The following is a 230686-nucleotide window of genomic DNA, read 5'->3' as shown; positions in this document are numbered from 1 at the left end:
GCATGCTCGTGGCTCTCCTCTTTCCCGTTCCCCGTCAGGGAGTCCGTGCCGGGCCGAACCAGCGGTCCAGCGCCGTGGTCAGGTCGTGGTGGCTGCCGGGGGCGGCCCAGGCCACGTGGCCGTCGGGCCGGACGAGGACCGCGGTGGTGTCCCCGGCGGTCTCCCCCGCCGGCGTCCCGGTGACGACGTCGATCCGGTCGGCCCAGGCCGCGGCACGGGCCCGCAGCACCGGGTTGTCCCGCAGGTCCAGCAGCAGGCCGCGGGCCGGGCGCAGCAATGCGGTGGTGGTGACCGGTCCGGCCGCCGTCGCCAGTTCCCAATGCGGCACGCGCAGGCCCAGCAGCGGGTGCGAGCCGGCGCCGACGTCGTAGCGGATGTCCAGGCCGCTGACGAGGCCGGCGAGGTGCCGGGCCGCCTCCGGGACCGCCGTCAGCTCGGCCAGCATCCGGCGCAGCGGCACGATTTCCGGCCCGGACAGGATCAGGTGCCCCTGCGCCCGGGTGCTGACCAGCAGGCGCTCGCCGACCGGGTGGCGCTCGTCGTGGTAGCTGTCGAGCAGCTCGTCCCGCGCGTGCCCCCGCACCCGCGCCGCGAGCTTCCAGCCGAGGTTGACCGAGTCCTGGATGCCGGTGTTCATCCCCTGGCCGCCCGCGGCGAGGTGGACGTGCGCGGCGTCGCCGGCCAGCAGCACCCGCCCGCGCCGGTAGCGGGCGGCCTGACGGGCCGCGTCGCCGAACGCGCTCAGCCACACGCATTCGCCCGCCGAGACGTCGTCGCCGGCGAGCCGCAGCCAGAGGTCGGCCAGTTCGCCGTAGGAGACCGGCTCGTCGCGCGGCCGGGGCGCCTTGCCGTGCTCGCTCGCGATGAGCCGGGTGACCCCGCCCGGCAGCTTCGCCGCCATCACCATCCCGCCGGGCACCTGCTCCCCGATCATCCGTGGCCGCACGTCGATCCCGCGCACGTCGGCGAGCAGCAGCTCCCGGGTGGCCGGCGTGCCGGGGAACTCGAACCCGGCGAGGCGCCGGACCGCGCTGCGGCCGCCGTCGCACCCCACGAGGTACTCGCACGTGAGCTCCTCGGTCCCGCGGGCACCCCGGGCGGTCACCTCGACGTGGCCGTCCTCCTGGCGCAGCCCGACGACCTCGGTCCCGCGCCGCACGTCGGCACCCAGCTCGAAGGCCCACTTCTCGAGCACCGTCTCCGTGTGCGACTGGGGCACGGTCTTCGCGGGCTCGTGCGCGCTGTCCAGCACGCCCAGGTCCAGGAACAAACCGGCGAAGTGACCGAACTTCCCGGTCTCCAGCGGGCCGAACTTCGAGAGGAGGCCGCGCTGGTCGAACACCTCCACCGTGCGGGTGGTGAGCCCGACGCCGCGGGACTCCCCGCTGCGTTCGGCGGTCCGCTCCAGCACGATCACGTCGACGCCCGCCAGCCGCAGCTCGCCCGCGAGCATCAGGCCGGCCGGACCGGCGCCGGCCACGATCACAGCAGCATCCACGGAATCTCCTTGGTCGGCGGCGAGTGCCCGCGAGGAACGGGACGGAAAAGAATGCGAAGACGCCCGGGCCGGGAATCCACCGCGCGCCGGCCCCGCTCGAAACACGCGGGTAACGGGTGCGCCCCAGGCCGATCGATGCGACCATCTGACAATGCGGCCGGGGCCGTGGTCAAGCTCCCGGCCCGTTTACTGTGGAGCAACCACTATGCCGCCGGCACCACCCTGCGGGCCGACCACTACCTCGCGGTGACCCGGCTCACACTGGATTGAGCCGGCGTCGGGCGCCGTGGATAAAGGACTGGTCGAGACCGCCGAAAATGGCGTCCCGCCAAGACATCGCGGACATTCACACCGGGCTGCCGGGGAACGGGAACACGTTCCCCGTGCGCCCGCTGCCGCCACCACGCCGACAGACGGGAAGCGCATCCATGGGCACCCTTTCGAGCAAGAGCGCACTGGTCACCGGGGCGAGCCGGGGGATCGGACGCGCCATCGCCGTCCGCCTCGGCCGGGAGGGCGCGCTGGTCGGCGTCCACTACGGGGAAAACGAGATCGCCGCGAAAGAAACCGTCGCCCGCATCGAATCCGACGGCGGATCCGCCTTCGCCGTCCGCGCCCGCCTGGGCGTTCCCGGTGACGTGCACGAGTTGTTCCGGTCATTCGAAAGCGGACTCAAGGAACGCACCGGGGAAAGCGCCTTCGACATTCTGGTGAACAACGCAGGCGCCACTTCACTGGGCACCTCGCCGGAAGATGTCACACCCGAAGAATTCGACGAGCTTTTCGCGGTGAACGCCAAGGCACCGTTCTTCATCGTGCAGCGCGCGCTAACGACGATCCGCGACGGCGGCCGGATCGTCAACATCTCCTCCGGGCTGACCCGGTTCGCGCAGGCGGACCAGGTCGCCTACGCGATGTCGAAGGGAGCGGTCGAACAGCTTTCCCTGCACTTCGCCCGGCATCTGGCGCCGCGCGGCATCACGGTCAACAGCGTCGCCCCCGGGATCACCAACAACGGCCAGCCGGTCTTCGACATCCCGGAGGCCGTCGCGCAGATGGCCGAGGTGTCGGCCTTCAAGAAGGTCGGGGACGCCGAGGACGTCGCCGCGGTGGTCGCCTTCGCCGCTTCCCCGGACGCCCGCTGGGTCACCGGTGCCTTCCTCGACGCCACCGGCGGGACGCTGCTCGGCTGATGGCGACCCTCTCCCCGCCGACCGGCCACCGGGCCCTCGTCGGCGTCCTGGCCGGCACCATGCTCGTCGACTCGCTCGAAATCGTCCTGATGGGCGTGGCCCTGCCTTCGATCCGCGCGGAGTTCGGCCTCTCGGCGGCGAGCGCGGTGTGGGCACTGGCGGCGTTCCCGCTCGGCTTCGGGCTGGCGCTGGTTCCGGGCCGACGGCTGGGGCACCGCGCGGTCTACCTCACGGCGCTGGCCGTGTTCGGCGCGGCCGCCGTGGTGGCGGGCAGCACGGACGAGCTCGCGGTGCTCGTCGCGGCCGAGTTCGTCAAGGGGTGCTGCGCCGCGTTGACCGCACCCGCCGGGATCGCCGTCATCGCGAGCACGTTCCGCGAAGGCGAAGCTCGGCGGCGCGCGATGCTGGTGTATTCGCTGTGCGGAACCGTGGGGGCCACCGCGGGCATGCTGGTGGCCGGAGTCCTGTGCGGCGGCGACTGGCGGTGGGCCGTGCTGCTGCCGGTGCCCGTGGTCCTCGTGCTGTTCGGGCTCGGGCTGCGGCATCTGCCGAAGGGTGCGCTGGTCAGGTCCGTCCCCCGGCTCCCCCGCACGGCGGCGCTCCTGCGCGCGGCGGTCGGCGCCGCGAGCCTGAACGGCGTGTCGGTCGGGCTGTTCGTGGTCGTGAACCTCCAGCTGCAGAACGACTTGGGCCGCCCGGCCTGGCTGTCCGCCGTCGTCTGCGCACCCGCGTACGCGACACTCGCGCTGTCGGTGCTCCTCGCCGGGCGGTGGGTCGCCCGCCACGGCGCGCCCCGGCTGGTCGCCGCGGGTGCCGTCGCCGCCGCGACGGGGTGCGTCCTGTACCTCGCGCTGCCCGGACCGGGTGACCACGGGCTCGGCGTCCTGGCCGCCACCGTGCCGATCGGGCTCGCCTACCTGTGCTCGTTCGCCGCGCTCAACGCCGGCGCGGCCGCCGGGTTGCCGGAGTCCCGGCGGCCAGGGGCCGGACTGGTCCTGCAGACCGCCGTCCAGTTCGGCGGCGTCCTCACCGTGGTGCCCGCCGGCGCCCTCCTCACCGCGTACGACGACGTCCGCACGGCGCTCCTGCCGATCGCGGCCGCCGCGGTGGCCGGACTGGCCGCCGCACTGGCCGGGCTGCGCGCCCGGCGCCCGACACCGAAGGGAATCGCATGACCGACCGCACCCTGCGCGTCGCGCTGATCATCGGCAGCGCCCGGAAAAGCCGCTTCACCTCGACCGTCGCGGCGTGGTTCCACGACCGGCTCGCCGAACGGCCGGACGTCGAAGCCGACGTCGTCGACCTGGCCGGCGTCGACCTGAGCACCGGTGGCCCGAGCCACGAGCCGGACGCGGCGGACGTCGCCGTCCTCGCCGGGACGGCCCCGCGGCTCGCCGCCGCGGACGCGTTCGTCGTGGTGACCCCCGAGTACAACCACAGCTTTCCCGCCGCGCTGAAGAACTTCGTCGACTGGCACCTCACCGAGTGGAGCGCGAAACCCGTCGGGTTCGTCTCCCACGGGGGCATCTCCGGCGGCCTGCGCGCGGTCGAGCAGCTCCGCCAGGTCTTCGCCGAGCTGCACGCGGTCACGATCCGCGAAACGGTCAGCTTCCACGGCGGCCCGGCCACCTTCGGCGACGACGGGCAGCCGGTCGCGCCCGAGGGGTGCACCGGCGCCGCGAAAGTGCTGCTCGACCAGCTGCAGTGGTGGGCGCTCGCGCTGCGCGAGGCGAAGGCCCGTCGTCCTTACCTGGCGGGATGACCGCCTCCGCCGGTTCCGCCGGACGCAGACAAGGAGTGCCCATGACCGACGCCGTACCGCTGACGCACACCTCCGTCGGGGACCGGGCGGCGGACGCCGTCGCCCTGACCGACGCGATCGTCACCGACCCCGTCACGATGATCAACGCCTTCACCGTCCCCGCCGCGGAACGCGCCCTGTTCCTGGACCGCTGGAAGGACAACGCCGCGGCGATGGCCCGCCAGCCGGGCTTCGTCCAGGCGCGGATGTACGAGGCGCTCGAGGACGAGGCTCAGCTCGGCTTCGTCAACGTCGTCCGCTGGGGCAGCGGCGCGGCGCTCGCCGAGGCCAGGAAGCAGCCCGAATGGCGGGCCGCCGTCCAGCGGATGATGGACGACGAGGGACTGCACATCACCGCCCGGCCGATGGTCTACCGGACCGCGCTGGTCGTCGATCCCGGCGGTGCGCCGTGACCCCGCGCGGCCCGCTGCCGGCCCTGGACCGGCCCGACGCCGAAACGCTGGTGGTCGAGCTCGGCACCCCGCGCGCCGGCGAATCCCCCGACGACCTGGCCGCCCGGATCGTCGGCCGGCACGAGCGGCCGCCCACCGGGCTGCTGTCCCTCAGCTGCTTCGCCGCGCTGGACGGGGCCGTCGTCGCGACCCTCAGCCAGTGGGCCGCCGGCCGTCCGGCCGGAGAACCGCCCGGCGGAACCGCGCCCCCGCCGGGTGAACCGGCGCGGCTGGAGTTCCGGCTCCACCGCAGCGCACCGCCCGACCCCGGCCGCACCCCCGGTTGCTTCAACATCGTCATCCGGCCGAGCACCGGCCACCGGACCGCCCGGGACTTCGTCGACTCCCTGCTGGCCCGGTCGGGGTCCCTGCCGGAGCTGAACCAGCCGATCACCGGCAGCTTCCACATCGGCGTCGACGGCCGGAGCACCCTGCTCTACTCCGAGTGGGAGACCAAGGAAGAGCACGACGAGCACGTGGAAACCATGCGGCACACGATGGCCGACCTGTACGACGGCCTGCCCGCGCCGCTGAGCGTCCACCAGTACCGGCACTGCCGCAGCCTGGAGATCCCATGACGGCCACGCACGACGTCCCGCTCCGCTTCCCCTTCGGCGAAGAGGAAGCCCTCACGCTCAACCCGGCGTACGCGGCGATCCGGGACACCCCCGGTCTCACCCGCGTGCGGATGCCCTACGGCGCCCCGGCGTGGCTCGTCGCCCGCTACGCCGACGCGCGGTTCGTCCTCGGCGACCGGCGGTTCGTGCCGGCCGCCGCCGACAACGCCGACGAGCCGCGCATGGCGGAGTACCACCGCAGCGGCGGGATTCTGATGAGCTCGCCGGAGAACCACGCCCGGCTGCGCGGGCTGGTGGCCAAGGCGTTCACCATGCGCCGGGTCGAGGGGCTCCGGCCGCGGGTGGCCGAGCTCGCCGGCGGCCTGATCGACGGGATGCGGGCCGGCGGCGAGCCTGCCGACCTCGTCGCCGGCTACGCGCTGCCGATCCCGGTGGCCGTGATCTGCGAGTTCCTCGGGGTCCCCGCCGGCGACCGCGAACGCTTCCGCGGTTGGACCGAGGCCGTGACCGCGCTCGGCGGCCTCACCGCGGCGGAGTACGAGCGCAACTTCACCGAACTGCGCGAGTACACGGCCGCGCTGATCGCCGATCACCGTGCCACGCCGCGGGACGACCTGATGACCGCGCTCATCGAAGCCCGCGACGTCGGGGACAAGCTGACCGAGCCGGAGCTGGTGGAGTTGTGCATCAGCATCCTGGTGGCCGGGCACGACACCAGCGTCAGCCAGATCGCGAACTTCGTCTACGCCCTGCTCGACCAGCCCGGTGCGTGGCAGCGGCTGGTCGCCGAGCCCGGGCTGGTGCCGGCGGCGGTCGAGGAGCTGATGCGGTTCATCCCGCTCATCGCCACGGCCAGCTTCCCGCGGTACCCGACCGAAGACGTCACCGTCGGCGACGTGCTGGTGCGGGCGGGCGAACCCGTCCTCGTGGCGGTCGGTGCGGCGAACCGGGACGGGCTGCGGTTCGGTTCGCCGGACGAGCTGGTGTTCGACCGCCCCGCCAACCACCACCTCGGGTTCGGCCACGGCGCCCACCACTGCCTCGGTGCGGCGCTGGCCCGGCTGGAGCTGCAGGAGGCCCTGGCCGCGCTGGTGCGCGAACTACCGGGGCTGCGGCTGGCCGGCGATCCGGCGTGGAAGTCGGAAATGCTCATCCGCGGACCGGGCTCGATGCCGGTCGCCTGGTAGGCCGTCTTTTCTGGAGGAGGAACGAAGAAGTGAGCACACAAAGCGTCGATGCGGCCACCTACCCGTTCAACCGGTCGTGCGGGCTGGAGCTCGACGACAGCTACCGGGAAGCCCAGCGCACCCCCGGTCTCACCCGCATCCGGATGCCCTTCGGCGACGCCGCCTGGCTCGTCACGAGGTTCGACGAAGCACGAGCCGTGCTCGCCGATCCCCGGTTCTCCCGCGCGATGTCCTTGGACCACGACGTGCCGCGGATGGCCGAAGGCCGGAACTTCACCGGCATCCTGACCACCGACCCGCCCGACCACACGCGGCTGCGCACCCTGGTCGCCAAGGCGTTCACCATGCGCCGCGTCGAGGCGCTGCGGACGAAGGTGCGGGCGCTCGCCGAGCGGCTCGTCGACGAGATGGTCGCCGCGGGCGAGAGCGGGGACCTGATGGGCGCGTACGCCCTGGCGATCCCCGAGGAGGTCATCTACGAGCTGCTCGGCGTCCCGCTGGCGGACCGCGACCGGTTCCGGGTCTGGAGCGACAAGGTGCTGGCGGGCAACGAGCTCAGCGTCGAGGAGGCCGCGCGCACGCTCGACGAGCTGCGGGCCTACATGCTGGAGCTGATCGCCGAGCTGCGCGTCGCCCCGCGCGACGACCTGCTCAGCGGCCTGGTCCAGGCCCGGGACGAAGGCGACCGGCTCAACGAGGACGAGCTGGTGGACCTGTGCGTCGCGATCCTCATCGCCGGCCACGAAACCACGGCGAACCAGATCGCCAACTTCTCCTACCTGCTGCTCGACCGGCCGGAGCACTGGGAACAGCTGAAGGCCGACCCGGAGCTGATCCCGAAGGCGGTCGAGGAGCTGGTGCGGTTCGTCCCGCTCGGCCTCACCGCGTTGTTCGCGCACTACGCGAGCGAGGACGTCGAGGTCGGCGGAACGCTGGTCCGCGAGGGCGAGGCGGTGATCGTGTCGCACGGGGCGGCCAACCGCGACCGGACGCAGTTCGCCGACGCGGACGAGCTGCGCCTCGATCGCGACCCGAAGCAGCACCTTGGCTTCGGGCACGGCATCCACCGCTGCCTCGGCGCCCCGCTCGCCCGGCTGCAGCTGCAGGAAGCGTTGCGTGCGCTGGTGACCAAGCTGCCGGACCTGCGGCTGGCGGGGCCGCCGGAGTGGAAGGAACACAGCTTGCTGCGCGCCCCGGAGGTGCTTCCGGTGCGGTGGTGAGCGGGTTCCGGCGGCGGCCCCGGTCCGGGGCCGCCGCCGGGTGCGTCACAGCGCGTCGAGCCGGCCGCCGTCGACCACGAAGACGCCCCCGGTCACCCAACCGGCCCTCTCGGAAGCGAGGAACGCGACCATCTCCGCGACGTCCTCCGGCCGGCCGGGCGCGCCGAGCGGGGTCGGGCCGCCGAGGTTCGCATACGTCGTGTCGAAGTCCGTCCCGGTGTCGCGGGCGACGATGCCCGCCAGCTTCCGCGCCGCCGGGGTGTCGACGAAGCCGGGCAGGACGGTGTTGACCCGCACCCGCGGCCCGACGGCCTGGGCCAGGCCCTTCGCGTAGGCAGACAGCGCGGCCTTGGACGCCGCGAAGTCGAGCATCACCGGCTGCGGGGCTCGCACCGCCAGCGCCGATATTTCGACCACCGCTCCCCCCGATTCCGTCAGCGCGGGCATCAGGGCGCGATCCATCCGGACGGCGGAAAGGAAATTGGCGTCCAGGCACCGGACCCATTCTTCGTCGGGAATGCTCAGCGGCCCTCCGAGATAGATGCTGGATTCGCCGACGTTGTTCACGAGGACGTCGGCACCACCCAGCACGTCGAGCGCCTCGGCGGCCAGCGCGTCGACCCCCTCCCGGGTGGCCACGTCGGCGACGACGAGGTGAACTCCTTGCGGCACTTCGGAATTCTTGGTGCGCGCGGAGGTGACGACCCGCGCGCCCGCCGCGGTCAGCCGGGCGACGATCGCGGCACCGATGCCCCGCGTCCCCCCTGTGACGACCGCGCGTTTACCGGCGAATTCAGCGGACAGGGGAACAGGAATTGTTTCCGACATGCCGACGATGTTCCCGGCCCGTCCGTCACTCTGTCAAGAAACCGTTCCCCGAGAAATCCGGCGCATTTTCCGCCTCCGCCTTCCGCTCACCTCTGGCCTACCCCGCGATCGTCAGGTAATCTGCTCGACAGACAGTCTGCCAGACAGACGAAGCGGCCCGAGCCCGACCAGGAGTCCCGAATGCGAATCGAAGCGTGGTCCGACCTCGGCTGCCCGTGGTGCTACCTCGGCAAGCGCAGGCTGGAGAAGGCGCTGGCGGGGTTCGCGCACGCCGGCGAGGTCGAGGTGGTCTGGCGGAGCTTCCAGCTGGCGCCGTCCTACCCGAAGGGCGCGGCCCGGCCGTTGTACGAGGTGATGATGGAGCAGACCGGCGGCAGCCTGGACCAGGTCCGGCGCACGGTGGGCGCCGTGACCGGCCCGGCCGCCGAAGACGGCCTGGTCTACGACCTCGACCGGGTCCACATGTGCAGCACCTTCGACGCCCACCGCTTGGCCCACCTCGCCGCGGCGAAGGGTCTGGGCGGGCAGGCGCACGAGCGGCTGCTGCGTGCCCTCCTCGTCGAAGGCGAGATTCTGGACGACGACGAGACGCTCGTCCGGCTCGGGGCCGAAATCGGCGTCGCGGACGGGGAAACCCGCGAGCTCCTCGCCGGGGACGCCTACGCGGAGCAGGTGCGGGAGGACTCGCGCGAAGCCCTGGCGCTCGGCGCGACCGGGGCTCCGTTCTTCGTCTTCGACCGCGCGTACGGCGTCGCGGGCGCGCAGTCGGTGTCAGGGTTCGCCGCCGTTCTGGAGCGAGCCCACCAGCGGGCGGCCGCCGCCGGCTGAGCCACGTTCACTTCCGGGGGAGGAAGCGGAGATGTCAGGTGTGAGCAGACGGGCGGTGCTCGGCGGAGCCGGGCTGGCAGTCACGGGACTGGCCGGCTCGGCGGGGTGCACCCCGGCCGCGGCGGCCGACGCGGACCGCGCCCCGCCGCTGGGTCCGGCGGTCGTCACGCCGGACGACGTCCGGTACCAGGACCTCGTCCGGCGCGGCCACAAGAGGTACGTGGCGAGCCCGGACTACGTCGAGGTGGTGGGCTCGACGCGGCAGGTCGAGCAAGCACTGCGGAAGGCCGTCCGGGCGGGGAAGAAGGTCGTCGCGCGCGGCGGCGGGCACTGCCTCTCCGACTTCGTCGACCACCCGGACACCGAGGTGATCATCGACCTGTCCGGCCTCCGGCAGGTGTACTTCGACGAGCGGCGCGGGGCCTTCGCGGTCGAAGGCGGGGCGCTGCTCGGCGAAGACGTCTACCGGCGCCTCTTCCTCGGCTGGGGCCTGACCCTGCCCGCCGGCTGGTGCCCCCGCGTCGGGGTCGGCGGCCACATCTGCGGCGGCGGGTACGGCGTCCTGTCGCGCATCCACGGGCTGACCGTCGACTACGTGGACGCGGTCGAAGTCGTGGTGGTCGACGAGGCCGGCGCGGTCCGGACGGTGGTGGCCAGCCGCGACACCCACCCCGACCTCCACTGGGCGCACACGGGCGGGGGCGGCGGCAACTTCGGCATCGTCACCAAGTACTGGCTGAGGGACCCCACGGCCACGGGCACCGATCCCGCCGGCCTGCTCCCCCGCGCCCCGGCGTCCACTTTGGACTTCAGCTGCGAGTGGCCGTGGGCGGAACTGGACGAACGAAAGTTCGTGCGGCTCGCGGAAAACCACAGCCGGTGGGTCGAGGCCAACAGCGCTCCCGGCGCGCCGGGAGCGAACCTGTACTGCGAGCTGATCCTGCACCGCCGCGCCACCGGGCAGCACCTCACGGTGGGCCAGGCGTTCGGCCCCGGCGCCGAAGCCCTGCTCGACGACTACCTCGCCGCGCTGGGCGCCGGCGTCGGGACGCCGCGGAACCTGACGCGGGCACGCAAGCCGTACCTCGCCACGGCGCTGGCCGGGTCGCCGGACTCGAAGCCGTACCGGTTCCACGTCAAATCCGGCTATCTGCGGGCCGGGTTCACCCGGGAGCAGCTCCACGCGATTCACGAACAGCTCACCGCCGAGCACGACGACAGCCTGCTCAACGGATCGGTCGGGCTGGCCGCCTACGGCGGCGCGATCAACGCCGTGAACCCGGCCGCCACGGCGGTCGCGACGCGGGACGCGGTGCTGAAGCTGACCTACATCGCGGCGTGGGAAGACCCGGCGAAGGACGCCGTCCACGACGCGTGGATCCGCGAGTTCTACCGGAAGGTGTACGCGGCGACGGGCGGCGTCCCCGACCCGGCCGATGGCGCGTACATCAACTACCCGGACAACGACCTGGCCGATCCGGCGATCAACAAGTCGGGCGTACCGTGGTCGACGTTGTACTACAAGGGGAACTACCCGAGGTTGCAGCGAACCAAGGCGCGGTGGGACCCGCTGGACGTGTTCAACCACGCCCTCGCCGTCCGGCCGGCTCCCCGCTGAACCCCGGCGGTCAGGGCCGGTAGGTGCAGATCGCGCCGATGCTGTTGGACTGCTCCACGACGGTTTTGCCGTCGACCGTGATCTTGCACGTGTTGTCCTTGGTGCCCAGCTTGAAGTCGACCGGGGTGGCCGTGACCGAGGTGAACGTCAAGTCGTCCATCGTCAAGGTCTGGCTCCAGGTCTTGCCCTTCTCCAGGACCTCCTGGGAGTTCGCACTGAACCCACTGCTCCACTGCAGGTTCGACTTCGCCGCCGTCGTGACCTCCAGGACGACCGTGTGCTTGGCCGGCGCCGCCGCAGCCGCGGTCGGGGCCGCCGCCGCGAGCTCGGAGCCGGCGTCCGCGACCGCTGCCGGGGCGGCCTCCGTCGGCAGGCCGTCCGCGGCGTCGTTGACGGCCTTGCCGAAGGCCGCCGTCCAGAGCACGCAGATCACCAGCCCGATCGCCGACAGCACGACGGCCGCGATGGCCAGGCCCTTGTTGCTCGCCTGGCCGCGGTTCGCCCGCAGCAGCCCGACGATGCCGAAGACCAGCCCGAGGATCACCAGCGGCCACGCGATGACCCCGATGATCGGGATGAACGCGAAGATCAGGCCGACCAGGCCGAGGACGAACCCGGCCGTGCCGAGGCCGTTCTTCGGCTGGACCGGAGCGGACATGGGCGGCATGGGGGCGTAGGACACGGTTGCCTCTTTCGGTGGCGCGGGTTCGACCGGACGCGGTCGCGTTCTGGGCCATCCGTCGTCCTTCGGGCCACGCGTGTAACAGGGCGTAAAAGCAACTCTCGGTCACAGGACGGACTCAGTGGCGCGCGTTCACGATCATTTACGCAGGTGGCGACGGTGAGCGACTGACTCACCATCGTTACCAAGGGTGAGAAATTGAAACTTCAAGTTCACTCGGACGGGCTAAGCGGGGGTGTTCTCCGCGCTCGGCGGCGCATCATCACGCACCACGCCCGAGACGGCTCGCACACCTCGCGCCGGCGCCTCGAATCGTCCGCTGTGGAGCGCCAGAGTTCGAAAACGTCGTACCTTCTCGGCGCGGTTCCGCACTCGTCGCCGGACCCGCCGCCGAGGCGGTGCCCAACCTGGCAGCCCGGAAGCTGTGGGCAGCGGAGCGCGGCGGCCTACAACGCCGCCTACCGCGCTACCGCGTCACCCTCCTGCGCCGCCTGGCGGTGAACCCTCAGCGTTCCACCTGCACCGCCGGTGTCCCGGCCGGCTCCGCCAAGTCGGTCCGGTTGCTCTCCCGCAGCACCAGCACGCAGCCCACCGTGACCAGGCAGCACGCCGCGATCACCGCCGAGATCACGCCCGTCCCCGAGCCGGCGAGCGCCGCGAACACCACCGGGCCCAACCCCGCGCCGAGGCCGGCGATCTGGTAGCCGAGGGACGCTCCCGTGTAGCGGGTGCGCGTCGAGAACAGCTCCGTGTACAGCGCCGCCAGGGGGCCGTACATCGCCGGGTGCGCCACCGACTGGCCCAGCACCACCGCCAGCGTCAGCAGCGCCGCGTTCCCGGTGTCGATCAGCGGGAACAGCAGGAACCCCACCACGCCGGTGGCCAGCGCACCCGCGATCACGACCGGGCGGCGGCCGATCCGGTCGGACAGCGCCGAGTAGCCGATGATGCCGATCACCGCGCCGACCGAGGACACCGTGATCGCGTTGAGCACGGTCTGGCGCGAAAACCCCTCGCGCACGGCGTACGACAGCACGTACGTCGTGAGCGTGCCCTGCGCGACGAACGCGCCGAACCCGACGCCGATCGCCAGCAGCAGGTTCTTCGGGTGCCGGCGCAGGACCTCAAGCAGCGGCGCGCCGGAGCGCTCGCGGACCGCGGCGAAGACCGGCGTCTCGTCGACCTTCAGCCGGATGAACAGGCCGATGGCGAGCAGCACGACGCTGAGCAGGAACGGCACCCGCCAGCCCCACGAAAGGAACTGCGCGTCCGTCGTCACCGCGCCCATCAGCGTCAGCAGCAGCGTCGAGACCACCATGCCACTGGGCGCCCCGGCGTTGGTGAAGCTCGCCCACAGCCCGCGGCGGCTGGTCGCGTGCTCGGCCGACATCAGCACCGCGCCACCCCACTCGCCGCCGACCGCGACGCCCTGCAGCACCCGCAGCACGATCAGCAGGACCGGCGCCCACACCCCGATCTGCGCGTAGGTGGGCAGGACGCCGATCAGCGTGCTCGCGATGCCCATCATCGTCATCGTGATGACGAGCATCCGCTTGCGGCCCAGCCGGTCGCCGAAGTGTCCGAAGACGATGCCGCCGATCGGACGCGCCAGGTAGCCCGTGGTGAAGGTGCCGAGGCTGGCGACGGTGCCGAGCACCGGGTCGAGGTTCGAGAAGAAGACCTTGTTGAAGACCACCGCCGAAGCCGTGGCGTAGAGCAGGAAGTCGTAGTACTCGATCACGCTGCCGAAGTAGCTGGAGAGCACCGCGCGGCGCAGCTGCGCCCGCGAGCGGAGGTTTTCTGCCATCGCGTCCTGCCTCGTCGCCGACCGCGCGTGACCCGCGTCACGCCGCGACGAACGTTAAGCAGTTCGGTGACCACCGTCAAGACACTGCCCAACATCGGGCGGGGCTTATGCTCGCGCCGTGAGCGATCTGGCCGTCTCCGCCGCCGAGGGCATCGGCGCCGACACCCCGCGTCCGCAGACGCTGCTGCTCACCTTCTTCGGCGGCCACGTCCTCGACCGCCGCATCCACGTCGCCACGGCGAGCGTGCTCGACGTGCTGGAACGCGTCGGCGTCTCCGAACACGCCACCCGCTCCACGCTGAGCCGGATGGCGCGGCGCGGCCTGCTCCACCGGGTCCGCCGCGGGCGGCACGTCTACGTCGGCCTCACCGACCGGTCGCGGGCGATCCTGCACGACGGCGAGCGGCGCATCTGGCGGGCCGGGCCGGTCAACCGGCACTGGGACGGCACGTGGACGCTGCTCGGGTTTTCGATGCCCGAGTCGTGGCAACGCCAGCGGCACGCCCTGCGGTCCCGGCTGCTGTGGGCCGGCTTCGGCAGCCTGCAGGGCGGCCTGTGGATCGCGCCGGGCGAGGTCGACCCGGTCCCGTTGCTCGACGGCCTCGGCGCCGACGGCCACGTCAAGGTCTTCCAGGCCCGCGCGCTGCCACCCACCGAGGTCGCCGGGATCGTGCGGGAGGCGTGGGACATCGACCGGCTGGCCGGGCACTACCGGGCGTTCCTGGACCGCTGGGCGGACCCGGCGGCCCAGGCGCCGGACAGCCTCGCCCGCGACCTGCTGCTGGAGTCCGACTGGCTGCAGACCATCCGGACCGACCCGCGGCTGCCGCGGGAGCACCTGCCGGCGGACTGGCCGGCCGAACCCGCCCAGGAGCTGTTCTACGCCTTGAGCGCCGAGCTGCGGCCCGCCGCCCGCGCCATCGCCGCCGACCTGCTCGACTCGATCACCGACGAGCAGGCCGACGGCTGAGCGCCTCCCCTCAGGAGGAGCTGCAACTGACGCTCGGCCAGTTCCGGTTCCCGTTGTGCTGGATGGTGACGCCCCAGTTGTTGCCGTTGCCGTTGGGTTTCGCCACGAGGACCTGGCTGCTGGGCCACGTCGCGCCGACGTTCCAGGTCGCGATGATCCGCGCGGGGCTCGGCACGGTCATCGTGACGGTCCACGAACTCGACCCGCTCACCGACACGCTGAGGTTGTACCGGTCGCTCCAGGACTGCCCGGCCGACAGCGAAGCGGTGCAGCCGCCCCCACCGGGTGTCGTGGGTGTCGTCGTCGGGTTGGTCGGTGTGGTGGTCGGCGTCGTGGTCGTCCCGCCGCCGCCGTTGAGGGCGTTCAGCACCGAGGTGTACGCGGCTTTCTTGGTGCCGTTGCCGTCGAACAGCAGCGGGCTTTCCCCGGAGCGCCACGAATCGCTGTCCCGCACGCCCCACACGGTGATCCCGACGCAGCGCGCGACGTTCAGGCACGCCTGCGTCAGCGCCGCGTACTGGGAGGTGGCCGCGTTGGTGACGTCGACTTCGGTGAGCGCCACGTCGACGCCGAGCGCGGCGAAGCTGGAGATCGTCGTCTGCAGGCTGCCCGGGACCGAGCTGCCGCCGGTGAAGTGGGCCTGCAGGCCGACGCAGTCGATCGGCACGCCGCGGGACTTGAAGTCCCGCACCATGTTGTAGACGCCCTGGGTCTTGGCGTAGTTCCAGTTGTCGATGTTGTAGTCGTTGTAGCAGAGCTTGGTCGACGAGTCGGCCGCGCGCGCGGTCTTGAAGGCGACCTCGATCCAGTCGTTGCCGGTGCCCTGCAGGTTCGACGACCGGCGGCTGCCGTCCTCGTTGAAGGCTTCGTTGACGACGTCCCAGTAGGCGAGTTTGCCTTGGTAGTGGGCCATCACCTTCTGGATGTGGTTGATCATCGCGTTGCGGAGGGTGCTGCCGCTCATGTTCTGCATCCAGCCCGGCTGCTGGGCGTGCCAGGCCAGGGTGTGGCCGCGGACCTGGGCGCCGTGGCCGACCGCCCAGTTGTAGATCTGGTCGCCGGAGGAGAAGTTGAACTGGTTCTGGCTGGGCTCGGTCGCGTCGGGCTTCATCTCGTTCTCGGGCGTGACCATGGTGAACTCGCGTGCCGCGATGGTGGTGTAAGCCGAGGTCCCGAGCTTGCTCGCCGCGATCGCGGTACCGAAGTACCGCCCGGACTGCGCGGCCGCCGCCCCGAGGGTACCGGCCGCGGCATCGGCGCCCGGCGCGGTCACCAGCACGGCCGCCGCGGCGGCGACGGTGGTCACCCCCGCCATCACCCGGCAGGCCGAGGACCGCCACCAGCGGGTGCCGCGCGGGCCCGAAGAGCTTTTCGCCATCCGTGATCTCCTTCCGGTTCCCCAGGAGCACAACACGGCTCCGCGGGACCGGGCAAAGACTTTCGGCCGACTTTCGAAGGTGTCCACAGTGGACGAAAAGTCGTCAGCCGCGCCAGGTTCCGATGCTGTCGAGGAGGCTGTCCGGGACCGCGTCCCGCCGGATCCTACGATGGGGGTGTGCCGGAACCAGGTCAAGACGCCGTCCTGCCCGACGTGCTCGCCGAGGGGTTGCAGGTCGTGTTCGTCGGCATCAACCCCGGCCTGACGTCGGCGGCGGCCGGACACAGCTTTTCCACGCCCAGCAGCCGGTTCTGGCCCGCGCTGCACCGCTCCGGGTTCACGCCGCGGCGGTTGCGCGCCGAGGAAGAAGGGCTGCTGCCGGGCTGGGGGCTGGGCATCACCAGCATCGTCCGCCGCCCGACGGCCCGCGCCGCGCAGCTGTCGCGCGAGGAGCTCGCCGCCGGCGGCCGGGACCTGGCCGAGCGGGTCCGGACGATCCGGCCGCGGTGGCTGGCGATGCTGGGCGTCACCGGGTACCGGGCGGCGTTCGGGGCTCCTGCCGCCCGGCTCGGCCCGCAGGCCGCGACGATCGGCGGCGCCCAAGTGTGGATCGTGCCCAACCCCAGCGGCCTCAACGCGCACTACCCGCCCGAGGCGCTGGCGCTCGAGTTCGCCCGGATGCGGGCCGCCGCCGGCGTCCCCGACCGCTCCGGCCTCCTCGGCGACGGCCCGTTCCCCGGCCTCGCGAGCGCCCCGTGAGGGAAAACCCCTGACACCCGAAGTGCTGGACCGAGCCGCGGTCACCGTGCTAGAAGTAGAACGTGTTTCACTTCTGACCGCCTGGAGGTGCGCGGATGAGCGTCCCGACCGTGACCGAGCTCCTCCTGGCCCGCGCCGGGGACGAGCGCCCCGGCCTCCGGTTCGAGGACGAGACCCTGTCGTGGGCCGAGCACGTCCGGGCGTCGGCGCGCTGGGCGGGCGGCCTCCGGGAGACGCTGGACCGGCGCCGGCCGCCGCACGTCGGCGTGCTGGCCGACAACGTCCCGGCGTTCTCCGTCCTGCTGGGCGCCTGCGCGTTCGCCGGGGCGGTGCTGGTCGGGCTCAACCCCACCCGGCGCGGTGCGGCGCTCGCCCGGGACGTCCGGCTCGCCGACTGCCAGGTCGTCCTCACCGAGCCGAAGTACCGGCCCCTCCTGGCCGGGCTCGACCTCGGCGGGATCCCCGTGCGGGACCTGGGGTCGTGGCCGCCCGCCGCCGACCCGATCGAGCCCGTCCCGGCGTCGGCCGACGACCTGCTCATGCTGATCTTCACCTCCGGCACCAGCGGCGACCCGAAGGCGGTCCGCTGCACCCACGGCAAGATCGCGTTCCCCGGCGCGATGCTCGCGGAGCGCTTCGGCCTGTCCACATCGGACACCGTGTACGTCGCGATGCCGCTGTTCCACTCCAACGCCGTCATGGCCGGCTGGGCGGTCGGGCTCGCGGCGGGCGCGACCGTCGCCCTGCGCCGCCAGTTCTCCGCGTCCGGCTTCCTGCCCGACGTGCGCAAGTTCGGCGTGACCTACGCCAACTACGTCGGCAAGCCACTGTCCTATGTGGTCGCCACGCCGCCGCGGCCGGACGACGCGGACAACTCGCTGCGCCTCGTCTACGGGAACGAAGGAGCGAGCGCCGACCTGGCCGCGTTCGAGAAGCGCTTCGGCTGCAAGGTGGTCGACGCGTTCGGCTCCACCGAAGGCGGCATCGGGTTCGCGCGCACCGACGACACCCCGCCGGGCTCACTCGGCAGGCCGACCCCCGACGTCGCGATCCTGCACCCGCGCACCGGATCGTCGTGCCCACCGGCCGAGTTCGACGCCGACGGCAGGCTGGTCAACGCCGAGGAGGCCGTCGGCGAGCTGGTCAACACGGCGGGCGCCGGCTGGTTCGCCGGGTACTACCGGGACCCCGCGGCCGACGCGGAACGCCTGCGCGACGGCCGGTTCCACACCGGCGACCTCGCCTACGCCGACGCCGACGGCTTCTGCTACTTCGCCGGCCGGCTCGGCGACTGGCTCCGCGTCGACGGCGAGAACCTCGGCACGGCCCCGATCGAGCGGATCCTGCTGCGCCACCCGGCGATCACGGACGCGGCCGTCTACGCGGTGCCGGACCCGGTGACCGGAGACCAGGTGATGGCCGCCGTCGTCACCGGGACTCCCCTGGACCCCGGCGAGTTCGGCCGTTTCCTCGCCGGCCAGGCGGATCTCGGGCCCAAGCAGGTGCCGCGGTACGTGCGCACGGTCGCGGAGCTGCCGCGGACGTCGACGTTCAAGGTGGTCAAGCGGCAGCTGTCCGCGGAGGGCTTGGACTGCGCGGACGTGATCTGGGAACGCACGGGCGTTTCCTACACGACGAAATCAGGCTGACCGGCCGGCGAAAGCCTGGTCGACGGCGTCCGCGAAGGCACCCATCGACGGGAACTCCAGGTCGTAGGACCAGTCACCGCTCGGCTCGGGGGTGGCGCCCCAGCCCGGGCGGTCGTGGCGGCGGTTGATCCACACCGACGGCAGCCCCTCGCGCTTCGCCGGCACGTGGTCGTGGAACAGGCTTTGCGCCACGTGCAGCAGGCCCTCGCGAGGCATCCCCAGGGACGGCAAGGTCTCGTCCAGCGCGCGGAAGTGGTTCTCGGCGGGCTTGTAGGCGCCGACGTCCTCGGCCGTGATGATCGCCGCGAACCGGCCGTGGAGGCGCTCGTTGCTGCCCGCGAAGCCGTCGCGGTGCACGTTCGACAGGATGATCAGCCGGTAGTGCTCCGCGAGCCGCGCCAGCGCGTCGGCCGAGTCCGGGAACGCGGGCCAGTCCGGCACGGACTCGCCCAGCCGGCGGGCCCAGTCGTCGCTCACCTCGGCGTCGAGGCCGGCACCGGTGCGGCGGAAGGCTTCCGCCAAGACCTCCGGGTACCGGGTTGCCGGCGCTTCCCGCTCGACGGCGGCTTCGTGATCGGCGTAGGCGACCAGCAGCTCCTCGTGGGAGAGACGGAGGTTCCGCTCGGCAGCCCACGGCGACAGGACGGCGGCGATGCCGGCTTCCCAGTCGATCAGCGTGCCGTAGCAGTCGAAGCTCAGCGCCTTGAAGCTCGTCAGGTCCGTCATGTGTATGACAGTATAACAATGGCCGTCAGCCGACCAGCCCGTCCACCGCGTGCTGCAGGTGCTCCCGCATCGCCGTCACCGCGCGCTCCTCGTCCCCCGAGCGCACCGCGTCCAGCAGCGCCCGGTGCTCCGCTGCCAAGTCGCCTGCCCCCGGGTAGGAGTCGCTGAGCTGGGCCAGGCAGAGCTGCATCTCCTCCTGCATCGCCGGGTAGATCCGGTCGAGCCGCGGACTCCCGGCGCAGCCGATCAACGCGACGTGGAACTTCGTGTGCGCGTCGACCCGGTCGCCCCAGCTCGCGGCCGGCGCCAGCGCCTCCATCGCGGCGAGACCGGCTTCGGCGGCCTCGAGCGGACGCCGCTGCGTGACGATCCGCCGGACCGCCTCCAGTTCGAGCGGGGTGCGGACGAAGAACAGGTCCCGCACGTCGTCCGGGGTGAACACCGGGACGCGCAGCGAACGCCCGGCCGACCGTTCGGCGAGGTTGCGGGCCAGGAGCTCCTGCAGGGCCGAGCGCACCGTCGGGCGCGCGACGCCGAACATGCTCGCCAAGCCGACTTCGGTGAGCGGCTCCCCCGGCTTCAGCTCGCCGCCGAGGATGTGGCGCCGGATCTCCTCGACGAGGGCGTCGCGCGTGCTGATGCCGCGCAAGGGCACGGTCACGCGATCCCCTTTCCGGTCACCGGGCCGAACAGGTCCCCAGTCTGGCACGGCCGCGGCACCCGTGAGTGGCGCGGCCGGGCCGCACCACCCACGAGCGGCTCAGCAGCTCAGGTACGGGGACAGCCAGTCGCCCCAGTCGCCGGCGGAGCCGTCGCTCGCGTCGTCCACCGCGAGCGCCAGCACCTGCACGCCCGTCACCGGCACGACGAGGTGCTGCGCGGCGTCGCCGTGCCGCAGGTCGCCGGTGGCCTCCAGTTCGACGCCGTCGCCGATGACGCGGAACCCGAGCGTCCCGTTGGGACCGCGGTCGTCGACGCCGACGGTCGCGGTGAACTGCTTGCACTTGCCGCCGAGGTAGTACCGCACGACCGACGGCGCGTGCGTGCCCAGCCCGCCGTGCGCGTCGGTCTTGCCGTTGACCATGAGCGGGTGGCCGTTGTCGACGCTGTCGCGCTCGACCGGGCCGAGGCCGTTCTCACTGGAGATCCACGGCTGCGTGTTGAGCAACCCGTTGGTGTACGGCGGGTTCGGCGCGAGCATGAGCGGCGCTTCGGCCGACGCGGTCGCGGTCCGCGCGCCCTGCGCGGTCGTGTACGTCACGGTGGCCGGCATCTTGAACGGCTGGGTCGCGGTCGAGACCGGGTGCAGCGTCACGGCGGTTTCCCACGTGGCACCGGGTTCGACGGTCGCGGTGGCCGCCTCGCCGGTGCCGTCCAGCTGCCAGTCCGCGGGCGCGGTGACCCGCAGCTGCGCGCCGGTGATGGGCGTCGAACCGGCGTTGGTGAACTTGACCGTGGCGGTGACCGGCTGGGACGGCGGCACGGAGTCGGGCAGGTCGACGGTCAGCGACGTCCGCGGCGCGGCGGCCGGGGCGGTGGGCCACACGCGCAGCACGGTGGCGGCGTGCCGCCCGACGGTCCCGCCGAGCGCGCCGGTCGTCTCGGTCTCGTCGCCGGTCCACAGGTCGCGCACGCGGTACCCGGCCGCGGCGGGCAGGCCGGCGTCGGCCACGGACGTCGTGATCGGCGCGGCCAGCTCGCCGCGGTTGAACAGCACCAGCACGGCCGAACCGTCGGACATCGGTTTCGTCCACACCTCGGTCCAGCCGGTGTCGCGGACCTTGTGCCCGCCGACGCCCGCCCAGTCCCGGTCGACGGCGATGATGTCGGGGTTGCCCATTTCGGCGGCCGGGAGCGTGACGTCGGCCGCGAGCGCCATGTCGGCCACCAGGGACGCGTTGAGCACGGCCCACAGCCCCAGTTTGGCCTGGCGCTCGGCGGTGTCGAGGTAGCTGAAGGTGAAGGAGCCCGGCATGTTCCAGCCGCCCGGGCCGTTGTAGCCGTCGAGGCCGTACTGCTTGTCGAGGCTGCCGGTCGAGTAGCCGAAGTTGAAGGTCGCGTTCTTGTAGGTGCGCCAGACCTGCGCGCCGGAGGCCCGTGCCCACAGCCACGGGCTCTGGTTGCGGTCGTAGTCGTCGACCTCGAGGGTGATCGGCCGGCCGGTGCGCTTGAGCGCGTCGGCCATCTTCTTCACGCGCGCGGGCGCGTCACCGTTGACGCTGTAACAGGTGTCGTAGCGCAGGTAGTCCGCTCCCCAGGCGGCGAAGGTCCGGGCGTCGAGGTCCTCGTGGTCGAGCGAGCCGGCCGCCGGGTAGGCGCTGCAGGTCTTCGCGCCGGTGCCGCTGTAGAACCCGATCTTGAGCCCGCGCTCGTGGATGTAGGCGACCAGCGCCGGGATGTCGGAGGAGAAGCTCGGGCGGGGCGCGAGCTTGCCGTCGGCGTCGCGCTGGGCCGCCTGCCAGCAGTCGCCGAGCATGACGTACTCGTAGCCGGCGTCCCGCAGCCCGGAGGAGACGAGCTGGTCGGCGGCGGCTTTCACGGCGTTCTCGCCGAGCTGGTAGAGGCAGTAGGGATCCCCGGTCGCCCAAGTGATCCCCAGCGGCGGCCTTTCGCCGGGAACCGGATCGGGTGCCGGATCGGCCCACGCGGGGACGGCGGTGGCGGTCAGGAAAAGAGCGCAGAGAAGTACCAGGAGCCGTCGCATTGTTCCCCCTCCGGGAAAAGCGGACAAGACTCCCAGGATTGCCCTGACCTGCGAGGGAGGTCAAGACGGGCAAAACTACCCTCTCCGGACGCAGGAGCAGGCCGGTGCACCGAGGGGGAGGGGTACACCGGCCTGCACCGGAGACGCTAGCCGCAGCGCGGCGTCTTCGCGCGTTGACGGGCCGGTGTGCTGTCCGCCACCTTGTTGGTTAGGTAAGCCTGACCTTATCGTTCTCGGGTGTCCGATACCGGTGTTCACGCCCGCGAGCTCGACGTCGCCTACGGCAGCGACGTCGTCGTGCGCGGCGCGTCCCTTTCCCTGACCGCCGGGAGCGTGACCGCGCTGATCGGCCCGAACGGCAGCGGGAAGTCGACGCTGCTGCGCGCGCTGGCGCGGCTGCACCCGCCGGTCGCCGGGGCGGTCACCTTCGCCGACGGTGCCGAGCTGCGGGCACTGTCCGGAAAGGACATCGCCAAGCGGATCACCCTGCTGTCGCAGCAGCGGACCGCACCCGGCGGGGTGAGCGTGCGGGAGCTGGTCGAGTTCGGCAGGCACCCGCACCGGTCCCGCTGGGGCGGCCGCGACCCCGAGGGTCCCGCCGCCGTCGAGCGGGCGCTGGCGCTGACCGGGCTGGCCGCCCTCGCCGACCGGCCGGTGCAGGCCCTCTCCGGCGGGCAGGCGCAGCGGGTGTGGCTCGCGAGCTGCCTGGCCCAGGACACCGCGCTGCTGCTGCTCGACGAGCCCACGACCTTCCTCGACCTGCGCTACCAGGTGGAGATCCTCGACGTCGTCCGCGACCTCGCCGACCGGCACGACGTCGGGGTCGGCGTGGTGCTGCACGACCTCGACCAGGCGGCGGCCGTCGCCGACCGGGTGCTGCTGCTGGAGGGCGGCCGGGTCACCGCCGACGGCTCCCCCGCCGACGTGCTGACCTCGGCGAACCTCAGCCGGGCCTACGGCATCCGCGTGGACGTCGCGCTCGACCCGGCCGACGGCCGGATCCACACCCGCGCGGTCGGCCGCTTCAACGACACCGCGGGCCGCCCCAGCGACACCGCTTCGGTCTGACCCATCGAAAACAGGAGAAACATGCGGATCACCCGGATGCTCCTCGGCCTGTCCGCGGCCGCCACGTTCTTCGTGGCCGCCTGCGGCACCACCGAGGAGCCCACCAGCAACGCGGCCGCCACGAGCGGCGCCGCCGGCCCGGTCACGGTCGTCGACTCGCGCGGCAAGGAGGTCAAGCTGCCCCACCCGGCCAAGCGCGTCGCGGCGACCGAGTGGAACGCCGTCGAGCACCTGGTCTCGCTCGGCGTCATGCCGGTCGGCGTGTCCGACATCAAGGGCTACGGCCAGTGGGTCAGCGCCGAGAAGCTCGACGGCACGCCGAAGGACATCGGCACCCGCGGCGAACCCAGCCTCGACACGCTGGGCTCGCTGGGCCTGGACCTCGTGGTCGTCACCGACAGCGTGACCGAAGGGGCGCTCGAGCAGATCGAGGCGAAGGTGCCGGTGATCGTCATCAACGGCGGAAACGCCAAGGACCCGATCGCCGGGATGTACGCCGGGCTGGACGTCATCGCGAAGGCCACCGGTACGGAAACCCAGGCTGCGCAACTGAAATCCGAGTTCGAGCAGAAGCTCGCCGCGGGCAAGTCCGAAGTGGACAAGCTCGGCGGCGCCGGCCAGAAGGTCGCCTTCTCCGACGCCTACGTCACTTCCGGCTCGGTCAGCATCCGGCCCTACACCAAGGGCGCGCTGGTGTCCGCGGTGTTCGCGCGGCTCGGCCTGGAAACCGCGTGGCCGATGGACGGCGACCCCACCTACGGGCTCGGCCAGGCCGATGTCGAGGGCCTGACCCAGCTGCCCGACGTGCGGTTCTGGTACATCGCCAACAACGCCGACGGCGACCCCTACCAGCAGGAGCTGGCCGGCAACGCGATCTGGAAGAACCTCCCGTTCGTCAAGAGCGGCAAGGTGCACCGCTTCCCGGACTCCCTGTGGATGTTCGGCGGGCCGAAGTCCATGGCGCAGTTCGTCGACGCGGCCGTCGCGGCGCTGAAGAACTAGCGGTGGTCACGCTCACCGAGCCGCCCGTGGCCGCCGTCCGGCGACACGGGCGGCTCGCCCTGCTGGGGGCCGGGCTCGCCGCTCTGCTCGTGCTGGGTTCGGCCGTGCACCTCACGCAGGGCACCGCGAACCTGGACGCGCTCGACGTGCTGCGGCTCGTGTTCGGCGGCGCGACCGGCGACACGACCGCCGTGGTCGTCGAGTCGCGGCTGCCACGGCTGCTCGCGGCGCTCGTCGTCGGAGCCGCGCTCGGCGTGGCCGGCGCGGTGCTGCAATCGGTGTCCCGCAACACTTTGGCGTCGCCGGACACCCTCGCGGTCAACGCCGGCGCGCACCTGGCGGTCGTCGCCGTCGCCGCGTTCGGCGTCTCGCTGCCGCTGCTCGGCGCGACCGGGGTCGCGTTCGCGGGCGGGCTCGCCGCGGCCGTGGTCGTGCTCGCGCTGGCCGGCACCGGCGGCACCGGGATCGTGCGGCTGGTGCTGGCGGGCACCGCGATCGCGCTGGCCCTGGTCTCGGTGACGCAGGTGCTGCTTCTGCTGTACGCCCAGGAAACCCGCGGCCTGTTCGCCTGGGGCGAGGGATCGCTGGAGCAGAACGGGCTTGCCGGGGTCCGCACGCTCGGCCCTATCGTCGGCGTCGCGGTGGCCGCGCTGCTCCTCATGGCGCGGCGGCTCGACCTGATCCACGTCGGCGACGACCACGCCAGGACGCTCGGCGTCCACATCGGACGGACGCGTGTCGCCGCGATCGGCTTGGCCGTGCTGCTGGCCGCGGCGGCGGTGACCCTGGCGGGCCCCATCGGGTTCGTCGGCCTCGCCGCGCCGGCGCTGGCCCGGCTGCTCGCGTCCGGCGTGCCGGGCCTGCACCGGCACGCGGCGCTGCTCCCGTTCTCGGCGGCGCTGGGCGCGGCGCTCCTGCTGGGCGCCGACGTCCTGCTCCGCACGATCATCAGCCCGCAACGCGCTCTGGAGGTGCCGACGGGCGTCGTGACGACGATCCTCGGCGCGCTGTTCCTCGTGGTCCTGGCCCGCGGTGCGCGCATCACCGCCGGGACCGCCGAGCCCCCGGCGGCCGGCGCGCGCGGCGGCGTCAGCGCGGTCCGGTACGGCGTCGTGCTGGGCGTGCTGGCGCTCGCGACGATCGGCGTGGCCGTGGGAGCGGTCCTGCTCGGGGACGCGAAACTGCTGCTGGGCGACGTCGTCAACTGGGTCACCGGCCAGGCGGGCCCGATCGTCTCCGGCGTGCTGGACACGCGCGTCCCCCGCGTGGTGGCCGCGCTGCTGGCGGGCGCGGCGCTGGCACTCGGCGGCGCGCTGACCCAGGCGGTCGCCCGCAACCCGCTGGCCGAACCGGGGATGATCGGCGTCGTCGGCGGCGCGGGCCTGGGCGCGGTCGCCGTGATCACGCTCGTGTCCGGCGTCGGGTTCTGGACGCTGACCGGGTCCGCGGGCCTGGGGGCCGCGCTGGCGATGGCGGTGGTCTTCGCCGTGGCCGCCCGCGGCGGGTTCACCAGCGAACGCCTGGTGCTGATCGGGTTCGGCGTGCACGCGGCGTCGCAGGCGCTGGTGACGCTGCTGATCACGCTGTCCGACCCGTGGAACGAGACCAAGGCACTGACCTGGCTGGGCGGTTCGACCTACGGCCGCACGTTCACGCACCTGCTGCCGATGGCGCTGGCGGTGCTGCTGGTGGCGCCGGTGCTGGTCCGCATGCGGCGCGAGCTCGACCTGCTGTCCCTGGACGACGAGACGCCCCGGGTGCTGGGCGTGCCGGTCGCGCGGTCGCGGTTGCTGCTGCTGTCGTGCGCGGTGTTGCTGACGGGCGCGGCGGTGGCGGGGATCGGCGTGCTGGGGTTCGTCGGGCTGGTCGCCCCGCACGCGGCCCGCGCGGTGGTGGGAAGCAGGCATTCCCGGTTGCTGCCGGCGGCGGCGTTGCTGGGCGCGATCCTGGTGTGCACGGCCGACGCGTTGGGCCGCACGGTGATCGCCCCGGGCCAGCTCCCGGCGGGCTTGATGACGGCGATCATCGGGGCGCCGTACTTCGTGTGGCTTCTCTACCGGCACCGCACGCGGGGCCGCTGACGCGGTCAGCGGACGGGGGCGGTCCGGGGCGGACGGCTCCCCCGCCGCCCCGCACGCGGGGACAAGCGTTCAGCCTGCGACCACCTCGTACAGGGTGGCGAGGACTCGCCGGGCATCGACCCCGGTCGGCGTAGCAAAACCCGCTGGCGGTCACCTCCCGCACCGCGCGAGCACGCCGCCGGGGCGGCCAGGCACCACCCCGGCCGGCGCGGCCCCGCCCGCCACCACGACAGCGCACTCAGGCAGCAGCGACCTCCCGCACCGCGCGAGCACGCCGCCGGGGCGGCCAGGCACCACCCCGGCCGGCGCGGCCTCACCCGCCACCACGACAGCGCCCTCAGGCGGCGACTACCTCGCGCACCGTGTCCAGGACTTCGTCCGGGTGATCCAGGTGGACGCTGTGCGTCGCGCCCGGCCAGCTGACCAAACGAGCGTCCAGCGCGGTCGCGAGGCGTTCGTGGGCTCGGCGGACCGCGTGGCCCGGTTTGCGGTCCGCCGTCACCACGACCGACGGGAGCCGGGGCAAGTCCGACTCATGCAAGGATCGCGACACCTCGGTCAGCCCGACCACCGCGCGGGCCAGCGTCGGGATGTCGAGGTTCGCCGTCCGGCGCAGTGCCGCCGCGCAGTCCGGGCGCAGGTCGCGTGCGCCGCGCAACGCTGCCGCGCGGAATCCCTTACCCAGCACGGCACCCAGCCCCGGCACGACCGACAGCCGGCCGAGCACGCGCGTCATGCGTTCGATGCGCGCGCAGAGCCGGGGATCGTTCACCGGGGTCGGGTCGAGCAGGACGAGTCCCGCAACCAGTTCGGGGTGAGCGCGGGCCAGCAGGACGCCGACCGCGCCGCCGAGGCTCTGCCCGACCACCACGACCGGGCCGGCGTCCAGCCGCTCGAGGAACGACCCGAGGTGCGCCGCGGCGCCGGCCAGTGAGCCGTCCTCTGTGGACGTTCCGGTCCCCGGCCGGTCGTACTGGATCACGCGCACGCCGGGTAGGCCCTCGACCAGGCCGGGGAAGAAGCCGGCACAGCTCTCGGCGCCGCCGGGCAGCAGCAACACGGGTGGTGCTCCGTCGATCTCCATGCCACATTGTGACACAATCTGACTCGATCGTGTGTGACAAGAAGGAGGCCACGGTGGCGCCAGCGGCACCCGAGCGGATCGCCGAGGTGGTGCGCGGCGAGCTGCTGGACGGCGTGCACCCGGTCGGCACCCGCTTCCGCGAGGAAGAGCTGGCGGTCCGCTTCGACGTCGGCAGGCACACGGTCCGCTCGGCCCTGCGCCTGCTGACCGACCGCGGCCTGGTGGTCCACGAACGCCACCGCGGCGCGGTCGTCGCGCCGCTGAGCCGGGCGCGCATCGACGAGGTTTTCGACTACCGCAAGGTCCTCGAGCTGGGTGCGCTGCGCATGGCCCTGGCCCGGGACGCGGACCTGACCCCGGTCCTCACCGAAGTGGAGCGTCTCGAGGAAATGGCTGAGCAGAAGCCGTCGTGGCGGCAGCTGACCGAGACCCACGGCGCGATCCACCGGGCGATCGTCGCGGCGGCGGGCAACGAGCATCTCCTGGACAGCTACCGCCGCTGCGAGGACGAGCTCAGGCTGCTGCTGGCGTTCGTCCGCCCGGACTTCGACGCGGTGAGCATGGCGGCGATCCACCGCCGGCTGGTCACCAAGCTGAGCGCCGGCGGCAAAGCGGCGACGGACGCGCTGACCGAGGACATCGACCACACGGGCCGGGCGGCGCTGCTGACGGCGTTGCACCGGGCGGAGGACAGCGCTCACCGCCTGGGCCGCTGACCGTTCCCGGCGAACTTCCGGTGAACAAGCCCGCGCGCCCGTGGATTGCCGGTTTACCCTCCGGCTCCGAGCCTTCAAAAGGGAGGAAGTGGCGCCCATGGCAGAAATCCGGCCGGACCGGCCCCGGGGCATCGGGTTCGCGGTCACCAGCTGGTTTCTCGCGATCGCCGGCGGCGTCGTCGCGTTCGTGTTCGGCTCCGCCGCCGCGCGGAGCACGGATTCGTGCCGTCCGGACGAGACGGTCTTCCCGTGCACCGAAACCGGCCGCGACGTCGTCTTCTGGCTGCCTCCGGTCGGCTGGCTCGCCGCGATCCTGCTCGCCTGCGTGCTCGGGTCGGCGCTCTCCCGCCGCGGCCGCCCCCGGTGGCCGGCCGTCGCTGCCGGGGTAGTGGGCTACGCGGTCGTCATGGCGGCCGGCTGGCTCGTCGCGGTGCGCTGAGCCGGTCACCGGAGCCGGTGGCATCAGGTGTTGCGCTGGATGATCTCCGGGGTGCGCGGGATCTCCTGCCGGCGCAACGAATCCGCCTGACTCGCCGTCAACGCCCCGATGTCCTGGAGGATCGCGATCGAACGCTGCCAGCTGGTCCGGGCCTCGGCGTGGTCCCCGAGTGCGGTGCGCGTCAGGCCGAGCGCCCACAGGAACTCGGCCTGCTGGCGGCGGTGCCCGGTTTCGCCGGCGACGGCGAGGGCCTGCCGCTGGTAGCCGACGGCCGTCTCGTGGCGGCCGCCCCGGTGGTGCGCCCAGCCCAGGTTGCCCAGCGCGCTGGCGATGCCGATGTGGTTCCCGATCTCGCGGTACACGCCGGCCGACTCCTCGTGGTGGACGACGGCCTCGTCGAACCGCCGGAGGCGCTGGAAGACGATGCCGAGCATGTTCAGCGCGCGTGCCTCGCGATCCCGGTCGCCGACCTTCCGGCTGAGGGCCAGGCCTTCCTGGTGGCTCGCGACCGCTTCCTCCAGCCGTCCCTGGTCGAGGTAGGCCTCGCCGAGCCAGATGTGGTACGCGGCCTCGCCCCGCCGGTCGCCCAGCTCGCGGTAGATGCCCAGAGCCTGCTGCGCCGCGGCGATCATGTCGTCGGTGCGGCCGCTCACGAGGTTCACCAGGGCCAGGTCCTCGTAGGCGACCGCCTCGCCGCGGCGGTCGCCGATGCGGTGCGCGACCCGGGCGGCCAGGCCGCGCAGCGCCAGCAGGTCCGGCCAGTAGCCGCGGGCGTTGAAGGGCCGCTGGAGGGCGGCGGTGAGCCGCACGGCCCGCTCGGCGGTTTCGGGTGGCCCGGCGGCGGCTCGGGTGGCGACGGCGACCAGGTTGGCGTGTTCGGCGTCGGTCCACCCCGGGATGTCGGCGGGCCCGGACAGGGTGAAGCCGCCGTGCGGGCCCGGGTCGGAGTCGTCGCCGACGTGCTTGGCCTCCCGGTTGATGAGCAACGTCGCACGCGTCGCGGCGGAGACGTAGCAGTCGAGCGCGCGCCGGAAGGCCGCCTCGCGTTCGGCCGCGGTTTCGTCGAGCCGGGCTTGCTCGCGCGCGTAGAGGTGGAGCAGGTCGTGGGTGTGGTAGCGGCCCGGCTCGGCGCAGTCCAGCAGCCGCGCGTCCAGCAGGTTCTCGAGGGCGAGGACGGCCTCGGTCTGCGGCCGGTCGAGCAGCGCCGCGGCGACCGGCACGCTCATGTCCACCCAGTCCAGCACGCCCAGGAGCCGGAACAGGCGGGCGGCCTGCCGGTCCGCCGGGTCGGCGCCGGTCGTGAGGGCGTGGTAGGTGATCGCGAAGCTGGCTCGCACCGCCCGCTCGCCGACCCGCAGCTCGTCCAGCCGGCGGGTCTCGTCGGCCAGCCACTCGGCCAGCGCGGCGACCGGCCACGCCGGGCGCGCGGCCAGCCGCGCCGCGGCGATCCGCACCGCCAGCGGCAGCCGCGAACACAGCCCGACGAGGGTGCGCGCGGCATCGGGCTCGGCGTCCACCCGGTCCGGGCCGACCAGGCGGCGCAGCAGGTCCAGCGCCTCCGGCTCGGGCATGATGTCGAGCTGCACGTGCGCGGCACTGTCCAAAGTGGCCAGTGTGGTCCGGCTGGTGACCACCACGAGGTTGCGCGGGCCGGCCGGCAGCAACGGGGTCACCTGCTCGGCGCTGCGCGCGTTGTCGAGCATCACGAGCATGCGCTTTCCCGCCATCACCGACCGGTACAGGGCGGCCAGCTCCTGTTCGTCGGCGGGCAGGTGGTCCGGCGGCACGCCCAGGCTGCGCAGCATCCGCCCGAGCGCTTCGACGGCGGTCATCGGCGGAGCGGCCGAGTAGCCGCGCAGGTCGAGGTGGAGCTGCCCGTCCGGGAAACGCGCGGCGACCCGGTGCCCGAAGTGCACGGCGAGCGCGGTCTTCCCGACGCCGGCGGTCCCGGCGACGGCGGTGATCAGCACCGGCCCGGCTCCGTCGAGCTCCCCCAGCGCCGACTCCAGCGCCGCGAGCTCCGCGTTCCGCCCGGTGAACCCGCGCACGTCGGGAGGCAGCTGCGCGGGCATCGGCGTCCCGGACGGCGGTTCGGGCTCCCGAGGGCCGTTCGCGCGAGCGGCCCAGGCCCGCTCCCACAGGGCGGCGATCGCGTGGCCGTCGGCTTCGCACGCGTCGGCGATGGCGAGCACGACGTGCCTCGGGGGGAAGACCTTGCCGTTGAGGTAGCGCTCCAGCGACGACCGGCTGCACCAGGCTTTGGTGGCCAAGCGGGCGAGACTGAGGCCGGCCCGGTCCTTCACCAGTCTCAGTTCGCGGGCCAGGACTTCCGCCGGTGCCCGCTCGACCTCCTCGACGTCCACGACCTGCTCCCCCAGCGTCGCAGTGATAGTCCCTCCACTATCGCAAGCGACCGGGCCCGCCGTCCATCACGCCGAGACCTCCCCGAGACCGAACAGCCATACCGCGGCTCACCAGCCGAAGATGGACAGGCCCGCGTCGATCGACGATTCGACGATGTCGGAGCCGGAGATCTCACCGTCCTCGGCCTTCTCCCTGATGCTGTCGTGGGCGGTGGCCTGGACCCTGATGCCGATGTCGAAAAAGCGGCTGTCCACCAAGTTCCCGGGCTGGAAGCCGTTCTCGACCGTGTTGCCGACGGCGTCGATGACCGGGTCGGCCACCTCGGCGACCCAACCGCCGACGGTGTTCCCGACGTAAGCACCAACGCCCCCGCCGATCGCCATGCCGATGGGCGACCCGAACATGCCGTACGGTGCCCCCAACAGTCCTCCGGCACCGCCGCCGAGGATGGCGCCGCCCCAGGAGAAGACAGTCTCGATGCCGGCCTTGATCCCCGCCGCCACCGGGCGGTCACCCTTGGCGCGGTAGTCCGCGTAGGACAGACCGAATCCCAAGAGCGCGCTCAGCCGCCCCAGGCTTGCCATCCACTTGCTGTCGATGATGTCGAGCAGCTTGCTGTACCACCGGTTGTTCCACTGGAACTCTTGATAGGCGCGGAACAACCCCATGTCGGCAATCTGCTTCTCGAACAAGCGTGGTTTGAGACTCTCCATCACGGCGCCCAGGATGTCGTTGAACTTCTTGGGGACGGCGAACACGGTGTCGGCAGGGAGGATCTTGCCGGTGCCGTTGGGCTTGCCGCGCGGCGTGTACGGTTTCGACTTCGGGTTGTTCTGCTTGTTCATCAACGCTTTGGAATCGACGTAGCCGCAGTTGTCGCACTCCGAGGTGAACAGGCCGGACGCGTCCTGGAACGTGACCGGGCTGTTGTTGCTGTAGGCGTACCCGTTCATCTGTTGCGGGTCTTCCTGGTCCATGACCGGGTCGACCGAGAGGAACCGGCCCAGTTCCGGGTCGTACTCCCGGGCCCCCAGGTGCGTCAACCCGGTCGACGCGTCCGAAGCGCCGCCGACGAAGCCGCGTTCGCCCGGCCAGCTCGACGGTGCGGCACCGCGGGGTGTGCCGAACGGGGTCTGGCGGCGCTGGGTGACCTGCTGGGTGCCCGCGTCGATCGCGATCTGCGCGGTGCCCTGGTGGTCCGACGCGAGCCACGTCAGCTTGGCGCCCTGGCGGATCGCGATCGGCGCTCCCCCGAGCTGGTAGTAACGCGTGCACGTCGCCGTCCCGGCCGCCAGCCGGACCTCCTGGTTGCCCAGGTACAGCGTGATGCCCGACGGGTCGCGCTTGAGCAGCCGGTCGCCGGCCGCGGAGTACACGAACGACGTCTTCTTGCCGTCCTTCGTGACCGACTCGAGCTGCCCCTCCGCGGTCCAGGTCAGGGTTTCCCCGGCGGCCGCGCGGGTGCGCCCGGTGGTGTTGCCGCCGTCGTCGTAGGTGAACTGCCGCGGCTGGCCGTTCGCGGCCGTGGTGGCCACCGACGACACCGCGTGCGGCCGCGCCTGCGTGGGCGCCGGGTAGGTGAACGTGTCGGTCGTGTCACCCGTGGTGGCGTGCTGGGTGGCGGTCCGCCGGTTGCCGGCGGTGTCGTAGGTGAAGCTCTGCCAGTACGGCGCCGGGCCGCCCAACGCGCCGGAGGAAGGCTGGGCGGCGCAGTCGCCGGTCGGCGTCCACGCTTCGGTGAGCCGGCGCAGGTTGTCGTAGCGGAAGCACTGCGTGTCGGCGGTGAACCGGTCGGCGACGGACGTGAGGTTGCCGATCGGGTCGTAGGTGTGGTTCACGTCGGCTTGCATCGGCCGCGGCACCTCGGCGTCCACGACCGTGCGGGACAGCCGGCGCGTGTTTTCCTCGTAGTACTGCGACGACCACGCCCGTTTGGTGCCGGTGCCGAGCTGCAGCCGCTGCACCTCGCCGTAGCGGGTGTACGACACGTCGGTAGCCAGCTCGACCGTGCCGTTGTAGGCGCCCGAACTGGACAACGGCCGCGCCCAGTCGTCGAGCCGGTAGTCGACGGTCTCCGCGGGCAGCCCGCCGGCGGCCGGGTACGACTCGCCGGACAGGCTGCCGTCCCAGCCGTAGCCGAAGTTCGCCGTGTAGGTGCCGGCGATCGGCTCGAGCTCCCGGTCGGCCGCCGGGATGGTCACCGACGTCTCGGTGGGCTGGTACAGCGGCGTGTAGTTGAAAACACTGCTGGTGTAGGCCCGGCCGTCGGCGAACCGGGTCGCCGTCGCCTGCTGCCCCTTCCCGTTGAAGGCCGTGTCGTACGTCCACCCGGCGAGCTGCGTGCCGCCCACCTGGCCGAGGTACGTGCCGGTCTTCCGGTTCAGCGCGTCGTAGGAGTACGCGAGGGTGATCCCGCGGCCGTCCTTCGTCGACGTCGGCCGGTCGGCGTTGTCGTACGTCGTTTCCGAGACGCCGGTGTCCGGGTCCTCGGCCCGGACACCGCGGCCGCGCAGGTCGTACCCGAACCGCCAGCCCGTGCCGGCCGCGTCGGTCACCGCGGCCAGCTGCCCGGCCTTGGTGTAGCCGTAGGTGGTCGCCGTGAACGGCCCCGTCGGCGTGGGGGCCTGGTACTGGCGCTGCTCGACGGTCTGGCCGCGGGCGTCGGTGATGGTCGTGGTGGCGGTGCCGCCCTGCGGCGGAGTGACGTCGACGCGGTCGCCGCCGTAGGCCGTGGTGGTCCGCCACTCGACCGGGCCGCCCCGGAACACCTCGGCCACCGGCCGGCCGGCGCCGTCGTACTCCGTGGTGGTCACGCCGGGGACGTCGACGTCGCTGGGGAGCACCAGCGTCGTGTCGGCCGGGGCGTCGTTGAAGTACGGCTGCGTCTTCTTGTACGCACGGCCGTGCGAGTCGTAGCGGGTGTCGGCCAGCAGCCGGCCGCCCCCGGCCGCGGCGCTCTGGACCTGGCGGGTCCGCAGCTGCCCGTCGTAGAGCTCGGTGCTGCTCGTGTACACCCCGTTGGGGCCGATCCGGGTGGTGGTCACCGCGGGCGCGCGGTCGGTGCGCACGTCGTAGGCGAACTTCAGGTTGCCCTGCGGGTACTTGGCCCGCGGCCGGTTCGGCAGCCACACCTCGGTCTTGCGGCCGAGCGCGTCGTAGGTCGTCTCGGTCGTGCGGTTGTTGGGGTCGACCACCTTCGTGGGCAGGCCGGACGCGGGGTCCAGCGTGCTGGTCGTGACCAGGCCGGCCGGCACCGCGGGCACCGGCGGGGTGGTCGTGGTGGTGCGCGTGACCGGGCCGCCGAGCGCCGGCGTGAACGCCACCTTGGTGACGGCGCCCAGCGGATCGGTCGTCTCGGTCGGCCGGCCGTGCTTGTCGTAGGCGGTCGTGGCGGTGGTGACGTACTCGGGACCGGTGGCCGGGCGCGCGGCGGCGACCTCGGTCCGCGTCGGGTTCCCGGCGACGGGCGCCTCGCCGGGCGCCTTGCCGTCGTAGGAGATCCGGCTGTCGCCGAGTGCGTCCGCCGGGAACACCGGGGTCCGCGTGCAGGCGACCGACACGGTTTCCACGCGGGACGCGAAGTTCAGCAGCCACCTGCCCTCGTCCCGGGCGTAGGTGGTGCGGGTGCAGCGGTCGTCGTCCGGGGTGTCGATGTCGCCGAGGTCGTCGACCTGCGTCGGCAGGCCGCGCCCGTCGTAGGCCGTCTCGGTTTTCGTCGTCCGCCGGCCGCCGGCGCGCAACGCCGTGTACTCGCGCTGGACGCCGGTGCGGACGAGGTAGGCCTTGAACGCCGCGCGCGTCGCGGTCGGGCCCTGCACGGCCGGGTCGACGATCGACTTGGCCACCAGCGGCGGGTCGGGCTCCGACGACGGCTTCTCGCGGTCGAACGTCAAGGTCTCGTAGCCGAATCCGGCGAGCCAGTCGGAGTCGGTCCGGTCGGCGCCTTCGGTGGCCGGCACGGTGACGGCGCGGGTGCCGCCGCCGGGCAGCCGGTCGCCGTCCATGCCGCGGTAGGACCGTTGCTCGGTCATGGTCTTCGGGCCGTCGTCGCCGGTGCCGGTCCGGGTGCGGGTCCGGGCGAAGCCGCGGAACTCGTTCCAGGTCTTCTCGTCGTCGTCCGTGAACTCCGAGGTATCCCAGTGCCACGCGGCGCCGCCAAGGTACTCGTAGCTCGTCACGGCCGGGATCGACCCGGCGACCCCGTCGTGGGTGGTCACCGACGAGACCACGTACTTGTGGAAGTAGTCGGTGCGCTCCGGCGCTCCCTTGGGCCGCCACCGCACCGGGAAGCACCGGAGGGTGTTGGACTCGGCGTTCGCCGGCATGTGCGTCCCGAAGACGCAGTCGGGTTCGGCGTAGCCGACGGACGTGACGCCGCCGGTTTCGGAGACGACCGCGTTCATCCGGAACCGGATCAGCGCGGCGTAGCCGTCCGTGCCGTGCACGCGGTTCGGCTTGCGGGCGCCGTCGAACGTGACCTCGGGGAGCGGGAGCTCGCTCCCGGCGAGGCCGGTGTGCGTGATCCCCTTGAGCCACAACGCCGGTTTCTCGCCGTCACCGGGGTCGGGCAGCTCGTGGCGCAACGTCCACGAGTCGACCGGCGCGTACGTACTCCCGGCCCGCACCTTGGTGGTGATCCGGAACAGCTGCTTGGTGCTCCAGAACGTGGGCGACCACTTGTCCACACAGGACCCGCCGTCGCACTTCAGGTCCAGCGGGACGTCGGGCAGGTTCAGCGGTTTCGCGAGCGTGCAGTCCGACCCCGGCACGCAGCGGTCGGTCACCTCGAAGTCGACCTGCGCGGTCGCCGGGACCGACGCGTCGTCGGCCCGCAGCCCGTACCGCACCTGCTCCAGCCAGCCGCCGCGCACGTAGGACGCGGCACTGCTGTTCTTGTTCTTGCCGTAGAAGTTGGTCTCGGTCTGGTAGGTGAACAGCACCATGTTGCCGTTGCGGTCGACGACCTTGTCGAGGTTCCACCGGTAGCCCTGGACGCACGCCGAGGCGGCGAACGTGGCGCCGTGGCAGGGCTCGTTCGCGTCGTCGCCGAAGACCGGCGCGGTCCACGTCGAACGGGCCGCCGGCACCGAGCCGAAGAAGTACTGCATCCCCTCGACGGTCGTGACCTTCCACGACTCGCCGTCGTCGTCGCCGTTGCCCGGCGTGGTGAGCCGCTCGATCCGCGAGCCGTCGTCCGACTTCGGCCGCCAGACCCCGGTCGCGTCGTCCCGGATGAGCTGGCTTCCGCTGCCGCTGAGCGACATCGTCGCGTTGTCGGTGTGCCAGCACAGGTCGCCTGGCGGTTCCGCGCCACCCACGTCGTCGGCGCAGCTGCGGTAGGTGCGCTCGATGAAGCCCGGCCAGAGGGTCCAGCCGTCGCCGACCCAGGACGCCTGGTTGTTGGTCGAGCTGGTCAGCCCGTCGACGGCGCCGGAGGAGTACGACAGGGCGAGGTTCGGCTGCAGCCCGCCCGGGGCGGGCGGGGTCCGCAGCGGGTACGACCAGCTGAAGTCGCCGGTCTGCCCGGACACCTGCCAGGTGGCCGACGGCGACAGCGACGTCGCCGCGTAGTCTCCGCCGCCCGGCGAGCCGGCCCGGCCCGCGGTCTGGTCGCCGTGCATCCCGCGCGGGGTCGTCTCGTCGGCGGACGGCGGGTTCCCGTGGCCCGCCGGGGTCACCGGCACGGACGGCACGTCCGGCAGCGGCACCGACGGGCCGCCGGCGGCGAGTGCGGCCGCCGGTGCCTGCACGAGCGTCGCGGCGAGGGCGACGGACATCACCAAGGCCTTGGTCCTGGTACGCATGGCTTTCCCCCTACCGGGCGCTCGGGTCGGGCAACGGGCTCTCGGCCAGCGCGTAGCCGAGCCGTGCTTCGACGGTGCGTCCCTCACAAGTTTCGCTGCGGGACAGGAACTTCTGCCCGTTGACCGCGCACCGGTACAACGCGGTCGTGTCCACATCGGACGGTGGCGACGTCCACACGTATCCCAGAGGAGCCAGCACCTGCTTGCCTTCGCAGGCCGGGTCCGCGGAGGTGAACTCGTCGCCGCCGTCCCGGCAGCTCGTCAGCTGCTGGGTCCCCTCCTGCGGCACCTGCGGGAGCCAGCCGAGCGTGCCCTCGTACCGGTAGGACGGTTCGGTCCCGTGCACCGTGGACCAGTGGTCGACGCGGGTCACGCTGTAGTAGCGCGCCAGCGGCGCGTAGGCCACGGTGTACCCCAGGAGGACCGATCCGGCGCAGTCCGCCGTGCTGTCGTAGCGATCGGTGCCCGCCGTGCAGCGGTAGACCGGGGTCCCCGGTGCCGCCGGCGGCGGGTCGGCGTAGACGCGGCCCACCTCGCCGATCGGCGTCGCTCCTTCGCAAGCCGCGTCGACCGACGTGAACTCGTCCGTGCCGGACGTGCAGGCGTACAGCGGACGCGTACCCGGCTCGGCCGGTGCCGGCAGCATGCCCAGCGCCTTCTCGAACCGGTAGCCCGCCGGCGCCGGTGCACTCGTGCTCGCGGTGTAGTGGTCGCCCGAAGCGTTGACGAAGCTGCCGAGCACGCCACGCGGCGGGGCCGGCCACCCCGCCCGGCGCGCGATCTCGTCGGCGGCGACGACGCCCTGGTCCATCCGGACCTCGTCGATCAGACCGGTGAAGAACTCCGCGGGCTGCCCGTCGAGCTTGCCCCGGCCGATCGTCAACCCGCCGGTTGCCGGCCACAGCGCACCGATGTTCTTGGTCGCGGCCAGTTGCCCGTCGACGTACAGCCGCAGCTGCCGCCCGGCGCTGTCGTAGACCCCGGCCAGGTGCACCCACTCCGAAAGCCGGACCGGCTGGGCCGCCTCCGCGGCCACCCGCGCCGAACCGTCGCTGTCGGCGACCCGGGCGCCGAAGCTCCAGCGGTTGGTCTCGGGCCGGTACTGCAGCGTGAACCCGCTCATCCGCGAGCCGTCCTGGCCGGCCACCGTGGCGACGCGCTGGTTGCCGGTCGGCTTCGCCCACGCCGACACCGTGAAGCTGTCCCGCATGGTGACGCCGTTCTTCGTCGTGGTCGCGGCCCCGGAAACGCCGTCGAGCCGGAGGGCGCGGCCGGCGATGCCCGGGGCGAACGAGGTCCCGGTCGCGGTGAGCGTGGCGTGGTTGGCGCGTGCGGAAGTGTCGTCGGCGGTGTCCCTGTCGAAGTGCCACGAGCCGAGTTCGGCGGTCGGGACGTCGTCGTGCACCCGGCGCACCTCCCCGTCGGAGAGGGCCTTGCCGAAGGCCCGGACGTCGTCGATCCCGCGGGCGACGAAGCCCATGTTCGCGCCGTTCCACTTGCCGCGGCCGATGGTGAACGGCCCGTTCGCGGCGAGCAGCGTGACGCCGAGCTTGGTCGCGGACAGCACGCCGTTGACGTACAGCGTCAGCTGGTGGGCCTCGGCGCGGTAGACGACCGCCAGGTGGGTCCAGTCCCCCAGGCCCGCGGTTTCGGTGGACCACAGGACCGCCGGGGCCGCCGGGTCCGTCGTCGGGGTCACCACGGCCCACCGGCTGGTGTCCGGGTTGTACACGACCTGGAAGGAGCTGGCCGCGCCGGCGGTCGCCTCCTGCCCGAACACCGTCCGGTTGCCGCCGCCCGACGTCGTCAGGTAGGTCCACGCGGTCACCGAGAAGTCCCCGGCGGTGTCCACCACCGGCCCGGCGGTCTCGGCGTAGCCGGACGTGCCGTCGAACCAGCCGGCGTACCCCGCGCGGCCGGGGATCCAGCCGCCGCCACCCCGCATCGCGGCGGTCAGCCCGCGGCCGCTGGCGTCCGCGACCGCCGAGCCGGTGTTCTCGTCGAACTTCCAGTGCCCCGCGTCGGCCGGCGGCAACGTCGGCGGCGCGGCCGGCGCCGGGAACGACCGGTACAGCGCCTCGACGCGGTCCTTGGTGAACGGCCCGGTGTAGAGCCGGACCTCGTCGACCCCGCCGGGCCAGTACGCGGTGGCGGTGCCGTTCGCCTTGCCGCGCCCGATCTGCAGGCCGCCCGTTCCCTGCCACGGCGTGCTGAGCGTGCCGTCGTCGATCCGGTTCCCGTTGACGTAGAGCCAGATCTTCCGGGTGGGCGCGTCGTACACGCCGACGAGGTGCACCCAGGCCCCGATTTCGCTGGGCAGCACCGAAACCGCCGCCTCGGTCACCGTGCCGTCCGGCTCGGGCAGCTCGAACACCCAGTGCCCGCGCGGATCCAGGTCGGTGTCGACCTCGTGCCCGAGCCGGAACTTGCTCGCCGCGCCGCCGTCTTCGCTGACGGCGACGTAGCTGCAGGCCGTCGCGCAGTCGCGGCGTTCGAGGTACACCCACGACGCGACCGTGAAGCTGGTGTCCGTGCGCAGGTCCACGCCGGTGGTGCCGACGGCGTCGTCGACCCCGTCCAGCTTGACCGAGTTGCCGACCCGCCCGGCGGCGAACGCGGCGCCCCCGGTGAGGGTGCCGCCGCGGGAGCCGACGGAGTCGGCCGCGCCGGTGCCCGCGGTTTCGTCGAGCTGCCAGTTGTGCACCAGGCTCAGGTCGCGCCCGGCCATCGCCCGGATCTCGTCCACGGCCAGCGGTCTGCTGTGGACGGACACGTCGTCGATCGCGCCGGCGAAGGGCTCGCCCGCCTTCGACCGCCCGATCCGCATCCCGCCGGTGGCGTTGAAGCCGAGCAGGCGCGCCTTGCTCGCGACGAGCACGCCGTTGACGTAGAGCTCGAGCTGCCTGCTGTCGGCGCGGTAGACGCCGACGAGGTGGGTCCACGCCCCGGGCTGGACCGCGGTGCCGACGGCCTCGTCGAGGCCCGCGGTGGCCGTGTCCCGCTGGTGGGCGCCGAACGACCAGAGGTTGCCCGCGGTCGCGCGCAGCACGAACCCGCTGGTGGCGGTGCCGTCTTCCGACACCACGGTGCCCGTCTGGCCGGTCCGGTCCACCCGCGCCCACGCGCTGACCGAGAACCCGCGGTCGGTGTCGACGGCGTGCGGCGCGGACAGGGACGCGCCGTCACCGGTGAGCCGCAGCGCGAGGTCGGCCGGGTCCGGCGCGGACGCCTGGCCGGCGGCCCAGTCCGGGGCACCGGTGAGCTGGCCGTGGTGCCCCGCACCCGAGGAGTCCTGGGCGTTGCCGTCCAGCTTCCAGGTCCCGGCCGTGACGTCGCTGCCGGACACCAGGCCGCCGATCTCCTCGGCGGAGATCGCCCGGTTGTACACCCGGACCTCGTCGATCGTGCCGTCGAGGTGGTGCCCGAGGACGCCGTTCAGCCGCTCCCGGCCGATCTGCAGCGGGCCGGTCGCCTGCCAGGACGTCGCACGGGCCGCTTCGCCGGCCGGCACGCCGTCCACGTACAGGCGGACCTTCCCGGCGGCTGCGTCGTACACGCCCGCGAGGTGCGTCCAGGTGCCCGGCACCGGAGCCGCGGCCGAGACCACGAAGTCGAAGCCGCTAGGTGGCGAGCCGTCGTCGCGGGGCAGCACGAACACCCACCGGTCGGATTCCTTCTGGTACTGCAGGCAGAACCCGCAGATGTGCTGACCGTCCTGGCTGAGCACTGTGTAGGTGGCGCCGGTCTGGTCCAGCTTCACCCACGCGGCGACCGAGAAGCTCTGGTCGGTGCGGACGACCGGCGCGTTGGTCGTCGCGGCGCCGTCGACGCCGTCGAGCTCGACCGCGCCCTTCACCGCGCCGGTGCCGGTGAACTTCGCCCCGCCGGTGAGCACGGCCGCGGCGCCGCCGTCGACCGAGTTGCGCGCGGTGCGGCCCGGGTCGCCCGCGGTGTCGGCGGCTTCGTCGAACCGCCAGTACGCGGCCTGCACGTCGCTGCCGCGCACCATCGCGGCGAGTTCCGCCTCCGGGACCGCGCGGTCGTAGAGCTGCACCTCGTCCACGGCGCCGAGCCAGTGGTTGGCCCACGCCTTGTTCCACAGCCCGTTGCCGACGTGGACGTCGCCGGACGCGCTCCAGGACGACTTGTACGCCTTGGTCGCCGAGAGCGTTCCGTTGACGTAGAGCCGCATCTGGCCGCGTGCCGCGTCGTAGACGCCGGCGAGGTGCGTCCACGTCCCGGTCGGTGCCGCCTGCGCCGAGAACGTGGTCGCCACGGCGGGCAGGGGATCGTCGGTCGTCGGCAGGTAGAAGTACCAATGGCCGCCGTCGTCGGCCCGGTAGCCGAGCTGGAACGCGCTGGTGTTCGTGCCCGCCTCGCTGACCGCGGTGTGGTCGCGCACCACCTGGTCGAGCCGGACCCACGCCGACGCCGTGAAGCTGGTGTCCGTGCGCACCGCGTTCGGCGCGGTCACCGTGCCGCCGTAGTCGAACCGCACCGCGGTGCCCACCGCGCCGGGGACGTAGCTGCCGGGACCGTTCAGCGTGCCGTGCCGGTCACCGAGGAACGCCGTGTCCCGCGCGTTGCCCTCGAACGAGTACTGGGCCAGCGCGCCGTTGCCGGCCCGCACGTAGAACCGGTACTCCCGGGTCGGGCTCTGGTTCCCGGCCCGGTCGGCGGCGCGCACGTACAGCGTGCGCGGGCCGTCGCCGGGCGGGGTCAGGACGGCCGTGGCGCCACCGCCCAGCCCGCCGGCCGCGTCGACCTTGTTCGCCGGTGGGTCCTGCCAGCCCCACAGGTAGTGGTCGACGTCGTTCACCTCGTTGGTCGCGGTGTCCGGGTTCGCGGTGAACATGAACGTGTCCGGGACGTCGACCCCGCCGTGCCACCGGTCGTCCGCGCGGTACAGCGCCGCCGACACCTGCGGTGCCAGCCGGGGTGCCTTCTGGTCGACGACGAACTTCGGCCCGGGCACCACCGGGCTGTTCAGCGCGCCGTCGGCACCCTGCATCTCCCACGTCACCGTGGTGCCGTCGGCGACGGTGCGGGTGTCGAGGGCCGTCGCGAACCGGGTCCCGGCGGCCTGGGTCAGGCTCCGCGACTCGAGCGCCGGCTTGCGGATGCCCCACCAGCCGGTGACCTGCCCGCCGTCCGGGTCGGCCACGGTTCCCTTCAGCGTCAACGTCGTCGGGCCCGCGTAGGGCACGCCGCCGCACCACCGGCACGCGGCGAGCGCGGGCTCGGTCCCGACGTCGGACACCGCCGGCGCCCGGTTGTACGTGATCGCCAGCTTCGGGTAGGTGCCGTTCTGCACGTAGAACCGCTTCCAGCCGCCGTCCCCGCCCTCGTCGTTCGCGCGCAGCCCCAGCGTCACCGTGTTCGCCCCGGCGTTCGCCGAAACCTGCACGCCGGCGCGGGCGTCCATGCCCACCCAGTCCGGCGCGCAGTACCCCGCCTTCGGCACCGAACGAACCGAGGACAGCGCCTCGCGCCACGCCATCGGGTGGTTCCAGGTCGTGCCCGGGCCGATCGGGTCGGTCCGGTACAGCACCATGGGGTCGACCGCGTTCGGGTCGCACGTGTTCGCGTACTTCCACACCTGGTAGATCTGGAACGTCGCGGAGACGATCACCGCGCCGCGGACCGGCGTGGTGTCGAACTGGAACACCGACTGGTCGAGGTAGGCCGCGGGCCAGCCCGGCGCGTGCCCGACGCGGGCCACCCCGGCGTACCGCTCGTCGTCGTCGCGCGGCTGCAGGTTCCAGTGCGACTGGTCGGGGAAGGCCCGCCGCAGCAGCGTCCAGGACGAGCCGGCGTTCGGCGCGTGGTAGCTGTACTGCGGGTCGATCACGACGGGGAACCGCACCGCCGGATCGGCCAGCATCGCCGGGTCGGGCACCAGCGTCACCGAGCCGTCGGCGACCTCGACCTTGACCGGCCGCTCGGTGCGCGGCGCGTCGCCGGCCGGGCTGTCCCACATGGTCGGTGCCTTGGCCGAGAACACCACGGCACCACTCGCGTCGGTCGCCGCCAGGTTGCCCGCGGCGTCCGCGGCGAGGCGCACCCCCTGCGCCTGCAGGCCGAACGTGATCCGGGCGAGCGCCGGGTTGGCCGCGGCCGCCCGGTCGCGCACGACGAGCTCGTGGCCGAACCCCTGATCGGTCGTGCGCACCCGCAGGTCCACGCCCGGCAGCACGTCCCGGTAGGTGGCGGTCTCCCCCGCCACGGACGGGGCAGGCAGGGCCTGGGGCCAGGACAGCCCGAGCCCGGTCTCGCCGGCCCCGATCCGCACGAACGCGCCCGGGCCGCCGTCGGACACCGACAGCCGCGGGGTCGTCGCCCGGGTCTCCCAGGCGCCGCCGGCCCCGCGGGTCAACGTCGGGTCGACCGGCACCCACCCCGCGCCCCGCCGCACCCGGACCGGCCCGGTCGACTGCTCGAGGGTCCACGTCCCGTCGGGGTTGGCAAACGTGCTCGCCGACTCCGCGCGCAGGTCCGCCGCTTCCACCCGCGTCCCCTGGCGCTGCGCGGCGGCCATGGCCGACACCTCGTCCGCCGCCTCGGTCACCGGGCGCCACCCCCGCGCCCCCGGTGACCACGACGACGCCGAAACGACCACGGCCGCCAGGAGCGCGAGCACCACCAGCACCCCGAGGCCCCGCCGGGACCGTCTCGAAGAGCCGAAAGCGTGCCGCCAGCCCATGGATCCCATCGCGAGCCTCCCCAGTGCGTCGGTCACAGGGGCTGGTCACGACGGATCCCCGGGTCCGTCCCCGCGCTGCCCCCATCCCGCCCGGCGACAGCGCCGCCGGTCAGGTACCGCAGGCTCACCGACGCGCGGCCACCGCGTCCAGACCTACGGGATCAACCGGGAGACTCAGGGACGAACCGGGACGATGCGGTCGATGCCCTACGAAGTGACCGACGCCCCGGAGTCCGGCACCTCCGCGTAGTCCGGCAGCTCGACGCCGTTGAGCGCGCGCTCGACCAGGGCGGTCAGCGCCTCCATGTCGGGTTCCGGGGCCGGCTCCGCGTCCGGGTCGGGGAGGCCGCGCATTGCCGCGTGCAGGCGGCCGATCTCCTGGTTCGCCTCGACGAACGACCGCATCCGGCGCTCGTACGCGGCGAACGCCGGCGCCGGGTCCCAGCCGGCGGCGGCCAGCTCGCCGGCCAGCAGGTAGGCGCCGACCAGGGCCAGGCCGGTCCCCTGCCCGGACAGCGGCGACGAGCTGAACGCCGCGTCGCCGAGCAGCGCCACCCGGCCGCTCGACCAGCGGTCCAGCACCACCTGGGCGACCTGGTCGAGGTAGAAGTCCGGCGTGTCGTCCAGGTGCTCGAGCAGCCGCGGCGTCAGCCAGCCGAGGCCCGCCACCCGCTCGCGCAGCAGGCGCTTCTGGGCCTCGACGTCCCGGTAGTCGACGTCGAAGTCCGGCGACACGAAGGAGAACATGGCCATCGCGCGGGTGGCGTCCCCGATGGGCCGCAGCATCGCCGAGCGCCCGGGCTCCTGGTGCTCGAGCACGTGGTCGTCGAGCCCGAACTCGTTGGGCACGCTGTAGAAGGCCAGCACGTGCCCGAGGTGGCGGACGTACTCCTCGTGCGGCCCGAAGACCATCGCCCGCAGCGCCGAGTGCAGCCCGTCCGCGCCGACCACCAGGTCGAACCGGCGGCGGTCGCCACTCGCGAGGATGACGTCGACGCCGTCGGCGTCCTGGGTCAGCTCGGCGATCCGGTCGCCGAAGACGTACTCGACGCCGTCGCGGGTGTCGTCGTAGAGCACCCGGGACAGGTCGCCGCGGAGGATTTCGATCTCCGAGATGTAGCCGTCGCCACCGTCGTCCTGCGCGCTGAAGGTCTCCAGCACGGTGCCGTCCGCGGCCACGGTGTGCGCGCCCGCGGTCTCGGTGCGGGCCGCGCGCACGGCCGCGTCCAGGCCCATCCGCCGGATGACCTCCCTGGTCACCCCGCGCGCGTCCACCGCCTGCCCGCCGGGACGCAGCCCGGGCGCCCGTTCCACGACGGTCACCTCGGCGCCCCGCCGCTTTAGCCAGTGGGCCAGCGCGGGCCCCGCGATGCTCGCCCCGGTCACCAGCACCTTGACACCGCTCACTGCTTCCCCCCTGCTCACCGGTCGTCGTCGACGCCCGGATGGTAGCCGGATCCCGGCTCCGAGCCGCGTACCTCGACCCCGGGCCGCGCCCAGAGGTCTTGAATGAGTCATTCAGGACCTCCGAAGACCTGAATGACTCATTCAAGACGTTTGGCGGGACCGCCGATGCGAGGCCGCGACCCGCGCCCGCCGGAACATCCCCGCCCCCGGGCCCTGGCCGCCCGGGGCCCGGGGGTCGACCAGGGTGTCTCCCTGGGGCCACGGGCGCCGGTGAGGACCACTGTGGGTGCCAGAGCGGCGAACCCCGCCGCACACCCCAAGGAGATCCGATCATGGACATGAAGCTCGAGGTCGTGGTCCTGCCCGTCACCGACGTCGACCGGACCAAGCACTTCTACAAGACCCTCGGCTGGCGCGAAGACGCCGACATCGACTTCGGCGCCTCCCGCGTCGTGCAGCTCACCCCGCCGGGGTCGGCGGCCTCGGTCCACTTCGGGACCGGCCTCACCGACGCCGCCCCCGGGTCGGTGCGCGGCACCTACCTCGTCGTCGACGACGTCGAGGCCGCCCGCAAGGAGCTCGCCGGCCACGGCGTCGACGTCAGCGAGGTGTTCCACCGCGACGCGACCGGCGCGTTCGCCCCGGGTGCGCACCCCGACCGCGGCACCTACTCGTCGTTCGCCTCCTTCCACGACCCCGACGGCAACACCTGGCTGCTGCAGGAGATCACCACCCGCTTCCCCGGCCGGGTCGACGGCGTGGCCTACGGCTCCACCGGAAAGCTCGAGCGGGCGCTGCGCGAAGCCGCGGCCGCGCACGGCGAACACGAGAAGGAGACCGGGAAGTACGACGAGAACTGGCCGGAGTGGTACGCCCGGTACATGACCGAGCACCAAGACGCCTGACCCCCCCCCAGCAACACCACCGAGGAGACCGAACGATGTCCACCATCCACCTGAGCCGGCCGACCACCGCCACCCCGGAGCAGTTCCTGGCCGCGCTGACCGACTTCGGCCCGGAGCGCGCGAAGCTCTTCGGCCGCAGCGCGACCGAGTACCTCCAGGTGCACGGCCAAGGCCCCGGCCACGCCGACGTCACCGAAGGGTCGGGCGGGATCTGGGAGCGGCTCAGCTACGACTGGTCCGATCCGGCCCGGATCGTGATGCGGACCACCGACTCCAACACCTGGGGCGGCGCGTCGGGCCACACCTACACCTTCACGCGGCTGCCGGACGGCACGACCCGGGTGGACGCCGTGGTGGTGCGGGAAGGCAAGAACCTCAAGGGCAAGCTGCTCGGCGGCCTGCTCGGGCTGCTCGGCAAGCGGGTCCTCGGCGGGGAGCTGGCGAAGACGGCCAAGGCGGTCGAAGCGCGGTACGCGGGCGCCCACGACGACGCGTGAGGCGCCGGCCCGCTGCGCTAGTGTTCGGTCAGCCGGCGCGGCCGTCGCCGGCCGGCCGTGGGAGGTTCGGATGCCGGGGCGTGGGCCCGCGCTGATCGGCAGGCACGACGAACGCGCCGCCCTCGACCGCCTCCTCGCCGGGGCCCGGTCGGGGCAGGGCCAGGTGCTGGTCCTGCGTGGCGAGGCCGGGATCGGCAAGACCGCACTGCTGGAGTACGCGCACGCCCAGGCCCCGGGGTTCCGGGTCGCGCGCGCCGCCGGGGTCGAAGCCGAGCAGGTGATGGCCTACGCGGGGCTGCACCAGCTGTGTTCGCCGTTCTTCGACCGGCTCGACCGCCTGCCCGGACCCCAGCGCGACGCGCTCGCCACGGCCTTCGGGCTGAGTGCCGGCCCCCGGCCGACCCGGTTCCTGGTCGGGCTGGCGGTGCTGACGCTGCTCGCCGACGTCGCCGAGGACCAGCCGCTGCTCTGCCTGGTCGACGACGCGCAGTGGCTCGACCGGATGTCCGCGCTGGTCCTCGCCTTCGCCGCCCGCCGGCTCCTCGCCGAGCGGATCGCCGTGGTCTTCGCGGTGCGGGAGCCCGGCCGCGAGCCCGACCTGGCCGGTCTGCCGGAGCTGCCGATCGGCGGCCTGGGCGAGGCCGAGTCGGAAGCGCTGCTGGCCTCGGTGCTCACCGGGCCGGTGGACGGCCGCGTCCGCGCCCGGATCGTCGCCGAGACCCACGGCAACCCGCTGGCGCTGCTGGAGCTGCCGCGCGCGTGGACCGCCGACGGGCCGGCCGACGGGTTCGCCCGGCCCGGGACCGCGCCGCTCGCCGGGCGCATCGAGGAGTGCTTCGTCCAGCAGCTGGCGCCGCTGCCCGCCGACACGCGGCGGCTCCTGCTCATCGCCGCCGCCGAACCCCTCGGCGACGCCGCCTTGCTGTGGGCCGCGGCGGGCCGGCTCGGGCTCGGCGCCGACCCGGCGGCCGCGGCCGAGGCGACCGGGCTGATCGAATTCGGCCGCCGGATCCGGTTCCGCCACCCGCTGGTGCGGTCGGCGGTCTACCGGTCGGCGCCGGCCCCGGACCGCCAAGACGTGCACCGGGCGCTGGCGGACGTGACCGACCCGGAGCGCGACCCCGACCGCCGCGCCTGGCACCGCGGGCAGGCGACCGTCTCCCCCGACGAAGACGTGGCAGCCGCCCTCGAACGCTCGGCGGGCCGCGCCCGGGCACGCGGCGGCCTGGTCGCGGCGGCCGCGTTCCTCGAGCAGGCGGCGCTGCTGACCCCCGAACCCGCCCGGCGCGCGCACCGCGAACTCGCGGCGGCCGCGGCCAAGCGCGACGCCGGCGCGCTCGAAGCGGCGCTCGGCCTCCTGGAATCGGTGGCGGCCGGACCACCCGACGCCGGGCGCGAGGCCGAAGCAGAACACCTGCGCGGGCAGATCGCGTTCGACCGCCGGCGCGGTGGCGACGCGGCCCGGCTGCTGCTGCGCGCGGCCGAGCGGCTCTCCCCGCTCGACGCGAACCGGGCGCGCGAGACGTACCTGGAGGCGCTGGCGGCGGCCCTGTGGGCCGGCTCGGACCACGACGAGCTCGCGGCGACGGCCGAGGCCACCCGGGCCGCGCCCCCGGCGCCGGTGCCGCCGCGCGCGGTCGACCTCGTCCTGGACGCGCTGGCCACCCGGCTCACCGACGGCTACCGGGCCGCCGCGCCGCTGCTGTCCCGGGCGGTGGCGGCGGTCCACGCACTCGACGTCGGCAGCGAGGAGACCGGGCGGGTGCTGTGGCTGCTGGGCAACCGGGCCGGCGGCATGGTCGCCACCGAAGCGGCGGACTTCGCGGCGGCGCGGGCGTTCGCCACCCGCCAGGTCCAGCTCGCCCGGGACGCCGGCGCGCTCGTGCAACTGCAGTTCGCGCTCAACTTCCTCGCCGTCACCGAGCTGCTCGCGGGCGAGCTGACCGCGGCGGCGGCCTCGGCCGAGGAGGACCGCGTGATCGCCGGCGCGACCGGCAACGCGCCGGTCGGCTACGGCGCGATGCTGCTCGACGCGTTCCGCGGCCGGGAGGCTCCGGCGGCGGAGCTGTTCGAGGACACCGCGCGGGAAGCGGCGGCCCGCGGCCAGCTGCGGCTGGTTACCCTCGCCGACTACGGACGTGCGGTGCTCTACAACGGCCTCGGCCGCCACGACGCCGCATTGGCCGCCGCCCGCCGGGTGTTCGACCACGACGTGGTGGGGTTCCAGGGCCTCGTCACCGCCGAACTGGCCGAGGCGGCCTCCCGGACCGGGGACGAGGAGCAGCTCCTGGCCGCGGCCGCCCGGTCGGCGGAGCGCGCCTCGGCGGCCAGGACCGCGGAAGCGCTGGGGCTCGACGCCCGCGTGCGCGCGCTGGGCAGCACCGGTCCGGACGCCGACCGCCTCCACCGCGAGTCGATCGCGTGCCTCGACGGGACGCCGCTGCGCGTGGACCTCGCCCGCGGCCACCTGCTCTACGGCGAATGGCTGCGTCGCGAGGGACGCCGCGTGGACGCCCGCACGCACCTGCACACGGCGCACGAGCAGCTGTCCGCGATGGGGCTGGAAGCGTTCGCCGACCGGGCCCGGCGCGAGCTGCAGGCCACCGGGGAGACCGCGCGCAAGCGCACGGTGGAGACCACCGGCGAGCTCACCGCCCAGGAGTTCCAGATCGCCCGGCTCGCCGGCGAAGGCTATTCGAACCCCGAGATCGGCACCCGGCTGTTCCTCAGCCCCCGCACGGTCGAATGGCACCTGCGCAAGATCTTCGCGAAGCTCGGCATCAGCTCCCGCCGCCAGCTCCGCGACGTCGTCCTGGCCGGTGCCGGCACGTAAGCCGCGGGTTCATCCTGCAAGTTGAGTGCACGCCCGTACACTCAATGGGCATGGTCACCTTCGAAGCCCGTCCGCGGGGTGGTGCGTGATGGCCGAAGTGGGGATGCGTCCCCCGGCGTCGCCGCTGCGGCGCCGGGCACTGCGCGCGCTGCGCTGGCTGTTCACGCCCCTGCGGCCGGACGACTACCTCGAACTGATCAACCCGCTGTGGTCGACCCGCGAGCTGCGCGGGCGCGTCGAGCGGGTCGAGCCCGAACGCGGCGGGGCGGCCACCGTGCTGATCCGGCCGGGCTACGACTGGGTCGGGCACCGGCCCGGGCAGTACGTGCGCCTCGGCGTGGTCATCGACGGCGTCCACCACTGGCGCGCGTACTCGCTGACGTCGAGCCCGGACCGCGCGGACGGGCTCATCTCGGTCACGCCCAAGAAGGTCGACGGCGGGGTCGTCTCGCCGTACCTGGTCGAGCGGGCCCGGCCCGGCGAGCTCGTCCGGCTCGGCGAGGTCGAGGGCTCGTTCACGCTGCCGGAGACCCTCGACCGCGGCCTGCTGTTCATCACGGCCGGCAGCGGCGTCACGCCGGTGATGAGCATGCTGCGGCACCTGGCGCCGGGTCCCGGGCTGCGCGACGTCGTGCACGTCCATTCGGCGCGGGAGACCGGCGGCGTCATCTTCGGTGACGAGCTGGCCGAACTGGAGGCGCGGCACGAGGGGTTCCGGCTGGAACTGCGCATCACCGGCCGGGACGGCCGGTTCACCCCGGCCCAGCTGGACGAGCTGTGCCCGGACTGGCCGGAGCGGGAGACCTACGCCTGCGGTCCGGGGGAACTCCTCGACGCGTTGCAGGCGCACTGGAAGCACCACGGCGACGTCGACCGGCTGCACCACGAACGGTTCCAGCCCATCGTCGGCGGCGAAGGCGCCGACGGGTCCGGCGGGACGGTGCACTTCGCCCACCGCAACCTCGACGCGGAGTGCCCGCCGGGCACGCCGATCCTCGTCGCCGGCGAGGAAGCGGGCGTCGACATGCCCTTCGGCTGCCGGGTCGGGGTGTGCCACACGTGCGTGCTGCCGATCCGGGACGGCCGGATCCGCGACCTGCGCACCAACGTCGTCACCGAAATGCACAACGAGATCGTGCGCACCTGCGTGCACGGCGCCGAAGGCCGGGTCACGGTCGAACTCTGAAGCGCGGAAAGGAAACCATGACACCGACGCACCCGTTCGCCCACCTGAGCGAGGACCGGCTCGCCGAGCTCGCCCGCGAGTTCGACGCCATCCACGACGACGTGCGCGCCGACCTCGGCGAGCGCGACCGCCGGTACATCAAGGGCGTGATCCGGCTGCACCGGCAGATCGCGGTGGCCGGCCGGGCCCTGCTGCTCGGCTCCCGGTCCAAGGCGGCCTGGGCGGCGGGCACCGGCTGCCTGGCGGTCGCGAAGATCCTGGAGAACATGGAGATCGGGCACAACGTCCTGCACGGCCAGTGGGACTGGATGAACGACCCGTACATCCATTCGTCCACATGGGACTGGGACACGGCCTCGACCGCGGCGGCGTGGAAGCACTCGCACAACTACATCCACCACACGTACACGAACATCCGCGGCAAGGACAAGGATCTCGGCTACGAGATCATGCGCATCGACCCGCACCAGAAGTGGCACCCCGCGTACCTGGCGCAGCCGTTGTACAACCTGCTGCTGATGGCCTTCTTCGAGTGGGGGGTCGCGGTCCACGACCTGGACGTCGAGGCGATCCGCGCCGGCGAGAAGCCGCTGAAGGACGTGTGGCACGACATCAAGGGCATCTCGGGCAAGGCCCGCGACCAGGTCCTCAAGGACTACGTCGGCTGGCCGCTGGTGAGCGCCCTCGCCGCGACCGCCGTCGGACGGCTCGTGCGCCCCGAACCCCGGTCACGCCGGCGGGTCCTGGCCGACCGCGTCCGCGGCAAGCGGTTCACGGGCGCGGTCCGGGCCCAGCTCGCGGCCGTCCGCGAGGAGGGCGGCGGCACGTTCGCGGCGACGTTCTGGGCGGACTTCACCGCCAACATCATCCGCAACCTGTGGGCGCACTCGATCATCTTCTGCGGCCACTTCCCGGACCAGACCTACACGTTCAGCCAGGACGAGGTCCGCGACGAGACCCGCGGCGGCTGGTACGTCCGCCAGCTCGTCGGCGCGGCGAACATCACCGGTTCGCCGCTGTTCCACCTCATGAGCGGCAACCTCGGCTACCAGGTGGAGCACCACCTGTTCCCGGACATGCCCAGCAGCCGCTACGCCGAGATCGCCCCGCGGGTCAAGGACATCTGCCGTCGCTACGGCCTGCCGTACAACGCGGGGCCGCTGTCCCGCCAGCTCGGCACGGTGCACCGGACGATCCTGCGGCTGGCGTTCCCGGGCGGGAAGCCACGTCCGAAGCCCGGCCCCTACCGTGGCGAAGAACTGGGCCGCGCGGCCTGAGTTCAGACGGGCAGCGCGATCTCGGCCCAGACGGTCTTGCCGGTGCTGCGCTGCCACTGCCCCCAGGTGACGCTCACGGCGGCGACGGCCCGCAGTCCGCCGCCGCCGGAGCGGCGCACGCAGGCCGTGTCCAGGCAGCCGTCGTCGACTTCGACGCCCAGCCACCCGGGCCGCCGCAGCAACCGGACCTGCCGCGGCGGCTCGCCGTGGCGCAGGGCGTTGGTGGCCAGCTCTTCGACGACCCAGACGGCGACGCGCCGCCGGTCGTCGGGTAGGTCGGCCAGGAGGCGCTCGGCCCAGGCGCGGACGGTCGCCACTTCGCTCAGGTCGTCGGCCAGTTCCAGCGCGACGACCTGGAGCTGCTCGTCCGACCGGGGAAGCTGGTGCGTCGTCATCGGCGGTCGCCTTTCGTCACTGGCCACGGCAGGTGGTCCGTCGCAGGGGTACTACCCAGCCGGCAGCCGTCACGAACATGCGCCGCCACGGGCGCGCCCGGGAGTTCACCCGGTCGGGGCGCCTCGGAGGAAGGTGATGGGCCGACTGGCCTCCGCGCGCTGTTGGGAGTCGACTCGGTTTGGCCGCGCAGCCGGGTCGCGGTGAGCTCAGCCGGCTCGTGCAGGGGCGCCGGCGCGGACCGCCGCCGGGTGGGTGCCGTGCCTGCGGCCTCCGCGGTCAGCGCCGCGCTGCTCGCCGCTTCAAGCCCGGCCGCCCACCCGGCGTCGGTGCTCCCCCTGGCCGAGAACCCGGTCGCCGCGCAACCAGGTCGACCTCGGCGAGCTCAGACGGCTCGGCGGGACCGCCCGGCGTCGTCGTCGCGGACCGCCGCCGGACGAGTGCCGTCCCCCGCGGCCTCCGCGATCAGCGCCGCGCCGATCGAGGCGCGCCTTCTCCCGTTCCGCATGACTTCCCCCTCCGCTCGTCCGCGCCGACCGTAGCCAGCCGCCGGTCGAAGTGGCGAGTCACAGACTGCACAGTGAGCCGCCGCGCCGGTTTCCGGGTGACCAGTCGGTTCAAAGCTCGCCGAGGGCGCTCATGGCCAGCCACAGCTCGTGTTTGGCGCTGGGCGCGTGCAGCAGGGAACGGCCGAGCACCCGTTCGATCCTGGTCAGCCGCTTGCGCGCGGCCGGTGCGGAGATGCCGAGGGCCGACGCGGTGGCGGGCAGCCGGGTGTCGGCGCGCAGCCAGGCCCGGACCGTCTCGACGGCGCCCGGGTCGAGGGAAAGCAGCTGGGACCGGGCCCAGACGACGGCGCCCGGGGTGGCCAGCAGGTCGGGCAGGGTGCCCGCCGGGGCCGTGGTGGCGTGGCCGGCGGTGTGCAGGCGCAGGGCCAGCCACGCGGCCGACTGGTCGGCGACCCGGGTCAGGTCCAGGCCGAGCAGGTCGTCGAGCAGGCGCAGGCGCGCGGACAGCGTGTTGCGGTGGACCTTGAGGTGGTGGCGGGCGCCGCTGTCGAAGGTGAGCCAGGAGTTCAACGTGGCCAGCAGCTCCTCGGCGCCGGGGTCGGCCCGCCGCGCCGGGACGTGGGTCAGGCACGGCGTCAGGAACCCGTCCGCCCAGGCGGCCCCGCGGCCGCCGAGGAACGGGGTGAGGTCGGTGCGTCGGTCGAACCGCGCGTACCGGCCGGGCACGCCGCGGGCCACGGCCAGCGCGTGGAACGCCTGCTCGTACCCGAGCGCGGTCTCGCGCAGCGGCACCTCCTGGCTCGCGCCGACGCGCGCTTCCGGCACGCGTTCGGCGATCAGCACGTCCAGCGGCCGGCCTTGCGCCCGCTCCGGCGGGACCAGGGCGATGAGGTGGTGCGGCCGGACGGGACACGGCACGATCCACGCCCGCCCCCGCGCGAACCGTTCGATCCCGTCGGCGATCTCGAGCCGCCGCCCGGCCGGGCACTCGACGACGAACACGCGGGCCGCGTTCGGCAGCCGGGGCCCCAGGGTCGCGGCGATCCGCCGCGCGGCGGCCAGGCTGCCGACCATGAGCAGGTGGAGGACGGCCTCGCGGCTGCGCGTCAGCGCGTCGGCGACCCGGTGGCGGGTCCGTTCGGCTTCCGCCACCCGCCAGCACAGGCCGAGGATGCGGGCGGCGTCGGCGAGCGGGACGCGGTGCCGGCCCTGCGGCCGGTGCGCGACGACCAGGTACGGCACCCGCGCGGTGTCGTCGCCGGTACCGAGGCGGACGACGTCGATGGTGTCCGGCTCACCGCCGAGCACCGCCGAGGGCGTCCCGCGCCGCTGCATTTCGGCCGCCACGGCCGCGGCGGCGGCGAGGACCGCCGGGTCCGGCGCGGCCCGGTTCGCGGGAACCGCAAGGGTTTTCCCGCCGACGTCGAGCAGCGCGGCCGCGCCGCCGGTGCGCGTCGCGAGCCAGTCGAGCAGCGCGCCGACCGCGCCGGGTCCCGTGGAAAGCCGGCTCAGCGCGACGATGTCGTCGGCCCGGTCAGCGGAACCGGTCACCGCCCCACGTTATCCGGAACACCCCTTCACCGGAAGCAGCTCAGCCCACCGCGGGCGCGATGTCCATGTGCACGCGATAATCGACCACCCGCTCCCCCACCAGCCGGACGACCGTGACGCACGGCAGGGCCAGGGGTTTCCCGCCGACATCGAGCAGCGCGGCCGCACCGCCGGTGCGCGTCGCGAGCCAGTCGAGCAGCGCACCGACCGCGCCGGGTCCCGTGGCAAGCCGGCTCAGCGCGACGATGTCGTCGGCCCGGTCAGCGGAACCGGTCACCCGTCTCACGGTATCCGGAACGTCTCTCCACCGGAAGCCGCTCAGCCCACCGCGGGCGTGATGTCCATGTGCACGCGATAATCGACCACCCGCTCCCCCACCAGCCGGATGACCGTGACGCACGGCAGGGCCAGGGGTTTCCCCGCCGGTGACTCCGTTTCGATCGTGAAGCGGCAGAACAGCTGGTCCTCCCCCACGAGCGCGACCTGGTCGACGACGTGGCGGACCCACGGCAGCGCGCCCGCCGCGCCGGCCGTGGCCGCGGTGATCGCGGCGCGGCCGGTCAGCGGCTCGTTGTTCGCGAACACGTACGTGGCGTCCTCGGCGAACCAGGACGCGAACGCCGGAGCGTCCCCGGCGTCGACAGCCGCGCACATCTCGCGCACCATGCGCTCGTGGTTCACTTCTGCAGCGCCAGGCCGTAGCGGGTCATCACTTCCGCCACCAGCTTCATGTCCCGCCCGGGCGGCAGCTCGGACAGCTCCCGGTAGTAGTTCTCCAGCCCCGGCGGGGAAACCACCGCGATGATGCGCGTCTCCTCGTCGAACGGGTTGCGGAACACGTGCGGCACCCCGCGCGGCATCAGCAGCGAATCCCCTTGGCCGAGAACGTGCCGGACACCGTCCAGCTCCACCTCGACACGGCCCTGGACGCACGTGAACAGCTCGTCTTCGCGGCTGTGGATGTGGGTCGGCGGCCCTCCGAGGCCCGGCGGCACCACGTACTCGAACAGCGAGTACGCGCCGTTCGTGTCGGCGCCGGTGAGCCGGGCGTGGATGCCCAGCCCGATCGCGCCGAGGTTCGTTCCGTCGCCGGGGTGGATCACACCGGTCGTGGTGTCCATTCGGGACTCCTTCCTGCAGCGGGGGTCTTTTCCAAGCGTGCCAGCACCTTCGGCGTCAGCGACCGGTACGCCGACGGCGCGACCGGGTTCAGCCAGTGCGTGAAGCGGGTGAAGCGGCCGAGCTGGACGCCGAGGTCGCCGAGCACCTCGTCGACGTTGTGGATGGAGAACGGGATGATCTTCGTGCCGCGGCAGTGGTGCGCCGCCGTCGCGACGTCCAGGAAGGCGAGCTGCGCGACGACGTCTTCGCGCCGCGCCGCCTCGTCCGGCAGGGTCAGCGCGCCGCCGAGGTCGGCCGCGATCCACAGCGCCGCCATCTCGGCGTTGAGCGGGCTGAAGAACGACGAGTTGTAGCCGTTGAAGTACAGCCCCGGCACGCCGATCGGCTGGATCTGCCGGTACAGCAGGAAGTTCCGGCGTTCGTCGAACAGCCGCTCCTGGACGGCCGCGGGCAGGAACGGCACGCCCTGGGTGAACCCGGTGGCGCAGACGACGAGGTCGGCGGGCAGCTCCGTGCCGTCGGCCAGTTCGGCGTGCGGCCGGCCGTGGAAGGCGAACAGCCGCCTGATCACCTGGTCGCGGTGGACGCGGATCGAGCCGTCGGCGACACCTTCGAAGAAGCCTTCGGTGGCCAGGCCGATCGCGTTCTTGACGATGTCCTCCATCCGCCCGCGCGGCACCAGGTCGTGCCGGGCGAGGCCGAACTGCCGCACCGAAACCGATCCGATGGAGTTCAGCATCGCCCGCCGCAGCCGGTTTCCCGGTCCGTGCAAGAACTTCTCGAAGCCGCGCAGCCACCGGTAGCGGAACAGCGCCTCGCCCATCCGCGTCAGCAGCAGCATCTTGAAGTTGAGGAAACCGGCGATCCTGCGCGGCACCTTCCACAGCAGCTGCCGGGCGATGACGTCGGTGCTCGCCGCGACGCCGCTGATCGCGACGGTCACGTCGCAGGCGGACTTGCCGTAGCCGACGACGAGCACGTGTTCGCCGCGCGCGTCCTCGACGTCGTGGAAGTCCGAGCCGGCCAGCAGGCGCCCGCCGGCCGACTCGAACTCCGCGCGGCCGGGGTAGTCCGGGAGCGCGGGTTCGCAGAAGACCCCGTTCGCCACCACGACCCGGTCGAACCCCGCGGCCCCCTGCGCCGCGGTGGTCACCACCCACCGGCCGCCGTCCGGCACCACCGACGTCACCTCGGTGCCGAGCCGCAGGTGCGGCGTGACGCCGTACTCGTCGGCGTAGGCCTCGAGGTACTCCTGGATCTGCGCGCCCGCCGGCCATTCCGGGAAGTCGCGCGGCATCGGGAAGTCCGAAAAGGAGTACTGCGCCTTCGGGCTCTGCGTCGTCAGCCCGGGGTAGCGCCGGGTCCGGCTCCAGACCCCGCCGACGTCCGGGGCCTTGTCGAACACCTCGACGTCGTGGCCGGCCCGCAGCAGCACCTTGGCCGTCGTCAGCCCGGCGAGCCCGGCCCCGATGATCGCGACGCGCATGCCTGCTCCTCCTCGTCGAGGCCTCCGGGCCGACTGCCCGGCTCGGCGTGCGCCACAGCGTTCACCAGGGGACCACCCCGGGCCAATCCGGAGTCCTGGTCACTGGGACGGCAGCTCGGGCCGCGGGACCGCCCACCGCCGGGCGGAGTAGGCACGGCTCGCCGCGGCGGCCGCCATCCGCACTGCAGGCCCGATCCGGTCGGGCTGCACCGCGGCACTCGGCCCGGTGACGGACAGGGCGGCCGTGACGCCGCCGGTGAAGTCGAAGATCGGCGCGGCGACGCAGCTGATGCCGGGGTTGCCCTCTTCGCGGTCGTAGGCCCAGCCCTGCTCGTGGACGACGGCGAGCTCGCGCTCCAGCGCGTCCGCGGTGGTGATCGTGCGCGGGGTGCGCCGGGCGAGCCCCGCCGCCACCACCGCGGCCACCGTTTCGGCGTCCGACCAGGCGAGGATGGCCCGGCCGATGCCCGAGCAGTGCGCCGGGATGAAGCCGCCGACCTGGTCGAGCATCGGCAGCCGGCGGTGCCCGCTGATCTTCTCGACGACCAGGATCCGCGTGCCTTCGAGCACGCCGAGCTGCACGGTCGTCTTGGCCGCGGCGTAGAGGTCCTGCAGGTAGGGCAGCACGGCCTCGCGCAGTTCGTGGCGCACCGGCACCAGGCCGGACAGCTCGAACAGGCGGGTGCCGATCCGGTACTTCTCCCCCGGCTTGTCCAGCCAGCCGAGCTCGATCATCCGGGCCGCGGTGCGGTGCACGGTCGAGCGCGGCAGGCCCGAGCGCTCGACGAGCCGGGCGAGGGTGAGCTCGCGGTGGGTCGCGTCGAACGCGTCGAGCAGCGCGGCGGCCCGTTCGAGCGCGCCGGAGTCCCGGGCAGTGGGACTCATCGTTGGTCGCCGGAGGTCATGGCCCGAATGTAGGACACATCATGGAGAGCAACCAGTCTCACCCGAACCGGCGCCGCGTGGCCCTCGTCGGCGGCGGCGCCGGCGGCATCGGCTCGGCCTGCGCGGCCGCGCTGCACGCGAGCGGTCACCGCGTGGTCCTCGCCGGCCGCACGGAGAGCACCCTCGCCGAGACGGCGCTCGAACTCGGCCCCGGCGCCGACTACGTCGTGTGCGACCTCGCGGACCCGGCCGCGGCGGCGGCTGCCGTCGACCGCGTGCGCGAGCGGCACGGCTCGCTGGACGTCGTCGTGGCCAACGCGGGCGGGCCGGCGCCGGGCGCGGTGTTCGACGTCCCGGCCGAGCAGTGGCACCACGACCTCGACCTGCTGCTCCTCGGCCCGCTGTCGCTGATGCGGGCCGCACTGCCCGCCATGGCCGAGCGCGGGTTCGGCCGCGTCGTCGTGGTCACCTCGACGGCGGTGCGGCAGCCGCAGCCGGGCCTCGCCGCGTCGACCGTGCTGCGGTCGGCGACGACGTCGGCGGCGAAGCTGGCCGCGCTCGAGCACGCCGACCGGGGTGTCACCGTCAACTGCGTCGCGGCCGGTGCGACGCTCACCGCGCGGCGCCTCGAAGTGGTGCGCAGCCGGGCCGGCGCGGCCGGGGTCGACGTCGCCACGGCGATGGCCGAAGACCTCGCCGCCATCCCCGCCGGCCGGGCGGCGGCACCCCGCGAGGTGGCGGCCGCGGTGGCGTTCCTCGCGTCCCCCGAAGCGGGGTACGTCAACGGGACGGTGCTGACGGTCGACGGCGGCCGCACGGAATGCCCAGCCTGAAAGGTGCGCCATGACCACGTCCGGACCCGGCTTCGCGATGACCGACTTCCTCGCGAGCATCGGCCACACCGTCCGCCCGGGCGGGCAGCGGCCGCTCGTCGTGCACGACGGCGAACTCGAGGAGATCCCGCCCGGCGCCGTCCCGAACCCGACGTCGCTGCGGATCGCCGGGAAGCTCCCGACCACGACGTTCGAGCTGTTCCGCCAGGTCATCCCGGCCGGCGAGAGCTCGGACATGCAACGCCACCACCACGAGACCGTCCACTTCGTCCTGTCCGGTGACGGCCACAGCGAGATCGAAGACGAAACCGTGTCGTGGACGACCGGCTCGTTCGTCTACACCCCGCCGTGGACGTGGCACCGCCACTACAACGACTCGGCCGTGCACGCGGTCGAGTTCCTGACCATCGAAAACTCGCGGCTGCTCGGCCTGTTCGGGCTCGGCCGCCGCCAGAGCGCGGGCCTGGCGACCCTGGCCGAAGCCCGCCACCGGGAGGACCAGTGACGACCACCGACCGCGCCACCCCGCCGATCCCCGGCCACGTCGGGATCTGGGGTGAGCTGGGCGAACTCGAGCACACCCTGCGCTACGTCGACGTGCCGCTGGACGGGCAGCCGGTGCGGACGCGGGTGCTGCAGGCCGGCAGCGGGCCCGACCTGGTGCTGCTGCACGGCACCGGCGGGCACCTCGAAGCGTACGCCCGCGACCTGGCCGGGCTGGCCCGCGACTTCCGCGTCACGGCCTACGACATGGTCGGCCACGGCTGGTCGGACCTGCCGGACCGGCCGTACACGATCGACGTCCTCTCGGCTCACCTCGTGTCCCTTTTGGACGTTCTCGGCATCGGGCGGGCGCACCTGTCCGGCGAGTCGCTCGGCGGCTGGGTGGTCGCCTGGACCGCCGCGCACCACCCGGACCGCGTCGACCGGCTGGTGCTCAACACCCCGGGCAACATCGCGAACAAGCCCGAGGTGATGGCCCGGATGCGCGACAGCACGATGGCGGCGGTGCTCGACCCCAGCGACGAGACCGTCCGGCGCCGTGTCGAATTCCTGTTCCACCACAAGGAGATGGTCACCGACGAGCTGGTGAACCTGCGCCGCCGCGTCTACTCCCGGCCGGGGTTCGTGCAGGCGATCACGAACACGCTGGTGCTGCAGGACCCCTTGGTGCGCAAGGACTTCGCCTGGGACCCGGCCTGGGTGTCGCGCGTGACGGCGTCGACGTTGCTGCTGTGGACCAGCCACGACCCCACCGGCGGGCTCGACGAGGCCGAGCTGCTGCTCGGCTGGCTGCCCGACGCGCGCCTGCACGTCATCGACGACGCCGGCCACTGGCCGCAGTGGGAGAAGGTCGGCGAGTTCCTCGACGTCCACCGCACCTGGCTGCTGACCGGAGAGGACCCGTCCTGATGGCCGAGATCGCCGGGTTCGCCGGGATGTCCCACAGTCCTTTCGCGACACTGCTGCCACCCCCGGCCGAGGGCGGCCCGGGCGCGCGGTTCCTCGCCGACGCCGCCCGGGTTCACCGCGCGGTGGAAGCACTGGCGCCGGACGCGATCGTCGTGATCGGGCCGGACCACTTCCACGGCAATTTCTACGACGTGATGCCGCCGTTCGTGCTCGGGGTCGAGCACGCGGCCGGTTTCGGGGACTTCGGCAGCACCGAGGGTCCGCTGCCGGTGGCGGGCCCACTTGCCTGGTCCGTCCACACCGGACTGACCGACGCGGGTTTCGATGTTTCGCTGTCGTACTCGCTCACCGTCGACCACGGCATCGTGCAGACGTACGAGATGCTGACGGGTGGGACCACGCTGCCGATGGTGCCGCTGGTCGTCAACACCGCGGCGCCGCCGCTGCCGTCGTTGCGGCGATGTGTCGACTTGGGCCGCGCCTTGGGTTCGGCACTGCGCGCGGCCGCCTTCCCCGGCCGTGTGCTGGTGGCGGCGAGCGGCGGGCTGTCGCACTGGCTGCCGTCGAACGACCCGCGCGAGGTGGCGGGCGAGCGCCGCGAGTCCCTGATCCACGGCCGCGCGGACGTCCGCGCCTTCGCCGCGGCCCGCGAACCCCGGGTCCGCGCGATGGGCGGCGACCCGGGCGCCCGGGTGAACGCGGAGTGGGACCGGTGGTTCCTCGACCGCCTGTCGGCCGGCGACGCGGAGGCGGTGGCCGGCCTCGGCCACGAGGCTCTGGAGGAGGCGGCGGGCAGCGGCGGGCACGAGGTGCGCTGCTGGCTGATCGGCCAGGTGGCCGCAGGGAGGCCGTTGGCGTGGACCGGCTACGAACCGGTCCCGGAGTGGATCACCGGCATGGGCATCGGCACCACCTTCCCCGTCGGCTGAGCCGTTACTCCCCCATCATCAGCCGCTCGCGAGAGGCGACCCACGACAGGTCGTAGCGCCCCTCCGCGATCGCCGCCAACGCGGCCGCTTCCTTGGCCGCCTGAGCGCCGGCGACGCCGAGGCGGTGGCCGGCCTCGGCCACGACGCCTTGGAAGAGGCGGCGGGCAGCGGCGGCCACGAGGTGCGCTGCTGGCTGATCGGCCAGGTGGCCGCAGGGAGGCCGTTGGCGTGGACCGGCTACGAACCGGTTCCCGGAGTGGATCACCGGCATGGGCATCGGCACCACCTTCCCCGTCGGCTGAGCACGGTTGAGCCGTTACTCCCCCATCATCAGCCGCTCGCGAGAGGCGACCCACGACAGGTCGTAGCGCCCCTCCGCAATCGCCGCCAACGCGGCCTCCTCCCGAGCCGCCTGGTCGCGGGCCCCCGCGAGCACCGCGGGGGCGTCGGCGACCGGGATCGCCAGCACGCCGTCTTCGTCGCCCACGACCAGGTCGCCCGGGTGGACGACCATTCCCCCGATCGACACCGGCACGTTCACCTCGCCGGGGCCGTTCTTGTGCGGCCCCCGGTGCGTCACGCCGCGGGCGAAGACCGGGAACGGGCGGCGGCGGATGGCCGCGACGTCGCGGATCGCGCCGTCGACCACGACGCCGGCCAGGCCGGCGCGCTCGGCGTAGCTGGTCATGATGTCGCCCATCAGCGCCTGGTCGAGCGCGCCGCCGCCGTCGACGACGAGCACGTTGCCGGGGCGGCAGTGGCCGAACGCGCGGTACACCGCCAGGTTGTCGCCGGCGCGGGTGCGGACCGTGACCGCCGTGCCCGCCATCGGCGTGCCGTCGTGCCGGTGGTGCAGCCCGACCGCGCCCGAAACCCGGGCCATGTTGTCGCTCAGCAGGGACACGGCCAGCCCGGCGGCCGCGGCGACGAGGTCAGCCGGAACGGGTTCGGGGGCAGGGTGGCGACGCCAGCCGATGGTCAACGGTGCTCCTTCGTTCGGACGGGCTGCGGGACTGGGAGCCGCGGGTACACCGAACGCGCGTTGCCCTCGAAGACGCGTTCGAGCTGAGCCGGCGCGAGTGCCGCTTCGACGTACCGGCGGGTGTCGTCGTAGGCGTGGCCGGACTCCGGGTCCGTGCCGTCGACGGCGCCGAAGGTCTCGGAGGCGAACAGGATGTTCCCGGCCGGCAGCACCCGGGTCAGCAGGTCGATCCCGGGCTGGTGGTAGACGCAGGTGTCGAAGAAGACGTTGCCGAGCAGGTGCTCGGCCAGGGGCGGCCGGCCGAGGTTCTGGGCCAGGCCGCGGAAACGGCCCCAGTGGTAGGGCACCGCTCCCCCGCCGTGCGGGATGACGAACCGCAGCGACGGGAAGTCCTCGAACAGGTCCCCCGCGAGCAGCTGCATGAACACGGCGGTGTCGGCGTTGAGGTAGTGCGCGCCGGTCGTGTGGGCGTTCGGGTTGTCCGAAGAGGACACGTGGATCATGGCCGGCACGTCCAGCTCGACCATGGCTTCGTAGAGCGGGTACCACGTGCGGTCGGTCAGCGGCGGGCCGGCCCAGTCGCCGCCGGAGGGGTCCGGGTTCAGGTTGCAGCCGACGAAACCCAGTTCTTCCACGCAGCGCCGCAGTTCCGGGACGCAGTCCGCGGGATCCGCGCCCGGCGCCTGCGGGAGCTGGCAGACCCCGGCGAAGCGCCCGGGGTACAGCCGCGCGACGCGGTGGACGAGGTCGTTGCACAGCCGGGACCACCGCTCGTTTTCCGCGGCGGGCGCGAGGTGGTGGCCCATGCTCGCCGCCCGGGGCGAGAAGATCGTCAGGTCGATGCCGCGTTCGGTCTGCCGGCGCAGCTGGTTCGGCTCGATCGTCTCGCGGAGCACGTCGTCGGAGAACACCGGCGGCGAGGCCGTGCCGCCGTCGATCTGCTGAGCGCGCCAATCGTGCAGCTCCCGCGGCGCGGTCGTGTAGTGGCCGTGGCAGTCGATGATCATGCGCGCAGCTCTCCGCCGGCCGGCGCCGGGACGGTGGTCGTCCCGTCCTTCGGCCGCACGCGCATCACCAGCGCGATGACCGTGGCGACGACGAGGAAAGCGGCGATGGTCAGCAGCGCCAGGCGGAAGCTGCCGGTCGAGCCGCGCACGAGCCCGATGCTCCACGGCCCGACCAGCCCGCCGAACTGCGCGATCGTGTTGATGAGGGCCACCGTCGCCGCCCCGGCGGCACCGGTGCGGAACGAAGACGCCAGGCTCCAGAACAACGGGTTGCCCGCGTAGATGAACAAGCCGGTCACGCACAACAGTCCGTACGCGACAACGGGGTTCGGCACGTAAGCGCTTCCCGCGATGGCGACGGCGCTCGCCCCGTACACGAACGCGAGGTGCTTCTTGCGGTCCCCGGTGCGGTCGGAGCTGCGGCTGACGACGAGCGTCCCCAGGACGCCGAGCAGCGGCGGGACGGCCGAGAGGAAGCCGACCTGCAGGGTGCTCAGGTGGCCGAGGCTCTTGATGATCTGCGGCAGCCACAGCAGCAGGCCGTAGATCCCGACCAGGGCGCAGCCGAACAGGATCGCGAGGCTCCACACGCGGCTGTCGCCGACGACCCGGCGCACCGGGACACGCGCCTCGTCGCCGCGTTCGGCGTCCAGTGTGGACTCCAGCCAGGCGCGCTGCTCCGGCTCGAGCCAGCGGGCGTCGGCGGGCCGGTCGGTCAGCCACTTCCACGCGCACAGCCCCAGCACGACGGCGGCGCCGCCTTCCACGAGGAACATCCACTGCCAGCCGGCCAGCCGGAGCAGGTCGTCGGCGTAGGTCATCAGCGCCGTCGACAGCGGTCCGCCCACCACGGCCGCGACCGCGCTGCCGATGATGTAGCCGCCGACCGCACGGGCCCGGTGCCGGACGGGGAACCACTGCGCCACGTACACCGCGACGCCGGGCAGGAACCCCGCTTCCATCACCCCGAGGAGGAACCGCATCACGTACAGGCTGGTGTCGTTGAAGACGAACGCCGTCAGCGCCGACACGACCCCCCACGTCAGCAGGATCCGCGCGATCCAGCGGCGGGCGCCGACGCGGTGCAGGATCAGGTTGCTGGGCACCTCGAGCAGCATGTAGCCGAGGAAGAAGATGCTGCCGGCGAAACCGAACGCGGCCGGGTCGATCTTCAGCCGCTCGCCCATTTCCAGCTGGGCGAAGCCGATGTTGATGCGGTCCAGGTAGTTCACGAACGTCATCACGAACAGCAGCGGGATCAAGCGCGTGTACAGCTTCTTGATCGTCGTCTTTTCGAGCCGATCAGTCATCGTCGACCTCAGCGATCTGCGGCGGGAAGGTCCTCCGATGCTAGGAAGCCGCCGGAGCCGGGGTCCAAGACCAGGATCGTCTTCTACTATTCGCCCTGGCTTATGGTGGCGCCCGATCCGGGCAAACAGTCCAAAAACTCCCGCAGGTGGGGCGACGGCTCGGCGGACCGGTAGGTCGCGGCCAGCGTGCTGATCCCCTGCTCGCCCGCCAGTCCGCTCACGTGCCGGTAGACGACGTCCGCGCGGCCGTGCGCCGCCACGGACTCACCGACGAACGTCATCCCGAGCCCGGCGGCGACCAGGGCGATCGCGGTCTGGATCTCGAACGTCCGGTGCGCGACGGACGGGACGAACCCGGCGTCGCGGAACAGCGCTTCCACCGACCGGGCGAACCGCGCGGAAGGCTGCTGCGGGAACAGGATCAGCGGGGTGTCGGCCAGGTCGGCGAGCCGCACCTCCGGCGCGGCCGCCGCCGGGTGATCGGGCGCCAGCACGACCGCCAGCGGCTCGCGCAGCAGGATCCGGGTCGTGCACCCGGCGACCGGGGCGGGCTGCCGGCCGATGCCGACGTGGATCCGGCCCTCGCGCAGCGCGTCCGCGTGGTCCTCGGTGACCATTTCGAACAGCTTGAGCTCGACCCGCGGGTGCGCGTGGTGGAACGCCTTCAGCGCGGGCGGGAGGACGCTGTACATCGACGAGCGTGTGAACCCGACGGCGAGCCAGCCCCGTTCCCCGGCCCCGATGTCCCGCGTCCCGACGGCGACCTGCTCGCACGAGGCCAGGATGTGCTGCGCCTCGGTGCAGAGGTAGCTGCCGGCCTCGGTCAGCCGCAGCGGACGGCGGCCCCGGTCGACGAGCTGCGCCCCGAGCTCCTTTTCCAGCCCGCGGATCTGCTGGCTCAGCGCGGGTTGCGCGAGGTGCAGCCGCTCGGCGGCGCGGGTGAAGTTCAGCTCCTCCGCGAGCACCACGAAGTAACGCAGGGTCCGAAGGTTCACAGCGCACCCTAACCGGCGACCGGGTGCGCGGCGACCGGACGGGGTTCAATGCGGCCGGGAGAGGTCGCCGGGCCGGAAGCCTTCGACGGTGTCGGTGACGGGTTCGTCGAGTTCGGCCTTGCGGGCGGCCGGGTAGACCCAGCGCAGCCCGGCCGCCGACCCCGCTCCGCTGGCTTCGTGCTCGTAGAAGATCCGGCCGTCGCCCTGGAAACCGGAGACCGTGTAGCCGTTCCGGTCGGCGGAGCGGAACGTCACCCGGCCGCCGTTGCCCTCCACCGACGCGATCAGCTCGGCCAGCTTGCCCGCCGGCGCGCCCGCCGAGTTGGTTCCCCACACCGTCAGCGTCGCGCCGAGGCCGGCGTCGGTGAACCGCATCCCCTCGCCGTTCTCCGGCACCCACGACGACGCCGTGTAGCCCGGCGGGACCAGCGTGGTGAACCCGAAACGGGCGTTCGTGTACGTGTTCCCGGCGGCAGGGGGCTCGGACGTCGGCGGCGCGGTCTTCTTCGAGGACGCTGTCGTGGCCGGAGCGGCCGTCTTGCCCAGCATCGTCAGAACCTTCGGCTGCAGCAGGTCGCCCAGCTCGGCGTACGGCAGCACGACAGTCTCGGACCCGGCCGCCGTGGCGCAGCCGAGGTCGTACCAAAGGACCTCGAACTCGGCGCCGGCGTCGGTGAAGCCGAACGTCGCGGCCGGCACGTGGTCACCGCCGCCGGTGCTGTCCGCGGCGTCGATGCCGACCCGCCGCTCCGCGTCCCCGGCGACGGTGGGCACGGTGCAGAACCCGTTCTTCGTGTGCGGGGACAGCCGCTCGGTCAGGGTCCGCATGCCCGCCGCCGTCAGGATTTCGGGCCGGAACACGTCCTTCGGACCGAGCACCCGCCCGGTGGCGAGGTCGACGGAAAGCGCTTCGGGGAACCGCCAGGTGGTGTGCGCCAGCACGTCCGAGTCGAGATCGTGGTCGTACCGCACGGAAAGCAGGCCCGGCGCCTGCCGCAGGACACGCGCGGACGAGTGCACCCGGAGCGTCTCGCCCTCCTGCCGGACCCGCTCGAGCGTGCTCGGTTCGGCGACACCGTCGTGAATGGACTCGAGCCGCTTGTCGACCGGTGCCCGCAGCGCGTCGTTGATCCGTTGCCGGAGCGCGGCGTCGGCGCCGCCTGCCACCTGCGGGTACTGGAGCTCGTAGCCGATCGGCAGCGCCGGGTCCTTTCCGGACGTCGTCTGCAGAGCGACCGTCAGCGGCGCGGGCGGGTCGTCCCCGTTCGGGATGAGCAGCACCCCACCGGCGACCAGCCCGCCGGCGATCACGACGGCGGCAGCGACCTTGCCCGCCATCGCCGCGGTCAGCCCCGTTCCGGTGCCCGTGGCCGTCGCCGTGGCACCCGCACCGGCCGCGGCGACCGGGGCGGCGGCCGTGCCCGCGGTGGTCAGCAGCGCCAACGGCGTCAGCGCCGTCAGGGCCGCGGCCGAGGTGGCCAGCCGCTTCCAGCCGCGTTTCTCCCAGTTCTTCCCGTACGCCTTGCGCGCGACGGCTTCCAGCTCGGTGATGAAGGCACCCGCGGTCGCCGGCCGCCACGCCGGGTCCTTCGCCATGCCCCGCGCGATCAGCGGGCGCAGCGGCTCGGGCACCGCGTCCATCGGCACCGGCGCGCCGCCGTGCAGGGCGCGCAGCTGCTCGCGCGTGTCCGCGTCGAACGGCCGGTGCCCGGTGACGCACTGGTAGAACACGCACGTCGCCGCGTAGACGTCGGTGGCGGGCATCCCCGCCTGGCCCGCCCACTGCTCCGGCGCCATGTAGGACGGGGATCCGGCGGTCAGTCCGTTGTGTCCGTCCAAAGTGGCCAGTCCGAAGTCGACCAGCTTCGACTCGCCTTCCCGCGACACCAGGACGTTCCCCGGCTTGTAGTCCCGGTGGACCACGCCGGCCGCGTGCGCGTCGGCGAGGCCGAGCAGCGAGCCCTTCAGGATGGCCAGCGCCGCCTCGGGCGCCAGGACGTTCTCCGCCACGAGCAGGGCGCGCAGCGACACGCCGGGCACCGCCTCCATAACCAGCGCGGCGCCCTGGGGCGTCTCGACGAAGTCGAAGAGGCGGACGACGTGCGGGCTCCGCACGCCGGACAGCAGCCACGCCTCCTGCCGGAAGGAGCCGGCGACCCGCGCGTCGGCGAGGAACTCCGCGCGCAGGTACTTGATCGCCGCGAGCTGCCCGGTGGACTCGTGCTTGGCCAGCACGACCCGCCCGAAGCCGCCGCTGCCGAGCACGTCCACTTCGGCGTACCCGGGCACGCTCCAGGTGTCGTCCATCCCCGCCGCTCCCCCTCGCCGTGTCCCCCTCGCGGAGGCAGACGATAACCCGCCGGCGCGCCCGCCCGTGGCGATTCACGCGAAAGTGTCACTCGCGCCTGGTCGCGGGGGTGGTGGAAGCGCGACTCACCTCGGCCGCCCCGCTGGGAACACCCGCGACGACCCACCCGCCAACGACCGCCCGATCCCCCGCCATCACCAACGGCGCCGACCCACCCACCGACGCGCCCCGATACGCACGACGAGCGACACCGCCGCCGCGAAAGTGTCACTCGCGCCCGGTCGCGGGGGTCGTGGAGGCGCCACTCACCGCGGCCGCCCCGCCGGGAACACCCGCGGCGACCCACCCGCCAACGACCGCCCGATCCCCCGCGCCGCCGCCATCACCAACGGCGCCAACCCACCCGCCGACGCACCACCCGCCCGCACCACCAACGACACCGCCGCCACCACACTCCCGTCCGCGGCGAACACCGGGGCGCCGACGGACAGCGCGTCGACCGTCACCTGCCCGTCGCTCACCGAATACCCGAGCTTGCGGACGTCGGCGAGCATGCGGCGCAGCCGGGCCGGATCCGCGACCGTCTTCGGCGTGAACGTCCGCAGCGTCCCGCCGAGGACCTCCTCCTGCAGGGCCGCGGGCGCGTGGGCCAGCAGGACGAGCCCGACCCCGGTGGCGTGCAGGGCGAACCGGCCGCCGACGCGGGTCCAGACCGGTACCGCGTCGCGGCCGGCGATGCGTTCGACGAACACGACCTCGAGGCCCTCGCGCACGGCCAGCTGGACGTTCTCGTGCGTCACCTCGTACAGGTCTTCGAGGAACGGCATGGCCGCGTCACGCAGGCCGAGCCCGCGCGGCGCGAGCGACGCGACCTCCCACAGCCGCAGCCCGACGCGGTAGCGGCCCGCGGCGTCGCGCTCCAGCGCACCCCACTCCACCAGCTCGGCCGCGCGCCGGTGGGCGGTCGCCAGCGAAACGCCCGAACGGCGGGCCAGTTCGCTCAAGCTGAGCTCGGGGGCGTCCGGCGTGAACGCCTCGAGCAGCGCCAGCACCTTGCTCGTCACCGAGGTGCCGGCGCCGTGCTCGGCTCGCCGGGTCATCGCCTCACGCTACCCGGCGCGTCACAGGTCCAGCACCAGCCGCGAACCGGCGCAGCGCGACACGCAGATCATCATCACGTCGCCGGCGTCCTGCTCGGCCGGGGTGAGCACGGCGTCGCGGTGGTCGGGCACGCCCGCCAGGACCCCCGTCTCGCACGTCCCGCACGTCCCCTCCCGGCACGACGACAGGACCGCCACGCCGGACTCCTCCACGACCTCGAGCACCGACCGGTCCGCCGGCACCGCGAGGGTGCGCCCCGACTGCGCCAGCTCCACCTCGAACGCGGTTTTCGCCTCGGTGTCCGGTTTCGCCGTGAACCGCTCGACGTGCAGCGTGCCGGGCGCGCAGCGCTCCTCCACCGCCGCCAGCAGCGGCTCCGGGCCGCAGCAGTACACGGCCGCCCCCGGCTCGGCGGCCAGTGCCGCGTCGAGGTCGAGCAGGCCGCGTTCGTCCTGCGGGACCAGCTCGACGCGGTCGCCGTAGCGCTCCCGCAGTTCGGCGGCGAACGCCATCGACGCCCGCGTGCGGCCGCCGTACAGCAGCCGCCAGCCGGCGCCCGCCGCCTCGGCCGCGGCGATCATCGGCACGAGCGGCGTGATGCCGATCCCGCCCGCGACGAACAGGTAGCGCGGCGCCGGTTCGAGCGCGAAGTGGTTGCGCGGGCCGCGCACGCGCAGGGTCGCCCCGGCCACCAGCCGCTCGTGGACGTGCGCCGACCCGCCGCGGCCGTCGGGTTCCCGCAGCACCGCCACCCGCAGCACCGACCGGTCGGCCGGGTCGCCGCACAGCGAGTACTGCCGCACGAGATCAGGACCCAGCACCAGGTCCAGGTGCGCGCCCGGCTCCCACGCCGGCAGCGCCGCGCCGTCCGGGTCGCGCAGGGTCAGCCGGACGACGTCGTCGGCGACGCGCTCCTTGTGCGCCAAAACCACTTCCAGCTCGGGACCGCTCATCGTTCCCGCCCGTCGTGGCCGCCGGGGTGGGCCAGCAGCCAGTCCCACAGCTCCACCGGGTCCTCCGACTCGTGCTCGGCGCCGCAGTGGCACACCCCGACGAGCACGTCGGTGCCGAGCTTCCAGTGGATGCGGACCACGGTGTCGCCGGACAGCATCGCCACGCGGGTGCTCACGAGGCCGCCAGCTTCGCGAGGATGCGCCGCGCGGCCAGGCCCCCGGTGTCGATGTTGACCGAAAGCTCCTGGTAGCCCTCGGGTTCCGCGGCGATCACGCGTTCGAGGATGTCGAGCGCGCGCACGTCCTGCAGCACCACCGTGCGGTTGTTCTCGGCCAGGAAGCCGGACACGCCTTCGTCGCCGAGCGCGAAGTCCCGGGCCACGGCCCAGAAGTCGTGCGTGCTGTGCTCGGTCTCCGGGGTGATCGCGTAGACGACCTCGACGTGGAAGCCGCCGGGGTCGGTGCCGTCGTCGTTCGGCAGCACGCCGACCGGCGCGATCCGGCTGTGCAGCAGGTAAAGGCACGGCGGGTGGTACTCGATGTCCTGCCAGCGCGTGATCCGGCCTTCGATGCCGGTCGACTTCGCGTAGAACGGCGGGCATTCGGCGTCGGCCATGTGCCGGCTCACGTAGATGATCCCGCGGTCCTCGTCGACCTCGGTGGTGATGGGCGTTTCCGCCACCTCCGGCGTCCCGATGTAGCCGCCGTGCAGGTAGGTCTCGTGGGAGAGGTCGAGCAGGTTGTCCACGAGCAGCTCGTACCGCGCGGCGAGCGGTTCCCTCCCGCTCACGGTCGTGTAGGCCGGGTCCGCGAGCCACGGCGCACGCGGGATCGCCGCCGGATCGGCGAGGTCGCGCTCGCCGATCCAGACCCAGACGAACGAGTCCTGCTCCACGACGGGGTAGGACGGAACCCGCGCGGTGCGGGGAATCCGCTTCTGGCCGGGGACGGACACGCACGAACCGGCGCGGTCGTAGGTGAAGCCGTGGTAGCCGCAGACGACCTGGTCGCCGTCGAGGCGGCTCTCGGACAACGGGTAGCGGCGGTGCACGCAGCGGTCGGCGAGCGCGACGACCTCACCGGATTCCGTGCGGTAGAAGACGATCGGCTCGCCGAGCACCGTGCGGGCGAACAGCTCGCGCCCGACCTCGCGGCCGTAAGCGGCGACGTACCACTGGTTCCGGGCGAACGCGGCCATGGCGTTTCAGAGCTCCTTCGATCGGGGACGGCTCCCCGAAGCTCTCACCCCCGCCACCGCGACGGCCATCCGGCTTTTCACTGGCTGAAAGGACTGATCGGGCTACGCGGAAATCGCGGCGGGTTCCGTGGCGAGGTGACGCCGGCGCGCCGGCAGCATCGACGTCGGGTGCGAGACACTCCAAGCCGCGGCCCGGCAGATCATCTCCTTGATCCGCGCGGCCGTCCTGCCGGTCACCGCGGACGGCTTGGGCCGGTCGTCGGGCGTCACCCACTGCACGATCGCGTCGCGGCGGCCGAGACTCATGCACTGGGCGGTGTAGCCGATCTTGTTCTCCGGCAGGGCTTTCCCGGTCAGGCGGGCGGCGATGGCGTCGGCCGCCTGGTAGGCCGTTGGCACCCCCGAAGCGCAGGACATCCGCAGCGGCGAGCCGCTCGCGCCCGGGGCGAGCGCGGCGTCTCCGACCGCGTAGACGTCCGCGTGCGACACCGACCGCATCGTTTCGTCGACGACGATCCGGCCCGTCGCGGAGACCTCCAGCGTCGTCGCCGCGGCGATCGGGTGCACGGCGAACCCGGCCGTCCAGACCGTCACGCGCGCCGGGAGCACGCGGCCGTCCGCGGTCACCGCGCCGTCCGGCTCGACGCCCGCGATGTCCGTGTCCTCGTGCACGGTGATGCCGAGCCGGTCGAACGCCTTGCGCAGGTGACGCCGGGCCTTCTCGCTCAGCCAGTCGCCGAGGCCGCCGCGGGCGGCGAGGGCGACGTCGAGATCCGGGCGCGCTTCGGCGATCTCGGTGACGGCTTCGATCCCCGTGAGGCCACCGCCGACGACGAGCACGGCTTCGCCCGCGGCAAGACCGGCCAGCCGCGCACGCAGCCGCAGCGCCTGCTGCTTGCTCGCGAGGAATTGAGCGTGCTCGGCGACGCCGGGGACGCCGCAGTCGGCGGCCGCGCTGCCGAGGGCGTAGACGAGCGTGTCGTAGGCGAGCTCACCGTCGTCGAGGGCGACGGTCTTGCGGTCGACGTCCACCGCGGTGACCCGCGCGGTCCGCACCCGCACGCCCGTGCCGGCGAAGACGTCGGTCAGGGCGCGGTGCCGCAGGTCCTGGCCGGTCGCGAGCTGGTGCATGCGGACGCGTTCGACGAACTCGGGGTCGGCGTTGACGAGCGTGACCTCGGTGCCGGCGGGGTGCAGCCGCTTGGCCAGGCGCCCGGCCGCGTTGGCCCCGGCGTACCCGGCCCCGAGGACGACGATGCGGTGCTTCATGGTTTCCCTCATTCCTGTCCGGCTCGTGTGTCGCTCCCTGAACCGGGCAGCGGCGCGAAACCTGACAGGAGCGCGGTGTGATCCGGGTCACCAGGCGCCGGTGAGCGGCTCCCCGTGCCCGGCGGTGGCCCACTGACGCGTGACGCGGGCGAGCTTGGCCGGGTTGACCTGGGCGTGGACGGCCGCGATGCCGTCGGCGGTCACGTCCAGCGAGACGACGCCGGCGACCCGCTCGCCGACCACCAGCACCAGGGCGGGCACGCCGTTGACGACCTCGGCGAACAGGACGGGCTTGCCGCCGATCAGCTCCCACTTGGCCGCGCTGGGCTCGAAGAGCCCGCGCAGGAACCTCGCCACCCGCACCGCGCCGGTGATCGGCCGCGGCAGCGAGAAGAGCACGCCGCCGCCGTCGCCCACGCTGGTCGCGTCGTCGGTCAGCAGCTTCACCAGCGAGTCGGTCCGCCCGCTGAGCGCCGCGGCGAGGAACTCCTCGACGATCTTGCGGGCCGCGCCCGCGTCGACCGCCACCCGGCGCCGATCGGTCGCCAGGTGCTGCTTCGCGCGCCGGTAGATCTGCTGGCAGTTCGCCTCGGTCAGGTCGAGCACTTCGGCGATCTCGCCGTGCGAATACCCGAACGCCTCCCGCAGCACGTAGACGACGCGTTCCTTGGCCGAGAGCCGTTCCATCAGCGTCAGCAGCGCGATCGAGACCGATTCACGCTGCTCGGCGGTGTCCGACGGGCCGAGCATCCGATCGCCGGCGAAGACGGGCTCGGGCAGCCACTGGCCGACGTAGGTCTCCCGCTTGGCCCGCGCGGAGGTGAGCCGGGTGAGGCAGAGGTTGGTGAGCACCTTGGTCAGCCAGGCTTCGGGTGTCTCGATGAGCGCGCGGTCGGCGGCCTGCCAGCGCAGGAACGTGTCCTGCACTGCGTCCTCGGCATCATTCGCGGAGCCGAGCAGCCGGTAGGCGATCGCCTCCAGCCGCGCCCTGGCCCCCTCGAACACCTCGACCTCGTGCGCGCCCACCAGCATGGTGCCAAGCTAACACCCGATCACGCGCCCGCCTTGTAGTCGGCGTCCATCGCCGCCAGGACCTTGTCCGGGGTGGACTGCTTGCTGAACACCTCCTGGATGCCGGTGAGCATCGTCTGCTGGACCTTCGGGTTCGGCCACAGCTGGTCCATGAACGGGACCGTCTTGTTCTGCCCGAGGTACGCCGACAGCTCGGTGAGCGACGGGTCGAGCTTGAACCCGGTGTCCGGCAGTGCAGGGAGGCCGCCCTGCTTCTCCGCGAACAGGTTCATGCCCTGCGGGGACATCACGAAGCTGATGAACTTCATCGCCAGCTCCGGGTCCTTGGCCTTCGCGTTGACGCCGTAGCCCGCGCCGGCCGCCGCCGGGACGATCGTCCGCGCCGGGTCGTCGCCCGCCGGGACCGGCTTGAGGGTGAACGTGCCGCTCGGGTTCTGCTTCTTCAGCAGCGAGATCACCCAGTTGCCCTGGATGATGCCCAGCGTCTTGCCGGTCGCGGCCAGCTTCTGGCTGGCCTCGTAGCTGGTGCCGAGCGGGTTCTCTTGGAAGCAGCCCGCTTGGTCCATTTCGCCGTACTTGGCGAACGCGGCCGCCCACGGCGAGCTCGCGAAGGAAGTCTGGCCGGCCGCCATCTTCTTCTCGAACTCGCGGTCCGGGCCGTAGACCAGGGTGGCCGCCAGCGGGTACAGGGCGACCTGCGTGACCCAGTTGTCCTGGATGCCGAGCGCGAACGCCGGCGTGCCCTTCTCCTTGGCCGCGCGGCAGAACGCGAGCAGCTCGGTCCACGTCGCCGGTGCCGTGAGGCCCGCCTTGGCCATCGCCTCCTGGTTGTAGACCGCGCCGATGCCGTTGATCCCGTAGATCGCGTTGTACGTCTTGCCCTGGTACTGCGCGACCTCGCTGACCACCGGCGGGAACTTCGCGACCCACGGCTGGTCGGACAGGTCCTTCAAGTAGCCGCCCTTGGCCAGGACGGTGACCGTGCCGGGGTTTCCGTTGCCCGGCCACACCGACATGACGTCCGGGGCGGTGCCGGACGCGAGCTGGGTGCGGATCTGCTGCTGGAACTGGTCGGCGCCGCCGGTCGTGAAGTTCACCTTCACCCCGGGGTTGGCCGCTTCGAACGCTTTGACGACGTCCTCGATGGACCCCTGGTCGACCGAGGCGAGCGAAAGCGTCTGCGTGCCACCGGTGCCGGCGGCGTTCGTGCCGCCGCTGCAGGCGACCAGCGCGGCGCCGGTCGTCACGGCCAGCAGGACGTGGCGGATCTTCATGGCAGCTCCTTCGGGGAGGTGGCGGTGACGACGTGGTGGCCGGAGGTCAGCCGGAGGGTGGTGCCGGTCCGGGTCCCGTGCTCGCTCGCGATGCTCGCCGGGTCGGTCGTGGGGACTTCCAGGACGGCGGTGGCCCCCGGCGGGACGTCGGCGGTGACGGTGATCCGGTCGCCGTCGAGCGCCCAGCCGCAGGCGACCCGGCCGCGGGCGGTTTCCTGCTCGGCCCGGGCCCAGGTGAGCGTGCCGCCGGGCAGGGGTCGCAGCCGGAGTTCCGAGTACGCGACCGAAGACGCGGTCTGGTCGATGCCCGCGACCCGGCCGTAGAGCCAGTCGCCGACGCTGCCGAGGCTGTAGTGGTTGAACGAGTTCATCGCGGCGGACTGGAACCCGCCGTGCTCGGTCCAGCCGTCCCAGCGCTCCCAGATCGTGGTGGCACCGTGGCGGATCGAGTAGCCCCACGACGGGAACTCCTCCTGCTGCAGCAGCGCGTACGCGAGGTCGTCGCGGCCGTGGTCGGCCAGCACCGGGCAGAGCAGGGCGACGCCGACGAACCCGGTGGTGAGCCGGTTGCCGCGCTTTTCGACGTCGGCCGCCAGGTGGTCGACGGCGGCGCGGACCAGGCCGTCCGGGACCAGGCCGAAGGCCAGCGCCAGCAGGTAGGCGGTCTGGGTGCCGCCCTCGACCGCGCCGTCTTCGTCCACATAGGACTCGATGAACGCGGCGCGGATGTCCGCGTGCAGGGCGCGGTGTTCGGCCGCGACGCCGGTTCGGCCCAGTACCTCGGCGGCCTCGGCCACGATCTGCGCGCTGCGGGCGAAGTAGGCCGTCGAGAGCACGTCCCGCGGTGTGGTGACGTCGATCTGCAGCCAGTCGCCGTAGGAGTTCCCGGTCCGGTGGCGCCAGCGCAGGTCCGGGTTGTGCCGGTGGATGTGGCCGACCCAGGCGACCATCGCGGCGAAGCACCGTTCGAGCACGCGGCGGTCGCCGTAGGTGCGGTACAGGTGCCACGGGACGATCACGCCGGCGTCGCCCCAGGCCGGTGCGGCCTCGCGGGGCATCGCGATGCGCGGGGCGACGTCGCCGAACGCGCCGTCGGCGTCCTGGCCGTCGACGACGTCGGCCAGCCACCGCGCCAGGAACGCGGAGACGTCGGCGTTGCGGCTGGCGGTGGGCGCGAAGATCTGCGCGTCACCGAGCCAGCCGAGGCGTTCGTCGCGCTGCGGGCAGTCGGTGGGGACCGCGACGAAGTTGCCCCGCTGGCCCCAGGAGATGTTGGCCTGCAACCGGTCGACCAGCGGGTCGGAGCACGCGAACGACCCCGTCCACGGGGTGTCGTTGTGCAGCACCCGCGCCACCACGTCGTCCGCCGAGACGGCGTACCCGGTGACCTCCAGGTAGCGGAAGCCGTGCACGGTGAACCGCGGCTCGAACACCTCGACCGGCTCTCCGCCGCACACGTAGCTGTCGGTGGCCGTGGCGCGCCGCAGGTTCGTCACGTACAGCTCGCCGTCGTCGAGGATCTCGGCGTGCCGCAGGACGATCCGGCGGCCGGCGGGTGCGTCGCGCACGGTCAGCCGCACCCGGCCGACGAGGTTCTGCCCGAAGTCGACGATGCACCGCCCGGGTTCCCGTTCCACCACGGAGATCGGTGCCACCTCCCGCGTGACGCGGATCGGCGCGTCGGGTTCGGCCACCAGCGGTCCCGGCTCGGTGCCGAGCACGGTCACCGGCCGGCCCGGTCCGTCCACAACAGACGCGTCGACGTGCTCGCCCAGCAGCAGGTCGGCGAAGCGGACGGCACCCGGCCGCTCGGCCCAGGCGGAGTCCGTCGCCACCACCTGGCGGGAGCCGTCGGCGAAGTCGACGACGAGCTGGGCGAAGAAGCCCGGGTGTTCGCCGTAGTGGCGGGCGGCCCGGCGCTCGTCGAACCCGACGAACCCGGACCACCAGCCGTCGGCGACGACCGCGCCGAGCGCGTTTTCCCCGGTCCGCAGCAGCGAGGTGACGTCGTAGGTCTGGTACTGCAGCCGGTGGTGGTACTCGGTCCACCCGGGGGCCAGCTCGACGTCGCCGACGCGCACCCCGTTCAGCGACGCCTCGTACACGCCGTGCGCGGTGGCGTACAGGCGGCCCCGCACCGGTTCCCGCGTCAGCGCGAACTCGCGGCGCAGGTTCAGCGGCGGCTCGCCGAGCGGCCGGTCGTGGTCCGTCGGCGGGTCGAACGCCGGTTGCGCGTGGGGGTCGCGGCCGATCCACACCGCGGTCCAGTCTTCGCGGTGCAGGAGGCCGGTCTCGAACCAGCTCTCCCCCGTGCCCGCGGCGGCACCGGTCTCGTCCCAGAGTTCGACGCGCCAGTGGTAGCGGGTGGCCGAGCGCAGGACCGGCCCGTCCCACGGCACGAGCACGCCGTCGCCGGACTCGCGGCGGCCGCTGTCCCACAGCAGCCGCGCGGGGTCGTCGAGGTCGGCCGCGCGGTCGGCCGCGGTGATCCGGTAGGCGCTCTGCGCGGCGCCGTGGCGGTCGCTCGCCAGCCGCCACGACAGCCGCGGGCGCGGCTCGCCGAGGCCGAGGGGTTCGTGGCGCTGCTCGGTCTGGAGTGCGTACGGCGTCAGCGTGTCCGTCATCCTTTGAGCCCTCCGGCGAAACCGTTGATGATGCTGCGTTGCAAGGCGAAGTAGACGACCAGGATCGGCACGACGCTGATCACCAGCGCGGCGAAGATGAGGTTCCAGTCGGAGACGTACTGGCCGACGAACCCGGCGATGGCGACCGGCAGCGTCTGCTGCGCGCCGCCGCTGAGGTACAGCAGCGGGGTGAAGAAGTCGTTCCACACCGCGACCGCGTTGAGCACCAGCGCGGTCACGGTGACCGGCTTGAGCATCGGCAGCACGACGTACCGGAAGCCCTGCAGCGTCGTGCAGCCGTCGATCAGCGCGGCGTCCTCGAACTCGCGCGGCACCGCGCGCAGGAACCCGACGTACAGGAACGTCGTGAACGGCACCTGCAGCCCGGAGTAGAAGAGGATCAGCGCCCACGGCGTCCCGAGCAGGCCGAGGTCGCGCATCGTCTGGTAGAGCGGCAAAGCGGCCAGCTGGAACGGCAGCACCAGGCCCAGCAGGATCAGCAGGAACGTCCACCGCGACCACCGCGCGGCCACCCGGGCCAGCGGGTAGGCCGCGAGCGCGGAAACAGCCAGGATGACCACCACGGACCCCACCGTGACCAGGACGCTGTTGGCCAGCGCGCCGCCGAGCGCACCCTGCTGCCACGCCTGCGTGAAGTTGCCGAAGGTCGGGGACGCCGTCGGCGCGAGCGGCGACGAGGTGTCCGACGGCGGCCGGACGGCCAGGTTGACCAGCACGTACACCGGGAACGCGAAGACGAGCCCGGCCGCGATCATCACCAGCTCGAGGGTGAGCGTGCGGGCGCGGTACCGGTTCACGACGTCGCCTTCTCGGCTCGCGACAGCCCGAAGTACTGCCCGCTCGACACCACCGAGACGATCAGGGCCAGCACCAGCGCCAGCGCGATGCTGTACCCGAACTCCCCGAGGGTGAAAGCGTCCTTGTAGATCAACGTCGAGAGCGTGTCGGTCGCGTGGCCCGGCCCGCCGCCGGTCAGCGCGTACACCTGGTCGAACAGCTTGAGCCCGCCGATGATCGACAGCATCAGGTTGATCGTGAACGCCGGCGCCAGCAGCGGCCGGGTCACCGAGCGGAACCGCCGCAGCGCCCCGGCGCCGTCGATGGCGGCCGCCTCGTGGATTTCGCGCGGGATCGACTGCAGGCCGGCCACGAAGATCACCATCGAGTAGCCGGCGTACTGCCACACGATCACGCCCACGACCGACCACAGCGCGATGTCCGGGTCGCCCAGCCAGTCCTGCCGCCACGAGCCGAGGCCGACGACGCCGAGCAGGCTGTTCACGGCGCCGTCCGGGCCCAGCAGGTTGCGCCACAGGTAGGCGGACACGATCGGGGTGACCAGCGCGGGCGCGAACAGGAAGACGCGGAGCACGTTGCGGGACTTGATGATCGTGGTGACCCCGAGGGCCAGCAGGAGCCCGATCCCGTTCTGGAGGACCGTGATCGCCACCGCGATCACCAGCGTGTGCCAGAGCGCCTGCGTGGCCGCCGGGTCGGCCACCATGTCGGCGAAGTTCCCGAAGCCGACCCACGAGAAGTCCGGGGACAGGCCGTCCCAGTCGGTGAAGGCGTAGTACACGCCCCGGGCACTGGGGACGAGCACCACGAACGCGAACAGCAGCAGGGCCGGGACGGTGAACCACCACGGGACGCCCCGGCCGTTCACCCCGCTCGGCCCGCCGCGACGACGGGCCGGCGTGGCCGCAGCTTCCGCCCGCGGTTCCTTGATGGCGGCAGTCATTGGCGCCCACCTTGTTTGAACGTTTCAAGTTGACGAACGAACGGTTCGGCCAGGTCTCGGAGAGCTTTGGGTAACGTTGCCCATCAAAGAGTGCGGCTGACTTTAAGAGCCCGGCGAGTGTGAGTCAAGACACCTGGTGTACAGCTTGCGTGCGGCAGGTAACGTTCTCCACATGGATCGAGCGGAGCAGCACCGGCGGGTGACGATCGTCGACGTCGCCCGCCACGCGGGCGTCTCGACGACCGCGGTGTCGAAGGTGCTGCGCAACGCCTACGGCGCGAGCCCCGCGATGCGCGCGAAGGTGCAGCAGGCGATCGAAGAGCTGGGTTACCGGCCGTACGCCGCGGCCCGCGGGCTGCGCGGCCAGACCTACACCATCGGCGTCATGCTGCCGGACATCCGGAACCCGTTCTTCCCGGACATCCTCGACGGCCTCACCGACACGCTGCGCGACACCGACTACCACGTCCTGCTCGGCCCCAGCTGCGACAACGAAACCGACGAAACCAAGCTCACGGACGCGATGGTCGACCGCGGCATGGACGGCCTGGTCCTCATCGCCCCGGTCATGTCGCAGGCACGGCTCGAGCGCCTGGCCGGGACCGTCCCGACCGTGGTGGTGGGCCGGCACACCCGCTCGGCCCGCTACGACACGGTGACCGACGACGACACGATCGGCGCCGAGCTCGTCGTCGACCACCTCGCCGGCCTCGGCCACCGCCGCATCGCGCACATCGAGCACCACGAGACCGACCCCGCCCGCCTCGCCGAGATGCCCAACGCGGTCCGCGCCGACGGCTACCGCAAAGCCATGCGGGACCGGGGGTTGCCGGTCGACGTCGTCTCGACCAGCTACACCCAGGAGGGCGGCTACCTCGGGACGCAGCAGATCCTCGCCAGGGCCGAACGCCCGACGGCCATCTTCGCCGGCGCCGACATCGTCGCCATGGGGGCGTTGACCGCCCTTTCGGAGGCGGGCTTGTCCGTCCCCGAAGACATCTCGCTGGCCGGGTACGACAACACGAGTTTCGCCGCTCTCGGCCCGATTTCGCTGACCAGCGTCGACCAGGCCGGCCACCACATCGGCACCGCGGCCGCCCGGCTCCTGCTGGAGCGCATCGCCGACCGGACCCGGCCGGCGGCCCAGATCAAGCTGTCGCCGAAACTGGTCCCCCGGCGCACCACGGCCGCGCCGCGGTAGTCCACTTCGGACAGTCGCACCTCGCGTGCCCGGTCCGGCGCGTCAGCTTTCCGCCGTGGCCGCCCGGGCCGCGCGCCGGGCCCGGGACTTCCGCAGGTTCGCGACGTTGCCGCACGTGCGCACGTCGTGCCAGACGCCGCTGGTGTTGCGGGAACCGTCCCAGAACGCCACCAGGCACTGCGGGTTCCGGCACAGCTTGACCCGGCGCCACGCGCCGGTGAGCTGGGCTTCGTGCACCGCCAGGAGCACGCGTTCGCCGAGCGCGGGAATGCCCGTCGAGCCCGGTCCGATGTGCACGGCGCCGTCGGCGTCGAGCCGGACGCGGACGGTGGTTTCGACGGCTGCCGGGGTGGTGTCGCCTGCCGGATCGTGGTCGCGCTCGATCAGCGACCGCCGGAGCGCGTCGCGCAGGGTGCGCAGGTCGCCCACCCCGGGGCTGTCGCCCGGGATGCCGTAGGCCGCCAGCCAGCGCGCCGCGGTGTCCGGCGCGTCCAGCAGGTCCGGGACGTCGCCGCCGGCCTTCGAGATCGACGCGGAGTTCAGCAGCTCCTGGACGATCCGCAGCTCCCCGGGCGCCACCGCGACCCGGAACCGGGTGTGGTCAGGGGCGTTCATGACGCAAGCATAGCCCGTTCGCTGGCGAATCGTTGGCGTGACGAACCCCTCACGACCTTTGCGATGACGTAGTCGTAAGCCGTATGGTTCTGTCATCGCTGAACGAAGGGATCGACCATGACCAGCTTCCCGAGCCCGCTGCGCTACGAGGTGTTCGTCTCGGACACGGCCCCGGTGGCCACGCCGCCCCGCCCGGACGACGGCCCCTCGCGGTGGTCGACGCTGTCCCACACGCTGATCCACGGCGGGACCGAGGCGTTGCTGACCGACCCGCCGATCACCCGGACGCAGGCCGACCGGCTCATCGAGTGGGTCGAGGGCCACGACGTGGCCTTGCGCTACATCTTCCTGACCCACGCCCACTTCGATCACTTCGTGACGACGAACCACCTGCTCCGGCACTTCCCGGACGCGACGGTGGTGGCCGGCGAAGCGGTCCTCGCCCGCATCGCCCGCGAAACTCCCGGCGGCGAGATTTCCGAGCGGTACCAGACCTTCTTCGGCGACGCTCTCCCGGAGCCACCGGTGACCGTCCACGGCGCGGCGTTCCCGGCCGGCGGGCTGAAGCTGGACGGACACGAGGTCTTCGTCCACGAGGTCGGCCACTCCGACACCGACGACACAACTGTCCTGCACGTGCCGTCACTGGACCTCGTGGTGGCCGGCGACGTGGTCTACAACAACACGCACCAGTACCTCGGCGAAGGCCGCGACGGCGGCCTGGACGCGTGGCACCGCGCCCTCGACAAGGTGGCCGGCTTGCAGCCGCGTTTCGTGGTGGCCGGCCACAAGGACGCCCGCCGCGGCGACCCGGCATCCGACATCGACGAGACACGCCGCTACCTCGACACGGCGGCGGCCGTCCTCGAGCAGACCGACGACCGCGCCGGGTTCTTCACGGTGATGAAGCAGCGCTACCCGGACCGCGTGAACCCGTGGGCGATCTGGCTCAGTGCCTTGCGGCTGTTCGAGAACTGAGGTCAGGCGCCCGGGGTGGTCAGCTCCGCCGCTCCGAAGGAAACGTCGAAGCGGTCGCACCAGAGGCTGACGCTGGTGTAGCCGGCCAGGTCGGTGCCGGCGGGCAGCGGGTAGTTCTGGTTTCCCTTGTTGCCCTTGAGCTTGCCCGCGTCGGCGTGCTTGCCGTCGTCGAACACGCCCCAGCCGTCCTTGCCCGGCTTCACCGGCGCGTCGGTGAGCCAGACGTGCACGTCCGGGCCGCTGCTGGTCTCGAGGTTCTCCAACCGCAGCACGAGCGAGCCGTCGGCCGCGCGCAGGATCCGGACCGTGCCGGTGGTCCGGTGCTCGTGGCTGATCAGCGTCCCGGAAGCGAGTTCGGCCGGTTGCTGCGGCACTGATTGCCGCGGCACCGAGGGCTGTGACGTCGGCGCGCCGGCCGGCAGGGCTTCTTGCACCGTCTCGTCCACCCAGAGCCGCCAGGGCTGGAACCAGTACAGGCCCGCCGCGACTCCGGCCAGCCCGGCCACCAGCACTCCGACGAACCAGGGCCGCGTGAGCAGGCGCCGCGTTCGGGTCATCTCGTTTCCCCTCCATCCGGTCGTGCGCCGGCGAGCGACAACCAGGACGTGCCGACGGCGACACCGATCATCGTGACCACCCCGCGCGGCCAGAAGATGTGACTGTCGAGAAAGGACACACTCGCGCCCAGGAGGATCACCGCACCCGGCACCGCCCGCCACCTCGCCCGCGAAATCGCCGCAAAGACGATCAGCGCGTTGGCGGCGAGGAAGCAGCCCGCGCCGAGGTGGCCGAGCAGGTCACCGACCCCGAACACGGCACCGACGACCGGCGTGGCCCCGTGCTGGGCGTGCACCACGGTGCCCGCGGCGATCCCCGCGACGGCGTCGAGCCCGCCGTAGAAGACCGCGAAACCGAACGCCGCCAGCCGCCCCGGCCACCGCAGCCACGGCGGCGCCGAGGTCAGCAGCAACCACTGCGCCACGGCCGGCAACGGGAAAACCGGGAGCAGCAGGACGTGCAGCTCGGCCCACCACGACGCCGTGGCCGCATCGAGGACAGCGGGATGCACGGCACCGAAGCCGGCGAGCAGCAGCCCCGGCAGGGCGAAGAGCAAACCGCGCAGCCAACGTGATCCGAGCACCGGCCGACGATAACCCGGGACGGCCGGTGATCAGGCGAGCCGGGGATTAGGGAACTCTTACGCTCCGGCTCGCCGAGCGTGCACTCGCGGCCGCGCGCCGCTCACCAGTAGCGGACCCAGCAGAGCGAGCACGGCGGCCCGCTGTCGTCGTGGGGGCACGCGGCGCAGCCCGCGGCGTTCGCACGGCGGAGCTCCGCCAGCCGCCCGCGCAGCCGCGACAGCACTGACCGCCGGCGCGCTCCGGGAGGAACGGCCTTTTCGGTGCGGCTCCGCACGACCCCGCTCATACGCCGAGCGTCCGCCGCAGGTCCGGGGCGTGGCGGCGGGACACCGGCACGAACTCGTGGGCGCGGGAGTCCATGATCAGGAACAGCTCGCCCTTGATGCCCCGCTCGACCTCCGCCACCCGGCGCAGGTTGGCCAGGAACCGCCGGTGCACCCGGCGGAACCCGAACGGCGTCAGCAACCGCTCGACGTTGTCCAGGCCGCGCGTCGCCGCCTGGATCCGGCCTCGTTCGGTGACCAGCCAGACGATGTTCCGGTCCGCTTCGGCGTAGCGGATCTCCGACGGCGCCAGCAGGACCAGCCGCTCTTCGCGCGTCCCGATGACGCACCGGGGCAGCGGGCCGAACGCGGCGCCGGCGCCGCCGTCGTACGCTTCGCCCTCTTCCACCCCGAACGCGCACACCATGCCCACCACGTGGTTCGCGTCGACGACGGACCGCAGGGTCAGCGGCACGGCCTCCTCGCCGGGACGCACCGGCAGGCGCGCCCACCCGCTCCACTCCGCGTTCCCCTCCGCTCGTTCCGCGGCCCACCGCAGCACTTCCGGCAGCCCGTCGATGTCCGGGGTCCAGCGCCGCGCCGGTTCGGTCGCGCCGACGACGACCGGGGTCTCCGCCGCGGTCACCCCCAGCAGCGCGATCGCCGCTTCGTTCGCGGCGATCACGTGGCCGCCGCGGTCCAGCGCCAGCAACGATCCGCCCGCCTGCGCGCACTTCCGGCCGAACTCGGCGAGCACCTTGTCGGCCTCGTACACCGCCCGCCGGTAGATCTCCTGCTCGACCCGGGAAACCGCTTTCTCCAGCCACCGCGGCACGAGCTCGGACAGCTCCGCGTCCCACCGCGAGACGTTGACGGACGCGACCGGCGCGCCGGTCACCGTGTCGCGGATCGAGACACCGGCGCACGCCCACCGGTGGAACGCCGCGCACCAGTGTTCCGGGCCCGTCACCGTCACCGGCCCGGCCACCTCGAGCGACGTGCCCATCCCGTTGGTCCCGGTGCACTCCTCCGACCACGACGACCACGGCGCGAGGTTGTGCAGCTCGGCGCGCCGCCGTGCGGAGGGATCGCCCCACGTCCCGAGGACGCGCCCGTCCCCGTCCGTCACCGTGACGACGGCGCCGTCGCGCTCCACCGCCTGGCCGGCCAGCGCACCCACGCCGCCCAGCGCGGTGTAGACGACGCCGTTGTCCCGTCGCGGGTCCTGGTCGCCCCGGGCCCCCGGTGCGGCGTCCAGCGCGCGGTCGACGTCGTAGCGATCCCGGCACCGGTACCAGCAAGCCAGGATTTCGGGCCGCACGCCCGTCTCGACGTCTTCGCCCGCGGCGAAGTTTTCCCACGCTCGAGCCACTTCCTTCGCCGAAGACGTGGCTGTCAAGGAAAGATCGCGGCCGCCGCCCCGGCTCGGTGCGATCACCAGCGGCGGCATCGGACCGGTCATCGCGACCTCCTCGTCGCCGGGTGCCCGGGTTCGCCCACCGGGCACGGAACGCAGGCACAACGTAACGCGGTGCCGTGAAAGCTTTCAAGACATCTTCGCGTCGCTGGGCCGGATGGCTGTAGAACTACTGGCTCGGACAGGGGAGCCGGACTGCGGCCGGAAAACCGAGCATAGATCCGGCCGGGTCCGGCGCACCGCTGTGACCGCTGGTGGGCGGATGGCCGCCGCCGGTCATCGCTTCCCGACCGTTCGTGGGGTGCCGTCCCGCGCTCGGCACACGCCGCTTGCCCGTCGTCCGGACCGGGGTTTAGCTTGCGGTGCGGGTCAAATCGTCGCGACCGACGGACCGGAGGCGGTCTCCCATGGCACAGCCACGCCGGCTCGAACCGAGTTCCGGCAGCCGTGGCGAAGCGGCGCTGCACCAAGCCTGGGAACGGTTCGCGCGCGGCGAAGACGACCTGCGCGGCGTCCGGCCCGAGATCGCGATCTCCTGGCACCGGTGCCGGGACCAGTACCGGGTCGACCCGGGCCTCACCGAAGCACCGGCGGCGGTCGCGGAGGTCGACCACGCGTTGCAGCACGACGTCGTGTTCGCCGAGCTCGGTTTCCGCGCCGCGTCACTGGCGCACGAAGTCGGTTCCCTCGGCGGCATCGTGACCATCGCCGACGGCACCGGCCGGGTGCTCGCCCAGTGGGGTGACCAGGTCACCGGCGCGGCCGCGGCCGAAGCCAACCTGGCGCCGTGGTTCTGCTGGGCCGAGGGCGCGACCGGGACGAACGGGATGGGGACCGCGCTGCTGGCCTACACCCCGGTGCTGGTCCGCGGCGCCGAGCACTGGTGCGCGGCGTTCCAGGACTGGACCTGCGCCGGCGTCGCGGTGCGCGACGTCGTGACGCGGGAACCGGTCGCGGTGCTCAACATCTCGTGCTGGCGCGGCGACCTGCCGGCGTCGGTGGCGACGTGGCTCGGCAACGCCGCCACGAAGACCCAGCGCATCCTGCGCCGGCGGGCGAAGGACGACAGCGCGGAACTCATCGCCGCCTTCACCCAGGCCAAAGCCGCCTCCCCCGCGCCGCTCGCGGCCGTGGACGCCGCGGGCCGGGTCGTGCTCGCCGACGACACCGCGGGCGTGCTCCTCGGCATCCCGGGCGCCACGCCGGCGCCGGATCCGGCGGTCCGCTGGAAACCGGAGCTGCCGGAGTTCATCCGGGCCGCCAGGTACGCCGCCGAGCAGGCGAAGCGCAACCGCGCCTGGACCGGCTCGACCCAGATCCTGACCCGCCTCGCCAGCGAACCGACGTCGATCAGCTTCCGGCCGGTGTTCCTGACCGGGCACCTGGTCGGCACCGTCGTCTCCTTCGGCGTCTCCGACGGGGATCCGCTGCCCCGGGCGGCCGACGACGGGCCGCTGCGCGCGCAGCCGCACCGGATGGTCGCGACGCGCGAAAACCGCATGGTGCTGCTGCGCCTGCCGGAAGTCTCCTTCGCCCAGTCGGACGGCAACGACGTGTGGCTGTCCACCGACCAGGGGCTGCTGCGGTCCGCCCTGCCCGGCCTCGACCGGCTGGAGACCGAGCTGAGCGGGTCCGGGTTCCTGCGGGTGCACCGTCAGTACGTCGTCAACCTCAGCCGGATCCGCGAGGTCGAGCGCCGCTACAAGGGCGAGCTGTTCCTGGTCATGGACGACCGCGAGCAGACCATGGTGCCGGTGTCCCGGCGCAACGCCCCGACCGTGCGCCGGGCGTTGGAGATCTGACGCGCCCGGGCACGGCCGGCACCCTTCAGGAAAACTTTTCCGTCACAAGGAAAACACGATCAGCGCGGCGCCGTGCCCCTGACCGGACAGCCCGGGGACGATGCCTTCGAGCCAGCCGCCCCAGCCGACCGCCACCGCGATGTGCTGCTTGCCCTCGACGGTGAACGTGCTCGGGCTGCTGTGGTGCCCGCTGCCGCACTGGAAGCTCCACAGCTTTTCGCCCGTCTCCGCGTGCAGGGCCAGGAACTCCCCCGACGGCGTGCCGGCGAACACGACGTTGCCGGCGGTGTTGAGGGTCGAGGCGGCCATCGGCATGTCGGTCAGCCGGTACCGCCACTTCTCCTCGCCGTGGGAGTCGAACGCGCTGACCGACCCGGCCATGTCGTCGATGTCGACCTCGACGGCGGCACCCCAGTAGGGCATGCCCTCCTTGAACTCGCGGCGCCGCCGGGTGGCGGTGGCGCCCACGTCGGCGACCGGGACGTAGAACAGGTCGTGCCCCGGGTGGTAGGAGGCGTGCGTCCACTCCTTCGCGCCGGCCGGGCCGGGGAAGAAGTGGCAGGGCTCCCCTTCCTCGTCCGGGTACTTGCGCGGGGTCACCTTGCCGTCGCGGGTGATGACGCCCCAGTCGATCCGGTCGACGAACGGCGTGACCTGCTGCAGCTCGCCGTTGGTCCGGTCGAGGACGAACTGGTACCCGTTCTTGTCGAAGTGGGCCAGCAGCTTCTTGCCGTCCCGCTCGAAGAGGATCATCTCCATCGTGGAGTCGTAGTCCCACAGGTCGTGCGGGGTGAACTGGTAGTGCCACTTGATCTCGCCGGTGTCGACGTCCAGCGCGACCACGCTGTCGGTGTAGAGGTTGTCGCCTTCGCGGACCGCGCCGTCGAAGTCCGGTGCCGGGTTCCCGGTGCCCGCGTAGTAGAGGTTCAGCTCCGGGTCGAAGGTGCCGGTGACCCAGTGGTTCGCGCCGCCGCGCTGCCAGGCCTCCCCGTCGGCGGGCCAGGTCTCCGAGCCGGGCTCCCCCGGCTTCGGCACGGTGTAGGTGCGCCAGCGCTGCTCGCCGGTCTCCAGGTCCCAGCAGTCGATGTGCCCGCGGACGCCGTATTCGCCGCCGGCGGAACCGGTGATGATCGTGTCCTTGACGACCAGCGGGGCGATGGAAGCGCTTTCCCCGGCCCGCACGTCCCCGATCGGCTTCTGCCAGACCTTCCGGCCGTCGGTGGCGTCGAGCGCGACCAGCTGGGCGTTCTGGGTCACCATGTAGACCTTGCCGTTGGCCACCGCGCAGCCGCGGTTGACGTTGGCGCAGCACAAGGTGACGTCGATGGGGATCGCGTGCTTGTAGCGCCACAGCTGCTCGCCGGTCTTCGCGTCGAGCGCCCAGAGCCAGCCGTCCCAGCCGGTGACGAACATGACGCCGTCGACCACCAGCGGGCAGGCTTCGAACGCGTAGGTCGAGGTGGATGCGATCAGGCCGCTCGCGCTCGCCTGGAAGATCCAGGCCACCTTCAGGTCCTTGACGTTGCCGGCGTTGATCTGGTCGAGCAGGCTGTGCCGCTTGCCGTCGTAGTCGCCGTAGTAGGTGATCCAGTTGTCCGGCTCGCTGCGTGCCCGGAGGATGCGCTCGTAGTCGATGCCGCGCGTCACGTCCGGCGCGCGGTGCGGCAGGTTGGAGAGCTTGCTGTGGTTGAACGCCTTGCCGGCGTCGACGTACTCGGTGGTCATGGTTCCTGCCTCCCTACGGCCGCGGCTGGGCGGGTCGGTCGAGCTTGGCCTCCGGCGGCACTTCCCCGGTGACGACGATGGCGGCGGTCAGGCCGCGGCCCTCGTCGTTGCCGGCCGGCGAGCCGTACCAGTAGCAGCCGGGCCCGTCCAGCTCCAGCGTCGCGGTGCCCTTGGAGTGGTTCAGCAGACCGATGAACTGCTTGTCGCCGTTGCTGGGCAGCAGGCAGGCGTGCGTGTTCTTGTCGTCGTTGACGATCGTCAGCTCGAGGACGCCGGAGTGCGGCATGATCAGCACCCCCGGGTCCCACGTCATCGCGTCCTCGCGGATCGTGATGGTCGCTTCCATCGTCCCGTCGGGGCGTTCGGTCGCCTTGGCGATGGTGCCGGAGCCGAGCACGGCCCCAATGGTCGCCCTGTTCTGCCCGCTGAGCTCGGCCAGGAGTTCCTCTCGTTCCTGGGAGATCGTCACCGGACGTCACCTCCTCGTCGGCTTTCCGTTGCTCTGCAACGGCTCCGGACGCTACCCCGGCGCGTGACGCCCGGAAATCCTTCGCCACAGGTCGCTTCCGCTCCGCCGTTGACCCGGCCGGAGGTACCGTTCGTGCGTCAGCGGAGGTCGAACCGGTCGAGCTCCATGACCTTCACCCACGCCGCGGCGAAGTCGCGGACAAACCTCTGGTCCTCGCTCGCGTACACCTCCGCGAGCGCCCGCAGTTCGGAGTGCGCGCCGAACAGGAGGTCGACCCGGCTCGCGGTCCACCGCGGTTCGCCGCGAACGCGTCCTTCGTAAGTTCCCCGGTGTTGCCGGGAAACCCACTCGGTTCCCGGGGCGAGCAAGGTGACGAAGAAGTCGTTCGTCAGCGTGCCGGGCCTGGTCGTCAGCACGCCCAGCGGCGAGCCCCGGTGGTTGGCCCCGAGCACCCGCAGCCCGCCGACCAGCACCGTCAGCTCGGGCGCGGTGAGGGTCAGCAGGCTCGCCCGGTCGACCAGCAGGTGCTCGGGTGGCAGGCGAAGCCCGTCGCCCACGTAGTTCCGGAAGCCGTCCGCGACGGGCCGCAGGGCGCCGAACGACTCGACGTCCGTCCACTCCTGCACCGCGTCCGTGCGCCCCGGCCGGAACGGGACCTCGACGGCGTCGCCGGCGGCGTGCTCCACCGCGGCGCACCCGCCGAGCACGATCAAGTCGGCCAGGGAGATCCGCTTGCCCGAATCGGCGAAGCGCTCCTGGATCGCTTGCAGCGCCGGGAGGACGACGTCGAGCTGTTCGGGCTCGTTGACGTCCCAGCCGCGCTGCGGGTCGAGCCGGATGCGCGCCCCGTTCGCCCCGCCGCGCTTGTCGCTGTCGCGGTACGTCGAAGCCGACGCCCAGGCCGTGGCGACGAGCTGCGCCACCGTCAGGCCGGAGTTCATGATCTCGCGTTTGATCGCCGCGACGTCGCCGTCGTCCACCAGTTCGTGGTCCACGGCGGGCACCGGGTCCTGCCAGATCAGCCGTTCGGCCGGGACGAGCGGCCCCAGGTACCGCTGGACCGGCCCGAGGTCGAGGTGGGTCAGCTTGAACCACGCCCGCGCGAACGCGTCCTCGAACTCGTCCGGGTGCGCGAGGAACCGCCGGGAGATCGCCTCGTACGCGCGGTCTTCCTGCAACGACAGGTCGGTGGTGAGCATGACCGGGTGGTGCTTCTTCGCCGGGTCGTAGGGGTCCGGCACGGTGCCCTCGCCCCCGCCGCCGGCCGGGATCCACTGCCACAGGCCGGCCGGGCTCAGCTCGACGTCCCACTTGTGGTCGAACAGCGTCTCGAAGAACGTGTGGTCCCAGCGGACCGGCGAGCGCGTCCACATCCCTTCCAGCCCGCTGGTGACGGTGTCCGGCCCGACGCCGCTGCCGTGCCCGCCGGCCCAGCCCAGGCCCTGCTCGGTGAGCGGCGCGGCCTCCGGCTCGGGACCGCAGACGACCCTCGGGTCCGCCGGGCCGTGGGTCTTGCCGAAGGTGTGCCCGCCCGCGATGAGCGCGACGGTCTCGACGTCGTCGAACCCCATCCGCTTGAAGGTTTCCCGGATGTCGCGGGCCGCGAGCCGCGGGTCGGGGTTGGTCGCCGGCCCCTGCGGGTCCACGTAGATCAGCCCCATCGCGGTGGCCGCCAGCGGTTCGGCGAGCTGCCGCAGGCCGGTGTAGCGGTCCTCGGCCAGCCACGTGCGTTCCGGCCCCCAGTACGTCTCGTCGGGCTCCCACGCGTCGACCCGGCCGCCGCCGAACCCGAACGTCGTGAAACCCATCGACTCCAGGGCCCGGTTGCCGGCGAAGACCATCAGGTCCGCCCAGGAGAGCTTGCGCCCGTACTTCCGCTTCACCGGCCACAGCAGCCGGCGTGCCTTGTCCAGGTTGCGGTTGTCGGGCCAGCTGTTCAGCGGGGCGAAGCGCTGCATCCCGGTGCCCGCGCCGCCGCGGCCGTCGCTGACCCGGTAGGTCCCGGCGGCGTGCCAGGCCATGCGCAGCACCAGCGGGCCGTAGTGGCCGAAGTCGGCGGGCCACCAGTCCTGCGACGTCGTCAGCACTTCGTCGACGTCCCGCGCCACCTCGTCGAGGTCCAGCGTGGCGAACTGCGCGGCGTAGTCGAAGCCCGCGCCGAGCGGATCGGCTTCGGATGGGTTGCGCCGCAGCGGTTTCAGGTCCACCCGGTTCGGCCACCGGTCACCCCGCCGCCGCGCCGGTTCGCCCAGCACCCGGTCGTACGTGCGGTGGACGTGGGTGTCGGGGTGCTCGGGCATCGGTGCTCAGCCGAAGACGAGCGGCAGCAGGATCGCCGCGCCCAGCAGGGAAATCCCGCTGAACAGATCGGCCCGGACGCGCACCACCTTGGCGGCCATCCGCCCGACGTACAGGCCGGCGAACGTCATCACCACGGTCATGGCCCCGAACGCCAGCATCGGGACCACCAGCGAGAACCCGGCGATCCCCAGCCCGGCGCCGGCGACGAAGTTGTCGACGGACAGCGAAAACGGCATCCCGAACAGCGTCACCCACGGGTGGTCCATGTCCTCCGGCTCCGGGTGCCGGATCGCCCCGACGATGAAGTAGACGCCGTAGAGGCCGAGCGCGGCCGCGCCGATGTACTCCGCCGAGTCGCCGAGGAAGTCACCCAGGTAGTGGCCGAGGAAGCCGCCCAGCAGCGGTCCCACCGCGTCCCAGAGCCCGAAGACGAGCGCGACCTGCACGGCGCGCCGCCAGCCGAAGGGGATGGTGCCGATGGCGATCGACGAACGGAAGTTGTCGAGGCTGAGCCCGAAGGCGAGGGCGATCAGCGGGAGGAACTCGAGGGTCATCGGCACCACCTCCGAAGACGGGGCGCAAGGCCCCGGACCCGGCCGGGGCCTTGCGCCGGGGCAGGACGGCCCGGGCGGTCAGTCCCGGTGGAAGTAGCCGGTGACCTCGGCGCACACCTCGACGATCGTGTACTCCGGCGTTTCCCATTCCATGTTGCGCTCCTCCTCCTGTCGGACCGGAAGGGTTCCGGTCGAGCATCGGCGCCGCGGCGCGGCCCCCGCAACCGAGGCGGAACCAGTGGCCGGCAACCGGTGCCGAACGGCACGCCGGCCCCCACGAGCGGTCCCGGCGTTCAGCGGCCGCGCGCGTCCACCGTCGGCCTGCGGTGGACGAGTTGTCCGCCGGCGCCCTCTTGGTTGGCCCGCACGAGCGCGTCCGCCACCAGGTGGTGGTCGGGCGAGTGCCGGCACACCGGATCGGTGCGCCCCGCGTCGCCGGTCAACGCGAAGGCCTGGCACCGGCACCCGCCGAAGTCCAGTTCCTTGCGCGGGCAACCACGGCACGGGTCCGGCAGCCACCCGGTGCTGCGGTAGGCCTCGAACGCCGGTGACTCCGCCCAGATCCATTCGAGGTCGTGTTCCCGCACCGAAGGGAACGCCATCGTGGTGATCTCCGACGCGGCCGAGCACGGGTAGGCCACGCCGTCCGGGGCGACGGTCAGCGCGGTGCGCGCCCAGCCGCCCATGCAGGGCTTGGGATAGGGCTCGTAGTAGTCCGGCAGGATCCACAGCAGTTCGACTCGGTCCGCCAGTTCGGCCTTCCGGCGCCGGTAGACGCCGACCGCCGCGTCCAGCTGGGCCTTGCTCGGCATCAGCAGGTCGCGGTTGCGCAGCGCCCAGCCGTAGTACTGGGTGTTGGCGAGCTCCAGCCGTTCGGCGCCCCACCGCAGGCAGAGGTCGATGATCGCGTCCAGCCGGTCCAGGTTCAGCCGGTGCAGCACGACGTTCATGTTCAGCGGCAGCCCGGCGGCGCGGATGGTGCGTGCGGCCGCTTCCTTCTTGTCGAACCGCTTGCTCGCCGCGACCAGGTCCGTCGACTCGGCCGCATCGCCCTGGATGCTGAGCTGGGCGCTGTTCAACCCGGCCGCCACGAGCGATTCGGCCCGCTGCTCGGTCAACCCGAGGCCGCTGGTGATCAGGTTCGTGTACAGGCCGAGGCGGCGGCATTCGGCGACGAGCACCTCGAGGTCGCCGCGGACGAGGGGTTCGCCACCGGACAGGTGGACCTGCAGGACGCCGAGCGCGGCCGCCTGCCCGAGCACCCGCACCCAGTCGGCGGTGGTGAGCTCGTCGCGCCGGTCGAGCAGCGCCAGCGGGTTCGAGCAGTAGACGCAGTGCAACGGGCACCGGTGGGTGACCTCGGCGAGCAGCCCGAAGGGCCGCGGCTTCCCGGTCACCGGACCACCACCCAGCCCCGGCCGCCGGCGTCCTGGAGGAACGCCACGACGTCGCCGGTGAGATCGGCCGCGCCGAAGTCCCGCTCGAGCTGCTCGACCAGCTGCCGCACGGTCCGGCTGCCGTCGCACAGGCCGAGGATCGCCGCGCTCGACTTGTTCAGCAGCACGACCCGTTCCGGCAGCAGGAGCAGTTCGACGTCCCGGACGTCGTCGTGCTTGAGCACCGCCTTGGTCGCCAGCCGGGGCGTCGCGGCCGGGTCGCCGGCGTCCATCACGAGCTCTTGCCGTACGCGAGTTCGACGGCGTCGAGCAGGCTCCAGAGGACGTCGCACTTGAACTCCAGCGCGCGGGCGCACGCGTCCTGCTGTTCGCGGGTCTTCGCGTGGTTGAGCACGAGCTCGAGCAGGTGCGCGATGTCTTTCGGCTGCTGGGTGAGCCGGGCCCGGAAGTAGTCCAGGCCTTCGGTCGCGATCCACGGGTAGTGCCGCCGGACGTCGGTGATCCGCCTGCTGAGCAGGTCCGGGGCGAACAGCTCGGTCAGCGCCGAGGCCACGGACTCCAGCCACGGCTGCCGCCGGCAGAAGTCGACGTAGGCGTCGACGGCGAACCGCACCCCGGGCAGCACGGTGCCGTCGTCGTACAGCTCCGCCCGGCTCAGGCCGACGGCTTCCCCGAGCCGAACCCACTTCTCGATGCCACCTTCATCACCGGCGCGGCCGTCGTGGTCGACGATCCGCCGGATCCACCGCCGCCGATCGTCGCGGCCGGGGAGCTTGGTCAGGATGAACGCGTCCTTCACCGGCAGGTTCACCTGGTAGTAGAAGCGGTTGCGCACCCAGCCCCGGAACTCCGCTTCGGTGAGCAAACCCGCGTGCATCCGTTCGTTGAACGGGTGCAGGTGGTGGTACCGCTTCTCCCCGATCGACCGCAGCCGCGCTTCGAACTCTTCCGCGGGCCAGGCGTTCACACCGCCACCTCCTCGGGCTTGTCCCCGCCCACCTTGTGCGGCCCCGCCCGGCCCTGACAACCGGCCGCGAACGACCGGCCCCGGATCCCGGACGAACGGCAACCGGCCGGGTACGAGTGGTCCGCGACCGGTCGTGTCCCGGTGTCCCGGCGTGGCACAGTCGAGTGGTGCACCCACCGCACTCGCTCCCCGTCGACGGCGAGCCACCGGAAACCACGCCGGACGAACGTCTCGGCAAGGTGCTGACGACCCGTGCCATCGTGCTCGCCGGGGTCGTGGTGGTCGTCGTCGCAGGCGGCACGCTTTCGCTGCTGTTGGCGCTGTTCGGCGCCGGAACCCCGGCGGACCAGGCTCGGCTGGACGTCTTCCGGGCGACCGGGAACGTCGTTCTCGGCGCGGGCGGCGCCGTGGCATTGCTGCTGGCGGCACGGCGGCAGCGACTCGGAGAGCTGGAGCTGCGTCGGAAGGAGCACGAACTCGCCCAGCGAGAGCGGGCGCAAGAGCACACCGAACGAGTCGCCGCGGACAACCGGGAGCACCAGCTCCGGCTGGCCGAGGACGCCCGGACCGATGCGGCGGAACGCCGGATCACCGAGCTCTACACGAAAGCAGCCGATCAGCTCGGGTCCGAGAAGACACCGATCCGGCTCGCCGGCCTCTACGCCCTCGAACGGCTGGCCCAGAACACCCCGGACCAGCGGCAGACGATCGCCAACCTCCTCTGCGCCTACCTCCGGCTGCCCTACACCTTGCCCACCCGCCCCCGGTTGCCGCCGTGGTCGTCCCTGCGCCCGGTCGAGTCCCCGCCGGACGGGACCGTTCAGCCGGGGACCGGCCCGAGCGAACAAGAGCTGGAGGTCCGCGCCACCGCCCAGCGAATCCTGGCCGACCACCTCTTTCCCGGCGACGACCCGGAAGTCGTGCGCGCCGAGTTCTGGCCCGGGATCACGCTCAACCTGACCGGCGCCCTGCTGTGCCACTTCGACTTCCGGGGGTGCCGGGTCGGCAACGTCCGGTTCGGCGGCGCCCGGTTCGCCGGGTGGACCCGCTTCGAAGGCGTCGAGTTCACCGGCTACGCCATCTTCGGTGGCGCCACGTTCGAAAGATCGGCGAACTTCAAGGGTGCTCGGTTCCACGGCCGCGCCCTGTTCCGGGGCGCGGCGTTCCGCAACGGCGTGACGTTCGAACACGCCCGATTCGCCGGCGAAGCACTGTTCGGCGGCCTGCGGACGATCGACGACGAAGCGCACGCGGACGGCGCCGTGTTCGGTGGCACCGCGACCTTCGCCGAAGCGGCGTTCGACCACGGCGTCGTCCTCGACGACGCCCTGGTGACGGATGGCGAGGCCGGCCACGTGTGGCCTCCCGGCTGGAAACCGTCGGCCGATGACCAAGGCGGGAGCTGGCGCTTCGGGTGACCGGGGACCTGGACACCACACACGCCGTCCGCCTGGTCCGTCACCAGCTGGAGCAGGCCCAGCAGGACGGTCGGCGACGCCCCAGCCAGCGAGCGCTCGTCGACGCCACCGGCCTCACTCCGGAGGCGGTCGATGCCGCCTTCAACGCACTCGAGATCGACTGGAGGGACACCTCCGTGCGGAAGCCGTCGGCCGACGCCCTCACTCGCCTGATCATCGACGAGCCGAGGCGCCGATGACGACGCCCACCCGGCCGACCTGCGCTCATGGAGGCCACCGGACTGACCGAGCACGCGGTGCGGACGGCGTTGGACAAGATCAAGGAAGGTGGCGACACCAATGCGCGGCGCCGGCCGCCGGCTCTCGAACCGGACTGGTGACGTCCCAGCCGCCTGGAGCGACCTCCACAAAGGACTCGGCGACCTCAGGCGAGACGCCGCCGGAGGCTAGGACCCCAGCGGGCGGCACCGCGGTGAGCTGGCTCGGTTTCGCCTTCGGATCGATCACCTCGATCGCCGCCAACGTCCTCCACACGTGGTTGCCCGCCGGCACGCAATCATCCGGTCACCGGTCGGTTCGGTCGTGGGGCGGCGGTGACGAGGCATTCTCACTGCCGTGCCCGCAGCCTCTCCTCGCCCCGTGGCCGGCCGCATAGGACGCCGGCTCCACCGGCTGGTCGGTGAAGAAGCGGGCAGCCAGGTCCGCGACGTCGGCCGCGCGCTCCAGGACCACCCAATGGTCGGCATCCCTGATGCTGACGAACCGGCTGCCCGCGATCGTGGCCGCGAACTCCCGCTGCCGGTCCGGAGAGGTGATCGAGTCGTGCTCACCGGTGAACACCAGCGTCGGCACCCCGGACAGGCCGCCGTCGAAGGCCGGGCCGCTGATCAGAGAACGGCGCAGGTACTCCATCACGTTGGGCACGTGCACGGCGACGTGCAGCATCGACCGCTTGACGTACCGGTACACCAGGGACCGCCGGGGGATGTGGCGGCCGGGGTCGAGGCACAGTTGCATCCGCGCGGCCACCGTGGCGAACGCTTCGGCGTCGCCGGCGGCGAGGTGGTCGGCCGCTTCGCGCAACGACGCCTGCTGCGCGGGACTGGTGTGCGAAACCACGCCGCCGAGAACCAGCCGCGCGATCCGGTCCGGGTTGCGCTGGGCGCACCCGAAAGCGAGTTCCGCGCCGTAGGAATAACCGAACAGGTTGACCCGCGGTACGCCGAGGTCGTCGATGATCCGGTCGATCGCCCGGCCCGTGAACGTGGTGTCCGACCCCGCCGGCAGCGGGTCCGAAGTCCCCATCCCGGGCAGGTCCGCGGTCACCAGGTCCGCAAGCGGCGTGATCCGGTCCTCCATGTGGGGCCAGCCGTGACTGCCCTGGAACCCGCCGCCGAGCACGACCACCGGCTCGGTCCGCGGAGCGGGCTGCCGCAGCCGCCGGTAGCTGAACCGCGTCCCGTCGACCGCCAGCGCACGGACAACTTCCTCGTACATGCTCTGCTTTCTGCTTCCGGGAACCGCCGGGGACTCAGCTGCTCTTCGTGAGGACCAGCGCGGCGTTGTGGCCGCCGAAGCCCATCGACGTCTTCACAGCGCACTCGAATGCCGCGGGCCGCGCTTCCTTGGCGACGACGTCGATCGGGATCCGGATGTCGCGGGTTTGGAAGTTGCCGGTGGGCGGTACCAGCTGCTTTTCCAGCGCCAGGACGGTCAAGGCGGCCTCGATCCCGCCGGCCGCGCCGAGCGCGTGCCCGGTCATGGCCTTGGTGGAGGTGACCAGGGGGCCTTCGCCGAGAACCCGGTGCAGCATCCTGGCTTCGATGAGGTCGTTCATCACGGTGGAGGTTCCGTGGGCGTTGACGTGGCCGACGTCGGCCGGCGCCACGTCCGCGTCTGCCAGGGCCGTCCGCAGTGCCCGCTCGATCCCGGCGCCTTCGGGATCCGGTGCCACTGCGGCGTAGGCGTCGCTGGAGGCGCCGTAGCCCGCGATGCCGGCCCGGACCCGCGCGCCCCGCGCCGCCGCGTGCTCGGCCCGCTCCAGGACGACGAGGCCGGCGCCCTCGCCGACGACGAACCCGTCGCGGTCGGCGTCGAACGGGCGGCACGCCGTCGACGGATCGTCGCGGCGCGTGGACACCGCCCGCATCTGGCAGGCACTGGAGATCAGCAGCCGGGAGCACACCGATTCGGCGCCGCCGGCAATGGCGATGTCGGCCGCCCCGGACCGCAGCAGCTGCAGGGCGGTACCGATCGCGACCGTGCCCGACGAACAAGCGGTGGAGACGCTCAGGCTCGGTCCCCGGGCGCCGAGGTCCATGCAGACGCTGCTGGCGGCGCTGTTCACCGTGGTCATCGGCGCCAGCTTCGGCGACACCCGGCGCGCCCCCTTTTCCGCGAGGACGGTGCTCTGCTCGTCGTAGAACGGAAGCCCGCCGTGGGCCGAGCCGATGACCACCGCGACCCGGTCGGTGTCCCACACGGCGGTGTCGAGTCCCGCGTCCGCCACCGCTTCTCGGGCCGCGATCACCGCGAGCTGGGAAAACCGGTCCATCATCCGCATGGCCGGCACCCCCAACCGGTTCTCCGCGTCGAGGTCGTCGACGGTGTACATGAAGTCGCACGACAGACCGTGCAGTTCGTCGCGGTGCCGGACGCCCCGCGCGGCACCGGACCGGGTCACCCCGTGCCACGCAGCGTCGGCTCCGATGCCCGCGGCGGTGACCAGCCCCAGGCCGGTCACCGCCGCGGTGAGCCCGCTGCGGGAGCGCGCCGTCACGCCGCGGTCTTCTCGTCGACCACGGTGGTCAGCTGCCCCACGGTTTCGCGGGTGGTCAGCTGGACGTCTTCGAGGTCGATGCGCAGGCGTTCCTCGAGCAGCACGCCCAATTCTTCCAGGGCGAGAGAATCCATGCCGAGCTCACGCAGCGAGGCCTCGGGCCGGACGTCGACCGGTTCCACGCCGAACGTTCGGGTCAGGAGGGTGGCGATTTCTTGTTCAGCGGTCACGCTGCTCTGGACTCCCATTCATATACGCGCGACCCACCTTGCTGCGGTCGCGACACGGCACATCAGCAATTACCCCGCGGCCGACAGTTATATCCGCCCACGTGACAAACGGGAGCCACTTAGCTCGATGGAGTGATTTTCCGGTCGAGCTGAAAAATGCCGGCCGAAACCGCTCCGCCGGGTGGGGTTCGAGGCGCGTCGCTCAGTTGCCGGTGCCGGTGCCGCCGTCGGACACGCCAGTGCCCGCGCAGCTTTCCGGTGACTCGCCGTTGCCCACGCCGACGCCGTTCGCGACATCGTGGAGCGGCACCTGAACGAGCAGGACGTTGATGTCGTTCTCGCAGAACCCGACCGTTCCGTCGACGTTGTGCAGCGCGTCGGTGTTTTCGAGGTTGACCAGGCTGGACTGGCTGGTGGAATCGGAGGCGTCTTCGTACCCGTAACCACTCCAGGTGTCGGCGGTGGCGACGCCACCGGCCAGGAATGCACCGGCACCGAGCGCACTGGTCACGACGAAGAACTTCTTCAGCATGCGGGAGACTCCTTGAATTCGGGAAGCTTGACAGAGCGACTGCGACGGTGTCCGGCGCGCGCGAGCAGAAAATACTGGGGTATCCGTCCGACCCACCACTTCAGAACCCATCGTGTGACGCTCGCGGGCCGCCGAGCGCGGTGTCGTTGACCCGGTCGTGGCACCCCGGCTCTCCCGGCTTCCGATCAGGCAGGGTCCACGATCGGCCGTACCACCCGGCCTTCCGGCCACGGCGACAGTTCGGACACGGCTCGGTCACCCGAGAAGTGGGCACGGCAGTTCGCGATCTGCGCAACCAGCTCCGTACATAGTCGGCTGCTTCCCACACCTGCGCCCGCCTTGGGCGCAGTGGCGCAAGGCGGTCAGGTCGAAGGCGTCGGTCAGGTCGCAGACGCACGCCTCGCCACCGGCGTGGGAGGCGATCAGCCAGAGCAACCGCAGCCGGACGGGGTCTGCCATCGCCTTGAACAGGTGCGACAGCTCGACCGCCTGGTCCTGCGTCAGCGGCACGCCGCGGGTTCGGGACCTCGCCGCCGGCAAAGAGGTCGCCGTCTTCGACTTCCGCGAGGACCGGCGCCGCTGCGTTCGGGCCTGACGGAGAGCTCATGATCGCGGCCGACTGGGACCTCATCGTGTTCGACCGCATTGGCAGACACTGGCCCTGCTTGAGCAAGACCGTGGGCGGCATCGTTCGGAGCGGACGCACTCAGTCGGTGATGTACCACTTTCCGCCGCGCAGTTCGAGGACGGCGTCGCCCAGGTCGCTGCCGGTGAACTTGGCCGCGGACCGCACCGCCTTCGCCGGAATCTCGACCTTCGTCGATGTCTCGGTGATGCCGCCGCGGTCCACCGTGGCGCTCAGCAACGCCTTCCGCTGTGAGGCGGAGAACATGCTGAACGTGATCGGGAACGTCTGCTCGCACGGACCGAACCCTTCGTCCTCCGCCTTTTTGGCGGCGGGCGCGGCGATCTCGCAGGCGGTGGCGAGGTCCTGCTTGCCTACCGCGTGCAGGAAGGTCTCGTACCGCTCGACGGCTCCAGCGGCCTTCTTCACCGACGTCGTCGTCGTTGGCTGCGGCTGAGTGGTCGCGGGAGCCGAGGACGGTGCGGCGGACGTCGATGCCGCGCCGGCACTCGACGACACCGGCGCCGCCGAAGTGCTTCCCCCGCCCGAACATCCGGCGATCAGCAGGACGGCAACCGTGGCCAGGAACGGTAGAGCACGCGCGGACATGGAACACCTTTCGCCGTGGAATCCGGCCGGAGCATAAGCGACTGCGACCGGCCCGGCAGAGGATCCGGGCACCCGACGCCGAAATGGCCGGAACCGGCCACTGTCCCGTCCACAATGGTGGGTCAGGGCCGGCCCGAAACCGAAAGCTCAGGCGCAGCGCACGGCGGCACCGAAGCCGCTTCCGCCGACGGCCGGCGCACCCTCGATCCGCATGCACCCGGGCACGCCTCCGGGCCGCCGGGGTAGCCGCCGGCTTGCGGCAGCTGTGCCGAGGCCGCTCGTGCTGCGGCGCCCGAGCCGATCGAGGAACTCTCGGCGCGTGGGCCCCGTGGCGCGAGCCCCACCGACGTCGAAGACGGGATGGATCCCCCTAAACCGCAGGTTAGCGCTCGCTTTCCTGCAGTTTCACGGAACTCATCCCCTGCTCCGAGCAGCGAAGATCGACTCCCCGCCCGCATCTGATCACGGCGCGCCCGAACCGGGGAGGCACCGTGCTTGACCGCCCCGTCGCCCCGGTCACGCCTCCGCGCCGCGCGGACCGCCCACCCGTGCGCATACTCCCCGGATTCGCCCAACGACCGCCCCTGGCCCGCCTGCCCGCCCACCCGGCGATCGCGAGCTGGACCCACGCCATCAGCCGGGTCGACACATCCGGCCGGGTCGCCGACCGCTCCGTCCTGGCGACGCTGGAATGGGCGGCCCGGGACCGGGTCACCGTCACCGCCGAGGGCAACAACGTGATCATCTTCAGCCGCGACGACCGCGCGCACGAAACCGTGCTCGACGGCCGCCGGATCCGCGTCCCGGTCGCCCCGCGCAGGCCTTCCGCGCCCGCATCTCGTAGCCGAAACGAGCGCGTCGTGTGTCCACCGGAACATCGCTACGGCAACTGATCAAGGTGAGCAGGTCCGCCGCTCCTGACACCTGGGCGACGGTCGACATGTGACCCGCAGGACCTGGTCATCGAAGCTCACCGCTGACCGCCGTAGCGGTACTAGACGCAGTCCGCGTTGCCACGATGACAATTCTGGAAGTCCAGCACCCTGCCGTACTCGTCGGTGAGCTCGACATAGACGCGATTCGCTCCACCGGGAACGTTCGCGGAAAGTGAAACGTCAAACGAGGTTACGGTATTGCAGCGCAGGCTCGTGCTCTTCGCGTCAAGCTCTTTCAAGTCCACTATCGACCTCGCGAGGGCCCGCTCGCATCCGCTGGAGTTCAACGACCCCACGATGCCGACGGAGCGGTTGTACCAGTTGACCCTGCCGGAGAAGTAGCCACCCTTGCCGTCCTTGAGAAGGAAGTAGGAGGTGGGGTCGGCAGCCGCGCCGGCCGGTGCCGCTGCGGCGACCGTGGGCGCGGCGGCGAAAGTGAGCGCAGCCGCTGCGGCGGCCACGGTCATGTTCAACCTTTTCATCGGTTTTCCCCAATCGGTGAGTTCTGGACGAAATCCATTCGGATGCTAGAAGTCGTGCAAGCCGAGAGGCAAGGGCCGGCGAGCTCTTCGCGCTGACCGCGAGCCAGCCCTGGCCTGAGCGGCTGCCTCCAATTCATGGCGAGCCGGCAACTTCCGGCGGCCCGCGGTCCCGGTTCCATCGGTCGACGGCGACCTCCGCGCACCAGGAATGGGCAGTCAGGAACAGGCTTTCCTCTCGCCCACCGTTGCAGGTCTGGCCATCGATGTTCACCCGCCCCGAGATACACGCGCAGTGGATCTCGGGGCCGCCCACACAGATGGCCCCGGCGTACCTGTCGCAATTGCCGAGGTCGCCGCGATCCCGCACACCGAGGCGGCCCTGAGCCGGGTTGCCGTCCTGCTGAGCCTAGTCATGCGCATTCCTCTCGCTGGGGTACGTGTCATCGGACTCGGTGCCGGTCAGCAGTCGCTGCAGTGGCCCAAGTTCGGGGTTGGGCTGCTGGGGACCCGCCAGATGGTGTCGCCGGAGACGTCACCACACCATTTGACGCACGTGGTCAGCGCCTACAGCGCGGTGTCTGTCGCCGCCTGCGCCAGTATTTCTCCGGCGGCTATCGAGGCTACGACGCGAGCCATACGAATTTCACAGTCTCCTCCTGAGCCGACGGACGGTGCACGGAGCAAGAGGTTCACCTCGAGGTCCTCCGTCCGGCGAGTGGTTCACGCCAGAACCGGAAGTCGGTTTACCCGAGAACGCGGCTTCACCCGATCGGACCAGCCCCATGCATGCTCATTCGCGCCAGCTGCGAAGACGCCGACGAAGTCGTCGTTCTTCACTTCTTGGGTGACGTGCCAGAGTTCCCGCTCAGCTTGCCGTCACGGCGGCCAGGTACACCGGGACGGCGGCTGCGTCCTGGGTGCGTGGCCGTTCGGGCGGACCAGGACGAGTTTGTCCTCGTGAGCTTGAGACACGGCCGCACCTCAACCACCCGCCACCAAGACTGCATTTCCTCACGCGGCTGGCAACGCGACATGGCCGAACTCTCATCACCGGTCACGGCCACATCGTCGCCACATACTTCGACGCCGGCACCTCAGGCCGCATTCGTTAGTCGCAGCGACCTCGTGCCCTTTCTACGGAGAGCGCTCTCCGCAGCCAGCGACCACGGCGGCCCCGAACCAACCACCAATCGTCGGCGCCCGACCGGAGCGGCTACGCCTGCCTCACACTCAGCGAAACGCGTGTACTAGTCGTAGCAACGATTAGGACCCCCCAGCGGGCGTCATGCCGTCCACTGAATCGGTCTTGACAACAGGTCCCTGGAACCACAATCTGGGAGAGCGCTCTCCGAGCTTCTCGACGTCCTGGCCGCTGTCAAAGGAGATGGCCATGAGTCCCCGCCTTCGTGTCGCGCCCGCCTCCGCGCACCCCCAGAGATCCGCCACTCCTGCCACCGCCTCCCGATCTCACCGTCCGCCGGGCCCGCTCGACGGAATGACCTGCCGGTGCGCCGGGCCGGGGAGGCTTCGATGACGCCCCGCCTGCGCTCACTCCTGGCCACCACGCTGCTGCTCCTGGGCCTCGGCGTGGCTGTGACGCCAGGTCCCTCCGCCGCCGCGCCCGTCTTGCTTTCCCAAGGCAAAACCGCGACGGCATCGTCCACCGAGAACGCCGGCACACCGGCCTCCGCCGCGGTCGACGGCGATACCGCGACCCGCTGGTCGAGCACCGCGGCGGACCCGCAATGGCTCCAGATCGACCTCGGCGCCACCACCGGCGTCAACCAGGTCGTCTTGAGCTGGGAAGCGGCCTACGCCACGGCGTTCCAGATCCAGCTCTCGGCCGACGGAACCACCTGGACGTCGGTCTACTCCACCACCACCGGCACCGGCGGCACGCACACGATCCCCGTTTCCGGCAGCGGCCGGTACGTCCGATTGCTCGGTACCGCACGCGCCACCGGGTACGGCTACTCCCTGTGGGAGTTCCAGGTGTTCGGCACCGCCGCCACCAGCGCGGCCTGCGGCACGGCCAACGCCGCGCTCGCCCGGCCGGCCACCGCGTCGTCCACCGAGAACGCGGGCACCCCGGCCTCCGCCGCGATCGACGGCGACGCCGGCACCCGCTGGTCCAGCGCGGCCGCCGACCCGCAGTGGCTCCAGGTCGACCTCGGCGCGACCACCGCCCTCTGCGACGTCGTGCTCACCTGGGAAGCGGCCTACGCCACGGCGTTCCAGATCCAGACCTCCGCCGACGGCACCACCTGGACGACCGCCTACTCCACGACCACCGGCACCGGCGGCACCCAGACGATCCCCGTCACCGGCAGCGGCCGGTACGTCCGCCTGCTCGGCACCGCCCGCGCGACCGGCTACGGCTACTCCCTGTGGGAGTTCGCCGTGCACACCACCACCGGCGGCGGCAGCACCGACGGCATCATCTCCCGCTACCAGCCGGTGTCCGCGTCGTCGTGGGAAGGCGGCAACGCGCCCGCCGCCGCGTTCGACGGGCGCGCCACCACGCGGTGGAGCAGCCAGTTCAGCGACCCGCAGTGGCTGCAGGTCGACCTCGGCGGCGCCGCGACGATCACCGGCGTCGACCTCACCTGGGAATCCGCCTACGCCACCGCCTACCGCCTCGAGACGTCCAACGACGGCACGACCTGGACGCAGCTCTACGCGACCACGTCCGGCCACGGCGGCACCGAGAGCCTCGCCGTGCGCGGCACTGGCCGGTACCTGCGGCTGACCGGCACCGCACGGGCGACCGGCTACGGCTACTCGCTGTGGGAGTTCGACGTCCGCGGCAGCGTGGACCGGTCCGCGGTCACGCCGCCGATGCTCTCCGGGCCGACTCGCCCGCCGGGCGTCACCGGGCAGTTCGCCCTCACCGCGCCCGCCGACCGCGCGATGGTCACGACGACCCGCCGCCCGGCGCTGTCGTGGGCCGCGGTGGGCGGCGCGACGAAGTACCAGGTGTGGCTCAACATCAGCCGCACCGACTACGACTTCACCCAGTCCGGCGCCCTCCTCGACCTCTACACGAAGGTCGCCGAACCCACCGGCACGACCTACACCCCGACCTGGGACCTGCCGGACCGGTGGACCTACAAGTGGTACGTCACGGCCGTCGGAAGCACCACGACGACATCGGCGATCCGGACGTTCAGCGTCTACACGCCCGCCGTCGAGACGGTCGCCGACGGCGTGAACCTCATCGGCGGCAGCCGGGACCTCAACAAGAACGGCACCATCGAGCCGTACGAGGACTGGCGCCAGCCGGTCGAGACGCGGGTGAACGACCTGCTCGGGCGGATGACCGCGCCGGAGAAGGCGTATCAGATGTTCTACAACGCGCAGGCTTTCCCGCAGTCCGGCTGGCACTTCGGTCCCGCGCAGGCCGCCGACCTGGACACGTACCTGCGGGCGTCGGCCGGCACCCGGCTCGGCATCCCGTTCGTCTCCGCCGGGGACACCATCCACGGCTACGAAACGACCTACCCGACCCAAAGCGGGCTCGCCGCCGGCCGCGACTACGCCCTCGACTACCGGCTCGGCGACGTCCAGCGTCGCGAACAGCTCGAAGTCGGCACGCGCGGCGTGCTCGGACCGCTGGCCGAGGTCGGGACGAAGGTGCTCTACCCGCGCATCCAGGAAGGCAACGGGGAAAACGCCGACGTCGCCGCGGCCCAGGTCCGCGCTCTGGTGGCCGGGCTGCAGGGCGGGCCGGAGCTGAACCCGCGGTCGGTACTCGCGACGGTGAAGCACTGGCCGGGCGAGGGCGCCGGCGGCGAAGCGAACATCGTCTACGACGCGACCACGATCAAGTACCACATGATCCCGTTCCGGGCGGCGATGGAAGCCGGTGCGGTCAACATCATGCCCGGGTACGCGGGGAGCACGCTGCTGGACCCGGGCGGCCCCGGAGCCGGGGACAGCAAGCCGATCCTCGACTACCTGCGTCAGAACCTCGGCTTCACCGGCCTGATCACGACGGACTGGCTGCCGTCGGGTTCGTGGATCGGCGCGGCGAAGGCCGGTTCCGACGTGATGGGCGGCGCGGACCCGGGCGCCGCCGGGTTCACGATCGACTCGTTCGTGGCGAACGTGCCTGCCGCCCGCATCGACGACGCCGTCAAGCGCGTGCTGCGCTTGAAGTTCCAGCTCGGCGTCTTCGAAACCCCTTACGGCGACCCGGTGAACGGGCCCTACCGGTTCCACCAGCCCGCCTACACGGCACTGGCGAACCAGGCGTCGCGGGAAGCGATGACGCTGCTGCAGAACGACGGCGTGCTGCCGGTCAAGCTGAACGCCGGCGACAACATCGTGGTGGCGGGCCCGCGCGCGGCCGACGGCGGGTCGTGCTGCATCTGGACGAGCTACTTCCACCAGAACTACGGCTCCCAGACGATCCTGGACGCGATCCGCGCCCGCGCGGCGACCGCCGGGGTGAACGTCTACCAGGACACCGGCCCGGCGCCGAAGCTGGCCGTCGTCGCGGTCGGCGAGGCGTCGTACACGCACGCGACGAACTGGGTGAAGGAACAGCCGTACCTGCCACCGGACCAGCTCGCGGTCATCCAGAACTTCCGCAACCAGGGCATCCCGGTGGTGGTCCTGCTCGTGCTGCCGCGACCGTACGTGATCACCGACTGGAACGGCCTCGCGAACGCGCTCGTCGTGACCTACCGCGGCGGCGAGGAGATGGGCCCGGCTGCCGCGAGTCTCCTGTTCGGCGACTACACCCCGCGCGGAAAGCTGCCCTGGCAGCTCCCCCGCAGCCTGGACCAGGTCCTGCGGCCGGGCGGGACGGACGTTCCCGCCGACGCCGCGGAGAACTGGGACCTGCCCTACGACCTCGGCGCCACGGCCGCGGAACGGGCGGACATCCGGGCGAAGATCGACGCGGGCATCTCGCCGCCCACCACGTACGGCAACCCGCTTTACCAGTACGGCGCGGGAATCCAGGGCTGGCGCTGAGATGCGGCACGCGGTTCCGCTCCAGGGTGGAACCGCGTGCTGCGGCGTGGGCACCATCGTCAGCGGGATCACCGGTGCGCTCAGCACGGCTGAGCCGAGCAGTTCCTGGCAATCTTCCGCCGGGTGATCGACCCAGCGAGTCTCGGCGTCCCTCTGGTCGTGAGCTTTTACATCGTTGGAACAACGTTGTAACGTACCTACCCACCGACCAACGGGACGCGGACAGGTGCAACTCGAATTCCGCCACATCACGCTTGTCGCGGCTATCGCGCGCAGTGGCTCGATCAATGCCGCCGCGCGTGAGATCGGCTTGTCCCAGCCGACCGTCACCGCGCAGCTCGCGCGCCTCGAACGGCACTTCGGCGCGTCCATCTTCGTTCGCTCGGCCACCGGCACGACGCCGACGGCCTTCGGCGAGCACCTGATCCGGTCGACCCGTCACCTGGCGCCCCTGCTCGCCGAACTCGACGAACAGCTGAGGGTCAAGCCAGCCGGAAACCCTGCCTCTGCAGGGAATTCCTTGCGGATCGGCACCGATCTCTCCCCTCTCACCGCCGGGATTCTCGCAGTGCTCTCGCGGACCCGCCCCACCGTGCGGCTGCACTTGCGGGGTGACCTCGATCCGGACGACGCCCTCGTCCAAGTCGAGAAGGGGCACCTCGATGTCGCAGTCGGCCAAAGGCTGGACGGCGAGCCCACCGCCTCACCTCATGTCCGGCACCAGCTCCTCGGCGTGACGGATTTCAAGGTGATGGTCGGCTCCGATCACCGCCTGGCCGACTGCTGCGAGGTCGACCTGGCCGGCCTCCACGGCGAGAAGTGGGCGTTCCCGGCGCACGTAGCTTCGCCACGCCACGCGGCCTACCTGCGGGCCCTCCAAGACCTCGGTCATCACCCGACGGTGATCGCCGAGGTCACCGAGCTGATGGTCCACGACCTGGTCCGCAGCGGCATCGCGATCGGCCTCACCGCCGACCCGGGTCCGGTGAGCGGGGTCGTGCAGATCCCGCTCACCGGCCGTCCACTGCGCGCCCGGCATTTGCTGACCTGGCAGGGAGATGTGCTCGGCGACGCCGAACTCAGCCAGATCGAGCTGTACGCGAGAGACCGTCTTTCACCTGCGGGCCACCGCTCCGGCGCTCATCCTTTCGGATGAGCCGAAAAGAACCGCCGGATTTCCGAAGTCGCATCCGGGCCGGAACTCGGCCAGGCGTGCCCGAGCCCGTCGACCTTGAAGTGCTCCAGCACGCACCCCTGCCACTTGATGTGCGTGACCTTGCCACTCGTGGAACTGGTCGACGAACCGCACTGGTCGCGCTTCGCCCACGCCGCCAGCCAGTCCGGCAACGCCGGAAGACCCTTGGCCGGGGTCCCGGTGTACGGGATGACCGTGTCAGCCGAACCATGGATGTCCAGGAGCGCGGCATGGCTCGGCGGGGTGCACGGCCCGGACTGCGGGTAGAACGCTCCGGCGACCGGTGCGAAAGCAGCGATCCGGCCCGGCAGCCGGCAGGCCAGCAGACCGGTGAACCCGCCACCGTTCGACATCCCGGTCGCGAAACACCGCGATCGTGTTCACACCAGTGTCGTGCCGGCCGAAGCACCGACAGCGAACGGTGCGGTTTTGCCGCACCCGGTCGACGCGGCGGCGGCCACACCGGGAACGGCGACAGCGGAAATCGCGAGCGTTGCCAGGGCGACGGTGATCGAAGCAAGCGTGAGTCTCATTCTTCCTCCATTCACGAAGGAGTAATTCATCTCGCCGGCAGGGTTTCGGTTCAAGGTCGAATCAGAAAGCAGCGACTCCCGCGTAGACCGTGCTGACACCTGCCTTGTCGGCGGTGGTCACCTCGGCCAGCGACTTGCCGTCCGCGGAGAACACCAGCGACGGGCTGTAGTTCTGGACGGGACCGGGCGACCCCACCGAGGGTCCGGCGACCGTGACCGGCGCGGTCCGCTGCGTCCAGGCGCCGCCCACCGTGCCCACGAGCATCGCCCCGCCGTTCCCGGCCTTGGCGGCTCCGTTCGCGGTCAGCAGGACTTGTCCGATGAGGACGACGGTCGAGCCGGTCAGCGCGATCGTCGGGGTGTGGGCGAAGTGCGTGCCGTCGGACGTCGCCGGGCGGCTGCCCGCCGCGGTCACCGCGCCCCAGCCCACTCCGTCGGCCGACGTCCGCAGCATCGCCGCGCAGCCGTAGGTCGGGCCGCAGATCTCGTAAGCCATCACGAAGGTGCCGTTGGGCAGCCTGCGCACGCCGGGCATCCCCGGCCGGTCGTCGCGGTTGGGCACGGCGACGATGTCGTTCGGGGCCGCCCAGTTGACGCCGTTCGACGACGTCGTCTCGACGAGCTTCTGACTGTGGTTGGCATCGGTTTCGTCGGAGTAGTAGCAAACCAGGCGCCCGTCCGAGGCGATGGCGAACTCCGGTTCCCAGATCCCGCCCGCGTTCCGCGCGGTCGCGACGGTGGCGAGGAACTGCCAGGTCCGCCCGTGGTCGGTGCTGCGCCAGGCTCGGATGACCATCGGCTGGCTCGCGCTGTGGCTACCACCACCGAAGGAAGCTGCCCAGAGCAGCGTGCCCGCGGGGAGACCGCCGACCGCGGCGGGCAGTTCGTACAACGTGCCGCAGCAGATGCCCCGGGACGCCGTCGCGTCGTCGATCGTGGCGATGTTGGTGTACGCGCGGCCGTCGGAACTCGAGTAGATCTTCGCGACACCCTGCGGCCGGTTGCTCGGGAACGCGACGGAACTCGCGAGGTAGGTTCCGTTCGCGGTACCGGAGTGCTGCAACCGCACCACCCTCGGGTACATCCCGGCACCGACTTCGGTCCCGGCCGCGGCCGAAGCCGGGACGCCGAGCCCGATCAGTGACACCGCGGTGATCACCACAGCCAGAAACGCTCGCAGACGCATCGTTGTCGCCTCCTGGATTCCGTCACGCGCCGTCGGAACGGCGCTTTGCCTGGCGGTACTCAACCGCGACCTCCTCGACGGGGATCGCGGCAGCCGGCCGGGTCGTGATCCGGCGCACCTCTTCCACGGGCAGCTTCGGCCGTCGGTCGGCCGTGAGCAGCCCGTTGGTCTCCTGCAGCGTGTCGGTGAGCTGCGTGTAGCAGAACCCGGCCACCGCCGGGCTTTCGAGCAGCGCGGACGTGAGTTCGTCGTAGCGCTTCAGCAAGGCGTCCGGGTCGTCGAGCGTCGCGTAGCCGTGCCACTCCTCCCCCGCCTGCGGCGTGAAGCTGAGGCCGCCGTACTCCGAGAGCATCACCGGGACGCCCGGCACGCGCTCCTCCAGCAGGAGCCGCCGGCCAGCCGGCCCCGAGCCGGCCAAAGTGGACTCGACACGGTCGGCGTCGCCGTAGCGGGAGCGCAACCCGGCGGCAGTCGGGGTGTAGTCGTGGACGCCGTAGATGTCGCTGACCGTGTGCTCCCAGCCGTCGTTGGAGATGACGAGCCGGGTCGGGTCGAGTGCCTTGGTCAGGTGGTACAGGGCTGTCGCGAGCGCACGCTGCGCCGGATCGGTGGCGATGTGGTCCACACCCCAGCTCTCGTTCAGCGGGACCCAGGCCACGATGCAGGGGTGGCTCACGTCGCGCCGGACGACCTCTGTCCATTCACGACAGAGACGGTCGGCCGACGTCGGTGAGAACGCGTAAGCGCTGGGAAGTTCGCCCCACACAAGCAGCCCGAGGCGGTCGCAGTGGTGCAGGAAGCGTGGATCCTCGACTTTCTGGTGCACGCGCACGCCGTTGAAGCCGAGTTCCTTGGCCAGCTGCGCCTCACGAAGCAGGTCTTCGTCGGACGCGGCCAGGTGCGTCTCCGGCCAGTAGCCCTGGGCCAGCACCATCCGCGGGAAATACGGCGCGTCGTTGAGCGTGAAGCGGCCTTCGCGAACACCGGTCTCGCGCAGCCCGAAGTAACTGCGCACGACGTCGGTCCCGGTCTCGCCGGCGAGGGTGAGGTCGGCGTCGATCAGCACGGGCTGCTCCGGCGACCACAACAGCCGCCCGAGTTCCTGGCGGTTCTCCGCCGCCGGGATACGAATGGTGAGCCGAGCGTTGCGGCCGCGCACCACCACCGACTGCTCGGCGAGCACCTCCGCACCCAGCCGCAACCGGACGTCGAGCCGGCGCCCCTGCGGCGCGCCGCCGAACCCGGCTTCCAGCTCGACCAGGCCGTCGAACGGTTTCGGCGTCCAGCGCACCGAGTCGATCCACACCTGCGGGACCAGCTCGAGCCACACCGGCTGCCAGATGCCGGTGGTGCGGTGGTACCAGATGTCGTGCGGCTCGGCGCGCCAGTCCTGCTTGCCCCGCGGCTGGAACGGGTCGTCGTGCCGGTCTTCGGCCCGCACGACGAGCACCTGGGACTCGTGGTCCCGCAACTCGGTGGTGATGTCGGCGGAGAACGGCGTGTGGCCACCTTCGTGCGTCGCGACGAGGTGCCCGTTCACCCACACCGACGCGCGGTAGTCCACGGCGCCGAAGTGCAGCAGCACCCGCCGGTCCCCCGCGTCGACGGTGAACGTGCGGCGGTACCAGACGACCGGGTGGAAGCCCTGGTCGCCGATCCCGCTGGCGGCCGACTCCGGCGGGTAGGGCACGGTGATCGTGCGGTCGAACACCGCCCCGATCGAGTGCCGGCTTTCGTTGAGACCGGCTTCGGCGTCGTCGTGCGCGAACTCCCACTCGCCGCACAGGTCGGTCCAGTTCGCCCGCGTCAGCTGGGGACGGGGGTGGGTCATCGGTGAGCTCCTTCGGATCCCGGGTTCAGCCCTTGAGCCCGGTGCTGGTGACGCCTTCGACGATGCGGCGCTGGAAGAACAGGAACAGCAGGACCAGCGGCAGCGCGCCGAGGATGGAGGACGCCATCACGTCGGCGTAGCGCTCGCCGAACGAGCCCTGCACGGTCGCGAGCCCGACCGGCACGGTCATCAGTGCCGGGTTCGACACCGCGATCAGCGGCCAGAGCAGGTTGTTCCAGGTCCAGACGAAGGTGAAGATGGCCACGGCGGAAATGGCCGGGCGGCTGAGCGGCAGCACGATCCGCCGGTAGAGCGTCCACGGGCCGGCGCCCTCGACCAGTGCGGCTTCCTCGATCTCGCGGGGAATCCCGTCGAAGAACTGCTTGAACACGAACACCGCGATCGCCGAAGGCACCTGCGGGAGGATCACCGCCCAGTAGGTGTTGAGCAGCCCGAACGCCCCGAGCTCGCGGAACCACGGCACGATCAGCACCTGCCCCGGGATGACGATCCCGGCGAGGACGACCAGGAACACCGCCCGCTTGCCGCGGAAACGCAGCCGCGACAGAGCGAACGCCGCCATGCTCGCGGTGACCAGCGTCAGCGCGACGGTGAGCACCGAGGTGAGCACGCTGGAGAGGTACCAGTCGAGGATGTCGCCGTCGGAGAACAGCGCGAGGTAGGAGTGCAGCGTCAGGTCGCCGCTGCCGGCGATCGCCGCGGCCCCCTGGGCCGCGGTCGTGTTCTCGACCAGCGAGGTCCGGACCGCGAAGGCGGTCGGGAGCACCCACAGCAGGGCGAACACGGCGACGACCACCAGGCACAGGGTGTCGAAGGCACGGGAAGGGGAAACGGCGTGCCGTCGCCGGCCGGGCGCCGCGGCGCTGAGCGCGGTCACCGGGTCACCTCGCGGTCGCGGCGGCGGGTGGCCAGCAGCCAGAGCCCGGACACCAGCAGGATCAGCAGGAAGTAGAGCATCGACGCGGCGGCGGCCGCCCCGACGCGGTAGTCGGTGAACCCGGTGTCGTAGACGAACTCCAGCACCGGCCGGGTGTCGGTGGCCCCCGCCGTCATGAGGTAGATCTGGTCGAACACCTTCAGCGATGCGATCAGCTGCAGCGAGGTGACAAGCGCGGTCGTGCGGCTCAGCAGTGGCACGGTGATCCGGGCGGTCTGCTGCCACGGGCCCGCGCCGTCGATCGCCGCGGCCTCGTAAAGCTCACGCGGGATCTCCTGCAGGGCGGCCAGGTACAGCACGAAGTTGAAGCCGAGCGTCCACCAGAGGGTCACCCCGGCGACCGACGGCATCGCCCAGCCCGGGTCACCGAGCCACGACGGCGGATCGACACCGACGGCCTTCAGCACCGTCGCGAGACCGCCGCTGTCCGGAGTGAGGACGAAGACCCAGATCAGCGCGACGGTCGCCGAGGGCAGGATGTAGGGCAGGAAGAACGCGAAGCGGAACAACCGGTTGCCGCGGCCGACCCGGTTGACCAGGACGGCGAGCACCAGGCTCAGCACCACCAGCGGCGGCGTCGTGTACAGGGTGAACTGGACGGTGTGCCAGAGCGACGCCCAGAAGTCCTCGCTGCCGAGGAGATCGGCGAAGTTGCCGAAGCCGACACCGTTCCCCAAGCCGGGCCGGACCAGGCTGGTGTCGAAGAAGGACAGGACGAAACCGTAGGCCGTGGGGCCGAGCACGAACAGCAGGTACAGCACCCCGAACGGGGCGAGGAACCCCAGCGGCGCCCAGCCGCGGCGCGTCCGCCGGACGGACTGATTTCGGTCGCGTGTGGACGGTGGGGTGCGCGGGGGCGCCACCGTGGCACTGGTCATGGCGATCCTCCGGTTCAGAGGGGGCTGGGGGTGGCGGCGTACCCGGCGAGCGCGTCCCGGATGGCGCGGACCGCCTCGTCCGGGCCGGCGAGCCCCTGCCGGGCCAGCGCCACCTGGGAGCCGGCGAGGGTCTGCATCGCCGAGCCGGCGCCGGCGTACCAGGCAGGTGGGTCGTAGATGGCGATGTCCTTCGTGGGGGTGGTGCTCGCCACCGGCTCGTAGCCGCGGAACCAGGCGCTGTCCAGGACCGGCCGGTAGACCGGGAGGCTGCCGCCCTGGGCCCAGACGTCGGTGTTCTCCAGGAAGAACTTCGCGAACCCGAGCGCCCGCCGCGGGTCGCCGGCCGGATCCTTGCGGGGGAACACCAGCGTGTGGCTGTCGGCGAAGGCCGCCGGCCGGCCGAAGAGCTGCGGGATCGGAGCCAGGGAGAAGGGCACTTTCGCATCGGTGACCGTCGGGGTCTGCCAGGCGCCGTGCACCAGGAAGGCGCTCTGCCCGGCCGCGAACAGCGACACCGACGTGACGTCGGTGGCCGTGTCCGGGCTCAGTTTCGCCGTGGTCAGGTCCCGCAACCAGCGCAGGCTTTCGGCGGCGACGCGGTCGTCCATCGTGATGCGCGTGCCGTTGCCGCCCAGCAGCGGTGGCCCGCCCATCTGCGTGTACACGGTGTCGAAGATGCGCCAGTTCGACGAGGGATCGGCGATGACCGGGGACACCAGGCCCCAGCGGGCCCCTGCCTGAACCGTGGCGGCCAGCGCGGCGCGGAAAGCGACCTCGCTCCGGATCGGCTTCAGGCGGCCGGACGCGTCCAGCAGTCCGGCGCGGCGGCAGAGGTCGGTGTTGTAGTAGAGGACCAGCGCGCCGATGTCGACCGGGAGCCCGTACGCCTTCCCGTCGACCAGGCCCGACCGCCACACCGCCGCGTCGAACTGCGTGCCGTCGATCCCGGCGCCGGCCAACGTCGACGGCGTCAGCTCGGTGAGCAGGCCGGCGCGGGCGAAGTTGGACAGCCGCGACAGGTGGCAGACCGCGACGTCCGGTGGGCGTCCGCCGACGATCGAGAGGGAGAGCTTCGTGTAGTACGGGCTGCCCCAGGCCAGCGTGGTGGCCTCGAGTGAATCGGCGCCGTGCGCGGCCCGGTAGCGCTCGAAGATCGTCTGTGCGCGAGCCCCGTCACCGCCGGACCAGAGGTTCCAGAAGGCGACCTGCCCCGGTTCGAGCGGGGTCGCCGCGAGCCCGCTCGCGAACGGGCTGCCGCACGCGGCGGTCATCAGGGCGGTGCTGCCGAGCGCTGCCGCCCGCAGTGCTTGCCGCCGGTTGAGGCTCACCATTGAGCGCCTCCATGCCGAGGTCGACAGGTGGGTCGCGGCCGACATGCCGGGCGGTCTCACCCTGTTTGCCACGTGGCATAGATTTACCACGTGGCAAAATTGCCGGACAAGAAGCAGGGCTATCGGAAAACTTGGGTACTGGAGGGGCGACCGTGGCGGCTACCCAGCGCGATGTCGCACTGCGCGCCGGCGTCTCACGGCGGACCGTGTCGAACGTCGTCAACGACTACGAGCACGTCAGCGAGGACGTCCGCCGCCGCGTGCTCGCCGCGATCGACGAGGTCGGGTACCGGCCGAACCGCGCTGCGCGAAGCCTGCGCACCGGTCGCAGCGGGCTGATCGCCCTGGCGTTCCCGGAGTTCGACGTCGGGTACTTCGCCGAACTGGCGCGACTCGTCGTGCACGAGGCCGAACGCCGTGGCTACACGGTCCTGGTCATGCAGACCCTCGGCGACCGCGCCCGCGAGGTCGCCCTGCTCCAGCGCATTGATCGCCAACTGGTGGACGGTCTCCTGTTCAGTGCGTCGGCGTGCGACCCGGCGGACATCGAGAACAGCGACACCGGCCCGGTCGTCCTGCTGGGCGAGCACGAGATCCCGGGGATCGACCGGATCGCGATCGACAACGTGGCCGCGGCCCGGGCTGCTACCCAGCACCTCGTCGAGCAGGGCTGCCGCCGCATCGCGTTCATCGGCCGAGCCCGCGACTTCCGGTCCGACATGGCCGAACAACGCATCGACGGCTACGACCTCGAGCTGACCGCTGCCGGACTGCCGTTCCGGCAAGTGATCGAAGTGGACGGCTACCACCGTGCCCACGGCGCGGAAGCGGTGAGACACCTGCTGCGCGAACACGGTCCTGGCGGCGTCGACGGTTTGCTGTGCGCCAACGACCCGGTCGCTCTGGGGGCGATGCATGAGCTGGTCAACGCCGGACTGCGAGTACCCGATGACATTGCCGTGGCCGGCTTCGACGACATCGACGACAGCGCCTACGGGCTGGTGCCCCTGACTTCGGTGTCCCCCGACAAGCAGCAGATCGCCGAGCTCGCCGTCAGCCGGCTGATCGAACTCATCGAGGGAGCAGCCGGCTCCGGCAGTCACCAGCAGCCCGGGTTCGAACTCGTGGTCCGGGCAAGCTCACTTCGCACCGCACCTCCTCGGTAGGGATTCGAGCCGTGCTGCCATCCGGGTCACCAGAGGTCACCCAAGAGGAGCGCCGCGACCCGTCAACTCATCCGGCGTGCCGTTTCGTCGCTAGGATCGCTCTGTTCGAGCGAACCCGACGCGGCATTGGCCGTCAACGCTTCGGTGATCTCGTCCCATAGCTGAGGCGGCAGATCGTGGCCCATTCCCGGAAACGTGAGCAACCGGGCGGCCGGTGAGGCGTTGGCTGTGGCCTCCCCTCCGCTCACCGTGATCAGCGGATCTTCCTCGCTGTGGACGACGAGGAACGGGATCCGGACACTCCGCAAACTCGGAGTGCGGTCCGGAGCGGAGAGAATCGCCGCCAGCTGGCGACCGAACCCTTCCGGGCAGTAGGAGCGGTCATGGGCCGCGGCGGCGCGTTCCCGCAACAGGCTTTCCGCCAGCGGGTACTTCGGAGATCCGATCGCGCGGCTGATCCCCACGGAACGAGCGATCGCCTCCTCCCGGGTCGCCCCGGGTGGTCCCATCAGCGCGGCGGCCGCTTCGGCAGTCGGGCACCGACGCCCGAGTCCCCTGTGGTCGACATGATCGAACAGGCGGATGCGACGAGCTGCGAGTAGCGGATCGCCAACACCTGCGTGACCATGCCGCCCATCGAAATACCGGCTACATGAGCACGTGAAATCTTCAAGTACGCCAGTAGACCTGCTGCGTCCGCGGCCAGGTCATCGATCGAATACCCGGCGGAGGACGACAGCTTGGTCGACAAGCTGTTCGCCAGTTCGGCGGGATCAAGCCCGGCCAGGAACGGCAGCAGGAGCCAGCCGCCGATTCCCCAGGCGAAGCCGAAGTTCCTGGTGAGCACCATCGGGTCCGGGTCGAGGCCGCCGTAGACGTACACCTGCTTGTGGACGGTCGAGCCGTATCCCGAGGACGAGCCGGCCTTGTTCGCTGCCACCTCCATCGCTGTCAGGATCTGGCCGGCCAGCTGCCCGCCGCCGGTGGCGTCGAACGCCAGCGTCGCCGAGGTTGCCGCGATCGCCGCGACGAGGTCGTCCACGAACGTGGGCGCCGACGAGTCACAGACGTACACGGCGCCGATCGACCGCAGCAGTTCCGCCTGCTCCGGCCGGCGGACGACCGAGACGAGAGGTACCTCGTCAGCGCGGCACAGCTTCACCAGCATCTGCCCGAGGTTGGAAGCGGCCGCGGTGTGGACGAGCCCCGTGTGGCTTTCCCGGCGCAGAGTGGTCACCATGGCGAGCGCGGTGAGCGGGTTGACGAAGGACGACGCACCTTCCTTCGCCGTCACGTCATCGGGAAGCACGAGGCAGCTGGACAAGTCGGCGATCCGGTACTGCGCGTACGTGGCCCCGGCCAACGCGACTGTCTTGCCTTGCAACGCTTCCGCCGCCGGCGCCGCTCCGGTGGCGACCACCGTCCCAGCGCCCTCACTCCCCACGGGCAAGGACGTCCCCACTCGCCACGTCAGACTCCGCAGGCTGGCCGGCGGCAGTGGCGCCGTGACGATCGGGCGGTCGGCCGTACCAGAAGCGTTCGCGCCGGCGAGGTCGGTTCCGGCCAGGAGCAGCATGAGATCCGACGGGTTGAGCGGGGCCGCCTCGATCCGCACGAGCACCTGGTTCTCGCCGGGAACGGGAACCGGGACCTCGGCGAGGGAAAGTTCGAGCGTCCCGGTCGCGGTGACGAGGCTGCGCAGTTCGAGCGATGTCGGGGGTAGTGTCCGCTGCATCAGCACTTCTCCGGTCCGCTCTCAAGCCGGAAGGCGAGTCCCTCGAACTTCCCCGAATCCCGCCATTGCTCGATGTAGCCGAAGTACGCTGCCGCTCCGGCCGGGTAGCGGGACTGGGTGAGCCGCTCCCTGGCCCCCAGCGGACGGCCTTCGTTGTTGTAGTAGCCGGGGGTGCAGTCCGGGTTGTAGATCACGGATGCGGTGGGGTCTTGCAGCAGCTCGACCCACGCGGCCTGCGCCTCCGCCGTCGCCTCGACCTCCGTCGCGCCGGTGGCGCGCGCGTGGGCGATCACTGCGGCGGCGGTGGTCCCGGCCTCGACCAGGTTGTGGGTGACGTTCGAGATGAGGTTGGCCGCTTGCCCGGTCTGGATGACGAACAGGTTCGGGAACCCGTGCACGTGGATGCCGTGCAGCGTCACCATGCCCTCCGACCACGCTTGGGACAGGGCGACCCCGTCGCGGCCGACCGGGTCGAACCCGGACCGGCGCTCGTAAGGGGTGCCGAACTCGAAGCCGGAAGCCAGAATCAGGCAGTCGAGCGGGTGGTGCTGCCCGCCGACCCAGACGCCCGTGGCGTCGATCCGCTCCACGCCGAGGCCGTCGGTGTCGACCAGCCGGACGTTCGGCCGGGTGAACGCGTCGAGGTACTCGTCGTGGAAGCAGGGGCGTTTGCACAGCTGCCGGTACCACGGTTTGAGCGCCTCGGCCGTGGCCGCGTCGTGGACCACAGCGTCGACGCGGGCGCGGATCTCGTTCATCTTGTCGTCGTCGGCCGCCTCGTAAGCCTGGCGGAAGGTCTCCGGTGTCAGCTCGGCGGCTTCGGCGACGAGCCGGTCGCGGATCCGGATGGCGATGTCGGTCCACCCGTCCTGGACGAGGTCCTCCTCGGCGAACCCGCCGCCCTGCAGCGTGGCGAAGTTCAGCAGCCACTCGCGTTGCCAGCCGGGGGCCAACCGCGCGAACCACCCGGGGTCGATGGGGCGGTTGTCCCGGACATCGACCGAGGACGGCGTGCGCTGGAACACCGACAGCGAGCCGGCGTCCCGCGCCAGCCGCGGGATGCACTGCACGGCGGTCGCCCCGGTGCCGATGATCCCCACCCGCTTGCCGGCCAGCCCGGTCATCGGTGCGCCGTGCGGGTCTCCCCCGGTGTAGCCGTAATCCCATCGGCTGGTGTGGAAGCACTGGCCCTCGAAGGTTTCGATGCCCGGGATGCCCGGCAGCTTCGGCCGGTTCAGCGGACCGGTGCCCAGGGTGACGAACCGGGCCCGTAGTTCGTCGCCCCGGTCGGTGCGGATCAGCCACCGGCTGCTTTCCTCGTCCCACTGCACCTCGCGCACTTCGGTCGAGCACAGGGCACGCTCGTCCAGGCCGAACTTCTCGGCGATGCGCTGGGCGTGGGCGAGGATTTCCGGGCCCTCGACGTACTTCGCGGAGGGAACGTGGCCGGTTTCCTCCAGCAGCGGCAGGTACACCATGGCCGCGGTGTCGCACATCGCGCCCGGGTACCGGTTCCAGTACCACACGCCGCCCAGGCCGCCCCCGCTCTCGACGATGCGGACGTCGGTGACCCCGGCCTGGACCAGGCGTGCGCCTGTCACCAGGCCGGCGAACCCCGCCGCCGACGATCACGACCTCGACGTCGCCGGTCACCGGGTCGCGGTCGGCCCGGGGGGTGTGGGGATCGGCGGTGAAGTGGGCGAAGCGGCCCACCGGCTCGAGGTACTGGTCGGTGCCATCAGGGCGAATTCGCTTGTCCCGCTCCGCCCGGTACCGAGCCCGCAGATCGGTCGTCACTTGTTCTTCACCAGCCCCTTGGCAACCAGGCTCTGCGCGGCGGCGATGATCGCCTCCTCCGGACCGCGTGGCTGCCACCCCAGCAGGCGGCGGGCCTTCTCGTTCGACGTCTTCCGCGCGTAGCCGAGGTCGGGCACGATCTCCCGCATCTGCGCGGAAACCTTGGCGCCGGTCCGCACGACGAGGTCCGGAATGCGTCGCGTCGGGACGTTCGCGGCCGCTTCGCCCAGGCTCTTCCTGATCAGGTCGCCGATCTCCTTCATCGGGACCGCCGGGCCGTTGGAGACCAGGAAGCGCTCTCCGGCCGCCTCCTTCGCCGTCATGGCCAGGATGTGCGCCGCCGCGACGTCTCGCACATCGACGATCGGGAAGAACAGGTTCGGGTAGCCCGGCAGATCGCCGTCGAGGATGCGCTGGATCAAGTGGTTCGACCCGGAGATGTCGTGGCCCATGATCGGGCCCATGACCGCGACCGGGAGCATCGTCGTGAGTTCCAGCGACCCGCCCTCGGCCTTCACGAAGTCCCACGCGGCGCGCTCGGCGAGGGTCTTGCTCACCCCGTAGGCGTCGACACCAGGACCGTCCACAATGGTCCAGTCGTCGTCGGTGAAGACGTGGCCGTCGTGCGGGTGCCCCCAGCCCACGGCGTGGAACGCCGAGGTGAGCACCAGCCGCGACACCCCCGCGTCCCGGGCCGCGCGCAGCACCCGCAGCGTGCCCTCGCGGGCCGGAACGATCAGCTCATCCGGGTCCTCGACGTGTCCGGGCTGGACGGGCGAGGCGACGTGCAGGACGAAGTCCACACCGTCCATCGCGGCCGCCCACCCGGCGTCGTCGGTGAGGTCAGCGGCGACGAAGCTCAGCGCCTCACCGCTGACCATGCCGGCATCGGCGAGCACCGACCGCACGGCCGCTTCCCGGCGCGTCGACCGGACCGTGGCTCGCACCAGGTAGCCCTGGTCGAGCAGCTGGAGGATGCAGTGGCCGGCGATGAAGCCGGAGCCGCCGGTGACCAGGACCAATTGCTGTGTCATGACCACCATGCTTCTCGGAGCTGCGAGAAACAACCAAGCCCTCTCCTCCCTAGGAGTGAGAGGACCAGGCACGATTCGGACGGTCGGCTTACCGTCACGTCATGGCCGACGACACGAACCTTCTGGCGGACTTCCTGCGCGCCCGTCGCGGGCTGGTCACCCCGGAGCAGGTGGGGATCCCCGTCCTCGGTGTACGCCGGGTACCCGGCCTCCGGCGGGAAGAGGCCGCCATGCTCGCCGGGATCAGCGCCGACTACTACCTCCGGCTCGAACAGGGCCGCGACCGCAAGCCTTCCGCCCAGGTTCTCGAGTCGATCGCCAGGGCGTTGCAGCTGGACGAGGAAACGACCGCTTATCTGCTCAGCCTCGCCACCGACCGGCCGAAGCGCCGACGGCGGGCACCCCGTGAAGTCGTTCCATCCGGTATCGCGAAACTCGTCACATCGCTCCCGGTACCGGCCTTTGTGGAGGGTCGTTACCTCGACGTCCTCGCCGCCAACTCGCTCGCCACCGCGATTTCGCCGCGGCTCGTCGCCGGCGCCAACCGGCTGCGGGACGTCTTCCTCGATCCCGCCGAGCAAGCGCTGTTCCCCGATTGGGAGCTGGTGACCCGCGGGCTGATCGCCGGGTTCCGCCAATCCGTCGGCACCGACATCGACGACCCGCGCTTCATCGAGCTCGTCGGCGAGCTTTCCCTGGCCAGTCCGCGGTTCCGGCATCTGTGGGCGCGCCACGACGTCGCTCCTCGACAGGCCGGGCTCATGCGGTTCGACCACCCTCAGGTGGGCGAGCTGATCGTGAACCGGGAGAAGCTCCTCATCACCGGGACCGAGGGGATGATGCTGGTGATGTACCACGCGGACGCCGGCAGCGAGGCCGCCGGGAAGCTCGCCCTGCTGGCCTCTGCCGCCCTTCCGCCGGTCGGATCCCCCACTCGGACCACCTAGGCATCAGCCGCGGATCGCGGCGACCACCTCGTCGTAGAGCCGCACCGGGTCGGCGTCGCCGCCGTGGCGCACCCACAGCTGTGACGCGACGTCGAGGGACGCGAGCGCCGCGGCGATGATCCCCAGCGCTCGGGGGTCCGGGACCGGGCCGGACTCGATGCCCAGCCGCGCCTCGACGATCGGCACGAGCGACACCTGCCACGCCAGGCGCTTCTCCAGGTAGCGGGCGCGCAACGGCGGGTTGGCGAAGATCAGTGTCGTGATCTCCAGCACGCGCTCGGCGGTGTAGCCGGTGGTGCTGATCGTGATGAACCCGGCGCGGAGGGCGTCCCAGACGGAGACGTCGGCCGGCTGCTTCTCGACGGTGGCGAACAACAGCTCGCCCAGTTCGTCCTGGGCGCCGCAGACCAGGTCTTCCTTGCTGCCGAAGTACCGGAACAGCGACCGCTGGGAGACGCCGGCCTGCTTGGCGATCTGCGCGATCGTGGTGGCTTCGTAGCCCTGCTCGGCGAAGAGGGCGAGCGCCGTCTCGACGATTTCCGCGACAACGGCCTGTCGCGATCGGTCCCACAGCGTCGTGGTGGGGCGATCCGCATCCATTCACCCATCCTAACCACCCCTGTTCGACCACTGACCGCTTGTCATCATGTGCTAGCTTGGCAGTAACTGCCAAGTTGGTAGTCACTGACGAAAAGGTGAGTCATGTCGAAGGAAGACCCGGCCCTGGTCCGGACGGAAGCGGGCGCGGTCCGCGGCCGCGTCGAGGGCGAGGTGGCCGTGTTCCGGGGGATCCCGTACGCGGCGCCGCCGGTGGGCCCGAACCGGTTCCGGGCGCCGCAGCCGGTCGTCCCGTGGGACGGCGAGCGCGACGCGACCCCGCTCGTCTGGCCCACTTCCCCGCAGACGCTCGCCACGTTGGGCTCGCTGGACCTCGCCGCGATTTCGAACGACGGCTGGCACCGGGGCGACGACTACCTGACCCTCAACGTCTGGGCGCCCACACCGCCCGCCGAGCGCCTGCGTCCGGTGATGGTGTGGATCCACGGCGGCGCGTTCATCAACGGCCACAAGGACCTCGAAGCCGCCGACGGCGCTTCCTTCGCCCAATCCGGCGCGGTGACCGTCGCGATCAACTACCGGCTCGGTGTCGAAGGGTTCCTGCCCATCGACGGCGCGCCGACCAACCTCGGCCTCCGGGACATGCTCGCGGCCCTGCAGTGGGTGCAGCGCAACATCGGCCGCTTCGGCGGCGACCCCGGCAACGTCACGATCTTCGGGGAGTCCGCCGGCGGGATGTCCGTGTCCTGCCTGATGACCAGCCCGTTGGCTGAAGGGCTGTTCCACCGCGTGATCGCCCAGAGCGGCGCCGGGTCCACAGTGCTGCCGATCGACATCGCGAAGCGGGCCACCACCCGCGTCGCCAAGCACCTCGGCGTGTCCCCCGACGTGGCCGGCTTCGCCTCACGGTCGGCCGAGGACGCGCTGAAAGCGTTTGCCAAGGCGAGCCGGCCCGGCGCCGTCGACCTGCGCGACGACACCGGCCTCAACGCCTTCTACGGGTTCATCCTCGCCGGTCCCGTTTACGGGGACGACGTCCTGCCCGAGCACCCCTTGACCGCGCTGCAGCACGGCGTCGGCAAGGACGTCGACTTGCTGATCGGGACGACCACCGAAGAAGCGAAGATCTTCTTCTCGCCGACACCGCTGCGCTTGGCGCCGAAGCCGGTCGCCCGGTGGGTGCTGCGCCACGTCCACCCCGACGGCAACCGCCTGTACGACGCCTACGCCCGGCATTATCCCGGGCTCCGGGCGGGGATGGTGTGGTGCGCCGTCTTCACCGACCTGGCCTTCCGGTGGCCGGCCCGCCAGTTCGCCGAAGCCCACCAGGGCCGCAGCCACGTCTACGAGTTCGACTGGGCCTCCCCCGCGCTGGGCGGCCGGCTCGGGATCGCCCACGGCGTCGACATCGCCTTCACCTTCGACAACCTGGCCGCGATCACGGGACCGGACCGGGTCGGCGGCGACACGCCTCCGCAGGCGGTCGCCACCCACCTGCACGGGCTGTGCGCCCGGTTCGGCCGCGACGGCACCTTGCCGTGGCCGGAGTTCGACCCGGCCGACCGGCCCGTTTACCAGATCACCGCTCGGCGGCACGTCCACGAGCCGCCGCTGCCGGCCGCCGACTTCCTGCCCGCACTGAAGACCTACTGCTGACCGAGGAGATCACCATGCCCGAAACCCACGGCTGGGCCGCGTTCGAGCCCAACGGCGCCCTGACGCCGTACACCTTCCAGCGCCGCGAAGTCCGGCCCGACGACGTAGCGATCGAAATCGACTACTGCGGCGTGTGCGCCACCGACCTCGACGCCGTCCGCGCCGCCACGTCCGGGCAACCCCTCGTGCCGGGTCACGAAATCATCGGCCGGGTGACCGCGACCGGCTCCGACGTGACCGATTTCGCGCCTGGCGACACCGTCGGGATCGGCACCATCGTCGACTCCTGCGGCAAGTGCCCCGCCTGCGAAGTGGGCCGCGACAACTGGTGCTTCGACTACCCCACAGTCACTTACGGCGGCCACGACCGCGTCGACGGCTCGCCGACCTTCGGCGGCTACAGTCGTTCCATCGTGTCCGCGCAGCGGTTCGTCCACCCCATCCCGGCCGCCCTGGCCCCCGCCGCGGCCGCACCGCTGCTGTGCGCCGGCGTCACCGTGTTCGCTCCCCTCACCTTGTGGGGCGCCGGGCCGGGCAAGACCGTCGGCGTCGTCGGGATCGGCGGTCTCGGGCACCTGGCCGTCAAGTTCGCCCACGCCATGGGCGCGCGGACCGTCGTGTTCACCACCAGTCCCGGCAAAGCCGAGGCGGCGCGCGCGCTGGGTGCCGACGACGTCGTCCTCTCCACCGACCCGGACGCCATGGCCGCGTGGCGGTGGAAGCTCGACCTCATCATCGACACCGTCGGCGCGGCCCACGCCTTCGAGCCCTACTTCGACACCCTCGGCCTCGACGGCACCCACGTGTTCGTCGGCATCCACGACGAGAACATCAGCTTCGAACCGTGGCGGCTGCTCTACGGCGCCAAGCGGCTCGCCGGCGGCTCCGGCGAAGGCCCGCTGATGGTGCGCCGCATGCTGGACTTCAGCGCCCAGCACGGCATCACCGCGGACGTCGAGGTCCTGCCGGCGCACGAAGTCAACACCGCACTGGACCGGCTCGCCCGCAACGACGTACGCTACCGCTTCGTCCTCGACATGGCGCAGGCCTGACGCCGGGTCAGCGCGGGAGTCCGGCGAAGAAGCGGGCCATGGCGGGAGCCGTCGCGGTTGTGGTACGCGGCCACCTGCACTCCGACTTCGCCTTGCTCGAGCAGCTGATCCATCGCGCTTTGAACTGTGAGAACCACTTCACGCCACCTTTTCCGACAGTCCTTTGAGGACATCGCCTACGCCGGCCGGCGCGCGGCCGGTGATCCGCTCGACGTCCCCGATCCGCTGGTCGAACGCTCCGCCGCGGATCGCCGCGCCGAACGAGACCACGCTGCGCGCGACCGGCTCCGGCAGCCCGTTGGCGACCGCTTCGGCGAGCCAGGTGGCGTCGTCGACGGGCACCTCTTCGACCTCCACGCCGCCCGCCGTGGCGAACAGCGCGGCCAGATGGGCCCCGGTAAGCGCCTCGGGCCCCGCGATGTCGTAGACCTTGTTCGCGTGCTCATCACCGCCGGCCAGGACGGCAGCGCCGACGGCGGCGCAGTCCTCGCGGCTGACGTAGGCGGCGGCTCCGTCGCCGAAGTTGTGGACGAAAGCGCCGCCGGTCAACGGGTTCCGGGCCGACATCGATGCCACGTACTCGCTGTAGACGGCGTTGCGCAGAAACGCGTAGGGCACCCCGGAGCCCAAGAGCACCGCCTCGGTCGCCGCGTGGTCGGGCGCCATGGACGCCGGATTGTGCGCCGGGTCCGGATTCGGGAACGAGGTGTAGGCGATCAGCTCGGCGCCGGCACCCTTCGCGGCTTCGATCGCGGCCGCGTGCTGATCGACTCGCTCGGGAACGGGTTCGACGCTGATCAGCAGCACGCGCGTGGCGCCGGCGAACGCGGCGGGCAACGTAGCGGGATCCGTGAAGTCGGCGCGGCGCACCTGCGCGCCGCGCGCGGCCAGGTTCCCGAGCTTGTCCGGAGAGCGCGTGAGGAGGACGACCTCGGCGGCGTCGATGCCGCCGGTGTCCAGCAACAGCTCGGCGGCACAGCGTCCGAGGTGTCCGGACGCGCCGGTGATGACGAGGCTCATGAGCATCCATTCGTAGGCAACACTGTTACAAATTAGACCGTAACAGAGAGAGTTACAGATGCGCTAGACTGGTCCTCACCATGTCGAACAACACGCAGTTCGCCCTCGGGGTCCACGTGCTGACCATGCTGGCGAGCATGGCGCCGGAGATCCTGGTCTCGGACGCTCTGGCGGAATCCGCCCACGTCAACCCGGTCCAGATTCGCCGGGTGCTCGGCCGCTTCCGCCAAGCCGGGCTGATCGCGTCGAGACCGGGTGCGGGTGGCGGTTCGCAGCTCATCCGCGATCCGGCGACCATCACCCTCGGCGACGTCTGGCGCATCGTGCAGGGCGAGAGTCACGTACTGGGCTCCTACGCCGGGGACGCCCACTGCCCCGTCGGCCAACGAATCGAGTCGTGGATGGCCGACATCGATCGCCGCGCCCGCCAGGCGATCCAGGACGAGCTGCAGAAGACGACGATCAAACAACTCGTGGAACGCGCCCACGCCGGCATGACACCGTCATGATCGAGATCGGGCTCCCGAAACCTGTCAGGCTTCGCCGGCGGCCCGCCGCGCGCGCGATTTCGCAGGTTGGCGGCGTTGCCGCAGGTGCGGACGTCGTGCCAGACGCCACTGGCGTTCCGCGGGCCGTCCCAGAGCGCATGGGTGCGCTTCACCGGGAGCCGACCCCATCCGTGGACGGAACGAAGCCCGGGAAACTGCTCTCGCGTTTCCTCAGCCAGTACGAGATGCGAGCCGGCACTTGAGCGTATGGATCCGGCGAACCGAGCTTGCGCGCCGCGTCCATGGGCCAGTTCGGGTTGTGCAGCAACTCGCGACCCAGCGCCACCAGGTCCGCTTGACCGCTTTCGATGATGGCCTGGGCTTGCTCGGCGTGGACGATGTGCCCGACCGCCATCGTCCTGCTCCGGGTCCTCGCGCGAACTTGTTCCGCATACGGCACCTGGTAGCCGTAGTCCGCTTTCACGCCGGGCACCGGCCTTCCGGTGATGCCTCCTGAGCTGCAGTCGATGACGTCGACACCGTGCACTTCGAGTTCTCGCACCAGCTCGACGGTCCGGTCGATGGTCCACTCGGCATCCACGCAGGAGAGCCGGACGAACAGAGCCTTGCGGTCCGGCCAGACGGCGCGGATCCGATCGACGACCTCGAGGAGGAACCGGAACCGGTTGTCCCGGGAGCCGCCGTACCGGTCCGTGCGCCGGTTCGCGAGCGGCGAGAGGAAGCTGTGGATCAGGTAGCCGTGGGCCGCCTGCAGCTCGAGGACTTCGTAGCCGGCTTCGTCGGCGCGTCGAGCAGCGTTCGCAAAGGCCTCCACCGTGTCCTCGATGTCGGCGCGGGACATCTCGGCGGGGGTGCTGAACCCGTCGAGTCCGATGGGGACCGCGCTGGGGCCCAAGACCGGCCAGTCGTCGCCGGACGGCGTGGGCACCTGCGGCTCCCACGGTGGGTTCCTCCGCCCCTTGCGGCCGGCGTGGATGAGCTGGATGCCCGGCACCGCGCCGCCGGCCGTGACGACGTCAGCGAGCCGCGTGTGGAAGGGGACGAAGCTGTCGTCCCAGATGCCGAGGTCGCCCACCGTCCCCCGCCCGCTGCGCGCCACTGTCGTCCCTTCCAGGAGAACCAGTCCGGCACCCCCTTCGGCCAGCCGTCCGTAGTGGACGGTGTGCGTCCGCGTCGGCCTTCCGTCCACCCCGGAGTACTGCCACATCGGCGACACGACGACCCGGTTCTTCAACCGCACTCCGCGGATTTCGATCGGGCTGAAGAGGGCTTCCGGCATCTGACTGCTCCTTCGCTGGTGACCGGCACAGCGCGCGACGAGCGCGAGCGACCGATTGACAGGCGCCGACGCGGTGCCTACCGTCATGCTACCCAACGATACGTCGTATCACATTGCGGCACGAGGAGTGAGCATGGCGACCACCGATCGAGTTCTGGAGAGCCGCAAAGCCGCGCGGCCGGACGACACGGTCATCCACTATTCGATCAGCGGGCCGGCGGAAGGGCCGGCGGTTGTCCTGATCCACGGCTGGGCGTGCAACCGGACCGACTTCGACGGCGTGACCGGGTTCCTGCCCGGCGAGTACCGCGTGATCGCGGTCGATCTCGCCGAGCACGGTGAGTCGCGCTCAGCGCGCGACCGCTGGACGATGGAGGAGTTCGCTCGTGATGTGGCCGAGGTGCTCGACGTCGAGGCGGTGGCCGACTGCGTGGTGGTCGGACACTCGCTCGGCGGGGCGGTGGCCGTCGAACTCGGCCGGTTGCGTCCCGGCACGGTCCGGCACATCGTCGCCCTCGACGCCCTCCACTACCTCTTCCTGTTCGGCGCGCTGGACGAAGAACAGGCCGAAGGGTTGCTGCGGCCCCTTCACGCGGATTTCGCCGGCCTGGTCCGCGACATGGTCGAGGCGGGCTCACCGCCCGGCACCGACCCGGCCCTGAAGGACGCTCATTTCCGGAAGATGGCGGCGGTGCGGCAGCCGGCGGGCACCAAGGCGTTCGAAGGCCTGGTCGCCTGGGACATGGAAGGCGCTCTCACCGACGTCAAGCAGCCGATCACCGTGTTCGGGGTCCGGGAACTGGTCACCCAGGAAGCCCTGGACCGCCTCGGAAACCGCATCGACGTGGTGCTCGTCGATCTGGGCAGTCACCACTTCCCCGTGGAATCCCCCGAGGCGACGGCCGCGCTCATCACGGGCGTCGTGAGCGCGTGACGGCGGCCGGAACCGGACGCGCGGTCAGGGGGACGAGACCAGGCGGCTGATCTCGTCCGCGGCCGTCATGACCAGCTTCGCGAGGTCCTTTTCCTTCGAGGACTCGTAGCGCATCTCCGGAATGCTGAGCGTGACCGCCGCGATGGGCCGGCCGGTCGAATTGGTGATCGCCGCGCCGAGGGAGACCACGTGCGGGCGGTACCACGACGACATGTTCATGGCGTACCCCCGCTCGGCACTCCGGGCGATCTCTTCGCGCATCTCGTCGGGCGCCAGCATGGGGGTGCCTTCGAACTCCGCGGGTTCGGAGCGGACGAGCTCGTCGATCTCGTCCGGTTCCAGCCGCGCGATGATCGAGACGCCGCCGGAACTGGCGCCGAGCGGCACCCGCGTCCCGATCTCCATGAAGACGCGGATGAGCTGAGAACTGTCCTCCCGGGCGACGATCAGGTACTCGTCGCCGTCGCGCAGTCCCAGGAGCACTGTCTCCCCGGTTTCGGCCGCGAGGCCCTGGATGACCGGCTTCGCGACTTCACGCAGGTCCTGCTCGCCTGCACTGCGCAGCCCCAGCACGAGCGCCTTCATCGTCACGCCCCACCGCGCGTGCTCCCGGTCCACGATCCGCAGCCAGCGAGCCTGCTCGAGGGTGACCAGGCACCGCTGGACGGAGCTCTTGGGAATGCCCGTCACCCGAGCCAGTTCCGAGACGCCGATCGGCTGGCGCACCGCGACTTCCTCGAAGACGCGCAGCGTGCTCAGCACGCTGTTCATCGATCGGATGCTGCTGTTCGGCTTGTCCGGTTCGCCACCGTCACCTGCTGTGCCCATGAGGCCACGACCGTACCACTGGACGCACTGCCATACCTCATCCCGGCACAGCGCCGTCTTTACAGCGAGCTAAACGTCGTACTAATCTGCGGCACAGCGTGCCACGATATGGAACGGAGTTGGCATGGACCTGACTGTCGTAGGAGATGTCGTCGTCTCGGGGTGGCCGCGCCGCCCCGGGGGCAGCGCGGTTCCCGGCGCTTCGGCGTTCGGGTTGCTGCGGGACGGGGACCTGACGATCGGGAACCTCGAAGTCCCGCTCACCGGACGCGGGCAGCGCGCGGAAAAGCTGGTCGCCATGCGGGCGCCGACGTCGGGCGCCCCGGAACTGGCCGCGCTCGGGTTCGACCTGGTTTCCCTGGCGATGAACCACGCGATGGACTACGGCGCCGACGGGATGCGCGACACCGTCGAGGCGCTCGACGCCGCCGGAGTCGGCCACGCCGGTTTCGGGGAAACGCGCGCCGAAGCGACGCGCGCCCGGGTCGTCTCGGCGGCCGGCGAAAGCCTCGCGTTCTTCAGCTTTTGCTGCGCGCTACCGCTGGGCTTCGACGCGACCGCGGACCGCGCGGGGATCGGCGCCATCCGGGTGCGCCAGTCCTTCGAGTTCGACAGCGGCTTCCTGGACGAGACACCGGGCACGCCGCCGTTCGTCCACTCCGGCGCCCACGAGCCGGACGTGCGGGCAGCCGAGGCCCTGATCCGGGAAGCCAAGCAGCACAACGACTTCGTCGTCGTCGCACTGCACTGGGGTGTCCCCCACTGCTACCTGCCTGCGGCTCAGGGCCCGCTGGCCGAGTACCAGCAGCCCCTGGCCCGGCGGCTCGTCGACGCGGGCGTCGACCTCGTCATCGGGCACCACCCGCACTGCCTGCACCCCGTCGAGTTCTACCGGAACGGGCTCATCCTCTACTCGACCGGCAACTTCGTCTTCGACTGGTGCGACGGCTGGAACGCCGAGTCGATGGTGCCGAGGGAAGACGCCCACCCGTCGGCTCCCTACCGCCCGGCGCTGGTCCGGGGCCCGTGGTTCGAGAGCGCCGTGTTCCGCGTCGGGCTGGGCGGCACCGGCGGACCCACTCTCCGCCTGGACCCGATTGAACTCGACCCGGACAGCCAGCCGGTCCTCCCGCGGCCGGACGTCGCCGCGTCGATCCTCGCGCAGGTCGCCGAAGCGTCCAGGGACCTCGACCCGGCCGTCGTCGTGGACGCCGACGGCACCGTGCGCCGCGCCGCCGTCGAGACCGCGACCGCCTAGCCACCACCGACCACGAAGGAGCGCCTCCGATGTACAGCCCCGCCGCCAAGCCCGACGACTACGAATCCTTCCCCTACCTCCGGCGCGGAACCGACTTCCCCGCCGTCGAACTGTCCGATCCGAGCGCTCGCCGAAGCCGGTTCGCCACCGGTTCGGCCGACGACCGGGTCGAGCGCCTGCTGGCGGACAACGTGACCATCAGCTTCCACGACCACCCGCAGCTGCTGCCGGCCGATTTCGCGGACACACCCGACTTCCTGCGCGCCAAGCACGAGTTCACCGCGTTCACCGAGCTGCGCCGGGCCGGCCTGACCGCGGTCTTCGACAACTGGTTCGGCGTCATCGGCTCGACGCGCCGGACGGGCTGGAAGTGGGACGACCTGATCACGACGCTCGGCCTGCGGCTCGCCGACCTCGCCCACCAGGACGGCGTCGTCGTCGCCCGGACCGTGCGAGACATCCTCGACGCCCACCGCGACGGGCACGTCGCCTTCGTCATGGGCACCGAGTCCGCCGGCATGATCGAGAACGAGCTCGACCGCATCGACGTCCTCTACGGACTCGGCATCCGGCAGATGGGCCTGGTCTACGCGGAGACGAACACGCTCGGCAGCGGGCAGAAGGAGCGGCACGACGGCGGCCTGACCGCCTTCGGCAGGCACGCGGTGGAGCGCATGAACGCCGTCGGCATGCTCATCGACGTCTCCCACGCGAGCGACCGGACGTCCCTGGACGCGATCGAGGCGTCGGCCAAGCCCATCGCGATCACGCATGCGGGCGCGCGGGCGGTCTGGCCCATCGCCCGGATGAAACCGGACGAGGTCCTCAAGGCCTGCGCGGAACGCGGTGGCGTGCTGGGCATCGAGGCGGCGCCGCACACGACCGTGTCCTACGACCACCGGTCGCAGTCGATCGAGTCGGTGATGGACCACTTCACCCACGCCGTCGAGGTGATGGGCATCGAGCACGTCGCGTTCGGCCCGGACACGCTCTACGGCGACCACGCCGCCTTCCAGAAGGCCATCGGCGACGTGATCGGCTCGTCCACGGTGTTCGACGCGGGCGACCTCGAGTGGGAACGGGTCAGCCACGTCGACGGGCTCGAGAACCCGACCGAAAACTTCCGCAACATCGCCGGCTGGCTCGTCGAGCACGGGTACCGCGACGACGAGATCACCGCCGTGCTCGGCGGCAACATCCTGCGGCTGCTGACCGAGGTGTGGCGATGACCGGCATCCAGAACCAGATCGAAAGCGCTTTCGCACAACACCTCGACGACGTCTTGGCTCTGTCGCACGCGATCAACGCCGACCCGGAGCTCGCCTTCGAGGAGCACCGGACCTCGGCCGCGATCACCGACGTCCTGACACGGCACGGATTCGCCGTCGAAAAAGGGGTCGCGGACCTGCCCACGGCCTTCGTCGCCTCGGCGGGCTCCGGCGAGCTGGTGTTCGGCGTCTGCGCCGAGATGGACGCGCTCCCCGGCATCGGGCACGGCTGCGGCCACAACACGATCGCCGCGGCCGCCGTCGGCGCGGCACTGGCCCTGGCCCCGTTCGCCGACGAGCTGGGGTTGACGCTCAGGGTGTTCGGCACGCCGGCGGAGGAACGCGGCACCGGCAAGGAGATCATGGTCAACCGCGGCGTCTTCGCCGGGACGCACGCGGCCATGATGGTGCACCCGTCGCTGAAGGACGTCGTCAGTCCCCAGTTCCGCGCCTCGCGGTCCTGGCGGATCGAGTACACCGGCCGCGGCGGACACGCCTCGCGGCCGTGGAACGCGCTGAACGCCGCCGACGCGGTGGTGGTCGCGCAAACCGCCATCGGACTGCTGCGCCAGCAGCTGCGCGACGGTGTCCGGGTCCACTGCGTGGTACCGGAAGCCGGGTCGGCTGTGAACGTCATCCCCGACCGGGTCGTGGCCGACTGCATGATCCGCTGCGACACCATCACCGAAGTCGACGAAGTGTGGGCGCGGGTCCGCCGGTGTTTCGAAGCCGGCGCGCTCGCGGCCGGGACCACAGTGGACTTCACCACCCAGCCGTCGCTGTATCGCGAGGTCCGGCACGACCCGGACTTGGCCGCGCTGTTCGAAACCCGCGCGAAGAACTTGGGCCGCACGTTTCCGGACTACCCGGACAAGCTGTTCGGCTCGACCGACATGGGCAACGTCTCGCAGGTGATTCCCGCGCTGCACCCCATGCTGTCGTTCGACCTCCCGCCCGAGGACGGGAACCACACCGCCGCCTTCGCGGCCGCGGCCGGCGGCGCGGAAGGCGACCGGTTCGTGCGCGACGGCGGCCTGGCGATGGCGCTCACGATCGCGGACGTCGCGCAGTCCGCACCGATCCGGGCCCGGCTGACGGCCACCGAGGACTGAGGAGAACGACCATGGAACCCACTCGGCTCGGCACCGTCCCGGCGGCAGCGACCGGACGGAGCAACCGCCGGGCGCTCGTCGCCGGCAGCATCGGCAACGCCGTCGAGTTCATCGACTGGGCGGTCTACACGACGTTCTCGTCCGTCTTCGCACACCACTTCTTCCCGCCGGGCAACGACAGCGCCGCGCTGCTGTCCACTTTGGCCATCTTCGCCGTCGGGTTCGTCGTGCGGCCCGTCGGCGCGGCGATCATGGGTGCCTACGCCGACCGGCACGGCCGCAAGAAGGGTCTCGTCCTCACGATCAGCCTGATGGCGGCGGCGACGTTCGTCATCGGGGTCTCGCCCTCCTACGCCCAGGTCGGCATCGCGGCACCCGTCATCCTGGTGATCGCGCGCATGGCGCAGGGCTTCGCCGCCGGTGGCGAGTTCGGCTCGGCGTCGGCGTTCCTCGTGGAGTCGGCTGGACCTGGCCGCCGCGCGTTCGCGGGCTCGTGGCAGCAGGTCTCGGTCGGCGCCGGCATCCTCATCGCCTCGGGCATGGGCGCGATCGTGACGTCGGTGCTGCCGCGGCAGGCGGTGGACAGCTGGGGCTGGCGCCTGGCGTTCGTCGTCGCTTCGCTGTTCGGGCTCATCGGGCTCTGGCTGCGCCGGTCGGTGGAGGAAACGGCTTCGTTCCGCCAGGTTCGCGGCCCCCGGCGCAACGTCCTGGTGACGATGCTCCGCGAGCACCCGAAGGCGGCTCTGCGCGTCTTCGGTCTCAACATCGCCGGGGTCGTGCTCTACAACATGTGGCTGACCTACCTGCCCACCTACGCGGCGGTGTCGACGCACATCCCGCTCAACCAGGCGCTGCTGGCCAACGTCATCGGGCTGGTCACCTTCGTGGTCCTCCTGCCGTTCGCGGGGATGCTGTCCGATCGGATCGGCCGCAAGCCCACCATGGTGGCGTTCGCCGGTGGGTTCCTGCTGCTCGCGTGGCCCGCGTTCCGGCTGTTGAACGGCGATTTCCGGCTGCTGCTCCTCGTCCAGGTCGTCGGGCTGGTCCTGCTGCTGGGCTACTCGGCCAACGTCGCGGCCGTCATGGCCGAGCAGTTCCCGCCGGAGGTCCGCGCGACCGGCATCGGACTCCCCTACGCGCTGTCGGTCGCGGTGTTCGGCGGCACCGTCCCGTACCTCACGACGTGGCTGACCACCCACGGGCACGGGACGTGGGTGTGGCTGTACTGCGCGATCGCCGCCGCGATCGGCCTGGTCGTCTACCTGACCATGCCCGAGACGAAGGACAAGGCCATCGACTGAGGTGGCCGGCGGGTCAGTCGATCGTCAGCACGACCTTGCCGAAGCGGTCCGGGCTCACCAGCCGTTCCTGGGCCCGGGCCACTTCGGCCAGCGGGAACACCGAGTCGACCACCGGCCGCACCTTCCGCTCGGCGAGCAGGGCGAGGACGTCGGGGACCTCACGGAGGTCGCCCGCGTGCGCTCCACGGAAGTCGATTTCGTGGCGGTAGAGGGTGTACAGGTCGATGTCGGCGTGCGGACCCGAGTGCGAGCCCATGCCGATCAGCCGGCCACCGGGGCGCAGCGCGCGGATGGACTCCTGGATGGTCGCACCGCCAGCCGAGTTGTGGACGAGGTCGACGCCCCGCCCGTCCGCCAGGGAGCGGACCGCCGCGCCGAAATCCGGCACCTGCCGGTAGTTCACGACTTCGTCGGCACCGATCCCCCGCAGCAGGTCCCGCTTGTCTTCGGTGCCGGTGGTGGCGATGACCCGCGCGCCGAGAGCCCGGGCCAGCTGCACCGCGGCGGTGCCCACGCCGCTCCCGGCGCCGACGACCAGGGCGGTCTCGCCGGCCTGCAGGTCGCCGCGCGTCACCAGCATGTGCCAGGCCGTCAGGTACGCGAGCAGGCTCGCCGCCAGCTCGACGTAGGTCAGGGAATCCGGAGCCGGGATGGCGTTGCGGGCCGGGACGGCGAGGTACTCGGCGTACGTGCCGTCGGTGTGCTCGCCGAGGAACTTCAGGTCGCGGCAGCGACTGTCCACATCGGATCGGCAGGCGTCGCACGCGCCGCAGCCCAGCATGGGCAGCAGGACCACGCGTTGCCCCACCTCGACGTTCGTGACCGCGCTGCCGACCGCCGCGACGTCTCCGGCACCTTCGACACCGAGGATGATCGGGAACGGCGGCTGCTCGGCGAACCGCCCGTCCCGGACGAGCACGTCGGCGCGGTTGAGCCCGGCGGCCCGGAGCCGGACCAGGACGTCTCCCTCGCCGATTGCCGGACGCTGCACGTCATCGATTTCGACGACGCCGGCCTGCCGTACGATTCCGGCCTTCATCGCGCTTTCCTTTCGCCTGTGGGCATTTCGACCTGCGCGGTCGCGGTGACCCGGCCGCTGTGATCGCGGACGGAGACCGACCGCGACGAGCCGATCCCGGGTGACCGCACCACCAGGCCCTGGTGGTCGAACAGCGGCGCGACGACGCGGTAGTCGATCGCGGCGGCCGGCGCCCCGGTTCCGCGGACGGCTTCCGCCATGACCAGTGCCTGCAGTGGCCCGTGGACGACCAGACCCGGATAGCCCTCGACGTCGCGCGCGTAGTCGCGGTCGTAGTGGATGCGGTGGGCGTTGTAGGTCAACGCCGAGAAGCGGAACAGGACGGTCGGGTCCACCGGGAACGCCCGCTCGTCCGCTTCGAGCGGAACCGGGGTGGCCACCGGCGCCGCGGCAGGCGCGGCCGCGGCTTCCCGGTAGACGATGTCCTGCTCTTCGACGACCTTCACCACGCCGTCCTGGCTGAGGGTGTGCCGGACGACGACGAAGGTCAGCGGGCCCGACCGACCCGTCTTGTCCGTCGTCGACACGATCTCGGTGCACCGGGTCGCGGCCCGGCCGACGACCAGTGGCGCGGTCCGGGTGACCCGGCCTCCGGCCGCCATGCGCCGGCGGCCCGGCGCGGGTGGCGCCGGGATGCCCCCGCGCACGGGATGGCCGTCCGGCCCGAGATCGGCCTGGCGCGGCCGGTCGAGCAGGTAGACCCAATGCCACAGCAGCGGCAGCCCGTCTGTCTCCAGGTCCGGCAGATCGACGCCGAGCAGCCGGGCGAGCGCCACGGCGGGCTCCGGTTGCAGCACTTCGGTGCGCTCGGTCACGGGGTGAGCTCCTCGCGCCGGGCCCCGAACTCGGTGCGGAGCTCGTCGTTGTGCTCGCCCAGCCGGGGTACCGAGCCCAGTACCGGCTCGACTTCGTCGATGTCGACCGGCGGCAGCAAGGCCTGGACGGCGCCACCAGGGGCCTGGACCTGCTGCCAGCGATCACGCGCGGCGAGCTGCGGATGGTCGAGGAGCTCGCCCGGGCGGCGCAGGCGGGCGCAGGCGATCCCGGCGTCGCCGAGCAGTTCGACGACCCGGTCGGCGTCGAACGCGGCGAACGCCACCTCGATCAGCGGATCGATCAGGTGGTCATGGGCGACGCGTTCGGGGTTGTGGGCGAACCGTGGGTCCTCGGCCAGGTCCGGGCGCCGGAGCACCTCACGGCACAATCGAACCCATTCGCGATCGCTTTGGACGCCCAGGAAAACCTGGTTGCCGTCGCCAGTCCGGTAGGGGCCGTAAGGGGCGATCGACGCGTGTTTCGCCCCGGTCCTGCGGGTCTCCGAACCTCCGTAGAACGCGTGGTACGCCGGTTGGACCGTCCATTCCGCCAGCGCGTCGAGCATGGCGACCTCGATGGTCGCGCCGACGCCCGTGGTGGCTCGGCGCAACAGCGCGGTGAGGATGCCGGAGTAGGCGTACATGCCCGTCGCGATGTCCGCGATCGAAATCCCCGCTTTGCACGGCTGCTCCGGCGTGCCCGTGGCGGTGACGAGCCCCGCTTCGCACTGGATGAGCAGGTCGTAGGCCTTCTTCGCCTGGTACGGGCCGCAGGGGCCGTAGCCGGAGATCGAGCAGTGGACGAGGCCGGGACGGGCCGCCCGCAGGGTCGCGGCGTCGAGCCCCAGGCGTCCCACCGCCCCCGGGACGAGGTTCTGGATCACCACGTCGGCCGTCGCGATCATCGCGTCGAGGACCCGGCGGTCGGCCTCGTCCTTGAGGTCGAGCTCGATCGACTCCTTGCCGCGGTTGAGCCAGACGAAGTAGCTGGAGTCGCCGTGGACCGTCCGGTCGTAGCCGCGGGAGAAGTCCCCGGCGCCGGGGCGTTCGACCTTGATGACGCGGGCACCGAGGTCGGCGAGCTGGCGGGTCGCGAAGGGTGCGGCGACCGCCTGTTCCAGCGCGACGACGGTGGTGCCTTCGAGTGGGAGCATGGAAAGCCTTTCGTACCCGGCGTTTAGGGCCGGAGGATGGCGCGGGCCCGGTCGAGCACCGGCTTGTCGATCATTCGTCCGTCGGGGCCGGTCACGGCGCCTGTCGATCCCTCGGCGGTCTGGAGCACTTCACGTGCCCAGGCGATTTCGCCCTCGCTGTGGGCCAAGCCCCGTGCCGCGGGCGCGACCTGGGCCGGGTGGATGCAGAGCTTGCCGCCGAAGCCGAGGCTCCGAACGTAGCGAGCCGCTGTGGTCACCGCGTCGGCGTCGTGGATGACGGTCGTGACACCGTCGATCGGCGCGGGCAAGCCGGCCACCCGGGAGGCGAGCACGATGGCGCTTCGTGCGAGCAGCATCGCCTCGCGGGTGTCGTCGGCTCGGAGGTCGGCGGCCAGGTCGAGCGAGCCGAACGCGAGCCGGGCCACTCCGGGTGCGGCGGCGACGTCGTGCACGCGGTGCAGTCCGGCCGCGGTCTCGACCAGTGCCACCACCGCGGTGCCCGGCCCCAGCCGCGCCGGCAACGCGGCCAAGGCCGCCGGGTCCTCGGCCTTGGGCACGAGCACGCCGAGCAACCCGGCCGCGTCGGCGACGGCGTCGAGGTCCGCGTCGAGCCACGGCGTGCCGGCGGCGTTGAGGCGAACCCAGGCCTGGCCGCCGCCGGTCAGCCAGCGGAGCGTTTCGGCGCGAGCGGTGTCCTTGTCCTCGGGGCGCACCGCGTCTTCGAGGTCGATGACGACGGCGTCCGCGCCCGCGGCCGCCGCCTTGGCGAAGCGCCGGGGGACGTTGCCGGGCACGAAGAGCAAGGTGGTCGCGGACGTCATCGGACGGGATTCCGTTTGATGAGCTGACGCGCGATGACGGTCCGCTGGATCTCGTTGGTGCCCTCGCCGACGATCATCAGCGGCGCGTCGCGGAAGTACCGTTCGACGTCGAACTCGGTCGAGTAGCCGTAGCCGCCGTGGATCCGCACCGCGTCGAGCGCGATCTTCATGGCCGTCTCGGAGGCGAACAGCTTCGCCATCCCCGCTTCCATGTCCGCGCGTTCACCGGAGTCGTAGCGCCGCGCGGCGTACTGGACGAGCTGCCGGGCCGCGGTCAGCCCGGTCGCCATGTCGGCCAGGTAGTTGCCGATCGATTGGTGCTGCCAGATCGGCTGCCCGAAGCTTTCCCGCTCCTGGCTGTAGCGAATCGAGCGAGCGAGCGCGGCGGCGCCGACGCCGAGGGCGCGTGAAGCCACCTGGATGCGGCCGATCTCGAGCCCCCGCATCATCTGCGTGAAGCCTTCGCCTTCGACGGGGCCCAGCAACGAGCTGCGGGGCACGCGGAAGTCGGTGAAGGACAGCTCGCAGCTTTCGATGCCTTTGTAGCCGAGTTTCGGCAGGTCGCGCGACACCTCGAAGCCGGGCCCCTTTTCGACCAGCAGGATGCTGATGCCGCGGTGCTTCGGCTCGGCGTCGCGGTCGGTGAGGCACAGCAGGGCGACCAGCTGGGCGCGGCGGGCATTGGTGATCCAGGTCTTGGATCCGTTGATGACGTAGTCGTCCCCGTCCTTGCGGGCCACGGTGCGCATGGCCTGCAGGTCGGAGCCGCCGCCGGGTTCGGTGAGCGCCATGGTCGCCCGGATCTCGCCGGTGGCCAGCTTCGGCAGGTAGTGATCCTTCTGGGCTTGGGTTCCGTAGTGCAGCAGGAGCTTGGCGACGACGCTGTGCCCGCCCATGGCGCCGGCGAGGCTCATCCACCCGCGGGCGAGTTCCTCGGTCACGGCCGCGTAGCACGGCGTGGACACCCCGGCGTCGTTCCACGGCTCCGGGATGGCGAGCCCGAAGATGCCCATCCGCTTCATCTGCTCGATCAGCGCTTCGGGGTAGGTGTCGGCGTGTTCCAGTTCTCGCGCCACGGGCTCGACCTCACGGTCGACCCATTCTCGGACGACATCGACGATCGCTGTCTCGTCTGCGCTGAGTTCGTACATGGCTGCCATCCTGAACCGTTATGGCAACTCGATGGAAATACAGATTCGTGATATCCCTAGACCGGTGCGGCATACCGGCAGGAGGACGAGTGGAACTCAAACAGCTTTTGGCGCTGGTGACCGTCGGCGACACCGGGAGCGTCACCAAGGCCGCGCGTCTGCTTCACGTCGTTCAACCCGCGGTCAGCCGCTACATCCGCTCCTTGGAGGACGAAGTCGGTGTCCCGCTCTTCGAGCGCAGCAACCAGGGAATGACGCTGACCCCGGCGGGCGAAGTCCTCGCCGAGCGTGCGAGACGCGCGCTGCTCGAACTGGACCGGGCGCGAGCTGAGATCCGCCCGGACCCCGAGCACGTGCGAGGCATCGTGACGATCGGCTTGCTCGAAAGCACCGTCGAACTCGTGGCCGCCCCTCTGGTGGAGGCGCTGGGGCGTCGTCACCCGGGTATCGAGGTGCGGATCCTGAGCGCGTTCTCCGGTCACCTCCAGCAATGGCTCGACGACGGCGCGGTGGACATGAGCCTGCTGTACAACCTGGACTCGACGCCGTCGATCGCCGTCACCCCGTTGCTGCGCGAAGCGTTGTGGGCCGTCGCCCCGCCCGACGCGGAATTCGGCCGCGAACCGCTCACCTGGGCGCGACTGTGCGAGAACCGCCTGGTCCTGCCCGTCGCCGGGCACGGCTTGCGCGTTCTGATCGACCAAGCGCTCGGCGTCGCGGCCGCCGAACCCACGATCGCTTGCCAGACCAACTCCATGCCGGTGCAGAAGAAACTGGTGGCCGTCGGTCAGGGCTGGAGCGTGCTCCCCGCAGCCGGGGTCGCCGAGGACGTCACGACCGGACGGCTCCAGGGCGGCCCGATCGCCGATCCGGCGGTCTCCCGCACCATCGTCTTGGCCCTGCCGCGAGCCGGCCGCATCCCGCCCGCTGCCGAGGTCGCGGCCACCGAGATCGTCCGGGTGACCCGCCGGCTGGTCGAGGACGGCACCTGGCCGACCGCCAGCGTCGTCGCCCAGCCAGAGTGCGGCGCCTAGCGCGCGGGGCACCTGCACACGCCCTCGCCCGTCGTCGTCACGCCTTGGTACGGATCGGGTGGCCAAGCCACGTGACCGCGTCGGCCAGCGCGGCCATCCGGTTCGTGGTGACGCCGGTCAGCTCGGCATAGGCACTGTGCACGTTCACCACGAAGCGTTCCGGGTCGAGAAGGTCACGTACTTGCCGAGATCGGTTGGCCAGGACAGCCGGGTTCGCCGTCGCGTTTCGCCCGGTCGCGCGGGGGTGACCGTCGACTGACCCGCCGGGCCACCAGCGCTGCACGTATCGGCGACCGTTCGGACCTCCCGCCACAACGGCAGACGGCCGATCCTGGTCATCCGGGAGTGGCGGCATGTTCGATCGCACGGAGAAGCCCGCCCGGCCGCATCCGCTGACTGCGGCCCGGCCCGCGCGCCCGCAGCACTGGCTGGCCGGGCTGCAACGCCAGGCAGGCAACGCCGCCGTGGCCGCGCTGGTCCAGCGCGACGCCGTTCCAGGTTTCGCCCAGCGCGGCGGCACCTGCGAAGCGGCGTCGCTGCTGACCGCGTTCCTGGTGTGGGACCGCGAGTTCGGCAGCCCCGGTGTCGCGAACGGCAACCTGATCTCGGCGTGCGACGCCGCCCAGATGTTCATGGTCGAGCACCGGACCGAGCTCCTGATCGGCATCGACCGGCGCTTCACGACGTCGGCGAGTACAACGCCACACTCGCGACCGTGGCCCGGGTCAGGACGGCCCTCCAGACCGGCTGGCCAGGAGTCCAGTCGTTGAACGAACCCACGACGCTGACCCGTCCTGGGGCTCGTCGGCGGGCAAGCTGAAGACGATGCGTTTGGCGCCGTTTCCGTCGCGGCCCTGACAGATCTTGATTACTCGGCGGTTGCCCTCTCGGTGCTGTCCGTGGAAGACCGGGCGCTCGACGCTGAGCGCCGTCCATGATGCCATTGGCCTGCCGCGACACGCGCAGCCGCGAACGTGATGATCACTCCATCGATTGGTCTGCTGATCGGTGCTCGGCGACCAGCCGGCGATCGCCACGAAGAGCGACACCAACCGGTTCTGCGGAGTCGGTGAGACTTCGCATTACGAGCGCTCACGCGACAACCGTGACTTCGGCTTGGACACGAGCCGCCGTCAACCCTTCGGTATCCACAGCGATATACCAATGCCCATCCACGGGAACGGTGATGTCGAACGGCCGAACTGTCGCGACACCACCGATCATGCGGTAGGCAACTCTCTTCGCGTACGCGTCAATATTGGCTTTCGTCATCAGACGAACATTGGCCATGACGTCCAATTCGACGCGTACGACGGTAGCTCTGCTCAGCCAGCCGAGGTCGACGACCGTTACATCGGATGCCACCGCATACCCCCGGGGGAGACCAAAGTCCTCCTCCGCTCGGCTTTTTCAACCGGAGGCTGGGCGAAATACTGACGCCTCACCGAGGTCGAGTTAGCTGATCCAACTGTTACACCACAGGCCGCGTCGGAAATTTACGGTCGCGGATGCCGTCGTCTCCGCCGGACGGTATCGCGCAGCCACCGTGCTGGGCGAGAGCACGTCCGGTGAGGTTGTGGTGTCGATGACCATTCCTTCCCCGAGCACGGCGCGACAGGAGCTGCCGAGCTGCGAGGCGGCCGTGCTGCTCAAGTAACTCCTGGCGCCGTTTACCGGTCGATCTCAAACGGAATAGCCGATCCATTGAAGAAAAACACAGCATCATCGGGGTTCGCTCGATGTGGTGACGACGGCGTCCGGTGGCCACTGCGCTTCACCGTGCAAGTGAGGCGTGCAAGGTCGGGGTTCCCGCCACCCGGGGATGGAGCGATATGTCGCTGCGCTCCCGGGTTTACCGGTGGGGACGCGGGGTACCTCACGACCGTTGGCGGGTGTCGTATCGAGGGGGCATAGTGCAGGTTCGCCGCAGGACGGCCGCGCGCGTCGGAGATGTTGATCGTGCGGTCGCGGTCTTGGCGACGCGCGGGGTGCACCCACTTCGTGCGCGGGCCGCGCTGAATGAGATGGCGCGGCGCCGGCATATCTCCCTCGGTCAGTGCGCCGTGTTGGTGGTGCGCCGCTTCGACCGAGTTGGCCGCTGACAACGTGCTGACGAAAGTCGTGTCGCGGCGTCTGCTGCTGACGTTGGCGCTGGCCGGCGCGGCGTCGGCGTGCGGCATGCCGCAGCACAGCCGCGGCGATCAGCCTCCTCCGCCCGAACCGATGGCGCCTTCCCCGCCCATCACGACGTCGGCCTCAGCGTCGGCTCCCGCTCCGACGGCACTTCTCGTCGGTTTCTGCGGCGCGCCGGGCTCGACGGCGCTCGGGGCCATGACCGGAGACCTGGACGCGGCTGGTCGCAAGCTCCAGGAGACGATCGGCACCTACCCGCCCGGGCACACGATCGTCCCGGTCGTCGAATTGATCGCCACGACCGCGCACCGCTCGCCCGGCGCCGACGGCATGTACCGCAGCCGATGCAGCGACGACACAGTGCGCAACTACCTCGACGCCGCGCGGCGGATCGACGGTGTGCTGCTGCTGAACATCCAGCCTGGGCGCGCCGACTTCCTACCGGAAGTCCAAGCGTACGAACGCTGGCTCACCGAACCCGATGTCGGGGTCGCCCTCGATCCCGAATGGGCCGTCGATCCGGGAATCGTTCCCGGGGAAGAGTTCGGCAGCACCACCGGAGCTGAACTCGACGGCGTCGCCGCCTACCTCAGCGCCCTGGTCGACGCACACCGGTTGCCGGACAAAGTCATGGCATACCACCAAGTGTCAGCATCGGTGGTGCACGACGAGCGGTCGCTGTCACCCCACAGCGGTGTATCGGCGATCAAGGTCGTCGACGGCATCGGCCCTGCCTCTGCCAAGCACGCCACCTGGCGGAAACTGACCAGCGGCATGCCCGACCAGGTGCGCACCGGATTCAAGCTCTTCTTCGACGAAGACACCCGCAACGGTTCGGTCTTGATGAATCCGGCGGACGTGCTGGCCCTCGATCCTGCGCCGAGTTACATCGTCTACGAATAGACCAGGCACTGACCGAGGCCTGATTCCGGAAGACGCCGCCGCGGTCGAGACGCATGGATGCGGTCCGGCTGTATTGGTCAGCCGTCACGGGCGCACGCTCCGGGGGGGGTGGGACCGGCGCACGTCTCCAGGTCCGTGGCCGACCCCACCCGTGCCGGCGTCACCCGTCGTCGTGGCGTGCCCGGAACGGGGAACCGGAGTGTGCAGCTCGCTCCCTGTTCCGGGCACGCAGTACGACGCTCGTTCGCGACACCGGGTCCGCGCCGCCAGCCGGCTTCCGCACACACAACGGGCGGCCGCGGCGCGGAAACTCAGTTGCCCTGGCTCGTTCCGCCGTCGGCAACGGCACCCGATGCGCAGTTGTACGGGTTCGCACCGTCGGCCTCGTTGGCACCCGGCGAGAGGATCGGCACGCCGATGCCGTTGAGCGAGTGCTGGATCGGGACCTGCACACCGAGCACGTTGACGTTGTTACCGCAGATGCCCGGGGTGACGTTGACGTTGTGCAGCAGGTCGGTGTTGTTGAGGTTCAGCAGGCCGACCTGGCCGTTGTAGTCGTAGCTGCCGTGGTGGTGACCGTGGTGGTGCCCGTGACCGTCGGGCGTGTCGGCGGCGGCGACGCCCCCGGCCAAGAACGCGCCCGCGGCCATCGTGGCCACGACAAAACCAACCTTCTTCAGCATGGGTTCTCCTCGAAAAATATGCAGTCCTGACAATCAGAGCGGCGGCGAGGTGTGTTCTCCGCTCCACGTGAGCAGAAGGTACCGACGTACCGACCGCCATCCACGATGCGAGCCACCATCGTGTAGCCAGGCCACGCCCTTGACCGCAGCGTATGTGCCCCATTCGAGTTCCACGTCCGTTCTTCGGGCCCGAGACGTCGATGTCGCATTCCCTCACGACCGTCCAGGCCGCGCCGCTGCACCCGCGGTGTGGCGACGGAGAGTCAGACGGTCCGGCGGTCGGTTGATCGTCGGCTCGGTGTGGGTACCTCTCTACGTCACCGGACGCTGGAGGGAAGGATGCCCCATCGTGTTCCGTCGTCCCCGGAGGGCAACGGTCTGGCTGAGGCGCTCGGGGAGATCGCCCGGACGCTGCAGGCCGAACCGGACGTCGACACGACGCTCGCGGCGATCGTCAAGGCGGCGGTCGACCACATCGACGGCGCCGCCCACGCCGGCATCTCACTGGCCGAACGAGGCGGGCAGATCCGCACCGTCGCACCGACCGACGACCTCGTCACCCGCATCGACCAGCTGCAGTACCGGACCCGCGAAGGCCCGAGCGTGAACGCGATCGCCGAGCACGAGATCTTCCGCGCCGACGACCTGGCCACCGAAGCACGGTGGCCGACCTTCGCGCCCGCGGCCGCCGAGGCCGGGATCCGGTCGATGCTGTCCTACCGGCTGTTCACCACCGACACCACCCTGGGCGCGCTGAACCTGTACTCCACCGAGCAGTTCGCGTTCAGCGAGCAAACCGCGCACGACGGGCGGATGTTCGCCACCCACGCCGCGATCGCCCTCGCCGCCGCCTCTACCGAAGCGAACCTGCGGATGGCCGTGGAACACCGCGACACGATCGGCATGGCCAAAGGCCTGCTGATGCAGGCCCACGACGTCGACCCGGTACACGCCTTCCGGATGCTGGTCGAAGCCTCCCAGCACAGCAACATGAAACTGCACCAGGTGGCAGCCTGGCTGGTCGAGCATCGCCGCGACCTCTGACACCCCTCCCCGGGGTCGAGGCCGCAGCTGCTGACTCCTTGCACGCACGGCAACCACGGCCGGGTGAACCGGCACCCACAGTGATTAGTTGAGCGCGTTGCGGGAAGTCCGTCGCCGGCGACCGGGTGGTTGAACAGGCAGCTTCCCGGCCGCTCCAAACGACGACGTCCGCCGACACTACGTGGACGGCCTGGTCAATGCAGGGAACCCGGCAGCGACAGCCACTTCTCGGCCTCGGCCCGGTCAGGATACAGCGGCAGGACCTGGTCCAGCGCCAGCAGCCGAAAGCCCACCTGCGGAGCAGAAGCGACATCGGCGAAGTCGATGATCAACGATGCGGGGCCTGACGCAGGGCCGCGTGCAGCTCATCGTGGAGCAGAGTGGTCATACAGAGCTCGACAGCGGCGGACACCGTGACGGTGGGGTGCGCGGATGTGGTGGCCACGCGGATGACGGCGCGGCCGGCAATGGTGGGCGCGTCGCCACAGCAACAGGCGGAGTCGAACATCGGGTCCTCCTCGTCGCACGGGTGGAACGCGGAGGGGTCGCATCGGCCGTCCCGCCCAGGCCGGCCTGCCGAGGCAGGGATGGCGGCAGGGGTCGGCGGCTGTGGGGCTGAACCGCGCATGGCACGGATTCGGAGGCCGTGGCCCCGGCGCCGCCCAATCGGGGACAGCGAGGCGCCACCCGCCGGAAACCGGCCATCACGCGTCCGGCAGGCCGAGATCGTCAACGCGGCTGATCGATGTCACCTCACCGGCAGCCACCCCCCTCGCCGACGCGCTCCGGTCCGGCCGGAAACGTCCCCGATCGACCTGGCCACGCGGGGCGGCGCGCTCACCTCCGGCAACCGGCCGCTCCCCCGTTCCCAGGCGGAAGCGGCCGGTCGCCGGGCCGGAGCTCAGCAGACGATCAGGATCTTGACCCAGGCGAAGCCGGTCCCCTGCTTGGTGTCGATGCTGCTCGACAGGCGGTAGTGCGGCACGGTGCTGCCCTGGTTGAACAAGTGGCCGCTCTGTCCTCGCGCGTCCCACTCGTACGAGCCGTGGTACGGGATCGAGTGCTCACCACAGCCTTCGATGAACGCCTTCCGCCCCGTCATCCCGCCCTTCTCGTAGGCCGTGAAGATGGACGTCGCCGCGAGACTCGTGGCGGGCGCCGCGACGGCCGGGGTCACCGTGGTCACCATGGCCGCGACGGCCAGCGTGCCACTCGCCCAGATACCGGACTTCCTCATGCGTGGAACCTCCCCTTCGTGGAACCCCCGGCGCCCGAGGCCGCTCCGCCGATCGCGTGAATCGAACGGAGGTTCGCCCAAGGCGCCGTCCAGGTCTGCTATCCCGGACTCGGGGGGATTGCAGGTGCTGGCTGAACCGAGTACGTCGAAGACTCTGGCCGACGTCGTCACCAGGAACACACCACTGGCGTGGAATCGCCTGGTCAGCCGCCGTGGGCGGGGCTGACGCGTGCTGCGGTTCCGGGTGCTGGGCGAAGTGACCGCCGCGGACGGCGGCGCCCGGGTGGCCCTCGGCCACGCGCGGCAGCGGTGCGTGCTGGCGGTGCTGCTGGTGGAGGCCAACCTCGTCGTGTCGACCGACCAGCTGGTGGACCGGGTGTGGGGCGACCGGCCGCCGCTGCGCGCCCGGCAGGTGGTCAGCAACTACGTGTCCCGGCTGCGGCAGCAGCTGCCCCCCGGTGGCGGCGTGGAACTGCAGCGCCGGGGCGGCGGGTACGCGTTGCTGGTCGAACCCGGCCGTATCGACCTGCACGAGTTCCGCCACCTCGTCCGGCGCGCCCGCAGCGAACCCGACGAACAGACCGCTTGGGCCCTCCTGGAACAGGCCTCGGCGTTGTGGTCCGGCGAGGCCTTCGCCGACCTGGACGTCCCGTGGCTCGCCGCCGTGCGCGAAGGCCTGGCGATGGAGCGGTTCACCGCCGACGCCGACCGCATCGACCTGGCGTTGCGACTGGGCCGGGACGCCGGCCTGCTGTCTGAGCTGACCGCCCGGGCCGCCGCACATCCGCTGGACGAACGCGTGGCTGGGCAGCTCATGCTGGCCCGGTACCTGGCCGGTCACCCGGCCGAGGCCCTCGCGGAGTTCCAGCGGGTGCGCACCCGGCTCGCCGACGAGCTCGGCGCCGACCCTGGCCCGGCGTTGCGGGAGCTGCACCAGCGCGTGCTGACCGCGGATCCGGACCTCACGGCGTCCCCTCCGGCGCCGCCGGTGCCTGTGCCGCGGCAACTGCCGCCGCGGCCCACCCCCTTCACCAGCCGTGAAGCCTGCCTGGCCCGGCTGACGGATTTCCTGGCCGGATCGCCGGTGCCCGACGGCGCGAGCCCGATCGCCGTCGTCAGCGGGGCCGGCGGGACCGGCAAGACGTGGCTGGCGCTGGAGTGGGCGCACCGCAACGCCGGCCGGTTCCCCGACGGCCAGCTGTTCGTCGACCTGCGCGGCTTCGGCGCCGACCGCGGCGGCCCGATGGATTCCGGCGTGGCGGTGCGGGGCTTCCTTGCCGCGCTGGGGGCCGATCCGGACCGGCTGCCCGCCGAACCGCACGCCCAGGCGGCGCTGTTCCGGAGCGTCACCGCCGGCAAACGCCTGCTCGTGGTGCTGGACAACGCGGCGGACGCCGGCCAGGTCCGAGCCCTGCTGCCCGGCGGCGGGCACTGTGCCGTGCTCGTCACCAGCCGCCGGTGGCTGACCGGGCTGACCACCGCGCACGGAGCCGGCCGCCTGCACCTGGACGTCCTGGCCGACGACGAGTCCCGCGCCCTGCTGGCCCGGCGGCTGGGCGACCGGGCGCGCACCGAGGCGGCGGCGGTGGCCGAGCTGACTGCCTCGTGCGGCGGTTTCCCGCTCGCGCTGGGGATCATCGCCACCCGCGCCCAGCTGCACCCGGACGTGCCGCTCACCGAGCTCGCCGCCGAACTGCGCCGTCAGGGCGCGGCCGCCCTCGCCGACGACGACCCGGTCGCCAGCCTGCCCGCGGTCCTGTCGTGGTCCTACCGCGCGCTGTCCGACCGCGACCGGACGGTGATCCGGCTGCTCAGCACGGCGCCCGGGCCGGACATCGGCCTGCCGGCCGCCGCCGCCCTCACCGGTCTCCAGCCGGCCGAGGCCGGCACCGCCCTGCGCGCGCTGGAGGAGGCGTCCCTGCTCGGCCAGCACCCGCGCGGCCGGTACCGGATGCACGAGCTGATCCGGTCCAGTGCCCGGTCGGCGGGCGCCGACCCCGGCTCGGCCGCCCTGCGCCGGCTGACCGACTTCCACCTGCACACCGCCTACACCGCCGAGCGCCTGCTGAACCCGCACGCCCTGCCGATCCGGCTCGCCCCGGCCGTCGTCCGGCCGCACCCGGTGGGCGACGTCGCGGCGGCACTGTCCTGGTTGGACACCGAGCACGCCAACCTGCTGGCCGTCCAGCAGGCCGCGGCGGATACCGGGATGCACGCGGTCGTCTGGCAGCTGGCCTGGGCCCTGCTGACGTTCCAGACCCGCCGAGGCCACCACCGCGAGCAGGCGGTGGTGTGGCGGACGGCGCTCGACGCCGCCCGCCACCTGCCCGACCCGGCGGCCCGCACGGTGGCCCACCGCCGGCTCGGCGCCGCCTGCGTCGAGCTGGAACGGCACGACGAGGCGGTCGAGCACCTGCACCTGGCGATGGACCTGGCCCAGCGGCACGGGAACACCGGCGACGAGGCCCACACGCACTACCAGCTGGCGTGGGCCTGGGGCCGCCGCGGCGACGACCGGCAGGCCCTGGACCACGCGATCCGCGCGGTCCAGCTGTGCCGCCGGGCGGACCTGCCGGTGTGGGAGGCGGACGCCCTCACCGCGGCCGGCCGCCACGCCACCCGCCTCGGCGACCACGAAACCGCCCGCCGCCGCTGCCACGCGGCCCTGTACCTGCACCGCAGGCACCACAACGCCCAGGGCCAGGCGAACGCGCTGCGTGCGCTGGGCGAGATCAGCCTGCTGGCGGGCAACGAGATCACGGCGGCCCACTGGTTCCGCGCCGCCGCGACGCTGTACCGCAATCAGGAGGTGACGGCCGCCGAAGCCGACGCGGCCGACCGGCTGGGCCACGCCCGTACCGCCGGTGGGCCCCACGTCCGGTGGCAGGACGCCGTCTTGTACTGCAACGGCAGTTAGCAGGGTTGTGGTAGATCATCGTTGTGGTGGTCGATGTGGTGATGGAGCTGGACCGGGTGCATGAGCGGATTGCGGGCCGGTTCACGCGGTCTGAGCCTCGAGGTCGGGCGCGGGAATTTGTGTCCGGGCTGGTCGCCGGATTGGGGCGGAAGAACGGATGGACGCTGGCCGAACAGGCCGGCGAGGTCTCGCCGGACGAGGTGCAGCGGCTGCTGCGCTGGGCGGACTGGGACATCGACGGGTCCGCGATGACGTGCGCGACTACGTCATTGAGCACCTCGGCGGACCCGGTGGCGTGCTGATCGCCGACGACAACACCAGGCCCGCCTCAACCACTACAAACGCCGCGGCTACCCACTCACCTGACTGCCGTCGCAGTACTTGGTCATCTGACTGGTCGGCTGGCAGCGAGAAAAAGGGCTCGGCCACGAGGGGGAGGGAGGCCGAGCCCACGCCAACCTTAGTCCCGGATCGATGCCGCAACGACGCAGTCGAGCAATTTTCGCTCAGACGGCGGCAGGTGCGTGCCGCTCCACCCCTGTAAGCGGCCCTTTGTCGTTCGCTGTAAGGGACGAGGGCGGCCTGCGTCCCGTCGGTTGTGCATCGTTGGGCAACAACTGCAGCTTCTGCGACGCCCTCCGGCAGCCTCGCGACGATCTCGCTCCTCCCGGTACAAGTCGGCCCGTCGGCCCTCTTCTGGAGCCGACGAGACCTCAGTCCGAGCCGTCCCGCAGGCAAATCCAGAGCGTGCCCTGCCGTTACCCCCGCCACCGGACCGGGCAAACGCAGCTTCCCGGTCACGGCGCGAACAGTTGTAGGGTTCCCATGACCCCGTTGAGATGCCAGCGGTTGTCTTCCCAGACACCGCCGGCGAGCCGTCCTGCGCGCTCACCGTGAAGGACGGAGGCGGTTGCCATGGCAGCCGACAACGACGACATCGCCCACCGGCTCGACGAGCTCGGCACCACCATCGCCGAGCTGTCCGGAGTACTCGAGCACGCACCGGACACCGACAACGCGTTGACCACCGTCTGCGCCGAAGCGGTGCGGCTGGTGCCCGACGCGGACATGGCCAGCATCACCACCTTCGCCGAGGGCGAGGCGACCACCGCGGCGAGCACCGACGATCGAGCCGTGCTCCTGGACCGCGCCCAGTACCGCGCCGGCGAAGGTCCCTGCCTCGACGCCGCGCACACCGGTGAAGTGGTGCGGGTCACGGTCGGCGAAGCCGGCGGGCGGTGGCCCGATTTCGTGCGAGAGGCCAAGGAGCTGGGTATCGGCAGCTTCCTCGCCACGCCGTTGCGGGTCGAAGACGGTATGCGCGGGGCGTTGAACCTGTTCGGGTTCGGCGCGCACGGCTACCAGCACTTCGATGCCACCACCTTGCGGCTGTACGTGGTGAGCGTCGAGTCCGCCCTGCGCACCGGTCGCCGGTACCGGCAGGCCAGATCCTTGGCCGACCACCTGACCACGGCGATGCGCCACCGCGGCGTGATCGAGCAAGCCAAAGGCATGCTCATGCTCATCCACCGGATCGACGACGCCGCCGCGATGCAACGACTGATCGCCCAGTCGCAGAACACCAACGTCAAACTCCGCGACGTCGCTGCGAACTTCGTGCACCGCGTCGTCACCGAAGGAGCTCCCGACAGCGCAGGGAAAGCCGAAGGCTGACCCGGCCAGGACACTGAGGCCCTCACGACCGGCGTGGGCATCCATACCTAGCTGTCGATACAACCGAGTCGGCGAGCGTCAGGTTCGCTGACGCGTTGGACGCTGGGCGACGAGGGCGCCCCGGCGTGGCGATGTCGAGAGCGTTCAGTGCGCAGGCATCGACGGCTTGGGTGCGGAATCGTCGTCCCGGCGAGCGCTGCCCGGCCGAGTGGCCGTGCGGATCCGTGTTTCATCGTGCCATGAACCGATGCCACGCTCAGTAACAGATCAACCTCCACATGGCCAGTCCAGCGCTGGTGGCCCGTCGGCCCGCAGCTGTGCGCTCGGCCGGGGTGGCGATGGGCTTGAGCCACGGAGGGGTTGGCAGCAGCGCACCCTGACCTCACCGGCACGGCACGGATCGCAGCCCCGACCAGCCGGGTCAACTACGCTCGGCCGTCGGCGTAGCTGTCAGCATTGACTCGGCGATGCGGCGGCCCGAAGCCGACGGTGACGTCGTCGGTGCTGGTCGTGCAGCGGCAATAGCAACCCAAGGCAGCCGTGGTCACTGCCGGCGAACGTGACCAGGGCCCGATGCGCTCTACTCCGTGACCTGCCGGTACGAATCTCTCGTCGCAGCGGTGCAGCTGGCGTTTGCTGCGCCCTTTGCCGCACGTGCAGCTGCTGCGGGAACGCCGCGACCGTGGCGACAGGGCAGAACGGCCAGTGGTTCAGTCGGCGAACGATCCGGGCGCAACGACGCCGGCCGTTCGCCTGCCGACGGCGCGGGAAAACTCCAGGGCCGCGTCGAGCGGGCGGTGGTGGATGGCGACCTGCTCCACCAGGCCGTCCGGGGTGCGTGTCAGGACGGTGATTCCGGACATCTCCGCGCCGTTCGGGGCCGCCGCCTCCCACTCCAGGTAGGTGCGGGCCCCGCTGGTTGCCTGGTGGGTGAAGCTCAACCGGGTGTAGTAGGCGGCGGCCGCCGCCATCACCGCCTCGACCCCGACCCGGCCGCGGATCGGCTTGCGCAGCACAGTGGCTTCCAGGACCACGTCGTCGGCGAGCGCCGGCCCGGTCGACTCGGACGGCTGCGCCCACGACACCTGCGTTGAACTCTTCGTCATGATTCCCTTCTGTCCTCGGGCTGGGCGACCGCTCAGGAGACCGCGACGGACCGGATGTCCAGAGAAACCACGACCGGCCCCTCCAGAGTCGAACCGTCGGGCAGCCGCGGGACGACCCAGCGCCGCGTCGGGAAGACGAACCCGTCGAAGGTCCGGTGATTTGCGACGTAGTGCGCGGTGGCGAAGCCGCCGACCACGTCCCCTGCGTAGTCGTGGCGGCGTAGCAGGAAGTCCTCACCGAAGTAGAACGTCTGCTCGGTGTTGTGCGTAGCGATGCGGGCGGGGAACCGCACGGCGAGCCGGCGCCACGTTTCCCCGTCTTGCTGCCAGGGGTCGATCTCGGTGGTCTCGACGCCCTCTTGGGCGAGCAGGAACGGGGTGTTGACGTAGTTCCAGAACGCGTACCCGGAAAAGTACGCCTTGTGCAGCTCGTCCCACGGGGTTTGGTGGGTGAAGCCGGCGAAGGCGCCGCGCGGATCGTCGCGTTCGGCCAGGGTGCGGCCGTCGACGTCGAGGACTTCCACGCGCTGCGGGCTGTACCGGGCGCTGTGCCCCGGTTTTCCGAACCGTTCCCAGGTCACCCGTTGGGCGCGGGTGTCCACGATCGCGGCGGTGTCGGCCAGCACGCCGTCGCTGGGCCAGGAGCTGCCGCCGACCGACAGCTCGGCGCGCAGGCGGTGCACCTCCTGCCAGCGGTCGGCACCGCCGTGCGCGTGTAGGACGTGGTCGAGCAGGTCGGGCATCGGAGCCTCCATGGCTGACTTGGCTATTCCAAGTTAGCAGGGTGCGTTGGTTTTTCCAAGTCAGGGGTAGGGTGGAGTGGTGGACGCCATGGCACTCCCCCGCAACAAGACATGCTCGATCGCGCGCAGCCTCGAGGTGCTGGGGCAGAAGTGGAACCTGCTGATCCTGCGCGAGGTCTTCCTGGGCCGCACTCGCTTCGCGGAGTTCCGGGAGATCGGAGTCCCCACCGACGTGCTGACCAAGCGGCTCAAAACACTCGTCGACGACGGCTTGCTGCAGCGCCGCCCCTACCAGCAGGCGGGCGAGCGCGCCCGTGACGAGTACATCCTCACCTCGGCCGGTCGAGACCTGCTGCCGATCCTCGCTGCCTTGATGACCTGGGGCGACGTGCACCGGCCGACCGGCTCGGGCCCGGCAACCCTGTGCGTTGACCAGGAAACGGACCGGCCGGTTCACCTGGCCTTCACCGACGGGGAAACCCTCATCTCGGATCCGGCGCAGGTCCACATGCGACACAACCGCAGAGTCGACGAATCCTGTTGACACGACCAGACGAGGTGGGACTGTTTCGCGCCGTCCCGACACGAGACGCCGCCCACGAGGAGTGAAGCCACAGAAAGCTGCCCGCGGCACAGCCCACGACTTCGTCCTGGGCGAACTTGGCGATCGTCTTGCAGCACGCGCATAGCCGCCGTCGACGAGCGGCCCAGCGCCCGACCGGCTTCTGGGCAGAGGAATTCGTGGTGCCCCACCGCATTCTTTCCGCGGCCGGTGTCGAGCTGACCATCGCCACCCCGGGCGGCCGGCCCGCGCCGGCCGACGAACTGAGCCTGAGCCCGAAGGTCAACGGGGACGACCCGGCCCGCGCTGAGTAAATGCGCGCCTACATCGAGGACCACCGCGATGTGCTTGCAGTCGCCGACGCGGCCGGAAGACGTCGACCCGGCGGACTTCGACGGCGTTCTGATTCCGGGCGGGCACGGCCCCCATGCAGGATCTGGCCGTCAACGAGGACGTCGCCCGCGTACTGGCCGCGCTGCTGCCCGACGACTCCAAGGTGGTGGCGTCGCTGTGCCACGGCCCCGCCGCGTTCATGTCGGCCGGCACGGCGGACGGCACCTGGCTGTTCAAGGGCCGCAAGCTCACCGCCGTCACCGACGAGGAGGAGCAGCAGGTGGGCTTGGCCCAGAGCGCGGTGTGGCTGCTCGAGGAGCGGCGCCGCGTACTCCGCAGGTCCCGCCTGGGGCTCGTACGTGGTGGTCGAGGGCAACTTGATCACCGGCCAGAACCCGGGCTCGGCCGACGAGGCCACAGAGGCACTGCTGAAGGCGCTGGCCGAGCGCCGCTGACCCGGCAACCCTGAGGTGGCGCGTGCATTCGCCGAGAGCACGCGCCACCTCGACCGCTTCCGAGCCGACCCGCCAGCAGCGCCGGCCCGCGTGCCCGCTTCACCACCTCTGCGTCACCTGTGTGTGCGCACCAGCCGATCGTTGACCGTTTGCGGCACCGGGACGTCCTCTTCGGCGGATCCACTCAGGACGGTGATCTCCGCGCCCAGCGCGGGTGCCCAGGTAACCGCCGTTGCGTCCAGCGACGCGATCCTCCTTGACCGCACTTACGCGGGATCGGCGCCGCTGCGTTCGGGCCTGACGGAGAGCTCATGATCGCGGCCGACTGGGACCTCATCGTGTTCGACCGCATTGGCAGACACTGGCCCTGCGTGAGCAAGACCGTGGGCGGCATCGTTCGGAGCGGACGCACTCAGTCGGTGATGTACCACTTTCCGTCGCGCAGTTCGAGGACGGCGTCGCCCAGGTCGCTGCCGGTGAACTTGGCCGCGGACCGCACCGCCTTCGCCGGAATCTCGACCTTTGTCGACGTCTCGGTGATGCCGCCGCGGTCCACGGTGGCGCTCAGCAGCGCCTTCCGCTGTGCGGCGGAGAACATGCTGAACGTGATCGGGAACGTCTGCTCGCACGGACCGAAACCTTCGTCCTCCGCCTTCTTGGCGGCGGGCGCGGCGATCTCGCAGGCGGTGGCGAGGTCCTGCTTGCCCACCGCGTGCAGGAAGGTCTCGTACCGCTCGACGGCTCCGGCGGTCTTCTTCACCGACGTCGTCGTCGGCTGCGGTTGCGTGGTCGCGCGAGCCGACGACGGCGCGGCGGACGTCGATGCCGCGCCGGCACTCGACGACACCGGCGCCGCCGAAGTGCTTCCCCCGCCCGAACATCCGGCGATCAGCAGGACGGCACCCGTGGCCAGGAACGGTAGAACACGCGCGGACATGGAACACCTTTCGCCGTGGAATCCGGCCGGAGCATAAGCGACTGCGACCGGCCCGGCAGAGGATCCGGGCACCCGACGCCGAAATGGCCGGAACCGGCCACTGTCCCGTCCACAATGGTGGGTCAGGACCGAACCGAAGCCGCTTCCGCCGACGGCCGGCGCACCCTCGATCCGCATGCACCCGAGCACGCCTCCGGGCCGCCGGGGTAGCCGCCGGCTTGCGGCAGCTGTGCCGAGACCGCTCGTGCTGCGGCGACCGAGCCGATCGAGGAGCTCTCGGCGCGTGTGGCGCGAGCCCCACCGACGTCGAAGACCGGATGGATCCCCCTAAACCGCAGGTTAGCGCCCGCTTACCTACAATGGGCACGACCGCGGCCCGCCATTCCGGGCGGTGGGGTACGGGAGGATCACCGGATGACGACGTCGCTGTCGGCCGAACTGTGGCCGGATGTGCAGCCCGAGACCGCTCGCCGGTTGATGCTGGCCGGGGTGGAGGCCTTCGCCGAACGCGGCTACCACGCCACGACCACCCGGGACATCGCCGGCGCCGCCGGGATGAGTCCAGCCGCGCTCTACGTGCACTTCCCCTCCAAGGCCGCGCTGCTCTTCGCCATCAGCCGGTACGGCCACGAGCAGACCCTCGCCCTCGTGGAGAACGTCGTCGCGAAGGAGTCCGATCCCGTCGAACGGATCCGGCTGATCGTCGAGGACTTCGTCGCCTGGCACGCGCGGCGCCACACCGTCGCCCGGGTCGTCCAGTACGAGCTGCAGGCCCTGCCCGAGCAGGAGTTCGCCGTGGTCGCCGAGCTGCGGCGGCGCATCGAGCGGATCGTCCGGGAGGTCATCGCCGACGGCGTCGAGGAGGGTGTGTTCACGGTCTCCGACCCGCACACCTCGGCCCGCGCGGTGCTGTCCCTCGGCGTCGACGTCGCCCGCTGGTACACCGAGCGCGCCCGCCAGACGCCGGCCGCGCTCGGCAAGGAGTACGGCGGCCTCGTTCTGCGCATGCTCGGCGCCACGCAGCCGCAATAGCGGACACTCCCTGTCCGCTACCCCTGACATCCTGGTCCCATGACCACCGAACGCGAAGACCTCGTCGCCGAGCTGGCGAGCGCCCGAGCCGCCCTCCTCGCCACCGTCGACGGCCTCACCGACGAGCAGGCCGGCGCGACCCCCACCGCCAGCGCGCTGTGCCTCGGCGGGCTCGTCAAGCACGTCGCCTCCATGGAGGAAGGCTGGGCGCGCTTCGCCGTCGAAGGCCCGTCGGCCATGCGGTTCGACCTCCCCGACGGCGTCACCTGGGTCGAGATGGCCGCCGGGACCGCCCGGGAGTACCCGAAATGGGCCATCGACCACCGGAACGAGTTCGCCATGCAGCCCGGTGACACCCTCGCCGCCGTGAAAGCGCGCTACGAAGACGTCGCCAAGCGCACCGAAGACGTCGTCCGCACCCTGCCGGACCTCTCCGTGACGTTCCCGCTGCCCGACGCGCCCTGGAACCGGCCCGGCACCGTGTGGAGCGCGCGGCGGGCCCTCATCCACGTCGTCGCCGAGACCGTCCAGCACGCCGGGCACGCCGACATCATCCGCGAGACCCTCGACGGCCGGAAGGCGACGTGACGGTCCTCGGCGCCCGCGCCCTCAACCGCGCCACGCTCGCCCGGCAGCTCCTGCTCGACCGCGCCGAGCTGCCCGTGCACGACGCCGTCGCGCACCTCGGCGGTCTGCAGGCGCAGGAACCCCAGGAACCGTTCACCGGGCTGTGGTCGCGGCTGCGGGCGTTCGACCCGGCGGCGCTGTCGGACCTGCTCACCGAGCGCCGCGTGGTGCGGACGCACCTGATGCGCCGGACCGTCCACCTGCTGACCGCCGACGACGTCCTGGCGTGGCGGACGCGCTTCGACGCCATGTTGCGCCAGCGCGTCCTCGGCGTCTACCGGCGGGAACTCGACGGCGTCGACCTCGGCGAACTCGCGGCGGCGGGCCGGAAGGTCCTGGCCGACGGGGAGCCGAGGTCGATGGGCGATCTCGCGCGGGCGGTCGCCCACCGGTGGCCGGAAGCCGGGCCGCGGCCGCTCGGCGAGATGCTGGTCGCCGCGCTGATCCCGATGGCGCAGCTGCCGCCGCGGGGGCTGTGGCGCGTCAAAGCCGGCGTGCGGAACCTGCCGCTGTCGGCGTGGCTGGGCCGCGACGTCGACCCGCTCGATCCGGACGACGCGGTCGGGCGGACGCTGGTGCGGCGCTACCTGGCCGCGTACGGCCCGGCGGCGACGGCGGACCTGCGCACCTGGTCCGGCCTCGCCGGGCTGCCCGCGGCGGTGAAGGCCGTGCGCGACGAGCTGGTCGTCTTCCGCGACGAACGCGGCCGTGAGCTGCTCGACCTGCCGGACGCCTCGCGCCCCGACCCGGACACGCCCGCCCCCGTGCGGTTCCTGCCCGCGTTCGACAACGCGATCCTCGGCTACGACGACCGGACGCGCGTCATCGACGACGCCCACCGCTTGCTCTCGGTGGCCGGCGAACGGGTGGTGCTGGTCGACGGCCGCGTGTCGGCGACCTGGACGGTCGAGGCCGACACGGTGGTGGTGCAGCCCCTGCGAAAACTGGCCACGACCGAACGCCGCGAACTACAGGAAGAAGGCAGCGAACTGGCGTCGTTCCTGAGTGACGGCGAAAGCGAAGGTGTCCGGCTCGAAGCGAGCTAACCGACGGCGCGGGCGAAGCGCTCCGCCACCTCGCGCAGCCGCTCCACCAGCCCCGGCGGGGCCTCCTCGACCACGAAGTCGTACCCCCACTGCGCCAGGTAGTACGGCACCGTGTCCAGGGTGTTCGCCCCGGTCCGGACCCGGCAGCTGTGCTCGTCGATCGGCTCCACCGCGCCGGTCGTCGGCGGGACGCGCCCGGCCAGCACCGACGCCGGTGCCGCCACGCGCAGCACCAGCTGGTGCGGGTAGGGCGCCGACGAGATCTGCCGCGACACGTACGCCGCCAGGTCCTCGGCGGGCGGCTCACGGGGCTTGAAGCGGAAGCTCGGCGCCGGCACCCCCGCGATCCGGTCCACGCGGAACGTGCGCCAGCCGGCCCGGTCCAGGTCGTAGGCGACCAGGTACCAGCGCCGTCCCGTGTGGACCAGCCGCAGCGGCTCGACCGACCGCTCGGTCTCGGTGCCGGCGTGGTCGGCGTAGGGGAACCGCAGCCGCTCGTGGTCGCGGCAGGCCGCCGCGATCGCCGTCAGCACCGACGCGTCCACCGTCGGCCCGCCGCCCGGGAGCGACACCGTCGCCGCGCCCAGCGCGCCCACTCGCGGCCGCAGCCGCGCCGGGAGCACCTGCTCCAGCTTCGCCAGCGCGCGCACCGACGTCTCCTCGATGCCGCTGACCGTGCCGTTCGCCGCCGTGCGCAGGCCGACCGCCACCGCGACCGCCTCGTCGTCGTCCAGCAGCAACGGCGGCAGCGCGGCCCCCGCGCCGAGCCGGTAGCCGCCGGTCACCCCGGGCGTCGCGTGCACGGGGTACCCCAGGGACCGCAGGCGTTCGACGTCGCGGCGGATGGTGCGGACGTCGACCTCGAGCCGCGACGCGAGGTCCGCGCCCGGCCAGTCGCGGCGGGCCTGCAGCAGCGACAGCAGCCGGAGCAGGCGTTCCGATGTCCCGTACATGGGACGCAGTGTGCCAGACATCGAGGACAGCTCCGGTCCGCGATCTGCCGGAAGGTGCGGTTGAATCGTCAAACACTTGCCACGGACCGGGTCGGGCGGAAAGAGTGGCGCATGCCGATCGACCCGGACGCCCTGCTGGCCGTCGCCCGCGAAGAAGCCGAGCTGGGCAAGGCCGAGGGCGGCGTGCCGATCGGGGCCGCGTTGTTCGACACCGCGGGCACGCTGCTGGGCCGCGGGCACAACCGGCGGGTGCAGGACGACGACCCGTCGATGCACGCGGAGACCTCCGCGTTCCGCAACGCCGGCCGCCGCCCGCACTACCGCGACACGATCATGGTCACGACGCTTTCGCCGTGCTGGTACTGCTCCGGGCTCGTCCGTCAGTTCGGGATCGGGCGCGTCATCATCGGCGAGGCGGCGACGTTCCACGGCGGGCACGACTGGCTCGCCGGGCTCGGCGTGGAGATCACCCTGCTCGACGATCCCGCCTGCACCGCGCTGATGACGGAGTTCATCGCCGCGCGCCCGGACCTGTGGTTCGAAGACATCGGGGTCGAAAAGTCCGAATAGGACAGTGCTTGAGGAGCCGGTATGCCGTCAACCGTTCCGCTCGTGGACCTTTCACCGTGGTTCGCGGGCACGTCCGAGGGCCGGGCCGAGGTCGCGGCGCGCATCGACGCCGCGCTGCGGGAGTCCGGGTTCCTGCTGGTCACCGGGCACGGCGTGCCGGACGACCTGCGCATCCGGACGCGTGAGCTGGCGCGCGAGTTCTTCGCGCTGCCCGAGGACGTCAAGCAGCGCTACGCCGTCACCGTCGGCGGCCGTGGCTGGCTGCCGCCGGGGGTCGAGGCGAACGGCTACGCCGAGGGCACCGAAACCCCGCCGGACCTGAAGGAGTCGTTCTCCGCGGGCGCGGACCTCGGCGTCGGCGTCGCCGAGATCGACGGGTTCTGGTTCCAGCCCAACGTCTGGCCGGTCGAGGTCCCGGGCCTCGCCGAGGCGGCGACGGAGTACATGCGCCGGATGCGCGCGCTGTCGGACCACCTCCTCGAGATCTGCGCCGCGGCGCTCGGCCTGGCCGAGAGCCACTTCACGCGGCACACGGCGCACCCGACGTACACGTTCAACATCAACTGGTACCCGCCGATGACCCGCGTCGGCGCGCCGGAGCCGGAGCAGTTCCGGATCGGCCCGCACACCGACTTCGGCACGGTGACGGTGCTCGACCGCCAGGCCGGCGTCGGCGGCCTGCAGGTCTGCACCGCCGACGGCGAGTGGGAGGACGCGCCGTTCCACCCGGACGCGTTCACGGTCAACATCGGCGACCTGATGGCCCGCTGGACGGGCGACCGCTGGCGCTCGACGCGCCACCGTGTCCTCCCACCGGCGGCCACCGCCCCGGACGAGGACCTGGTGTCGCTGATCTTCTTCTACGAGACCGACCACGACGCGCGGATCACGTCACTGGCCCCGCCGCTGGGGCGGACGACGTACCCCGAAGTGATCGCGGCGGACTACCTGCGCGAAAAGCTGAACGCGATCACGGTCACCTGAGGCCCGGCGCGGGTTCGTCGTGAGTGGGAAACAGTGTTCTAACGCTGTTTCTCACTCACGACCGGGTTCGGCGCAGATCGTGCGGTTGCGGCCCGCCGCCTTCGCGCGCAGCACCGCCGCTTCCGCCGCCAGCAGCGCGTCGTCGAGGAGCCCGTCGGAGCAGCCCGCGACGCCGATCGACACCGTCACGCCGACGAACTGCGGCCCGTCCCCCGACGCCTTCAGCGCCACCAGCGTCGAGGCGACCCGCAGCCGGATCCGCTCGGCGATCGCCATGGCGTCGAAGGGGCCGGTCCCCGGCAGCAGCACCGCGAACTCCTCGCCGCCGGACCGGCCCACGAGGTCCGCGGCCCGGACCTCGTCGCGCAGGGTGTCGGCGACCGCGCGCAGGACGGCGTCGCCGATGCGGGCGCCGTAGCGGTCGTTGAGCTGGCGGAAGTGGTCGAGGTCGAGCACCAGCACCGCCTGGCCGCCACCGTGGCGGCCGAGCCGGTCCAGTTCGGCTTCGGCGGCGCCGCGCCACGAAGCCGCGGTCAGCACGCCGGTGCCGGGGTCGAGGGTGACGTGGTCGCGGCGGCCGTGGCCGAGCCCGCCGCGGTGCAGCACGACGGTCGCGCCGGCCAGCACCGGGACCAGCAGCGGAGCGGCTTCGACGGCCCAGGCGAGCGGCAGGGCGAACGCCGTCATCGCGGCGTCGAAGGCGTGGCCGGGCAGGGCCGCGCGGGGCCGGCGGGGACCGTCGGCGGCGGTGACGAGCGCGGCGTTCACCGCCAGGAACACCACGCCGGCGACGGTCAGCAGGGCGACGGTGCGGGTGTCCAGGACCTCGCCGAGCGGCCGGACGCCGGTCGCGGTGAGGAACGCGCCGGCGACGAGGCCAGCCAGCGCCGTCGCCGCGGCGCCGAACACCTGCCGGTAGCCGGGTCTTCTGCGGACCCGGAACCACTGGTGCAGCGCGGAGAGCACGACCAGTGCGACGGCGAGGCCCGGCCGGAGCACGAGCACCCCGGCGAAGATCCACGGCGTGTCGACGCCGGGGCCGAGGAGGGTGTCCTCGCGGTGGCGCTCCACGGTCCTGGCGAGCTCGGCCGAGACCAGCATGCCGCCGGCGAGCAGCGCGAACGGCGTGAGCATGGCGGCGAGCGGCGGGAACCGGAGGGCGGCGAGCACCGCGGCGGCGACGGCGAGGACGTCGATCGCGACGAGGTAGAGCACCTGGCCGCGGCGCGGCAGCCGCCAGAGCGCCCAGCGCCGCGGCACGACGGCGGGCAGGAACCGGCCCGGGCGGCGTCCCCCGCCGGCGGCGACCGAATCCCCCACCATTTCGGCAAAGTAGCCGGAATGGCGGGCGGTGTCACTCCGCCTTCAGGGGAATCTCACACCGCCGACGCACCGGAGCCGTGTGCGCACAGTAAGTCATTTTTCCGACCTCAGGAGGGTTGACATCGAACATTGGTCTAGTCCACTGTGTGGTGGCACACACCGCTCCTCCCGGGATGATCCCGCCGCCTCAAACCGGAGGTGCTCCAAACCTGCTTGCTTGGAGGACCCCATGAAATCCATGCGCCGTCTGGTGACCCTCGCGCTTGCGGCTTCAGCCGCGATGGCGACGGCCGTCGGGCTCGCTCCGCAGGCCATGGCCGCGGTCGACCCGGTGCTCGCGTCCCCGTACCTCTACCAGTGGGGCGGGCAGACCAGCCCGACCGCGGCGATGTCCGCGACCGGCGTGAAAGCGTTTACCCTCGCGTTCGTCCTGTCGGACGGCACCTGCAACCCGAAGTGGGACGGCAGCCGGTCGCTGACCGGCTCCGACAAGACGATGATCCAGAACATCCGCAACGCGGGCGGGGACGTGATCCCCTCCTTCGGCGGCTGGTCCGGCACGAAGCTGGGCTCCAAGTGCACGTCGGCCTCGGCGCTGGCGGGCGCGTACCAGAAGGTGATCGACGCCTACGGCCTCAAGGCGATCGACCTCGACATCGAGAACACCGACGAGTTCCAGAACAACACGGTGCAGGACCGCATCCTCAACGCGGTCAAGCTGACCAAGCAGAAGAACCCGAACCTCAAGGTCGTCATCACCATCGGCACCACCACGACCGGTCCCGACTCGTGGGGCAAGCGCCTGATCAACCAGGCCAAGGCGATCGGCGCCGGCGTCGACGTCTGGTCGGTCATGCCGTTCGACTTCTCCAGCGGCGGCGACATGGCCGCCCTGACGAAGTCCGCGGTCGACGGGCTGAAGAACCAGCTCAAGACCACGTTCGGCTGGAACGACGACACCGCCTACCGGCACAGCGGCCTCTCCTCGATGAACGGCAAGACCGACAACGCGGGCGAGACGGTCACGGTGGCGAACTTCAACTCCATCCGCGGCTACGCCACGAGCCACCACCTGGCCCGCTTCACGTTCTGGGCCACCAACCGCGACTGCAGCGGCGGCGGCGAGTGCAGCGGCATCACGCAGGACAAGTACGCGTTCACGAAGATCGTCGCCGGGTACGCCGGCTGACGCGAGACCCGTAGTGGGGCTGTCGGAGGCCCTCTCACCGGCATCGGGGCCGGTGAGGGGGCCTTCGCCGGGTACCGGTCAGCGGCACCCGTTCCGGTGACCGGGACGACGTGAATGACTCATTCATGTCGCCGGACGACAGGAATGAGTCATTCACGTCGTCGGGAACCCCCGCGGAATCCGTCACACCGCCGAAACTTCCGTCGCCTACCTTCGTCCCATGGCGAACTCCGAAGCGGCCGGTTACGGCGACAAGCTGGTCGCGGTCGAGCCCGGCGGGGTCGAGCCCGTCGCCGGCACCGACCGGCACGGGACGCCCCGGCAGCTGGTCTGGACCTGGGCCTCCCCCAACCTCGAGTTCGCCACCGTCTTCGTCGGCGTCCTCGCCGTCACCGCCTTCGGGCTCTCCTTCACCCAGGCCGCGCTCGCCGCGGTCGTCGGGAACGGCCTCGGCGCCCTGGCCCACGGCGTCCTGAGCGCCCGCGGCCCGCGCTACGGCGTGCCGCAGATGGTGCTCGGGCGCGCCGCCTTCGGCTACCGCGGAAACCTGGTGCCCGCCGCGCTGATGTCGGTGATGGCGGGCGTCGGCTGGTTCGCCGTCAACAGCGTCAGCGGGGCGTTCGCGCTCGCCAGCCTCACCGGGCTGCCGACGCTCGCCTGCCTCGCGCTCGTCGTCGCGCTGCAGATCGTCATCGCCTTCTTCGGGCACAACCTCGTGCAGGCGTACGAGAAGTACGTCTTCGCCGTGCTGGCCGTCGTGTTCGCCGTCGCGAGCGTGGTCGTCTTCGGGAAGGCCGGCGCCACCACGAACTCCGGCAGCGTCGGCGGGTTCCTGCTCGCCGTCGGGACGGCGTTCGGCTACACCGCCGGCTGGAACCCCTACGCCGCCGACTACACGCGCTACCTGCCGAAAACCGCGTCACGCCGCGCGATCGGCCTCTACGCCGGCAGTGGTCTGTTCCTTTCCGCAACCGTCCTGATGCTCGTGGGCGCCGCCTCGACGACCATCGCGGGCCCGGCCGACGCCAACCCGGCGACGGCGTTCACCGGGCACCTGCCCGGGTTCCTCGCCGCCGCGACGCTGCTGGCGATCACGCTCGGCGCCGTCGCCGCGAACGTCCTCAACGTCTACTCGGGCGCGCTCGCCTTCCTCGCGCTCGGCATCCGGCTGCCGCTGGCCTGGCGCCGCGCGGTCGTCGCGGTCGCGTTCGGCGCGGTCGGGTTCGTGCTGGCCTGGCTCGGGCTCGCCGACGCCGGGCACGCGTACGAGAACTTCCTGCTCGTGATCGCCTACTGGATCGGCCCATGGCTCGGCGTACTGCTGGCCGACCACCACCTGCGCCGCGGCACGGAGTTCGGCGACCTGCTCTTCGACAAGGGCCACCGCAACGTCGCCGGGTTCATCGCGTTCCTCGTCGGGCTGGTGGTGTCCGTCGGGCTGTTCGCCAACCAGGCGCTCTACACCGCACCGATCCCCAAGGCGGTGCCCGGCACCGGCGACCTGACCTTCGCCGCCGGGTTCGTGCTCGCCGCCGGCACGTACCTCCTGCTGCGCCGTCAGCGCACCGGCGTGCCGTCGCGGCGGCAGCCGTAGGGGCCGCAGCGACTCCAGTCCCATGTGGACGACGGCAGGGTGACCGTGGTCGTCGGGGACGGCGGCAGGTCGATCGTCACCGTCGGGGTGGGCGTCGGCGTCTTGCGCGCGTGCATCACCACCGGGGACGGCGTGGTCGTCCGAGTCGGCGCCGCGACCGCGGTCGACGCCGGGACGCCGGTGGCCGGCTGCAGCTGCGGGAACTGCGTGGTGCCCGGAACGGGTTCGGGGCGCGACGCCAGGACGACCACGAGCCCGCCCAGCACCACGAACACCGCCGACGCCAGGGCGATCCGGCCCGCCGCGCCGCGCGGCTCCTCACCGGGGTCGCGCCGGGCCGCCGTCTCGGCCGACCGCGAGCCCGGCCGCCGCGGGCGCACCCCGGCCTGCTGCAGCAGGTCGTCGACCGACACCCGATCCCGCCGCCTGCGCGCCCTGCGCGTCATGCACGACCTCCGCCCCATCACTGATCCGGGTGGATATTAGGAAGCCGCGCCGGAAATGTAAACGCGCTGATCGCAGCGGTCTCGTTACCGTTTCGAGACATCCGGATCGCGTCGGTGGCCGTAGTCGTCAACGAGGGGCGAACCGCCGCCGGAGCCCGCTCACGCGCCGGGTCACCGGGGTGAACTCCGGGAGCTTGAGCAGGGCCAGCAGCCCGAACGGGACGGCCATCCCCAGCAAGGTCTGGACCGGCAGTTTCACCCACGCGCCGGCGATCGGGCCGAGGGAGCCGGGCACGGCGTAGCCGGCCAGCACCGCGGCCCCGACGCCGAGCGCGCTGACCGACAGGGTGATCAGCCCGACGCGCAGCGACCGCTTGCTGCGCAGGTGCCCGAGCCGGACCCACAGCCAGACCTGGCCGAGGACGGCCCCGACGACGAAGCCGGCGCCGTTGACGAGCATCACGCCGTAGACGACGTGCTCGCCGTCGAGCAGCCCGCGGCACAGCAGCAGCAACGGGATCTTGACCGCGGTCATCACGAGCATGATCAGCGTGGGCGTGCGGGCGTCCTTCATCGCGTAGAACACCCGCAGCTGCAACATGACCAGTGCGAAGGGCAGCAGCCCGACGGCGGAGACGGCGAGGGTCTGGCCGAGCCGCTCGGCGTCGTCGAGGGTGCCGCGGCCCCAGGTGAAGATCGCGATGCCGACCGGCGTGCCGACGACGGCCAGCACGGCGGAGATCGGCACGAACAGCACCGTCGACATGCGGGAGGCGAGCGAGAGGTCGCCGACGAGCGAGACTGTGTCGCCGTCGGCGGCGGCGCGGCTCATCCGCGGCATCAGCGCGGTGAGCAGCGAGACGCCGAGGATGCCGTACGGGAGCTGGAAGAGCAGGGACGCGTAGCTGTAGGCCGTGACGCCGCCGCTGCTGCCGTGCGTCAGCACGCGGGTGGTGACGACGAACCCGACGTGGCTGATCACGACGTAGCCGAGGATCCACGCGGCGAGCCCGCCGAACTCCTTGATCCGCGGGTCGAAGCCCCAGCGCCAGCGGAACCGGAACCCGGTGCGCAGCAGCGCGGGGATCAGCACCACGGCCTGCACGACGATGCCGAGCGTGGTGCCGAGGCCGAGGACCAGCAGCTTCGGGTCGCTCATCCGGACCGGGTCGAGCGTCAGCTCCCCCGGCACGACGGCGAACACGACGAGCGTGCCGGTGACGACGACGTTGTTCAGCACCGGCGCCCAGGCCGGCGGGCCGAAGACGTTCTGGGCGTTGAGGATCGCCGAGAGCAGCGCGAAGAGGCCGTAGAAGAGGATCTGCGGCAGCAGCAGGTACGCGAGCGCGGTCGTCAGGGCCGGGTTGGCGGTCGCGGACGATTTGTCGACGTAGAGCGTGGTGAACAGCGGCGCGATCGCGACCGCGACCGCCGTGCCGACGATGAGCAGCACCAGGCCCATCGTGATCAGCCGCTGCGTGTAGGCGCGGCCGCCGTCCGGGTCGTCCTGGGAGCGGACCAGCAGCGGCACGACGACGCTGGCGAGCACGCCGCCGAAGAGCAGCTCGAAGACGATGTTGGGCAGGGTGTTCGCGACGGTGAAGGAGTCGTTGACGACCCCGGTGCCGACGACGGCGGCGAGCAGCAGCTTCGCGACGAACCCGGTGATCCGGCTGACCGCGGAGGCGACCGCCATCCGCCCGCTCGAGCGGGCGAGCGACGCCCCGGCGCCCTCGCCGCGGCCCGCGGAGACGGGCGAGGCGGGCGGCCGCGCGACGATCTGGGTCGCGAACTCGTCGTAGGGCCGCCGGGAGACGTCGGGGTCGCGCGTCGGCCAGTGGGCGCCGCGCAGCTCGCTGGGGAGGAAGACCGTCGCCTGGTCGTCCGCCGGTGGTGGGGGTTCCGCCATGGCCCAAGCCTGCCAGGTCGGGCGGCTTTCGTGGCTCCTCGTACCGGACTGGTATTCCTATACCGGGACCGTGCTACCGTGGCGGTATAACTATACCGACCCTTTGTGACGCGAGGTTTTCGTGATCGAACTGAAGACGCCTGCGGAAGTCGACCGCATGCACGTGACCGGCCGCTTCGTCGCCGAGATCCTCACCGAGGTCGGCCGGCTCGCCGACGTGGGCGTCAACCTGATGGACCTCGAGCACCACGTGCGCGGGATGATCAAGCGGCGCGGCGCGGAGTCGTGCTACTGGGATTATGCGCCGTCCTTCGGCAAGGGCCCGTTCCGGAACGTCATCTGCCTGTCGGTCAACGACGCCGTCCTGCACGGGCTGCCGCACGACTACGTGCTGCGCGACGGTGACGTGCTCACCGCCGACCTCGCCGTCAGCATCGACGGGTGGGCGGCCGATTCGGCTCGCACCGTCATCGTCGGGACGCCTGACGAGGAGGATCTGCGGATCGTTCGCGCTACCGAGGTGGCTTTGGAGGCGGCGATCGCGGCTGCCCGGCCAGGTAATCGGCTGGGCGACATCTCGGCCGCGATCGGGGCGGTGGCCGCCGAGTACGGGTATCCCGTCAACACCGAGTTCGGGGGGCACGGCATCGGGCGGACCATGCACGAGGACCTGCACGTTCCCAACAAGGGGGCGGCTGGACGCGGGATGACGTTGAAGCCGGGTCTGACGCTTGCGCTCGAGCCGTGGTTCGCGCGCGGGACCGACCGGATCGTCTTCGACCCCGACGGGTGGACCATTCGGTCGGCCGACGGGTCTCGAACGGCTCACTCGGAGCACACGGTCGCTGTCACCGAAGGCGCCGCTCGGGTGCTCACGCGACGGGAAGATGAGTCGAACGGTTGATCGGCCCGCGACCGTGCGTGACGCACGTGCAGGTGCTCAGGCGGCTACCGTGATCTCCAGTGCGGCCCGGCCGGCCTCGGTCAGTTCGGCCGGGACCCGGCCCGTTGCCGCCTCGACCGCTGGGCGTACGTAGCCGCCGTGGGCCAGCGCGTGGGCCGTCATCTGATCGCAGCACGCGAATCCGTCGATGAAGAGGTCGGGCTCGCAGCTGCACGACATCTGTGCTCGTCCAGCGGCCACCGCCTTCAGCATCGCCATCGCGCGGTGGGTGAGCTCGACTCCTGAACCGGACACCGGATCGCCTTCCTCTGCTCGCTTGCTACGTATAGTCATTCGCCCGTTGGGACTATTGTGTTACTTACGGCACTATGACGGTTCGGAGCAGGTTGGGGTTCCGATGGGTGACGGTTTTGGTCGGTGAGCGGTTCGGGGGTCGCGGCGAGCGGTCGCTAAACCGATGGGCACGCCCGGGCGTGGAGGTCGCGTCACCGACCTCCGGAGGAGCCTCATGCTCAAGCGCACCCTCACGATGTTCACGTTGCTCTGCGCGGCCCTCGCACCCAGCCTGGTGTTCTCCGCGACCGTGGCGAACGCGTCGGCGCCCGCTGTGGCGCCGCTCGCGGCCGCTGCGTCGCCGAAGTGTTCTGGCACGCTTTCGCACGGCAAGATCCGGTACCAGGTTTGCTTCCGCTGGAACTGCGACAGCACGAAGTGCAACGTGCTCGGTTATCTCGGGTTGATCAACACCGCTACCACTGCCCGGACCGTCAAGTGGCAGCTCGACTACAGCATCGATGGGGGTGCCTACATCCACGACAGCGCCGGTTCGGTGCGGTTGGCTGCCGGGGAGCAGCGGACGATCTACCCCGATGCCGGGCGGCAGACTCGGCTTTGCGTGCGGAATGAGGAGAATCTTCAGGTCGACTACGACGGGACTGGGTGGAGTATCGCCGCCATCACCAGTGAGTTCGTCGGTTGTCTTTAGGGGCGGTGCACGGGTAGGGCTTTTGCGCTGAACGGTTGCCTTGGGCGGCGCAAAAGACCCTTGCCTTGAAGGGTCGCAACAGACCGTTGGCTTGGGTGGTCGCAACAGACCGTTGCCTTGAGTGGTCACAAAAGACCCTCGCCTTGCGTGGCCCTTCGAAAACCTGCCCTCGCCGGGCGGGCAGGCTCTGGGATGGCCTCTCTTTGCGACTTCGTCCTGCTCTGGCGGGTGGGTTGCTGGGTGGTCATCCCGTCGCCTGGACGAGGCCTATCACTTTGAGCCAGGCCCGCAAGGTCTTGCTGTTCTCTCGCCTTGGTCTGTGGGTTGCGGGCCTGGCTCAAAGTGATTTACCGGCCTCAGGCGACGGGATGACCACCCAGCACTTCTCTCGGGGTCCCGAGGCGACTTCTCTCGCCTTAGCTGCGGGGCTCGAGCTTCAGCTCTCCCCTCATCACCTTTTGGATGTGGTCTCCGGCCAGTAGGTCGTGGGGGTAGCCCAGGTTGATCGTGCTTGCTTCCTCCAGCCTGCTCACCTGGGCTTCGGTCAGCTCTACCTCCAGTGCTCCCAGGTTGTCCTCCAGTTGGGCTGGGGTTCGGGCGCCGATGATCGGGGCCGTCACTCCCGGGTTTCGGAGCAGCCAGGCCAGCCCGATCTGTGCCGGCTTGCGCCCTTGCTCCTCGGCTACCTTCTTCACCACGTCGGCTATCGCCAGGTTTCGGTCCGTGACCATTCCCAACCCGGCGTTGAAGCTCTCTCGCGCGCTCGAACCGGCGTCGGCTCGGTACTTGCCCGTCAGCAATCCGCCCGCCAAGGGTGAGTACGGCGTCACCCCCAGGCCCATTGTTCGGGCCATCGGGATCAGGTCTCGTTCCGCTGCTCGGTTGATCAAGTTGTACTCGACCTGCAGGGCCACCAGTGGTGTCCAGCCGCGCAGGTCGGCGATTGCCTGCATGCGGGAAATCTCCCACGCCGGTGCGTTCGAGATCCCCACGTACAGCACCTTTCCCCTGCCGACCAGGTCGTCCAGACCTCGCAGGATCTCCTCGACCGGGGTCGTGAAGTCCCACACGTGCAGGGACAGCACGTCGATGTAGTCCGTGCCCAGCCGGCGCAGGCTGGCGTCCACCGATGCCACCAAGCTCTTGCGGTGCGCTCCCGAGGAATTCGGGTCGCCCGGCCGGCGCAGCGTTGTGTACTTCGTCGCCAGCACCAGGCTTTCGCGGTGGTCGCGGGCGAACTCGCCCAGCAGGCGCTCGGAACTTCCGTCGGTGTACGTGTTCGCCGTGTCGATGAAGTTGCCGCCGCGGTCGATGTACGTGTCGAACAGCTTGCGGGCCTCCTCCTTCTCCGCTCCCCAGCCCCATTCGGTGCCGAATGTCGCCGTGCCCAGGGCCAGTGGGGAAACCCTCAGCCCGGAGCGGCCCAGCAGGCGGTACGTGTCCAGTGTCAATGCCATGAACGGTGAGTCTCCGCTCGCGGCGGGACGGCGTTAAGGGAAAGGACTTCCTGGGAACACGAGTCCCACCTTCGCTGTTGCAACGATCATGACCACCCCTACCGCGGAGCTGGGCGCCTTCCTGCGGGCTCGGCGGGAACGCCTCGATCCGCGGGACTTCGGGCTGCCGCCGCGTCGGCGGACGCCTGGGTTGCGCCGCGAGGACGTTGCCGAACTTGCCGGGATCAGCGTCGACTACGTCGTCCGGCTGGAACAGGCTCGCGGGTTGCGGCCGTCGGCGGATGTCGTCGAAGCCCTTGCCGGGGCGCTGCGGCTGGGCCCCGACGAACGCGCCTACCTCTTCGATCTGACCCGGCAGCGTCCGCGTGATGACGGCAAGGTCGCCACTGCTGCGACGCCGCCGTTGGCCCAGCTCGTCACGGACCTGTCGCCGCTTCCGGCCATGCTGCTCAACCACCGCTACGACGTCCTGGCCTGGAACCCCGAAATGGCCCGGCTGCTCGTGGACTTCGGCACGCTGCCGCCGGCTCGGCGCAACGCCATGTGGCTTTGCCTGATGCACCCGCGGGTGCGCGAGTTCTACGTCGACCGGGAAACCGTGGTGCGGGAAGGGATCGCTCACCTGCGCGCCGCGTGGGCCGCGCATCCGGACGACACCGCGCTGTCCGATCTCATCGCCGAACTGACCGCCGGGAACGCGGAGTTCGCGCGGCTCTGGGCCGAGCAGGACGTCAAGGTCAACGGGCGCGGGGTCAAGGTCGTGCGGCATCCCGAGGCCGGCGTCCTCACCCTGCAGTTCGAGACGCTCCGGCCGGTTCAGGACCCGGACCAGCTGCTCGTCATCCACCGCGCCGCCGACGAGGCGAGCCGGGCCGCCCTCGACCGGCTCAGCCGAGGCGCAGCTCCAGCGTCCGTGCCCACTCCCTGATGATCTGCTTGCGGCGGCGTGCGTCGTCCGTGAGCAGGTTCGCCAAGCCCAGTCCGCGGCCCAGGTCGAGAGTGGCCTGGACCAGCTCGCGGACGCCCTGACGGGACTCGTCGACGCCGAGCAGTTCCACCGCCACCCGGTGCGCCTCGCGGCCGACCCGGGCTTCGAGGGGCACCAGTACGTCCCGCAGCGCTTCGTCCGTCGCCGCTACCGCCCACAGCTGCAACGCCGCGCGGAACAGCGGTCCGGTGTAGAGGTTCAGCACCATCTCCACCACGCGCTCGGTGCGCGACGGGCCGCTCGGCAAGTCGGCCGCCTGTGCGCGCAGCTCGTCGATCTGGGCCTGGCCGAGCAGGTCCACCGCCGCCACCACCAGGTCCTCGCGTGTGGGGAAGTGGTGCTGGGCCGCGCCTCGGGAGACGCCGGCGCGCTCGGCTATGCCGGCCACCGTGACGCCGTGCCAGCCGCGCTCGGCGAACCCGTCGAGCGCGGCCTCGATCAGCCGCCGCCGCGTGGTGCGGCTGCGTTCCTGCTGGGGTTCGCGGACGCCGGTCAAGCCGGTTCGACCCAGAAGTCGAGCTGCAGGTCTTCCTCCGCGGTGTCGCCGACGCGGTACTTCGCGAAGTCGGTGACGCCCTCGGCCCGCAGCACCTCGTCGTCGAGGAAGAAGTTCCCCGTGACCTCCCGGCTCGGCTTGGTCAGAACCGCGTACGCCGCGTCGGCCATGATCTCCGGCGTCCGGCTGCGGGACGCCAGTTCCGCGCCGACGACGTTGCGGATCGCCGCGGTGTCGATCGTCGTGCGCGGCCACAGCGAGTTCGCCGCGATGCCGTCCTTCTTCAGCTCCGCCGCGAGCCCGACCGTCACCAGGCTCATCGAGTACTTCGCGATGCTGTACGCGAGGTGGCCCGCGGTGAACCACTTCTCGTCGAGGCTGATCGGCGGTGACAGCGTCAGGATGTGCGCGTTCGCCGACTTCTTCAGATGGGGAATGGCCAGTTTGGACAGCAGGAACGTGCCGCGCGCGTTGATGTCCTGCATCAGGTCGTAGCGCTTCATGCTGACCTGGTCGGTCGGCGTCAGGTCGATCGCGCTGGCGTTGTTCACGACGATGTCGATGCCGCCGAACTGCTCAGCCGTCTTCGCCACCGCGGCCGCGACGCCGTCGTCGTCACGGACGTCGCCGAGAATCGGCAGCGCGTGGCCGCCCGCCTTCTCGATCGCCTCCGCCGCCGTGTAGATCGTGCCGGGCAGCTTCGGGTGCGGCTCGGCCGTCTTCGCCAGCAGTGCGACGTTCGCGCCGTCCTTCGCCGCCCGGAGCGCGATCGCCTCGCCGATGCCGCGGCTGCCGCCGGACATCAGGATCGTCTTGCCGTCCAATGTAGACATAGCGACTCTCCTAGTAGGACTTCGGGAGACCGAGGCTGTGCTGGCCGACGAAGTTGAGCACCATCTCGCGGCTGACCGGCGCGATCCGGCCCAGGCGCACCGCCGTGACCAGCGTGCCGAGGCCGTACTCGGTGGCGAGCCCGTTGCCGCCGTGGGTCTGCACGGCCTGGTCGGTCGCGCGGATCGCCACCTCGGCGGCGGCGTACTTGGCCATGTTGGCCGACTCGCCCGCGCCGAAGTCGTCGCCGGAGTCGTAGAGCGACGCCGCCTTCTGCGTCATCAGCTTGGCCAGCTCCAGCTCGATCTTGATCTCGGCGAGCGGGTGCGCGAGGCCCTGGTGGGCGCCGATCGGCGTCCCCCAGACCTGCCGCTGGTTGGCGTAGGAGACGGCCTTCGAAAGCGCGTACCGGGCGATGCCGAGGGAGAACGACGCACCCATGATGCGTTCCGGGTTGAGGCCCGCGAACAGCTGCGCGATGGCCGCGTCCTCCTCGCCCACCAGTGCTTCGGCCGGCAGCTTGACGTCGTCGAGGAACAGCGAGAACTGGTTCTCCGGCGCGATGATGTCCATCGGGATCTTCGTGTACTCGAAGCCCTCGGTGCCGGTCGGCAGGATGAACAGCGCGGGCTTGAGCTTGCCGGTCTTCGAGTCCTCCATGCGGCCGACGACGAGCACCGCGTCGGCCTCGTCGACGCCGGAGATGTAGACCTTGCGTCCACTGAGGACCCAGCCGTCACCGTCGCGCTTGGCGGTGGTGGTGATCTTGTGCGAGTTCGACCCGGCGTCCGGTTCGGTGATCGCGAAGACCATCCGCTTGCTGCCGTCGGCGATGCCGGGCAGCCACTGCCTCTTCTGGTCTTCGGTGCCGAAGCGGGAGATCACGGTGCCGCAGATGGCCGGCGAGACGACCATCAGCAGCAACGGCGAGCCCGCGGCGGCGAGTTCTTCGAGCACCGCGGCGAGGTCGGCGATGCCCGCGCCCCCGCCGCCGTACTCCTCGGGGATGTTGACGCCGAGGTAGCCGAGCCGGCCGGCCTCGTCCCAGAGTTCGTGCGTCTTCTCGTCCGCGCGGGCTTTCTTCGCGTAGTACTCGTGCCCGTACTTGGTGCCCAGTTCGGCGACGGCCTTGCGGAGCGCGATCCGCTCCTCCGGCTCGATGAAGTTCATCGCGTTCATTCTGCTTCTCCCACCACCGCGAGGATCGTGCCCACTTCGACCTGCTGTCCGACCGTCACCGGCAGTTCCGCGACCACACCGTCGGCGGGGGCGGCGATCCGGTGTTCCATCTTCATCGCTTCGAGCCACAGCAACGGATCGCCGGCCTTGACCGGGTCCCCGGCCTGCACGGCGAGCCGCACCACGGTGCCCGGCATCGGCGCGACCAGCGACCCCGCCGCGAGGGCGGCGTCCGGGTCGGCGAACCGCGGTTCGGCCTCGAGCGCCACCGAGCCGAGCGCGGAGTCCACATAGGACACACCGTCGTGGCGGGCGACGCCGAACGTGCGCCACACCCCGGCGACGTCCAGGACGACCCGGCCCGGCTCGTTCGACACCAGTTCGGCCTCGAAGCCGTCCGCGCGGAGACCGTTGCGGGTCAGCGAGTAGACCACCTCGTGCTCGCGGTCGGCCACCGTGAAGACCTTGCGCTGCCCGGCCGAGCGGACGTTGCGCCAGCCGCTGGGCAGCCTGCCTTGCGTGGTCGCCGTCGCCCGGTTGCCCGCCGCGTCCGCCAGTGCGGCGGCCAGCGCGGAGAGCCGCTCGGTGTCCACAGTGGCCAGCGGTGCGGCGAGGGTGTCGAGACCGTGCCGGTCGAAGAACGCCGTGTCGGTCTCCCCGGCCAGGAAAGCCTCGTGGCGCAGGATGTTCACCAGCAGGTCGCGGTTGGTGACCACGCCGTGGATCTTCGACGCGGCCAAGGCCTTCGCGAGCCGCCGGGCGGCTTCGGCCCGGGTCGGCGCCCACGTGATCACCTTGGCCAGCATCGGGTCGTAGTGGACGCCCACCACCGAGCCGGTCTCGAAACCGGAGTCCAGCCGGAGCCCGGGGCCGTGGGTGAACGACCGGTCGACGTCCGGCACTTCGAACGTGTGGAGCGTGCCGCTCTGCGGCTGCCAGCCCGCGGCGGGGTCTTCGGCGTAGAGCCGGACCTCGATGGAGTGCCCGGCGGTCGGCGGCGGATCGGCCGGGAGGCGCTCGCCCTCGGCGATCCGCAGCTGCAGTGCGACGAGGTCGAGGCCGGTGACGTTCTCGGTGACCGGGTGCTCGACCTGCAGCCGCGTGTTCATCTCGAGGAAGTAGAACCGGCCGTCGGGAGCGGCGAGGAACTCGACCGTGCCCGCGCCGACGTAGTCGATCGCCTGGGCGGCCTTGCGCGCGGCGTCGAACAGCTCCTCGCGCATGGCGGCGTCGACGAACGGCGACGGCGCCTCTTCCACGACCTTCTGGTGCCGGCGCTGGATCGAGCACTCCCGCTCCCCCACCGCCCACACCGTGCCGTGCTGGTCGGCCAGGACCTGGACCTCGATGTGGCGCCCGGTCTCCAGGTACCGCTCGCAGAAGACGGTCGGGTCGCCGAACGCGGACCCGGCCTCCGCACTCGCGCCTTCCACCGCCTCGGCCAGCTCGTCGAGGGAGCGGACCACGCGCATCCCGCGGCCGCCACCACCGGCGGAGGCCTTGACCAGCAACGGCAAGTCCTCGGAAGTGACCGAGTCCGGGTCCAGTTCGGACAGCACCGGGACGCCGGCCGCGGCCATCAGCCGCTTGGACTCCACTTTGGAGCCCATCGTCTCGATGGCTTCCGGCGGCGGCCCGACCCACGTCAGCCCGGCGTCGAGCACGGCGCGGGCGAACGCGGCGTTCTCGGAGAGAAAGCCGTAGCCGGGGTGGACGGCGTCGGCGCCGGTTTCGGCCGCGGCCTTGACCAGCAGCTCGGCCCGCAGATAGGTCTCCGAAGGCGCGTTGCCGGGGAGCCGGACGGCCGCGTCGGCTTCCGAGACATGAGGCGCGGCGGCATCGGCGTCGGAGAACACCGCGACCGTGCCGATGCCGGTGTCGCGGCAGGTGCGGAAGACGCGGCGGGCGATCTCGCCGCGGTTGGCGACCAGCAGGTTCTGGATCATCGCTCGCTCACATCCGGAAGACGCCGAAGCCCTCGGCGCCCTTCACTGGTCCATTGTGGATGGCGGACAGGCTCAGGCCCAGCACGGTACGGGTGTCGCGCGGGTCGATGATGCCGTCGTCGTAGAGCATGCCGGATAGGAACATCGGCATCGACTCGGCTTCGATCTGGCCTTCCACCATGGCGCGCATGGCCTTGTCGTGTTCCTCGTTGTACTCCTGGCCACGGCTTTCGGCCGCCGCGCGGGCCACGATGGACAGCACGCCGGCCAGCTGCGCCGGTCCCATCACCGCGGACTTGGCGCTCGGCCACGCGAAGAGGAAGCGGGGATCGTAGGCGCGGCCGCACATCCCGTAGTGGCCGGCGCCGTAGGACGCTCCCATGAGGACGGACAGGTGCGGCACCTTCGAGTTCGACACGGCGTTGATCATCATCGCGCCGTGCTTGATGATGCCGCTCTGCTCGTACTCCTTGCCGACCATGTAGCCGGTCGTGTTGTGCAGGAACACCAGCGGCGTGTGGATCTGGTTGGCCAGCTGGATGAACTGCGCGGCCTTCTGCGACTCCTCGCCGAACAGCACGCCCTGGGCGTTGGCCAGCACGCCGACCGGGTAGCCGTGGATGCTCGCCCAGCCCGTGACGAGCGAAGAGCCGTAGAGCGGCTTGAACTCGTCGAAGTCGGAACCGTCGACGACGCGGGCGATGACCTCGCGCGGGTCGAAGGGCACCTTGAGGTCGGTCGGCACGATCCCGAGCAGGTCCTCGGCGTCGTACAGCGGCTCGGCGTACTCCGGCTTCGGAGAAGGCCCCTGCTTGGTCCAGTTGAGCCGCTTGATGATGTTGCGGCCCAAGCGGATCGCGTCGGCTTCGTCGACGGCCAGGTAGTCGGCCAGGCCGGACGTCCGCGCGTGCATCTCGGCGCCGCCGAGCGACTCGTCGTCGGACTCCTCGCCGGTCGCCATCTTGACCAGCGGCGGCCCGCCGAGGAACACCTTGGCGCGTTCCTTGACCATCACGACGTAGTCCGACATGCCCGGCAGGTACGCGCCGCCCGCGGTGGAGTTGCCGAAGACCAGCGCGACCGTCGGGCAGCCCGCGGCCGAGGCGCGCGTGATGTCCCGGAAGATCCGGCCGCCGGGGATGAAGATCTCCTTCTGCGTCGGCAGGTCCGCGCCGCCGGACTCGACGAGGTTGATCGTCGGCAGCCGGTTCTGCGCGGCGATGTCCGCCGCCCGGAAGGACTTCTTGGTCGTCCACGGGTTGCTCGCGCCACCCTTGACCGTCGGGTCGCTGGCCGAGATCAGGCACTCGACGCCTTCGACGACGCCGATGCCGGTCACCAGGCTCGCGCCGACGCGGTAGTCGGTGCCCCACGCGGCCAGCGGCGACAGCTCCAGGAACGGCGAGTCCTGGTCGAGCAGCAGCTCGACGCGCTCGCGGGCCAGCAGCTTGCCACGCTTGCGGTGGCGCTCGACGTACTTCTCGCCGCCGCCGGCGACGGCCTTGGCCTGCTCGGTGTCGATCTCGGCGAGCTTCTCCAGCATCGCCTCGCGGTTCGCGCCGAACTCGGCGGCCCGCGTGTCCACTGTGGACCTCAAGGTAGTCACGAGGTGTATCCCAATCGCTTCGCGGCCAGGCCGGTGAGGATCTCGGTGGTGCCGCCGCCGATGCCGAGGATCCGGACGTCGCGGTAGTGGCGCTCCACTTCGGACTCCCGCATGTAGCCGAGCCCGCCGTGCAGCTGGACGGCCTCGTTGACCACCCACTCGGCGGCCTCGACGGCGGTGTTCTTGGCGAAACAGGCTTCGGCGATGACCTCTTCGCCCGAGACGTGCCGGATCGCGGCCTGCCGGGTGTAGGTGCGGGCCACGTCCACGCGCCGCGCCATCTCGGTGAGCTTGTGCTGCACGACCTGCCGCGAGATGAGCGGGCGGCCGAACGTCTCGCGCAGCCGGCACCAGTCGAGCGTCAGGTCGAGAGCCCGCTGGGCGTGCGCGTACGCCTGCACCGCGAGGGAAAGCCGTTCGGTGACGAACTGGGTGGCCACCTGCGCGAAGCCGCTGTTCTCGGCGCCGACGAGGTTCTCGACCGGTACGCGGACGTCCACGTAGGACAGTTCGGCGGTGTCGGAGCAGAGCCAGCCCATCTTCTCGAGCTTGCGGGACACGGTGAACCCGGGTGTTCCGCGCTCGACGACGATCAGCGAGAGCCCGTGGGCGCCGTCGCCGCCGGTGCGCACCACCGTCGTCACGAAGTCCGCGCGGCAGCCGGAGGTGATGTAGGTCTTGGCGCCGTTGATGACGTACTCGTCGCCTTCGCGGACGGCGGTGGTCCGGATCCCGGCGACGTCCGAGCCGCCGTCGGGCTCGGTCACGGCGAGCGAACCGATCTTGTCCCCGGCCAGCGTCGGGCGGACCCAGCGTTCGAGCTGGACCGGGTCGTTCGCCTCGGCGATGTGCGGGACGGCGATACCGCAGGTGAACAGCGACGCGAAGAGCCCGCCGGAGCCGCCCGCGTAGTGCATCTCCTCGGCGACGACGAGCGCGTCGAGGTAGTTGCCGTCGCCGCCGCCGATCTCCTCGGGGAAGGCCACGCCGAGCAGGCCCAGCTCACCGGCTTTGCGATGCAGGTCGCGCGGCAGCTCGCCGGCGCGTTCCCAGTCGTCGAGGTGGGGCAGGACCTCCTGCTCGACGAACCTGCGCACGGTTTTGCGCAGCTCGGCACGTTCGGGCGTCCGGAAGGGGTCGGTCACAGGAGCACCTCGGGGACGTCGATTTCGCGGGAGCGCAGCCACTCACCCAGGGCCTTGGCCTGCGGGTCGAACCGCGCCTGCGACGCGACACCCTCGCCGAGGATGCCTTCGACGACGAAGTTCATCGCCCACAGGTTCGGCAGCAGGTACCGGGTCACCGGCAGGTCGGCGGTTTCGGGCAGCAGCAGCTTGAACTCGGCCACGGTCAGCCGGTGCACCAGCCACCGCCAGGCCTCTTCGGACCGCACCCAGACGCCGAGGTTGGCGTTGCCGCCCTTGTCGCCGCTGCGGGCGCCGGCGATCGTGCCCAGCGGCACGCGGCGCACCGGCCCGTGGTCCAGGGGTTCGGGCAGCGCGGGCTCGTCCACATCGGACAGATCCAGAGTGGACGCCGACGGCGCTGTGTCGACACGCATGCCGTCCGGCAGCACGGCCACGTGCGGCACCTTCGCGGCGTCCACATAGGCCGCCGTGTAGACGCCGTACGGCGAGGCGTCCGACGGCGGCGCGGTGACGTGGAAGCCGGGGTAGCTCGCCAGGGCGAGTTCGACGGCGGCGCCGGTGAACGCGCGGCCCGCGACCTTCGGGTCGGCGTCCTTGACGGCGACGTGCAGCAGCGCGCTGGCCGTCTGCTCGGTTTCGGCGTCGGCGTGGTCGGTCCGGGCAAGGGTCCACCGGACGTCGGCGGGCGGCCGGTCCTTCAAGGACGCTTCGAGCTGTTCCTTGACCAGCGCGGCTTTCGCCTCGACGTCGAGTCCGGTGAGGACGAACGTCGTCTCGTTCCGGAACCCGCCGAGGGTGTTCAGCGCCACCTTCAGCGTCGGCGGCGGAGCTTCCCCGCGGACGCCGGAGATGCGGACGCGGTCCGGCCCGTCTTCGGTGAGCGACAGGGTGTCGAACCGGGTCGTGACGTCGGGTCCGGCGTACCGCGCGCCGGTGATCTCGTACAGCAGCTGCGCGGTGACCGTGCCGGTGTTCACCACTCCCCCGGTGCCCGGGTGCTTGGTGATGACGCTCGACCCGTCGGCCTCGATCTCGGCGATCGGGAAGCCGGGCACGCCCAGGGAGTGCTCGGTGAAGAAGGCGTAGTTGCCGCCGGTGGCCTGGGCGCCGCATTCGATGACGTGCCCGGCCGCGACCGCGCCGGCGAGGGCGTCGAAGTCGTCGCGGGCCCAGCCGTAGTGCGCCGCGGCCGGGCCGACGATGACCGAGGCGTCGGTGACGCGGCCGGTGACGACGACGTCCGCGCCCGCGTTCAGGCACTCGACGATGCCCCACGCGCCGAGGTAAGCGTTGGCCGTCAACGGTTTCCCGAGGTCCAGCTCGTCCGCGCGGGCCACGAGGTCGTCGCCTTCGACGTGCGCGATCTTGACGTCGAGGCCGAGCTTGGCCGCCAGTTCGCGCAGCGCGTCCGCGAGTCCGGCGGGGTTGAGCCCGCCCGCGTTCGCGACGATCTTCACACCTTTTTCCCGCGCCAGGCCGAGGTTTTCCTCCATCTGGCGCAGGAACGTCTTGGCGTAGCCGCGGTTGGCGTCCTTCATCCGGTCGCGGCCGAGGATGAGCATGGTCAGCTCGGCCAGGTAGTCGCCGGTCAGGACGTCGAGGGGACCGCCGGTGAGCATCTCGCGGACGGCCGAGAACCGGTCGCCGTAGAAGCCGGACGCGTTGCCGATGCGGTAGGTCATGCGAACTGTCCCGGCTGCCGGCCGTCCCCCGGCGGGCCCGCGAAGGCCTGCGCGATGGTCAGCCACTCCTCGACGTCGGCACCGTGCGCGACGAGGTCGGTGTCGGCCGGGTGCCGCCGCTGCGTGACGACCAGGCAGAAGTCCAGCGCACTGCCGGTGAGCTGCTGCTCGGCGTCTTCAGGACCGAACGCCCAGGTGGTGCCGTCGGGCGCGGCCAGTTCGACGCGGAACTCCTCGGCCGGCGGCGCGAGCGAGTGGGTCAGGTAGGCGAAGTCGCGGGTGCGCGTGCCGAAGCGGGCGATGTGCCACAGCCGAGCGGTGGGCTCGCGGGTCAGGCCGAGCGCGTCGAAGACGTCCTGGCCGTGTGCCCAGGTCTCCATCATCCGCGCGGTCGCCATCGAGGCGGCGCTCATCGGCGGGCCGTACCAGGGCAGCTTCTGCCCGTCCGGCACGGCGGCGAGGGCTTCGGCGAGCGCGGCCCGGCCTTCCCGCCAGTCCGCGAGGATCTCCTCGGGCGGCCGCTCGGCCCCGGCCGCGGCGCCGTCGTCGACGTAGGTCTCCCCCGCCTTGAGCAGCTCCTCGACCTCGGCCTGCCAGTCCTCCGGGTGGGCCGCCGCGATCAGGGCCTTCCGGTCGGTCCAGGCCAGGTGCGCGATCTGGTGCGCGATCGTCCACCCCTCGGCGGGGGTGGCCCGCGCCCAGTCCGACGCGGGCAGGTCCGCCACCACGTCGTCGATCGTCCGTGTCTCCGCGTCGAGATCCCCGAGGATCACGCCGAGATCCGCCATCGCCCGCCTCCTTGCGTCCTGGCTGCCAGCGTCGCACCGGCCGCCGGAAAAATCAAGCACGCCTGATTGTTTCGCTCCGGACGCTGCGGACCCACTATTGACATCTTGCCAGTAGTGCCGGTCTGCAATAGTTTCCTCGCATGGCCGACTACGCCGAGATCACCTACGCCGTCGCGGACCGGATCGCCACGGTGACGCTGAACCGCCCCGAGGCGCGCAACGGCTACACGATCCGGATGGCCGACGAGCTCGGCGCCGCGATGGACCGCGCCGACCGCGACGAGGACGTCCGCGTGGTCGTGCTGACCGGGGCGGGCAAGGACTTCTGCGTCGGTGCCGACCTGTCGCAGGGCGGCTTCGACTTCGACCCGTCGACCGGGCCGGACGCGGCGTGGCAGGAGCCCGCCGGCCGGTGCTCGAAGCGGATCTTCGCGATGAACAAGCCGGTGATCGCGGCCCTGCACGGCGCGGCGGTCGGCGGCGGCGTCACGATCACGCTGTCGTGCGACTACCGCCTCGCGTCGGAGGACTCGCGGTTCGGCTTCGTGTTCACGCGCCGCGGCATCTACCCCGAAGGCGCGTCGGCGTGGTTCCTCCCCCGGCTCGTCGGGATGGGCACGGCCTTGGACTGGATGATCAGCGGCCGCGTGTTCCCCGCCGCCGAAGCTCTCGAAAAGGGCTTGGTGCACAAGGTTTTCCCGGCCGGCACGGTGCTAGAAGAGGCGTACGCGCTGGCCCGCGAGATCGTCTCGACGACGGCGCCGGTGTCGGTCGCGGTGACCCGCCAGCTGCTCTACCGGATGGCGAGCGCCGAGTCCCCGTACCCGGTGCACGAACTGGACTCCCGCCTCATCGGCGGGCTGGGCGCGAGCCCGGACGCCGTCGAAGGTGTGATGTCGTTCCTGCAGAAGCGGCCGCCGGCATTCGGCATGCGCGTCGACAAGGACCTGCCCGCCTACCTGCCCTGGCTGGAGAAATGACCGCTTACCCGCCGCAGCCCTGGAACCTGACCGCCGACGCCCGGGTGTCGGTCTGGCGGGTGCCGCCGTCCGCTCTCCCCGCGCTGCCCGCGGAGCCCCTGGTGGTGGCCGGGATGGCGTCGGTGTTCACGGCGTGGATCGACTACACCCCGCCCGGGCAGCTGGCGTACCACGAGCTGCTGGCCGCGGTGTCGATCAAGGCGCGGCGCGTGTCGTGCTCGATCACGGAGATCTGGGTGGACAGCGAGGCGTCCCTGGCGGGCGGCCGCGAGCTGTGGGCGATCCCGAAGGACCTGGCGGACCTGGACTTCACCGGCGACCGCACGTTCACGGCAACGGCGGCGACCGCCGACGACTGGATCGCGACGGCGGCGTTCAAGCGCCGGGTCGGCCTGCCGCTGAAGGTGCCGACGTCGTTCGAGGTGGTTCAAGAGCGCGACGGTCTGCTCCGGACCCCGGTGGGCGCGAAGGTCAGCCCGCGCCCGGCGTCGGCGGACTGGAGCTTCAACCCGGACGGCCCGTTGGGCTACCTCGACGGCCGGCGCCCGGTGGCGAGCCTGGAGCTCCCGAAGTCGGAACTCCGCTTCGGCGCCTGACGCCCCGCCTGCCCTGCCCCCGGCCCGGCCCGGCCCAGCCCAGCCCGCATGACGTGAATGACTCATTCATGTCACCAGACGACATGAATGAGTCATTCACGTCGTCGGCCCGCGCACCTTCCCACCGGACCGCGCCGCAAGCGCGCCCACGGCGCCTGAACTGCACCTCTGGGTGATCACGTAACCCGCCAGGGTGAGGGGCTCCGACACGCCATTTAGGGTCCCGCGCGGGGACCGACCCCTACATGTAGTCTCTGGTGACCGGCAGCCCCCAGCGACGGGGAGACCGCTGCGGAGGGTGGCCGGGCAGCTTTCAAGAAACCGCAGCGCACGGCCTCATGACGCCGTGTGGCGATCGAACGCGCCCGAAAACTTGGAGACACGCATGTCAGTCGAAACCGGTCAGCGGCCCTCCGCCGCCGACACCCCCACCGCGATCCGGGTCATCCGGCGGGACGGCAGCGTGTCGCCGTTCGACGCCGGGAAGATCTCGGTCGCGCTGACGAAGGCGTTCCTCGCGGTCGAGGGCGGCGACGCCGCCGCGTCCTCCCGCGTGCACCACGTCGTCGCGGAGCTGACCCAGCAGGTCGAGACCACCCTGCTGCGCCACGCCGGCCCCGAGACCGCCCTGCACATCGAGCAGATCCAGGACATCGTCGAGCTCGCCCTCATGCGCGGCGAGCACCACAAGGTCGCCCGCGCCTACGTCCTCTACCGCGAGGAGCGCAGCAAGGCCCGCGAGGCCGCCAAGCCCGCCGCCACCGAGGTCTCGCTGAACGTCAAGGGCGCCGACGGCGTCCTGCGCCCGCTCGACTGGGCCCGCGTGTCCCACGTCGTGGGCGAAGCCGTCGCCGGGCTCGACGACGTCGAGGCCGAGCCGGTGCTGGCCGAGGCCAAGCGCAACCTCTACGACGGCATCAGCGCCGACGAGCTGGCCCTGGCCCAGGTCCTGGCCGCCCGCGTGCTCGTCGAGCAGGAGCCGAACTACTCCTTCGTCTCCGCCCGCCTGCTGCTGGACAAGCTGCGCGGCGAGGCCCTGAGCTACCTGGCGGGCAAGCCGCGCCAGGCCAGCCAGGACGAGATGACGAGCGAGTACGCGCCGTACTTCCGCGCCTACCTGCGCCGCGCGATCGAGCTGGAGCTGGTCGACGCCGAACTGCAGCGCTTCGACCTCGACAAGATCACCGCCGCGATCCGGCCCGAGCGCGACCTCGACTTCGGGTTCCTCGGCCTGCAGACGCTCTACGACCGGTACTTCCAGCACCACGACGGCACCCGCTTCGAGCTGCCGCAGGCGTTCTTCATGCGCGTCGCCATGGGCCTGGCCATCCGCGAGGACGACCGCGAAGCCCGCGCGATCGAGTTCTACGAGCTGCTGTCGAGCTTCCACTTCATGGCGTCCACGCCGACGCTGTTCAACTCGGGCACCACGCGCCCGCAGCTGTCGTCCTGCTTCCTGACCACCGTGGACGACGACCTGGACTCGATCTTCCAGGCGTACAAGAACAACGCGCTGCTCGCCAAGTACTCGGGCGGCCTCGGCAACGACTGGACCCCGGTCCGCGGCCTCGGCGCGCACATCAAGGGCACGAACGGCCAGTCGCAGGGCGTCGTGCCGTTCCTCAAGATCGCCAACGACACCGCCGTCGCGGTCAACCAGGGCGGCAAGCGCAAGGGCGCGGCCTGCGCGTACCTCGAGACCTGGCACGTGGACATCGAGGAGTTCCTCGACCTGCGCAAGAACACCGGTGACGACCGCCGCCGCACCCACGACATGAACACCGCGAACTGGGTGCCGGACGAGTTCCTCCGCCGCGTCGAGGCCAACGCCGAGTGGACGCTGTTCTCGCCGAACGAGACGCCGGACCTGCACGACCTCTACGGCAACGAGTTCGCCGCCCGCTACCGCGAGTACGAGGCGATGGCCGACCGCGGCGAGATCAAGGTCTTCCGCCGGATCCGCGCGGTGGAGCTGTGGCGCCGCATGCTGACCATGCTGTTCGAGACCGGCCACCCGTGGATCACCTTCAAGGACCCGTGCAACCTGCGCTCGCCGCAGCAGCACGTCGGCGTCGTGCACTCGTCCAACCTGTGCACCGAGATCACGCTGAACACCACCACCGACGAGGTCGCGGTCTGCAACCTCGGCTCGGTGAACCTGCTCAAGCACGTCACCCCGTCCGGTTTGGACACCAAGCGGCTCGAGAAGACCGTGCGCACGGCCGTCCGCATGCTGGACAACGTGATCGACATCAACTTCTACACGATCCCGGAGGCGCGCCGCTCCAACCTGCGCCACCGCCCGGTCGGCCTGGGCATCATGGGCTTCCAGGACGCGCTGTTCGAGATCGGCGTCCCGTTCGCCTCCGAAGAGGCCGTCAAGTTCGCCGACGTCTCCATGGAGCACCTCTCCTACTACGCGATCTCGGCGTCGACCGACCTCGCCGAGGAGCGCGGGCAGTACCAGTCGTTCGAGGGATCGCTGTGGAGCAAGGGCATCCTGCCGATCGACTCGATGCAGCTGCTCATCGACGCGCGCCAGGGTGACGGCCTCGACGTCGACCTCTCGTCCACTTTGGACTGGGCGCCGCTGCGCGAGCGCGTCAAGACCGTCGGCATGCGCAACTCCAACGTGATGGCGATCGCGCCGACCGCGACGATCTCCAACATCTCGGGTGTCGGGCAGTCGATCGAGCCGCTGTTCCAGAACCTGTTCGTCAAGTCGAACATGTCCGGCGACTTCACCGTCGTCAACCCGCACCTGGTCCGCTCGCTCAAGGAGCGCGGGCTGTGGGACGAGGTCATGGTCAGCGACCTCAAGTACTTCGACGGCTCGCTGGGCCAGATCGACCGCGTGCCGGACGACCTGAAGGCGCTGTACGCGACCGCGTTCGAGATCGAGTCGAAGTGGATCGTCGACGCCGGTTCGGTGCGCCAGAAGTGGATCGACCAGGCGCAGTCGCTGAACCTGTACATCGCGGCGCCGAGCGGCCGCAAGCTCGACGAGCTGTACCGCTACGCGTGGCACAAGGGCCTCAAGACCACGTACTACCTGCGGGCGCAGTCCGCGACGCACGTGGAGAAGAGCACCCTGCGCGGCACCGACGGCAAGCTGAACGCCGTTTCGGCCACCCCTGCCCCGGCTCCCGCGGCGGCCGCCCCGGCGCCGGCTCCGACGCCCGCTCCCGCGCCGACGCCGGCCCCGGCACCCGACGTGGACTTCGTCGCCACCGAAGGCGCCGCCTGCCGCATCGACGACCCCGACTGCGAAGCCTGCCAGTAAGGAACTTGACGAACATGACCAACGTGGAGACGACGGACGCGACCGGCCTCGGGGAGATCGAGGTCGGCGCCGCCCGGATCAACGTCGACGACAAGCGCATGATCAACGCGCGCGCCGACGTCAACCAGCTGCTGCCGATGAAGTACAAGTGGGCGTGGGAGAAGTACCTCGCCGGCTGCAACAACCACTGGATGCCGACCGAGGTCGCCATGCAGGCGGATATCGCGCTGTGGAAGTCGCCGGACGGCCTCACCGAGGACGAGCGGCAGATGCTCAAGCGCAACCTCGGCTTCTTCGCGACCGCGGAGTCGTTGGTGGCCAACAACATCGTGCTCGCGGTGTACCGGCAGATCACCAACCCCGAGTGCCGCCAGTACCTGCTGCGCCAGGCGTTCGAGGAAGCCGTGCACACGCACACCTTCCAGTACATCTGCGAGAGCCTCGGCCTGGCCGAGGGCGAGCTGTTCAACATGTACCGCGAGGTCCCGTCCATTTCGGACAAGGACGCGTGGGCGCTGAAGTACACGCAGAACCTCGAGAACCCGGACTTCGAGACCGGGACGCCGGAGGCCGACCAGGCGTTCCTGCGTGACCTCGTCGCGTTCTACGTGATCTTCGAGGGCATGTGGTTCTACACCGGCTTCGCGCAGATCCTGTCGCTGGGCCGCCGGAACAAGATGGTCGGCATCGCCGAGCAGTACCAGTACATCCTGCGCGACGAGTCGATCCACCTGAACTTCGGCATCGACTGCATCAACCAGATCAAGATCGAGAACCCGCACCTGTGGACCGAGGAGTTCCAGGCCGAGGTGCGCGGCATGCTGAAGGAGGCGTGCGAGCTCGAGGTCAACTACGCCCGCGACACGATGCCGCGCGGCATGCTGGGCTTGTCGGCGCAGCTGTGCGAGCAGTACATGCACTTCATCACCGACCGGCGCGCGCAGCAGATCGGGCTGGCCCCGATCTTCGGCGAGACCGAGAACCCGTTCCCGTGGATGTCCGAGGCGATGGACCTGAAGAAGGAGAAGAACTTCTTCGAGACCCGCGTCATCGAGTACCAGTCGGGCGGCGCGCTCGACTGGGACTGATCTCCCGCACCGAGCCCGGCCACGCCTTTCGGGGCGTGGCCGGGCTTTTTCACGTCGCCGGGTCGATCCGGACGGTCGCGGCCCGCGCCTGCGGGCTCGCGACGAGGGCATCGGACACCGGTCCGTACTTGCCGGCGAAGGCGGCGTCGAGCCCGGCGGGCGGTTCGAGACCGGTCGCGAACGAGACGTCGCGGGTGACGCCGCCCAGTTCGATCCGGCCGTGGCCGTGCTCGCGCGCCGCGCGGTACCAGCGCGAACGGACGCCGCGGTAAGCGCGGACGTACAACCCGCCGTCGACGACCGCCATGCCGATCTCGACGCCGGGTCCGGGGCGGTCCCCGGCGGTCAAGGCGAGCGAGTAGGCGTCGTCGAGCAGGGCGAAGTCTTCGGGGGTCCAGGTGGTCATGGCTCCAGTGTGGAGCGTCCGCCGCGCCCTGTGCCTGGGCAGGATCCTTCCCAGGCAGGAATTCTCGGCTTTTCCGCCCCGCGAACCCGGGCGAAGGTGGAGTCACCACCGACCGAGGAGAGTTCCCATGGCCCCGACCACCGTCACCTTCCCCAGCGCCGGCATCGACATCGCCGCGCACCTCTACCTCCCCGACGGCGCGGGCACTCCGCGGCCGGCCCTCGTCGTCGGTCACCCCGGGACCGGCGTCAAGGAGCAGACTTCCGGGACGTACGCCCGGCTCATGGCCGAGCGCGGGTTCGTGACCCTCGCGTTCGACGCCGCCCACCAGGGCGAGTCCGGCGGGCTGCCGCGCGGCCTCGAAGACCCCGCCCAGCGGATCGAAGACTTCAAGGCAGCCGTCTCCTACCTCACCACCCGGCCCGAGGCCGACGCCGGCCGGATCGGGCTGCTGGGCATCTGTGCCTCCGGCGGCTACTCCCTCGCCGCCACCGGAGGCGATCACCGCGTCAAGGCGGTGGCCACCGTGTGCACCGCCGAACCCGCCCGCCAGTTCCGCTACGGCGCCGACGGCACCCAGGACCCGGCCGTCTTCCAGGGCCTGCTCGACGCCGCCGCACGAGCGCGCACCGCGGCCGCCCGCGGTGAGGACCCGGGCGTCCTGACGATGTTCCCCGAAACCGTCGCGGAAGCCGGCGCGCTCGGCGGGCAGCACGGCGTCGAGGGCTGGGAGTACTACTGCGGCGCCCGCGGGTACCACGAGCGGTCGGCGAAGTTCCTCACCTGGGACAGCGTCGACAAGATGGCCGCGAGCGACGTCTTCCACGCCGTCCCGCTGATCGGCCCGCGCCCGGTGCTGCAGATCCTCGGCGAGCGCGCGGTCACGGCGTGGATGGGCCTCGAAGCCCACCGGCGCGCCACCGGACCCGCGGAGATCCACTGGATCGAGGGCGCGAGCCACGTCGACCTCTACGACAAGCGCGAGTACATCGACCCCGCCGTCGCGAAGCTGGACGAATACTTCACCGCCAACCTGGGTCAGTAGGCGTAGCGGCGCACCTTCTCGGGGTGGATCACCAGACGAAGCTGGTCCACCGCAAGGATTCCCTCGAGATCCGCGGCACGGGCCGGGTCGCCGAGGTCCCAGTAGCGGGAGGCCAGGCGCTTCGCCAGGTCGTGGGCCCCGTCCGGTTCGAGCGAAACCCGGCCCGTGACCGAAACCCACCGTTCGCGCTCCCCCACCGGGGCCGCCACCACCAGCGAGGCCAGCGGGTCGCGGCGCACTCGCTTGACCTTCGGTGAGTCCGGTTCGGTGAACAGCTCGATCGTGCCGCCGGTCGTCGCCTCGAACCAGACCGGGCGGGGCTCGGCTCCCGCCACCGTCAGGAACCCGTGCAGCGGCCGGCGGAGGAACTCGAGGTCCTCGGGCGTCAACTCAGTCATGACGCCCAGTCAACCCGACCGGATCGGACGATCCCATAGGCGAAGCTCCGGAATGCCTGCGTGATCGTCTAACCTCGCGGACGTGGACGCGTTCGGTGACCTGCGGGCCCACGGCTCGCTCTTCGGCAGCTCGACCCTCTCCCCGCCCTGGGCGCTGCACTTCGTCGACGGCGCGCCGCTCACCCTCTGCACCGTCCTCACGGGCGGCGGCTGGATAGTGCCGGACCACGGTCCGCCGGAACCGCTGCGCGCGTACGACACGGTCGTCGTACGCGGCCCCGGGACGTTCACCTTCGTCGACGAGCCCCGCACGAGCGCCGAGCCCGTGCCGTGCGGCGAGTTCTGCGCGGCTCCCGAGCAGGGCGGGACCCGCCACCGCCGCGGCTGGCACGACCCCGGCTCCGGCACGACGACCCTGATCACCGGCGCCTACCCGGTCCGCGGCGAGATCGGCCGCCGGCTGCTGGACGCCCTGCCGGTGGTGCTGCGCGTGGCCGGCGGCGGCACCGGCGACGCCGTGCTGGACCACGTCGCCGCCGAGGTCGCCGTCGACGCGCCGGGCCAGCAGGTGGTGCTCGACCGGCTGCTGGACTGGATGCTCGTCTGCACGCTGCGCGAGTGGTTCGACCGCCCCGGCGGCACACCCCCGGCGTGGTGGACGGCCCAGCGCGACGCGGTGGTCGGCCACGCGCTGCGGCTCCTGCACGCCGAACCGGCGGCGCCGTGGACGGTCGGCACACTGGCCGCCCGCACCGGCGTGTCGCGCTCGACGCTGGCGAAGCGGTTCGGCGAGCTGGTCGGGGAGCCGCCGCTGACGTACCTGACGCGCCACCGCATGACGCTCGCGGCGGATCTCCTGGCCGAGCGCGAGACGGCGACGGTCGCGGAGGTGGCGCGCGCTGTCGGGTACGCGGACGCGTTCTCGTTCAGCGCGGCGTTCAAGCGGGTCCGCGGCACGAACCCGAGCGACGTCCGGCATACCGGGAAGCCACCCGAAAAGAGGCCCGCCCAGGTGTTGTCAGACCGTCAACAAGGGTGCATCGTGGAGGGGTAGCCGATCTCAGCGGGGAGATGGTCACTTTGCCGGGCACCGTCAGCCGAGCCGCCGAAGCACTGCGCGAACGCGTTCCGCCTCTGACCGCGCTCCCGCTCCCCCACCGGGTCGACGAACGCTGGCTGCAGTCGCGGTGGCCCGTCAAGGAACTCGCCACGCCGCCCGCGGGCAGCGGACTCAAGCCCGTCCTCGGCGACGAAGGCCCGCCCGTCGTCGGGCACATGCTCGAAATGATGCGCTTCGGGCCCGCCTTCGGCCTCCGCCGTTACGAGCTCTACGGCCCCGTTTCCTGGACCGGCGGTTTCGGCCGGAAGATCGTCGCGCTGTCCGGGCCGGAGGCGACGCAGATCGCGCTCGTCAACAAGGACAAGGCCTTCTCGCAGGAAGGCTGGAAGTTCTTCATCGAGAAGTTCTTCGAGCGCGGCCTGATGCTGATGGACTTCGGCGAACACCACCTGCACCGCCGGATCATGCAGGAAGCCTTCACGCGCTCGCGGCTCACCGGCTACGTCGGCGAAATGGGCCCGGCCCTGCGCGAAGGCGTCGCGAGCTGGGGCGACAACGAGCGCCCGCGGCTGTACTGGGCGCTCAAGCAGCTCACCCTCGACGTAGCGACGCGCGTGTTCATGGGCATGCGCAGCGGCGCCGACGCGCACCGGATCAACCGCGCGTTCGTCAGCTCCGTGCGGGCCGGCACCGCGCTGGTGCGCTTCCCCGTGCCGGGCGGCCGCTGGTCGGCGGGCCTGCACGGGCGGAAGGTCCTCGAGCGCTACTTCAGCGAAACCCTGCCCGCCAAGCGCAAGTCGGACGGCGACGACCTCTTCACGGCCCTCTGCCACGCCACCACCGAGGACGGCGACCGCTTCACCGACACCGACATCGTCAACCACATGATCTTCCTGATGATGGCCGCGCACGACACGACGACCATCACCAGCAGCGCCATGGCCTACTACCTCGCCAAGCACCCGGAGTGGCAGGAGCGCGCCCGCGAAGAGTCACTCGCTCTCGGCGACGACGTCCTCGACATCGAGGCGATCGACAAGCTCGAGACGCTGGACCTCGTGATGAAGGAGGCGCTGCGGCTCGTCGCGCCGGTGCCGTCGCTGACCCGCCAGACCGTCAAGGACACCGAGGTCCTCGGCCACTACATCCCCGCCGGCACCCTGTGCGGCGTCTCGCCGACGGTCAACCACTTCACGCCAGAATGCTGGACTAACCCCTTCGACTTCGACCCCGAACGCTTCGCCGAGCCGCGGCGCGAGGACAAGTCGCACCGGATGGCGTGGATGCCGTTCGGCGGCGGCGCGCACAAGTGCATCGGGCTCCACTTCGGCAGCCTCGAGGTGAAGTTGCTGATGCACGAAATGCTGCGCGCGTACCGCTGGTCGGTTCCGGAGAGTTACACCGCGAAGTGGGACTACGTGTCCCTGCCGGTCCCCGCGGACGGTCTGCCGGTGCGGTTGAGCCGTCGCTGACCCGGGCACGCACACCCGGTGTAACGAAAAGTTACCGCATGTGGAGATTCGTTCACTCGTTCAGCCGGTAGACACCCCGTTACGCGCATGATGGCGTGGCATCGGTCGCGGCCGAGGGGTACCTAGTGTGGCTTCATGATCCCCGACACCGCGGCTGAACTGGCCTGACCCGTGCATGAAGAGGTGGAGTGTGCCTGAGCCCGGTGCCGCGCCAGGACTGCTGGACGTGGCGCGCAGGTGGGCGGCGACGTTGGCCGACACCAAAGGAGTAACACTTCCCCCGGAGGAGCTGGAGCCGCTGCTGCTGGAGATCGCGCACGACGCGGTCGACCAAGCCGGTCCGGGCCACGACGGCGCCCTGCACCGGTTCACGGCGCTGTACGCCGCGTCGCCGATGGGGATCGCGCTCGCCGACCCCGGCGGTGAGATCGTCGAGGCCAACCTCGCGCTCGGCCAGCTGCTCGGCTGCTCGCCGGACAAGCTGCGCGGCCGGCACCTCACCGACCTCGGCTCGACCGACCACGACGTCTCGCGGCTCAAGGCGGCCCTCGAGCAGGTGCGGGGCGGACGTGAGCGCTACCAGGAACGGATGCTGCTCGACCACACCGAGGACGGGCAGCTCTGGACCGACGTCACCCTCGCGCGCCTCCCCGGTGACCGGCCGGGGTCGGTCTACCCGGTGCTGATGGTGTCCGACGCGAACGAGCTGCACCTGCTGCAGGAACGGCTGCTGCACCAGAACGTGCACGACCCGCTGACCGGGCTGCCCAACGCGTCGTCGTTCACCACGAAGCTCGAAGCGGCGCTCGGTGCCGGCGCGCGTGACGACATCGCGCTGATCTACCTCGACGTCGACGGCTTCAAGGTGGTCAACGACGGCCTCGGCGCCGGCGTCGGCGACCAGGTGCTGCGCGGGGTCGCGGGCAAGCTGTCGGCGGTGTTCACCGGCCACCACGACGGGTTCGTCGCGCGGCTGTCCGGCGACGGCTTCGCGGTGCTCCTGCGTGGACGGCTCGCCGCGCCCGAGGTCGTCGAACTCGTCGAGCGGGCCCTGGAGGACCTCAACGAGCCGATCTACCTGGCCGGGCACGGCATCGGCGTGAGCGCGAGCGCGGGCATCGTCGTGCGTGCGGCCGTCGAGGGCGGCGCGGCGGAGTTGTTGCGGGCGGCGGAGATCGCGCTGCACCGGGCCAAGGAGGCCGGCAAGGCGCAGTGGATGCTGTTCGACCCCGAGCTGGACGCCCGCGACCGCGGCCGCTACCAGCTGGGCGCGGTGATCGCGGGCGCGCTGGAGAACGGCGAGTTCTCGCTCGTCTACCAGCCGACGGTCCGCCTGGCCGACCCCGACCGCCTCGCCGCGGTCAACGCGGGCCTGCGCTGGAACCACCCGGACAAGGGCGAGCTGGACTCCGACCAGTTCTACCCGCTGGCCCAGACGACGGGGATGACGGTGCCACTGGGTCGCTGGCTGCTGGCGGAGTCCCTGGCGGCGACGGCCCGCTGGCGCACCCGCTTCGGCGACGCGGCCCCGGACGTGTGCGTCCGGCTGCCGAACCGGCTCGCCATCGACCCGGACCTGGTCATGCTGGTGAAGGAGCAGCTGGACAAGCACGAGCTGCCGGCCAACGCGCTGCGGCTGTGCACCGACCGCGACTCGGTCCTGGATCCGCGCGGCGAGGTCCTGGACTCGTTCGCGGTGCTGTCCGAGCTGGGCACGCAGCTGGTGCTGACGATCTCGGGCTCGGCGGACCTGGAGCTGATCCCGCAGCACCGGCTGCCGGTCCACCACGTGATCCTGTCCGGCCCGGTGGTCGACGCGCTGGACGCGGACTCGCCACCGGAGCCGGCGTTGCGACACTTGACGCAGCTGGTGACGCGGGCCCGCGAGCTGAAGCTGCGCGTGGGCGCGGAGGGCGTCCGCACGCACGAGCAGGCGGCCCGGCTGCGCCAGCTGGGCGTACTGGCGGCGAGGGGGCCGTTCGTGGCGGACTCGGCCACGGGCGACGAGGTCGACGAGCTGATCGCGCGGCACCCCACCACCTGACCCGAGCGCCCCAATGTGGCCTTGGTTGCGTCTCACGCACCGAAGGCCACATTGGGGCGCTGGGACCGGCGCCGGTGATCATCGCGGCGGCCGGGTATGTCCGGTATCGGGTTAGCCACAGATCCCGGCGCGGCGGTGCCGGGGCCGATACCCTTCCGCCTACGGGCAGCTGATCGAAAACGGCCGGCCCGCGCGAGGGGAAAACGTGGAACCATCCGGCCTGACTTTCGGCATCCTCGGGCCGCTCGAGGTGACCCGCGGGGAAGCACCGGTCCCGGTCAACGGGCCGAAGCTGCGCATCGTGCTCGCCGCGCTGCTGCTGCGGGCGAACGCCACGGTCACCCTCGACCGGCTCGTCGAGGACCTGTGGGGCGACGAGCGGCCCCCGACCGCGCGCAAGAGCGCGCAGCTCTACGCGCAGCGGCTGCGGCGCGCACTCGGCGAGTCCGTGATCGAAACCCGCCCGGACGGCTACCTGCTGCGGCTGCCGCCCGACCGGCTCGACCTGCTGCGCTTCCGCGCCCTCGTCGCCCGGGCCCGCGAGGCCGACCCGGAAACCGAGCGCGCGCTGCTGGCCGAGGCGCTGGCCTGCCGGCGCGGCACGCCGCTCGCCGACATCCCGTCCGAACCGCTGCAGCGCGACGAGGCAGGCCTCCTCGCCGAGGAGCTCCTGCGCGCCCGCGAGCGCTACCTGGAGGTCAGCCTCGAGCTGGGCAGGCACCGCGAGGTCGTCGGCGAGCTCGCCACGCTGACCCGGGAGAACCCCTGGCAGGAACCCTTTTGGGCGTTGTACATCCTGGCGCTGCACCACGGCGGGCGGCAGGCGGACGCGCTGGAGGTCTACGGCCGGGTGCACCGGATGTTCGCCGACGAGCTCGGCGTCGAGCCGGGCCCGCGGCTGCGCGCGGCGCACCGCGCGATCCTCACCGCGCCGGACGAGCCGCCGGTCGCCGAGCCGCTTCCGGCCGTCTGCCAGCTGCCCGCGGACCTGCCGAGCTTCGCCGGGCGGACGTCGGACCTGGCGAAGCTCGACGGACTGCTCGGCGCCCCGCCCGGGCACAGGACGCTGGCGATCGTCGGGCCCGGGGGCATCGGCAAGACCGCGCTGGCGGTGCACTGGGCGCACCGGATGACCGCTCGCTTCCCGGACGGCCAGCTGTTCGTCGACCTGCGCGGGTACGCGTCGGCCTCGCCGCTCTCCAAGACCCAGGCGCTGACGCTGTGCCTGCGCGCGCTCGGCGTGTCCGCTTCGCAGGTGCCGGTGACGCTGGACGAGCAGGTCGTGCTCTACCGGACGTTGCTGGCCGGGCGGCGGGTGCTGGTGGTGCTCGACAACGCCGCCGACGCCGACCAGGTCCGGCCCCTGCTGCCACCGAACCCCGGCTGCGCCGCGCTGGTGACCAGCCGCGGCGACCTGCGCGGGCTGACCGTGCTCAACGACGCGCGGGTGCTCGCGCTGGACGTGCTGACCACTTCCGACACCCGGACGCTGCTCACCGACCTGCTCGGCGCCGAGCTCGTCGACGCCGAGCCGCGGGCCGTCGACGAGCTCGCCGACCTGTGCGGGCACCTGCCGCTCGCCCTGCGGATCGCGGCGGCGAACCTGGTGGGCGGCCGGCATTCCGCGATCGGGGACTACGTGGCCGCGCTGCGCGCCGACCCGCTGGCGGAGCTGGCCATCGAGGGCGACCCGGACGTCGCCGTCCGCGCGACGTTCCACCTGTCCTACCGGGCGCTCGACGAACCGGCGCGGCGGGTGTTCCGGCTGCTGAGCCGGATCCCGGGCCCCGACTTCGACGTCACCGCGGCGGAGGTGCTGGCCGGCGCGGGCACCCGGCGCTGCCTGGACCGGCTGGTCGCGGCGAGCCTGCTGACCCGGCGCAGCGCCACCCGGTTCCAGTTCCACGACCTGCTGCGCGAGTACGCCGCCGACCGCGCACGGGCCGACGAGCTGACCGCGGCCGACGCCCGGCTGTACGACCACTACCTGGACACCGCGGCCGCCGCGACGCAGCGGCTCCACCCGCTGTTCCGCCGGATCCTCGCCACGGCGAAGCCCGAGGCGTCCTTCGAAGACGACGAGCCGGCGATGCGCTGGCTCGACGAAGAACGCGCCAACCTCGTCGCGGCGGCCGAGCGCGCGGCGCTGGTTCCCGGGCTGGGCCGGTACAGCGCGCTGCTGGCCGACACGCTCCGCGGCTACTTCGCCGGCCGCGGGCTCGCTGCGGACGGGCTCGCGGTGGCCAACGCCGCCCTGGGCGCGGCGCGCGCGGCCGGCGACCGCCACGCCGAGGTCTCGGTGCTCGTGCTGCGCGGGACGATCGCCTACTACCTGAGCGACTACGACTCCGCGATCGCCCGCTACGAGGAAGCGCTCGACCGCGGCGGGACGGACATCGACCCGGTGGCCGAGTCGGAGGCGCGGCACGGCCTCGGCCGCGTGTACTCCCAGCTGGGCAGGCCGCGCGACGGGATGCGCCACCACGAGCGCGCGCTGGCCATCGCCCGGCGGATCGGCGACCTGGACTCCGAAGCGCGCGAGATCAACTACATCGGTGTATCGCTGCTGTCGCAGGGGCAGGTCGAGCGCGCGATCGCGTGCCACACCAAGGCGGTCGGGATCAGCAGGCGGACGGGCAACCGGTACGTCCGGCTGGTCGCGCTCAACGGTCTCGGACTGGCCCACTGGACCGCGGGCCGGATGCGGGAATCCGCGGAATGCCACGAGGAAAGCGTGCTGCTGTGCGAGCGGTGGGGACTGCGGCACTGGTTCATCACCAGCCTGGTGTGCCTGGCCGAAACCTACTGCGACCTCGGCCGCTACGGCGAAGCGGAGCACCGCGCCCGGCAGGCCCTGGAGAAGGGCCGCGAACTCGGGGAGCGGCGGCAGGAGGCGGGCGCGCTGGAGGTGCTCGCGACGGTCGCCCGGCTGCGCGGGCGGTTCGCGGAAAGCATCGAGGGTTACGCGGTGGCGCTGGAACTGGCGCGCGAGATCCACTTCCGCTACGGCGAGGCGTCCGTCCTCATCGGACTCGCCGCCGCGCACCGCGCGCTCGGCCGCCCGTCGGAAGCCGTGGCGCACACGGAACTGGCCCTGGCCAAGATGAACGAGACCGGCATGCGGGTGCTGGAGTGCCCGGCACTGACCGAACTGGCGGCGGCGTGCCTGGACTCGGGCGATCCCGCGGCGGCCGCGCGGCACGTCAAGCGCGCGGTGGAGCTCGCGCGCGAGAACGGGCAGCGGCTGAACGAGGCACGGGCCCTGCGGGTGGCCGCCGCGATCCGCGAGTCGTCCGGGCGATCCGGGGCCGAGCTGCTCGCCGTGGCACTGGAGAACTTCACGGCACTGGGCGTACCCGAGGCATCCGAACCGGCCCGGGCGTAAGGACTCGTGGGTGTTGCCGACCGGCGGCAACACCCACGAGTCCGGTCATCCACCCCCGGGATTGCGGGGCTTGTTGATGTTGATGTCGCCGAAAACGTCGCGACCTTGGAAGATGACCCTGCCGGAGCCGTTCACCTCGATGCCGGCGCCGACGTCACGAGTCTGGAGGATGGCCAGCTTGTCACCCTCGGAAATGAAGTGGACGGTGCCGTCGACCCCGCCCCGGACGATCGCGGCCCCTTCCCCCACGTACAAGTCGCCTCGCACCCTGCCGTCGATCACCCCGCCATTCATGACGACATCACCGTCCACGTCGCCACGGACGAGGTCGCCCTCGTTGACGTGGTGGTGTTGCCCGGATTTCGTACCGCAACTGCCATGGCAGGCGTCATGCATTTTGACGGCCTTGTTGACCAGCCGGGCGCCGGTGCCGAAATCGCCGACTCCGGGAGCGAGGCCCATGGCCGAGATCAGGGCGTTGTCCGTGTCCCCTTCCACCCCGTACCAGATGATGTTCACGACGTCACAGCCCTGGGAGAGATACGGAATCGGGAGAGATCCGCAGGTATCGAGCACCATGTGCCGTTGTTCGGCGGTCAGCGGCGCCGGGGCGGGAACGCACGATGAAGGGCCGCCGTGGTTCTGCAGGTACCCGGTCTCCCGCACGTACCCCGACGGACAGCTGCCTTGCCCTCGGCAGGGTTGGCTCCCGTATCCGCTGTCGCCCACCTGCCGGCAGTCGCCCTGCATCTTGATCTCGTTGATCACAACGGTGCGCGGCGGCCGGTCACTGGCGGGAGGCAGGCCGGGACGCATGGGCCTGCTGGTCGGCTCCATGACCCCACCGGTGTCCGTCCCGGTGTTCGTTCCGGCGTTCGTCCCGCCGTTCCCGCCGCCTCCCGTGCAACCGGTTTCCAGCGGGCAGCCGTCATCGAGGCTGCCGATCGCCTTCAGCCCGCTGGGGTCGCTCTTGGTGATCGGGTTGTTGTTGCTGTAGGTGTACCCGTTGAGCTGCTGCGGATCTCCCGGGCTCAGCAGCGGGTCCACCGAAATGAACCGCCCGGTGTCCGGGTCGTACTCCCGCGCGCCCAGGTGCGTCAGCCCGGTACTGGCATCCTCGACGCCGCCGACGAACCCGCGTTCGCCGGGGAACGAAGCCGCGTCACGCGGGCCGCCGAAGGGCAGCTGACGCCGGTCGGTGACCGCCAGCGTGCCGGAGTCGATCGCCGTCCGCGCCGTGCTCTGGTGATCCGACGCCAGCCACGTCAGCGCCCCTCTCCCCTGCCGCACCGCGATCGTCCGGCCACCGTGGCTGTAGTACCGCGTCACCGCCGGATCGCCACCGGCCGCCGGAAGCCGCAGTTCCTGGCCGCCCAGGTACAACGTCGTCCCGGCCGGGTCGCGCCGGATCAGCCTGCCACCCGAGGGGTCGTACACGTACGACGTCGCCTGCGGCCCCTTCGTCACCGACGCGAGCTTGCCCTGCTCGTCCCACGTGAACTGCTCGCCGGTCGAGCGCGACGCCAGCTGGCCCGCCGCGGTGTACGCGTACGAAGTGACACCGCCCGGCGCGGAGACGGACCCCAGTGCGTGCGCGTGCCCGGGGACCTGGCCGGTGTAGGTCCGGACCACGTCACCCGAAGCCACGTGCCGGGTGTCGGTCGCCCGGTTGCCCGCCTTGTCGTAGGTGAACGACTGCCAGTACGGCGCCGGGCCGCGCAGGCCCGCCACCGACGGGGTTTCCGAGCACGACGGCGCGGTCCACGCGTCGGTGAGCCGCTGGAGACCGTCGGAGCGGAAGCACTGGACGTCGCCCGAGAACACGTCCGCGAGAGACGTGACGTTCCCGGCCGGGTCGTACGAGTACCGCACGTCGGACCGCATCGGCGACGGCACCTCGGCGTCCACGACGGACTTGGTCAGCCGCCGGTCGTTCTGGTCGTAGTACTGCGACAACCAGACGCGCTTCGTGCCCGTGCCCAGGGTCAGCCGCGCCAGCTCGCCGTAGCGGGTCAGGTTCGTGGCCGACACCAGCTCGGTCGTCGAGCCGTCGTAACCACCCGAGCTCGACAGCAACGGCCCGAGTTCGTCGTAGCCGAAGCTGACGGTCTCCGCCGGCAGCTCACCGGCCGCCGCGTAGGACTGGCTCGACACGCTGCCGTCCGGGTTGTAGCCGGTGTACGAGGAATACGTCCCCGCCAGCAGACCCTCGGACGGCGGGATGATCACCGACGTCCCGGTCGGGCGGTACGCCGGGTCGTAGCCGAGCACCTTCCCGCTGTACGCCTTGCCGTCCACCCACGAGGTCGACGACGCGAGCTTCCCCTTCCCCTTCGTCACCGTGTCGTAGGTCCATTCCGCCAGTTTCTTCCCGGCGGCCGACCCCACGAACCTCCCGGTCGGGCGCCCCAGGGAGTCGTAGGTGTACGCCAGCACCGAACCCCGCGCGTCACGCGACGTCAGTACCTGGCCGGCGTCGTCGTAGGTCTTGGTGCTGAGGCCGCTGTCCCGGTCGTCGTTGCTGACCTGGCGGCCGAGGAAGTCGTAGCCGAACCGCCACACCGCGCCCGCCGGGTCGGTCATCGTCTCGGCTTGCCCGGCCTTCGTGTACGTGTACCGCGTCGCGTCGAACCCGCCGTCGTGGTGCTGCCGCAGCTCGACGGTCCGCCCGCGCGCGTCGGTGTAGGCCGACGTCGGCGTGCCTCCGGCGGGCGGCGTGACGTCGACGTGGTCGCCGAAGTACGCGGTGCTGGTCCGCCGCTTCTCGAACGCGCCCGCGAAGTAGATCGACGCGTCGGCGCGGCCGGCCCCGTCGAAGTGCGTCCGGGTGTGGCCCGGAACGTCCACATCGGACGCGATCCACAGCGCGTCGTCGACGGCTTTGTCGTTGTAGTACGGCTGGGTGGTCTTCCACGCACGGCCCTGCGAGTCGTACCGGGTGTCGGTGAGCAGCCGCCCGCCGCCCACCGCGCGGGCCTGCGCCTGGCGTGGCCGGAGCAGCCCGTCGTAGACCGTGGTACCGGAGATCTCGGCGCCGGTCGGGCCGATCCGGGTCGTGGTGATCACCGTCGGCTCGTCCCCGCGCACGAGGTACGCCGCCCGGGCGTTCGGCACGTCCGGGTGGTCGGCCTTCGTCCACGTCGGGGTCCACACCGCGACCACGCGGCCGAGCGCGTCGTAGGATGTCTCGGTCTTGCGCAGGTTGGGGTCGCTGACCAGCGTCGGCAGCCCCCAGGCCGGGTCGAGGGTCGTGGTCGTCACCAGCCCGGCGGGAACGGCGTCGGTGCCCGGGCCGGTGACCACGGTCTTCGTGACCGGACCGCCGCCGGCCGGGGTGTAGGCCGTCTTCGTGGTCCGCCCGAGGACGTCGGTGGCGGCCGTGACGCGCCCCTGCGCGTCGTACGTCGCCGTCCCGGTCGTCACGTACACCGGCTCCGCGGCCGGACGCTCCTTGGCGACCTCCGACTTCTTCACGTTGCCCTGCGCGTCGTAGGTGGTCTTCGCGTCCGAAAGCGCGTCCCGCGGGTACTCCACCGGGGCTCCACAGTGGACGGAGTCGGTCCAGACGTGCCCGGGCAGGCTCATCAGCCAGGCGGCGTCGTCGCGCGCGTACTCGGTGTGCGTGCACCGGTCGTCGGCGTCCGTCGCGGTGTCACCCAGGTCGTCGACCGCGGTGGCGAGGCCGAGGTCGTCGTACGTCGTCTCCGTCCGCGTGGTCCGCCACCCCGTGCCCACGGCCGTGTACTCGCGGGAGACGCCCGTGCGCACCAGGTACGCCTTGAACGCGCCGCGCGTCGCCACCGGGCCCCGGACCGACGGCTCGGTGATCGTCTTGCCCACCCGCGGCGGGTCCGGCTGGTCGGACGCCGCTTCCCGCTCGAACGTCGCTGTCTCGAAGCCGAAGCCCGCCAGCCAGTCCGCGTCGGCGCGCACGCCGCCCTCGGAGTCGGTGACGGTGGCCGGCCGCGTGCCCGACGGCAGGTGGTCACCGTCCATGCCGCGGTAGAACCGCTGTTCGGACATGGTCACCGGGCCGGCCGGGTCGTCCGCGACGCCGCCGCGGACGCGGACCCGGCCGAAGCCGCGGAAGTCGTTCCACGTCCGCTTGTCGTCCTTGGTGAACTCCGAGGTGTCCCAGTGCCACGCCGCGCCGTCGAGGTACTCGTACCGCGTGACCTGCTCGGGGAACGTCGCCGCCGGCTGACCGTCGACGGCCAGCCGGTCCGACTGGACGACGGCCGTGACGACGTACTTGTGGAAGTAGTCCGTGCGCTCGGCCATGTTCTTCTTCGCCCACCGCACGGGGAAGCACCGCTTGGTGTTGGTCTCCGGGTTCGCGGGCAGGTTCCCCGGCTTGCACTCGGACTCGTAGGTGATCGACGTGATCCCGCCGGTTTCGGACACGATCCCGGTGAGGCGGTAGCGCATCAGCGGCGACGCGCCGTCCTCCGGCAGCTCGACCCGGTTGTACATCGGGGTGCCCTGGAACGTCACCGACGGCATCTCCACCGGGGTGCCGGCCAGGCCGGTGTGCTTGATCCCCTTGAGCCACAACGCGGCCTTTTCGCCGTCACCGGGATCGGGGTACTGCTGGTCCAGCTCCCACCGGTCGACGTCGCCGAAGTCCGTGCCGCGCCACACCTTCGTGGTCACCGAGGCCAGCCGCTGGGTGGTCCAGAACGTCGGCGAGTGGTTCGCCGCGCAGGTGGCCGTGTCGCACTTGGCCTCCCACGGCACGTCGGGCCAGTTCCCGGGTGCCTCCGGGCGGCAGTCGCTGCCCGGGACGCACCGGTCGGCCGTGGTGAACACGACGCGCCCGGACGGTTGCGCGGCGCCGTGGCCCAGCCCGTAGTCGATGTGGTCCAGGTAGCCGCCCCGGACGTAGGACACCGCGGCGTCCTTGCCGTCGAACCCGTAGGAGTTGGTCTCCTTCGTGTAGTGGTACCGCATTTCGTTGCCGCTGGGGTCCACGACCTTGTCCAGGTTCCACCGCCACGGCTGGGTGCACGACGAGGCGTCGAACGACGCCCTGTGGCACGGCTCGCCGGAGTCGTCGCCGAACACCGGCACCGTCCACGTCGAGTCCGCCTGCGACCCGAAGAAGTACTGCGTCCCGTCGACGGTCGTGATCTTCCAGTACTCGCCGTCGTTGTCGCCGTTGGCGGCGCCGGTCAGGTGCTCGATCCGCGACCCGTCGTCGGCGCGCGGCCGCCAGTTGCCGGTCGCGTCGTCGCGGATCAGCTGCCCGCCCGCGCCGCCGTAGGACGCGGTCGCGTTGTCACTGCGCCAGCACAGGTCCCCCACCTGCGCGGGCTGGACATCGCCCTCGGTGTCCGCCGAGCACCCCCGGTACGCCCGCTCGACGAATCCCGAGGACAGCGCCCAGCCGTCGCCCACCCAGGACGGCTGGTTGTTCGTCACCGTCGTCCGGCCGTCCACCGCGGACGACCGGTACGACAGCGACAAGCCCGGTGTCGGCCCGGCCGCCGGCGGCACCCGCAGCGGGTACGACCAGGTGAAGTCGCCGGTGTGCGGGGAAACCGCCCAGGACGCCGACGGCGAGAGCGGCGAGGCCGTCGCCGTGCCCGCCCCCTCCTGCGCGGGCTTGGCCTGCTGGTTGCCGGTCAGCGCGTGCGCCGACGCCTGGTCGGCCCCGACCGCCCGCCACGAGGGGCCGGACACCGGTACCGACGGGGTGTCGTCGAGCTTGCCCGACGGTTCCCCGGCCCACGCCGCGGGCGCGGCGACGGCCAGCAGCAGGGACGCCGTGAGGTGCGTGGCGACCGCGAAAGTCAGGCCTCGCCGGGTTCTTCTGCGCACAACTCTCCCCTTGGTCATCATGCGGCGAGCACGTAGCCCAGCGGGCCGCGGACGGTCTGGCCTTCGCAACTCGGGCTCGACGACACGAACAGCTCGCCGGCCGCCGGCCCGCCGGTCTGCGCGCACTGGTAGATCCGGATGTTCGGCCGGCCGGCGGGTGGCTGGGGCCAGACGTAGCCGATCTCGTGCTGGACCGTCTTGCCCTCGCACGCCGGATCGGCCGACACGAACCGCTCCGAACCGTCCACACAGGACACGAGCAGCTGGGTGCCCGGCTCGTTCGTGCGCGCCACCAGGCCGAACGAGCCTTCGAACCGGTAGCCGGGCGGCACGTCGTCCGCGACCGCCGCGTGCTCGCCCACCCCCGGCAGGAAGTACCGCACGAGCGGCGCGTAGGCCGGGAGGTACCCGAGCAGGCCGTCGACCTGCTGCCCCTCGCAGGTCGGCGAGTTCGAGTCGAACCGCTCGCCCTTGAACAGGCACCGGTACAGCGGCATCGTCGTCACCCCGGCGGGCGGGTCGATGTAGCTCGACCCCAGCGCACCCAGTTTCGGCGCGCCTTCGCAGTCCGGGTCGATCGAGGTGAACGCGTCGACGTCGTTCATCAGGCAGCCGAACATCGGGTGCGTCCCGGCCGTGCCGGCGGGCAGGGTCCGGCCCAGCGGCGTCTCGAACCGGTAGCCGGCCGGGCTCGCCCCGAACGGGTCCCGGATCCCGCCGGTGGGCGCGACCGTGCGGTGGTCGCCGGGGGTGGTGAACCGGCCGAGCTGGCCGCCGGCCGCGGGCGGCCAGCCGGCGCGGGCCCGGATCTCGTCGTCGGGCACCACGCCCTCGTCCGTGGTGACTTCGTCGATCGCGCCGGTGAAGAACCCGGCGGGCGCGCCGAGCTCCAGAGCGCGTCCGATCGTCAGGCCGCCCCCGGCGGTCCAGAGCAGCACGTTGTCCTTCGTGCCGACGAGCTCCCCGTTGACGTACAGCCGGAGCTGGCGCGCCGGGTAGTCGTAGACGCCGGTCAGGTGCGTCCAGATCCCGAACGCGGGCGCCTGCGTGGAGTTCGCGTAGGTCAACGGGTGGTGGTCCGCCGAGGCGTCGTCGGCCGTCGGGGCGCCGAAGATCCAGCGGCCCACCTCCGGGCGGTACTGGAGCACGAACCCGCTGTGCCGCACGCCGTCCTGGCCGACGACGGTGGCCACCTCGTCGTCGCGGGTCGGCTTGGCCCACGCCGCGACGGTGAAGCTGTCGCGCATGACGGCCCCGACGTCGCCCGTGGTGGCCGCGGACGCGCCGTCGAGCTGCAACGCCCGGCCGGACTGGCCGGCCGGGTAGGTCGCGGTCCCCGCCAGCGTGGTCGGGTTCGCGACCCAGGACGTGTCCTTCACGGTGCCGTCGTCGAAGCGCCACCGGCCGCGGTTCGCGGGCGGGATGTCGTCGTGCACCTTGCGGACCTCGGCGTCGGACAGCGCCTTGCCGTACGCCCGGACCTCCTCGATGCCGCCCTTGAAGAAGCACGCGTTCGCGCCGTCCCCGCGGCACCGGCCGATCGAGAACCTCCCCTTCGCCTGCGGCACGGTGACCCCGGAGACCGCCCCGGAAAGCGCACCGTTGACGTAGAGCTTCAGCTGGCTGAGCCGTTGGTCGTAGACGAGGGTCAGGTGCACCCAGCCTTCGGTGTAGGAGCTCTCGGTGGACCGGACGGACTTGACGTCAGCGCCCGCCCCGACGACGGCCGCCCACTTCTTCGCCGTCGGGTCGTACTGGACCTGGAAGGCGCTGTGGCGGTCGCCGTCCTGGCCGAACACCGTGGTGTAGCGGCTGTCGTCCAGGGTGAACGCCCACGCCGAGACCGAGAAGCTCCCCGCCGTGTCGACGACGGGCCCCGCCGTCTCCGCGAAGCCGGTCTTGCCGTCGAACCAGCCGGTGTAGGCGTCGTGGCCGGTGTGCCAGCCGGCGCCCGTGTTCAGCGTCGCGGTGTTCCCGCGCCCGCTGGAGTCGGTCGCCGCGGTGCCGGTGTTGTCGTCGAACTTCCAGCGCCCGGCGTCGGCCACCGGCAGGGCCGCGGCCTGGGCGGCGGGGTAGGACCGCCACAGCGCGGACACCCGGTCGGCGGTCAGCGCGCCGCTGTAGAGCCGGACGTCGTCGACGCCGCCGCGCCAGTAGCCGCCCCACTCCCCCGCCGTCTTCGACCGGCCGACCTGGAGCCCGCCGCCGCCCTGCCACGGCTTGAGCAAAGTGCCGGGCTCCTTGCGGGTCCCGTCGACGTACAGCCAGATCGTCTTGCCCGGCGCGTCGTACACCCCGGCCAGGTGGACCCAGCTGTTCAGCTCGCCCGGGATGACCGCCAGGGACGCCTTGGTCACCGAGCCGCCCTCCTCGGGCACCTCGAAGATCCAGTTCCCGTCGTGGCCGGCGTCGTCGACGACGTGCCCGAGCCGGAACTTGCTCGTGGCGTTCCCGCCGTCGAGGGAGACCGCGCTGAGGAAGCACCGCGGCGTCTCATCGATGTCGCAGGGATTGTCCTCGAGGTTGACCCACGCCGACACCGTGAAGCTGGTGTCGGTGCGCACGTCCACCCCGGACGTCGCGGCGTAGGCGCCGGTGCCGGACAGGTCGAGCGCGTTGCCGACCCGGCCGGGGGTGAACGTCGCGCCCGCGCCGAGCGTCGCCGGCTCGGCGCCGACGGCGTCGCCGCCACGCGTGCCCCGGCCCTCGTCGAACGTCCAGTCGTGGGCGAGGCTGACGTCCCGCCCGGCCATCGTCCGGACCTCCCCGCCGGTCAGCGCGCGGGTGTGGAGCGAGACGTCGTCGATGGCGCCGGTGAACGGCTCGGCGTCCGGGTCGTCCGCCCACCGTGCCCGTCCGAACTGGACACCGCCGGTGGCGTCGAAGCCGCCGGTGTGCGCGGCCGACGCGGCGAGCACGCCGTTGACGTACAGCTCGATCTGCTGCCGGTCCTTGCTGTACACACCGGCCAGGTGCGTCCACACGCCCGGCTGCGCGACCGGCCCGGCCGCCTCGTCACCCGGCTGGGCCTGGTCGGCGTTCGGGGCGACGAAGCCCCAGCGCCCGTCGGCGAGCGCGCGCAGGGCGAACCCGGGCACGTGCGCGCCGCTCTGCGAGACCACCGCGGCCGGGGCACCGATCTCGTCCAGCCGCGCCCACGCCGTGACCGAGAAGCTGCGATCGGTGTGCACCACCGGCGCGCTCGTCGAGGCGTAGCCGGAGCCGGCGAGCCGCAGGGCGAGGTCGCCGGGGTCCGGCTGGTTCGTCTGCCCGGCCGCCCAGTCCGCGCCCGGGGCGACGGTACCGGGGAACCTGCCGTTCGCGTCGGCGGCGTCGCCGTCGAACTTCCAGGTCCCCGCGGTGACCGCGGCGCCGGTGACCAGCGAGCGCACCTCGTCGGGGGAGATCGCCCTGCTGTAGACCCGGACGTCGTCGACGGTGCCGGGCAGCCGGTTGACCACGCCGCCGTTGACGAGTGCCCCGCCGATCCGGAAGGCGTGCTGCGCCTGCCAGGGCGTCACCCGGCCGGTCTCGCCGACCAGCTCGCCGTCGACGTACAGCCGGATCTTGCCGCTGGGCGCGTCGTAGGTCCCGGCGAGGTGGTACCACTGGTTGCGCGCCGGCTGGTAACCCGTGTTCACCCAGTCGTAGCCGCCCGTGTCCCCGTCCACGCGCGGCAACACGAAGACCCAGGTCTTGTTCTGGTACTGCAGGCAGAACGCGCAGATCCGCGCACCGTCCTGGCCGAGCACGGTGAACGTGCCGTTCTCGTCGGCGCCGGCGTCCAGCCGGACGTACGCGGCGACCGAGAAGCTCCGGTCGGTGCGCACCACCGGGCCGGAGGTCGTGGCGCCGCCGGTGACGCCGTCGAAGTGCGCGCCGCGGCCGACCGCGCCGTCCGGCACGAACGCCGCCCCGCCCTGCAGCACCGCGTCCGTGCCGCCCTCGACGGCGTTGCGCGCGGTGGTGCCCTTGTCCTCGTCGAACTTCCACTGCGCGACCTGGACGTTGCCCGCGTTCACCAGGCCGGCGACCTCGGCGGCCGGCAACGGGCGGTCGAAGACCTGCGCCTCGTCGACCGCACCCGGCCACGGGTCGACGACCTTGCCGTCCCAGACGAGCCGGCCGATCCGGACCGCACCGCCCGCGTTGTCCGTGGCCGGCGGGGCGTGCGCGGTCCCGGCGAGCCTGCCGTCGACGAACAGCCGGATCTCGTTGGCGTCCCGGTCGTACACGCCCGCCAGGTGCGTCCAGGTGTTCAGCTGTGGTGCCCCGGCCGCCGACTCCGCCATCGCGACGCTCGTCCACGAGTCCGTCGAGGTCGGTTTCCCGAACGTCCAGTGCGCGTCGCTGCCGTCGTTCTCGGCCCGGTACCACAGCGCGAAACCGGGGAACTTCAGGCCGTCCTGGCTGATCGCCGCCCGCGCGCCGTTGGCGCTTCGCAGGTTCACCCACGCCGACACGGTGAACCCGGCGGTGGTCCGGATCGCGTTCGGTGCGGTGACGTCGTCGTCCACGCCGTCCAGCTCGACGGCCGAGCCGAGCGCGCCGCCGGACCGGAGGCCGGCGCCGTTGTTCAGCGTGCCGTGCCGGTCGCCGAGGAACGCGCTGTCCTGCGCGGTGCCGTCGAACGACCACTTGGCCAGCGGGCCGTTGCCGGCGCGGACGTAGAACCGGTACTCGCGCTGCGGGCTTTCGTGCCCCGCCCGGTCGTAGCTGCGCACGTACAGCGTCTGCGGTCCGTCGCCCGGCGGCGTCAGCTTCACCGTCGCGCCACCGCCGAGGGCGTCCGCGTCGACGGAGGTGTTCGGCGAGTCTTGCCAGCCGTACTTGTAGTGGTCGATGTCGCCGACACCGTTGCTGCCGAAGGTGAACGTGGCCGCCACGTCGGGCCCGCCGTGCCAGCGGTTGTCCTCGGTGTAGAGGTCCGAGCCCACCGTCGGCGGGCGCGGGACACCCGTGCGGTCCACGACGAACGGGGCGCCGGACGCCGCGGGACTGGACGTCGCGCCGTCACAGCCGTGCACCCACCAGCCGATCTGCTGGCCGTCCTTGTCGCGGAGGTCGATCGTGGCCGTGTGGACGGCGCCGGACGCCTGCGCGGGCCCGTCCCAGGACGCGATCTCCTTGCCGTTGGCCGACACCCGCCACTGCGGGTACAGCTGGTCGCCGTCCGGGTCGGCGGTCTGCGCCCGCAGCGTGATGGACTCCTGGCCGACGTAGGGCAGGCCGCCGCAGAACTTGCAGGGCACGGGCAGCCCCGGGTCGGTCCCGATCGCGCCCGGCGTGTACGGGGTGCGGTTCCAGGTGACCTTGAGGACCGTCTGCGCCGGGTCGTACTTGCGCCACGCGTACTGGTCGTTCGAGTTGGCGGCCTTGAGGAACAGCGGGGTGTGCGACCGCTGGTCGATCAGGTCGGCCGGGATGTCCCACCCGACCTCCTTCCAGCCCGTGCCGCAGGTGCCGCCGTACACCCCGGGCACCGACCGCGTGCGGTTCCAGCCGCCGCCCGGCCGGTTGTTCCACGTCGTCCCGCTCCCGATGCCGCCGTTGGCGCGGTAGACCACCTGGTCCCGGTCGGAGCAGTCGGGGCTGGAGATGGCGACGGTGGTGAACGTCGCGCCGAGCACCGTCTTGTCGGCCAGGAACGAGGTGTCGTACTGGAAGTAGGCCCAGCCCTCGCCGATCCCGCTGCACCAGCTGCCGCCCGGGAGGTCCTTCGGGCACTGCCCGACCTGGGCGTTCCCGTCGCCGCTGGTCCACCAGTACGGCGTGTCCGGGTGCCCCGAGAGCACGTTGGCCCAGCCCCACTTCTGGATCGTGGACAGCGTCGGGTCCACGGTCACCGGGAACTTCACCGCCGGGTCGGCGAGGAACCCGGCGTCCGGGGTCAGCACCAGGGAGCCGCCGGCGACGGACACCCCGACCGGCGCGATCCGCCCGGCGGCGTCCCACATCTTCGAGGGCGGCGCGCCGAACACGGCGGCGCCGGTGCCGTCGACGGCCCGCAGCGAGCCGTCCGCGGCCGCGGTCAGCTCGAGACCGTCGGCCTCGACCGCCAGCTCGACCGCCTTGAGCCCGGGGTTGCGCGCGGCCTCGGCGTCGCGCACCAGGAGGCGCTGGCTGAAGCCGTCGCGCTCGGCGATCATCACCAGGTCGACGCCGGGGAACACGCCCCGGTAGGTGGCCTGCGCCCCGGACAGCTCCGGCGCGGGCAGCTCGCCCGGCCAGGACAGGCTGAGGGCCTTGCCGTCGCGGTGCAGTGTTGCGAGCGCGGCGTCCCCGCCCGGCGACAGCGTCAGGTCCCCGTCGGCAGCCCGCGGCGCGACCCGGCCGTCCGCCCGGCGGCCGAGAGCGGTGTCGACGCCCGTCCACCGGTCCCCCCGCCGGACCCGCACCGGGACCGGCGTCAGCTCGGCGGTGAGCGTGCCGCCGGGGTTGGCGTACACGGCCCGGGTGGGCGTGCGCTCGTCGGCGACCTCCACCCGGCTCCCCTGCAGCCGTGCCGCCGCCATCGCCGCGGGCGCGTCCGGCGCCTCGGCGACCGGCGCCGGGCGCGGCGCGACCAGCTGCCCGCTGCCGGCCAGCAGCGTGAGCATCGAACCCAGCAGGGCGGTGACCGTCCCGGCCACCACCGCACGACGCAGACGCACCGTTGTTCCTCCCCCGGACTCCCCCATGACAGACGGAGCGGAATCCTGCGAGACGGTGGCTTCAGCGCGGCATCAAACCGACATCACGGCGACTTCAGGACATCCGGCGTGTCAGCGATTCGCCGGATGGGCGGGCACCACGGCGAAAATATCCGAAGCCGCCCGATCGGTCCACCCGGGGAACCAAGCCGGTGCGGCGGCGGCTCCGAAGACCCGGCAGGATGGGTTCTGCCGCCGACGAGAAGGGACGTCCATGGACGCCGGAGACCTCGCACCCGACTTCACGCTGCCCGACGACCAGGGCGCCGAGCGCACGCTGTCGGACTTCCTGGCCACCGGGCCGGTCGTGCTGTTCTTCTACCCCGCCGCGATGACCGGCGGCTGCACCGCCGAGAGCTGCCACTTCCGCGACCTCGCGGCCGAGTTCGCCGAGGTCGGCGCGCACCGGATCGGGATCAGCCCGGACGGCGTCACCAAGCAGCGGCAGTTCTCCGAGGCCAACGGCTTCGACTACCCCCTGCTGTCCGATGTGGACGGTGCGGTCGCGAAGCAGTTCGGCGTCTGGCGGAAGCTGCTGCCGCTGCACGCCAAGCGCGTCACGTTCGTGATCGGCGAAGACCGTCGGGTCCTCGAAAAGATCAAGAGCGAGCTGAACTTCACCGTGCACGCCGACCAGGCGCTCAAGGTGCTGCGCGAGCGCGACAAGGTGTCCTAGCGACGGGGCGGCCAGACCCGCGGCGGCCGGCGCAGCCGCGGCCCGGACGGCCACCCGCCGCGACGGCACCCGTCGCACCGGCGAGCCCAAGCGGGCGTTTCGTCGGCGCGCCGGCGTCTCGCGGTCCGGGTGGCGCGCGGTCGTTCGCACAGCCACCGGTGCCCCGGTTCGGTCACGTACCCCAGGTTCACGGCTTCTCCCAACGCCAAACGTGGTTGATTCCCTTGCACGACGGGGCGAGCGGCTCTTCGACCCGTTCCTCGCGCACCTTCGTGAAACCGAGGCGCGCGGGCACGGCTCCACTTCGGACGTTCAGCTCGTCGTGCTTGATCTCGACGTACCCCGCACCGAGCCGGAACGCCTCCGCCGCCAGGACTTCGACGGCCCGGGTGATCAGGCCGCGGCCGGTGTGGTCGCGCGCGAGCCAGTAGCCGATCTCGACCCCGCCCTCGCGCGCCATCGTGCCGATGCCGCCGACGATCGAGCCGTCGACGCGGATGGCGAAGTCGTGCGTTTCCCCGCTCTCCCAGGTCTTCCGGGTGCGCTGCAGGAACTCGGCGCTGTCTTCGGCGGTGTAGCCGTTGGCGGCCCAGATCATCCAGGCCCCGATGTGGTCGAGCGATCCCTGAACCACAGCGGTGATCTCCGGTGCGTCGGCGAGCTGCCAGCGGGCCAGGGTGAAGCCGTCGCCGGCGTAGGTCTCTTTCACGGCTTCTCCGATCGCCACACGTGGTGGGTGCCCGCGCACGCCGGCGGCAGGACACCTTCCCGCCGGGGTTCCTTGCCCGCGAACGAAAACCCGAGCCGCGCCGGGACCGCTCCACTTCGGACGTTCGCCTCGTCGTGCTTGATCTCGACGTACCCCGCGCCGCCCGCGAGCGAGCCGGCCACCCGGATCGCCCACTCGTACGCCCGGCCGGTCTCCCAGTTCTCGTGCGTCAGCCGCAGGAACGCGGCGGCGTCGGATTCCGGGTAACCACCCACGGCCCACGGTACCCAGTCGGCCAGGTGCGCGCCGGACCCCGAGACCGCACCCGCGATGGCCGAGCAGTCGGCGAGTTGCCAACGGGTCAGCGAAAACTCGTCACGGGTGTACGTCTCGGCCGGGGTCTCCATGGCTTCCATGGTGCCCCGGCCGGAACGAAACCGCGTCCGAATTAATTGACGATGACGCTGTCCGGGATCTCCGTGTCGTTCTTCAGCGCGTCGAACAGCTGCTTCGACTTGGTCTTGTCCCAGTTCTCCGCCGACCCGTTGGTGACCGGGACCGTCGTCGTCACCACGCCGCCCGAGGAGATCCCGCGCATCGCGATCGCCAGGCCGGCCAGGTTGTGGACGTGGTCGCCCGAGTCCATCGTCAGCGCGTCCGGGCCGGAGCTCAGCAGCGGGAAGAAGTCGAACGGGTTGAGCAGCGTGCCGGGGCTGGCGATCTGGCTCACCAGCGCGCCGATGAACTTGCGCTGGTTGGCGACGCGGTCGAGGTCCGAACGCGGCGTCGCGTCGCTGTGGCGCATGCGGACGAAGCCCAGCGCCGAGCGGCCGTCGAGCGACTGGCAGCCCGCCTTGATGCTGATGCCGGTGACCGTGTCGTTCATGTCCTTGTCGATGCACATGTCGACGCCGCCGATCGCGTCGACGATCTTGGCGAACCCGCCGAAGCCGATCTCCGCGTAGTGGTCGATGTGCAGCCCGGTGGCGCCTTCGACGGTCTGCGCCAGCAGCGACGGCCCGCCCAGCGAGAACGCCGCGTTGATCTTGTTCGTGCCGTGGCCCGGGATCTTCACCTGGGAGTCGCGTGGCAGCGACAGCAGCGTCGGCTTGGTGGAGTTGTCCGGGATGTGCGCGACCATGATCGTGTCGGTGCGCTGCCCGCCGCCCGCCGCCGCGACGTCGCCGGTGGCCAGCCGCTCTTCGTCCTCGGTCGTGAGGCCCTCGCGGCTGTCGGAGCCGACGATCAGCCAGTTGGTGCCGGACGCGGCGACCGGGCGGCCGGAGTAGTCGGTGAGCGCGTCGACGCGCTTGATGGAGAACTCCAGGTAGACCCAGATGCCGGCGACGAACACCACGAACACCAGCAGCAGCGTCAGCAGGACCTTGCCGAAGCTCCAACGGCGACGGCGCGGCGGCCGGGACGGCGGGTAGCCGTCGTCGACCGGCCTGCGAGGGGGGTCCTGACGCGGCGGGGGCGGCGCGTACTGGCGTTCGTCCTCGCGGGTGCCCATCGGGCGGGTGCGCTCGTCGTACGGGCTGCGGCCGCGCCCGGGCAGCGGCATCATCTGCGCGCGCTGGTGGTCGCGGGGACGTGCGGGAGGCCGGGGCGGCATGCGGCGCCCGCCGTCGTCGCCACGGTACGTCATCTCCATCACCCAATCCCGATCCGGACAAACCTGTCGTCGTCAGTAGACCGCACGTCCTCGAACGGAGGACGTCCGGCACCGGGGTCGGGTTGTCCGGCGGGGGTTACTTGCCGGTCGCCTCGTAGCCGAACTGGTGCACCTTGAGGTACCCGGAGCGGAACCCGGCCTCGGAATAGGCCAGGTAGAACTCCCACATCCGGCGGAAGACGTCGTCGAACCCGAACCCGGCGATGTCGGCCCAGCGGTGCAGGAACCGTTCGCGCCACAACCGTAGCGTGCGCGCGTAGTCCTGGCCGAACTCGCGCATCCCGGCCAGCTTGAGCCGGGTGTTCGCGACCACGCCGTCCTCGATCGAGCGAACGGACGGAATGATGCCGCCGGGGAAGATGTACTTGTGGATCCAGGTGTAGGCGCGCGAGGCCGCCAGCATCCGGTCGTGGTCCATGGTGATGGCCTGCAGGCCGAACCGCCCGCCGGGGCGCAGCCGCTCCCCGATCACCCGGTAGAACTCCGGCCAGTAGGACGCGCCGACGGCCTCGATCATTTCGACGCTGACCACGGCGTCGTACTGGCCGCTCGACTCGCGGTAGTCGCACAGCTTCACGTCGACGCGGTCGGAGAACCCGGCCGCGGCGATGCGCTCGGTCGCCAGCGCCCGCTGTTCCTCCGAAATGGTCAGCGACGTCACGTGCGCGCCGCGGGCGGCGGCGCGGATGGCGAGTTCACCCCATCCGGTACCGATTTCGAGGACTTCGCTGCCCTCGCGGACGCCGGCGTAGTCCAGCACGCTGTCGATCTTGCGGTGCTGGGCGCCGGTCAGGTCGTCGGCGGGACCGAACAGCGCCGAGGAGTACATCATCGACTCGTCGAGGAAGGCGCCGAAGAGGTCGTTCGACAGGTCGTAGTGCCGGTGGATGTTGGCCCGCGCGCCCTCGAGGGTGTTCGCCTCGGACGGCGGCTGCGTGCGCTCGGCGATCTTGCGGAACTTCTGCAGCACCGGCGGCACGAGCGTGGCCATCCGCTCGGCGAACGGCGTCAGCACCTCGGCCAGGTCGGACGCGGTCCAGTCACCGGCCATGTAGGACTCGCCGAAGCCGATCTTGGCGTCGACGCCGAGGCGGTGGAAAAAGGATTCCGGACGCAGAATGCGCATTTCGGGCGATTCCGGCCCGCCGGCGCCGAGGACGGTCCCGTCCGGGAACGTCACCCGCACGTCGAGCGGGCGGACCGCGCGGCGGAACAACGCGGCGGCGATCCGCGCGCGCAGCGCGGAGTGCGGTGGGTCGGCCAGACCCGGCCAGCGGGACTCGTCGGGGATGTCCTGAGCGCGGTCGACACTCGTCGTGGTCACGGTTCTCCCTCCGGCCGGCCAGCTATGCCGGTGATCGATCCTAAACGCCGCACCCCCGCGGCGCGCTTCGCCGAATGCCCTGTTCGGGGCCCTTTCACACGGGTATCCGCAGGCGCTCGGGCCCCGGCGCGGCCCAAGCGCCGCGGAGCTCCGCGCCGGCGTTCCCGGCGAGCACTTCCAGTGTGAAAGCAATCGTCAGCCGGGTCCACACGGACGACCGGCGAAGCATCGCGTGGCCTTCGTTCGCGATCTCGAACCGGGCGACGCGGGCGGCGACGCCCTCGGCGCGTTCGGCGAAGGCGTGCGACTCGGCCGGGCTGGTCATCCGGTCGCGGGTGCCGTGCACGATGAGCACCGTCCGCCCGGCGACCGCGGCCACCGGCTCGCCCCGCGGCGTCCACGGCGCCAGCGCGCACACCCCGCGCACGGCACTGTCGTCGGCGACGCGCAGCGCGACCCGGGCCCCCATGGAGTGGCCGACCAGCACGACCGGCAGGCCGGGGTGGTCGGCGTGGATGCGCTCGAGGGCCCAGCGGGCGTCGTCGAGGGGGTCCATCGCGGGGGCGTTCCAGCCGTAGCGGCGGTTGCGCAGCAGCCGCACCTCGACGCCGTGCTTGCGGCCGGCCCGGTGCAGGGCGCGCGCGATCGGCACCATCCGCAGGAAGGCGAGCTTCCACGGCGGCACGCTGCCGGTGCCGCGCTCCGCGCCGCCGTGCAGCACGAGCACGACCGCTTCGGTGCGCCCGCGCGCCGGCCACACCGACACCGCCGGTTCCGCCTCGCTCACCCGCGTCCTCCTCTTCGCCCGCAATCGGGTCAACCCCGCCCGCCCACCGGGCTATTCCACCGCGCACCACCATCTTCGCGGTAGATTCGGCGCCCGGTCCCCTACGGAAGGGTGGGTGTGGTGAGCGCCACGGACATCTCGGGCAGCGTCGCGAAGCAGCTGGCGGACGTCGAGCAGGCCAACGCCGACGCGGTGCGTGAAGCGGCGGACCTGGTGCTGGGGGTGATCCGGGCCGACGCACTGGTCTATACCGCCGGCGCCGGGCACTCGCTGGCGGCCGTCGCCGAGACGTTCTACCGGGCCGGCGGCCTGGCCTGCGTCTACCCGCTGTACCACCCGGACCTGCTCCCGCTGCACGGCGCGGTGAGCAGCACGAAGACCGAGCGGCGCACCGGGCTGGCCGCCGAGGTCCTGGCCGAGCGCGCCCCGGGGCCGGACGACGTGCTGGTGGTCTTCTCGACGTCCGGATCGAACCCGTACCCGGTGGAGCTGTGCATCGAGGCCCGCAAGCGCGGGGCGGCGGTCATCGCGATCACGTCGCGGGCGTGCGTGGCGGCGGCGCCGAAGCGGTCGTCGAGCAACTTGGTCGAGCAGGGCACGGTGGTGCTGGACTCGCTGGTGATCCCCGGCGACGCGAGCTACCCGCCGGACGCGCCGCGCACCGCGCCGCTGTCCACTGTGGTCAACGCGTTCCTGTGGAACCTCGTGCTCGCCCAGGTCTACGACCGCGGCACGGCCGAGGGCCTCGACGTCCCGCTGTGGCGCAGCTCCAATGTGGAGGGTGGCGACGAGGCCAACGCGGCGCTGCTCGAAAAGTACGGCGCGATCGTGCCGCGGCTGCGCTAGCCCTTCTCGTGAAAAAGCACCGGCCGGGCACGCCTTGACGGGCGTGCCCGGCCCCCTTTAGCGTCGCCATACCGACTGGTCGGTGTGGACCGGTCGCTCCCCGAGGAGGTCCGATGGACAGCGCCACGGCGACCGTGCACGGCGAGTGCGCGCCCGGTTTCGAGCCGGTGCGCGCGGCCTTCGAGGAGAACTTCCGCTCCCGCGGCGAGCTGGGCGCCGCGTTCACGGCGATCCGCGACGGCGAGGTCGTGGTGGACCTGTGGGGCGGCTGGTCCGGCCCCGAGCGCACCGCCGAGTGGCGGCCGGACACGCTCGCCAACGTCTGGTCGACGACCAAGGGCATGACGGCGATCTGCGCGCACAAGCTGGTCGACGCGGGCGAGCTGGACGTGGACGCGCCGGTCGCGAAGTACTGGCCCGAGTTCGCCGCGGCGGGCAAGGCGGAGGTGCCCGTGCGGTGGCTGCTCACCCACCGCTCCGGCGTCCCCGGGATCGGCCTCGACCGGCCGGTGCGGGTCGAGGAACTGTACGACTGGGACCTCATGACGTCGCTGCTGGCGGCGCAGGAACCGTTGTACGTACCGGGTTCCGCGGGCGGCTACCACGCACTGGCCTACGGCTGGCTCGTCGGCGAGGTCGTCCGGCGGATCGCCGGGCAGGGCATTCGCGAGTTCTTCGCCGAGCAGGTCGCCCGGCCCCTGGACGCCGACTTCTCGATCGGCCTGGCGTCGGACGCCGACCTGGACCGCTGCGCGACGCTCGTCGACCCGATCGTGACCGAGGAAATGGCGAACGCGCTGGCCACGGCGTTCGCCGCGGCGGGCCCGGTCGCGCAGGCCGCGCTGACCAACCCGCAGCTCGCGGGCCACCACGCGAACGACCCGGCGTTCCGCCGCGCGGTGATGCCGGCGCTGAACGGCCACGGCACGGCCCGCGCGATCGCCACGATCTACGGGGCACTGGCCACCGGCGGTCTCCTGTCCGCGCCGACTCTCGCGAAGGCGCGGGAGAGCCAGGGCAAGGAGGTCGACGCGGTGCTCGGCCTGCCGAACGAGTGGGGCCTGGGGTTCTACCTGGGCAGCGACGCCCGCGGCTTCGGCCCGAACCCGGCGGCCTTCGGCCACGACGGCCTGGGCGGTTCGACGGGCGGCGCGGACCCGGAGAACGGGCTGTCGTTCGGGTACACGCTGAACCAGCTGGGCCCGCTGATCCGCGACGACCCGCGGAAGATGGCCCTGGTCAACGCCGTCTACGAAAGCCTGGACACCCAGACCCGGTAACCGACGGGCTGAAGGGCACCTTCAGTGCATGTGGTGCGCCGAAGGTGCCCTTCAGCGCATCTGACGTGCCGAAGGTGCCCTTCAGCCCGGTCATGCCACCGCGGGCTCCTCCTCCGCGAACTGCGTCGCGTGCAAGGTCGCGTAGCGGCCGCCTGCGGCCAGCAGCTCGTCGTGCGTCCCGCTTTCCACGATTTCGCCGTGCTCCAGCACCAGAATCTTGTCCGCCGCCCGCACCGTCGACAGCCGGTGCGCGATCACCAACGCCGTCCGGCCCGCCAGCGCGTGCGTCAACGCCTCGCCGACCGCCGCCTCGGACTCGGAGTCCAGGTGGGCCGTCGCCTCGTCCAGGATGACCACCTTGGGCTGGGCCAGCAGCAGCCGCGCGATCGTCAGCCGCTGGCGTTCGCCACCGGACAGCCGGTAGCCGCGCTCCCCCACCGTCGTGTCGAGACCGTCCGGCAGCGCGTGCGCCAGCTCGCCGAGCCGCGCCCGCTCCAGCGCCTCCCAGATCTCGTCGTCCGTGGCACCCGGGCGCGCGTACGCGAGGTTGGCGCGGATCGTGTCGTGGAAGAGGTGCCCGTCCTGCGTCACGACCCCGACGGTTTCCCGCAGCGAAGCGAAACTCAGGTCCCGGACGTCCACATCGGACAGACGCACCGAACCGGAGTCCACGTCGTACAGCCGCGGCAGCAGCGACGCGATCGTCGACTTCCCCGCGCCCGAAGACCCGACCAGCGCGACCATCTGCCCCGGCTCGGCGCGGAACGAGATGCCGTGCAGCACCTCTTCGCCGCCGCGGTGGTCGAGCGTGGCGACGTCTTCCAGCGACGCCAGCGAGTACCGGTCCGCCGCCGGGTAGCCGAAGCGGACGTCGGAGAACTCCACCGAGACGCCACCCGACGGCGGAAGGGCCCGCGCGGACGGCTTCTCCTTGATCATCGGCTCCAGGTCCAGGACCTCAAAGACCCGCTCGAACGACACCAGCGCGGTCATGACGTCGACCCGGACGTTGGCCAGCGCGGTCAGCGGCGCGTAGAGCCGGGTCAGCAGCAGCGCCAGCGCGACGACCGTGCCCGGCGCGAGCTTGCCGGTCAGCGCGAGGTACCCGCCGAGGCCGTAGACGAGCGCCTGCGCCAGCGCCGAAACGAGGGTCAGGCTGGTCATGAACCAGCGGGTCAGCATCGCGGTCCGCACGCCGATGTCGCGCACCCGCCCGGCCCGCAGCGCGAAGTCGTCCGCCTCCTGCACCGGACGGCCGAACAGCTTCACCAGCGTCGCGCCCGGCGCGGAGAACCGCTCGGTCATCTGCGTCGTCATGCCCGCGTTGAGGTTCGCGGCCTCGCGCTGCAGCCCGGCCATCCGGCGGCCGAGCCGGCGCGCCGGCAGCACGAAGATCGGCAGCAGCACCAGCGCGAGCAGCGTGACCTGCCACGACAGCGTCAGCATGACGGCCAGCGACAGCGCCAGCTGGATCGTGTTGGTGACCAGGCCGGACAGCGTCGCGGTGAACGTCCTCTGCGCGCCGATGACGTCGTTGTTGAGCCGGGACACCAGCGCGCCGGTGCGGGTGCGGGTGAAGAACGCGATCGGCATCCGCTGCACGTGCTCGAACACCGCGCGCCGCAGGTCGTAGATGATGCCCTCGCCGATGCGCGCTGACTGCCACCGCTCGACCAGGCCGAACCCGGCGTCGGCGACCGCCAGCCCGGCGATGACGACGGCGAGCCAGACGACCAGCGGCAGGTCACGCCCGCCGACGATCGCGTCGACCACCTTGCCCGCCAGCACCGGGGTCGTCACCGCGAGGACCGCCGAGATCACGGTCAGCACGAGGAAGGCGAGCAGCCGCCGCCAGTGCGGCCGGGCGAACCGCGCCACGCGTTTCAGCGTGCCGCGGCTCAGCCCCTTCGGCACGTCGTCGGCGCGCATCGCCGAGCTCAGCAGCGCCCAGGTGTTGTCCATGGGGAACCCCCAGTCTCAAAACCTCTACTATAGCTGAGGTTTTCTCCGGATATGACCTGGACAACGCGGTCGCTGTCCGATTGCTTCCCGCCGCCGTTCACTCCCCGCGAACAACGCGTCCCAACGCGTCCCGGAACTGCTGCGCATCGGCGAGGGGCGCCAGCAACTGTGCCTCGGCCCGCCGGGTGACGTCTTCGCCCGCCGCGCGGACCCGTTCGCCTTCGCCGGTCAGCGTCACGAGGCGCTTGCGGCGGTCGCCCGGCGCGACCTCGCGCCGGACCAGCCCCTTGTCCTCCAGCTCGTCGACGAGCGCGACCATCGTCGTCCGGTCGATGCCCAGCCGCGCCGCACCGTCCTGCTGCGACAGCGCCGGGCCGTCGCCGAACAGCGTGAGCAGCGCGAGCTGACGGCCGGTGATGCCCAGCGGCGCGTACAACGGCTCGGCCAGCTCGGCGAGCCGCAGCTGGGCGTGCTTGAGCAGGTAACCGAGCCGCCGGGTGACGGCGGGCGGCGCTTCGAGGTCGCTGGACACACGAAGACTCTACCCCTACGCTGATCGTCAGTCGTACTGATGATTCCTCTAGCTGATAATCAGGAGAGCACTATGACCACAGTCGGGCTCAAGCCGCCCCAGCAGCACATCGGCGTCGCGGCGCTCCGCGAAACCTGGGCCATCGCCGACGACGCGGGGTTCGACGGCTGCTGGGTGTTCGACCACCTCGCCCCGATGGGCCGCGACCGCACCGGCGACGTCTTCGACGGCTGGACGCTGCTGGCCGCGATGGCCGAAGCGACGAAACGGGTGCGCATCGGATGTCTGGTGTCCGGGAACACCAACCGCCACCCCGGCACGCTGGCGAAGATCGCGGCGACCGTCGACCACCTCTCCGGCGGCCGGCTCGACGTCGGCCTCGGCGCCGGAGGGGACACGCTCACCGACGCGATGATGGGCACGCCGACGCCGTCACCGGTCGAACGCGTCGAACGGCTGGAAGAAACCTGCGAAATCCTCGGTCTGTTGTGGACACGAGCGGAAACCGACCACCCCGGCCGCCACTACACGCTGACGGGCGCGGTCAGCGATCCGAAGCCGCTGCAGCGGAAGCCGCCGCTGTGGCTGGGCAGCAGCGGGGAGAAGCGCGGGCTGCGGGTGGTGGCGTCGCACGCCGACGTGTGGCTCAACGCGGCCCTGCCGGGTACGGAAATCGCGGAGCTGCAACGCCTTTCGCGCGTGCTGGACGAGCACTGCGCGGCGGTGGGCCGCGACCCGGCGACGATCCGCCGGGCGGTGCAGTTCCGCCTGCCGTCCGATGCGGACAGTGCGCTGCGGCTCGCGCAGAGCTACGTCGAGGCGGGTTTCACCGAGCTGGTGCTGATGCCGACCGGGCACGACGACGTCGTGAAGGCGGCGGAAGCGGCGGCGCAACTGCTCCCCCGCCTGCGCGACGTCGGCTGAAGCGGGCCGCGAGCCCCTCGGTAGCCTCAAGAAGTGGAAACGGAGGTGGGCCGGGCGCCCGCGTGGCAACGCACGGCACGGCTCTTCACCGCACCCGCGCGCACCGCCGAAGCCGGCCCGCTGCGCTGGGACCTGGGCTTCTACCTCGCCTGCCTGGCCTTCGCGCTGCCGACCGCGCTCGTCTCCGAGTTCTACGGTTACCGCGTCTGGGGCAACTTCGCGACCGTCGCTTATGGCTTCGGCGTGCTGCACAGCGGGTGGCTGCTGCTCTCCGCGCGCACCGGCCGTACGCCGCACGGAGTACTCGGGTCGCGCTGGTACGGCATCGCGGTGGTCGCCTTGTTGGCAATGATCCTTCCGTTGCTGCTCCTGGTGATCCGGCGCCTGACCGGGGTGGACTGGCTGATCACGCCGTTCTCGTGGGCCGCGCAGCCCGAGGTCTGGGTGATCGAGCGGTCCGCGGATCTGCTGCTGCACCACGGAACCCCGTACGTCGACGTCACCGCGCTCGGCCGCGCGCCGGAGGTCAACGACTACACGCCCTACGGCCCGGTCATGGCCGTCTTCGGCCTGCCGCGCGCGCTGTTCGGCGGCACTCCGCTCACCGACGCGCTCACCGACGCCCGCTGGATGTTCGCCCTCGCCGCCTGCGCTTGTGTGCTGGGCACGTTGAAGCTGCTCAAGTGGCCGAAGGTCCCGGTCGGCGCCGCGCAGCTCGCGCTCGCCTGCCCGCTGACCGCGCTCACCTGGGCCGTCGCCGGGCCGGACCTGGCGATCGTCGGGTTGCTGGTGCTCGCCTGCGCGCTCGCCGCCACCGGGCGGGCCGCGTGGTCGGGCCTGGTGCTGGCGCTGGTCGTCAGCGCGAAGCTCATCGTCGCGCCCGCGGCCGCGGTGCTGGCGGTGTTCGTGCTGGTACGGCGAGGGAAAGGCCTCGACTGGACGGCGGTCGGGCGGTTCGCCTCAGCGCTGGTGGCGGCGACGGCCGCGCTGCACCTGCCCGTCTACCTGGTGGATCCGGCCGCGTTCGTCGAACACGTCTTCCGGTTCCCCCTCGGGATGGGCGCCGTGCGATCGCCCGCGGCGAGCCCGCTGCCGGGCCACCTCATCGCCGAACTCGGCGTCGTCGGCCGGGTGACGGCGTTCGTGCTCGTCGGCGCCGCGGCCGTGGCCGTGCTGGTCTGGCTGGTGCGCCGGCCCCCCGCGAACGGCTCCGGCGCAGTCCTGCGCATCGCCGTCGGACTCGGCGCGTTGATCCTGCTCACCCCGGCCACCCGCTACGGCTACCTGGTGTACCCGCTGGTCCTGCTCGGGGCCCACCTGGTGTTCCGCGTGGCCGAAGCTCCCGCTGCGCCCCCCGCGCAGCAGTCCTCGGCTACTTCTTCTTGACCCGGGTGGCCCCGCCGCGCCCCCGCAGCTGGACTCCGGACTCCGACAGCACCCGGTGCACGAACCCGTAGGAGCGGCCCGTCGACTCCGCCAGGGCCCGGATGCTGGACCCCTTCTCGTATTTCTTCTTCAGGTCAGCGGCCAGCTTGTCGCGCGTGTTGCCGGTGATCCGCGCGCCTTTCTTGAGATCAGCCACGTCGATCGCCTTCCCGCCGAGAGTGTTCTGGGCCACATATCGGCCCCTGCCGGGGCAATGATCGAACACTGGGCGCCGGATTGCCAGACGACAGCCCTAAAACAGCCGAAATTGCGATCACATTGGGCCATTCCAGTGCCGGGCCGGAGTGATCTTGCACCCGAATGGACGCATCGATCACGCGAGCTGGACAAGTTCCAGGTAGTCCGCCGACCAGTGGTCCTCGGTGCCGTCGGGCAGCAGGATCACCCGCTCCGGCTCGAGCGCCTCGACCGCTCCCGGGTCGTGCGTGACCAGCACGACGGCACCCGCGAAGCTGCGCAAAGCGTCCAGGACCTGGGCCCGGCTGGCCGGGTCGAGGTTGTTCGTCGGCTCGTCGAGCAGCAACACGTTGGCAGCGCTGGAGACCAGGCCGGCCAGCGCGAGGCGGGTCTTCTCGCCGCCGGAAAGCGTGCCGGCGGGCTGGTCGAGTTGTTCGCCGGTGAAGAGGAAGGAGCCGAGCAGGTTCCGCAACTCCTGGGCGCCGGTGTCCGGTGAGAGATGTCGGATGTTTTCCCACACCGACGCATCATGATCAAGAGTTTCGTGTTCCTGAGCGTAATAGCCCAAACGCATTCCGTGACCCGGCACGATCTCGCCGGTGTCCGGGGTTTCCATTCCGCCGAGGAGCCGGAGCAAAGTCGTCTTTCCCGCGCCGTTCAGCCCGAGTACGACGACCTTCGAACCGCGATCGATCGCGAGGTCGACGCCGGTGAAGATTTCCAGCGAGCCGTAGGACTTCGAGAGGCCTTCGGCGGTGAGCGGCGTGCGGCCGCAGGGCGCGGGGTCCGGGAACTTGATCCGGGCGACCTTGTCGGCCTGCCGGGTCTCGTCCAGTGCGGACAGCATCTGCTCGGCGCGGCGCGCCATGTTCTTGGCCGCCACGGCCTTCGTGGCCTTCGCGCCCAGTTTCGCGGCCTGCTGCTGCAGGGCCGACGCCTTCTTCTCGGCGTTGGCGCGCTCGCGGCGGCGGCGCTTCTCGTCGGTGGCGCGGGCGTCGAGATAACGCTGCCAGCTCATGTTGTACAGGTCGAGCTCGCCGCGGGTGGCGTCGAGGAACCAGACCTTGTTGACGACGTCGGCCAGCAGCTCGACGTCGTGGCTGATCACGACCAGGCCGCCGTCGTGCTGCTTGAGGAACCCGCGCAGCCAGTTGATGGAGTCGGCGTCGAGGTGGTTGGTCGGCTCGTCGAGCAGCAGGATCGTCTCGGACTTGCCGCCGGCGCCCGCTTCGGCCGCGGCGAACAGGATCCGCGCCAGCTCGACGCGGCGGCGCTGGCCGCCGGAAAGCGTCTGCAGCGTCTGCGCGAGGATGCGGTCGGCCAGGCCGAGGTTCGAGCAGATCCGCGCGGCTTCGCTCTCCGCGGCATAGCCGCCGAGCGACGCGAAGCGCTCTTCGAGCCGGGCGTAGCGGTTGATGGCCTTGTCGCGCGCGGCTTCGTCGACGAGCTCGGCCATCGAGGCCTGCGCCTTCTCCATGTCGCGCATGAGCTTGTCGAGGCCGCGCGCGGAGAGCACACGGTCCTTCGCGGTGACCGAAAGATCGCCTTCGCGCGGGTCCTGCGGCAGGTAGCCGAGCTCGCCGCTGCGGCGGACCTCGCCGGCGTGCGGCTCGCCTTCGCCGGCGAGGACCTTCAGCGAGGTGGTCTTGCCCGCGCCGTTGCGGCCGACGAGGCCGATGCGGTCGCCGGGCTGGATGCGGACGGTGACGCCGTTGAGCAGGATGCGCGAACCAGCGCGCAGCTCAAGGCCGGTGGCCGTGATCAAGGGGAACTCCCGTGGAAAGGGGGCGTACGGAGGACAGCATCAAGCGGCCGCAGGGGCCGCGGCGTCACTCCAGCTGGATATCCACGGAACCCAGTGTACGGGTCGGCGTCGAACGGTTTTTCCGGACGTGTGCGGTCTCACCCGTCGCGCAGCGTGACCTGCACCGACAGCGCCCGCGCGGCGGCGTCTTCCAAGACGGCGTAGCTCGGCTCGCCGACGTCCAGCACGCGGGGTTCGGCGCGGGCGAACAGCGGCGCCAGCCGACGGTCCTCGCGCAGCTCGTCGAGGGCCCGCCGGTCGCCGCCGAGCACGACGGCGTCCACTTCGGACAGTCTGGGGACCAGGACTTCGAAGGCGTCCTTCGCCGCGTCTCTGAGCGCGTGCCGCGCCTGTCCCGCGCGACGGCGGGCGAAGCGCTGCTGCGACCAGCCGCCCGCGGCGGAGCGGCCCTGGACGAGGTGCCGGTCGGTGCGGGAGACCTCGATCCGGCCGTCCCGGGCGATCCCGACGCTGTGGCCGCCGAGCCGCACCAGCAGGAGCGCGATCCGCCGCGACACCTGGGCGTGGGCGGTGAGGGAAGGTCCTTCGAGCGGTCCGAAGGGGACGGTCGCGGTCGCGCTGGCCCCGTCGGCCGCGAGCACGCGGACCTCGAACGGCGCGGTTTCGGTGGCGGTGATCCCACCGTGCCGCTCGGCGAACCGGGCGAAGAACCCGTCCAGGCGTTCCGGCGGCACCTCGACCGCGCGGCCGCCGCCCGCGACTTCCCGTGGCTTCACGGGGAAAACGGTACGGGGCCGCCGCGAACTCCGCGACGGCCCCGCACCGGCTACTGCTTACAGCGGGTGCACCGGGCCGTTGTTGGTGTAGCCCCGCACGTTCGACGGCGCGCCGGCCGCCGGGGGCTGCACGAACCCGTTGATGTGCAGGGCGACCGAGCGGATCGAGCCGGCGTCGCCGCCCGCCGCGTCGACCACGGCGAACGTCCACGTGCCGTCGACCGCCGCGCCGGTCAGGCCGCCGGTCAGCGCCTGCGTCGGCCGCCACGTGCCGGTGAACGGCGCGTTGGCCGAGGTCACCGTGCTGAACGCGGCCGCGGCGTCGTCCGCGAAGACGACCTTGCACAGGTTCTTGCCGGAGCTGCCGTTGCGCTGGAACACCGTCGCCTTGGCACCGGAGGGCGCCGTCAGCGTGCCGACCAGGTCACCGACGTAGGAGTGGTTGAGCCCCACCGTCGTCGAGTTCGGGTCGGTGCTGCAGGTGGCGCCGTCCACCGAGAACGTCACCTTGGACGCGCGGCCGACCCCGGTGACCGGGATGGTCACCGACGCCCCGACCGGGCTGTTGTCCGGGATCGCCACCGGCGCGCCGGCGTAGGCGAAGTCCTGCGCGACCGGCGACGGGGTGCCGACCGGGAGCGAGAACGACGTCGTCGTCGGCGAGTGGGCGCCGGCGAAGGTGACGCGGGCGTTCAGCACGACCGGCGCGCCGAGCTGCTGCGTCGCCGGGACGGTGATGGTGAAGTCGTTGACGCCGGTCTGTCCCGGGCTGATGGTGCCGTAGGACTTGGACCGCGGCGCCACCGTGACACCCGGGGTCGGGCTGCTGAGCACGACGCTGGTGGACACGGCGGTGCCGTCGCCTTCGTTGGTCACCGGCAGGGTCACCTTGGCGGTGTCGCCCGGGTCGAGCGCGGAGCCGCCGTCGGCCGGGGTGACCGTCGGCTGCTTCGCCACCGCGAGGGGCTGCGGGCTGGCTCCGGTGTAGGCGAGCACCTTGTCCGCGAGGATGACCCCGGCCCCGGTGAAGTTGTCGCGGCCCGGGGTTTCGATGTCGATCGCGGTGTTGATCAGCGCCTCGCGCACCTCGGACGGCGGCAGGCCGGGGTTGCCGGACAGCACCAGCGAGGCGATGGCGGCCGCGTGCGGTGCGGCGGCCGAGGTGCCGAAGAACGGGTTGAACCCGGTCACGCTGGTCTTGACGCCGTCGGCCGCGGTGATCTCCGGCTTGTTCCGGACCTCGCCACCGGTCGAGGAGACGTTGCCCGGGGTGATCGGCGTGCCGTCGGCCTCGTAGAACACGCGGCGCGGGCCGTCGGAGGTGAACCGCTCGGCCTTCGACGAGCCGCTGAACGCGTTCGGGTACGGGCCGGTCGGGTTGGCCGGGTCACCCGGTTCGAGCGGCCGGCCGAACGCCGCCGCGGCCGGGGTGGCCGCGACGCTGAAGGCGTCCCGCGCGGCCGAGTGGCCGACCGTGACACCCGGGGTGTTGTAGGCCTTGAGGCCGTCCGCCGAGTCCTTGAACCGGCCGCGCAGCGCGGACAGCGACAGGTAGCGGTTCTGGCCCGAGAACTTCACCACGGCCAGGCGCAGCCCGGTGCCGCCGAAGAGCGGCGTCTGCAGGATCTCGTACGGGTCCTGGGTGCCGTCCTGGACGTTCTGGCTGAAGCTGACCACGGCCCCCGCGGCGTTGAGCAGGTAGAGGTCGTAGTCGTTGGCCGAGTGCCCGATCGGGTCGGACCAGTGCAGCGTCACCGGGACGCCGGCCGAGGACGCGTCGGAGACGGGCTCGTAGATCTGGTTGCCCGCGGCGCCGGCGAAGTTGTGCGCGACGCCGGCGAACTTGCCGACCGACTTGCCGGAGTCGACGAAGTCGCCTTCCCAGTGCCCGGCGGTGCCGTCGGCGACGTTGCCCTCGTTGCCCGCCGACGAGAAGTACAGCGCGCCGTCCGCGGTCACGTCGTTCACGGCCTGGGCGATGATCCAGTCCTGGAACGGGGATTCCTTGAAGTAGATGACGTCGTCGACGATGACGTCGCAGTGCGACTCGAAGCGCAGCTTGCGGATGTTGTCCGCGAAGCTGGCGTCGGAGTTGAACGCCGAGGCGAAGCCGAGCGCGGCGTTGGGCGCGAGGTCGTGGATGATCTCGAGCATCGCGGTGCCCTCGTCGCCGTCGCCCTCCTGGCCGGCGATGACGTCGACGTTCGGGAGCTCGCCCTTGGCCTGCGAGGCCGCGAGGGAGTCGACGCCGTCGGACAGCGCGCACGCCTTGACGCCGACGCCGGTGACGCCGAACTGCTGGCGCGCGATGTCGGCGTTGTGGGCGCGGTCGCCCTCGCTGGTCAGGGTGGCGGCCGCGGCGGCGCTGCGCTGCGACTTGGCGGCGACCGCCTTCTGCAGCTCGCCCGCGATGCGGTCGGCCTTCTGCTGCTTGGTTTCCGTCTTGGCCGGCGTCGTCGCCGGGGTGGCCAGCTCGCGGGCGGTCATGGCCTGGTCGGCCTGCTCGACGCGCTGGACGTCGCCGCGCGCGGCGATCGCGGTGACCTGGTTCAGCGGGACCTCGGCGCGGACGCTGCCGTAGCGGTCGGACACCGCGCGGATGCCGGCCCCGGCCTTGGTCAGCGAGCCGATGAGGTCCGGGGAGACCTTGCTCGCGCGGATGTCGACCAGGACGGTCCCGGCCGAAGACACCGCAGCCCCCGACTGCAGTGCGTTGAGCTGCTTGGCGACGCCCTTTTCGGCGACGAGCAGCTTGCTGTCCACTTTGGACTCGGCGGCCGAGCGGCCCGCCTTGACCGCCTGCAGCGCGGCGATCTGCTGCTGGGCGGTTTCGGTGAAGGCGTCCGGTGTGGACGCGGTGGCGGCGCCCGCGGCGGGCGGCGACACGAGGCCGAGGGCGGCGAGCAGTGCCGCGGCCCCGGCGGTGAGCACGGTGGATCTCGATCTGGTGGAACGGGTACGACGCACGGGCGCCCTCCGAATCTCCAAGGCGCGTGCCCCGACTCACGCTGACCGACAGCCGGTGATCACCGGCTGGATCAAGCTAAGTACGGTGCGTTCATCGTAAAAAGCGGCCGTTGGAGTGACAAAGGACGGATAATTTCCCGAACCGGCCGGAGGTCGTAGTCCGGTCGGCGCAACCGTGAATTTCCCACCGGACAACGGCCGGACATCCGCGCGGCCGCAAGGGTGACCACCCGCTGGGACGTCCACAATCGCCACCGCCGGATCGTGCAACCGGCGGCCGCACGGGGAAATCCCGTTACCCGCGCCCTCAGAGCACGAACGAGTCCGACCACGGCTGCGACGCCCGGCCCGACAGCGCGTCCAGCAGCGTCACCGCCTGCTTGTCGGTCAGCGAAGCCACGAAGTCCACGACCGCGCGGCCCCGCGCCAGGCCGCGCACGGCGTCCGGACCGGACACCGGCTCCCCCGTCGCCCCGATCAGCAGCTCCGGCGCCGTGCGCGCGAGCCCCGTGTATTCCGCGTGCGCCAGCTCGACCAGGTCGTGCAACCGCCGCGGCAGCCGCGAAACCTCGTCGCGGTCCGACAGCCACGCGTCGAGCGCGTCGACCAGGCTGGTCACCAGCCCGGCCTGGCCGCGCTGGTGCAGCGCGAGGTCCGGGCGCAGCAGCACGAACCGGCGGTGCACGAACTTGAGCACCTGGACCTCGTGCCACTGCGCGGGCCGCAGCGAGACGTGGCCGGCGCGGGTGGACGGGTTCGCCAGCACGAACACGCCGTCGACCAGGCGGGCGGTCCAGTTCGCGGAGAACGCCGCCGTCGCCTGCTCGGCCTCGATCGAGCCGTCGAACTCGCCGGCGAGCAGCCCGTCGACCAGTTCCGCGCGCACCCGCGCGACGGCCGCGGCGAACGCGTCGTCGTCGACGATCCACGCGTCCTTGACGTGCATGCGACGGCGGACGCGTTCGAGCGAGCGGCCCGGGCGGCGCAGTTCCGCGTGCAGCGTCTCGTCGTCGAGCGCGGCGAGCTCGCCCGCGTGCTCGAGCCACTCCCCCAGCTCCGCCGCGACCGGCGCGTGCTGCAGGACGCCGATGCGGTGGAAGTCCTGCAGGTCGTGGATGGCGTAGGCGATGTCGTCGGCGGTGTCCATCACGGACGCTTCGACGGTCTGCTGCCAGCCTTCGACGCGCCCCGCGAAGGCCGCGCGCGCCTGCTCGAAGTCGTCGAGTTCGGTGGCGTAGGCGGAGAACTTGGCCGCGCCGGTGCCGGGCAGGTCCTCGGGCTCGCCGGCCCCGCGCGGCGGGACGGCCATCGCCGACGGGTGCGGCGCGGGGTGGTGCAGCCGCAGCCACGGGTACTTGAGGACGGCCGCGCGCACCGCCGTGGTCAGGTCGAGCCCGATCGCCGACGGCCCGCGCACGTCGGTCGTGGTGATGATGCGGAACGACTGCGCGTTGCCCTCGAAGCCGTCGGCCAGGCCGAAGCGGTGCCGGGCGATGCGGTCGAGCGTCTGCTCGCCGAGGTGCCCGAACGGCGGGTGCCCGAGATCGTGCGCGAGCGCGGCGGCCTCGGCGACGTCGGGGTCGCAGCCGCCCAGCTTGTCGGCCAGGCCGGCGTCGGGGCCGGTGGTGATCCGCTCGGCGACGGCGCGGGCGACCTGCGCGACCTTCAGGCTGTGGGTCAGCCGGTTGTGCAGCAGCCCGGCGCCGCCGGCGCTGACCACCTGCGTCACGCCACCCAGACGGGCGAAGAACGGCGAAGCGGCGATGCGGTCGCGGTCGATCCGGAACGGGCTGGTCGCCAGGTCGGTGAACCCGCCGGCGCTGGCCACCGGGTCGCGCCGCACCGCCCGCGGGTCGATCTCCTGATCCATGCGCCCGACCTTATCCGGCTTCACCCGAACGGCGGGCAGGCGCGTGGGTACCCCGACGGTATGTCCCGAGCGACGGTCACCACGCTGGCAGCACTCGCGTTCGCCCTGGTCGCGTGCGGCGCACCACCCGGCGAGCCCGGCACCACCACCTCGACGTCGACGCTGACCTCGGCTTCGGCCGCGCTGATCAAGGTCCCGGACGTCTCCGGCATGAACCACCAGGACGCCCAGGACGCGATGCAGCGCGCCGGCCTGTACAACCTGCGCGAGGTCGACGGCACCGGCCAGGGCCGGGCGATGGTGGTCGACCGCAACTGGGTCCAGACAGGCCAGGACCCGGCCGCGGGCACCGAGGTCCCGGCCGACGCGGAGATCACCCTGACGGCGGTCAAGGCCGACGAGCGTTAGGCCTCCGGCGGGGTCGTGTAGGCGGCCAGGCAGCGGTCCGCCTGGGCGCGGGCCGTCGCCTGGTCCTCGCCGCCCGCGACGTGGGCCTCGTACCAGGCCTCGTTCGCCGCCGTCACGAACCCGATCCCCTCGGGCGACGCCATCCACGCCATCGCCTCGGCCGGGTCGACCACGTACCCCGGGTCGGCGGCCAGGTGCCGGACCAGCGCCGTCAGCGCCATGTCCCAGCCGACGCCGACCGCGCCCGGGCCGAACTGGTCCCAGTGGTCGTCGACGTGCGCCGTGTGCTCCAGTTCGAAGCGCGTGCCCGGGCCTTCGGGGGTGAGCCGGACCTCGATCCAGCTGACCCCGCCGTTCATCTCCCAGGTCGCGGTGAAGCTCTTCGGCGGGTCGCAACGCTCGACCGTGCCGCCCGCGTTGCCCTCCAGCTGGTACTTCCCGCCGACCTTCAGCTCGCCGCTGACCGGCAGGAACCAGCGCGGGATGCGCTCGGCGTTCGTGCAGGCGTCCCACATGTCGTCCACGTCGGTGTCGTAGACCTGGCTGATGGTCATCACGCGCGCCTCCCCCGCTTCGAGCGCACGGCGGCCGACCGTCCGGCGGACGGCGCTGATCTGGTGGCTGACCTCGATCACGAACGTTCTCCTTCTGCGTTTCGCCGGGCGCGCTTGCCGCGGGCGATTTCGGTGGCCAGTGCGTCGAGCGACGGGGTCCAGAACCGGCGGAACCGGTCCAACCAGGCGTCGACGTCACGCAGCGGGTCGTGCCCGACCGCGTAGAGCCGCCGCGTGCCGTCCTGGCGGACGACCGCGAAGCCGTTGTCCCGCAACACCTTCAGGTGCTGCGACACCGCCGGTTGCGAGATGCCGAACTCGGCCCGGATCACCTCGGTCACCGCGCCGGCGGCCCGTTCGCCGTCGGCCAGCAGCTCGAGGATCCGGCGGCGGACCGGGTCGCCGAGGACGTCGAACGCGTGCACGTCGCCAAGCTACAAGCAGCCACTTATATAAGTCAACCGTGATCTAGTGGCGGACGTCACCCTGCGTTACTCCGATTCGGGTATCGGCGGTGAACATCAGTCGACATCGGTTTCGTTTCTCCGCCCGAGCCGCGACGATCGAGGGCGTGAAGTCGCCACGCGCGGTCCGCTTCGCCTTCCAGCCGCTGTACAGCCTCCACACCGGGGGCGTCGTGGCTCACGAAGCGCTGGCCAGGCCGGGCCAGGGCACCGTTCCCGAGCTGCTCACCCAGGCGCGCCGCGAAGGCCGCCTCGCCGAGGTCGACCTCGGCCTCGCGATCGCCGCCGTCCGGCAGGACGACACGACCCTCCCCCTGCACCTCAACCTCTCCGCGCGCACCCTCGCGGCGCCGGCGGCGATGTACGACGACCTGCTGGCCGAGCTCGGCGACGCCGGCCGCCGCACCCGCGACGTCGTCCTCGAGATCGGGCCGCCGTTCGCGCCGCTGCCCGCCGACCGCGCGCTGGCCGGGATGCGGGCGCTGACCGAGCTCGGCTTCCGGCTCGCGCTCGACGGCCTCGGCCGCGGCGACCTGCCGCTCGGCCTGCTCGTCGACGCGCCCGTCGACCTGGTCAAGCTCGACCGCACGGTGCTGCGCGGGCTGCCGGACGACCAGGCGTCGGTCGCCGTCGTCGAGGCGCTCCTGCACTACACCAACCGCACCGGCACGCGGCTGGTCGCGACCGGCGTGGAGACCGACGCGCAGCTCGACGCCGTCCGCGGCCTCGGCGTCCGGATCGCGCAGGGCAACCTGCTGGCCCCGCCGACCGCCGCCGGCCCCGCGCCGGCGCTGCTCACGCGGCCGCAGACCACGCGCGCGGCAGGTCCGGCGCAGTGCGTCGGCGACTTCCTGCGGCCGGCCACGACGCTGCCGGAGTCCGCGACGTGCGACGAGGTCCGCGAGGTGCTGGCGGCGGCCGACGCGCCTTCGGGCGTCGTCGGGGTCGACGAGCTGAACCGGCCTCGCTGGTCAGTCGACCGGACGCGGTTCCTGGTCGCGGTCACCGGCCCGTACGGGCACGCGCTGCACGCGAAGCGCCCGGCGGCGCGGCTCGCGGACACGCCGCACACGATCGAGGCCCGCGCGGGCGCGATGGAGTTCCTCGAGCTGGTCACCGACGCCGACTGGGGCCGCACCGGCGACGACGTCGTGGTGGTCGACGAGGTCGGCCGCTGCCTCGGCGTCGTGCTGGTGACCGAGGTGGTCCGCGGGGTCGCCGAGGCGAAGGTCGAGGCCGCCGCGGCGCTGAACCCGCTGACGCGGCTGCCGGGCAGCGACACGGTGGCCCGCGACGTCGCCCGCCGCATCACGATCGGCGAGCCGTTCGTGGCGGCGTGGCTGGACATCGACGCGTTCAAGGCGGTCAACGACACGGCGGGCTTCGCGGCGGGCGACGACCTGATCCGCGAACTGGGCGGCGCGCTCACGGCCCTGGCCGGCGGGTTGCGCCGGATGCGGGTGAGCCACGTGGGCGGCGACGACTTCCTGGTGGTCTGCGACGTCGACGAGATCGCGACGGTGGCGGGAGCCCTGCTGGACCGCCACTGGACGGCGGACGGGATGCCGGTGACGGTCTCCCTGGCGACGCTGGTGTGCGCGAGCGGGTCGATCCGCTCGTACCAGGAGGTTTCACGCCTGCTGGCGCCGTTGAAGAAGCGCGCGAAGGCGGTGCCGGGGTCGAGCTGGGTGCTGAGCCGCCCGGGCTCGGACCGGGTGGAAGTGCTGCGGGGAATAGGAACCCGCGGCCTCCAAGCAGCCGCCGGTTAGGACAGTCCCGAGCGCCCCAATGGGGTTGTTTCAACCTGGTTGTGGCTGGTCAGCATGGCGCAGTCGGACTGTTGTCCTTACACAGGAGCAACTGCCGCTGGGACCAGCGTGGCGA

195 protein-coding genes and 2 pseudogenes (1 of these 197 cut by a window edge) are annotated in these 230686 nt (G+C 71.6%); 80 read left to right on the top strand and 117 right to left on the bottom strand.

Going from position 1 to position 230686, the window contains the following annotated elements:
* A protein-coding gene (locus ACIQWX_RS38290) for a TcmI family type II polyketide cyclase (protein ID WP_400881857.1) crosses the window boundary here: on the bottom strand, positions 1-4 show its start. The gene continues 323 nt to the left of window position 1, outside the view; the window shows 4 of its 327 coding nt (coding positions 1-4); the start codon lies at positions 2-4; its stop codon lies beyond the left edge, outside the window.
* Between the two features lie 30 nt (positions 5-34).
* Positions 35-1498: an FAD-dependent monooxygenase gene (locus ACIQWX_RS38285; RefSeq protein WP_400881855.1), complete on the bottom strand. Its 1464-nt coding sequence runs from the start codon at positions 1496-1498 to the stop codon at positions 35-37.
* A 428-nt stretch (positions 1499-1926) separates the two neighbouring features.
* Between ACIQWX_RS38285 and ACIQWX_RS38280 the strand changes: the two genes are divergently transcribed.
* Genes ACIQWX_RS38280 through ACIQWX_RS38250 form a run of 7 tightly spaced genes read left to right on the top strand, consistent with a single transcriptional unit; the run spans position 1927 to position 7929 of the window.
* On the top strand, positions 1927-2691 hold the full coding sequence (locus ACIQWX_RS38280; protein ID WP_400881853.1) for an SDR family oxidoreductase: 765 nt from the start codon (positions 1927-1929) through the stop codon (positions 2689-2691).
* Entirely contained in the window at positions 2691-3866 is a 1176-nt protein-coding gene (locus ACIQWX_RS38275; protein ID WP_400881851.1) for an MFS transporter, read from the top strand. Before ACIQWX_RS38280 ends, ACIQWX_RS38275 begins: the two co-directional genes overlap by 1 nt.
* Positions 3863-4453, top strand: a complete 591-nt coding sequence (locus tag ACIQWX_RS38270; protein WP_400881849.1) for an NADPH-dependent FMN reductase — start codon at positions 3863-3865, stop codon at positions 4451-4453. Before ACIQWX_RS38275 ends, ACIQWX_RS38270 begins: the two co-directional genes overlap by 4 nt.
* A gap of 41 nt (positions 4454-4494) precedes the next feature.
* Entirely contained in the window at positions 4495-4905 is a 411-nt protein-coding gene (locus tag ACIQWX_RS38265) for an antibiotic biosynthesis monooxygenase family protein (protein WP_400881847.1), read from the top strand.
* The gene (locus tag ACIQWX_RS38260) at positions 4902-5522 is read left to right on the top strand and encodes a hypothetical protein (protein ID WP_400881845.1); all 621 of its coding nucleotides are present in this window, start codon (positions 4902-4904) and stop codon (positions 5520-5522) included. The genes ACIQWX_RS38265 and ACIQWX_RS38260 overlap by 4 nt, the downstream gene beginning before the upstream one ends.
* Positions 5519-6709 carry a cytochrome P450 gene (locus ACIQWX_RS38255; protein WP_400881843.1) on the top strand — a complete coding sequence of 397 codons (1191 nt, stop codon included), beginning with the start codon at positions 5519-5521 and terminating at the stop codon, positions 6707-6709. The genes ACIQWX_RS38260 and ACIQWX_RS38255 overlap by 4 nt, the downstream gene beginning before the upstream one ends.
* Before the next feature lie 29 nt (positions 6710-6738).
* The gene (locus ACIQWX_RS38250) at positions 6739-7929 is read left to right on the top strand and encodes a cytochrome P450 (RefSeq protein WP_400881841.1); all 1191 of its coding nucleotides are present in this window, start codon (positions 6739-6741) and stop codon (positions 7927-7929) included.
* 45 nt (positions 7930-7974) lie between these two features.
* Here ACIQWX_RS38250 and ACIQWX_RS38245 read toward each other — a convergent pair whose 3' ends face one another.
* Entirely contained in the window at positions 7975-8757 is a 783-nt protein-coding gene (locus ACIQWX_RS38245; protein WP_400881839.1) for an oxidoreductase, read from the bottom strand.
* A 180-nt stretch (positions 8758-8937) separates the two neighbouring features.
* On the opposite strand from ACIQWX_RS38245, the gene ACIQWX_RS38240 reads away from it, so the two are divergent.
* Complete coding sequence (locus ACIQWX_RS38240) at positions 8938-9585, top strand: DsbA family protein (protein WP_400881837.1); 648 nt, start codon at positions 8938-8940, stop codon at positions 9583-9585.
* 31 nt (positions 9586-9616) lie between these two features.
* Entirely contained in the window at positions 9617-11203 is a 1587-nt protein-coding gene (locus tag ACIQWX_RS38235) for an FAD-binding protein (protein ID WP_400881835.1), read from the top strand.
* Between the two features lie 10 nt (positions 11204-11213).
* Here the strand turns inward: ACIQWX_RS38235 and ACIQWX_RS38230 are convergent, their stop codons facing one another.
* On the bottom strand, positions 11214-11885 hold the full coding sequence (locus ACIQWX_RS38230) for a DUF4190 domain-containing protein (RefSeq protein WP_400881833.1): 672 nt from the start codon (positions 11883-11885) through the stop codon (positions 11214-11216).
* Between the two features lie 505 nt (positions 11886-12390).
* A complete protein-coding gene (locus ACIQWX_RS38225; RefSeq protein WP_400881831.1) occupies positions 12391-13692 on the bottom strand; it encodes an MFS transporter in 1302 nt (433 codons plus the stop codon).
* Positions 13693-13810: 118 nt separating this feature from the next.
* Here ACIQWX_RS38225 and ACIQWX_RS38220 point away from each other — a divergent pair, with 118 nt between their 5' ends.
* Positions 13811-14662: a PaaX family transcriptional regulator C-terminal domain-containing protein gene (locus ACIQWX_RS38220; RefSeq protein ID WP_400881829.1), complete on the top strand. Its 852-nt coding sequence runs from the start codon at positions 13811-13813 to the stop codon at positions 14660-14662.
* 10 nt (positions 14663-14672) lie between these two features.
* On the opposite strand, the gene ACIQWX_RS38215 is transcribed toward ACIQWX_RS38220, so the two are convergent.
* Positions 14673-16040: an endo-1,4-beta-xylanase gene (locus ACIQWX_RS38215; protein ID WP_400881827.1), complete on the bottom strand. Its 1368-nt coding sequence runs from the start codon at positions 16038-16040 to the stop codon at positions 14673-14675.
* Positions 16041-16217: 177 nt separating this feature from the next.
* On the opposite strand from ACIQWX_RS38215, the gene mug reads away from it, so the two are divergent.
* A complete protein-coding gene (gene mug, locus ACIQWX_RS38210; RefSeq protein ID WP_400881825.1) occupies positions 16218-16799 on the top strand; it encodes a G/U mismatch-specific DNA glycosylase in 582 nt (193 codons plus the stop codon).
* A 95-nt stretch (positions 16800-16894) separates the two neighbouring features.
* Positions 16895-18448: a long-chain-fatty-acid--CoA ligase gene (locus tag ACIQWX_RS38205; RefSeq protein WP_400881823.1), complete on the top strand. Its 1554-nt coding sequence runs from the start codon at positions 16895-16897 to the stop codon at positions 18446-18448.
* Here the strand turns inward: ACIQWX_RS38205 and ACIQWX_RS38200 are convergent.
* From ACIQWX_RS38200 to ACIQWX_RS38190, 3 genes are all read right to left on the bottom strand, one after another.
* The gene (locus ACIQWX_RS38200) at positions 18440-19174 is read right to left on the bottom strand and encodes a haloacid dehalogenase type II (RefSeq protein WP_400881821.1); all 735 of its coding nucleotides are present in this window, start codon (positions 19172-19174) and stop codon (positions 18440-18442) included. The two genes, ACIQWX_RS38205 and ACIQWX_RS38200, sit on opposite strands and share 9 nt — an antisense overlap.
* Before the next feature lie 25 nt (positions 19175-19199).
* Positions 19200-19835 (bottom strand): GntR family transcriptional regulator, encoded by a 636-nt coding sequence (locus ACIQWX_RS38195; protein ID WP_400881819.1) that lies wholly within the window; start codon positions 19833-19835, stop codon positions 19200-19202.
* Between the two features lie 99 nt (positions 19836-19934).
* Complete coding sequence (locus ACIQWX_RS38190) at positions 19935-21878, bottom strand: NPCBM/NEW2 domain-containing protein (RefSeq protein ID WP_400881817.1); 1944 nt, start codon at positions 21876-21878, stop codon at positions 19935-19937.
* 237 nt (positions 21879-22115) lie between these two features.
* Between ACIQWX_RS38190 and ACIQWX_RS38185 the strand changes: the two genes are divergently transcribed.
* From ACIQWX_RS38185 to ACIQWX_RS38175, 3 genes are read left to right on the top strand one after another with little or no spacing between them, the layout of a single operon-like run.
* A complete protein-coding gene (locus tag ACIQWX_RS38185) occupies positions 22116-22946 on the top strand; it encodes an ABC transporter ATP-binding protein (RefSeq protein ID WP_400881815.1) in 831 nt (276 codons plus the stop codon).
* A 21-nt stretch (positions 22947-22967) separates the two neighbouring features.
* Positions 22968-23948, top strand: coding sequence for an ABC transporter substrate-binding protein (locus ACIQWX_RS38180; protein ID WP_400881813.1), 981 nt, complete (start codon positions 22968-22970; stop codon positions 23946-23948).
* 2 nt (positions 23949-23950) lie between these two features.
* Entirely contained in the window at positions 23951-26029 is a 2079-nt protein-coding gene (locus ACIQWX_RS38175) for an iron ABC transporter permease (RefSeq protein WP_400881811.1), read from the top strand.
* A 337-nt stretch (positions 26030-26366) separates the two neighbouring features.
* Here ACIQWX_RS38175 and ACIQWX_RS38170 read toward each other — a convergent pair whose 3' ends face one another.
* The gene (locus ACIQWX_RS38170) at positions 26367-27113 is read right to left on the bottom strand and encodes an alpha/beta fold hydrolase (protein ID WP_400881809.1); all 747 of its coding nucleotides are present in this window, start codon (positions 27111-27113) and stop codon (positions 26367-26369) included.
* 53 nt (positions 27114-27166) lie between these two features.
* On the opposite strand from ACIQWX_RS38170, the gene ACIQWX_RS38165 reads away from it, so the two are divergent.
* Together ACIQWX_RS38165 and ACIQWX_RS38160 are read left to right on the top strand one after the other, a co-directional pair.
* Positions 27167-27829 (top strand): GntR family transcriptional regulator, encoded by a 663-nt coding sequence (locus ACIQWX_RS38165; protein WP_400881807.1) that lies wholly within the window; start codon positions 27167-27169, stop codon positions 27827-27829.
* A gap of 97 nt (positions 27830-27926) precedes the next feature.
* Positions 27927-28268: a hypothetical protein gene (locus ACIQWX_RS38160; protein ID WP_400881805.1), complete on the top strand. Its 342-nt coding sequence runs from the start codon at positions 27927-27929 to the stop codon at positions 28266-28268.
* 23 nt (positions 28269-28291) lie between these two features.
* On the opposite strand, the gene ACIQWX_RS38155 is transcribed toward ACIQWX_RS38160, so the two are convergent.
* The 4 genes from ACIQWX_RS38155 to ACIQWX_RS38140 form a co-directional block, all read right to left on the bottom strand.
* Positions 28292-30631 carry a tetratricopeptide repeat protein gene (locus ACIQWX_RS38155; RefSeq protein WP_400881803.1) on the bottom strand — a complete coding sequence of 780 codons (2340 nt, stop codon included), beginning with the start codon at positions 30629-30631 and terminating at the stop codon, positions 28292-28294.
* Positions 30632-30739: 108 nt separating this feature from the next.
* Positions 30740-36436, bottom strand: a complete 5697-nt coding sequence (locus ACIQWX_RS38150) for an RHS repeat-associated core domain-containing protein (RefSeq protein ID WP_400881801.1) — start codon at positions 36434-36436, stop codon at positions 30740-30742.
* A 10-nt stretch (positions 36437-36446) separates the two neighbouring features.
* Positions 36447-43076 carry a LamG-like jellyroll fold domain-containing protein gene (locus ACIQWX_RS38145; protein WP_400881799.1) on the bottom strand — a complete coding sequence of 2210 codons (6630 nt, stop codon included), beginning with the start codon at positions 43074-43076 and terminating at the stop codon, positions 36447-36449.
* A gap of 270 nt (positions 43077-43346) precedes the next feature.
* A complete protein-coding gene (locus ACIQWX_RS38140; RefSeq protein ID WP_400881797.1) occupies positions 43347-44546 on the bottom strand; it encodes an FAD-dependent monooxygenase in 1200 nt (399 codons plus the stop codon).
* Between the two features lie 332 nt (positions 44547-44878).
* On the opposite strand from ACIQWX_RS38140, the gene ACIQWX_RS38135 reads away from it, so the two are divergent.
* From ACIQWX_RS38135 to ACIQWX_RS38115, 5 genes are all read left to right on the top strand, one after another.
* A complete protein-coding gene (locus ACIQWX_RS38135) occupies positions 44879-45451 on the top strand; it encodes a VOC family protein (protein WP_400881795.1) in 573 nt (190 codons plus the stop codon).
* A gap of 35 nt (positions 45452-45486) precedes the next feature.
* Positions 45487-45948, top strand: a complete 462-nt coding sequence (locus ACIQWX_RS38130; protein WP_400881793.1) for a hypothetical protein — start codon at positions 45487-45489, stop codon at positions 45946-45948.
* 70 nt (positions 45949-46018) lie between these two features.
* Positions 46019-48781 carry an AAA family ATPase gene (locus ACIQWX_RS38125; RefSeq protein WP_400881791.1) on the top strand — a complete coding sequence of 921 codons (2763 nt, stop codon included), beginning with the start codon at positions 46019-46021 and terminating at the stop codon, positions 48779-48781.
* 88 nt (positions 48782-48869) lie between these two features.
* Positions 48870-49967, top strand: a complete 1098-nt coding sequence (locus ACIQWX_RS38120) for a ferredoxin reductase (protein ID WP_400881789.1) — start codon at positions 48870-48872, stop codon at positions 49965-49967.
* A gap of 17 nt (positions 49968-49984) precedes the next feature.
* On the top strand, positions 49985-51244 hold the full coding sequence (locus ACIQWX_RS38115; protein ID WP_400881787.1) for a fatty acid desaturase family protein: 1260 nt from the start codon (positions 49985-49987) through the stop codon (positions 51242-51244).
* Positions 51245-51246: 2 nt separating this feature from the next.
* Here the strand turns inward: ACIQWX_RS38115 and ACIQWX_RS38110 are convergent, their stop codons facing one another.
* The 8 genes from ACIQWX_RS38110 to ACIQWX_RS38075 form a co-directional block, all read right to left on the bottom strand.
* Positions 51247-51639 (bottom strand): ATP-binding protein, encoded by a 393-nt coding sequence (locus tag ACIQWX_RS38110; protein WP_400881785.1) that lies wholly within the window; start codon positions 51637-51639, stop codon positions 51247-51249.
* Between the two features lie 383 nt (positions 51640-52022).
* Positions 52023-52145, bottom strand: coding sequence for a hypothetical protein (locus tag ACIQWX_RS38105; protein WP_400881783.1), 123 nt, complete (start codon positions 52143-52145; stop codon positions 52023-52025).
* A gap of 109 nt (positions 52146-52254) precedes the next feature.
* Positions 52255-53697: a helix-turn-helix domain-containing protein gene (locus tag ACIQWX_RS38100; protein WP_400881781.1), complete on the bottom strand. Its 1443-nt coding sequence runs from the start codon at positions 53695-53697 to the stop codon at positions 52255-52257.
* Positions 53698-53737: 40 nt separating this feature from the next.
* Positions 53738-53974 (bottom strand): hypothetical protein, encoded by a 237-nt coding sequence (locus ACIQWX_RS38095; RefSeq protein WP_400881779.1) that lies wholly within the window; start codon positions 53972-53974, stop codon positions 53738-53740.
* A 41-nt stretch (positions 53975-54015) separates the two neighbouring features.
* The gene (locus ACIQWX_RS38090; protein WP_400881777.1) at positions 54016-54378 is read right to left on the bottom strand and encodes a nuclear transport factor 2 family protein; all 363 of its coding nucleotides are present in this window, start codon (positions 54376-54378) and stop codon (positions 54016-54018) included.
* Positions 54375-54818 (bottom strand): cupin domain-containing protein, encoded by a 444-nt coding sequence (locus ACIQWX_RS38085; RefSeq protein ID WP_400881775.1) that lies wholly within the window; start codon positions 54816-54818, stop codon positions 54375-54377. Before ACIQWX_RS38085 ends, ACIQWX_RS38090 begins: the two co-directional genes overlap by 4 nt.
* A complete protein-coding gene (locus ACIQWX_RS38080) occupies positions 54797-56305 on the bottom strand; it encodes a flavin-containing monooxygenase (protein ID WP_400881773.1) in 1509 nt (502 codons plus the stop codon). The genes ACIQWX_RS38085 and ACIQWX_RS38080 overlap by 22 nt, the downstream gene beginning before the upstream one ends.
* Positions 56306-56404: 99 nt before the next feature.
* Positions 56405-57190: an IclR family transcriptional regulator gene (locus tag ACIQWX_RS38075; protein ID WP_400881771.1), complete on the bottom strand. Its 786-nt coding sequence runs from the start codon at positions 57188-57190 to the stop codon at positions 56405-56407.
* A gap of 41 nt (positions 57191-57231) precedes the next feature.
* Here ACIQWX_RS38075 and ACIQWX_RS38070 point away from each other — a divergent pair, with 41 nt between their 5' ends.
* From ACIQWX_RS38070 to ACIQWX_RS38055, 4 genes are read left to right on the top strand one after another with little or no spacing between them, the layout of a single operon-like run.
* Complete coding sequence (locus ACIQWX_RS38070) at positions 57232-58023, top strand: SDR family oxidoreductase (RefSeq protein ID WP_400881769.1); 792 nt, start codon at positions 57232-57234, stop codon at positions 58021-58023.
* A 10-nt stretch (positions 58024-58033) separates the two neighbouring features.
* On the top strand, positions 58034-58528 hold the full coding sequence (locus ACIQWX_RS38065) for a cupin domain-containing protein (RefSeq protein WP_400881767.1): 495 nt from the start codon (positions 58034-58036) through the stop codon (positions 58526-58528).
* Positions 58525-59436, top strand: coding sequence for an alpha/beta fold hydrolase (locus ACIQWX_RS38060; RefSeq protein ID WP_400881765.1), 912 nt, complete (start codon positions 58525-58527; stop codon positions 59434-59436). Before ACIQWX_RS38065 ends, ACIQWX_RS38060 begins: the two co-directional genes overlap by 4 nt.
* Positions 59436-60365 (top strand): 2,3-dihydroxyphenylpropionate 1,2-dioxygenase, encoded by a 930-nt coding sequence (locus ACIQWX_RS38055; protein ID WP_400881763.1) that lies wholly within the window; start codon positions 59436-59438, stop codon positions 60363-60365. The genes ACIQWX_RS38060 and ACIQWX_RS38055 overlap by 1 nt, the downstream gene beginning before the upstream one ends.
* A gap of 4 nt (positions 60366-60369) precedes the next feature.
* Here the strand turns inward: ACIQWX_RS38055 and ACIQWX_RS38050 are convergent, their stop codons facing one another.
* The 16 genes from ACIQWX_RS38050 to ACIQWX_RS37975 all read right to left on the bottom strand — a co-directional run bounded on the left by ACIQWX_RS38050 (position 60370) and on the right by ACIQWX_RS37975 (position 78180).
* A complete protein-coding gene (locus ACIQWX_RS38050; protein WP_400881761.1) occupies positions 60370-60543 on the bottom strand; it encodes a hypothetical protein in 174 nt (57 codons plus the stop codon).
* A 138-nt stretch (positions 60544-60681) separates the two neighbouring features.
* Entirely contained in the window at positions 60682-61347 is a 666-nt protein-coding gene (locus tag ACIQWX_RS38045; RefSeq protein ID WP_400881759.1) for an RraA family protein, read from the bottom strand.
* Positions 61344-62354, bottom strand: a complete 1011-nt coding sequence (locus ACIQWX_RS38040; protein WP_400881757.1) for an amidohydrolase family protein — start codon at positions 62352-62354, stop codon at positions 61344-61346. The genes ACIQWX_RS38045 and ACIQWX_RS38040 overlap by 4 nt, the downstream gene beginning before the upstream one ends.
* On the bottom strand, positions 62351-63664 hold the full coding sequence (locus ACIQWX_RS38035; RefSeq protein ID WP_400881755.1) for an MFS transporter: 1314 nt from the start codon (positions 63662-63664) through the stop codon (positions 62351-62353). Before ACIQWX_RS38035 ends, ACIQWX_RS38040 begins: the two co-directional genes overlap by 4 nt.
* Positions 63665-63750: 86 nt before the next feature.
* Positions 63751-64659 carry a LysR family transcriptional regulator gene (locus ACIQWX_RS38030; protein WP_400881753.1) on the bottom strand — a complete coding sequence of 303 codons (909 nt, stop codon included), beginning with the start codon at positions 64657-64659 and terminating at the stop codon, positions 63751-63753.
* A gap of 45 nt (positions 64660-64704) precedes the next feature.
* The gene (locus ACIQWX_RS38025; RefSeq protein WP_400881751.1) at positions 64705-66966 is read right to left on the bottom strand and encodes a serine/threonine-protein kinase; all 2262 of its coding nucleotides are present in this window, start codon (positions 66964-66966) and stop codon (positions 64705-64707) included.
* 306 nt (positions 66967-67272) lie between these two features.
* Positions 67273-68067 carry an IclR family transcriptional regulator gene (locus ACIQWX_RS38020; protein ID WP_400881749.1) on the bottom strand — a complete coding sequence of 265 codons (795 nt, stop codon included), beginning with the start codon at positions 68065-68067 and terminating at the stop codon, positions 67273-67275.
* A 21-nt stretch (positions 68068-68088) separates the two neighbouring features.
* Positions 68089-69021, bottom strand: a complete 933-nt coding sequence (locus ACIQWX_RS38015) for a PDR/VanB family oxidoreductase (protein ID WP_400881747.1) — start codon at positions 69019-69021, stop codon at positions 68089-68091.
* The gene (locus ACIQWX_RS38010; RefSeq protein ID WP_400881745.1) at positions 69018-69197 is read right to left on the bottom strand and encodes a hypothetical protein; all 180 of its coding nucleotides are present in this window, start codon (positions 69195-69197) and stop codon (positions 69018-69020) included. Before ACIQWX_RS38010 ends, ACIQWX_RS38015 begins: the two co-directional genes overlap by 4 nt.
* Positions 69194-70219, bottom strand: coding sequence for a Rieske 2Fe-2S domain-containing protein (locus ACIQWX_RS38005; protein WP_400881743.1), 1026 nt, complete (start codon positions 70217-70219; stop codon positions 69194-69196). The genes ACIQWX_RS38010 and ACIQWX_RS38005 overlap by 4 nt, the downstream gene beginning before the upstream one ends.
* 102 nt (positions 70220-70321) lie before the next feature.
* Complete coding sequence (locus ACIQWX_RS38000) at positions 70322-71488, bottom strand: NAD(P)/FAD-dependent oxidoreductase (RefSeq protein WP_400881741.1); 1167 nt, start codon at positions 71486-71488, stop codon at positions 70322-70324.
* Positions 71489-71575: 87 nt separating this feature from the next.
* Positions 71576-72520, bottom strand: a complete 945-nt coding sequence (gene sigJ, locus ACIQWX_RS37995; protein ID WP_400881739.1) for an RNA polymerase sigma factor SigJ — start codon at positions 72518-72520, stop codon at positions 71576-71578.
* Between the two features lie 20 nt (positions 72521-72540).
* Positions 72541-73794 (bottom strand): ABC transporter substrate-binding protein, encoded by a 1254-nt coding sequence (locus ACIQWX_RS37990; RefSeq protein WP_400881737.1) that lies wholly within the window; start codon positions 73792-73794, stop codon positions 72541-72543.
* Positions 73791-76418, bottom strand: a complete 2628-nt coding sequence (locus ACIQWX_RS37985; RefSeq protein WP_400881735.1) for a family 78 glycoside hydrolase catalytic domain — start codon at positions 76416-76418, stop codon at positions 73791-73793. The genes ACIQWX_RS37990 and ACIQWX_RS37985 overlap by 4 nt, the downstream gene beginning before the upstream one ends.
* Positions 76415-77236 carry a carbohydrate ABC transporter permease gene (locus ACIQWX_RS37980; RefSeq protein WP_400881733.1) on the bottom strand — a complete coding sequence of 274 codons (822 nt, stop codon included), beginning with the start codon at positions 77234-77236 and terminating at the stop codon, positions 76415-76417. Before ACIQWX_RS37980 ends, ACIQWX_RS37985 begins: the two co-directional genes overlap by 4 nt.
* On the bottom strand, positions 77233-78180 hold the full coding sequence (locus tag ACIQWX_RS37975) for a carbohydrate ABC transporter permease (RefSeq protein WP_400881731.1): 948 nt from the start codon (positions 78178-78180) through the stop codon (positions 77233-77235). Before ACIQWX_RS37975 ends, ACIQWX_RS37980 begins: the two co-directional genes overlap by 4 nt.
* 172 nt (positions 78181-78352) lie before the next feature.
* Here ACIQWX_RS37975 and ACIQWX_RS37970 point away from each other — a divergent pair, with 172 nt between their 5' ends.
* Positions 78353-79381, top strand: a complete 1029-nt coding sequence (locus tag ACIQWX_RS37970; RefSeq protein WP_400881729.1) for a LacI family DNA-binding transcriptional regulator — start codon at positions 78353-78355, stop codon at positions 79379-79381.
* Positions 79382-79423: 42 nt separating this feature from the next.
* On the opposite strand, the gene ACIQWX_RS37965 is transcribed toward ACIQWX_RS37970, so the two are convergent.
* Positions 79424-79996 (bottom strand): CGNR zinc finger domain-containing protein, encoded by a 573-nt coding sequence (locus tag ACIQWX_RS37965; protein ID WP_400881727.1) that lies wholly within the window; start codon positions 79994-79996, stop codon positions 79424-79426.
* 117 nt (positions 79997-80113) lie between these two features.
* On the opposite strand from ACIQWX_RS37965, the gene ACIQWX_RS37960 reads away from it, so the two are divergent.
* A complete protein-coding gene (locus ACIQWX_RS37960; RefSeq protein ID WP_400881725.1) occupies positions 80114-80974 on the top strand; it encodes an MBL fold metallo-hydrolase in 861 nt (286 codons plus the stop codon).
* Between the two features lie 2 nt (positions 80975-80976).
* Here the strand turns inward: ACIQWX_RS37960 and ACIQWX_RS37955 are convergent, their stop codons facing one another.
* From ACIQWX_RS37955 to ACIQWX_RS37945, 3 genes are all read right to left on the bottom strand, one after another.
* The gene (locus ACIQWX_RS37955; protein ID WP_400881723.1) at positions 80977-81531 is read right to left on the bottom strand and encodes a DM13 domain-containing protein; all 555 of its coding nucleotides are present in this window, start codon (positions 81529-81531) and stop codon (positions 80977-80979) included.
* A complete protein-coding gene (locus ACIQWX_RS37950) occupies positions 81528-82115 on the bottom strand; it encodes a hypothetical protein (protein ID WP_400881721.1) in 588 nt (195 codons plus the stop codon). The genes ACIQWX_RS37955 and ACIQWX_RS37950 overlap by 4 nt, the downstream gene beginning before the upstream one ends.
* Positions 82116-82398: 283 nt before the next feature.
* Positions 82399-83841: a LytTR family transcriptional regulator DNA-binding domain-containing protein gene (locus ACIQWX_RS37945; protein WP_400881719.1), complete on the bottom strand. Its 1443-nt coding sequence runs from the start codon at positions 83839-83841 to the stop codon at positions 82399-82401.
* A gap of 362 nt (positions 83842-84203) precedes the next feature.
* Here ACIQWX_RS37945 and ACIQWX_RS37940 point away from each other — a divergent pair, with 362 nt between their 5' ends.
* The gene (locus ACIQWX_RS37940; protein ID WP_400881717.1) at positions 84204-85598 is read left to right on the top strand and encodes a LytTR family transcriptional regulator DNA-binding domain-containing protein; all 1395 of its coding nucleotides are present in this window, start codon (positions 84204-84206) and stop codon (positions 85596-85598) included.
* A 42-nt stretch (positions 85599-85640) separates the two neighbouring features.
* Here the strand turns inward: ACIQWX_RS37940 and ACIQWX_RS37935 are convergent, their stop codons facing one another.
* The 7 genes from ACIQWX_RS37935 to pqqC form a co-directional block, all read right to left on the bottom strand.
* On the bottom strand, positions 85641-87323 hold the full coding sequence (locus ACIQWX_RS37935) for a PQQ-dependent dehydrogenase, methanol/ethanol family (protein ID WP_400881715.1): 1683 nt from the start codon (positions 87321-87323) through the stop codon (positions 85641-85643).
* Positions 87324-87336: 13 nt separating this feature from the next.
* Positions 87337-87792: an MSMEG_3727 family PQQ-associated protein gene (locus tag ACIQWX_RS37930; protein ID WP_400881713.1), complete on the bottom strand. Its 456-nt coding sequence runs from the start codon at positions 87790-87792 to the stop codon at positions 87337-87339.
* 137 nt (positions 87793-87929) lie between these two features.
* Positions 87930-90092, bottom strand: a complete 2163-nt coding sequence (gene katG / locus ACIQWX_RS37925) for a catalase/peroxidase HPI (protein WP_400881711.1) — start codon at positions 90090-90092, stop codon at positions 87930-87932.
* Positions 90093-90098: 6 nt separating this feature from the next.
* Complete coding sequence (locus ACIQWX_RS37920) at positions 90099-90647, bottom strand: manganese efflux pump MntP family protein (protein WP_400881709.1); 549 nt, start codon at positions 90645-90647, stop codon at positions 90099-90101.
* Positions 90648-90940: 293 nt separating this feature from the next.
* The gene (pqqE, locus tag ACIQWX_RS37915) at positions 90941-92044 is read right to left on the bottom strand and encodes a pyrroloquinoline quinone biosynthesis protein PqqE (RefSeq protein WP_400881707.1); all 1104 of its coding nucleotides are present in this window, start codon (positions 92042-92044) and stop codon (positions 90941-90943) included.
* A complete protein-coding gene (pqqD, locus tag ACIQWX_RS37910) occupies positions 92041-92316 on the bottom strand; it encodes a pyrroloquinoline quinone biosynthesis peptide chaperone PqqD (protein ID WP_400881705.1) in 276 nt (91 codons plus the stop codon). Before pqqD ends, pqqE begins: the two co-directional genes overlap by 4 nt.
* A complete protein-coding gene (pqqC, locus tag ACIQWX_RS37905) occupies positions 92316-93011 on the bottom strand; it encodes a pyrroloquinoline-quinone synthase PqqC (RefSeq protein WP_400881703.1) in 696 nt (231 codons plus the stop codon). Before pqqC ends, pqqD begins: the two co-directional genes overlap by 1 nt.
* A gap of 167 nt (positions 93012-93178) precedes the next feature.
* Between pqqC and ACIQWX_RS37900 the strand changes: the two genes are divergently transcribed.
* Together ACIQWX_RS37900 and ACIQWX_RS37895 are read left to right on the top strand one after the other, a co-directional pair.
* The gene (locus ACIQWX_RS37900; protein WP_400881701.1) at positions 93179-94429 is read left to right on the top strand and encodes a pentapeptide repeat-containing protein; all 1251 of its coding nucleotides are present in this window, start codon (positions 93179-93181) and stop codon (positions 94427-94429) included.
* On the top strand, positions 94426-94668 hold the full coding sequence (locus ACIQWX_RS37895; RefSeq protein ID WP_400881699.1) for a hypothetical protein: 243 nt from the start codon (positions 94426-94428) through the stop codon (positions 94666-94668). The genes ACIQWX_RS37900 and ACIQWX_RS37895 overlap by 4 nt, the downstream gene beginning before the upstream one ends.
* Positions 94669-94993: 325 nt before the next feature.
* On the opposite strand, the gene ACIQWX_RS37890 is transcribed toward ACIQWX_RS37895, so the two are convergent.
* From ACIQWX_RS37890 to ACIQWX_RS37865, 6 genes and pseudogenes are all read right to left on the bottom strand, one after another.
* Positions 94994-95926, bottom strand: a complete 933-nt coding sequence (locus ACIQWX_RS37890; RefSeq protein ID WP_400881697.1) for an alpha/beta fold hydrolase — start codon at positions 95924-95926, stop codon at positions 94994-94996.
* Between the two features lie 34 nt (positions 95927-95960).
* Positions 95961-97208 carry a beta-ketoacyl-[acyl-carrier-protein] synthase family protein gene (locus tag ACIQWX_RS37885; RefSeq protein ID WP_400881695.1) on the bottom strand — a complete coding sequence of 416 codons (1248 nt, stop codon included), beginning with the start codon at positions 97206-97208 and terminating at the stop codon, positions 95961-95963.
* A complete protein-coding gene (locus ACIQWX_RS37880; RefSeq protein ID WP_400881693.1) occupies positions 97205-97438 on the bottom strand; it encodes a phosphopantetheine-binding protein in 234 nt (77 codons plus the stop codon). Before ACIQWX_RS37880 ends, ACIQWX_RS37885 begins: the two co-directional genes overlap by 4 nt.
* A gap of 202 nt (positions 97439-97640) precedes the next feature.
* The gene (locus ACIQWX_RS37875; protein WP_400881691.1) at positions 97641-97970 is read right to left on the bottom strand and encodes a hypothetical protein; all 330 of its coding nucleotides are present in this window, start codon (positions 97968-97970) and stop codon (positions 97641-97643) included.
* Positions 97971-98330: 360 nt separating this feature from the next.
* Positions 98331-98510: pseudogene (locus ACIQWX_RS37870) on the bottom strand (ArsR/SmtB family transcription factor); the annotation flags it as partial.
* A gap of 166 nt (positions 98511-98676) precedes the next feature.
* Positions 98677-99204 carry a hypothetical protein gene (locus ACIQWX_RS37865; protein ID WP_400881689.1) on the bottom strand — a complete coding sequence of 176 codons (528 nt, stop codon included), beginning with the start codon at positions 99202-99204 and terminating at the stop codon, positions 98677-98679.
* A gap of 548 nt (positions 99205-99752) precedes the next feature.
* Here ACIQWX_RS37865 and ACIQWX_RS37860 point away from each other — a divergent pair.
* Positions 99753-100097: a hypothetical protein gene (locus ACIQWX_RS37860; protein ID WP_400881687.1), complete on the top strand. Its 345-nt coding sequence runs from the start codon at positions 99753-99755 to the stop codon at positions 100095-100097.
* Between the two features lie 101 nt (positions 100098-100198).
* Here ACIQWX_RS37860 and ACIQWX_RS37855 read toward each other — a convergent pair whose 3' ends face one another.
* Positions 100199-100606: a hypothetical protein gene (locus ACIQWX_RS37855; protein WP_400881685.1), complete on the bottom strand. Its 408-nt coding sequence runs from the start codon at positions 100604-100606 to the stop codon at positions 100199-100201.
* Positions 100607-102151: 1545 nt separating this feature from the next.
* Here ACIQWX_RS37855 and ACIQWX_RS37850 point away from each other — a divergent pair.
* Positions 102152-105601 (top strand): discoidin domain-containing protein, encoded by a 3450-nt coding sequence (locus tag ACIQWX_RS37850; RefSeq protein WP_400881683.1) that lies wholly within the window; start codon positions 102152-102154, stop codon positions 105599-105601.
* 226 nt (positions 105602-105827) lie between these two features.
* Entirely contained in the window at positions 105828-106757 is a 930-nt protein-coding gene (locus ACIQWX_RS37845; protein ID WP_400881681.1) for a LysR family transcriptional regulator, read from the top strand.
* Here the strand turns inward: ACIQWX_RS37845 and ACIQWX_RS37840 are convergent.
* From ACIQWX_RS37840 to ACIQWX_RS37810, 7 genes are all read right to left on the bottom strand, one after another.
* Positions 106742-107149, bottom strand: a complete 408-nt coding sequence (locus ACIQWX_RS37840; protein ID WP_400881679.1) for an alpha/beta hydrolase family esterase — start codon at positions 107147-107149, stop codon at positions 106742-106744. The two genes, ACIQWX_RS37845 and ACIQWX_RS37840, sit on opposite strands and share 16 nt — an antisense overlap.
* A 27-nt stretch (positions 107150-107176) precedes the next feature.
* On the bottom strand, positions 107177-107329 hold the full coding sequence (locus ACIQWX_RS37835) for a hypothetical protein (RefSeq protein ID WP_400881677.1): 153 nt from the start codon (positions 107327-107329) through the stop codon (positions 107177-107179).
* A 61-nt stretch (positions 107330-107390) separates the two neighbouring features.
* Positions 107391-108515 carry a sialidase family protein gene (locus ACIQWX_RS37830; protein ID WP_400881676.1) on the bottom strand — a complete coding sequence of 375 codons (1125 nt, stop codon included), beginning with the start codon at positions 108513-108515 and terminating at the stop codon, positions 107391-107393.
* A gap of 22 nt (positions 108516-108537) precedes the next feature.
* Positions 108538-110346, bottom strand: a complete 1809-nt coding sequence (locus ACIQWX_RS37825) for a glycoside hydrolase family 2 protein (protein WP_400881675.1) — start codon at positions 110344-110346, stop codon at positions 108538-108540.
* A gap of 25 nt (positions 110347-110371) precedes the next feature.
* Entirely contained in the window at positions 110372-111244 is an 873-nt protein-coding gene (locus ACIQWX_RS37820; RefSeq protein WP_400881673.1) for a carbohydrate ABC transporter permease, read from the bottom strand.
* Positions 111241-112182, bottom strand: a complete 942-nt coding sequence (locus tag ACIQWX_RS37815) for a carbohydrate ABC transporter permease (RefSeq protein WP_400881671.1) — start codon at positions 112180-112182, stop codon at positions 111241-111243. Before ACIQWX_RS37815 ends, ACIQWX_RS37820 begins: the two co-directional genes overlap by 4 nt.
* 14 nt (positions 112183-112196) lie before the next feature.
* Positions 112197-113513 carry an extracellular solute-binding protein gene (locus ACIQWX_RS37810; RefSeq protein ID WP_400881669.1) on the bottom strand — a complete coding sequence of 439 codons (1317 nt, stop codon included), beginning with the start codon at positions 113511-113513 and terminating at the stop codon, positions 112197-112199.
* 152 nt (positions 113514-113665) lie between these two features.
* On the opposite strand from ACIQWX_RS37810, the gene ACIQWX_RS37805 reads away from it, so the two are divergent.
* Positions 113666-114679, top strand: coding sequence for a LacI family DNA-binding transcriptional regulator (locus ACIQWX_RS37805; protein ID WP_400881667.1), 1014 nt, complete (start codon positions 113666-113668; stop codon positions 114677-114679).
* Between the two features lie 62 nt (positions 114680-114741).
* On the opposite strand, the gene ACIQWX_RS37800 is transcribed toward ACIQWX_RS37805, so the two are convergent.
* The 4 genes from ACIQWX_RS37800 to ACIQWX_RS37785 form a co-directional block, all read right to left on the bottom strand.
* Positions 114742-115143, bottom strand: coding sequence for an alpha/beta fold hydrolase (locus tag ACIQWX_RS37800; RefSeq protein ID WP_400881665.1), 402 nt, complete (start codon positions 115141-115143; stop codon positions 114742-114744).
* 44 nt (positions 115144-115187) lie between these two features.
* Positions 115188-116414, bottom strand: a complete 1227-nt coding sequence (locus tag ACIQWX_RS37795; protein ID WP_400881663.1) for an alpha/beta fold hydrolase — start codon at positions 116412-116414, stop codon at positions 115188-115190.
* The gene (locus ACIQWX_RS37790) at positions 116414-118015 is read right to left on the bottom strand and encodes a flavin-containing monooxygenase (RefSeq protein ID WP_400881661.1); all 1602 of its coding nucleotides are present in this window, start codon (positions 118013-118015) and stop codon (positions 116414-116416) included. The genes ACIQWX_RS37795 and ACIQWX_RS37790 overlap by 1 nt, the downstream gene beginning before the upstream one ends.
* A gap of 192 nt (positions 118016-118207) precedes the next feature.
* Positions 118208-119245 carry an SDR family oxidoreductase gene (locus tag ACIQWX_RS37785; RefSeq protein ID WP_400881659.1) on the bottom strand — a complete coding sequence of 346 codons (1038 nt, stop codon included), beginning with the start codon at positions 119243-119245 and terminating at the stop codon, positions 118208-118210.
* A 101-nt stretch (positions 119246-119346) separates the two neighbouring features.
* Here ACIQWX_RS37785 and ACIQWX_RS37780 point away from each other — a divergent pair, with 101 nt between their 5' ends.
* Positions 119347-120192 carry a helix-turn-helix transcriptional regulator gene (locus ACIQWX_RS37780; protein ID WP_400881657.1) on the top strand — a complete coding sequence of 282 codons (846 nt, stop codon included), beginning with the start codon at positions 119347-119349 and terminating at the stop codon, positions 120190-120192.
* 3 nt (positions 120193-120195) lie between these two features.
* Here ACIQWX_RS37780 and ACIQWX_RS37775 read toward each other — a convergent pair whose 3' ends face one another.
* Positions 120196-120792 (bottom strand): TetR/AcrR family transcriptional regulator, encoded by a 597-nt coding sequence (locus tag ACIQWX_RS37775; RefSeq protein WP_400881655.1) that lies wholly within the window; start codon positions 120790-120792, stop codon positions 120196-120198.
* A 102-nt stretch (positions 120793-120894) separates the two neighbouring features.
* Here ACIQWX_RS37775 and ACIQWX_RS37770 point away from each other — a divergent pair, with 102 nt between their 5' ends.
* Together ACIQWX_RS37770 and ACIQWX_RS37765 are read left to right on the top strand one after the other, a co-directional pair.
* Entirely contained in the window at positions 120895-122406 is a 1512-nt protein-coding gene (locus tag ACIQWX_RS37770; RefSeq protein WP_400881653.1) for a carboxylesterase/lipase family protein, read from the top strand.
* Between the two features lie 14 nt (positions 122407-122420).
* Positions 122421-123458 (top strand): NAD(P)-dependent alcohol dehydrogenase, encoded by a 1038-nt coding sequence (locus ACIQWX_RS37765; protein ID WP_400881651.1) that lies wholly within the window; start codon positions 122421-122423, stop codon positions 123456-123458.
* A 138-nt stretch (positions 123459-123596) separates the two neighbouring features.
* Here the strand turns inward: ACIQWX_RS37765 and ACIQWX_RS37760 are convergent, their stop codons facing one another.
* Positions 123597-124478, bottom strand: a complete 882-nt coding sequence (locus tag ACIQWX_RS37760) for an NAD(P)H-binding protein (RefSeq protein ID WP_400881649.1) — start codon at positions 124476-124478, stop codon at positions 123597-123599.
* A gap of 80 nt (positions 124479-124558) precedes the next feature.
* Here ACIQWX_RS37760 and ACIQWX_RS37755 point away from each other — a divergent pair, with 80 nt between their 5' ends.
* Positions 124559-124987, top strand: coding sequence for an Rrf2 family transcriptional regulator (locus ACIQWX_RS37755; protein WP_400881647.1), 429 nt, complete (start codon positions 124559-124561; stop codon positions 124985-124987).
* A 148-nt stretch (positions 124988-125135) separates the two neighbouring features.
* On the opposite strand, the gene ACIQWX_RS37750 is transcribed toward ACIQWX_RS37755, so the two are convergent.
* Positions 125136-126266, bottom strand: a complete 1131-nt coding sequence (locus ACIQWX_RS37750; protein WP_400881645.1) for an NADH:flavin oxidoreductase/NADH oxidase — start codon at positions 126264-126266, stop codon at positions 125136-125138.
* Positions 126267-126399: 133 nt separating this feature from the next.
* Between ACIQWX_RS37750 and ACIQWX_RS37745 the strand changes: the two genes are divergently transcribed.
* Entirely contained in the window at positions 126400-127200 is an 801-nt protein-coding gene (locus ACIQWX_RS37745) for an alpha/beta fold hydrolase (protein ID WP_400881643.1), read from the top strand.
* A 24-nt stretch (positions 127201-127224) separates the two neighbouring features.
* Here ACIQWX_RS37745 and ACIQWX_RS37740 read toward each other — a convergent pair whose 3' ends face one another.
* Complete coding sequence (locus tag ACIQWX_RS37740) at positions 127225-127971, bottom strand: IclR family transcriptional regulator (RefSeq protein ID WP_400881641.1); 747 nt, start codon at positions 127969-127971, stop codon at positions 127225-127227.
* Between the two features lie 181 nt (positions 127972-128152).
* On the opposite strand from ACIQWX_RS37740, the gene ACIQWX_RS37735 reads away from it, so the two are divergent.
* From ACIQWX_RS37735 to ACIQWX_RS37720, 4 genes are read left to right on the top strand one after another with little or no spacing between them, the layout of a single operon-like run.
* Entirely contained in the window at positions 128153-129286 is a 1134-nt protein-coding gene (locus ACIQWX_RS37735; RefSeq protein WP_400881640.1) for a CapA family protein, read from the top strand.
* A 29-nt stretch (positions 129287-129315) separates the two neighbouring features.
* Positions 129316-130515, top strand: a complete 1200-nt coding sequence (locus tag ACIQWX_RS37730; RefSeq protein WP_400881638.1) for a dipeptidase — start codon at positions 129316-129318, stop codon at positions 130513-130515.
* Complete coding sequence (locus ACIQWX_RS37725; protein WP_400881636.1) at positions 130512-131666, top strand: M20 family metallopeptidase; 1155 nt, start codon at positions 130512-130514, stop codon at positions 131664-131666. Before ACIQWX_RS37730 ends, ACIQWX_RS37725 begins: the two co-directional genes overlap by 4 nt.
* 11 nt (positions 131667-131677) lie before the next feature.
* Entirely contained in the window at positions 131678-132967 is a 1290-nt protein-coding gene (locus tag ACIQWX_RS37720; RefSeq protein ID WP_400881634.1) for an MFS transporter, read from the top strand.
* Positions 132968-132980: 13 nt separating this feature from the next.
* Here ACIQWX_RS37720 and ACIQWX_RS37715 read toward each other — a convergent pair whose 3' ends face one another.
* The 5 genes from ACIQWX_RS37715 to ACIQWX_RS37695 are packed head-to-tail and all read right to left on the bottom strand — an operon-like array spanning position 132981 to position 137947.
* Positions 132981-134006 (bottom strand): zinc-binding dehydrogenase, encoded by a 1026-nt coding sequence (locus ACIQWX_RS37715; RefSeq protein ID WP_400881632.1) that lies wholly within the window; start codon positions 134004-134006, stop codon positions 132981-132983.
* Positions 134003-134821, bottom strand: coding sequence for a MaoC family dehydratase N-terminal domain-containing protein (locus ACIQWX_RS37710; protein ID WP_400881630.1), 819 nt, complete (start codon positions 134819-134821; stop codon positions 134003-134005). Before ACIQWX_RS37710 ends, ACIQWX_RS37715 begins: the two co-directional genes overlap by 4 nt.
* The gene (locus ACIQWX_RS37705) at positions 134818-135975 is read right to left on the bottom strand and encodes a CaiB/BaiF CoA transferase family protein (RefSeq protein ID WP_400881628.1); all 1158 of its coding nucleotides are present in this window, start codon (positions 135973-135975) and stop codon (positions 134818-134820) included. Before ACIQWX_RS37705 ends, ACIQWX_RS37710 begins: the two co-directional genes overlap by 4 nt.
* A 23-nt stretch (positions 135976-135998) precedes the next feature.
* Complete coding sequence (locus ACIQWX_RS37700) at positions 135999-136796, bottom strand: HpcH/HpaI aldolase/citrate lyase family protein (RefSeq protein ID WP_400881626.1); 798 nt, start codon at positions 136794-136796, stop codon at positions 135999-136001.
* Positions 136793-137947, bottom strand: a complete 1155-nt coding sequence (locus ACIQWX_RS37695) for an acyl-CoA dehydrogenase family protein (protein WP_400881624.1) — start codon at positions 137945-137947, stop codon at positions 136793-136795. Before ACIQWX_RS37695 ends, ACIQWX_RS37700 begins: the two co-directional genes overlap by 4 nt.
* Positions 137948-138036: 89 nt before the next feature.
* On the opposite strand from ACIQWX_RS37695, the gene ACIQWX_RS37690 reads away from it, so the two are divergent.
* On the top strand, positions 138037-138981 hold the full coding sequence (locus ACIQWX_RS37690) for a LysR family transcriptional regulator (RefSeq protein ID WP_400881622.1): 945 nt from the start codon (positions 138037-138039) through the stop codon (positions 138979-138981).
* 37 nt (positions 138982-139018) lie between these two features.
* On the opposite strand, the gene ACIQWX_RS37685 is transcribed toward ACIQWX_RS37690, so the two are convergent.
* Positions 139019-139264: a hypothetical protein gene (locus ACIQWX_RS37685; RefSeq protein WP_400881620.1), complete on the bottom strand. Its 246-nt coding sequence runs from the start codon at positions 139262-139264 to the stop codon at positions 139019-139021.
* A 70-nt stretch (positions 139265-139334) separates the two neighbouring features.
* On the opposite strand from ACIQWX_RS37685, the gene ACIQWX_RS37680 reads away from it, so the two are divergent.
* Positions 139335-139751: a hypothetical protein gene (locus tag ACIQWX_RS37680; RefSeq protein ID WP_400881618.1), complete on the top strand. Its 417-nt coding sequence runs from the start codon at positions 139335-139337 to the stop codon at positions 139749-139751.
* A gap of 322 nt (positions 139752-140073) precedes the next feature.
* Here ACIQWX_RS37680 and ACIQWX_RS37675 read toward each other — a convergent pair whose 3' ends face one another.
* A complete protein-coding gene (locus ACIQWX_RS37675) occupies positions 140074-140346 on the bottom strand; it encodes a DUF1883 domain-containing protein (RefSeq protein ID WP_400881616.1) in 273 nt (90 codons plus the stop codon).
* Between the two features lie 741 nt (positions 140347-141087).
* Here ACIQWX_RS37675 and ACIQWX_RS37670 point away from each other — a divergent pair.
* The gene (locus ACIQWX_RS37670) at positions 141088-142017 is read left to right on the top strand and encodes a hypothetical protein (protein ID WP_400881615.1); all 930 of its coding nucleotides are present in this window, start codon (positions 141088-141090) and stop codon (positions 142015-142017) included.
* A gap of 311 nt (positions 142018-142328) precedes the next feature.
* Here ACIQWX_RS37670 and ACIQWX_RS37665 read toward each other — a convergent pair whose 3' ends face one another.
* Positions 142329-142700: a hypothetical protein gene (locus ACIQWX_RS37665; protein WP_400881613.1), complete on the bottom strand. Its 372-nt coding sequence runs from the start codon at positions 142698-142700 to the stop codon at positions 142329-142331.
* A 339-nt stretch (positions 142701-143039) separates the two neighbouring features.
* On the opposite strand from ACIQWX_RS37665, the gene ACIQWX_RS37660 reads away from it, so the two are divergent.
* Complete coding sequence (locus ACIQWX_RS37660) at positions 143040-143744, top strand: GAF and ANTAR domain-containing protein (RefSeq protein WP_400881611.1); 705 nt, start codon at positions 143040-143042, stop codon at positions 143742-143744.
* A gap of 194 nt (positions 143745-143938) precedes the next feature.
* On the opposite strand, the gene ACIQWX_RS37655 is transcribed toward ACIQWX_RS37660, so the two are convergent.
* From ACIQWX_RS37655 to ACIQWX_RS37645, 3 genes are all read right to left on the bottom strand, one after another.
* Positions 143939-144076: a hypothetical protein gene (locus tag ACIQWX_RS37655; protein WP_400881610.1), complete on the bottom strand. Its 138-nt coding sequence runs from the start codon at positions 144074-144076 to the stop codon at positions 143939-143941.
* The gene (locus ACIQWX_RS37650) at positions 144073-144252 is read right to left on the bottom strand and encodes a hypothetical protein (protein WP_400881608.1); all 180 of its coding nucleotides are present in this window, start codon (positions 144250-144252) and stop codon (positions 144073-144075) included. Before ACIQWX_RS37650 ends, ACIQWX_RS37655 begins: the two co-directional genes overlap by 4 nt.
* A gap of 393 nt (positions 144253-144645) precedes the next feature.
* Positions 144646-144981, bottom strand: a complete 336-nt coding sequence (locus ACIQWX_RS37645) for a hypothetical protein (protein ID WP_400881606.1) — start codon at positions 144979-144981, stop codon at positions 144646-144648.
* Positions 144982-145210: 229 nt separating this feature from the next.
* Between ACIQWX_RS37645 and ACIQWX_RS37640 the strand changes: the two genes are divergently transcribed.
* The 3 genes and pseudogenes from ACIQWX_RS37640 to ACIQWX_RS37630 all read left to right on the top strand — a co-directional run bounded on the left by ACIQWX_RS37640 (position 145211) and on the right by ACIQWX_RS37630 (position 149572).
* Positions 145211-147898, top strand: coding sequence for a BTAD domain-containing putative transcriptional regulator (locus ACIQWX_RS37640; RefSeq protein WP_400881604.1), 2688 nt, complete (start codon positions 145211-145213; stop codon positions 147896-147898).
* A 23-nt stretch (positions 147899-147921) separates the two neighbouring features.
* A pseudogene (locus ACIQWX_RS37635) lies at positions 147922-148211 on the top strand (IS701 family transposase); the annotation flags it as partial.
* A 602-nt stretch (positions 148212-148813) separates the two neighbouring features.
* Positions 148814-149572 (top strand): ANTAR domain-containing protein, encoded by a 759-nt coding sequence (locus ACIQWX_RS37630; protein WP_400881602.1) that lies wholly within the window; start codon positions 148814-148816, stop codon positions 149570-149572.
* Between the two features lie 710 nt (positions 149573-150282).
* On the opposite strand, the gene ACIQWX_RS37625 is transcribed toward ACIQWX_RS37630, so the two are convergent.
* Positions 150283-150678 (bottom strand): hypothetical protein, encoded by a 396-nt coding sequence (locus ACIQWX_RS37625; RefSeq protein WP_400881600.1) that lies wholly within the window; start codon positions 150676-150678, stop codon positions 150283-150285.
* Positions 150679-150710: 32 nt separating this feature from the next.
* Complete coding sequence (locus ACIQWX_RS37620; RefSeq protein WP_400881598.1) at positions 150711-151421, bottom strand: hypothetical protein; 711 nt, start codon at positions 151419-151421, stop codon at positions 150711-150713.
* 88 nt (positions 151422-151509) lie between these two features.
* Between ACIQWX_RS37620 and ACIQWX_RS37615 the strand changes: the two genes are divergently transcribed.
* The 3 genes from ACIQWX_RS37615 to ACIQWX_RS37605 all read left to right on the top strand — a co-directional run bounded on the left by ACIQWX_RS37615 (position 151510) and on the right by ACIQWX_RS37605 (position 152785).
* Complete coding sequence (locus tag ACIQWX_RS37615) at positions 151510-151965, top strand: winged helix-turn-helix transcriptional regulator (RefSeq protein ID WP_400883101.1); 456 nt, start codon at positions 151510-151512, stop codon at positions 151963-151965.
* Between the two features lie 200 nt (positions 151966-152165).
* The gene (locus ACIQWX_RS37610) at positions 152166-152297 is read left to right on the top strand and encodes a hypothetical protein (RefSeq protein ID WP_400881596.1); all 132 of its coding nucleotides are present in this window, start codon (positions 152166-152168) and stop codon (positions 152295-152297) included.
* Positions 152298-152410: 113 nt separating this feature from the next.
* Complete coding sequence (locus tag ACIQWX_RS37605) at positions 152411-152785, top strand: hypothetical protein (RefSeq protein ID WP_400881594.1); 375 nt, start codon at positions 152411-152413, stop codon at positions 152783-152785.
* A 398-nt stretch (positions 152786-153183) separates the two neighbouring features.
* On the opposite strand, the gene ACIQWX_RS37600 is transcribed toward ACIQWX_RS37605, so the two are convergent.
* A complete protein-coding gene (locus ACIQWX_RS37600) occupies positions 153184-153708 on the bottom strand; it encodes a hypothetical protein (RefSeq protein WP_400881592.1) in 525 nt (174 codons plus the stop codon).
* Between the two features lie 414 nt (positions 153709-154122).
* On the opposite strand from ACIQWX_RS37600, the gene ACIQWX_RS37595 reads away from it, so the two are divergent.
* The 3 genes from ACIQWX_RS37595 to ACIQWX_RS37585 are packed head-to-tail and all read left to right on the top strand — an operon-like array spanning position 154123 to position 156413.
* On the top strand, positions 154123-154740 hold the full coding sequence (locus tag ACIQWX_RS37595) for a TetR/AcrR family transcriptional regulator (RefSeq protein WP_400881590.1): 618 nt from the start codon (positions 154123-154125) through the stop codon (positions 154738-154740).
* 39 nt (positions 154741-154779) lie between these two features.
* A complete protein-coding gene (locus ACIQWX_RS37590; RefSeq protein WP_400881588.1) occupies positions 154780-155328 on the top strand; it encodes a DinB family protein in 549 nt (182 codons plus the stop codon).
* Positions 155325-156413, top strand: coding sequence for a winged helix DNA-binding domain-containing protein (locus ACIQWX_RS37585; RefSeq protein ID WP_400881586.1), 1089 nt, complete (start codon positions 155325-155327; stop codon positions 156411-156413). The genes ACIQWX_RS37590 and ACIQWX_RS37585 overlap by 4 nt, the downstream gene beginning before the upstream one ends.
* On the opposite strand, the gene ACIQWX_RS37580 is transcribed toward ACIQWX_RS37585, so the two are convergent.
* Positions 156410-157366 carry a helix-turn-helix transcriptional regulator gene (locus tag ACIQWX_RS37580; RefSeq protein WP_400881584.1) on the bottom strand — a complete coding sequence of 319 codons (957 nt, stop codon included), beginning with the start codon at positions 157364-157366 and terminating at the stop codon, positions 156410-156412. The two genes, ACIQWX_RS37585 and ACIQWX_RS37580, sit on opposite strands and share 4 nt — an antisense overlap.
* 111 nt (positions 157367-157477) lie before the next feature.
* Here ACIQWX_RS37580 and ACIQWX_RS37575 point away from each other — a divergent pair, with 111 nt between their 5' ends.
* Together ACIQWX_RS37575 and ACIQWX_RS37570 are read left to right on the top strand one after the other, a co-directional pair.
* On the top strand, positions 157478-157936 hold the full coding sequence (locus tag ACIQWX_RS37575) for a nucleoside deaminase (RefSeq protein WP_400881582.1): 459 nt from the start codon (positions 157478-157480) through the stop codon (positions 157934-157936).
* 21 nt (positions 157937-157957) lie between these two features.
* Entirely contained in the window at positions 157958-158920 is a 963-nt protein-coding gene (locus ACIQWX_RS37570; protein WP_400881580.1) for an isopenicillin N synthase family dioxygenase, read from the top strand.
* 51 nt (positions 158921-158971) lie between these two features.
* Here ACIQWX_RS37570 and ACIQWX_RS37565 read toward each other — a convergent pair whose 3' ends face one another.
* Positions 158972-160243, bottom strand: a complete 1272-nt coding sequence (locus tag ACIQWX_RS37565; RefSeq protein ID WP_400881578.1) for a diguanylate cyclase — start codon at positions 160241-160243, stop codon at positions 158972-158974.
* A 229-nt stretch (positions 160244-160472) separates the two neighbouring features.
* Here ACIQWX_RS37565 and ACIQWX_RS37560 point away from each other — a divergent pair, with 229 nt between their 5' ends.
* Positions 160473-161432 (top strand): chitinase, encoded by a 960-nt coding sequence (locus ACIQWX_RS37560; RefSeq protein ID WP_400881576.1) that lies wholly within the window; start codon positions 160473-160475, stop codon positions 161430-161432.
* 220 nt (positions 161433-161652) lie between these two features.
* Positions 161653-163026, top strand: a complete 1374-nt coding sequence (locus ACIQWX_RS37555) for a purine-cytosine permease family protein (protein ID WP_400881574.1) — start codon at positions 161653-161655, stop codon at positions 163024-163026.
* On the opposite strand, the gene ACIQWX_RS37550 is transcribed toward ACIQWX_RS37555, so the two are convergent.
* Positions 162990-163472: a hypothetical protein gene (locus ACIQWX_RS37550; RefSeq protein WP_400881572.1), complete on the bottom strand. Its 483-nt coding sequence runs from the start codon at positions 163470-163472 to the stop codon at positions 162990-162992. The two genes, ACIQWX_RS37555 and ACIQWX_RS37550, sit on opposite strands and share 37 nt — an antisense overlap.
* 127 nt (positions 163473-163599) lie before the next feature.
* A complete protein-coding gene (gene murJ / locus ACIQWX_RS37545) occupies positions 163600-165381 on the bottom strand; it encodes a murein biosynthesis integral membrane protein MurJ (protein WP_400881570.1) in 1782 nt (593 codons plus the stop codon).
* Between the two features lie 121 nt (positions 165382-165502).
* Here murJ and map point away from each other — a divergent pair, with 121 nt between their 5' ends.
* Complete coding sequence (gene map / locus ACIQWX_RS37540) at positions 165503-166285, top strand: type I methionyl aminopeptidase (RefSeq protein ID WP_400881568.1); 783 nt, start codon at positions 165503-165505, stop codon at positions 166283-166285.
* Between the two features lie 36 nt (positions 166286-166321).
* Here map and ACIQWX_RS37535 read toward each other — a convergent pair whose 3' ends face one another.
* Complete coding sequence (locus ACIQWX_RS37535; RefSeq protein ID WP_400881566.1) at positions 166322-166579, bottom strand: hypothetical protein; 258 nt, start codon at positions 166577-166579, stop codon at positions 166322-166324.
* A 214-nt stretch (positions 166580-166793) separates the two neighbouring features.
* Here ACIQWX_RS37535 and ACIQWX_RS37530 point away from each other — a divergent pair, with 214 nt between their 5' ends.
* A complete protein-coding gene (locus tag ACIQWX_RS37530; RefSeq protein ID WP_400881564.1) occupies positions 166794-167270 on the top strand; it encodes a hypothetical protein in 477 nt (158 codons plus the stop codon).
* Positions 167271-167686: 416 nt separating this feature from the next.
* Here the strand turns inward: ACIQWX_RS37530 and ACIQWX_RS37525 are convergent, their stop codons facing one another.
* Entirely contained in the window at positions 167687-168727 is a 1041-nt protein-coding gene (locus tag ACIQWX_RS37525; RefSeq protein ID WP_400881562.1) for an aldo/keto reductase, read from the bottom strand.
* A gap of 88 nt (positions 168728-168815) precedes the next feature.
* Here ACIQWX_RS37525 and ACIQWX_RS37520 point away from each other — a divergent pair, with 88 nt between their 5' ends.
* Positions 168816-169655, top strand: a complete 840-nt coding sequence (locus tag ACIQWX_RS37520; RefSeq protein WP_400881560.1) for a helix-turn-helix transcriptional regulator — start codon at positions 168816-168818, stop codon at positions 169653-169655.
* On the opposite strand, the gene ACIQWX_RS37515 is transcribed toward ACIQWX_RS37520, so the two are convergent.
* Genes ACIQWX_RS37515 through ACIQWX_RS37480 form a run of 8 tightly spaced genes read right to left on the bottom strand, consistent with a single transcriptional unit; the run spans position 169615 to position 179391 of the window.
* On the bottom strand, positions 169615-170211 hold the full coding sequence (locus ACIQWX_RS37515; RefSeq protein WP_400881558.1) for a TetR/AcrR family transcriptional regulator: 597 nt from the start codon (positions 170209-170211) through the stop codon (positions 169615-169617). The two genes, ACIQWX_RS37520 and ACIQWX_RS37515, sit on opposite strands and share 41 nt — an antisense overlap.
* Positions 170208-171044, bottom strand: coding sequence for an SDR family oxidoreductase (locus ACIQWX_RS37510; RefSeq protein ID WP_400881556.1), 837 nt, complete (start codon positions 171042-171044; stop codon positions 170208-170210). Before ACIQWX_RS37510 ends, ACIQWX_RS37515 begins: the two co-directional genes overlap by 4 nt.
* A gap of 10 nt (positions 171045-171054) precedes the next feature.
* Positions 171055-172221: an acyl-CoA dehydrogenase family protein gene (locus ACIQWX_RS37505; protein WP_400881555.1), complete on the bottom strand. Its 1167-nt coding sequence runs from the start codon at positions 172219-172221 to the stop codon at positions 171055-171057.
* Entirely contained in the window at positions 172218-174167 is a 1950-nt protein-coding gene (locus ACIQWX_RS37500) for an acetyl/propionyl/methylcrotonyl-CoA carboxylase subunit alpha (RefSeq protein WP_400881553.1), read from the bottom strand. Before ACIQWX_RS37500 ends, ACIQWX_RS37505 begins: the two co-directional genes overlap by 4 nt.
* A gap of 7 nt (positions 174168-174174) precedes the next feature.
* Positions 174175-175773, bottom strand: coding sequence for an acyl-CoA carboxylase subunit beta (locus ACIQWX_RS37495; RefSeq protein WP_400881551.1), 1599 nt, complete (start codon positions 175771-175773; stop codon positions 174175-174177).
* Complete coding sequence (locus ACIQWX_RS37490) at positions 175770-176918, bottom strand: acyl-CoA dehydrogenase family protein (RefSeq protein WP_400881549.1); 1149 nt, start codon at positions 176916-176918, stop codon at positions 175770-175772. Before ACIQWX_RS37490 ends, ACIQWX_RS37495 begins: the two co-directional genes overlap by 4 nt.
* Positions 176915-178603: an acyclic terpene utilization AtuA family protein gene (locus ACIQWX_RS37485; RefSeq protein WP_400881547.1), complete on the bottom strand. Its 1689-nt coding sequence runs from the start codon at positions 178601-178603 to the stop codon at positions 176915-176917. Before ACIQWX_RS37485 ends, ACIQWX_RS37490 begins: the two co-directional genes overlap by 4 nt.
* Positions 178600-179391: a TIGR03084 family metal-binding protein gene (locus ACIQWX_RS37480; RefSeq protein WP_400881545.1), complete on the bottom strand. Its 792-nt coding sequence runs from the start codon at positions 179389-179391 to the stop codon at positions 178600-178602. Before ACIQWX_RS37480 ends, ACIQWX_RS37485 begins: the two co-directional genes overlap by 4 nt.
* A gap of 140 nt (positions 179392-179531) precedes the next feature.
* On the opposite strand from ACIQWX_RS37480, the gene ACIQWX_RS37475 reads away from it, so the two are divergent.
* The 4 genes from ACIQWX_RS37475 to ACIQWX_RS37460 all read left to right on the top strand — a co-directional run bounded on the left by ACIQWX_RS37475 (position 179532) and on the right by ACIQWX_RS37460 (position 185338).
* The gene (locus ACIQWX_RS37475) at positions 179532-180371 is read left to right on the top strand and encodes an enoyl-CoA hydratase-related protein (protein ID WP_400881543.1); all 840 of its coding nucleotides are present in this window, start codon (positions 179532-179534) and stop codon (positions 180369-180371) included.
* Positions 180368-180967: an acetoacetate decarboxylase family protein gene (locus ACIQWX_RS37470; protein WP_400881541.1), complete on the top strand. Its 600-nt coding sequence runs from the start codon at positions 180368-180370 to the stop codon at positions 180965-180967. The genes ACIQWX_RS37475 and ACIQWX_RS37470 overlap by 4 nt, the downstream gene beginning before the upstream one ends.
* A gap of 385 nt (positions 180968-181352) precedes the next feature.
* Positions 181353-184250 (top strand): ribonucleoside-diphosphate reductase subunit alpha, encoded by a 2898-nt coding sequence (locus tag ACIQWX_RS37465; RefSeq protein WP_400881539.1) that lies wholly within the window; start codon positions 181353-181355, stop codon positions 184248-184250.
* Positions 184251-184264: 14 nt separating this feature from the next.
* On the top strand, positions 184265-185338 hold the full coding sequence (locus tag ACIQWX_RS37460; RefSeq protein ID WP_400881537.1) for a ribonucleotide-diphosphate reductase subunit beta: 1074 nt from the start codon (positions 184265-184267) through the stop codon (positions 185336-185338).
* A 49-nt stretch (positions 185339-185387) separates the two neighbouring features.
* On the opposite strand, the gene ACIQWX_RS37455 is transcribed toward ACIQWX_RS37460, so the two are convergent.
* Complete coding sequence (locus ACIQWX_RS37455; RefSeq protein WP_400881535.1) at positions 185388-185744, bottom strand: DUF2255 family protein; 357 nt, start codon at positions 185742-185744, stop codon at positions 185388-185390.
* Positions 185745-185871: 127 nt separating this feature from the next.
* Between ACIQWX_RS37455 and ACIQWX_RS37450 the strand changes: the two genes are divergently transcribed.
* The gene (locus ACIQWX_RS37450; RefSeq protein ID WP_400881533.1) at positions 185872-186789 is read left to right on the top strand and encodes an alpha/beta hydrolase; all 918 of its coding nucleotides are present in this window, start codon (positions 185872-185874) and stop codon (positions 186787-186789) included.
* Here the strand turns inward: ACIQWX_RS37450 and ACIQWX_RS37445 are convergent.
* Entirely contained in the window at positions 186783-187187 is a 405-nt protein-coding gene (locus ACIQWX_RS37445) for a pyridoxamine 5'-phosphate oxidase family protein (protein WP_400881531.1), read from the bottom strand. The genes ACIQWX_RS37450 and ACIQWX_RS37445 overlap by 7 nt on opposite strands.
* An 82-nt stretch (positions 187188-187269) precedes the next feature.
* Between ACIQWX_RS37445 and ACIQWX_RS37440 the strand changes: the two genes are divergently transcribed.
* From ACIQWX_RS37440 to ACIQWX_RS37425, 4 genes are all read left to right on the top strand, one after another.
* On the top strand, positions 187270-188241 hold the full coding sequence (locus ACIQWX_RS37440; protein WP_400881529.1) for an AraC family transcriptional regulator: 972 nt from the start codon (positions 187270-187272) through the stop codon (positions 188239-188241).
* Positions 188242-188258: 17 nt separating this feature from the next.
* Positions 188259-189719 carry a cytochrome P450 gene (locus ACIQWX_RS37435; protein WP_400881527.1) on the top strand — a complete coding sequence of 487 codons (1461 nt, stop codon included), beginning with the start codon at positions 188259-188261 and terminating at the stop codon, positions 189717-189719.
* Positions 189720-189945: 226 nt separating this feature from the next.
* Positions 189946-191763 (top strand): putative bifunctional diguanylate cyclase/phosphodiesterase, encoded by a 1818-nt coding sequence (locus ACIQWX_RS37430; protein WP_400883098.1) that lies wholly within the window; start codon positions 189946-189948, stop codon positions 191761-191763.
* A 205-nt stretch (positions 191764-191968) separates the two neighbouring features.
* Positions 191969-195148: a BTAD domain-containing putative transcriptional regulator gene (locus ACIQWX_RS37425; protein ID WP_400881525.1), complete on the top strand. Its 3180-nt coding sequence runs from the start codon at positions 191969-191971 to the stop codon at positions 195146-195148.
* Between the two features lie 45 nt (positions 195149-195193).
* Here the strand turns inward: ACIQWX_RS37425 and ACIQWX_RS37420 are convergent, their stop codons facing one another.
* On the bottom strand, positions 195194-200968 hold the full coding sequence (locus ACIQWX_RS37420; protein ID WP_400881523.1) for an RHS repeat-associated core domain-containing protein: 5775 nt from the start codon (positions 200966-200968) through the stop codon (positions 195194-195196).
* A 17-nt stretch (positions 200969-200985) separates the two neighbouring features.
* Positions 200986-207621: a LamG-like jellyroll fold domain-containing protein gene (locus ACIQWX_RS37415; protein WP_400881521.1), complete on the bottom strand. Its 6636-nt coding sequence runs from the start codon at positions 207619-207621 to the stop codon at positions 200986-200988.
* 253 nt (positions 207622-207874) lie between these two features.
* Here ACIQWX_RS37415 and ACIQWX_RS37410 point away from each other — a divergent pair, with 253 nt between their 5' ends.
* Positions 207875-208336 carry a peroxiredoxin gene (locus tag ACIQWX_RS37410; protein ID WP_400881519.1) on the top strand — a complete coding sequence of 154 codons (462 nt, stop codon included), beginning with the start codon at positions 207875-207877 and terminating at the stop codon, positions 208334-208336.
* Between the two features lie 187 nt (positions 208337-208523).
* On the opposite strand, the gene ACIQWX_RS37405 is transcribed toward ACIQWX_RS37410, so the two are convergent.
* From ACIQWX_RS37405 to ACIQWX_RS37385, 5 genes are all read right to left on the bottom strand, one after another.
* Positions 208524-209045: a GNAT family N-acetyltransferase gene (locus tag ACIQWX_RS37405; protein WP_400881517.1), complete on the bottom strand. Its 522-nt coding sequence runs from the start codon at positions 209043-209045 to the stop codon at positions 208524-208526.
* Positions 209042-209452: an N-acetyltransferase gene (locus ACIQWX_RS37400; RefSeq protein ID WP_400881515.1), complete on the bottom strand. Its 411-nt coding sequence runs from the start codon at positions 209450-209452 to the stop codon at positions 209042-209044. Before ACIQWX_RS37400 ends, ACIQWX_RS37405 begins: the two co-directional genes overlap by 4 nt.
* Positions 209453-209493: 41 nt before the next feature.
* A complete protein-coding gene (locus ACIQWX_RS37395) occupies positions 209494-210699 on the bottom strand; it encodes an LCP family protein (RefSeq protein WP_400881513.1) in 1206 nt (401 codons plus the stop codon).
* Between the two features lie 97 nt (positions 210700-210796).
* Positions 210797-212044, bottom strand: coding sequence for a class I SAM-dependent methyltransferase (locus tag ACIQWX_RS37390; protein WP_400881511.1), 1248 nt, complete (start codon positions 212042-212044; stop codon positions 210797-210799).
* Positions 212045-212138: 94 nt separating this feature from the next.
* Positions 212139-212831: an alpha/beta hydrolase gene (locus ACIQWX_RS37385; protein ID WP_400881509.1), complete on the bottom strand. Its 693-nt coding sequence runs from the start codon at positions 212829-212831 to the stop codon at positions 212139-212141.
* A 117-nt stretch (positions 212832-212948) separates the two neighbouring features.
* Here ACIQWX_RS37385 and ACIQWX_RS37380 point away from each other — a divergent pair, with 117 nt between their 5' ends.
* Together ACIQWX_RS37380 and ACIQWX_RS37375 are read left to right on the top strand one after the other, a co-directional pair.
* Positions 212949-213677, top strand: coding sequence for an SIS domain-containing protein (locus ACIQWX_RS37380; protein WP_400881507.1), 729 nt, complete (start codon positions 212949-212951; stop codon positions 213675-213677).
* Positions 213678-213790: 113 nt separating this feature from the next.
* On the top strand, positions 213791-214957 hold the full coding sequence (locus ACIQWX_RS37375; RefSeq protein ID WP_400881505.1) for a serine hydrolase domain-containing protein: 1167 nt from the start codon (positions 213791-213793) through the stop codon (positions 214955-214957).
* 90 nt (positions 214958-215047) lie between these two features.
* Here ACIQWX_RS37375 and ACIQWX_RS37370 read toward each other — a convergent pair whose 3' ends face one another.
* Both ACIQWX_RS37370 and ACIQWX_RS37365 read right to left on the bottom strand, forming a co-directional pair.
* Positions 215048-216919: an ABC transporter ATP-binding protein gene (locus tag ACIQWX_RS37370; protein WP_400881503.1), complete on the bottom strand. Its 1872-nt coding sequence runs from the start codon at positions 216917-216919 to the stop codon at positions 215048-215050.
* Positions 216920-217016: 97 nt separating this feature from the next.
* Positions 217017-217451 carry a MarR family winged helix-turn-helix transcriptional regulator gene (locus tag ACIQWX_RS37365; protein ID WP_400881501.1) on the bottom strand — a complete coding sequence of 145 codons (435 nt, stop codon included), beginning with the start codon at positions 217449-217451 and terminating at the stop codon, positions 217017-217019.
* Between the two features lie 72 nt (positions 217452-217523).
* Here ACIQWX_RS37365 and ACIQWX_RS37360 point away from each other — a divergent pair, with 72 nt between their 5' ends.
* Positions 217524-218375, top strand: coding sequence for an LLM class flavin-dependent oxidoreductase (locus ACIQWX_RS37360; protein ID WP_400881499.1), 852 nt, complete (start codon positions 217524-217526; stop codon positions 218373-218375).
* A 33-nt stretch (positions 218376-218408) separates the two neighbouring features.
* A complete protein-coding gene (locus ACIQWX_RS37355; protein ID WP_400881497.1) occupies positions 218409-219761 on the top strand; it encodes a glycosyltransferase 87 family protein in 1353 nt (450 codons plus the stop codon).
* Here ACIQWX_RS37355 and ACIQWX_RS37350 read toward each other — a convergent pair.
* From ACIQWX_RS37350 to ACIQWX_RS37330, 5 genes are all read right to left on the bottom strand, one after another.
* Entirely contained in the window at positions 219748-219957 is a 210-nt protein-coding gene (locus ACIQWX_RS37350; RefSeq protein ID WP_003071237.1) for a helix-turn-helix domain-containing protein, read from the bottom strand. The genes ACIQWX_RS37355 and ACIQWX_RS37350 overlap by 14 nt on opposite strands.
* 177 nt (positions 219958-220134) lie before the next feature.
* Entirely contained in the window at positions 220135-221763 is a 1629-nt protein-coding gene (locus ACIQWX_RS37345) for an ABC-F family ATP-binding cassette domain-containing protein (RefSeq protein WP_400881495.1), read from the bottom strand.
* A 137-nt stretch (positions 221764-221900) separates the two neighbouring features.
* A complete protein-coding gene (locus ACIQWX_RS37340; RefSeq protein WP_400881493.1) occupies positions 221901-222539 on the bottom strand; it encodes an acVLRF1 family peptidyl-tRNA hydrolase in 639 nt (212 codons plus the stop codon).
* A gap of 57 nt (positions 222540-222596) precedes the next feature.
* On the bottom strand, positions 222597-225470 hold the full coding sequence (locus ACIQWX_RS37335) for a S8 family serine peptidase (RefSeq protein WP_400881491.1): 2874 nt from the start codon (positions 225468-225470) through the stop codon (positions 222597-222599).
* A gap of 343 nt (positions 225471-225813) precedes the next feature.
* On the bottom strand, positions 225814-227376 hold the full coding sequence (locus tag ACIQWX_RS37330) for a deoxyguanosinetriphosphate triphosphohydrolase family protein (protein ID WP_400881489.1): 1563 nt from the start codon (positions 227374-227376) through the stop codon (positions 225814-225816).
* A 60-nt stretch (positions 227377-227436) separates the two neighbouring features.
* On the opposite strand from ACIQWX_RS37330, the gene ACIQWX_RS37325 reads away from it, so the two are divergent.
* Complete coding sequence (locus tag ACIQWX_RS37325) at positions 227437-227784, top strand: PASTA domain-containing protein (RefSeq protein WP_400881487.1); 348 nt, start codon at positions 227437-227439, stop codon at positions 227782-227784.
* On the opposite strand, the gene ACIQWX_RS37320 is transcribed toward ACIQWX_RS37325, so the two are convergent.
* Complete coding sequence (locus tag ACIQWX_RS37320) at positions 227781-228419, bottom strand: SRPBCC family protein (RefSeq protein WP_400881485.1); 639 nt, start codon at positions 228417-228419, stop codon at positions 227781-227783. The genes ACIQWX_RS37325 and ACIQWX_RS37320 overlap by 4 nt on opposite strands.
* Positions 228416-228763 carry an ArsR/SmtB family transcription factor gene (locus ACIQWX_RS37315; protein ID WP_400881483.1) on the bottom strand — a complete coding sequence of 116 codons (348 nt, stop codon included), beginning with the start codon at positions 228761-228763 and terminating at the stop codon, positions 228416-228418. The genes ACIQWX_RS37320 and ACIQWX_RS37315 overlap by 4 nt, the downstream gene beginning before the upstream one ends.
* Positions 228764-228909: 146 nt before the next feature.
* Between ACIQWX_RS37315 and ACIQWX_RS37310 the strand changes: the two genes are divergently transcribed.
* A complete protein-coding gene (locus ACIQWX_RS37310; protein ID WP_400881481.1) occupies positions 228910-230571 on the top strand; it encodes a GGDEF domain-containing protein in 1662 nt (553 codons plus the stop codon).
* The last annotated feature ends 115 nt before the right edge of the window (positions 230572-230686 follow it).

The sequence above is a fragment of the Amycolatopsis sp. NPDC098790 genome (assembly GCF_044759945.1).
Taxonomy (GTDB): domain Bacteria; phylum Actinomycetota; class Actinomycetes; order Mycobacteriales; family Pseudonocardiaceae; genus Amycolatopsis.
The sequence above is the reverse complement of the archived record's forward strand: the minus strand, read 5'-3'. Positions and strand labels throughout refer to the sequence as shown.

What these genes read in the sequence shown, in the direction of transcription:
- ACIQWX_RS38280 (WP_400881853.1), top strand. Translation starts at nt 1,927, where the DNA reads ATGGGCACCCTTTCGAGCAAGAGCGCACTGGTCACCGGGGCGAGCCGG.
- ACIQWX_RS38275 (WP_400881851.1), top strand. Translation starts at nt 2,691, where the DNA reads ATGGCGACCCTCTCCCCGCCGACCGGCCACCGGGCCCTCGTCGGCGTC.
- ACIQWX_RS38270 (WP_400881849.1), top strand. Translation starts at nt 3,863, where the DNA reads ATGACCGACCGCACCCTGCGCGTCGCGCTGATCATCGGCAGCGCCCGG.
- ACIQWX_RS38265 (WP_400881847.1), top strand. Translation starts at nt 4,495, where the DNA reads ATGACCGACGCCGTACCGCTGACGCACACCTCCGTCGGGGACCGGGCG.
- ACIQWX_RS38255 (WP_400881843.1), top strand. Translation starts at nt 5,519, where the DNA reads ATGACGGCCACGCACGACGTCCCGCTCCGCTTCCCCTTCGGCGAAGAG.
- ACIQWX_RS38245 (WP_400881839.1), bottom strand. Translation starts at nt 8,757, where the DNA reads ATGTCGGAAACAATTCCTGTTCCCCTGTCCGCTGAATTCGCCGGTAAA.
- ACIQWX_RS38240 (WP_400881837.1), top strand. Translation starts at nt 8,938, where the DNA reads ATGCGAATCGAAGCGTGGTCCGACCTCGGCTGCCCGTGGTGCTACCTC.
- ACIQWX_RS38235 (WP_400881835.1), top strand. Translation starts at nt 9,617, where the DNA reads ATGTCAGGTGTGAGCAGACGGGCGGTGCTCGGCGGAGCCGGGCTGGCA.
- ACIQWX_RS38225 (WP_400881831.1), bottom strand. Translation starts at nt 13,692, where the DNA reads ATGGCAGAAAACCTCCGCTCGCGGGCGCAGCTGCGCCGCGCGGTGCTC.
- ACIQWX_RS38215 (WP_400881827.1), bottom strand. Translation starts at nt 16,040, where the DNA reads ATGGCGAAAAGCTCTTCGGGCCCGCGCGGCACCCGCTGGTGGCGGTCC.
- ACIQWX_RS38205 (WP_400881823.1), top strand. Translation starts at nt 16,895, where the DNA reads ATGAGCGTCCCGACCGTGACCGAGCTCCTCCTGGCCCGCGCCGGGGAC.
- ACIQWX_RS38200 (WP_400881821.1), bottom strand. Translation starts at nt 19,174, where the DNA reads ATGACGGACCTGACGAGCTTCAAGGCGCTGAGCTTCGACTGCTACGGC.
- ACIQWX_RS38190 (WP_400881817.1), bottom strand. Translation starts at nt 21,878, where the DNA reads ATGCGACGGCTCCTGGTACTTCTCTGCGCTCTTTTCCTGACCGCCACC.
- ACIQWX_RS38180 (WP_400881813.1), top strand. Translation starts at nt 22,968, where the DNA reads ATGCGGATCACCCGGATGCTCCTCGGCCTGTCCGCGGCCGCCACGTTC.
- ACIQWX_RS38170 (WP_400881809.1), bottom strand. Translation starts at nt 27,113, where the DNA reads ATGGAGATCGACGGAGCACCACCCGTGTTGCTGCTGCCCGGCGGCGCC.
- ACIQWX_RS38160 (WP_400881805.1), top strand. Translation starts at nt 27,927, where the DNA reads ATGGCAGAAATCCGGCCGGACCGGCCCCGGGGCATCGGGTTCGCGGTC.
- ACIQWX_RS38150 (WP_400881801.1), bottom strand. Translation starts at nt 36,436, where the DNA reads ATGCGTACCAGGACCAAGGCCTTGGTGATGTCCGTCGCCCTCGCCGCG.
- ACIQWX_RS38135 (WP_400881795.1), top strand. Translation starts at nt 44,879, where the DNA reads ATGGACATGAAGCTCGAGGTCGTGGTCCTGCCCGTCACCGACGTCGAC.
- ACIQWX_RS38130 (WP_400881793.1), top strand. Translation starts at nt 45,487, where the DNA reads ATGTCCACCATCCACCTGAGCCGGCCGACCACCGCCACCCCGGAGCAG.
- ACIQWX_RS38125 (WP_400881791.1), top strand. Translation starts at nt 46,019, where the DNA reads ATGCCGGGGCGTGGGCCCGCGCTGATCGGCAGGCACGACGAACGCGCC.
- ACIQWX_RS38120 (WP_400881789.1), top strand. Translation starts at nt 48,870, where the DNA reads ATGGCCGAAGTGGGGATGCGTCCCCCGGCGTCGCCGCTGCGGCGCCGG.
- ACIQWX_RS38115 (WP_400881787.1), top strand. Translation starts at nt 49,985, where the DNA reads ATGACACCGACGCACCCGTTCGCCCACCTGAGCGAGGACCGGCTCGCC.
- ACIQWX_RS38110 (WP_400881785.1), bottom strand. Translation starts at nt 51,639, where the DNA reads ATGACGACGCACCAGCTTCCCCGGTCGGACGAGCAGCTCCAGGTCGTC.
- ACIQWX_RS38105 (WP_400881783.1), bottom strand. Translation starts at nt 52,145, where the DNA reads ATGCGGAACGGGAGAAGGCGCGCCTCGATCGGCGCGGCGCTGATCGCG.
- ACIQWX_RS38085 (WP_400881775.1), bottom strand. Translation starts at nt 54,818, where the DNA reads ATGGACACCACGACCGGTGTGATCCACCCCGGCGACGGAACGAACCTC.
- ACIQWX_RS38080 (WP_400881773.1), bottom strand. Translation starts at nt 56,305, where the DNA reads ATGCGCGTCGCGATCATCGGGGCCGGGCTCGCCGGGCTGACGACGGCC.
- ACIQWX_RS38075 (WP_400881771.1), bottom strand. Translation starts at nt 57,190, where the DNA reads ATGAGTCCCACTGCCCGGGACTCCGGCGCGCTCGAACGGGCCGCCGCG.
- ACIQWX_RS38070 (WP_400881769.1), top strand. Translation starts at nt 57,232, where the DNA reads ATGGAGAGCAACCAGTCTCACCCGAACCGGCGCCGCGTGGCCCTCGTC.
- ACIQWX_RS38065 (WP_400881767.1), top strand. Translation starts at nt 58,034, where the DNA reads ATGACCACGTCCGGACCCGGCTTCGCGATGACCGACTTCCTCGCGAGC.
- ACIQWX_RS38055 (WP_400881763.1), top strand. Translation starts at nt 59,436, where the DNA reads ATGGCCGAGATCGCCGGGTTCGCCGGGATGTCCCACAGTCCTTTCGCG.
- ACIQWX_RS38040 (WP_400881757.1), bottom strand. Translation starts at nt 62,354, where the DNA reads ATGATCATCGACTGCCACGGCCACTACACGACCGCGCCGCGGGAGCTG.
- ACIQWX_RS38035 (WP_400881755.1), bottom strand. Translation starts at nt 63,664, where the DNA reads ATGACTGATCGGCTCGAAAAGACGACGATCAAGAAGCTGTACACGCGC.
- ACIQWX_RS38025 (WP_400881751.1), bottom strand. Translation starts at nt 66,966, where the DNA reads ATGGACGACACCTGGAGCGTGCCCGGGTACGCCGAAGTGGACGTGCTC.
- ACIQWX_RS38020 (WP_400881749.1), bottom strand. Translation starts at nt 68,067, where the DNA reads ATGACCCGGCGAGCCGAGCACGGCGCCGGCACCTCGGTGACGAGCAAG.
- ACIQWX_RS38015 (WP_400881747.1), bottom strand. Translation starts at nt 69,021, where the DNA reads ATGAGCGGTCCCGAGCTGGAAGTGGTTTTGGCGCACAAGGAGCGCGTC.
- ACIQWX_RS38005 (WP_400881743.1), bottom strand. Translation starts at nt 70,219, where the DNA reads ATGGCCGCGTTCGCCCGGAACCAGTGGTACGTCGCCGCTTACGGCCGC.
- ACIQWX_RS38000 (WP_400881741.1), bottom strand. Translation starts at nt 71,488, where the DNA reads ATGAAGCACCGCATCGTCGTCCTCGGGGCCGGGTACGCCGGGGCCAAC.
- sigJ (WP_400881739.1), bottom strand. Translation starts at nt 72,520, where the DNA reads ATGCTGGTGGGCGCGCACGAGGTCGAGGTGTTCGAGGGGGCCAGGGCG.
- ACIQWX_RS37990 (WP_400881737.1), bottom strand. Translation starts at nt 73,794, where the DNA reads ATGAAGATCCGCCACGTCCTGCTGGCCGTGACGACCGGCGCCGCGCTG.
- ACIQWX_RS37985 (WP_400881735.1), bottom strand. Translation starts at nt 76,418, where the DNA reads ATGACGGACACGCTGACGCCGTACGCACTCCAGACCGAGCAGCGCCAC.
- ACIQWX_RS37975 (WP_400881731.1), bottom strand. Translation starts at nt 78,180, where the DNA reads ATGACTGCCGCCATCAAGGAACCGCGGGCGGAAGCTGCGGCCACGCCG.
- ACIQWX_RS37970 (WP_400881729.1), top strand. Translation starts at nt 78,353, where the DNA reads ATGGATCGAGCGGAGCAGCACCGGCGGGTGACGATCGTCGACGTCGCC.
- ACIQWX_RS37965 (WP_400881727.1), bottom strand. Translation starts at nt 79,996, where the DNA reads ATGAACGCCCCTGACCACACCCGGTTCCGGGTCGCGGTGGCGCCCGGG.
- ACIQWX_RS37960 (WP_400881725.1), top strand. Translation starts at nt 80,114, where the DNA reads ATGACCAGCTTCCCGAGCCCGCTGCGCTACGAGGTGTTCGTCTCGGAC.
- ACIQWX_RS37955 (WP_400881723.1), bottom strand. Translation starts at nt 81,531, where the DNA reads ATGACCCGAACGCGGCGCCTGCTCACGCGGCCCTGGTTCGTCGGAGTG.
- ACIQWX_RS37945 (WP_400881719.1), bottom strand. Translation starts at nt 83,841, where the DNA reads ATGACCGGTCCGATGCCGCCGCTGGTGATCGCACCGAGCCGGGGCGGC.
- ACIQWX_RS37940 (WP_400881717.1), top strand. Translation starts at nt 84,204, where the DNA reads ATGGCACAGCCACGCCGGCTCGAACCGAGTTCCGGCAGCCGTGGCGAA.
- ACIQWX_RS37935 (WP_400881715.1), bottom strand. Translation starts at nt 87,323, where the DNA reads ATGACCACCGAGTACGTCGACGCCGGCAAGGCGTTCAACCACAGCAAG.
- katG (WP_400881711.1), bottom strand. Translation starts at nt 90,092, where the DNA reads ATGCCCGAGCACCCCGACACCCACGTCCACCGCACGTACGACCGGGTG.
- ACIQWX_RS37920 (WP_400881709.1), bottom strand. Translation starts at nt 90,647, where the DNA reads ATGACCCTCGAGTTCCTCCCGCTGATCGCCCTCGCCTTCGGGCTCAGC.
- pqqD (WP_400881705.1), bottom strand. Translation starts at nt 92,316, where the DNA reads ATGGACGCCGGCGACCCGGCCGCGACGCCCCGGCTGGCGACCAAGGCG.
- ACIQWX_RS37890 (WP_400881697.1), bottom strand. Translation starts at nt 95,926, where the DNA reads ATGTACGAGGAAGTTGTCCGTGCGCTGGCGGTCGACGGGACGCGGTTC.
- ACIQWX_RS37875 (WP_400881691.1), bottom strand. Translation starts at nt 97,970, where the DNA reads ATGCTGAAGAAGTTCTTCGTCGTGACCAGTGCGCTCGGTGCCGGTGCA.
- ACIQWX_RS37865 (WP_400881689.1), bottom strand. Translation starts at nt 99,204, where the DNA reads ATGTCCGCGCGTGCTCTACCGTTCCTGGCCACGGTTGCCGTCCTGCTG.
- ACIQWX_RS37855 (WP_400881685.1), bottom strand. Translation starts at nt 100,606, where the DNA reads ATGACCGTGGCCGCCGCAGCGGCTGCGCTCACTTTCGCCGCCGCGCCC.
- ACIQWX_RS37850 (WP_400881683.1), top strand. Translation starts at nt 102,152, where the DNA reads ATGACGCCCCGCCTGCGCTCACTCCTGGCCACCACGCTGCTGCTCCTG.
- ACIQWX_RS37840 (WP_400881679.1), bottom strand. Translation starts at nt 107,149, where the DNA reads ATGTCGAACGGTGGCGGGTTCACCGGTCTGCTGGCCTGCCGGCTGCCG.
- ACIQWX_RS37835 (WP_400881677.1), bottom strand. Translation starts at nt 107,329, where the DNA reads ATGAGACTCACGCTTGCTTCGATCACCGTCGCCCTGGCAACGCTCGCG.
- ACIQWX_RS37830 (WP_400881676.1), bottom strand. Translation starts at nt 108,515, where the DNA reads ATGCGTCTGCGAGCGTTTCTGGCTGTGGTGATCACCGCGGTGTCACTG.
- ACIQWX_RS37825 (WP_400881675.1), bottom strand. Translation starts at nt 110,346, where the DNA reads ATGACCCACCCCCGTCCCCAGCTGACGCGGGCGAACTGGACCGACCTG.
- ACIQWX_RS37815 (WP_400881671.1), bottom strand. Translation starts at nt 112,182, where the DNA reads ATGACCAGTGCCACGGTGGCGCCCCCGCGCACCCCACCGTCCACACGC.
- ACIQWX_RS37810 (WP_400881669.1), bottom strand. Translation starts at nt 113,513, where the DNA reads ATGGTGAGCCTCAACCGGCGGCAAGCACTGCGGGCGGCAGCGCTCGGC.
- ACIQWX_RS37795 (WP_400881663.1), bottom strand. Translation starts at nt 116,414, where the DNA reads ATGCAGCGGACACTACCCCCGACATCGCTCGAACTGCGCAGCCTCGTC.
- ACIQWX_RS37785 (WP_400881659.1), bottom strand. Translation starts at nt 119,245, where the DNA reads ATGACACAGCAATTGGTCCTGGTCACCGGCGGCTCCGGCTTCATCGCC.
- ACIQWX_RS37780 (WP_400881657.1), top strand. Translation starts at nt 119,347, where the DNA reads ATGGCCGACGACACGAACCTTCTGGCGGACTTCCTGCGCGCCCGTCGC.
- ACIQWX_RS37775 (WP_400881655.1), bottom strand. Translation starts at nt 120,792, where the DNA reads ATGGATGCGGATCGCCCCACCACGACGCTGTGGGACCGATCGCGACAG.
- ACIQWX_RS37770 (WP_400881653.1), top strand. Translation starts at nt 120,895, where the DNA reads ATGTCGAAGGAAGACCCGGCCCTGGTCCGGACGGAAGCGGGCGCGGTC.
- ACIQWX_RS37765 (WP_400881651.1), top strand. Translation starts at nt 122,421, where the DNA reads ATGCCCGAAACCCACGGCTGGGCCGCGTTCGAGCCCAACGGCGCCCTG.
- ACIQWX_RS37760 (WP_400881649.1), bottom strand. Translation starts at nt 124,478, where the DNA reads ATGAGCCTCGTCATCACCGGCGCGTCCGGACACCTCGGACGCTGTGCC.
- ACIQWX_RS37755 (WP_400881647.1), top strand. Translation starts at nt 124,559, where the DNA reads ATGTCGAACAACACGCAGTTCGCCCTCGGGGTCCACGTGCTGACCATG.
- ACIQWX_RS37750 (WP_400881645.1), bottom strand. Translation starts at nt 126,266, where the DNA reads ATGCCGGAAGCCCTCTTCAGCCCGATCGAAATCCGCGGAGTGCGGTTG.
- ACIQWX_RS37745 (WP_400881643.1), top strand. Translation starts at nt 126,400, where the DNA reads ATGGCGACCACCGATCGAGTTCTGGAGAGCCGCAAAGCCGCGCGGCCG.
- ACIQWX_RS37740 (WP_400881641.1), bottom strand. Translation starts at nt 127,971, where the DNA reads ATGAACAGCGTGCTGAGCACGCTGCGCGTCTTCGAGGAAGTCGCGGTG.
- ACIQWX_RS37735 (WP_400881640.1), top strand. Translation starts at nt 128,153, where the DNA reads ATGGACCTGACTGTCGTAGGAGATGTCGTCGTCTCGGGGTGGCCGCGC.
- ACIQWX_RS37730 (WP_400881638.1), top strand. Translation starts at nt 129,316, where the DNA reads ATGTACAGCCCCGCCGCCAAGCCCGACGACTACGAATCCTTCCCCTAC.
- ACIQWX_RS37725 (WP_400881636.1), top strand. Translation starts at nt 130,512, where the DNA reads ATGACCGGCATCCAGAACCAGATCGAAAGCGCTTTCGCACAACACCTC.
- ACIQWX_RS37720 (WP_400881634.1), top strand. Translation starts at nt 131,678, where the DNA reads ATGGAACCCACTCGGCTCGGCACCGTCCCGGCGGCAGCGACCGGACGG.
- ACIQWX_RS37715 (WP_400881632.1), bottom strand. Translation starts at nt 134,006, where the DNA reads ATGAAGGCCGGAATCGTACGGCAGGCCGGCGTCGTCGAAATCGATGAC.
- ACIQWX_RS37705 (WP_400881628.1), bottom strand. Translation starts at nt 135,975, where the DNA reads ATGCTCCCACTCGAAGGCACCACCGTCGTCGCGCTGGAACAGGCGGTC.
- ACIQWX_RS37700 (WP_400881626.1), bottom strand. Translation starts at nt 136,796, where the DNA reads ATGACGTCCGCGACCACCTTGCTCTTCGTGCCCGGCAACGTCCCCCGG.
- ACIQWX_RS37695 (WP_400881624.1), bottom strand. Translation starts at nt 137,947, where the DNA reads ATGTACGAACTCAGCGCAGACGAGACAGCGATCGTCGATGTCGTCCGA.
- ACIQWX_RS37680 (WP_400881618.1), top strand. Translation starts at nt 139,335, where the DNA reads ATGTTCGATCGCACGGAGAAGCCCGCCCGGCCGCATCCGCTGACTGCG.
- ACIQWX_RS37665 (WP_400881613.1), bottom strand. Translation starts at nt 142,700, where the DNA reads ATGCTGAAGAAGGTTGGTTTTGTCGTGGCCACGATGGCCGCGGGCGCG.
- ACIQWX_RS37660 (WP_400881611.1), top strand. Translation starts at nt 143,040, where the DNA reads ATGCCCCATCGTGTTCCGTCGTCCCCGGAGGGCAACGGTCTGGCTGAG.
- ACIQWX_RS37650 (WP_400881608.1), bottom strand. Translation starts at nt 144,252, where the DNA reads ATGTTCGACTCCGCCTGTTGCTGTGGCGACGCGCCCACCATTGCCGGC.
- ACIQWX_RS37645 (WP_400881606.1), bottom strand. Translation starts at nt 144,981, where the DNA reads ATGAGGAAGTCCGGTATCTGGGCGAGTGGCACGCTGGCCGTCGCGGCC.
- ACIQWX_RS37630 (WP_400881602.1), top strand. Translation starts at nt 148,814, where the DNA reads ATGGCAGCCGACAACGACGACATCGCCCACCGGCTCGACGAGCTCGGC.
- ACIQWX_RS37625 (WP_400881600.1), bottom strand. Translation starts at nt 150,678, where the DNA reads ATGACGAAGAGTTCAACGCAGGTGTCGTGGGCGCAGCCGTCCGAGTCG.
- ACIQWX_RS37620 (WP_400881598.1), bottom strand. Translation starts at nt 151,421, where the DNA reads ATGCCCGACCTGCTCGACCACGTCCTACACGCGCACGGCGGTGCCGAC.
- ACIQWX_RS37615 (WP_400883101.1), top strand. Translation starts at nt 151,510, where the DNA reads ATGGCACTCCCCCGCAACAAGACATGCTCGATCGCGCGCAGCCTCGAG.
- ACIQWX_RS37605 (WP_400881594.1), top strand. Translation starts at nt 152,411, where the DNA reads ATGCAGGATCTGGCCGTCAACGAGGACGTCGCCCGCGTACTGGCCGCG.
- ACIQWX_RS37600 (WP_400881592.1), bottom strand. Translation starts at nt 153,708, where the DNA reads ATGTCCGCGCGTGTTCTACCGTTCCTGGCCACGGGTGCCGTCCTGCTG.
- ACIQWX_RS37595 (WP_400881590.1), top strand. Translation starts at nt 154,123, where the DNA reads ATGACGACGTCGCTGTCGGCCGAACTGTGGCCGGATGTGCAGCCCGAG.
- ACIQWX_RS37590 (WP_400881588.1), top strand. Translation starts at nt 154,780, where the DNA reads ATGACCACCGAACGCGAAGACCTCGTCGCCGAGCTGGCGAGCGCCCGA.
- ACIQWX_RS37580 (WP_400881584.1), bottom strand. Translation starts at nt 157,366, where the DNA reads ATGTACGGGACATCGGAACGCCTGCTCCGGCTGCTGTCGCTGCTGCAG.
- ACIQWX_RS37575 (WP_400881582.1), top strand. Translation starts at nt 157,478, where the DNA reads ATGCCGATCGACCCGGACGCCCTGCTGGCCGTCGCCCGCGAAGAAGCC.
- ACIQWX_RS37570 (WP_400881580.1), top strand. Translation starts at nt 157,958, where the DNA reads ATGCCGTCAACCGTTCCGCTCGTGGACCTTTCACCGTGGTTCGCGGGC.
- ACIQWX_RS37565 (WP_400881578.1), bottom strand. Translation starts at nt 160,243, where the DNA reads ATGGTGGGGGATTCGGTCGCCGCCGGCGGGGGACGCCGCCCGGGCCGG.
- ACIQWX_RS37560 (WP_400881576.1), top strand. Translation starts at nt 160,473, where the DNA reads ATGAAATCCATGCGCCGTCTGGTGACCCTCGCGCTTGCGGCTTCAGCC.
- ACIQWX_RS37555 (WP_400881574.1), top strand. Translation starts at nt 161,653, where the DNA reads ATGGCGAACTCCGAAGCGGCCGGTTACGGCGACAAGCTGGTCGCGGTC.
- ACIQWX_RS37550 (WP_400881572.1), bottom strand. Translation starts at nt 163,472, where the DNA reads ATGACGCGCAGGGCGCGCAGGCGGCGGGATCGGGTGTCGGTCGACGAC.
- murJ (WP_400881570.1), bottom strand. Translation starts at nt 165,381, where the DNA reads ATGGCGGAACCCCCACCACCGGCGGACGACCAGGCGACGGTCTTCCTC.
- ACIQWX_RS37530 (WP_400881564.1), top strand. Translation starts at nt 166,794, where the DNA reads ATGCTCAAGCGCACCCTCACGATGTTCACGTTGCTCTGCGCGGCCCTC.
- ACIQWX_RS37525 (WP_400881562.1), bottom strand. Translation starts at nt 168,727, where the DNA reads ATGGCATTGACACTGGACACGTACCGCCTGCTGGGCCGCTCCGGGCTG.
- ACIQWX_RS37520 (WP_400881560.1), top strand. Translation starts at nt 168,816, where the DNA reads ATGACCACCCCTACCGCGGAGCTGGGCGCCTTCCTGCGGGCTCGGCGG.
- ACIQWX_RS37510 (WP_400881556.1), bottom strand. Translation starts at nt 171,044, where the DNA reads ATGTCTACATTGGACGGCAAGACGATCCTGATGTCCGGCGGCAGCCGC.
- ACIQWX_RS37505 (WP_400881555.1), bottom strand. Translation starts at nt 172,221, where the DNA reads ATGAACGCGATGAACTTCATCGAGCCGGAGGAGCGGATCGCGCTCCGC.
- ACIQWX_RS37500 (WP_400881553.1), bottom strand. Translation starts at nt 174,167, where the DNA reads ATGATCCAGAACCTGCTGGTCGCCAACCGCGGCGAGATCGCCCGCCGC.
- ACIQWX_RS37485 (WP_400881547.1), bottom strand. Translation starts at nt 178,603, where the DNA reads ATGACCTACCGCATCGGCAACGCGTCCGGCTTCTACGGCGACCGGTTC.
- ACIQWX_RS37480 (WP_400881545.1), bottom strand. Translation starts at nt 179,391, where the DNA reads ATGGCGGATCTCGGCGTGATCCTCGGGGATCTCGACGCGGAGACACGG.
- ACIQWX_RS37475 (WP_400881543.1), top strand. Translation starts at nt 179,532, where the DNA reads ATGGCCGACTACGCCGAGATCACCTACGCCGTCGCGGACCGGATCGCC.
- ACIQWX_RS37470 (WP_400881541.1), top strand. Translation starts at nt 180,368, where the DNA reads ATGACCGCTTACCCGCCGCAGCCCTGGAACCTGACCGCCGACGCCCGG.
- ACIQWX_RS37465 (WP_400881539.1), top strand. Translation starts at nt 181,353, where the DNA reads ATGTCAGTCGAAACCGGTCAGCGGCCCTCCGCCGCCGACACCCCCACC.
- ACIQWX_RS37460 (WP_400881537.1), top strand. Translation starts at nt 184,265, where the DNA reads ATGACCAACGTGGAGACGACGGACGCGACCGGCCTCGGGGAGATCGAG.
- ACIQWX_RS37455 (WP_400881535.1), bottom strand. Translation starts at nt 185,744, where the DNA reads ATGACCACCTGGACCCCCGAAGACTTCGCCCTGCTCGACGACGCCTAC.
- ACIQWX_RS37450 (WP_400881533.1), top strand. Translation starts at nt 185,872, where the DNA reads ATGGCCCCGACCACCGTCACCTTCCCCAGCGCCGGCATCGACATCGCC.
- ACIQWX_RS37445 (WP_400881531.1), bottom strand. Translation starts at nt 187,187, where the DNA reads ATGACTGAGTTGACGCCCGAGGACCTCGAGTTCCTCCGCCGGCCGCTG.
- ACIQWX_RS37435 (WP_400881527.1), top strand. Translation starts at nt 188,259, where the DNA reads ATGGTCACTTTGCCGGGCACCGTCAGCCGAGCCGCCGAAGCACTGCGC.
- ACIQWX_RS37410 (WP_400881519.1), top strand. Translation starts at nt 207,875, where the DNA reads ATGGACGCCGGAGACCTCGCACCCGACTTCACGCTGCCCGACGACCAG.
- ACIQWX_RS37400 (WP_400881515.1), bottom strand. Translation starts at nt 209,452, where the DNA reads ATGGAGACCCCGGCCGAGACGTACACCCGTGACGAGTTTTCGCTGACC.
- ACIQWX_RS37395 (WP_400881513.1), bottom strand. Translation starts at nt 210,699, where the DNA reads ATGGAGATGACGTACCGTGGCGACGACGGCGGGCGCCGCATGCCGCCC.
- ACIQWX_RS37375 (WP_400881505.1), top strand. Translation starts at nt 213,791, where the DNA reads ATGGACAGCGCCACGGCGACCGTGCACGGCGAGTGCGCGCCCGGTTTC.
- ACIQWX_RS37370 (WP_400881503.1), bottom strand. Translation starts at nt 216,919, where the DNA reads ATGGACAACACCTGGGCGCTGCTGAGCTCGGCGATGCGCGCCGACGAC.
- ACIQWX_RS37360 (WP_400881499.1), top strand. Translation starts at nt 217,524, where the DNA reads ATGACCACAGTCGGGCTCAAGCCGCCCCAGCAGCACATCGGCGTCGCG.
- ACIQWX_RS37330 (WP_400881489.1), bottom strand. Translation starts at nt 227,376, where the DNA reads ATGGATCAGGAGATCGACCCGCGGGCGGTGCGGCGCGACCCGGTGGCC.
- ACIQWX_RS37325 (WP_400881487.1), top strand. Translation starts at nt 227,437, where the DNA reads ATGTCCCGAGCGACGGTCACCACGCTGGCAGCACTCGCGTTCGCCCTG.